Source organism: Nostoc sp. JL23 (assembly GCF_017115065.1).
In the GTDB taxonomy this organism is placed as follows: domain Bacteria; phylum Cyanobacteriota; class Cyanobacteriia; order Cyanobacteriales; family Nostocaceae; genus Nostoc; species Nostoc punctiforme_A.
The window spans coordinates 1-166,896 of sequence record NZ_JABXKN010000015.1 but is presented as its reverse complement, the minus strand read 5'-3'; the positions used below and the strand labels follow the sequence as shown (position 1 = coordinate 166,896).

At 42.6% G+C, this 166,896-nt stretch carries 186 protein-coding genes, 5 tRNA genes and 7 pseudogenes; 106 read left to right on the top strand and 92 right to left on the bottom strand.

Annotated elements, in window-relative coordinates; all coding sequences use genetic code 11:
- Positions 1–496: 496 nt before the first annotated feature.
- Both HWQ42_RS02420 and HWQ42_RS02415 read left to right on the top strand, forming a co-directional pair.
- Positions 497–1,372 carry an SDR family oxidoreductase gene (locus HWQ42_RS02420; protein ID WP_292808968.1) on the top strand — a complete coding sequence of 292 codons (876 nt, stop codon included), beginning with the start codon at positions 497–499 and terminating at the stop codon, positions 1,370–1,372.
- A 94-nt stretch (positions 1,373–1,466) separates the two neighbouring features.
- Entirely contained in the window at positions 1,467–2,963 is a 1,497-nt protein-coding gene (locus tag HWQ42_RS02415) for an HlyD family efflux transporter periplasmic adaptor subunit (protein WP_292808967.1), read from the top strand.
- Positions 2,964–3,237: 274 nt separating this feature from the next.
- On the opposite strand, the gene HWQ42_RS02410 is transcribed toward HWQ42_RS02415, so the two are convergent.
- The 4 genes from HWQ42_RS02410 to HWQ42_RS02395 form a co-directional block, all read right to left on the bottom strand.
- Positions 3,238–4,689 carry a S8 family peptidase gene (locus HWQ42_RS02410; protein WP_292808966.1) on the bottom strand — a complete coding sequence of 484 codons (1,452 nt, stop codon included), beginning with the start codon at positions 4,687–4,689 and terminating at the stop codon, positions 3,238–3,240.
- Between the two features lie 459 nt (positions 4,690–5,148).
- On the bottom strand, positions 5,149–7,851 hold the full coding sequence (locus HWQ42_RS02405) for a type I secretion system permease/ATPase (protein ID WP_292808965.1): 2,703 nt from the start codon (positions 7,849–7,851) through the stop codon (positions 5,149–5,151).
- The gene (locus HWQ42_RS02400; RefSeq protein ID WP_292808964.1) at positions 7,800–8,582 is read right to left on the bottom strand and encodes a peptidylprolyl isomerase; all 783 of its coding nucleotides are present in this window, start codon (positions 8,580–8,582) and stop codon (positions 7,800–7,802) included. Before HWQ42_RS02400 ends, HWQ42_RS02405 begins: the two co-directional genes overlap by 52 nt.
- A 345-nt stretch (positions 8,583–8,927) precedes the next feature.
- Positions 8,928–9,734 carry a TIGR00297 family protein gene (locus HWQ42_RS02395; protein ID WP_292808963.1) on the bottom strand — a complete coding sequence of 269 codons (807 nt, stop codon included), beginning with the start codon at positions 9,732–9,734 and terminating at the stop codon, positions 8,928–8,930.
- Positions 9,735–10,153: 419 nt separating this feature from the next.
- On the opposite strand from HWQ42_RS02395, the gene HWQ42_RS02390 reads away from it, so the two are divergent.
- Positions 10,154–10,585, top strand: a complete 432-nt coding sequence (locus tag HWQ42_RS02390; RefSeq protein WP_292808962.1) for a VOC family protein — start codon at positions 10,154–10,156, stop codon at positions 10,583–10,585.
- 49 nt (positions 10,586–10,634) lie between these two features.
- On the opposite strand, the gene HWQ42_RS02385 is transcribed toward HWQ42_RS02390, so the two are convergent.
- A complete protein-coding gene (locus tag HWQ42_RS02385; RefSeq protein WP_292808961.1) occupies positions 10,635–11,270 on the bottom strand; it encodes a triacylglycerol lipase in 636 nt (211 codons plus the stop codon).
- Positions 11,271–11,804: 534 nt separating this feature from the next.
- Between HWQ42_RS02385 and HWQ42_RS02380 the strand changes: the two genes are divergently transcribed.
- Positions 11,805–12,368 carry a hypothetical protein gene (locus HWQ42_RS02380; protein WP_292808960.1) on the top strand — a complete coding sequence of 188 codons (564 nt, stop codon included), beginning with the start codon at positions 11,805–11,807 and terminating at the stop codon, positions 12,366–12,368.
- A 34-nt stretch (positions 12,369–12,402) separates the two neighbouring features.
- On the opposite strand, the gene HWQ42_RS02375 is transcribed toward HWQ42_RS02380, so the two are convergent.
- The 6 genes from HWQ42_RS02375 to HWQ42_RS02355 all read right to left on the bottom strand — a co-directional run bounded on the left by HWQ42_RS02375 (position 12,403) and on the right by HWQ42_RS02355 (position 19,553).
- Entirely contained in the window at positions 12,403–14,505 is a 2,103-nt protein-coding gene (locus HWQ42_RS02375; RefSeq protein WP_334813417.1) for an after-VIT domain-containing protein, read from the bottom strand.
- Complete coding sequence (locus tag HWQ42_RS35410) at positions 14,462–14,746, bottom strand: VIT domain-containing protein (RefSeq protein WP_334813420.1); 285 nt, start codon at positions 14,744–14,746, stop codon at positions 14,462–14,464. Before HWQ42_RS35410 ends, HWQ42_RS02375 begins: the two co-directional genes overlap by 44 nt.
- A gap of 107 nt (positions 14,747–14,853) precedes the next feature.
- Complete coding sequence (locus tag HWQ42_RS02370; protein ID WP_292808959.1) at positions 14,854–15,918, bottom strand: tetratricopeptide repeat protein; 1,065 nt, start codon at positions 15,916–15,918, stop codon at positions 14,854–14,856.
- A 68-nt stretch (positions 15,919–15,986) separates the two neighbouring features.
- Positions 15,987–16,769 (bottom strand): 16S rRNA (uracil(1498)-N(3))-methyltransferase, encoded by a 783-nt coding sequence (locus HWQ42_RS02365; protein ID WP_292808973.1) that lies wholly within the window; start codon positions 16,767–16,769, stop codon positions 15,987–15,989.
- 88 nt (positions 16,770–16,857) lie between these two features.
- Positions 16,858–18,774, bottom strand: coding sequence for a sulfite reductase, ferredoxin dependent (gene sir, locus HWQ42_RS02360; RefSeq protein WP_292808958.1), 1,917 nt, complete (start codon positions 18,772–18,774; stop codon positions 16,858–16,860).
- Between the two features lie 239 nt (positions 18,775–19,013).
- Entirely contained in the window at positions 19,014–19,553 is a 540-nt protein-coding gene (locus HWQ42_RS02355; protein ID WP_292808957.1) for a hypothetical protein, read from the bottom strand.
- 383 nt (positions 19,554–19,936) lie between these two features.
- On the opposite strand from HWQ42_RS02355, the gene HWQ42_RS02350 reads away from it, so the two are divergent.
- Together HWQ42_RS02350 and HWQ42_RS02345 are read left to right on the top strand one after the other, a co-directional pair.
- A complete protein-coding gene (locus tag HWQ42_RS02350) occupies positions 19,937–20,878 on the top strand; it encodes an ADP-ribosylglycohydrolase family protein (protein WP_292808956.1) in 942 nt (313 codons plus the stop codon).
- A 90-nt stretch (positions 20,879–20,968) separates the two neighbouring features.
- Positions 20,969–21,911, top strand: a pseudogene (locus HWQ42_RS02345) (ADP-ribosylglycohydrolase family protein).
- Positions 21,912–22,089: 178 nt separating this feature from the next.
- Here the strand turns inward: HWQ42_RS02345 and cutA are convergent.
- The 4 genes from cutA to HWQ42_RS02325 all read right to left on the bottom strand — a co-directional run bounded on the left by cutA (position 22,090) and on the right by HWQ42_RS02325 (position 25,102).
- Entirely contained in the window at positions 22,090–22,422 is a 333-nt protein-coding gene (gene cutA / locus HWQ42_RS02340) for a divalent-cation tolerance protein CutA (protein ID WP_292732528.1), read from the bottom strand.
- A 5-nt stretch (positions 22,423–22,427) separates the two neighbouring features.
- Positions 22,428–23,429: a transposase gene (locus HWQ42_RS02335; protein WP_292808955.1), complete on the bottom strand. Its 1,002-nt coding sequence runs from the start codon at positions 23,427–23,429 to the stop codon at positions 22,428–22,430.
- Positions 23,430–23,450: 21 nt separating this feature from the next.
- Positions 23,451–24,302: a hypothetical protein gene (locus tag HWQ42_RS02330; protein ID WP_104908316.1), complete on the bottom strand. Its 852-nt coding sequence runs from the start codon at positions 24,300–24,302 to the stop codon at positions 23,451–23,453.
- A gap of 140 nt (positions 24,303–24,442) precedes the next feature.
- Positions 24,443–25,102 carry an Npun_F0813 family protein gene (locus tag HWQ42_RS02325; RefSeq protein WP_292732522.1) on the bottom strand — a complete coding sequence of 220 codons (660 nt, stop codon included), beginning with the start codon at positions 25,100–25,102 and terminating at the stop codon, positions 24,443–24,445.
- A gap of 357 nt (positions 25,103–25,459) precedes the next feature.
- Here HWQ42_RS02325 and HWQ42_RS02320 point away from each other — a divergent pair.
- A tRNA-Arg gene (locus HWQ42_RS02320) sits at positions 25,460–25,532 on the top strand.
- Positions 25,533–25,850: 318 nt separating this feature from the next.
- Here HWQ42_RS02320 and HWQ42_RS02315 read toward each other — a convergent pair.
- Positions 25,851–26,216 (bottom strand): annotated as a pseudogene (locus tag HWQ42_RS02315) (transposase).
- 542 nt (positions 26,217–26,758) lie between these two features.
- Here HWQ42_RS02315 and HWQ42_RS02310 point away from each other — a divergent pair.
- The gene (locus tag HWQ42_RS02310) at positions 26,759–27,457 is read left to right on the top strand and encodes a peptidoglycan-binding domain-containing protein (protein WP_292808954.1); all 699 of its coding nucleotides are present in this window, start codon (positions 26,759–26,761) and stop codon (positions 27,455–27,457) included.
- Positions 27,458–27,945: 488 nt separating this feature from the next.
- On the opposite strand, the gene HWQ42_RS02305 is transcribed toward HWQ42_RS02310, so the two are convergent.
- From HWQ42_RS02305 to HWQ42_RS02285, 5 genes and pseudogenes are all read right to left on the bottom strand, one after another.
- Complete coding sequence (locus tag HWQ42_RS02305) at positions 27,946–28,188, bottom strand: hypothetical protein (RefSeq protein WP_292732519.1); 243 nt, start codon at positions 28,186–28,188, stop codon at positions 27,946–27,948.
- A gap of 44 nt (positions 28,189–28,232) precedes the next feature.
- A complete protein-coding gene (locus tag HWQ42_RS02300) occupies positions 28,233–28,790 on the bottom strand; it encodes a hypothetical protein (RefSeq protein ID WP_292808953.1) in 558 nt (185 codons plus the stop codon).
- A gap of 589 nt (positions 28,791–29,379) precedes the next feature.
- Positions 29,380–29,700 (bottom strand): annotated as a pseudogene (locus HWQ42_RS02295) (IS4 family transposase); the annotation flags it as partial.
- 48 nt (positions 29,701–29,748) lie between these two features.
- A complete protein-coding gene (locus tag HWQ42_RS02290; RefSeq protein WP_292808952.1) occupies positions 29,749–31,116 on the bottom strand; it encodes a hypothetical protein in 1,368 nt (455 codons plus the stop codon).
- 290 nt (positions 31,117–31,406) lie between these two features.
- Positions 31,407–31,544 carry a hypothetical protein gene (locus HWQ42_RS02285; RefSeq protein WP_334813424.1) on the bottom strand — a complete coding sequence of 46 codons (138 nt, stop codon included), beginning with the start codon at positions 31,542–31,544 and terminating at the stop codon, positions 31,407–31,409.
- Positions 31,545–31,903: 359 nt separating this feature from the next.
- Here HWQ42_RS02285 and HWQ42_RS35405 point away from each other — a divergent pair.
- Positions 31,904–32,065: pseudogene (locus HWQ42_RS35405) on the top strand (helix-turn-helix domain-containing protein); the annotation flags it as partial.
- A gap of 562 nt (positions 32,066–32,627) precedes the next feature.
- Positions 32,628–35,213, top strand: coding sequence for a dynamin family protein (locus HWQ42_RS02280; protein ID WP_292808951.1), 2,586 nt, complete (start codon positions 32,628–32,630; stop codon positions 35,211–35,213).
- A gap of 937 nt (positions 35,214–36,150) precedes the next feature.
- On the opposite strand, the gene HWQ42_RS02275 is transcribed toward HWQ42_RS02280, so the two are convergent.
- The 3 genes from HWQ42_RS02275 to nadA all read right to left on the bottom strand — a co-directional run bounded on the left by HWQ42_RS02275 (position 36,151) and on the right by nadA (position 37,495).
- Positions 36,151–36,222 (bottom strand) — tRNA-Thr (locus HWQ42_RS02275).
- An 87-nt stretch (positions 36,223–36,309) separates the two neighbouring features.
- A tRNA-Tyr gene (locus HWQ42_RS02270) sits at positions 36,310–36,395 on the bottom strand.
- A gap of 125 nt (positions 36,396–36,520) precedes the next feature.
- On the bottom strand, positions 36,521–37,495 hold the full coding sequence (gene nadA, locus HWQ42_RS02265) for a quinolinate synthase NadA (protein WP_292808950.1): 975 nt from the start codon (positions 37,493–37,495) through the stop codon (positions 36,521–36,523).
- A 149-nt stretch (positions 37,496–37,644) separates the two neighbouring features.
- Here nadA and HWQ42_RS02260 point away from each other — a divergent pair, with 149 nt between their 5' ends.
- From HWQ42_RS02260 to HWQ42_RS02250, 3 genes are all read left to right on the top strand, one after another.
- Complete coding sequence (locus HWQ42_RS02260) at positions 37,645–38,565, top strand: TIGR04168 family protein (RefSeq protein ID WP_292808972.1); 921 nt, start codon at positions 37,645–37,647, stop codon at positions 38,563–38,565.
- Between the two features lie 131 nt (positions 38,566–38,696).
- Positions 38,697–38,781: transfer RNA gene (locus tag HWQ42_RS02255), tRNA-Ser, on the top strand.
- An 89-nt stretch (positions 38,782–38,870) separates the two neighbouring features.
- A complete protein-coding gene (locus tag HWQ42_RS02250) occupies positions 38,871–39,059 on the top strand; it encodes a hypothetical protein (RefSeq protein WP_292808948.1) in 189 nt (62 codons plus the stop codon).
- A 49-nt stretch (positions 39,060–39,108) separates the two neighbouring features.
- Here HWQ42_RS02250 and HWQ42_RS02245 read toward each other — a convergent pair whose 3' ends face one another.
- Both HWQ42_RS02245 and HWQ42_RS02240 read right to left on the bottom strand, forming a co-directional pair.
- On the bottom strand, positions 39,109–39,705 hold the full coding sequence (locus HWQ42_RS02245) for a hypothetical protein (RefSeq protein WP_292808971.1): 597 nt from the start codon (positions 39,703–39,705) through the stop codon (positions 39,109–39,111).
- A 12-nt stretch (positions 39,706–39,717) separates the two neighbouring features.
- The gene (locus tag HWQ42_RS02240) at positions 39,718–40,248 is read right to left on the bottom strand and encodes an AAA family ATPase (RefSeq protein WP_292808946.1); all 531 of its coding nucleotides are present in this window, start codon (positions 40,246–40,248) and stop codon (positions 39,718–39,720) included.
- Between the two features lie 307 nt (positions 40,249–40,555).
- Here HWQ42_RS02240 and HWQ42_RS02235 point away from each other — a divergent pair, with 307 nt between their 5' ends.
- The 3 genes from HWQ42_RS02235 (at position 40,556) to HWQ42_RS02225 (ending at position 41,905) form a co-directional block, all read left to right on the top strand.
- On the top strand, positions 40,556–40,822 hold the full coding sequence (locus tag HWQ42_RS02235) for an Arc family DNA-binding protein (RefSeq protein WP_174710242.1): 267 nt from the start codon (positions 40,556–40,558) through the stop codon (positions 40,820–40,822).
- Positions 40,819–41,277 (top strand): type II toxin-antitoxin system VapC family toxin, encoded by a 459-nt coding sequence (locus HWQ42_RS02230; protein ID WP_292808942.1) that lies wholly within the window; start codon positions 40,819–40,821, stop codon positions 41,275–41,277. The genes HWQ42_RS02235 and HWQ42_RS02230 overlap by 4 nt, the downstream gene beginning before the upstream one ends.
- Positions 41,278–41,458: 181 nt before the next feature.
- Complete coding sequence (locus HWQ42_RS02225) at positions 41,459–41,905, top strand: thioesterase family protein (protein WP_190892687.1); 447 nt, start codon at positions 41,459–41,461, stop codon at positions 41,903–41,905.
- Here the strand turns inward: HWQ42_RS02225 and HWQ42_RS02220 are convergent.
- The 3 genes from HWQ42_RS02220 to menA are packed head-to-tail and all read right to left on the bottom strand — an operon-like array spanning position 41,898 to position 45,218.
- Positions 41,898–43,283: a 2-succinylbenzoate--CoA ligase gene (locus HWQ42_RS02220; protein WP_292808938.1), complete on the bottom strand. Its 1,386-nt coding sequence runs from the start codon at positions 43,281–43,283 to the stop codon at positions 41,898–41,900. The genes HWQ42_RS02225 and HWQ42_RS02220 overlap by 8 nt on opposite strands.
- Positions 43,268–44,278 (bottom strand): o-succinylbenzoate synthase, encoded by a 1,011-nt coding sequence (locus HWQ42_RS02215; protein WP_292808936.1) that lies wholly within the window; start codon positions 44,276–44,278, stop codon positions 43,268–43,270. The genes HWQ42_RS02220 and HWQ42_RS02215 overlap by 16 nt, the downstream gene beginning before the upstream one ends.
- 43 nt (positions 44,279–44,321) lie before the next feature.
- Positions 44,322–45,218, bottom strand: coding sequence for a 2-carboxy-1,4-naphthoquinone phytyltransferase (gene menA / locus HWQ42_RS02210; protein WP_292808935.1), 897 nt, complete (start codon positions 45,216–45,218; stop codon positions 44,322–44,324).
- A 310-nt stretch (positions 45,219–45,528) separates the two neighbouring features.
- Here menA and HWQ42_RS02205 point away from each other — a divergent pair, with 310 nt between their 5' ends.
- From HWQ42_RS02205 to HWQ42_RS02190, 4 genes are read left to right on the top strand one after another with little or no spacing between them, the layout of a single operon-like run.
- The gene (locus tag HWQ42_RS02205; RefSeq protein ID WP_292808933.1) at positions 45,529–46,944 is read left to right on the top strand and encodes an isochorismate synthase MenF; all 1,416 of its coding nucleotides are present in this window, start codon (positions 45,529–45,531) and stop codon (positions 46,942–46,944) included.
- A 19-nt stretch (positions 46,945–46,963) separates the two neighbouring features.
- Positions 46,964–47,380, top strand: coding sequence for an element excision factor XisH family protein (locus tag HWQ42_RS02200; RefSeq protein ID WP_292808931.1), 417 nt, complete (start codon positions 46,964–46,966; stop codon positions 47,378–47,380).
- Entirely contained in the window at positions 47,368–47,703 is a 336-nt protein-coding gene (locus HWQ42_RS02195; protein ID WP_292808929.1) for a XisI protein, read from the top strand. The genes HWQ42_RS02200 and HWQ42_RS02195 overlap by 13 nt, the downstream gene beginning before the upstream one ends.
- A complete protein-coding gene (locus tag HWQ42_RS02190) occupies positions 47,700–47,828 on the top strand; it encodes a chorismate-binding protein (RefSeq protein WP_292808970.1) in 129 nt (42 codons plus the stop codon). The genes HWQ42_RS02195 and HWQ42_RS02190 overlap by 4 nt, the downstream gene beginning before the upstream one ends.
- Positions 47,829–47,871: 43 nt before the next feature.
- On the opposite strand, the gene HWQ42_RS02185 is transcribed toward HWQ42_RS02190, so the two are convergent.
- Both HWQ42_RS02185 and HWQ42_RS02180 read right to left on the bottom strand, forming a co-directional pair.
- Positions 47,872–48,822 (bottom strand): L-lactate dehydrogenase, encoded by a 951-nt coding sequence (locus HWQ42_RS02185; protein WP_292808928.1) that lies wholly within the window; start codon positions 48,820–48,822, stop codon positions 47,872–47,874.
- 147 nt (positions 48,823–48,969) lie between these two features.
- Positions 48,970–50,277 (bottom strand): glutamate-5-semialdehyde dehydrogenase, encoded by a 1,308-nt coding sequence (locus HWQ42_RS02180; protein ID WP_292808926.1) that lies wholly within the window; start codon positions 50,275–50,277, stop codon positions 48,970–48,972.
- 408 nt (positions 50,278–50,685) lie between these two features.
- Between HWQ42_RS02180 and HWQ42_RS02175 the strand changes: the two genes are divergently transcribed.
- Positions 50,686–52,674, top strand: a complete 1,989-nt coding sequence (locus tag HWQ42_RS02175; RefSeq protein ID WP_292808924.1) for a zinc metalloprotease HtpX — start codon at positions 50,686–50,688, stop codon at positions 52,672–52,674.
- 711 nt (positions 52,675–53,385) lie between these two features.
- Here HWQ42_RS02175 and HWQ42_RS02170 read toward each other — a convergent pair.
- A complete protein-coding gene (locus HWQ42_RS02170) occupies positions 53,386–55,674 on the bottom strand; it encodes an ATP-binding protein (protein WP_292808923.1) in 2,289 nt (762 codons plus the stop codon).
- 524 nt (positions 55,675–56,198) lie between these two features.
- Here HWQ42_RS02170 and HWQ42_RS02165 point away from each other — a divergent pair.
- Entirely contained in the window at positions 56,199–57,389 is a 1,191-nt protein-coding gene (locus HWQ42_RS02165; RefSeq protein WP_292808921.1) for a transporter substrate-binding domain-containing protein, read from the top strand.
- Between the two features lie 90 nt (positions 57,390–57,479).
- On the opposite strand, the gene mazG is transcribed toward HWQ42_RS02165, so the two are convergent.
- Both mazG and HWQ42_RS02155 read right to left on the bottom strand, forming a co-directional pair.
- Positions 57,480–58,304, bottom strand: coding sequence for a nucleoside triphosphate pyrophosphohydrolase (gene mazG, locus HWQ42_RS02160; protein ID WP_292808919.1), 825 nt, complete (start codon positions 58,302–58,304; stop codon positions 57,480–57,482).
- A 41-nt stretch (positions 58,305–58,345) separates the two neighbouring features.
- Positions 58,346–58,936: a metal-binding protein gene (locus tag HWQ42_RS02155; protein WP_292808917.1), complete on the bottom strand. Its 591-nt coding sequence runs from the start codon at positions 58,934–58,936 to the stop codon at positions 58,346–58,348.
- Between the two features lie 143 nt (positions 58,937–59,079).
- Between HWQ42_RS02155 and HWQ42_RS02150 the strand changes: the two genes are divergently transcribed.
- Together HWQ42_RS02150 and HWQ42_RS02145 are read left to right on the top strand one after the other, a co-directional pair.
- Positions 59,080–59,152: transfer RNA gene (locus HWQ42_RS02150), tRNA-Val, on the top strand.
- A 136-nt stretch (positions 59,153–59,288) separates the two neighbouring features.
- Positions 59,289–60,359 (top strand): integrase, encoded by a 1,071-nt coding sequence (locus HWQ42_RS02145; RefSeq protein ID WP_292808916.1) that lies wholly within the window; start codon positions 59,289–59,291, stop codon positions 60,357–60,359.
- A 36-nt stretch (positions 60,360–60,395) separates the two neighbouring features.
- Here the strand turns inward: HWQ42_RS02145 and HWQ42_RS02140 are convergent, their stop codons facing one another.
- The 4 genes from HWQ42_RS02140 to HWQ42_RS02125 form a co-directional block, all read right to left on the bottom strand.
- A complete protein-coding gene (locus tag HWQ42_RS02140; protein WP_292808914.1) occupies positions 60,396–61,115 on the bottom strand; it encodes a J domain-containing protein in 720 nt (239 codons plus the stop codon).
- A gap of 70 nt (positions 61,116–61,185) precedes the next feature.
- Positions 61,186–62,046, bottom strand: a complete 861-nt coding sequence (locus HWQ42_RS02135) for a hypothetical protein (RefSeq protein WP_292808912.1) — start codon at positions 62,044–62,046, stop codon at positions 61,186–61,188.
- A gap of 1 nt (position 62,047) precedes the next feature.
- The gene (locus HWQ42_RS02130; RefSeq protein WP_292808910.1) at positions 62,048–62,743 is read right to left on the bottom strand and encodes an ERF family protein; all 696 of its coding nucleotides are present in this window, start codon (positions 62,741–62,743) and stop codon (positions 62,048–62,050) included.
- Positions 62,744–63,024: 281 nt separating this feature from the next.
- Positions 63,025–64,044, bottom strand: a complete 1,020-nt coding sequence (locus HWQ42_RS02125) for a hypothetical protein (RefSeq protein ID WP_292808908.1) — start codon at positions 64,042–64,044, stop codon at positions 63,025–63,027.
- Between the two features lie 171 nt (positions 64,045–64,215).
- Here HWQ42_RS02125 and HWQ42_RS02120 point away from each other — a divergent pair, with 171 nt between their 5' ends.
- Positions 64,216–64,458, top strand: coding sequence for a hypothetical protein (locus HWQ42_RS02120; protein ID WP_292808906.1), 243 nt, complete (start codon positions 64,216–64,218; stop codon positions 64,456–64,458).
- An 18-nt stretch (positions 64,459–64,476) separates the two neighbouring features.
- On the opposite strand, the gene HWQ42_RS02115 is transcribed toward HWQ42_RS02120, so the two are convergent.
- Entirely contained in the window at positions 64,477–64,740 is a 264-nt protein-coding gene (locus HWQ42_RS02115) for a hypothetical protein (protein WP_292808975.1), read from the bottom strand.
- Between HWQ42_RS02115 and HWQ42_RS02110 the strand changes: the two genes are divergently transcribed.
- Together HWQ42_RS02110 and HWQ42_RS02105 are read left to right on the top strand one after the other, a co-directional pair.
- Positions 64,649–65,227 carry a helix-turn-helix domain-containing protein gene (locus HWQ42_RS02110; RefSeq protein WP_292808904.1) on the top strand — a complete coding sequence of 193 codons (579 nt, stop codon included), beginning with the start codon at positions 64,649–64,651 and terminating at the stop codon, positions 65,225–65,227. The genes HWQ42_RS02115 and HWQ42_RS02110 overlap by 92 nt on opposite strands.
- Before the next feature lie 153 nt (positions 65,228–65,380).
- Entirely contained in the window at positions 65,381–65,974 is a 594-nt protein-coding gene (locus HWQ42_RS02105; protein ID WP_292808903.1) for a hypothetical protein, read from the top strand.
- 175 nt (positions 65,975–66,149) lie between these two features.
- Here HWQ42_RS02105 and HWQ42_RS02100 read toward each other — a convergent pair whose 3' ends face one another.
- Together HWQ42_RS02100 and HWQ42_RS02095 are read right to left on the bottom strand one after the other, a co-directional pair.
- A complete protein-coding gene (locus HWQ42_RS02100; RefSeq protein WP_292808900.1) occupies positions 66,150–66,620 on the bottom strand; it encodes a hypothetical protein in 471 nt (156 codons plus the stop codon).
- Positions 66,617–66,874 carry a hypothetical protein gene (locus HWQ42_RS02095; RefSeq protein WP_292808898.1) on the bottom strand — a complete coding sequence of 86 codons (258 nt, stop codon included), beginning with the start codon at positions 66,872–66,874 and terminating at the stop codon, positions 66,617–66,619. Before HWQ42_RS02095 ends, HWQ42_RS02100 begins: the two co-directional genes overlap by 4 nt.
- 95 nt (positions 66,875–66,969) lie before the next feature.
- Here HWQ42_RS02095 and HWQ42_RS02090 point away from each other — a divergent pair, with 95 nt between their 5' ends.
- Together HWQ42_RS02090 and HWQ42_RS02085 are read left to right on the top strand one after the other, a co-directional pair.
- Entirely contained in the window at positions 66,970–67,200 is a 231-nt protein-coding gene (locus tag HWQ42_RS02090; protein ID WP_292808896.1) for a hypothetical protein, read from the top strand.
- A gap of 98 nt (positions 67,201–67,298) precedes the next feature.
- Positions 67,299–67,577, top strand: coding sequence for a hypothetical protein (locus HWQ42_RS02085; protein WP_292808894.1), 279 nt, complete (start codon positions 67,299–67,301; stop codon positions 67,575–67,577).
- Here the strand turns inward: HWQ42_RS02085 and HWQ42_RS02080 are convergent.
- Complete coding sequence (locus HWQ42_RS02080; protein WP_292808891.1) at positions 67,516–67,869, bottom strand: helix-turn-helix transcriptional regulator; 354 nt, start codon at positions 67,867–67,869, stop codon at positions 67,516–67,518. The genes HWQ42_RS02085 and HWQ42_RS02080 overlap by 62 nt on opposite strands.
- 102 nt (positions 67,870–67,971) lie before the next feature.
- On the opposite strand from HWQ42_RS02080, the gene HWQ42_RS02075 reads away from it, so the two are divergent.
- From HWQ42_RS02075 to HWQ42_RS02020, 12 genes are all read left to right on the top strand, one after another.
- Positions 67,972–68,196, top strand: a complete 225-nt coding sequence (locus HWQ42_RS02075; protein WP_292808889.1) for a ribbon-helix-helix domain-containing protein — start codon at positions 67,972–67,974, stop codon at positions 68,194–68,196.
- Between the two features lie 29 nt (positions 68,197–68,225).
- Positions 68,226–68,564: a hypothetical protein gene (locus HWQ42_RS02070; RefSeq protein WP_292808887.1), complete on the top strand. Its 339-nt coding sequence runs from the start codon at positions 68,226–68,228 to the stop codon at positions 68,562–68,564.
- 53 nt (positions 68,565–68,617) lie between these two features.
- Positions 68,618–69,961: a ParB N-terminal domain-containing protein gene (locus tag HWQ42_RS02065; protein WP_292808885.1), complete on the top strand. Its 1,344-nt coding sequence runs from the start codon at positions 68,618–68,620 to the stop codon at positions 69,959–69,961.
- Positions 69,962–70,151: 190 nt separating this feature from the next.
- Positions 70,152–70,454 carry a hypothetical protein gene (locus HWQ42_RS02060; protein ID WP_292808883.1) on the top strand — a complete coding sequence of 101 codons (303 nt, stop codon included), beginning with the start codon at positions 70,152–70,154 and terminating at the stop codon, positions 70,452–70,454.
- Positions 70,455–70,460: 6 nt separating this feature from the next.
- Positions 70,461–70,658, top strand: a complete 198-nt coding sequence (locus HWQ42_RS02055) for a hypothetical protein (protein WP_292808881.1) — start codon at positions 70,461–70,463, stop codon at positions 70,656–70,658.
- A gap of 84 nt (positions 70,659–70,742) precedes the next feature.
- Positions 70,743–71,321, top strand: coding sequence for a GIY-YIG nuclease family protein (locus HWQ42_RS02050; RefSeq protein ID WP_292808879.1), 579 nt, complete (start codon positions 70,743–70,745; stop codon positions 71,319–71,321).
- On the top strand, positions 71,318–72,778 hold the full coding sequence (locus HWQ42_RS02045) for a hypothetical protein (protein WP_292808877.1): 1,461 nt from the start codon (positions 71,318–71,320) through the stop codon (positions 72,776–72,778). Before HWQ42_RS02050 ends, HWQ42_RS02045 begins: the two co-directional genes overlap by 4 nt.
- Before the next feature lie 2 nt (positions 72,779–72,780).
- Positions 72,781–73,371: a hypothetical protein gene (locus tag HWQ42_RS02040; RefSeq protein WP_292808875.1), complete on the top strand. Its 591-nt coding sequence runs from the start codon at positions 72,781–72,783 to the stop codon at positions 73,369–73,371.
- A complete protein-coding gene (locus HWQ42_RS02035; RefSeq protein ID WP_292808874.1) occupies positions 73,368–73,607 on the top strand; it encodes a hypothetical protein in 240 nt (79 codons plus the stop codon). Before HWQ42_RS02040 ends, HWQ42_RS02035 begins: the two co-directional genes overlap by 4 nt.
- Positions 73,598–74,539, top strand: coding sequence for a hypothetical protein (locus tag HWQ42_RS02030; protein ID WP_292808872.1), 942 nt, complete (start codon positions 73,598–73,600; stop codon positions 74,537–74,539). The genes HWQ42_RS02035 and HWQ42_RS02030 overlap by 10 nt, the downstream gene beginning before the upstream one ends.
- 7 nt (positions 74,540–74,546) lie before the next feature.
- A complete protein-coding gene (locus HWQ42_RS02025) occupies positions 74,547–75,104 on the top strand; it encodes a DNA cytosine methyltransferase (RefSeq protein WP_292808870.1) in 558 nt (185 codons plus the stop codon).
- Positions 75,061–75,564: a hypothetical protein gene (locus HWQ42_RS02020; protein ID WP_292808868.1), complete on the top strand. Its 504-nt coding sequence runs from the start codon at positions 75,061–75,063 to the stop codon at positions 75,562–75,564. Before HWQ42_RS02025 ends, HWQ42_RS02020 begins: the two co-directional genes overlap by 44 nt.
- A gap of 44 nt (positions 75,565–75,608) precedes the next feature.
- On the opposite strand, the gene HWQ42_RS02015 is transcribed toward HWQ42_RS02020, so the two are convergent.
- The 6 genes from HWQ42_RS02015 to HWQ42_RS01990 all read right to left on the bottom strand — a co-directional run bounded on the left by HWQ42_RS02015 (position 75,609) and on the right by HWQ42_RS01990 (position 80,101).
- A complete protein-coding gene (locus tag HWQ42_RS02015; RefSeq protein ID WP_292808866.1) occupies positions 75,609–75,974 on the bottom strand; it encodes a hypothetical protein in 366 nt (121 codons plus the stop codon).
- Between the two features lies 1 nt (position 75,975).
- On the bottom strand, positions 75,976–76,704 hold the full coding sequence (locus HWQ42_RS02010) for a hypothetical protein (RefSeq protein WP_292808864.1): 729 nt from the start codon (positions 76,702–76,704) through the stop codon (positions 75,976–75,978).
- Positions 76,697–78,481 carry a hypothetical protein gene (locus HWQ42_RS02005; RefSeq protein WP_292808862.1) on the bottom strand — a complete coding sequence of 595 codons (1,785 nt, stop codon included), beginning with the start codon at positions 78,479–78,481 and terminating at the stop codon, positions 76,697–76,699. The genes HWQ42_RS02010 and HWQ42_RS02005 overlap by 8 nt, the downstream gene beginning before the upstream one ends.
- Positions 78,453–78,695 (bottom strand): hypothetical protein, encoded by a 243-nt coding sequence (locus HWQ42_RS02000; protein ID WP_292808860.1) that lies wholly within the window; start codon positions 78,693–78,695, stop codon positions 78,453–78,455. The genes HWQ42_RS02005 and HWQ42_RS02000 overlap by 29 nt, the downstream gene beginning before the upstream one ends.
- Positions 78,686–79,099 carry a hypothetical protein gene (locus tag HWQ42_RS01995; protein WP_292808858.1) on the bottom strand — a complete coding sequence of 138 codons (414 nt, stop codon included), beginning with the start codon at positions 79,097–79,099 and terminating at the stop codon, positions 78,686–78,688. Before HWQ42_RS01995 ends, HWQ42_RS02000 begins: the two co-directional genes overlap by 10 nt.
- Before the next feature lie 66 nt (positions 79,100–79,165).
- Positions 79,166–80,101, bottom strand: coding sequence for a major capsid protein (locus HWQ42_RS01990; protein ID WP_292808856.1), 936 nt, complete (start codon positions 80,099–80,101; stop codon positions 79,166–79,168).
- Between the two features lie 150 nt (positions 80,102–80,251).
- Between HWQ42_RS01990 and HWQ42_RS01985 the strand changes: the two genes are divergently transcribed.
- The gene (locus HWQ42_RS01985) at positions 80,252–80,869 is read left to right on the top strand and encodes a tyrosine-type recombinase/integrase (protein WP_367119032.1); all 618 of its coding nucleotides are present in this window, start codon (positions 80,252–80,254) and stop codon (positions 80,867–80,869) included.
- Complete coding sequence (locus HWQ42_RS01980; RefSeq protein ID WP_292808854.1) at positions 80,862–81,785, top strand: DUF6262 family protein; 924 nt, start codon at positions 80,862–80,864, stop codon at positions 81,783–81,785. The genes HWQ42_RS01985 and HWQ42_RS01980 overlap by 8 nt, the downstream gene beginning before the upstream one ends.
- Positions 81,786–82,119: 334 nt before the next feature.
- On the opposite strand, the gene HWQ42_RS01975 is transcribed toward HWQ42_RS01980, so the two are convergent.
- Positions 82,120–82,401 (bottom strand): hypothetical protein, encoded by a 282-nt coding sequence (locus HWQ42_RS01975; RefSeq protein WP_292808852.1) that lies wholly within the window; start codon positions 82,399–82,401, stop codon positions 82,120–82,122.
- Positions 82,402–82,650: 249 nt separating this feature from the next.
- Between HWQ42_RS01975 and HWQ42_RS01970 the strand changes: the two are divergent.
- Positions 82,651–82,794: pseudogene (locus HWQ42_RS01970) on the top strand (zinc ribbon domain-containing protein); the annotation flags it as partial.
- Between the two features lie 190 nt (positions 82,795–82,984).
- On the opposite strand, the gene HWQ42_RS01965 reads toward HWQ42_RS01970, so the two are convergent.
- Positions 82,985–83,719 carry a hypothetical protein gene (locus HWQ42_RS01965; RefSeq protein ID WP_292808851.1) on the bottom strand — a complete coding sequence of 245 codons (735 nt, stop codon included), beginning with the start codon at positions 83,717–83,719 and terminating at the stop codon, positions 82,985–82,987.
- Between the two features lie 183 nt (positions 83,720–83,902).
- Here HWQ42_RS01965 and HWQ42_RS01960 point away from each other — a divergent pair, with 183 nt between their 5' ends.
- Positions 83,903–84,505 (top strand): ferritin-like domain-containing protein, encoded by a 603-nt coding sequence (locus tag HWQ42_RS01960; protein WP_292808849.1) that lies wholly within the window; start codon positions 83,903–83,905, stop codon positions 84,503–84,505.
- 63 nt (positions 84,506–84,568) lie between these two features.
- Here the strand turns inward: HWQ42_RS01960 and HWQ42_RS01955 are convergent, their stop codons facing one another.
- From HWQ42_RS01955 to HWQ42_RS01935, 5 genes are all read right to left on the bottom strand, one after another.
- Entirely contained in the window at positions 84,569–85,156 is a 588-nt protein-coding gene (locus HWQ42_RS01955; RefSeq protein ID WP_292808847.1) for a hypothetical protein, read from the bottom strand.
- A 2-nt stretch (positions 85,157–85,158) separates the two neighbouring features.
- Positions 85,159–85,437 carry a hypothetical protein gene (locus HWQ42_RS01950; RefSeq protein WP_292808845.1) on the bottom strand — a complete coding sequence of 93 codons (279 nt, stop codon included), beginning with the start codon at positions 85,435–85,437 and terminating at the stop codon, positions 85,159–85,161.
- The gene (locus HWQ42_RS01945; RefSeq protein ID WP_292808843.1) at positions 85,434–86,435 is read right to left on the bottom strand and encodes a hypothetical protein; all 1,002 of its coding nucleotides are present in this window, start codon (positions 86,433–86,435) and stop codon (positions 85,434–85,436) included. The genes HWQ42_RS01950 and HWQ42_RS01945 overlap by 4 nt, the downstream gene beginning before the upstream one ends.
- Positions 86,419–87,105 (bottom strand): hypothetical protein, encoded by a 687-nt coding sequence (locus tag HWQ42_RS01940; RefSeq protein WP_292808841.1) that lies wholly within the window; start codon positions 87,103–87,105, stop codon positions 86,419–86,421. Before HWQ42_RS01940 ends, HWQ42_RS01945 begins: the two co-directional genes overlap by 17 nt.
- 130 nt (positions 87,106–87,235) lie before the next feature.
- Complete coding sequence (locus HWQ42_RS01935) at positions 87,236–89,677, bottom strand: hypothetical protein (protein ID WP_292808839.1); 2,442 nt, start codon at positions 89,675–89,677, stop codon at positions 87,236–87,238.
- Positions 89,678–89,753: 76 nt separating this feature from the next.
- Here HWQ42_RS01935 and HWQ42_RS01930 point away from each other — a divergent pair, with 76 nt between their 5' ends.
- On the top strand, positions 89,754–90,308 hold the full coding sequence (locus HWQ42_RS01930) for a hypothetical protein (protein WP_292808837.1): 555 nt from the start codon (positions 89,754–89,756) through the stop codon (positions 90,306–90,308).
- Between the two features lie 393 nt (positions 90,309–90,701).
- On the opposite strand, the gene HWQ42_RS01925 is transcribed toward HWQ42_RS01930, so the two are convergent.
- From HWQ42_RS01925 to HWQ42_RS01915, 3 genes are all read right to left on the bottom strand, one after another.
- Positions 90,702–91,199, bottom strand: coding sequence for a lysozyme (locus HWQ42_RS01925; RefSeq protein ID WP_367119031.1), 498 nt, complete (start codon positions 91,197–91,199; stop codon positions 90,702–90,704).
- A gap of 52 nt (positions 91,200–91,251) precedes the next feature.
- Entirely contained in the window at positions 91,252–91,515 is a 264-nt protein-coding gene (locus HWQ42_RS01920) for a hypothetical protein (RefSeq protein WP_292808835.1), read from the bottom strand.
- Between the two features lie 325 nt (positions 91,516–91,840).
- Positions 91,841–92,308, bottom strand: coding sequence for a hypothetical protein (locus tag HWQ42_RS01915; protein ID WP_292808833.1), 468 nt, complete (start codon positions 92,306–92,308; stop codon positions 91,841–91,843).
- On the opposite strand from HWQ42_RS01915, the gene HWQ42_RS01910 reads away from it, so the two are divergent.
- Positions 92,307–92,600, top strand: coding sequence for a hypothetical protein (locus HWQ42_RS01910; protein WP_292808831.1), 294 nt, complete (start codon positions 92,307–92,309; stop codon positions 92,598–92,600). The genes HWQ42_RS01915 and HWQ42_RS01910 overlap by 2 nt on opposite strands.
- A gap of 27 nt (positions 92,601–92,627) precedes the next feature.
- Positions 92,628–92,900 (top strand): hypothetical protein, encoded by a 273-nt coding sequence (locus tag HWQ42_RS01905; protein ID WP_292808829.1) that lies wholly within the window; start codon positions 92,628–92,630, stop codon positions 92,898–92,900.
- On the opposite strand, the gene HWQ42_RS01900 is transcribed toward HWQ42_RS01905, so the two are convergent.
- Positions 92,876–93,139, bottom strand: a complete 264-nt coding sequence (locus HWQ42_RS01900; protein ID WP_292808828.1) for a hypothetical protein — start codon at positions 93,137–93,139, stop codon at positions 92,876–92,878. The two genes, HWQ42_RS01905 and HWQ42_RS01900, sit on opposite strands and share 25 nt — an antisense overlap.
- A 468-nt stretch (positions 93,140–93,607) precedes the next feature.
- Here HWQ42_RS01900 and HWQ42_RS01895 point away from each other — a divergent pair, with 468 nt between their 5' ends.
- From HWQ42_RS01895 to HWQ42_RS01885, 3 genes are read left to right on the top strand one after another with little or no spacing between them, the layout of a single operon-like run.
- Positions 93,608–94,402 carry a TIGR04255 family protein gene (locus HWQ42_RS01895; protein WP_292808826.1) on the top strand — a complete coding sequence of 265 codons (795 nt, stop codon included), beginning with the start codon at positions 93,608–93,610 and terminating at the stop codon, positions 94,400–94,402.
- Positions 94,392–95,063 carry a hypothetical protein gene (locus HWQ42_RS01890; RefSeq protein ID WP_292808824.1) on the top strand — a complete coding sequence of 224 codons (672 nt, stop codon included), beginning with the start codon at positions 94,392–94,394 and terminating at the stop codon, positions 95,061–95,063. The genes HWQ42_RS01895 and HWQ42_RS01890 overlap by 11 nt, the downstream gene beginning before the upstream one ends.
- 14 nt (positions 95,064–95,077) lie before the next feature.
- Positions 95,078–95,776, top strand: a complete 699-nt coding sequence (locus tag HWQ42_RS01885; RefSeq protein ID WP_292808822.1) for a hypothetical protein — start codon at positions 95,078–95,080, stop codon at positions 95,774–95,776.
- A 149-nt stretch (positions 95,777–95,925) separates the two neighbouring features.
- Here HWQ42_RS01885 and HWQ42_RS01880 read toward each other — a convergent pair whose 3' ends face one another.
- Complete coding sequence (locus tag HWQ42_RS01880) at positions 95,926–104,646, bottom strand: tape measure protein (protein WP_292808820.1); 8,721 nt, start codon at positions 104,644–104,646, stop codon at positions 95,926–95,928.
- A 78-nt stretch (positions 104,647–104,724) separates the two neighbouring features.
- On the opposite strand from HWQ42_RS01880, the gene HWQ42_RS01875 reads away from it, so the two are divergent.
- On the top strand, positions 104,725–104,961 hold the full coding sequence (locus tag HWQ42_RS01875) for a hypothetical protein (RefSeq protein ID WP_292808819.1): 237 nt from the start codon (positions 104,725–104,727) through the stop codon (positions 104,959–104,961).
- A gap of 70 nt (positions 104,962–105,031) precedes the next feature.
- Complete coding sequence (locus HWQ42_RS01870) at positions 105,032–105,271, top strand: hypothetical protein (RefSeq protein WP_292808817.1); 240 nt, start codon at positions 105,032–105,034, stop codon at positions 105,269–105,271.
- A 24-nt stretch (positions 105,272–105,295) separates the two neighbouring features.
- Here the strand turns inward: HWQ42_RS01870 and HWQ42_RS01865 are convergent, their stop codons facing one another.
- Entirely contained in the window at positions 105,296–105,751 is a 456-nt protein-coding gene (locus tag HWQ42_RS01865; RefSeq protein WP_292808815.1) for a hypothetical protein, read from the bottom strand.
- Positions 105,752–105,780: 29 nt separating this feature from the next.
- The gene (locus HWQ42_RS01860) at positions 105,781–106,392 is read right to left on the bottom strand and encodes a hypothetical protein (protein WP_292808814.1); all 612 of its coding nucleotides are present in this window, start codon (positions 106,390–106,392) and stop codon (positions 105,781–105,783) included.
- Positions 106,393–106,515: 123 nt separating this feature from the next.
- Here HWQ42_RS01860 and HWQ42_RS01855 point away from each other — a divergent pair, with 123 nt between their 5' ends.
- Complete coding sequence (locus HWQ42_RS01855; RefSeq protein ID WP_292808812.1) at positions 106,516–107,094, top strand: hypothetical protein; 579 nt, start codon at positions 106,516–106,518, stop codon at positions 107,092–107,094.
- On the opposite strand, the gene HWQ42_RS01850 is transcribed toward HWQ42_RS01855, so the two are convergent.
- The 4 genes from HWQ42_RS01850 to HWQ42_RS01835 all read right to left on the bottom strand — a co-directional run bounded on the left by HWQ42_RS01850 (position 107,078) and on the right by HWQ42_RS01835 (position 110,668).
- Positions 107,078–107,845, bottom strand: coding sequence for a DUF3102 domain-containing protein (locus tag HWQ42_RS01850; protein WP_292808810.1), 768 nt, complete (start codon positions 107,843–107,845; stop codon positions 107,078–107,080). The two genes, HWQ42_RS01855 and HWQ42_RS01850, sit on opposite strands and share 17 nt — an antisense overlap.
- Positions 107,842–108,555 carry a sigma-70 family RNA polymerase sigma factor gene (locus HWQ42_RS01845; protein ID WP_292808808.1) on the bottom strand — a complete coding sequence of 238 codons (714 nt, stop codon included), beginning with the start codon at positions 108,553–108,555 and terminating at the stop codon, positions 107,842–107,844. The genes HWQ42_RS01850 and HWQ42_RS01845 overlap by 4 nt, the downstream gene beginning before the upstream one ends.
- Before the next feature lie 98 nt (positions 108,556–108,653).
- Positions 108,654–110,159, bottom strand: a complete 1,506-nt coding sequence (locus HWQ42_RS01840) for a terminase family protein (RefSeq protein ID WP_292808807.1) — start codon at positions 110,157–110,159, stop codon at positions 108,654–108,656.
- Positions 110,141–110,668 (bottom strand): helix-turn-helix domain-containing protein, encoded by a 528-nt coding sequence (locus HWQ42_RS01835; protein ID WP_292808805.1) that lies wholly within the window; start codon positions 110,666–110,668, stop codon positions 110,141–110,143. Before HWQ42_RS01835 ends, HWQ42_RS01840 begins: the two co-directional genes overlap by 19 nt.
- A 99-nt stretch (positions 110,669–110,767) precedes the next feature.
- Here HWQ42_RS01835 and HWQ42_RS01830 point away from each other — a divergent pair, with 99 nt between their 5' ends.
- The 3 genes and pseudogenes from HWQ42_RS01830 (at position 110,768) to HWQ42_RS01820 (ending at position 112,893) form a co-directional block, all read left to right on the top strand.
- The gene (locus HWQ42_RS01830) at positions 110,768–111,553 is read left to right on the top strand and encodes a hypothetical protein (protein ID WP_292808803.1); all 786 of its coding nucleotides are present in this window, start codon (positions 110,768–110,770) and stop codon (positions 111,551–111,553) included.
- Positions 111,554–112,418: 865 nt separating this feature from the next.
- Positions 112,419–112,511: pseudogene (locus HWQ42_RS01825) on the top strand (DUF6464 family protein); the annotation flags it as partial.
- A complete protein-coding gene (locus tag HWQ42_RS01820; protein WP_292808802.1) occupies positions 112,498–112,893 on the top strand; it encodes a DUF6464 family protein in 396 nt (131 codons plus the stop codon). The pseudogene HWQ42_RS01825 and the gene HWQ42_RS01820, both read left to right, overlap by 14 nt.
- Here the strand turns inward: HWQ42_RS01820 and HWQ42_RS01815 are convergent.
- From HWQ42_RS01815 to HWQ42_RS01800, 4 genes are all read right to left on the bottom strand, one after another.
- A complete protein-coding gene (locus HWQ42_RS01815; protein ID WP_292808800.1) occupies positions 112,841–113,179 on the bottom strand; it encodes a hypothetical protein in 339 nt (112 codons plus the stop codon). The genes HWQ42_RS01820 and HWQ42_RS01815 overlap by 53 nt on opposite strands.
- Positions 113,180–113,384: 205 nt before the next feature.
- Complete coding sequence (locus tag HWQ42_RS01810) at positions 113,385–113,630, bottom strand: hypothetical protein (protein WP_292808798.1); 246 nt, start codon at positions 113,628–113,630, stop codon at positions 113,385–113,387.
- Entirely contained in the window at positions 113,627–114,481 is an 855-nt protein-coding gene (locus tag HWQ42_RS01805; RefSeq protein ID WP_292808796.1) for a tyrosine-type recombinase/integrase, read from the bottom strand. The genes HWQ42_RS01810 and HWQ42_RS01805 overlap by 4 nt, the downstream gene beginning before the upstream one ends.
- Positions 114,482–114,557: 76 nt before the next feature.
- Positions 114,558–114,860, bottom strand: coding sequence for an HU family DNA-binding protein (locus HWQ42_RS01800; RefSeq protein ID WP_292808794.1), 303 nt, complete (start codon positions 114,858–114,860; stop codon positions 114,558–114,560).
- Between the two features lie 92 nt (positions 114,861–114,952).
- On the opposite strand from HWQ42_RS01800, the gene HWQ42_RS01795 reads away from it, so the two are divergent.
- From HWQ42_RS01795 to HWQ42_RS01785, 3 genes are all read left to right on the top strand, one after another.
- Positions 114,953–115,861 carry a hypothetical protein gene (locus HWQ42_RS01795; protein WP_292808792.1) on the top strand — a complete coding sequence of 303 codons (909 nt, stop codon included), beginning with the start codon at positions 114,953–114,955 and terminating at the stop codon, positions 115,859–115,861.
- A gap of 405 nt (positions 115,862–116,266) precedes the next feature.
- A complete protein-coding gene (locus HWQ42_RS01790; protein WP_292808790.1) occupies positions 116,267–117,664 on the top strand; it encodes a DUF4055 domain-containing protein in 1,398 nt (465 codons plus the stop codon).
- Positions 117,661–118,038 carry a hypothetical protein gene (locus HWQ42_RS01785; RefSeq protein WP_292808788.1) on the top strand — a complete coding sequence of 126 codons (378 nt, stop codon included), beginning with the start codon at positions 117,661–117,663 and terminating at the stop codon, positions 118,036–118,038. Before HWQ42_RS01790 ends, HWQ42_RS01785 begins: the two co-directional genes overlap by 4 nt.
- A gap of 80 nt (positions 118,039–118,118) precedes the next feature.
- Here HWQ42_RS01785 and HWQ42_RS01780 read toward each other — a convergent pair whose 3' ends face one another.
- Positions 118,119–118,259 (bottom strand): hypothetical protein, encoded by a 141-nt coding sequence (locus HWQ42_RS01780; protein WP_292808786.1) that lies wholly within the window; start codon positions 118,257–118,259, stop codon positions 118,119–118,121.
- A 156-nt stretch (positions 118,260–118,415) separates the two neighbouring features.
- Here HWQ42_RS01780 and HWQ42_RS01775 point away from each other — a divergent pair, with 156 nt between their 5' ends.
- The 15 genes from HWQ42_RS01775 (at position 118,416) to HWQ42_RS01705 (ending at position 123,535) form a co-directional block, all read left to right on the top strand.
- On the top strand, positions 118,416–119,036 hold the full coding sequence (locus tag HWQ42_RS01775; protein WP_292808784.1) for a hypothetical protein: 621 nt from the start codon (positions 118,416–118,418) through the stop codon (positions 119,034–119,036).
- Between the two features lie 17 nt (positions 119,037–119,053).
- Positions 119,054–119,272, top strand: coding sequence for a hypothetical protein (locus HWQ42_RS01770; protein WP_292808782.1), 219 nt, complete (start codon positions 119,054–119,056; stop codon positions 119,270–119,272).
- 20 nt (positions 119,273–119,292) lie between these two features.
- Entirely contained in the window at positions 119,293–119,457 is a 165-nt protein-coding gene (locus HWQ42_RS01765; RefSeq protein WP_292808780.1) for a hypothetical protein, read from the top strand.
- Between the two features lie 7 nt (positions 119,458–119,464).
- Complete coding sequence (locus HWQ42_RS01760) at positions 119,465–119,938, top strand: hypothetical protein (RefSeq protein ID WP_292808778.1); 474 nt, start codon at positions 119,465–119,467, stop codon at positions 119,936–119,938.
- Between the two features lie 11 nt (positions 119,939–119,949).
- Positions 119,950–120,231 (top strand): hypothetical protein, encoded by a 282-nt coding sequence (locus tag HWQ42_RS01755; protein WP_292808776.1) that lies wholly within the window; start codon positions 119,950–119,952, stop codon positions 120,229–120,231.
- Positions 120,228–120,494, top strand: coding sequence for a hypothetical protein (locus tag HWQ42_RS01750; RefSeq protein ID WP_292808774.1), 267 nt, complete (start codon positions 120,228–120,230; stop codon positions 120,492–120,494). The genes HWQ42_RS01755 and HWQ42_RS01750 overlap by 4 nt, the downstream gene beginning before the upstream one ends.
- A 35-nt stretch (positions 120,495–120,529) precedes the next feature.
- Entirely contained in the window at positions 120,530–120,796 is a 267-nt protein-coding gene (locus HWQ42_RS01745; RefSeq protein ID WP_292808772.1) for a hypothetical protein, read from the top strand.
- Positions 120,789–121,415: a 3'-5' exoribonuclease gene (locus tag HWQ42_RS01740; protein WP_292808770.1), complete on the top strand. Its 627-nt coding sequence runs from the start codon at positions 120,789–120,791 to the stop codon at positions 121,413–121,415. The genes HWQ42_RS01745 and HWQ42_RS01740 overlap by 8 nt, the downstream gene beginning before the upstream one ends.
- Positions 121,416–121,421: 6 nt before the next feature.
- On the top strand, positions 121,422–121,664 hold the full coding sequence (locus tag HWQ42_RS01735) for a hypothetical protein (protein WP_292808768.1): 243 nt from the start codon (positions 121,422–121,424) through the stop codon (positions 121,662–121,664).
- A gap of 8 nt (positions 121,665–121,672) precedes the next feature.
- The gene (locus HWQ42_RS01730; protein WP_292808766.1) at positions 121,673–121,906 is read left to right on the top strand and encodes a hypothetical protein; all 234 of its coding nucleotides are present in this window, start codon (positions 121,673–121,675) and stop codon (positions 121,904–121,906) included.
- On the top strand, positions 121,903–122,316 hold the full coding sequence (locus HWQ42_RS01725) for a hypothetical protein (RefSeq protein WP_292808764.1): 414 nt from the start codon (positions 121,903–121,905) through the stop codon (positions 122,314–122,316). The genes HWQ42_RS01730 and HWQ42_RS01725 overlap by 4 nt, the downstream gene beginning before the upstream one ends.
- A gap of 84 nt (positions 122,317–122,400) precedes the next feature.
- Positions 122,401–122,673: a UPF0175 family protein gene (locus HWQ42_RS01720; RefSeq protein ID WP_292808762.1), complete on the top strand. Its 273-nt coding sequence runs from the start codon at positions 122,401–122,403 to the stop codon at positions 122,671–122,673.
- Positions 122,666–123,055 carry a hypothetical protein gene (locus HWQ42_RS01715; RefSeq protein ID WP_292808761.1) on the top strand — a complete coding sequence of 130 codons (390 nt, stop codon included), beginning with the start codon at positions 122,666–122,668 and terminating at the stop codon, positions 123,053–123,055. Before HWQ42_RS01720 ends, HWQ42_RS01715 begins: the two co-directional genes overlap by 8 nt.
- Complete coding sequence (locus HWQ42_RS01710; RefSeq protein WP_292808760.1) at positions 123,052–123,216, top strand: hypothetical protein; 165 nt, start codon at positions 123,052–123,054, stop codon at positions 123,214–123,216. Before HWQ42_RS01715 ends, HWQ42_RS01710 begins: the two co-directional genes overlap by 4 nt.
- Positions 123,200–123,535: a hypothetical protein gene (locus HWQ42_RS01705; protein ID WP_292808758.1), complete on the top strand. Its 336-nt coding sequence runs from the start codon at positions 123,200–123,202 to the stop codon at positions 123,533–123,535. The genes HWQ42_RS01710 and HWQ42_RS01705 overlap by 17 nt, the downstream gene beginning before the upstream one ends.
- 1 nt (position 123,536) lies before the next feature.
- On the opposite strand, the gene HWQ42_RS01700 is transcribed toward HWQ42_RS01705, so the two are convergent.
- Positions 123,537–123,761 (bottom strand): hypothetical protein, encoded by a 225-nt coding sequence (locus HWQ42_RS01700; protein ID WP_292808756.1) that lies wholly within the window; start codon positions 123,759–123,761, stop codon positions 123,537–123,539.
- An 8-nt stretch (positions 123,762–123,769) separates the two neighbouring features.
- Here HWQ42_RS01700 and HWQ42_RS01695 point away from each other — a divergent pair, with 8 nt between their 5' ends.
- The 4 genes from HWQ42_RS01695 to HWQ42_RS01680 all read left to right on the top strand — a co-directional run bounded on the left by HWQ42_RS01695 (position 123,770) and on the right by HWQ42_RS01680 (position 126,000).
- Complete coding sequence (locus HWQ42_RS01695) at positions 123,770–124,192, top strand: hypothetical protein (RefSeq protein WP_292808754.1); 423 nt, start codon at positions 123,770–123,772, stop codon at positions 124,190–124,192.
- Between the two features lie 47 nt (positions 124,193–124,239).
- Entirely contained in the window at positions 124,240–124,938 is a 699-nt protein-coding gene (locus tag HWQ42_RS01690; protein WP_292808752.1) for a hypothetical protein, read from the top strand.
- A 173-nt stretch (positions 124,939–125,111) separates the two neighbouring features.
- On the top strand, positions 125,112–125,384 hold the full coding sequence (locus HWQ42_RS01685) for a hypothetical protein (RefSeq protein ID WP_292808750.1): 273 nt from the start codon (positions 125,112–125,114) through the stop codon (positions 125,382–125,384).
- 1 nt (position 125,385) lies between these two features.
- On the top strand, positions 125,386–126,000 hold the full coding sequence (locus tag HWQ42_RS01680; protein ID WP_292808748.1) for a hypothetical protein: 615 nt from the start codon (positions 125,386–125,388) through the stop codon (positions 125,998–126,000).
- A gap of 82 nt (positions 126,001–126,082) precedes the next feature.
- On the opposite strand, the gene HWQ42_RS01675 is transcribed toward HWQ42_RS01680, so the two are convergent.
- Positions 126,083–126,937, bottom strand: a complete 855-nt coding sequence (locus tag HWQ42_RS01675) for a pentapeptide repeat-containing protein (RefSeq protein ID WP_292808746.1) — start codon at positions 126,935–126,937, stop codon at positions 126,083–126,085.
- Between the two features lie 93 nt (positions 126,938–127,030).
- Here HWQ42_RS01675 and HWQ42_RS01670 point away from each other — a divergent pair, with 93 nt between their 5' ends.
- A complete protein-coding gene (locus HWQ42_RS01670; RefSeq protein ID WP_292808744.1) occupies positions 127,031–127,159 on the top strand; it encodes a hypothetical protein in 129 nt (42 codons plus the stop codon).
- On the opposite strand, the gene HWQ42_RS01665 is transcribed toward HWQ42_RS01670, so the two are convergent.
- The 3 genes from HWQ42_RS01665 to HWQ42_RS01655 all read right to left on the bottom strand — a co-directional run bounded on the left by HWQ42_RS01665 (position 127,156) and on the right by HWQ42_RS01655 (position 127,965).
- The gene (locus HWQ42_RS01665) at positions 127,156–127,371 is read right to left on the bottom strand and encodes a hypothetical protein (RefSeq protein ID WP_292808742.1); all 216 of its coding nucleotides are present in this window, start codon (positions 127,369–127,371) and stop codon (positions 127,156–127,158) included. The two genes, HWQ42_RS01670 and HWQ42_RS01665, sit on opposite strands and share 4 nt — an antisense overlap.
- 102 nt (positions 127,372–127,473) lie before the next feature.
- Positions 127,474–127,737 (bottom strand): hypothetical protein, encoded by a 264-nt coding sequence (locus HWQ42_RS01660; RefSeq protein WP_292808740.1) that lies wholly within the window; start codon positions 127,735–127,737, stop codon positions 127,474–127,476.
- A 51-nt stretch (positions 127,738–127,788) separates the two neighbouring features.
- Positions 127,789–127,965, bottom strand: coding sequence for a hypothetical protein (locus HWQ42_RS01655; protein ID WP_292808738.1), 177 nt, complete (start codon positions 127,963–127,965; stop codon positions 127,789–127,791).
- 164 nt (positions 127,966–128,129) lie between these two features.
- On the opposite strand from HWQ42_RS01655, the gene HWQ42_RS01650 reads away from it, so the two are divergent.
- Positions 128,130–128,618 (top strand): hypothetical protein, encoded by a 489-nt coding sequence (locus HWQ42_RS01650; RefSeq protein WP_292808736.1) that lies wholly within the window; start codon positions 128,130–128,132, stop codon positions 128,616–128,618.
- A 135-nt stretch (positions 128,619–128,753) separates the two neighbouring features.
- Here HWQ42_RS01650 and HWQ42_RS01645 read toward each other — a convergent pair whose 3' ends face one another.
- Positions 128,754–129,236: a hypothetical protein gene (locus tag HWQ42_RS01645; protein WP_292808734.1), complete on the bottom strand. Its 483-nt coding sequence runs from the start codon at positions 129,234–129,236 to the stop codon at positions 128,754–128,756.
- A gap of 298 nt (positions 129,237–129,534) precedes the next feature.
- Between HWQ42_RS01645 and HWQ42_RS01640 the strand changes: the two genes are divergently transcribed.
- Entirely contained in the window at positions 129,535–129,771 is a 237-nt protein-coding gene (locus tag HWQ42_RS01640) for a hypothetical protein (RefSeq protein WP_292808732.1), read from the top strand.
- Positions 129,772–129,853: 82 nt separating this feature from the next.
- On the opposite strand, the gene HWQ42_RS01635 is transcribed toward HWQ42_RS01640, so the two are convergent.
- The gene (locus HWQ42_RS01635; protein WP_292808730.1) at positions 129,854–130,435 is read right to left on the bottom strand and encodes a hypothetical protein; all 582 of its coding nucleotides are present in this window, start codon (positions 130,433–130,435) and stop codon (positions 129,854–129,856) included.
- Between the two features lie 4 nt (positions 130,436–130,439).
- A complete protein-coding gene (locus tag HWQ42_RS01630; RefSeq protein ID WP_292808728.1) occupies positions 130,440–130,811 on the bottom strand; it encodes a hypothetical protein in 372 nt (123 codons plus the stop codon).
- Here HWQ42_RS01630 and HWQ42_RS01625 point away from each other — a divergent pair.
- The 8 genes from HWQ42_RS01625 to HWQ42_RS01590 all read left to right on the top strand — a co-directional run bounded on the left by HWQ42_RS01625 (position 130,810) and on the right by HWQ42_RS01590 (position 135,557).
- On the top strand, positions 130,810–131,073 hold the full coding sequence (locus HWQ42_RS01625; RefSeq protein ID WP_292808726.1) for a hypothetical protein: 264 nt from the start codon (positions 130,810–130,812) through the stop codon (positions 131,071–131,073). The two genes, HWQ42_RS01630 and HWQ42_RS01625, sit on opposite strands and share 2 nt — an antisense overlap.
- 256 nt (positions 131,074–131,329) lie before the next feature.
- Positions 131,330–131,704 carry a hypothetical protein gene (locus tag HWQ42_RS01620; protein WP_292808724.1) on the top strand — a complete coding sequence of 125 codons (375 nt, stop codon included), beginning with the start codon at positions 131,330–131,332 and terminating at the stop codon, positions 131,702–131,704.
- Entirely contained in the window at positions 131,685–132,392 is a 708-nt protein-coding gene (locus HWQ42_RS01615; RefSeq protein ID WP_292808722.1) for a hypothetical protein, read from the top strand. Before HWQ42_RS01620 ends, HWQ42_RS01615 begins: the two co-directional genes overlap by 20 nt.
- A gap of 20 nt (positions 132,393–132,412) precedes the next feature.
- A complete protein-coding gene (locus tag HWQ42_RS01610) occupies positions 132,413–132,853 on the top strand; it encodes a hypothetical protein (RefSeq protein ID WP_292808720.1) in 441 nt (146 codons plus the stop codon).
- Between the two features lie 23 nt (positions 132,854–132,876).
- Complete coding sequence (locus HWQ42_RS01605) at positions 132,877–133,023, top strand: hypothetical protein (protein ID WP_292808718.1); 147 nt, start codon at positions 132,877–132,879, stop codon at positions 133,021–133,023.
- Positions 133,001–133,681, top strand: a complete 681-nt coding sequence (locus tag HWQ42_RS01600) for a hypothetical protein (protein ID WP_292808717.1) — start codon at positions 133,001–133,003, stop codon at positions 133,679–133,681. The genes HWQ42_RS01605 and HWQ42_RS01600 overlap by 23 nt, the downstream gene beginning before the upstream one ends.
- 23 nt (positions 133,682–133,704) lie before the next feature.
- The gene (locus HWQ42_RS01595; RefSeq protein WP_292808715.1) at positions 133,705–134,139 is read left to right on the top strand and encodes a GIY-YIG nuclease family protein; all 435 of its coding nucleotides are present in this window, start codon (positions 133,705–133,707) and stop codon (positions 134,137–134,139) included.
- Complete coding sequence (locus tag HWQ42_RS01590; RefSeq protein WP_292808713.1) at positions 134,139–135,557, top strand: hypothetical protein; 1,419 nt, start codon at positions 134,139–134,141, stop codon at positions 135,555–135,557. The genes HWQ42_RS01595 and HWQ42_RS01590 overlap by 1 nt, the downstream gene beginning before the upstream one ends.
- Positions 135,558–135,786: 229 nt before the next feature.
- On the opposite strand, the gene HWQ42_RS01585 is transcribed toward HWQ42_RS01590, so the two are convergent.
- From HWQ42_RS01585 to HWQ42_RS01560, 6 genes are all read right to left on the bottom strand, one after another.
- Positions 135,787–136,176, bottom strand: a complete 390-nt coding sequence (locus HWQ42_RS01585; RefSeq protein WP_292808711.1) for a PIN domain-containing protein — start codon at positions 136,174–136,176, stop codon at positions 135,787–135,789.
- Positions 136,177–136,178: 2 nt separating this feature from the next.
- Positions 136,179–136,394 (bottom strand): hypothetical protein, encoded by a 216-nt coding sequence (locus HWQ42_RS01580; protein WP_292808709.1) that lies wholly within the window; start codon positions 136,392–136,394, stop codon positions 136,179–136,181.
- Positions 136,395–136,513: 119 nt separating this feature from the next.
- Positions 136,514–137,257: an alpha/beta hydrolase gene (locus HWQ42_RS01575; RefSeq protein ID WP_292808707.1), complete on the bottom strand. Its 744-nt coding sequence runs from the start codon at positions 137,255–137,257 to the stop codon at positions 136,514–136,516.
- 383 nt (positions 137,258–137,640) lie between these two features.
- Entirely contained in the window at positions 137,641–138,255 is a 615-nt protein-coding gene (locus HWQ42_RS01570) for a hypothetical protein (protein ID WP_292808705.1), read from the bottom strand.
- A gap of 25 nt (positions 138,256–138,280) precedes the next feature.
- Complete coding sequence (locus tag HWQ42_RS01565) at positions 138,281–143,584, bottom strand: ribosome assembly protein 4 (protein ID WP_292808703.1); 5,304 nt, start codon at positions 143,582–143,584, stop codon at positions 138,281–138,283.
- A 75-nt stretch (positions 143,585–143,659) separates the two neighbouring features.
- Positions 143,660–145,012: a P-loop NTPase fold protein gene (locus HWQ42_RS01560; protein ID WP_292808701.1), complete on the bottom strand. Its 1,353-nt coding sequence runs from the start codon at positions 145,010–145,012 to the stop codon at positions 143,660–143,662.
- Positions 145,013–145,344: 332 nt separating this feature from the next.
- On the opposite strand from HWQ42_RS01560, the gene leuC reads away from it, so the two are divergent.
- Both leuC and leuD read left to right on the top strand, forming a co-directional pair.
- Positions 145,345–146,748, top strand: coding sequence for a 3-isopropylmalate dehydratase large subunit (leuC, locus tag HWQ42_RS01555; RefSeq protein WP_292808699.1), 1,404 nt, complete (start codon positions 145,345–145,347; stop codon positions 146,746–146,748).
- An 88-nt stretch (positions 146,749–146,836) separates the two neighbouring features.
- Entirely contained in the window at positions 146,837–147,445 is a 609-nt protein-coding gene (gene leuD / locus HWQ42_RS01550) for a 3-isopropylmalate dehydratase small subunit (RefSeq protein ID WP_292808697.1), read from the top strand.
- Between the two features lie 21 nt (positions 147,446–147,466).
- Here leuD and HWQ42_RS01545 read toward each other — a convergent pair whose 3' ends face one another.
- The gene (locus HWQ42_RS01545; protein WP_292808695.1) at positions 147,467–147,631 is read right to left on the bottom strand and encodes a hypothetical protein; all 165 of its coding nucleotides are present in this window, start codon (positions 147,629–147,631) and stop codon (positions 147,467–147,469) included.
- 447 nt (positions 147,632–148,078) lie between these two features.
- Between HWQ42_RS01545 and HWQ42_RS01540 the strand changes: the two genes are divergently transcribed.
- Positions 148,079–149,686 carry a sorbosone dehydrogenase family protein gene (locus tag HWQ42_RS01540; RefSeq protein ID WP_292808693.1) on the top strand — a complete coding sequence of 536 codons (1,608 nt, stop codon included), beginning with the start codon at positions 148,079–148,081 and terminating at the stop codon, positions 149,684–149,686.
- A gap of 284 nt (positions 149,687–149,970) precedes the next feature.
- Here the strand turns inward: HWQ42_RS01540 and HWQ42_RS01535 are convergent, their stop codons facing one another.
- On the bottom strand, positions 149,971–150,936 hold the full coding sequence (locus HWQ42_RS01535; protein ID WP_292808691.1) for an NAD(P)-dependent alcohol dehydrogenase: 966 nt from the start codon (positions 150,934–150,936) through the stop codon (positions 149,971–149,973).
- A gap of 113 nt (positions 150,937–151,049) precedes the next feature.
- Between HWQ42_RS01535 and HWQ42_RS01530 the strand changes: the two genes are divergently transcribed.
- Both HWQ42_RS01530 and HWQ42_RS01525 read left to right on the top strand, forming a co-directional pair.
- Complete coding sequence (locus tag HWQ42_RS01530; RefSeq protein WP_292808690.1) at positions 151,050–151,472, top strand: XisH family protein; 423 nt, start codon at positions 151,050–151,052, stop codon at positions 151,470–151,472.
- Entirely contained in the window at positions 151,454–151,795 is a 342-nt protein-coding gene (locus HWQ42_RS01525; RefSeq protein ID WP_292808688.1) for a XisI protein, read from the top strand. The genes HWQ42_RS01530 and HWQ42_RS01525 overlap by 19 nt, the downstream gene beginning before the upstream one ends.
- Before the next feature lie 126 nt (positions 151,796–151,921).
- Here the strand turns inward: HWQ42_RS01525 and HWQ42_RS01520 are convergent, their stop codons facing one another.
- The gene (locus HWQ42_RS01520; RefSeq protein WP_292808686.1) at positions 151,922–152,500 is read right to left on the bottom strand and encodes a Uma2 family endonuclease; all 579 of its coding nucleotides are present in this window, start codon (positions 152,498–152,500) and stop codon (positions 151,922–151,924) included.
- A gap of 1,135 nt (positions 152,501–153,635) precedes the next feature.
- Between HWQ42_RS01520 and nifB the strand changes: the two genes are divergently transcribed.
- From nifB to HWQ42_RS01475, 9 genes and pseudogenes are all read left to right on the top strand, one after another.
- The gene (gene nifB / locus HWQ42_RS01515) at positions 153,636–155,087 is read left to right on the top strand and encodes a nitrogenase cofactor biosynthesis protein NifB (protein ID WP_292808684.1); all 1,452 of its coding nucleotides are present in this window, start codon (positions 153,636–153,638) and stop codon (positions 155,085–155,087) included.
- A 117-nt stretch (positions 155,088–155,204) separates the two neighbouring features.
- On the top strand, positions 155,205–155,561 hold the full coding sequence (locus HWQ42_RS01510) for a 4Fe-4S binding protein (protein WP_292808682.1): 357 nt from the start codon (positions 155,205–155,207) through the stop codon (positions 155,559–155,561).
- 30 nt (positions 155,562–155,591) lie between these two features.
- Positions 155,592–156,800, top strand: coding sequence for a cysteine desulfurase NifS (nifS, locus tag HWQ42_RS01505; protein WP_292808680.1), 1,209 nt, complete (start codon positions 155,592–155,594; stop codon positions 156,798–156,800).
- Positions 156,801–156,914: 114 nt separating this feature from the next.
- On the top strand, positions 156,915–157,814 hold the full coding sequence (gene nifU / locus HWQ42_RS01500; RefSeq protein ID WP_292808678.1) for a Fe-S cluster assembly protein NifU: 900 nt from the start codon (positions 156,915–156,917) through the stop codon (positions 157,812–157,814).
- A 222-nt stretch (positions 157,815–158,036) separates the two neighbouring features.
- Positions 158,037–158,393: a group 1 truncated hemoglobin gene (locus HWQ42_RS01495; RefSeq protein WP_292808676.1), complete on the top strand. Its 357-nt coding sequence runs from the start codon at positions 158,037–158,039 to the stop codon at positions 158,391–158,393.
- A 397-nt stretch (positions 158,394–158,790) separates the two neighbouring features.
- Positions 158,791–159,684: a nitrogenase iron protein gene (nifH, locus tag HWQ42_RS01490; RefSeq protein WP_190730906.1), complete on the top strand. Its 894-nt coding sequence runs from the start codon at positions 158,791–158,793 to the stop codon at positions 159,682–159,684.
- A 151-nt stretch (positions 159,685–159,835) separates the two neighbouring features.
- A pseudogene (locus HWQ42_RS01485) lies at positions 159,836–160,750 on the top strand (nitrogenase component 1); the annotation flags it as partial.
- 98 nt (positions 160,751–160,848) lie between these two features.
- The gene (locus HWQ42_RS01480; RefSeq protein WP_292808674.1) at positions 160,849–162,258 is read left to right on the top strand and encodes a site-specific integrase; all 1,410 of its coding nucleotides are present in this window, start codon (positions 160,849–160,851) and stop codon (positions 162,256–162,258) included.
- 152 nt (positions 162,259–162,410) lie between these two features.
- Positions 162,411–162,641, top strand: coding sequence for a hypothetical protein (locus HWQ42_RS01475; RefSeq protein WP_292808672.1), 231 nt, complete (start codon positions 162,411–162,413; stop codon positions 162,639–162,641).
- A gap of 17 nt (positions 162,642–162,658) precedes the next feature.
- On the opposite strand, the gene HWQ42_RS01470 is transcribed toward HWQ42_RS01475, so the two are convergent.
- Complete coding sequence (locus HWQ42_RS01470) at positions 162,659–163,216, bottom strand: hypothetical protein (RefSeq protein WP_292808670.1); 558 nt, start codon at positions 163,214–163,216, stop codon at positions 162,659–162,661.
- Between the two features lie 89 nt (positions 163,217–163,305).
- Positions 163,306–163,572: a hypothetical protein gene (locus tag HWQ42_RS01465; protein WP_292808668.1), complete on the bottom strand. Its 267-nt coding sequence runs from the start codon at positions 163,570–163,572 to the stop codon at positions 163,306–163,308.
- A gap of 362 nt (positions 163,573–163,934) precedes the next feature.
- Between HWQ42_RS01465 and HWQ42_RS01460 the strand changes: the two genes are divergently transcribed.
- Both HWQ42_RS01460 and HWQ42_RS01455 read left to right on the top strand, forming a co-directional pair.
- Positions 163,935–164,225, top strand: a complete 291-nt coding sequence (locus HWQ42_RS01460) for a hypothetical protein (protein ID WP_292808666.1) — start codon at positions 163,935–163,937, stop codon at positions 164,223–164,225.
- A gap of 648 nt (positions 164,226–164,873) precedes the next feature.
- Positions 164,874–165,629 carry a KilA-N domain-containing protein gene (locus HWQ42_RS01455; protein ID WP_292808665.1) on the top strand — a complete coding sequence of 252 codons (756 nt, stop codon included), beginning with the start codon at positions 164,874–164,876 and terminating at the stop codon, positions 165,627–165,629.
- An 83-nt stretch (positions 165,630–165,712) separates the two neighbouring features.
- On the opposite strand, the gene HWQ42_RS01450 is transcribed toward HWQ42_RS01455, so the two are convergent.
- Positions 165,713–165,865: a hypothetical protein gene (locus tag HWQ42_RS01450; protein ID WP_292808663.1), complete on the bottom strand. Its 153-nt coding sequence runs from the start codon at positions 165,863–165,865 to the stop codon at positions 165,713–165,715.
- 419 nt (positions 165,866–166,284) lie between these two features.
- Positions 166,285–166,485 carry a hypothetical protein gene (locus HWQ42_RS01445; RefSeq protein WP_292808661.1) on the bottom strand — a complete coding sequence of 67 codons (201 nt, stop codon included), beginning with the start codon at positions 166,483–166,485 and terminating at the stop codon, positions 166,285–166,287.
- Positions 166,486–166,896 lie beyond the last annotated feature (411 nt).

Sequence of the window (166,896 nt, the reverse complement as noted above, 5' to 3'; positions counted from 1 at the left end):
TTTGACTTACTCAAACCCCAGTTTGCTTTCTCATTTTGGTGTTTTCCGCAAGTAATCAAGCATATTAAGAAAGCAATATGCTTGATTGCTGACTTATACCAGTAATTCTCACAGTTATGACAACTATTCCTTTAACATTACTTTTCTCTATCTTCATCTAATGCTTCTTGGATTGCACGACGGCAAAACTCTTATGATCTTTGTTTAATTGCTTCTTTATTCATTGTTTTGCCTCCTCTGCATCCCCGACATCCCCCTTTTTCGTGTTGCACCCTCCTATTACTCTATCCCCGACATCTACAAAAATATGGAGGATCATTTTCAGAGTATTAAAATAAATAAGGTGTGACTTCTTGGTGTGAGAATATCTTGAGCATGGTGACAAAGTATAAAAATATGCTCATATCTCTATTTAAGTATTGCTCAATGGGTTTTGATCATATATCGAGCATTTTGACAACTATAAACGCTGTAACTATTCAATTTAGGTATTTGTATGTTTCTGGTAACTGGAGCAACGGGAGGAATTGGTCGCAGAGTTGTGCGACTCCTACGACAACGAGAACAATCTGTGCGGGCATTTGTCCGCCTTACCTCGCGCTATAGCGAGTTAGAACACCGAGGTTCAGAAATCTTCATCGGTGACTTGCTAGAACAAAAAGATATCCAGAAAGCTAGTCAGGGTGTGCGGTATATTATCAGCGCCCACGGTTCTGATAGCGATGCCCTATCTTTAGATTACCGTACCAATATTGAACTCATCGACCAAGCAAAAGCCAATGGCGTAGAGCATTTTGTCTTCATTTCTGTACTGGGAGCCGATCGCGGTTATGAAGATGCTCCCGTTTTTAAAGCTAAACGAGCAGTAGAGCGATATTTGGCAGCTAGTGGCTTAAATTACACTATTTTACGCCCATCTGGATTAGCATCTAACTTGCTGCCACTGGTAGAAAGATTTCGGGAAACGGGATTATATCTGCTTGTTGGCGATCGCAAAAACCGTACCTCAATTGTCAGTACTGATGATTTGGCAAAGATAGTTGTGGATTCTGTGACAGTTGAAGGCGCTCGTAACCAGATTTTACCCGTCGGAGGACCAGAGATTTTATTACGAGAAGATATTCCCCGGATTTTTGGTCGGATTTTCGCCAAAGAACCAGTAATAATTAACTCACCTCTATTTGTCATTGATGGGTTACAGGGTGCATTGGGTTTATTTAATCCCAAAATCCAAAAAGCTTTGGGAACTTATCGCACATTGCTAGCAAATGAATTTTTCTGCACAAAAGATGAAATTGCCAATTTAGAGGCGATTTTTAACTTCCAATTGGAGACATTAGAAAGTTTTTTGCGGCGCTATTTAGCAGTTTGAATTAAACATCAGTCATTAGTCATTAGTCATTTGTCATTAGTGAATAACAAAGGACAAATGACTAATGACAAAGGACAAAGGATAAAGGACACAAATGAAATCTTCTCTAGCTGCAAATGCTGCTCAAGCACGTCAGACCAAAGAGCGATTCGCCCAACCGGAGGAACAACTTACTTATGAGTTGGGGAAGGCGGTACAGGAATTGCCGCCCCTGTACACTAGATTATTAGCGGGAACGATGAGCGCCATCGTATTTGGGACGATCGCCTGGGCGTACTTCTCGCAAATCGATGAAGTAGCAACAGCACCAGGGGAATTAATTGCCTCCGCACAGGTAAGACCGGTGACATCCTTGGGTGGAGGGTCAATTGTCGCCGTCAAAGTTCAAGAAGGCGATCGCGTTACTAAAGGTCAAGTTCTGATTCAAAAAGATCCAGACTTACAAATAACCGATGTTTCCCGCCTAGCCAAATCTACTAGATTGATTCAAGACGATTTACAGCGTTTGGATGCAGAACGTATTGGAGGCAAAACTACTGGGACGAAAGTGCAAGATGAACTTTTAAGCTCCCGCCTGCAAGACTTCCAAGCTCGTCAAGCAGCGGCGGAAGCAGAAGCAAATCGCCAAATAGCACTCATAGATCAAGCTAAAGTCCGCTTGAGCAGGTTGCAAGATAACTTAGTTAATGCTAAAAGTAGCTTTGGGAATGCTCAAACCAACCTTGTCAATGCAGATAGCATCCGAATTAAAATTGAAAGTAATTTAGCCCTGGCTCAAGAAAGGGAAAAAAGCCTACGTACTCTAATTACTCCTGGCGCTGTGCCTCGTGTCGATTATCTGGATGCCCAAGAAAGATTAACTCGTGCAAAGACAGAAATCACCAGAGCGCAAGATGAAGTCATCAACGCCCAGAATAGAATCACAGAAGCTCAAGATAAAGTCACATCATTAGAAAAAGATATTGCTGCTCAAGTCCAGGAAATTCGCCAAGCACAACAAGCTTACAACGCTGCACGCAGTCAGTCCCAGCGTGTAGCATCAGAACGCCAAAGCGAAATTTTGACGCAGTTTAATAAGCGTAAAGAAGAACTAACAACTGTTCAAGGTCAATTAGAGCAGGCGAGGAAGCAACAAGCTTTAGAAACGATTGAAGCTCCCGTAGCCGGTACAATTTATAAAGTCAAAGCCACCAAGGGGCCAGTTCAATCAGGTGAAGAATTGCTGTCAATTTTGCCGGAAGGGGAAGAAATGCTTCTAGAGGTAAAAGTTCTTAACCGCGATATTGGGTTTATTCGTCAGGGAATGAAGGCAAAAGTGAAAATGGCGACTTTTCCCTTCCAAGAATTTGGCATTGTGGATGGCGAAGTTATGCAAGTCAGTCCAAATGCAATTGCTGATAAAGAATTGGGTTTAGTTTTTCCGACGAGAATTAAGCTAAATAGACACGCAGTGAATGTTCGAGGTCAAGAAGTAGAATTTACACCAGGCATGGCTGCTACAGGTGAAATTGTCACTCGGAAAAAGTCAATTTTGACATTCATCACTGAGCCTGTAACACGGCGGTTCAATGAGGCATTTTCCGTTAGGTAGGAAAGTCTGTTAGATTAGCCACAAGTAAGGGTTTAGCATTGTTAAACCCCTACATTTATTCACGACAGATAGCAGGTTGGTTGATTTTCTTAACCGAGCAATATTGAACTAAACTGCTAATCGCTATAATTTTCAAGCCATAGCCAAGAATTTTCTATATTGATCTATTTGTTTTTGCATTTCCTCTAGTAGTTTGCCAAAATCAAGGTTATTCTCATCCTGATTTGCTATTCATATTGATGTTGCCTAGAATCTTCTCATAGTTTTTAAATTGCTACCATAATTCTGGATTTGTTAATATGTTATTACCTTCGGCTGATATCAGATATTTTGTGGTTTCTGTAATTGCTTGACCAATCACAGGGTTAAAATCAGAATCATTCCAACTAGCAATATTTTCTGGTGTTAGATATCTTGTGGTTTCTGTAATTGCCTGACCGATTAGAGAACCAAAATTGGAATTGTTAAAACTAGAGTTTGTAGTTTGTGTGTTATTTCCTGCGGTTTCCGCAATCACCCGACTCGCTAGAGAACTGACATTAGAAATTTTAAAACTAGAGCTTGTAGTTTGTGTACTATTTCCTGCGGTTTCTGTGACAATCTGACGTACTTGGGCATCAGTCAGGTTGGAGTTAGCACTAAGCATCAGGGCAACGATACCAGCAACGTGGGGAGCAGCCATAGATGTGCCGCTATAAGTTGCATACTGATTATTCGGAACTGATGAATAAACCTTGACTCCTGGAGCTGTGACGTAAGCGATTTGATTCGTTCCAGAGCGGTTAGAGAAGTCGGCCAAATTATTATTTTTATCTACTGCCCCAACAGCAATTCCCGACTTGGATGCATAGCGGGCGGGATAGTCTGGTGAAGAGTCACCATCATTACCTGCTGCCATGACTACAATTACTCCTTTACTGCTGGCATAGTTAATGGCTGACTCTAAAGTGCGATTAGAAGATGCGCCTCCTAAACTGAGGTTAATCACATTAGCTCCATTATCTACAGCGTAGCGAATACCTTTAGATATGGAACTATAGGAACCAGAGCCAGAGCTATCTAAAGCTTTGACAGGCATAATCTTGGCATCGTAGGCAATACCAGTGACACCGTAGTTATTATTTTCTCCTGCGATCGTGCCAGAAACATGAGTACCATGACCGTTGTCATCTAGGGTGTTGTTGTTTTGATCGGCGAAGTTCCAGCCGTAATTATCATCAATATAGCCATTTCCATCATCATCTATACCATTACCCGCAATTTCCTTGGTATTCGTCCAGATATTATTTGTTAAATCTTCGTGGTTATAGTCAACTCCAGTATCCACAACAGCGACAACAACGCCTTTACCTGTGTATCCATGTGCCCAAACTTCCGGTGCTTTAACCAGGTCTGCTCCCCAATTATTGCCACCAAGATCGGGAACATCAGCAAAGGTATTCTGACCAATAGCTCTAGCCACTGCTGCTGCTCCATTAATCAAGCCATAGCCATTTGTGGAGTTATAATTTTGAGTGCTAAAAGTCTTAGTAGTAGCGTTATTGCTATTTTCAGATTCATCGTTATTTAGCAACTTCACATCAGCATCGGCTGAGTTATAGCTACTACGTCTGCTGAAGTTGAGGCTGTAGTTATCTTTTGTATTAAAGCTATTTAATGAGGAGATTGAAGTGGCATTTAGCTGTTTCTTTGACAATATATTGTTATTAACATCATTAATGTGCATAAATTTTTTCTCAAAGATAGCAACCGTTTTTTGACAGCTTGAAGCCTTGAAACCTTTATAATAAGAAGATTTCAATGGATGAATCAAACTTCATTCTCAATAATTACTATGGAATCTAATAACAAAATGCTAATTTTATTACCAAAAAACATTATGATAATTACGGTTTTTATTAAGAGTAACTTTATCAAGTAAATATTAAATATTTAAGGTGTATTAATTGATGCTAATGCATAAATGATACTAGGACGTTATGACTCCTTTTATTACTCTTATAACTACTGCGATCGCTAGCTATAAAAATATTTATATTACTTAGACTGGAGCAAGGGTAATTATTGAAATCAGCCAAAGTAAAATGGCGAACGGAGTTATGCTCCATTCGCCAAAGGCTATCCTTAAGCCCCTTTGCAAACGTCGATTTTTATGTAGCCACAAGCTTTGAATTAGTTAAATCTATTAAATGTTTGCTTGCTGCCGTTGATATAGTGACCAATACAAACCCTTTTGTTGCAACAATTGTGAGTGAGTACCACGTTCGGCAATCACGCCTTGCTCCAAAACCAAAATCAAGTCGGCACGTTTGAGGGGAGCAAAGCGGTGAGCAATCAGGAACACGGTACGGTTGGTGGAAATTTTTTGCAGGTTTTGCAGCACTTGTTGTTCAGTTTCACTATCCAAGGCACTAGTAGCTTCATCCAAAACTAAAATCGGCGCTTGGGAAAGAAATAGCCTTGCCAGAGCAATGCGTTGTCTCTGTCCACCAGATAAAGCTGTACCGCGTTCACCAACATTGGTTTCGTAACCGTAGGGTAATTGACTAATGAAGTCGTGAGCCACGGCTAATCTTGCCGCCTCTACAACTTGCTCTGCGGTAATGTCGGGACTACCGAGAGTGATATTTTCCAAAATAGAACCGTTAAATAAAAAGTCTTCTTGGAGAACTACACTAACTTGTTGCCGTAGTGAGGCTAAATCGGCACTTTTTATATCAAAACCATCAATCAGGATGCGTCCTGATTCAATTTGATAGAGGCGTTGCAATAGCTTAGATAGGGTACTTTTCCCAGAACCGCTACGTCCGACAATGCCAACAAACTGCCCTGGTTCAGCACTGAAAGAGATTCCCCGCAGAATTGCTTCAAAGTTCGGGCGGTAGCGGAAAAATACTTGCTCGAAGGTGATTTGTCCTTTCAGGGGTGGCAAAACTAAGCCAGTTCCCAGTTCAGCTTCTGGGGAGACGTTAAGAATATCACCAATGCGATCTACAGAAAGTAGCACTTGTTGAAGGTTTTGCCACAACTGTACTAAGCGCAAAAGCGGGCCTGTGACTCTACCAGACAACATTTGAAATGCAACTAGCTGTCCAATTGTGAGCTTTTGTTCGATAACTAACTTGGCACCAAACCAGAGAATCAGCATGGTGGACAAATTGGTGAGAAAATCACCAATGTTGCTGCTGATATTGGAGGTGGTAGAGGCTTTAAAACCTGTGCGAATGAAGCGGGCAAATAACCCTTCCCAGCGATCGCGGGCTACTGGTTCGGCTGCGTGGGCTTTAACAGAGTGAATTCCGGTGATTGTCTCTACTAGAAACGATTGACTATCGGCACTCCGGTTAAAGGTTTCGTTAAGCCAGTTACGCAGAATTGGTGTTGCAACTATCGTTAATGTGGCAAATAGTGGCAGTACTGCTAAGGCTACAAAGGTGAGTGGGACGTTATAGTAAAACATCAATGCCAGGTAGACCACAGCAAAGATGCTATCTAGAATTACAGTTAATGCTGTACCTGTGAGAAACTGACGAATTTGTTCGAGTTCCTGGACTCTTGCTACTGTGTCTCCGACGCGGCGCGACTCAAAATAAGCCAAAGGCAGACGCATCAGATGGCGAAATAGCTGTGCTGATAAACTCAAATCCAGACGACGAGCTGTATGGGTAAAGATGAATAGGCGCAGAATACCCAGTATGGACTCAAATATGGCTACGCATAAAAGTGCCAGCGCCATCACATCCAGAGTTGGCAAACTCCCCTGCACCATCACTTTATCAATGACGACTTGGGTAATTAACGGTGTTGTTAACCCCAAAAGTTGCAAGGTAAAAGATGCTAACAATACTTCTGTGAGCAATCCTTTATACTTCCAAACTGCTGGGGTAAACCAACTGAGGTTAAATTTTTCTTGCTGGGATATGAGTTCTACTTGCCACAATTGTCCATCCCAAGACACCTCAACTACAGATTGCGGCAAGCTTTCACAAGTCCGTTCGGGATTTAGAGGGTTAGCGATAATTAAGCGATCGCCTTTAACTCCATAAGCCACCACCCAGGATGGACTCTGGGGTGAGTCAGAATTCCACAGCAATAAAGCTGGAAATGACAACTGTCGCAACTCACTCCAACTCACTTGTAACCGCCGCAACACTAACCCTAACTTTTCTGCTGCTTCCACAACCTGTTTTGGGCGTTGTCCTCTGAGTTGACGCTGCACCCATTCCAGTTGCACAGAATTTTCTAATTGTTGCGCCACCATTGTTAAACACGCAGCAGCGGTGTTCCAACTGGCAACAAACGGATAAATTGCAGCGATTAAATTGGCGGCTGGGAGTCCTTTTTGGGGTTGGAGGCTGTGGGGGCTGGAAGTCCCGTCTGAGGCTGAAGTTACTGAAGGAGTACTAGAAAAGGAAAATGTCTCCCTTTGTCCTTCCATCTCTACTGGTAACGCTTGCCAAAATTCCTGAATTTGTGGGTGAGAAAATTCTGCCCACAGCGCAGTTTCCCAACAAACTACTACCACTTCTTTACTAGCAGCTACAGCTTTAACATCCGCAGATAGCTTTTGGAAATCGCCAAACCAATCCCCTGCATCTAGGGCGGCTAAAGGTTTGCCAACGCCCTCTTCTCGCAAGCGGACTTTCCCAGCCACAATTAAAAATTGATAGCCACCGACATCGTTTGACCAGATTTTTTCTCCAAGACGATACTGGCGGGTTTGGCACTCATTTTCCAATCGGGATTGTTGTTCGGGAGTCAGCCAGGATAGCGGTGGCTGATTCCAAGGCAAAGAAGCTAGCACTTTTAATCGTAAAGATTCATTATCCAGAATTTTTAACTCACTTGTAACTTGACTGTCAGTTTTTGAATTTTCTCTGCTAGCCATTTTTCAAACAACTCATTTTGTAGTGCTTGCTGTAGTTGAGTATCTTCTAAAGACGCTGGTAGAAATTGTTCTACTCGAAACAAACCATAAGGCCCTTCTCCTTGGGGAGAGTCTTTGCCAACGATTTCTATTGGACCTATCAATTGTCCAGGACTGGCCACATCAATAGCTGCCCGTAATATATCCGGCATACTACCTCGGCTGACGATTCCCATCATGCCATTCACAATTCGGTCATCTGAAAGGGAATACTCTTTAGCTAGTTGCTCAAAACTACCTCCTTCTTCTATTTGGGTTTGGAGTTCGTCTGCCAATTCTCGATTATCAACAACAATCCGGGAAAGTACTACCCGATCCAAGAAAATCTTGCGCTCAATAAAATATTCTGAGAGTTTTGCTTCTGTCACTACGGCTTTCAGCTTTTCTAACTTGTAACCAAAAGCAACCGATGTGTGAAAAGTAGCGTAATCTGTGTTATTTGTCTTTAACCATTCTTGAAAACTTTGGGGGTCAGTGAGTTGATTTTTCAGCCTAAAGTCAATAATTGACTGTTCAGTTATTGCGGTGCCAATTTCAATATCGTCTCGTGTTCTGATTTCTTCCTCAATTACGTACTGTCGGAGAATATCCCCAATGAACTGTCCCAATTTTCCAGAGGCTTGCAGGTACTTTACTGCTTGCTCTATAGAAATTATTTGGTCATCAATTGTCAAAAATGATAAAGATTCCATGAACTAATTATGTGAAAATGGTTAAACACTTATAGGACTTTTAAATTAAATCATATAGAAATCATCTGGTCATTCATGGATAAATATGATAAAGATTCGATGAACTAATTACATCTAAATGGTCAAAAAATTATATAGCTAGTAAATAAAATAATTTGCCACGATCACTTTTACAGTCTAGTGGGGACAAAATCAGGATTGAAAATATTAGTGGTGGCGCAGTAGTAAGGCAAATAGTTATTTTTTACCAATGCTTTTCAAGAGTGCTGAGTGGGGAATCTGGAACTGGTAACGGACTAAATACCCCACTTAAACGAGTAATTGTAATTATTTATTCTCGTCAGTTTAGTTACTGAAAGTTATCCATGTCCAAGCAAGTAGCACAGATGCGATCGCACCGATTAATGTATTCAAAATATTTACTACTTCATTGGTCAACCAAGTATACTTAGATTGCAGTGTTGCGCCAATCACACTTTCTACGTTGGTGGCAATAAATGCTGCCAGCACACACCAAGCGACTCCTAATAGATCGATTAAACCAACTCCCCAACCCACAAGTGCGATCGCTACAGAAGCCACAATCCCGGCTAAAGTTCCCTCCAAGCTTACCGCTCCTTCTGTACCGCGAGGCACTGGTTGAAGTGTGGTAATCAAAAAGGTGCTTTTGCCATAAGCCTTACCGACTTCGCTGGCAGTGGTATCAGCTAGCTTGGTACTGAAACTCGCTACATAGGCTAGTAATAGTAGGGACTGGGGATTGGGGATTAGCGACTGGGGATTAGGTACGAGGAATCCCGAATTTATTATTCCTACTCCTAAAGCACACAATGCCCCAGTTAAAGCCGAACCCCAAACATTTTCTGGGCCTCTTGCCCCAGAACGCTTTTCGGCAATTCCCTCTGCCTCCTTCTGCGCCATACCGATGCGGGTAACGCCAGAACCAACCAAAAAATAGAACATTACTACTGCATATCCTTGCCAGCCTAGAGTTACCCAAATTAAGATGGCCAGGAACCAGGCGTGGAATAATCCAGCAGGGGTAAGTAGCTTTTTCGGAGCAATCCAAGCTACACCCAATAAAATTGTGTTTAATACTACTGCTACTAACCAGGGATTTACAGAATAAATTGAGGAAATTGAGGATGACATCAGCAATTAATCATGAGTAATTTTGTCTGAATATCAACAGAATAACGAATTTGTGATGCTTAGTGCTTTATTTTTGAAACCTCTCTAAGTAAAGTAATATGTTTGTATTATTAACTAAATTCCGTAGGCATTGCTCTGAAAGCTGAGTGGCAAACCATCAATGATGTCTTAGATAAAGACTGAAATATTGACTAAAGAACATGGATTAAACAAAATGCAAAACTTCTTTTGAGTTAGGTAGACTCTTTTCCGTCACCGCAGATTATAGTGGCTGAAGTATTACTAAATCCCCAATCTTAGTCATAAGGATAAAGAATATAAGTTAATGTCAGTAAAAACTGTGTTCAAGTTAACCACAATCAAAACTTAATAGCATAAATTGTAGATAGCATCAACTAGTAGTCTTTTTAATACAAGCTATGAGCCAAACTTTATTCCATCTAGCTTTCCCTGTAACTGACATTGCCCAAACAAAAGCATATTATGTAGATGGTTTGGGCTGCATTCCTGGTCGTGAAAACCACCATGCCCTGATACTCAATCTCTACGGTCATCAATTAGTGGCTCATGTCACAAAAGAACCTTTGACACCGCAACAAACTATCTATCCCAGACATTTTGGGCTAATTTTTACTCAAGAATGTGACTGGCAAGACTTACTACAAAGGGCACAACAACAACAGCTACTTTTTCGTGAAGAAACCAAAAATCGCTTTGTCGGTTCTCCTCTTGAGCATCGCACTTTCTTTTTAGAAGATCCCTTTTATAATCTCATGGAGTTCAAGTATTATCGTCACCCAGAGGCGATTTTTGAGAGTTACGAATATACGCAAATTGGTGATAGGAATTAAAAAATTAAAAATTAAAAATCAAGTAATGCAAGCCTAACAAGCATCCTGGTTACTGACTGGATTTTTTATTCAGCAAGGGTAGCTTAATAGGCTTTGCTAAAGCTGCTGTGACTACCGCTAAACTCCTGGGATCTGTCAGCATCCAAGGGTGTAGAGTAACTGGTACTATTACTTGGCTTCCTACGGGCATTTGTGAACTATTTGCTGGGACAATCATTAAATCATAAGGTGTCCAGATAGACGTAAAATCTAGCTGCCCCAACATTACAGCATCAGAATTTAAATCCTTGAGAAAAATACTATCGGGGCGCATTTGTAGGCAACCAGGACGCTGGGAACCATAAGCAACCACAGTTCCATAATGGGGCGAAGAGATGGTAATAAACCGCTGCACGCGGTTAATTCCTCCTAATCGCTGAACATAGTAACGGCTGACAATTCCTCCCATACTGAAGCCTACTAAATCTAGGCGTTGTTCTGGTGCAAAGGTTGCTGTAACATAATCGGCTACCTGTTTTGCCAATTCATCAAGACCCACTACACCATTATTAGGAACCAGATTCAGGCTATATACAGACCAACCCCGTTGTATGAAGTATGCCCTCATTTTATGGAAAACTGCCTCTGTATCGTCAATGCCGTGTATTAACAAAACGGGATTGCGTTGTTGAATTTCAATGTTCATTTACAAAATCTAACTGAATTAAGGGGTGTATTTCACTTTTGTAGGTGCATACTGCTCTACAAACTGAAGTTATTGCTTTTCAGATTCTTTCTTTATAAAAATATTGTGGCAAACAAAACTGAAATGCTTTGAAATATACTTTGTATGAAAATTTGTATAAAATTTAACTAATTTGTCTTGCCATCTGCGATTCGGCTATGACACTCTTCCCACTGGTTGAGAGTAAACTGCTTGTTTAACTTCAATTGGGTATTTACCAAACAAAGAAATGTTAATTCTTGTAAAGCTTGCTTTCAGAATCTTGCTCTTAGCTACAGTAAAATTTAATAATTAGTTCTCGGTGTGTGCAGGTTGCAAATGCTTGCAATAGAACATTTGCCCTGTGGTTTTACTACAATGTTAATTAAGCACAAACCTATAAGGGTTGTCACCAGGATGGGGTGACGCCAAGTAGATAATGTAACATTTTGTCGTAATTTTTAACAATTACGGTCGAGTTCAAAATATAAAAGGTAAAAGGCAGGAGTAATTGTAATGGATTTTATCAAAAAGTTAATTTCGGGTATTCAGGGTTTCCTTGGCGGTATTCTGGGCGTTATTACTGGATTGTTACCGGGGAAGAAGAAAAGCAACGGCTACTTCTTAGAATTGGACGAAGCCAAAGATGCTGCCAAAGATGCTGCTAAAGAGGTAGCATCGAGCGCGAAGAAAGTAGCAGATACAGTTACATCGACAGTTGCATCGAATGCTAAGAAAGTAGCAGAGACAATTACATCAGAAGCACCAACTTCATCCAAGCCAGATTCGTTAAATGGAACAAAAACCGCCGCTACTAAGACTAAGGCTAAAGAAAAATCAGCTAAAAATCCCAAACCAGCTGACGTTCAATTAGTCCAGACTGCTGAGGGTCTTAAAATTGAACCAGGCAAAAAAGCAAAAGCGGCGGCAGCGAAAGTACTCAAAGAAGAGCCAACTGAAACAACCTTTGCACCAAAATATCTTGCTCCTTCGACTACTAGCTCTAATGGTCGTCGTCGTCCAGGGGCGAATATGAGTGCTTATCTAGATATGGCACGTCAGATTAAAACACCTAAATAATTCATAGAGACCGTAAATTTACGGTCTCTATAGATTAAGCGTGAAGATGCAAGGTTAAGATAACTTTGCCAGTTGTAGATGGGGGAACTCTCCAAAGTAAGAGCGATCGCTTAATTTTCTCCACTACAACTGGATCTTTTAGGGTCGAGGTTTCCTCATCCAAAACTACTCTTTCTACCCGACCTTTCTTGACGGTGAACTCAAAGACGATTTCACCACTCAAGCCGGAAGGAAAGTTTAGTTGTTGAAGGTGTTGGGTTAGGTCAGCAATTTCTGTTTCATCCAAGCCAGTGATGCTGATAACCTCTAACTGATGGTTGATGGCTGCGTCTAATATTTCATCTTGTGCCATCTCCTCTAAATCAAAGCTCAAAGATGTCTCGATTTCTTTGGCTAGAGGAGATTGTGCCGATCGCCTTTTGTAGAGAAAATCGGGAGCTTCTGCTAAAGCTGGTGCTGATAACTTTGAAAATTTCATTTGAGGCGCAAAACCGCCAGCCGGAGCATTGCCAAACACTCCTTGGTAACTAACTGCTTCCGGCATTTCTACCGGGACTTGCATAGACAAGTATTCGCTTCCTGATTCAACTCGCACGTCATCGCTGACAGCCACAAAAGCGGTGTATTGAGAAAGCAGTTGATAAGTTAAGGCTGTTTTTGTAACTGCCTCTACACCAGCTTTGGTTTCAAAACTCACCATTTGATTCATCAAGTATTTGATCCGAGCGCGTCCCCACAACTGCGCTACAGCAATATTTCCTGTTTCCTCAAATTTGAGGTTAAATGTTTTTTCATAGTGCTTACCGCCCGCAGCAATGCCGGATATTTGCAGATTTCCACTAACTCTATCTTGTTTGCGACCAAATAAAACTAATGGTTGTTCGCAAAATAAATCAGGTGCTACCTTTGGGTAAATCACAGGCGATTCTGTGTCACCCTGCCAATAAATTTGAATATTTGTGAGTACAGGATTGTTAATTTGCCTGTAAAACTTTTCGGCAACTTCTTCCGTCGGTTCATCATGACGAATAATTCTGGATATTCCCCGGCCAATTTCGGCAATGCGATTCAGTAAAAAACGGTTAACTGAACTACCAGCACCGAAACTATAAAGGCGATTTGCTGGTTGGAGGTGCTGTTGTACTTCTGCTAAAATCTCATTTTCGTTGCCGATATAGCCATCAGTTAAGAGTACAACGCTGCGTAATCTTCCGACTGGTGTGGGGAAATTTATCGCTGTACGAATGCCACTGAGCATTTCTGTGCTGCCATCAGCTTGTAAATTGTTAATGTAAGCGATCGCTTGGGCACGATTTTCTGATGTATTCGGCAGAGGTGTTGCCGATAACTGTCTGACTCTATCGGAAAAATCGATAATTGTGAAAGTATCGTTGGGATTCAACCCATTGATAAATCGCCGCATCAATTCCTGACACTTTTGCAACGGATCGCCAGATTGTGAACCAGAAGTATCCACCAAAAATACGACATCTTTGGGGACAATCTCATCAGTGGAATATTCTAAAGCTGGAATCAGGTATATTGCAAAATGTCCGCCGCGATCGTCGGCTTGGGTTAAGACTGTAGATTGAGTTTCTTTACCAGAAACTTGATAGCGGAGAATTAAATCTTTGTTGGGAATTGTATCTTCTCCAGCTAATTGAATCCGCACAATTTGACCTGAGTGTTCAATTTTTAATTGATGGGAAGGAGAACGCACTTCGGAAATTGGCAAACCCGCATCAATTTCGACTGTGACATTAATATTGTGAAGTGAGCGCGTTCCTTCTAAGACTACAGGCGGTGTAATGCGAGAAGCATCAGGAACTTGGTCTGTATCACCGCTACCCTCTATCGGCGTTCCTGGAATATATCTTGGCCCCACTACCATCGGGAAAACAAATTCGTAGTTTCCCGCCTCAAATTTTAAACTTTCGGTGTAACGAATTGTGACATCAATTTGTTCTCCAGGTTTGATGTTAGCCAGAGATTGGGTGAAAATATTGTCTCGTTCCTGTTCTAGCAGTCCGGCGGTGCGTCCTTCTTGTTTTGCCTTTTCGTAGATGGCTACAGCTTCTTCACGTTTTTTAATATTACCTTTGATGATGCGTACACCGGAGGGGTTGCCGAAGGACATCGCCTATTTTGATTTCCATGTCATCCACCGCTGCCTCATCGGGTAACGGAAAGATATACACTGCTTCTAAAGGCTGTGTGAAGGGGTTTTCAAAGCTTTGGATAACCTCAACTCGTGATAAATTACCCGCAATTTTTGCTAGAACTTCTGTGTGCTTGAGCGGAAAAATTACTTGCTTTCCTTGAGGAGATTGGACGTACAAACCCCCTAACTTTAGATTTTTAGGACTTACTGTATTCATAGAACACTCCTATTTGATTTGTAAACTTACTTCTTAAGCTAGGTAATAAGTAACTTAATTACGAATTACGTTAGCGCAGCGGGGCGTAGCCCATTACGAATTACGAATTATTTAACAAATACCAGTCCACTATACAAATGAAAAGCTGAATCCCAATTAGTCTGTTCCCTACGAAACAGATCAACGTGAGACTTAATATGACTCAACATTTCTGTTTGATCTAATGTTGTATCTGCAAAAGATGTGAAATCTGACCAGGTTTTGACTAGAGGAAGTTGCTGGTCAATCCAACTTGATAAACTATTCCAATTAATTCTGATTGTATTTTGGCTAGCTTGAGGAATGATTTCTAAACCTTGCTGAAATTCATAGCCGTTATCATAAAGTCGGAGAATGGAACGTCTACCAGGTATGTGTAAATCACAAAACTGAGCATAGTCTTGTGTTTGAGTTTTCCATTCCAGTTTACGGCGGGCATCAACATCTACAACTTGTTCAAAAATAGGCAAAAGTCCCACTACTCTTGCTGTGACTTCTGACCAGTCAAAGGTGAGAGAACCAAGTTGATTGACTTCGTTTCGGCAAACAACAGTAGCTTGTGGGGTAGATGCTTGGAAATGTTTGACTTGATAAACTTGAATTTGCTGAATTTGCGCTATTGTTGCCCAAAAGCAAGGAATACCAGCCTGCTGTAGCTGTTTGCCATAAAATTTTAGTTCTCCTACTTGTCCAATGCGGTATAATCTCCAACCACGACTTGGCAGTACCAGCCTTGCAGTGTAGGGGTCTAGCTGCATAATCTGAGCAAATTTTCGAGATGCTTCTGTTTTCATCTCGGTACTGAGTGGCTCTAAGACTAGTAAGCCAAGTTCAATGTCACTTGCTTTGGCCGTTGCTTGAGAAATAGCTCTTTGTCTTTCTTCTAGCTCGACTTCTTGTAGCCTTCGCAAACCTTGGCGTGCGAACGTTACTATTTTGGCGTTCCTTGTATCTCGCAACAATTGCCGATAAATTTTTTCTGCATCTTGGCGCTTTTCAGATACTTCATGGAGCCGACCGAGATAATATTGTACCCAAGGATTTTCGGGTGATTCTTTTTGCAGCTGTTTGAGTAATTTAGCTGCTGTTTTATAGTCTTTATGCTCAAAGGCGATCGCAACTTGCTCAATCATCACTTACTTTAAATAGACGCTGGAGTGATGTCTCATGCAAAATTCCTTTTGCGTGAGCTATAAATCATTTATACTTCACAAGCTGCGGTAATCAGTGATAATGCTACTACTGGGGCTGTAACTGCTCTTAAGATGCGGCGACCAAGAGAAACAGGTTGAAATCCAAATGCGATCGCATTCTCGATTTCTTGTATTGTCCATCCTCCCTCTGGGCCAGTAGCAATGACAATAGTTTCTTGTCCTTTGTCATTTGTCATTTGTCCTTTGTGCTGTAAGCAATCTTTTAAATGGGGAAACTCACCACGTGCTTCACAGATATATTGCTGACTGTTGGCAAATGACATAGGGGCTTCTCTACGAGACGCTACGCGAACGCTATGACCAGTGACTAATAACAAACCCGTATTAAAAGTAACAGGCTCTAAAATTGTTGGTACAAACAAGCGCTCTGATTGCTCGGCGGCTTCCGCAGCGATGCGCCGCCAGCGTTCGAGCTTTTGAGGACTAGGATGAAGTAAAGTGCGATCGCTTAATACTGGTGCAATACAAGCTACTCCCAACTCTGTACAACACCGCACTACTTCATCAAATCCATTACCTTTGGGCAACGCCACCATCAGCGTAATCGATACAGGTAATTCTGTTTCTACTAAAAGCGGTTCTAAAATCTGTGCTTGTTCCCCTGCAAGCTGCGCTAACCACCATTTTCCCATACCATCCATTGCAATAAAGCGATCGCCTTCACGCAAGCGCAACACGCGCCCCAAATAATGCTGCTGTTCTTTTGTAAGTAAAATTTGTCCTTGTTGGAGTTGGGAGGGTGCGATCGCAATTCTTTGCAGTTGAGACATGGGATTTGGGAATTTCAAGAATATCAAATCAAAGATGGACACAGATAAGTCCATCTGTGTCCATTCATGGTTCAGTTATTTATTTGACTTACGAAAGATTTTGGAAGTAAGCCTCTAGCGCTTCACTCACCAACTGAGTCATCGGCTTACCTTGACTTTCTGCTACTTCCTTTAATTTGCTATAAACCTCTTCTTTCAAATTCACCCGATGGCGCGATTTGTTTGCACCATTAGCTGTTTGCCGTTCGTAGCTAGCAGCAAATTCGCGGATGGCATCAAAACCAACGCGATCGCAAAAATCACCAAAGCTTTCCTTTGATTTCCGAGATTTCTTAAAGTAAACAAAAATCGGCTCTAAGAAGCTTTCCAAGTCATTATGGTGCAGCTTTTCTATGTAAGGTTGTGCCAGTCGAGTCTGATTTGGCGAACCCCCTAACCATAGCTGGTAAGATTCTGGAGCGCTACCGACAAAAGCCAATTCTGCCAAGTAAGGACGAGCGCAGCCATTGGGGCATCCTGTCATCCTTACCACAAAATGTTCTTTTTGTAAACCTAGTTTATTCAACAGAGCGCGAATCCGCTCCAAAATACCCGGTATTGCGCGTTCTGATTCCGTGATTGCCAAGCCACAAGTGGGTAAAGCCGGACAAGCCATTGCATACCGCACTAAAGGTTCGATTTTACTAGGGTCGTCTCCGACACCGTGACGGCTGAGAATGTCTTGAATAGCTTCTTTGCTATCTGGTTCGATATCGTAAAAAATCAGGTTGTGGTTGGCTGTCAGACGGATGTGTAAGTTGAACTGTTCAACAATTTCCCGCAAAGCGGTTTTCAGTTGAAACGAACCTTCATCCTTGACTCGACCATTGTCAATAGAAATTCCTAAGAATAGCTTGCCATCACCTTGTTCATTCCAGCCGAGGAAGTCGTAATATTTAAACTCTGGCAGTGGTTTGAAGGCTTCGATTGATTTACCGAAATATTCTTCAACTTGAGTGCGGAATTTATCTAAACCCCAATCGTTGATTAGATATTTTAATCTGGCATGACGACGATCGGTGCGATCGCCATAATCTCTCTGGGTAGCAACAATCGCTTTCACTATGTCGTAGACATCATCTTTCGCCACATAACCAATGGGGTCAGCTAACCTAGCGAAAGTTTCTTCTTTACCATGTGTTCTACCTAAACCACCACCAGCAAAAATATTAAATCCTTCCAGTTGTTTCTTTTTATTGGTAATTACTACCAAAGTCAGGTCTTGGGAATACAAATCCACCGAATTATCCCCTGGCACTGTCACGCAAATTTTGAACTTGCGGGGCATATAGTGAGTGCCATAAATCGGTTCTTCGTTGTCATGGATGATTGTGCCATTCCCGTTGCGCTGTCGTGCTGCTTTTACCTCTGGGTTCTCTTCAGCACTAATTGCTTTTTCTCCATCTAACCAAATTTCATAATAAGCACCCGTCTGTGCTGACAACAAATCAGCAATATTTTGGGCATACTCCCAAGCATACTGATACTCTGGGCGATTTTTAAAAGGGGCTGGTGGTGCCATCACGTTGCGGTTGATGTCGCCGCAAGCTCCCAAAGTCGAACCCAGATTCTTGACAATGGTAGCGATCGCTGGTTTCAAATTCTTCTTTAAAATACCGTGCAGTTGGAAACCTTGACGGGTAGTTGCTCGTAACGTGTGGTTGCCATACTCATCAGCTATTTTATCTAAAGCCAGATATAGCTGTGGCGGTACTAAACCACCCGGATTTTTTGTCCGCAGCATAAACTGGTAATCTTTTTCCTGTCCCTTGGTGCGGTTATCGCGGTTATCCTGTTGGTAAGAACCATGAAATTTCAAAAGCTGCACCGCATTTTCAGTAAAATGGGTAGTGTCTTGAAGGATCTCAGTTGCTACAGGTTCACGCAAAAAATTACTATTTTCCTTGATTCCTTCTACTTTGGAAGGCTTACGGCTAGCGATTGGGGAAGGAGCAGATTTAACCATTAGACTTGTATAGTATTCTCAATAAAGCATTACGTAGACGCCGAAACAGCACCCTTCGGCTACTTGATCCCCGGTAATCCGGCCGGAATAATGAGGAATGTTTTAATTTTACCACGGCAAAAGCTGGCTTTGTCAGTGATGTAATACTTAGCAAAACCAGCTTTTGGGAGTAGTGAGTTTTTAGTGCTGAGTCCTGAGTACTAAGTAAAGTATAAACTGACTGAGGACTCAATAATCTTTTATTTGAAGCGATAACCAATACCACCATTGATGCTAACAGCAGAAGCATCACTATTTTGGTAAGCACCAAGTCCTACTTTGGCATTAGTGTAGACGAGGAAATTGTTAGCAACTTCCGATTCAACGCCAGCACCTACCACTACCGAATCTCTGTTACCTATAGGAGTTGGTGAGCCATCTTTCTCTACAAAAGAATAACCACCAGTTAAATAGGCGTTAGTTCTATTAGCGATAGGCACATCTACAGAAAGTTCTGGGATGATGGCACTTGTTTTATCACTCCAAAGAACATTACCGCGTGCAGAAAACGGCGTAGTTCCTAATTTCACACGCCCTGTGACATTACCACCAAAAGTGGCATCATCATTAATGCCTTGTCCGCCACTGGTAACGCCAGCTGCAACACCAGCACCAACATAACTAGCATCAGTACCCTTTTTGGTTTCAGCAGAAGCTTGACTAGCTGATAGAACAAAAGGAGCAACTATTAAGGAAGACAATGCAGAAATTGTCACGAAAGACTTGAGTAAGCGTTTCATAATTTTGACCAAATTTTGTATTTTTTACTTGTATATTCTAGGTCGAAAATAAAGTGATAATGTTCCAAATTATTCCCAATTTTTATTCAATATCTGTTGTTATTAATGCATGGAGCTTACAGGAAAATTACCCATTGAAGCTGTTATAATTACATTTCAATGTCTTTTCCTTCTGGCTCTTTGTTCCCCTGATAGACGCTTTTAAAACTGTCACAATAATTGGAACTAAAACTTAATCGGGATATGGTAAATAAAATACCCGATTAATAATTTTTGCCGAGCTTTTCACAACTCATGAAAAAGTAGGCTGTAGCATCTGTTGCAACAAGCTATAGAGGGAATCTATAAAGTTAATTTTGAGCAATTATTGTGGAGATTGAATAATGCTAACCGCTGCAAAAACGTTGTCTGGTTTGATGGGTTTATGTGTCGGTGATGCGTTGGGTGTGCCAGTAGAGTTTACTAGCCGCGCTGAACGAGTAAAATCTCCAGTGACAACGATGTTGGGTTATGGCACATGGAATCAACCCCCAGGAACTTGGTCAGATGATAGTTCCTTAAGCTTTTGCTTGGCAGAATGCCTTTGTAGAGGGTATTCGTTGGAGGCTATAGCTAATTCCTTCTGGCGTTGGTACAAGGAGGCTTACTGGACTCCTCGTGGTGATGTCTTTGATATTGGTCAAACTACCCACACAGCAATTATGCGCCTGAAACAGGGAGTTGTTCCCCATCAGGCGGGTGGTAAGGTTGAAAATAGTAATGGCAATGGTTCTTTGATGAGAATCTTGCCGATGGCTTATTGTCACAGAAACTTAACTTTAGGCGAATTGCTGGCGCGGGTGCATGATGTTTCGGCGATTACTCATGCTCATGCGCGATCGCAAATGGCCTGTGGAATTTATATTAGTATTGCAGTGGCGCTCTTAGAAGGGGCTGACCCGCAAACAGCTTATTTACAAGGATTGCAAGATATTCAAACAATTTATTCTGTGCGGGAATTTTTGTTAGAAAAGCCGCATTTTGGCAGAGTTTTCAGTGGTGAGATTGCCAAGATACCAGTAGAAGAGATTAATTCTGGTGGCTATGTGATTGATACCTTAGAATCATCCTTATGGTGTTTATTAAATAGCTCGTCTTATTCTGAAGCGGTACTGAAAGCTGTCAACTTAGGCGGAGATACCGATACTACTGCCGCCGTCACCGGTGGGTTAGCGGGAATTTACTACGGCGTGGAAAATATTCCTAAACAATGGATGAACCAAATTGCTCGTAGACAAGACATTATTTACTTGGCAGAGCGTTTTGCAAGGGCTGTTTACAGCTAGTTTGGAATTAGAAATTATCATCCCAAGCGTTTGATCGGTGGCTTTTCGCAAGTAAAATCAGTTGTAGAAAAGTTTCATGCTGGTTGAACAATGCTAACCGCTGCAAAAACGTTGTCTGGTTTGATGGGTTTATGTATTGGTGATGCGTTGGGTGTGCCAGTGGAGTTCACCAGTCGCGCTGAACGAGTAAAATCTCCAGTCACATCGATGCTGGGTTATGGAACTTGGGATGTTCCTGCTGGTACGTGGTCAGATGACAGCTCGCTGACCTTTTGTTTGGCAGAATGTCTTTGTGAGGGATTTTCACTGGATGCGATTGCTAATATCCTTCTGGCGCTGGTATCACGAAAGTTACTGGACTGCTCAAGGCGAAGTATTTGATATCGGTAACACCACATTTTTAGCAATTGTGAACTGGAAACAAGGAACTCCACCCCTGAAAGCAGGTGGTACTAGTGAAAATAGTAATGGCAATGGTTCGTTGATGAGAATCTTGCCGATGGCTTATTGTCACAAAAGTTTAACTCTGGATGAATTGATTGCACGGATACATCAAGTTTCTTCCATTACCCATGCTCATCTCCGTTCTCAAATGTCCTGTGGAATTTATATTAGTATTGCAGTGGCGCTCCTAGAAGGGGCTGACCCCCAAACAGCTTATCTACAAGGATTGCAAGATATCCAAACAATTTATTCTGTCCGAGAGTTTTTGTTAGAAAAGCCGCATTTTGGCAGAATTTTTAGTGGTGAGATTGCCAAGTTACCAGTTGAAGAGATTAATTCTGGTGGCTATGTGATTGATACCTTAGAGTCATCCCTGTGGTGTTTGTTAAATAGCTCGTCTTATTCTGAGGCAGTACTGAAAGCTGTCAACTTAGGCGGAGATACCGATACTACCGCCGCCGTCACTGGTGGGTTGGCGGGAATTTACTACGGCGTGGAAAATATTCCCAAACAATGGATGAACCAAATTGCTCGTAGACAAGACATTATTTACTTAGCGGAGCGTTTTGCAAGGGCTGTTTACAGTTAGTAGTCTGTCAATTCAACTTTGACGAGTAGATAAATTCTTCAATTTCTCTTCTTTTTTCCTTCGCGTTCTTTGCGTCCTTGGCGGTTCGTTCTCTTATCTCTCAAATTTAATGAGACAAACCACTAGTTTGTAATTTTAAATTATACAAAGAGTGAGGAGTTATGAAAATCCTAACTCTTCACTCTTTACTTTTAACTTGCTGAGAAACCCACTGCAAGTAGGCTTGAGAACTGGCAACAATTGGTAAAGCAATAATTTCTGGAACCTCATAAGAGTGCAGTTCCTTGATTTTGGCCTCCATTGCAGGAAATTGCGCCAAATCAGTTTTAATCACTAATTGCCATTCTTGCTCTTTATGCAGTTCTCCTTGCCAGGTGTAAATTGAGTGGATTGGTAACAGACTCACACAAGCAGCGAGTTTAGCTTCCACAAGGGCATTTGCAATTGCTTCTGCCTCCTGTATGTTGCCAGCTGTCACCAATACCACACCATAGCCAGCGGGTGTCTCCATGACCTCTAAACCGTCGCAGACAAGGAATACACCTGACCATCAATCAGTAGTCGTGTGATGCCCTTAGCTTGCAAATGAGTCCGAGCCTTATGGAGCATTTTACTATCAGGAACTTTAATCACGCGATCGCGCTTGGTAGAAAAGCGCTTGGCTACACGATGATTATCAAACACCGGCAGAGTTCTTTGCTGAGTTTCCAGGCTGGGAATTTGTCCCAAATCACCAAAGTCCTTCAAAGGTCGCGTAATTAATTCTGAGGAACGGTCAATTACCAAATAGCAAGTTTTGGGCAAATTGGCTATCGACAGTGGTAAAACTTCAACTGATGCTTCACCTGGTTTTCTTTTTGTAACTAAAGGTCTTTCCTCATCCAGGTCATCATCATCAAAGTCTTCCTCCTCAAAGTCATCATCTTCTAAATCATCATCTTCTAAATCATCCAAATCCTCTGATTCGTCGAGCAAATCTTCGCCCAACATGTGCGCGATGACAGCCGCTCCTGGATGTTCGTTCTTTAGCGGTGGGATGGGAATGCTGACTATTTCCGGCGGCTTTGGCTCTGGAGTTTCTAATTTCTCTGTGACTCGGAGTTTGGGTTTCTCCGTCGCCGAGGGGCGTCGCCGCACTCGTCTACTAGCAGCGATTGACTCAGCCGTTTCCTCTGAGTAAAGTTCCTGCTCTACACGAATTATCTTACGTGGTAGTGGCTCAACTTTCGGCACTTCCAAGGGTTGGCTTTCGATGGGTGGAGCTTCTATCTCTGGCTCCGGTTGAGTCAGCAGTGGTAACTGCTCGTAGCTTACCTGCGCCCTGCCTTCAGGAGTTCTCGCAGCCCGCTTTAAAGAGACTAAGTATTCATACTCATCTTCTGGCAAAGTGCTTTTGAGCAAGCGACTAATTGTCGAGTTACTCACACCATAGCGTTCTGCCAAAGTTGAGGTTGTTTCGGCAGTCTCTCGATATAACTTCAGAATTTCTTGCTTGTCAGAGTCTGTTAATTTTCTCACGGTAGATACCAAAAATCTTTACTAAGCTCGTTTCCGTCCGCTGGTACGCCGTGTTCGTCTTAGTGATGCGTCATATTCTAAGACAGCGCCCATGCCAAATAACACTCCACTAAACACCCAAAACACTTCTAATATTTCTCCACTTTGATAATTGGGGCCTTGGGCGTATTTAAACCACATATCTGCAATGTAGAGCGAAAAGGCCGCGGCTGCAATCATTCGCCAAGACTGGGAAACTCTTCCCCCCCAAAAGGCTAGTAGCAGAGTGGTAGCAATAATTAACAAAACCACATCGCTAACTACGTAAAACCAATTCAAAATAGCGACTAGCAGTTCTGAGGGTGTTTCCTGCTGCATAGAAATCCACCATGCCAACAAACTACCGAACACTGCAATTGCTAACACAATTAGCCACTGCCATTTTTCCAGATTGATTCGCCTGGAAGCCACAGCTAAAATCATGCCTGCGCCAAGTAATAGATAAGTCAGTACAAAAAATATATCGCCTACAGACACATCTGGTTCATCTTTTAAAACTATTTCGGTATATCCGAAAATTATCCCTCCAACGAAATAGGAAAGCATACCTAACCCAATTAAGAGCCAAACATTTCGCCCACTGACGATTTGTGGACTCAGCCAGTTCCTCAAGCATAAGATACTGGCACCCAAATAAGCTAAAGCTTCAAAAATATTTGTGCCAATCACATACCACTCGGCTCGGCTTTCTATGCCATCGGCTCCGGGAACTTTGGCACTAAACAACAAAAAGTATAGCAGTGCCAGTACGGCCCAGCCAATATTAGCTAAGACAATGTTCTGAGTAGTGAAAATTGATTTAGAAAGGAACGAATTCTCGTAAGAGTTATTCATAGAGCTTGACTATGTAGATGCACTCTGGCAGTATTTTGAGTTAAAGGACTGTATATCTAGCAGTATGTCTACCAGGTAATACACAATCTGACACCAAAAGCAAGTGCCAGTGGCTGGAATTTGGTGAAAACATTTCCATGCTACTGCCATAGTTTACCCAGTGGCGATTGATTTAGCCAAGCGATAAACAGCGATCGCTCGGCTTCTGGCATATCTTCTAGCTTATAAATCACTTGTTTGGTAAAATTAGCGTTGCCAAAATAAGCTTTTCCTAATCGATGCAGTTCTTGTAACAGGATAACTACATGATTTTCTTGCCAATCAGGTATTTTAGCTGTCGGCAAAGGATTAGTAGATACCAAGTATTTAACCGCTTCTAGGGAAGATGCTTGAGGAAATTGCTTCTGCTTTAATACTTCCGCAATATCTTTTTCAAATAATGCAGCTTGTTTAGCACCTAAAAACTCTTCAATGTCGATAGAAACACCCTGTAACAGCAAAATACTGGCTTGGACTAAAATCGCCGTTTTGCCATGACCACCTGTATCACTATCCAGCTGCTCTAAACGGATTTTACCCCAGACGCTAAAGCGTTCCGGTTCCTCCAGCAAAACACAGGCTTTACCCCGGTTATCCGTTAATTCTCTCCATAAGGCTCTAGCTTCTTCTTCTTGACTAGCTTTGAAGACACTAATCAAGCGAAAAGTCTGCCCTTGATAACTGAGGATCGGCACTTGCTGATCCTTTTTTGGGTGCTGAATGCTTGATATTTCAACATCCTGCCGTTTGAGAATAAACATGGCACTAGCAAATAACTCCTCACAGGGGCACTCTTAATATGGAATATATAATGGCATTTGGCAGCATCGCCAAGGCTGAAATTACCTAGCATACTGTGGAAATGAGCCTAGCGATCGCCAGATACTTCCCGAAGGTAGCCACCCAGAGGGCGTTAGCGTTAACAGGCAAATAACCCCTTGACAACACAATATATCTAAACCAATACTCCATCTGTTTCGTTTTTAGTGTAAATTGACTAGCTAGCGACTAGCATCTTAGCCTTGCTAGTGGTAAATCTGCAATTTTTGATTGCTTCTTGGTAGGTGAAGACGATATAATAGTGTAGGTGACTCCTTCGGGAGCCATTATTTTGTTTTGGGCGCGTAGCTCAGTGGATAGAGCAATTGCCTTCTAAGCAATCGGTCGCAGGTTCGAACCCTGCCGCGCTCGTTTTAACTCAATATGAACCCTCAAGTATCGTGAAGTGATATGATGATTAAGCTGTTGCGCGTATAGTTTGCACTTTTTATGGCTTGGAACCCTTGTTTTAACAGGAACACTCTGGAAAATTAAAGACACTACAGCTTACCTCGGTTGAGGGTTCGTTATTGCTGCATCATACTAAAAATAACGTGAGTTCGACGGCTCTAAAAAACGGCAGGAGGCAGTGCAGGCAAATCTTTTGGGTAAATGTCAATTGAGGGTTTTTTGGGCAGATAGGTGTAAGCAGCCAAACCAGCCATCAAGTTGACCAAAAAGTTAAATACACTACAATGCCCTTGGGTGTTCTATTTGACACATATTTTTCAGATGGTCATTGACGACTCGGCGGACTGCTCGTTTGCGTAAAAGAATTTTATCAATCAGTTTTACCAAGCGATTTTTCATGCTCTTCTTAGATTTGGTAAGTAACTGTAATCCCCGTTCATATAATTATTCAAATAATTTTTGACCAGATTATCCTCGGTCGCCAAATAGTTGAGCCAGTGCCTTGGGCGGCTCTGCCGACTTGAAGCAACTGGCGTTACCAATTAGATCCTTAGTCATATCTGGGACTGGCACTCTATCATCAACATTTGCCGGAGTCAGCTTGAATGCAAGCAATTCTCCACAGTCGTTAATAATCAGACTCATGTAGTTGTGGTTTTGGTAATTGCCATGAGTTTTTGGTCATCGGACTCTGTTGTATCGGTGTTCAAAAATCTGATTCATGGCTTCGCCAGTTTACGCATAGTTTCAGAGTAAAAAACGATGTCATAGAAATAATGGTACTCCTCGACAACTACTATCCTTTCAAATTTTTAGGAAAGCAAGTTGAATACATCCATTTGGGCGATACAGTAAATTGTTCATCCTCAATTTATAGTTCAACAGGTTAAAAATATTCTCCGCAATTGACAATTAAATTTTTCGAGAGTACCTTCAGGTACAAGCAACCTTGTATATTAATGTAAGCCGAAGATAGTTTATAGGACTTACGCATTGACAGAAAAGCCTAAATGACAGATATGCCTTTCAAGGCTTTTAGCTAGATTTTTCAATTATCTTTTTGCGATCGCAATTAACAAAGGATGCTTTGTAAAAGCCTGAAACAACCTATTTACGTTAATATACAAGATGATTCATTTGTACAGTGCGTAAATCCTAGTTTAGAAGATTAAATAAAGATTACTCCTATGAAAAACTTAGTTGCTGCTACTTTCGTTGAATATTTGGCTGAAGTTGGTTTACTAATGACAGGCGTATTAACAACAAAACCATTATATCCGGTCGATTTGTTGCAACAGCAACCATTTAAGATAGGAAATGGAGTAGACCATTCAATACAAAGTCAGTTATCTCCAAATAGTCAAGCTATACCACTTGAGTTCTTGCATACAGATCGAAGTGTCCAAACTGATCTATCAATGCTACTACGAAAAAAGGAAAATCTACTTCAGAAATTCAGACGAAAGAAACATTCTTTAGATTATTCTGGTTTAGTCCAGTCCAACAAGTATGCCCCATCCTTAAAAAAAGATCGTGCAAATAAGGAAACTTTACTTCAGAAATTCAGACGAAAAAACCATTCTTTAGATTATTCTGGCTTAGTCCAGTCCAACAAGTATGCCCAGTCTTTAAGCAAAGACTGTGCAAAAGCTTTAGGAGGATCAGAAAAATTTAATAGTAAATCTCTACCAACTCTCGAATTTAGTAGTTCTGGTATTGCCGTTATAGTATTGCAACGGTTGTTAGTCTCTAATGGCTATCCTATTGGAGTTGATGGAGATTTTGGGCCATTGACAGAAACTGCTGTTATGGCTTTTCAAAATCAGCAAAATTTAAGAGTGGATGGAATGGTTGGTCAACGAACCTGGCGTGCATTGACCTTATAGTAAAGAGAAGCTACTGGAGTCTTTGGAGTTCTGTATTGCATATTTGCTGTTATCACAAATTTGCTTCTGCGCTTTGGATACTAAGTAATTGGTTACATACAATTAAATATTAAGATACAGCATTTACGGCTGTTATGAGGTACAGTAGCAGCAACTAGCAAACCAGTTTCTTAAATGTTGAGGATTTATTAAGTCAAGTGCAACTGAGATTAGTTTATCAACCATTTATGTTGTAGTTGGAGCAAAACTGCGTAAAAAAGATTTAAGTTGTTACCACCATAATTCAATTGGATTAAAATCGGGGGAATATGAGGATAAACAGTTGCATTAACAGATTTGAAAGATTTGACGCTTTTTGAGTTGCGAGAAGGGACAACAGTTCCTCAACGCACACCCGATGGCTGCGCCCGCCGTTCGCGGAGCGTCTCGTAGAGAAGGCATCGCGCAATTCAGTAATATTACTGAGTTCAATCTTTTATAAGTAATTTTCATTCTTCTTTATCATGTAGTCCATTTTCCTGATTAACAGACTGCTTTCTTATTTGATTTTCATCTAAGAAATTTTTACCGGAATCAAGAATCCTAGTACGGATTTGGCGCAAACGTTCTTCCAAGGAAATTTTATTTGCAGAATTTTTTGAGTAAAGGAACTCGACAAAATCTAACACTTCTTCCTGTTTATCTGCTGGAAGAAAACGCCACTTTGCTAGCATTTCTTCTTCTAGATTCATAAGATAACTTGTATGATTTTTGACTCACTTCAACTTTTAAAAATCTAGATTTTTGGAGGAGTTTTTGTGGAACTTTCTACTTTAGCTTTATGGCATAGTAATAGGCGTCTACGGCAGTAGCCATTAGATTGAGATATGCTTGCAGCTTTTGTGAGATTTACTCTAGATATAATTAATCTTGAATCTTCTACAATAGGATGACAGTTCAGTGTAGCGTCGTTTTGATTTGTTGGGGTATAATACTCCTTTTTTACCTTTTTCTTTAGATGTATAGACTTGGCTTGAAGTTCAATTACAACTGGCGTTTTTGATGATGATTGTTGGGATAACAACCATTTCTCAGTTAAATACGTCACTGCACTTAAAATCATTCCTCCACTCATACCAATCATAGTGTTTCTCCCAACATATTGAACTCCAAAATATCCAATACTTACTGCGGCAACCATTGCACCAATGCTTGCAAGGCTATTTTTCAATGGGGATTTGTTCATGGGCTTTGGTACAATCTCTAACTGTGCAGGAAAAGCCAAAAAGCTCTTTTCCAATGCTTGTTGAGATACTTTCATCGGTTTGTGGCACAGTAAATCTTCTTGCTGCAATGATAAAGACCTATTTTCATTACTATTTCCAGTGAGCTTTAAACTATTTATTATAAAGGCAAATTAGTTTAGCTCACAAACTCTAATCATGGCAACCGTTTTTTTACGGTATTTATCAAGAGAGTACAGGAGACTAACAATACAATTACGGAGGTATCTTTAAGAGGTGATTTATAAAGTAAATCTTAAGAAGCAAGTCGATAGTCGGCTTTGGCTAAGTGTATAAGGGGTTCAGCCGAGATACGTGCAAAATGGGGCACGTTGTAAAGTTATATTAAGTAAATTCCTATATTCTTTACTCTGACTACTTTACAAGCCCCTCAAGCCAGAGCAAAAACCCCGACCTCATCTAACATTATTGGCACAGTCTCCATATCCATCTGTGATATTTTAAGATAAAGTGCTTTTTGTCAATAAGTTAAAATATTCAAAATTACCTTGATAAGAATGATACTTGTAATCATATTACTCTGATGCTACCGGCTTAGTGGTGCAGAAAACTTTTTTGAGTTTTAAGTAGAGAAAACAGTGACTTTAGAGAACTCAACTCTGGTCTGTAATTGCTCCCGTTTTTTAAGTAACGATGGTCGCGTAACCAACGGATGAACGCACCGTGTTCAAAGCCTCGATCTGCTAATAATCTCACTTGGCATCCTGGTGGCAACATTCGCAGTGTGGTTTCCAAGACTGGACGATAATCCTCATAGCCGACTGTGGCGCTGCCATGTTTCAAAACGCTCTGTCCTAAAGGAATTGACCTTCCTCCCCAAATTAAACACACCTCTATCAGGCAATATTTATCCCACAATACGCTGGTATCAAGAACTAGTGTCATTCCAATTCCCTCCCATGCCTTGAGAAACTGCTCTACCAGAGGGTAATAGAAAGTTTCGACATTAATTTTCGGGTTACTTCCTGTCACCTCTGTCTGTTTTTAAATCCTACCTATATCTACGTTTCAAGGCTTTTCTGCACCACTAAGTGCTACCGGATTGGGTATCACTGCCTCTAGTGTTCTTTCGATATTGGATTCATCTCTAACCTTAAAGTAGTAATAGAGATTTGTAACCGCTAGGTCAGAGACTTTTTGTAAGTTGTTTGAAGCTAATGTTTTGTACCCTGCAACACTAGCTTGTTGCTTAATATAAACTTCGTAGTCACAACGCAAATAAGGCTTGAACATAAACATCAACTGGTCACGCAGGGAGTAAAAATGAGCTTTTTCAGTTAAATATTCGTACGCTAGTTGTTCCGGAGGAACTGTTAACAATTCGGTAGCTAAGTTGACATCTAGGGTATGGGCAGGTTCTAAAGTGTTAAAATCGCTGCTAACTAAAAGTTTGATTTCAGCTTTTGAAAGTGAGCGCATCCAATCAACCCGTGCCTGCCATATTTCCAGAATAGCGAAGTCATGGTTGCGAATACGGCTAATTTCAGGAAAGAGAAAATCCAGATCGTCGTATGACTCGCAATGTCCAATTACAATACAGGAGTGTTCGCTGATTTTATCGCGGAGATGCCAAAGGCATTCGCTGACAGCAGACATCTCATTCTGCACTTGATATGTAATAACAATTGCTTGTTCAATTGCCCAAGCGCATTCAAATCTGCGGATCTGTCCCAATGCAGATATCTCTTCCAGTAGGTGAGGATTGGTGTAATCTGCTAATGCCTTCAACAGCATTTTTCGTACATCAACGATTTCATCATTTCTCGAAGTAAAATCTTTTAATTGTATTACCGACTGTAAGCGGTTAATAGCTTGGACAAACAGTGTATACGCTCGTACTAAAACTAGGCGATGCTGTTCAAAATTAACATCTTGGACTATTTGCTCTACAATTTGCCGGATTTCAGCTTCTTGATCTTTGACAGCTTGACTCAAATTAATAAAGCCATTTTTAACTTCAAGTCGCATTTGCTGGACTTCTCTTCTAAATTTGAGTACCTGGTGCAGGTTTACAGCTTTTAGCGCGACAGTTGCTACCGTTCCTACCCCAATTAAAGCTGTGGTTGCTTGTAGCACTCCCAGGTTTGTTTGAAGTGATTGCAAACCAGTTCGTATAAAATCATTCTGCTGATAGTTTTTTTGGAAATCTATATCTATATAGGTTTGCACCATGTTTGCTCCTTTCATTAGGAACTGAACGGGTGTAATAAGCGGTGATACAAGATTATTATTGACTAGCGCACTAACTGCATAACCAACAAACTGTCCTGTTGCACTATCGCATACTATGCCGATAGAGATTCCATTACTAAATACTTCTACATACTTACCAGATTTGATACCAGCTTCAACATTAGATGTAAATTTAAATAACATATTTTACTTTGTAACATTTAGTTTTTTCAGCCTAGCTGTTGCTTAAATTTTAACTTAAAGGGTTTGGCAGGACTGTGCCAAAACGGGAAAATTGTATGCTAAGAAATTAATGCAAACGCTAAAACCGTTATGAAGCTTAGATTCGAGACATTGCTGAAAATCATTTTTTATTTTCTGGCGCTGCTCCTTCAGTTGACAGTTCAAGAGAAATACTAATTCTCTGAAAAAGGAAAATTAATATTGCTATTAATAGTAGAACAGTATTACTTTTAGCCAAAACTGATATTTACTTACTGCCCATAATTTGGGATTTTCTCAAAGGCTCGTTGTGCTACTTTTTTCGCACGCCGAGAAGTCACTTTTGAATATCGCAAAGTCATTTGAATCGTCTCATGTCCCATCAACGCCCGTAGTTCGTCGATACCCATCAAACCGACCCTTTCCGTGCCAAAGGTATGTCTCAAGTCGTAGAAACGAATTCCTTCTAATTCGCTTACACCCTTAATGAACTAATCATATCGCTCAAATTTAAATTCAGCCCTTATTGTGGAGAATCCTATAAGCAGTCGGAAAAATTACATGTTTAACAGCAAAATATTTCAATACTTCATTGGCTCGATTTCGGGCATCTACTTTAATTAAATTAGACGGTCAAAAACTTGCCTACCCGCGAATTATTATCTAGCGAAGCTGTCACCAGGGGCAAGATAGTCTGGAAACTATTTCTATATCTACGCTATAGCATTTTTGACATCGAACTAGAATTTCTGCATGAAGGTTAAATGCACATGGCTGGTACGTTGAAAAAATAGCTACCCATTTTAACTGGACTCCGCAAACAGTGAGAGAAGTTTTGCATAAATGGGAAAAGCTTGGTATACAAGGGCTTTGGGGAAAACTTTCTTCCAGGGGGAAAACCGAAGTGCAAGGAGGAAGACAAGTTTCTTAAACACTTACCGTAATAATACTGATATTTATATATATTGAAATTGAAAAGTACCGTAATAGCACGGTTACAATGGCTAGAGTTTTTTATTAAAACTATTTCATTCAAACTATTGAGTATTCTAATCAGGGTGGCTACATTATGTCAACAAGAAAAAATATTGTCAAGAAGGTCAAAAAAGTCGCATTAATAACTGCTTATTGACACAGATGGTAGGCGTAGACTTATTGTTGATTGTTTCAACTCAAAAATATTTTCAATTAAGTCAATAAACTATAATTTAATGGTTAAATAATTATTTAGCTCATTATTGAAATAATAGCAAGATGCTTAAATATAAATAAAAAACAAAATTACTGTTATAAATTAGTTATTAGCTTTTGACTTATTTTTCAAATAAATCAGTCTATCAAATTCATAGTTTATTGATTAGAGAAATGGCATTTTAAAAATTTAATAATATTATTAATTCCAAGCTAAATCAATATTATAAATCAGTTTAAATACTCAATACATAAATAACTTTTGGTTAACTAAGTTCGGAAAAACTAATAATTCAATAATCATGATGAACACATTACTAATCGGGAATCAAGTAGTTGACTTATTGTCACGTATTACGGGGCAAAAACTCACTCAACGGGATGCCACGCGGCCAGTGATATTCTTAGCTAATTTGGTTACAGTATTGCTGGGAGTAATGTTTGTTGATGGCATAGTTACAGACGAAAAAAAACAAAGGCTGCTAGCAATATTATATCGCTTTAGTACACCAGGAAGTGATGTAAGGCGACTGACACATTTAATGATTAAGGGAATTAAAGAATATCAGCTTTATCTGAAAGTTAATGAACTACTAACTTTAATAAATCCACTTACACAATCAGAACGACTCTTATTGATTGGCTTTGGTTACGAAATGTCGGCAGCTAATAGCAAGGGTGACTCCCGTAAGCAACAGTATTTGCGACTTTTAGCCAAGTATTTAGATGTTAAACCGCAACATTCGCTAGTTTTAGCAGCTGCATTTAAACCTGAAAAGCATTTTGATAAAGCAGTTTTAAATGAGGTATATATGCTACTAGAACCGGAACGTTTTCAAGGAGAAGGTACTCTATTTGTTAAGGGATCTAGCGATAAACTGCGGATTATGCCTGTTAAAACTATAATGACTGAACCACATGTGCCTGTATCCTATGAAGGGTTAAAAAAGTTTCATGAGCTTAACAAGCAGTTAGATAATTATTGCCAGCAGATTTTCCAAATAGTTCAAGCCTGTTCTGAAGGTAATTTTGTACCTAAAGATTTAATTGACGAAGTTAGTATGGTTTTAAAAAATCTGCAATCACAGCGGTTTCGATTAGCGGTTGTAGGCGAGTTTAGCCAAGGGAAATCTACTTTAATCAATGCTTTACTTGGTGAAGAAATTCAACCTACACGAGAAATTCCCTGTAGTGGTACAGTAACAGTTTTAAAGTATGGGATGCAAAAACGGATAGTCTGTCGTTATAAAGATGGAAGCGAAGAAGAAATTGAATTTGACGAATACCAACAAAAAGCAAGTATTTCTGAAGATACAGCAATTGGTTGTGTAAGTGATAAACTGCTACAATCTGAGATTGAGGAAATCATTTTTGAACACCCGGATTTGGAACTATGTAGTAGCGGTGTAGAAATCATTGATTCACCCGGATTAAACGAACATCCCGAACTGACGGCTGTTACTCAAAAGTTACTCCAAGATATTGATGCTGCTATTTTTCTTACTAATGCCTCACGTTCACTAACGCAAGGCGAACGCAACTTGTTACATGAATTGAAAATCAAACTGAACCATGGTAAAGATGACAAACCTGCAAATAACTTATTTATTGTGGGAAACTTTATGGATTTAGTACGTACAGATAAAGGTCGCGAACAAGTAAAACAGAGAATTTACAACTTTGTTGAAGGTGATAACCCGATAATTACAGGTAAAAACCGTGTTCATTTTATTTCGGTACAAGCTGCGCTTGATGCAATTTTAAACGGATACGAGGATGAGTATCTAAAAAATTTTAATAGTTTTACCAAATCAATAGAAAAGTTTTTAATGATTGAACGTGGAGCATTAAAACTTGAGCGTTCAGTCGATGAAATTAATAAATTAATTCAAAAAGTTATCAGTAGACTGAAGAAAACTGACGATACCCTAAAAGATAATATGCAGACTTATCAAACGGAAAAACAGAAAATTTTAGAACAAATTGGAGAAGCTAGTGGACGTGATGTCAAAATATGTGTATTAGCGGTTAGAATTATAGAGCAAGCACTTGAAAAAGCAAATACTTCTTGGGATGAGTGGTATCAGGGTTTAAGTGAACGTATGATATTAAGAAGCGATCATTGGTATTCTAAACATGGATCATTTTGGAGCAAAGACAAATTAATTCGAGAATATATTCCATGCTTTATGGAAGACTTAATAGATGAAATTAATGAGTGGAATAAAAATCAGATGAATGATATAATATTGCGAGACAGTTTACAAATATTAAATGAAAGTATTCAATATGAATTAAGCACAATTCAAGCTGACTTTCAGCAATTATATATAAAATCAGACACTTCTTTTAATAATCGATTGGATTTTTTTAGTGGTAATATTAATAGTGAATTTATGGGATTTAGTAGTGTTAGTATTAGTAACGCTTTAGGAGTTGAAATAGGGCTATCTCCAGGAGGAATTAGTTTTATAGCAGCCTTTATAGCAGCCATTATAGCTAAAGTTACTATGATTATTAATACCTTTGAATTAGAGGAGGCGGATGATGATGAATTGTATAATCCAATCAAAATCAAAGTTTTAGAAATAGGTCTTGAAAAATTTGATCAATGCATTGATAAAGTTTATGAGAAATTATATGAAAATTTTGACACAGCTTTCGATAGTCAAGTTGAATCAGCAAATCGATTTATCGAGCAATCTATCTCACTTTACGAAAACCTTTTAGAACAGCAGGAAAAAGCGGAACAAGAAAGTATCAAAAAATATAATATATCTAAAGCGTTTATTTTGCAGCAGTGCCAACAACTTGAGCAAGTCCAAAATGGAATCAATACAGATATTGGGATCTGGTACTCAGAGATAATTAATAAAATAAATTATTAAGAGGCAATATGATTAACTCCGAAAGCCTTACCATTAAAACAGTTAAGAAACCGTTCGTTTATTTGACTTTTATAGTTGCATTTAATCCTGGCTCAAAGCGATGATTGCAGGTTGGTTGCAAATATAGCATTTGCGTCTGTTATGATGTACAATAAATTAAAATATAAATACCTGTAAATTAAATCATACTCTGTCGATCTTCGAGAAAAAATAGTTGCAGCACATCTTCAAAAAAACATTTCAATCAGGAAAGTAGCTAACATATTTTCCATCTCAAAAAGTTTAGTCCAAAAGCTTGTAAAACAACAAAAACTTGAAGGAAATTTAACGTGAGTTCGACGGCTCTAAAAAACGGCAGGAGGCAGTGCAGCAAATCTTTTGGGTAAATGTCAATTGAGGGTTTTTTGGGCAAATAGGTGTAAGCAGCCAAACCAGCCATCAAGTTGACCAAAAACTATACAGTAATAATTTTTGGGCTAGGTTTGTAGGGCAACGTATATCAAATATAACTATTTTAAAAAGAAGCTACAGCAGCGTACTATACGCAGATATTGCAAATGAAATTGGATTACTGTTTGAAGTAGAAAATGGGAGTAGATTTATCGCTTCTCACGGATTATATGACGATTCGGATGAATTTTCAGTCATTCAGGAATCACAGATTGATAATAAAATTCGTAATCAGATCCAAGGACTTAGAGGAGAGAGTGAAAAAAAGGGCGTTGCTGAATAGTAGGATAAATGTCTCTGTGGCTTATACTGAGCCTACAAAATCATAGCCAAATCATAGCCAAAAAAACAAGCTGGATATCCCAAATTCTGATCTGATAGTCAAAATAGTCACAAATACAAGTAAGAGAACTAGCTTTTCAACATCTGAATTCCTTCAAAAGCCTGAAGCCCTTGCTTTTACGTTGATTATTTCATCAATCTAAAAAGCCCGTGACGAGGATTGAACTCGTGACCTCACCCTTACCAAGGGTGTGCTCTACCACTGAGCCACACGGGCGAAATTTGGTTTCGATTTTTCAGCTAAAAGTTAAAATGCTGGGAGTTTTGATGCTTACCCAGTCATTATAACTTATAACTTCGTAAGTGGTGGGCCGGGCTGGATTTGAACCAGCGTAGGCGCAAGCCAACGGATTTACAGTCCGTCTCCATTAACCACTCGGACACCGACCCGATTTGTCTCACGATTTAAAATCTTAGCACCACCTTTTATAATTAGCAAGTGGCTAGAAAAAATAACTTTGTAGGTAGAGATCGCAACAAAACTGCGTCTCTACCTTATGGATAAAAAATACTGGTTACACGCTCATCTCCAGCATTCTTTGCATTGGTCGCAGTGCAGCCAGCCGAATATCCTCTGACATAGTAATTTCGGGAGTGCGATTTTTCATTGCCCAATAGAGCTTTTCTAGGGTGTTTAACCGCATAAACGGACATTCGTTACAAGCGCAGTTATTCATCGGCGGTGCAGGAATGAAGTGCTTGTCAGGAGCTAGTTTTTGCATTTGATGAATGATTCCCGGCTCCGTAGCAACGATAAATTCTTTGGTAGGGCTGCTTTGACAATACTTGAGTAAAGCGGCTGTAGAGCCAATAAAGCTGGCGTGGCGCAATACACTACTTTCACATTCTGGATGTGCGATCGCCTCTGCTTCGGGATGGGCAATTTTTAACTGGACAATTTTCTTTTCCGAAAAGGTTTCATGGACAACACAGCTACCTTGCCATAGCACCAAATCTCGTCCTGTCTGTTCCATCACATACCGCCCCAAATTCCGATCTGGGGCGAAAATAATCGGCTGTTCTTTCGGTATCTGCTGCACAATTTTCACAGCGTTGGAGCTAGTACAAATAATATCGCTCATCGCCTTGATATCAGCAGAGCAGTTGATGTAAGATACCACCAAATGATCTGGATACGCTGCTTTAAAAGCTGCGAATTCCTCTGGTGGACAACTGTCTGCTAAAGAACAACCAGCATTCAAATCTGGTAAAAGTACTAATTTATCGGGATTAAGTATCTTTGCTGTTTCTGCCATGAAGTGAACGCCAGCAAAGACAATCACATCCGCATTGGTTTTTTCGGCGGCTCTTGCTAGTTGTAATGAATCCCCAATAAAGTCTGCAATATCCTGAATATCTGGCTCTTGATAATAATGCGCCAGGATAACGGCGTTGAGTTCTTTTTTGAGACTCTGAATCGCGGCAAACAAATCTAGTGGTAGTTCACCCAGTTGGGTGTTTTCTCGTTGAGCTAGTGCAGTGGTAAACACAGTTTAGGGGTGCTTTATGTTGCAAATGTATGTCCTGTGGATTCAATTATAGTAGTTTTTACCAAAAATAGTGGACGGTTGATATTTTGGGGTTGTGTCCAAATCGGGCTGAGTTTCATATCCTGGAGATAGACGGCAAGGAAAGTGGCATGACCAGTCAGAAAACTCAATCGATAAACCTCAAAATTGCTGTAGTTGGAGATATTCACGACCAATGGGAAGTGGAAGATGGCGTTGCACTCAAGCATTTGGGTGTTGACTTAGTGCTGTTTGTCGGGGATTTTGGCAATGAATCGGTGGAAGTGGTCAGAGCGATCGCATCTCTCGATATTCCCAAAGCAGCCGTGATGGGCAACCACGATGCCTGGTACACCGCCACCGAATGGGGACGCAAAAAGGCTCCTTATGACCGCTCTAAGGAAGACTGGGTACAGGAACAACTCGATTTATTAGGTTCGTCCCATGTTGGTTACGGTAAGTTGGATTTTCCCGCTTGGAATTTAACTGTAGTGGGGGGTCGTCCCTTTACTTGGGGTGGCCCAGAGTGGAAATTCGCGGAAATCTGTAAAGAACGTTACGGTGTGACGAGTTTGGAAGAATCCGCCGATCGCATCTTCAAAGCTGTTAAAAGCGCCGCTTACGAGACAATTATATTTTTGGGTCACAATGGGCCTAGTGGGTTAGGCGATCGCCCCGAAGACCCCTGCGGCAAAGACTGGCACCCAATTGGCGGCGACTTTGGCGATCCAGATTTGGGCGAGGCGATTTCTCAAGCCTTGACTGCTGGTAAAACCATTCCTCTGGTGACATTTGGTCACATGCACCGAGATTTACGCCATACCAAGAAGGTGCAGCGCAAGCCCATCTTTAGAAGTCCAGAGGGGACAATTTACTTAAATGCGGCTAGTGTCCCCAGGATTGTGGAAAATGACAGCGAGAAGTTGCGTAACTTTTCCATTGTCACCCTAGAGGCGGGTGTGGTTTCGCAAGTTTCCCTAGTTTGGGTGGGGAATGACTTTCAGGTGGCTAAGGGGGAAATTTTGTATGAGCGATCGCGTATTGTGTCGTAGACATTCGCATCCAGTAGTGCAATCTGCGTAGATAATAGGGTATAGTATTATCTGTCAAGTTTAGTGCTAACCAACAAAAGCGCCTGAATAGCGTCTGAAACTAGGATCAGCACAAGTTTGACAGATTTACTGGAGAGGTGGCAGAGTGGTCGATTGCGTCCGACTTGAAATCGGATGAGGCTAAAACCTCCGGGAGTTCGAATCTCCCCCTCTCCGTTGAATGAATGTTGTTATCAAGTAGTACACCTGTTTTGCATCTGCAATATATCCAAATAGATGCACAAACAGTATTTGGTTAACTACTGATGAATAATCTAAATATTAAAGAAGAAGCCCGCAAATTGATTGACAAATTGCCAGAAAATTCCACATGGGATGATTTGATGTACCAAATTTATGTTCGGCAAACTGTTGAAGCTGGACTAGCCGATAGCAAAGCTAGTAATGTTATTTCTGTACAAGAAGTGCGTAAAAAATTTGGGCTACCAGAGTGAACGTTTACTGGACAGCAACAGCAGTAGAAAATCTGTCAGCAATTTCTGCTTAAAATTTATTAATTATATGTTGCGCTAAAGAGTCATATTCTTTATCCATTCTATCCATCAAATCTTGCTGATAGTCTGACCATCTACGTGAAGTTTTCTTTGGTTTTTTTGTCATAGCCAAGTATTTAAGCGGAAGATTTAAATGTTGAATATGACTAGCTCCATTATTTAGATCCTCAATTTTTGCTATTGGCTCTGAATTTACAAAATCAGGTACACATTGATAAGGAATTTTGTCCTTCAATTGTGGAATTAGTTGCTTTTCTACTTCTTCTTGGACATTTTTTAAATGTACCTCATCAATCACAGTCTCTTTACGTTCACGAAGTGAGGGAAATCTAATACTATCAAATCCGTTGTAAATCCAACCACCCCATTTTGGCTTACCCTTTGATGGAATAAAATTATCAAAACTATTTGACTCTTTATAACTACGTTCTCCTAACTCCCATTCATTAATAAATTTTGGCAACATAGCGCCAATTAAAGTAATACAATAAGCAGAAAACAAATCAGCAGTGCATGGAACTAAAAAATAGTCTGAACAGTATAATGCAGAACGAACAAGTGTATTGAATGCAGGGGGTAAATCAATTAATACATAATCTTACTCTTTGCCTTCTTCTTTAAGAGTGTTGACTAAAAGAGAAGGAATTAAGAATTTTCTCAACCCTATACCCAGTGTTAAATCCTTGCCTACATCAAGTGAATCAGCATGGCGATTAAGCCAAAAGTCACCCAAGACTACATCTATTACTTGATTTTTAATACTATTTTGCTTTTCAAAGAAGCTGTCTTTCATATATAATTCATAATCATTACTTTTTCCTTTTGTGAGACTGCTAAGTAAATTAGTATATTTTGGTGGATAAATGTAAATTTTTGGGATTTGATTTTGGACGTATGATTGTGCGTAAGCTCTAATTGTTCTAGCTAAAGGATACTCTGTTGATTGCTCCAGATATTGAGCTAACTCTTGATAACCAATTGTTATTAAAGACAGATTACACTGGGGGTCAAAATCTATCACTAGGACTCTTTTTCCTGCTGTTGCTAATGATGCACTCAAATTAAAAATAGTAGTTGTTTTACCAACTCCGCCTTTGTTATTAAAAATTGAAATAATTTTGGTATCCATAATTATCCTTTATTTGAAGATATAAATTTCAATTGCTCGAATTAGCTATTGTAATTTTGATTTACTGTCTAGTTAGATACTAAATATAGTTAATCTAAAAAATTATGTTTTTTATTATACTACAAAAATTAGTTTTTATTAGTAATATTTGCTTTTTAAAGGTAGTAGTTAATACTAGGATATCGAAAGTTTTGAAAAAATCCGGTTTTTAGCTTCGGCTGATTAGAGACTCATTGTGCGATCGCTCCCTTCACCCTCTGCTTGCATCGTGCTAGCATGATGATAAATTCTACTTTGAGGTAAAGCGATGGCTACCCTTTATGTGAGAAATTTACCCGATGATTTGTATGCAAAACTGCAAGAGTTAGCGGCATCTGAACACCGTTCCATTAACGCCCAAGTTATAACTCTGTTAGAACAAGCTTTAAAAACTGAAGCACAGCAAATAGAAGACCAGAAACGCCAGAATGTACTTAAAGTCCTAGAAGAAAGTCGCCAGCGTCGCCGTGTGAATCCAGCAGATTTCGGATTACCTGATAGTACTCAACTGATTCGAGAAGACCGCGATAGATGAGCAATCCTCTTAGATGCGTGGTAGATACCAGTGTGTGCATCAAGTATTTTATTGCTGACCCACTAACTGGCAAAGTTAATCAACTCTTCGGTCATCTCGCTAATCCACAGACAGAAATTTTTGTTCCAGACCTTTTTTACATTGAGTGTGCTAACACCTTCTGGAAGTATGTCCGTGCAAGGATGTACACTGCTGCTGAGGTTCAGACAGATTTAGCTACTCTGAAAGCTTTTCCGTTGCGTGTTGTTTCAACAGCTGATTTGATGGCGGATGCAGTTACTATAAGCTTGAGTTATGGAACTTCTGCCTACGATGCTTCTTATATAGCACTTTCACAGCAGGTTAATGCTACTTTGCTGACTCTCGACGGTAAGCTGGTAAAGGCTTTAGCAGGTTCGTCTTATAATGTTTACTCGTTTAATGACTTTGAGGTTCCGCCGTTGGAGTCAATGTAGAAGCGATCGCCTTTCATCAGCATATATTCAACCCCAAAGCATTGAATGAGGCTAAACAAATCGATATATAACTCCGAATTGGGGAAATCAAATTTTTATCACTAACTTATCTTAGTTGCAATAAAATTAGTTTGTAAAGCAGGGGATAAACCTGCTGTTTTTTAATATTCAATTGTCAAAAATGCCTTTTACTTATAACCGCACTGTTCGCTTTCAAGATACTGATGCTGCTGGAGTAGTTTATTTTGCTAATGTTTTGGGTATTTGCCATGAAGCTTATGAAGAATCTTTAGAAGCATCAAGTATTAATCTCAAAGATTTTTTTACTAATCCATCTGTAGCTTTTCCCATTGTTCATGCTAGTGTCGATTTTTTGCGTCCTATGTTTGGTGGGGACAAGTTGCTGATTAGCTTAATTCCCCAAAAAATAGGTGTTGAGAAGTTTGAAATTACTTACGAAATTACTGTGGGTGAGGTGATAGTTGCTAAGGCTATTACTCGTCATGTTTGTATTGATGTGAGTAGTAGAAGTAAGCAGGAATTACCTGATGAGATAGTTCAGTGGTTGGAGACGAACCGCAGAGACGCAGAGGACGCAGAGAGAAGAAGGTCGAGAGAGATTATGTGATGGAATTTTGCAGGAATTCTGTGGCGATTTGCTGTAACTGTTGACGGTTAATTTTACCTTGGGAGTTGCGAGGTAGGTATTGCTGGGGAATCCAATATTTTGGGATTTTAAATTTGCTGAGTTTGTTTTTGAGTAGGGTTTGGATTTTTAAGGCAGAGATATCTGATTGTTTGGGAATGTAAATTGCTATTAAGGCTTGTCCCCAGTGTTTATCTGGGATGCCGATGACACAGATATCACTAACCATTTGAGTAGCTTGTATTGCTGATTCAATCTCTGCTGGGTAAATATTTTCTCCACCTGTAATAATTTTGTCGCTGTTACGTCCGACAATATTTAAATTACCTTGTTCGTCTAAAAAGCCTAAATCATCTACTTGGAAATAAGTTTGATTTTCTCTATTTTTAGGATAGTAACCAATGGCTAAAGATTGAGCATGAATGGTGATATTTCCGATTTGATTTGAATTTAAAATCTCGCCTTGCTGATTGCGAATAGTTACTTTTGCATGGGGAAGAATTTGACCACTGCTAATTTTACCGCCGAGAAAATCATCTGGTTTGAGGGTAGCAATTTGAGAGGCGGTTTCTGTCATGCCATAGGTAGGTGCTAACCGGATGCAATTAAATCTGGATTTTTCTAGTAGTTCGTTCCATGCTGGCGCACCTCCCAAGAGTACAGTATTAAATTGGGATAGCCATTCAGTTAATTCTGGATTTTGTAGGAGGCGTTGTAACTGTGTTGGTACTAAAGATATAAAAAATTCTGATTGTTTAATATTTAATATTTGACCGGATTCTACGGCTTTAAATGGTTGAATAGCTAGTTTACCTGCGGTGGTAAAAGAGCGCATAAATTGCATTAAACCGCTAACGTGATATAGCGGTAACACGCAAAATGAATTGACTTGTTTGATTTGAAAGTATTCTGTAAATCCTTGTACCGATGAGATGAGAGTTTCCCAAGTATGGATGGCAAATTTAATTTCTCCCGATGAACCACCTGTAGGGATCATGATGCTATTGGGAATTGGGCATTGGCTATTATTATGTTCATTTCCCATTCCCCATTCCCCATTCCCCATTCCCAAAATAATATCTGGCTGTACTAAATCAAAGACTTGTTGCCATTCTTGTGTTCCCCAGTCGGGGTTACAAAGAAAAACTGGATAATTAGCTGCACAAGCGGCAATAAAACTTGCTAAAAATCGCACTGGTTCGCGTTCGGCTAAGATAATTTTTGGTGGTGTTCCACACGCTGATCGTTGTGTTAGTTCTAAATATAATTCTTGAGCTATTTGATTAAATTTGCGGCTGTTGTAACCGATAAGCCAATCATCATGAGTTAGGTTATTAAGACAGTCTAAAGGCTGTTGCATAAACTTTGAAACCACGTTTCTTCTTGTTCAAAAAAATGGTCTATGCCAAAACCAATTGCCCTATTATTTCGGGATAATTCGGCTGCTAGCTGGAGTGCCGCAAGTCTAGCGATCGCAGTTTCAAATACTGATGAAAATACAGTATCAATTTGATGCTGGTGGCAAAACGTTCTCAAACGAGATGGCGATCCGGCTATCCCAGGCTTGATCACAAAAATCCCTCGCCAACCTTGTTGATAACAGGCGGCGAGTTGCCCAAGTGTGGCGACAGATTCATCTAAAGCGATCGCAGTTTCATAACTCGTACTCAATTCCAACATCTGCTGAAATTGCTCAACGGGTAGCGGTTGTTCGATAAATTCAATTTCTAGGGTTACTTCTGGATTTGCTTTGAGATTGTCGCAAGTCCGCAGCCATAAGTTAGCTTCTTCATAGCTGAGTCCACCGTTGGCATCTAATCGCAGTTTGGTAAAGGCTGGTAGGGTGTGTATCAGCGACTCAAAAATTTTTAGTTCATGAGCGATCGCATTCACACCAATTTTCCACTTAAACGTGCGATATCCCTGCTGCCACAACGTTTCCCATTGATTTAAAGCCGCTTCACCAGCTGGTAATAAGGCACTGAAAGATTGGGCATTGGGCATGGGGCATGGGGCATTGGGCATTGAGAAGAATTCATTTCCCCACTTCCCACTCCCCCACTCCCAAGCTGACTCAAAGCCAAACTGACAAGCAGGTAACTCATCTGGGATAGAGAAAATTATCTCGTCTGTGATTTCTTCTGGGAGTTGGCGACAAAAATCTAAGGCTTGTTCTAGGGTTTCGGAACCAAACCAGCTAATGGGGGCGATTTCTCCCCAGCCGACTTTACCTGATTCATCGGTGAGACGGAGGATAATACCTTCACGAATATCCCAATTACCATGATTGGTGGTAAGCGATCGCAAAAATCTTCGCTGATATGGACGAAATTCAAATCTATAGTCATTAGTCATTAGTCAATTTATCTCTGCCCAATGCCCCATGCCCCATGCCCAACTAAAGCATAAATCCCAGTCCGAGCAGCAAGCAAGCCCAGAAATGCACGGCTACGGCGATGAATTTACAGTTACTAACTTTGTCGGGCTGGTTGTGATTTTCTTGGACGTGGCGGCATAATTTGACAGCAAAGGGTAAACTCACCCAACTCAGCAATGTCCAAGGTGGAGAAATCCCCAATAGTACAAATAGCAAGGTGAGAGGATAAATGCTACCAGTAAACCAAACTAGGAGTTGTGCCCCTTTTTGGGTTCCGAGACGGACGATAGGCGATCGCTTCCCTGCTGCTATGTCATCCTTAACTTGGTGAAAGTGTGAGCAAAACAAAATTAAGGTTGTGGCAATCCCGACAATCACTGAGGCTGCTAAACTCGTTATTGACCAAGTTTGGGTTTGGCTATAATATGCGGCTTCCACTGCTAAGGGGCCAAAGGCAAAAAAGCAAATAATCTCGCCTAAACCTTGATATCCTAAGCGAAAGGGAGGTCCTTGGTACGTATAGCCTAAACCGCAGCACAGGAGTATTATACCGATAACAGTTAGGTCATGTTGCCAAAAGGCGATCGCTAGTATGCCCAGCAATCCCAAACCTAAACACAAATTTCCTATCCAAAATATTAATGGCTTATTGCCTGTTAAGTTCACCAGAGAATGGTGCTTATTTTTATCGATACCTGTTTCAGAATCAAACACATCATTACTGATATTTTCCCAGGCAAGAATTAAGATTGCCGCAGCGACAAAAGTAGAAAATACTACACCATTGAAAATTTTATTTTCGGCAAATGCTACTGCTGTTCCTACCCAAATGGGCATAATGGCAACGCTATACATTGGCGGTTTAATCGCTGCCATCCATAACTTGGTGTTGGGATAAAAAATTTGCTTGGTGGTCATCAGTTGTGATTAATTAAATTACCGGAATATTACTCACACTTTAGATTTTATGATTTAAAGAGACGTTAGAGATGGGTGATATATAAATAACTGTCACTTTTACTATGGCTTCTTAACCTTGTGTTGTTAACACTCACCCTCACGTTGCAGTCTCAGGCTGAAACTGTCTTATCATAGTCTGAGAACACCATAAATAAGGCAAACCCTACGCTGGTGAAATAGCAACTTAATATGTTACCTGTAAAAATACGACCACGATTAATTACACTTTAGGAAGTTAACTTAAAAAAAATTTACTATCGTTAAATCCATGACAGTTTCACCATGTCGTAGCAAATTCTTTGTAAAGCACAAAGATTTATATCAATTTCTGGTAGCAGTGCAAGAAAAGTGCGTCAAAAATAATTGCAGACAAATTGTCAGTGTCTCCCAAGAAATTGATTTAGTTGACCCTTTACTTGTATTAGATGAACTTACACAAGCAAATGAAATAAATTTTTACTTTGAGGACAGAGGTAAAGGAGAAGCGATCGCGGCAATTGATGCTGTAGCAAAATTACAGATTGATGGCTCAGACCGTTTTAATCAAGCAGAATATTTTATCAAATCTTGTCTAAAGAATATAATTAATTTTGGTAACGGAAACCAACCTTTTTCTGGGCCTCACTTTTTTTGTTATTTTAGCTTTTTTGATAAAAACGCCCAAGTAGATTATCCATTTCCATCTGCTACCATTTTTCTTCCACGTTGGCAAGTAGCCGTAAAAAATCAGCGTTGCATATTAGTAACAAATATAATTATCAATCCAAATGTAAATATTGCAAGATTGTTGGAGAATGTGCAAAATAAAATTGAATTTATCCAATCTTTAGAAAATTATTCTGCTAATATTGATTGTTTTCCAGCAACCTTATATAAAAAGTCTGTCACAAATGCTCCTCAATTTAAACGTTCAGTAGTATCTGCTTTAGAAAAAATTCGGTCTAGTCATTTAAGCAAAATTGTATTAGCAGATATATTAGATGTAAAGTCAAGCACCCGGTTTAGCTTAGTTAAATCATTAAATAATCTTAGGCAAAATCATCCTAATTGTTATATTTTTTCTACCAGTAATGGCAAAGGACAAAATTTTATTGGTGCAAGTCCAGAAAGATTAATTAGTATTAATAATCAACAGTTAATCACTGATGCTTTAGCTGGTTCTGCACCACGAGGTAAAACCCCTGCGGAAGATGCAGCCAATGCCAATCGTTTATTAAATAGTGAAAAAGAAAAGCATGAACATTCGCTAGTACTTAATTTTATAACCCAACGTCTATCCCAGTTAGGTTTATCACCTCAAATATTAGCACCACGGCTGCGACAATTATCGAATATCCAGCATTTATGGACACCTATAAGTGCGATAGTTCCTACTAACATCCATCCATTAAAGATTGTCGGACAATTGCATCCTACGCCAGCCGTTGCAGGTGCATCACGAGATGTAGCTTGTGCCGAAATTCGTCGTTATGAAAGCTTTGAGAGAGGTTTGTATGCTGCACCTTTAGGTTGGATAGATTCTCAGGGTAACTGCGAGTTTATTGTGGGAATTCGTTCAGCATTAATTGATGGCGATCGCGCGAGATTGTATGCTGGTGCTGGTATAGTTGCGGGATCTGATCCTGACAAGGAGTTTGCAGAGGTGCAACTTAAACTTCAAGCTTTACTGAAAGCATTAGTTTAAAGTTAATTACTAATCTTGTATGCCAGCTAAAGATATTTACCACAATTCTGTTAGAAACGCCCTTGAAAAAGAGAGTTGGCATATTACCAACGATCCATTTATCTTAAGATGGGGTGCAAGAGATTTATATATTGATTTAGGTGCGCAAAAGCTAATAGCAGCAGAGAAAAGCGGGCATAAAATAGCAGTAGAAGTTAAAAGCTTTATCGGTGCTTCTCCAGTAACCGATTTAGAAAAGGCTCTGGGACAATATATTTTATACTACGATATTCTTAGTCGCTTAGAACCAGACCGCCGCTTGTATCTTGCTATTCGTCAACAAACATACTCAGAATTGTTCCAAGAACCAATTGGTAAGATATTGATAGAAAATCAGCGTCTTTGTTTACTCGTCTTCGATTCAGAACTAGAGGTGATTCTAGAATGGATACCTTAGATAATTATCGCAAAATAATTGAAAAAATATTAGCCGAATATGCCCGACTTCCCTATGCTCATGGAGAACTAGAAAGACAGCTAATTATTGATGAAAATGCAAACCATTACCTACTACTCACACTTGGCTGGGAAAACAAACAACGGGTACATGGGTGCCTTGTCCACGTTGATATTATCAACGATAAAATTTGGATTCAAAGAGATGGTACCGAAGATGGTATTGCTAACGAATTCGTCAATGTCGGCATTCCTAAAGATCGTATTGTTCTAGCCTTTCAACCTACCGAAATAAGAAAGTATACTGATTTTGCTGTTACATAAATTTTAAATCTAGCGATCGCGCGAGATTGTATGCTGGTGCTGGTATCGTGGCTGGCTCCGATCCTGACAAGGAGTTTGCAGAGGTGCAGCTGAAACTTCAAGCTTTACTGAAAGCGTTAGTTTAACATTCAAAAAAGGACGTTTTTAAACAGATTATTTGAGTTGATTTTAATTATCCAAAGAATTGTAGGCTTCATTGAGTTTGGTGGCTGACTCTTCTAATAAGCGTTGTTCATGAGGATTTCTTGGTAACACCAGTTGGCGCTCAATACCTTGGGAACTAATGATACATGGAAGTCCAAGAACAACTTCACTACCAACTCCATAGTTAGAATTTGCTCTCACCGATACTGGAAATATCTGCTTTTCATCCCGCAGGATGGTATCAACTAACTGACAAACTACTATTGATATGCCATAGCTAGTATTTCCCTTACGTTCAGAAATGTTATAACCTCGCTTACGGGTTAACTCTGCGTACTCTTGCTGAATTTGTTCCAGCGTTGCTCCTTGTGGTATGGGAAATTCAGCTAACAAAATTCCCCCAATAAATGCACTAGACCAAACGACAAATTCACTGTCTCCATGTTCTCCAATCACATAAACATGAACGTCTTGTTTACTAACGTTCAGTCGCTTACCAAGTTGATATCTCAGTCTAGCAGTATCAAGAACGGTTCCTGAACCGAAAATTAAGTTTTCTGCTCTAGTGGAATTGGCGATCGCAATCCGTGTTAGTACATCCACTGGATTGCTAACGATAAGTACGATTGAATTCGGTGCAACTCGATCCAATTCTTTTATTGTTGAACGCATAATTTCTGCATTATCGCTCAATATATCTAATCGGCTTTGTCCTTCTTTTTGCTGCACCCCAACAGTCACGACAATAATATCAGAATCCGCTAAATCTTCATAGTTATTTGATGGTATAATCTCCATGTCTTTAAGTAGGGGAATGGTGTCTTCAATATCCCATGCTTGCCCCTCAGCTTTTGATAAAGTTCGGTCAAAAAGGACGACTGTTACACATTTACCAAGTAGCACTAAATCATTTGCTACATTTGCACCCACATTACCTGCACCAATAATACCGACCTTGGATATTTTGCTACTCATGCGAAATCTACTTTTTTGTAACTGGCCTGACTATAGGACTCCGATTTGATTTTTGAAAACATATTGAGGTTGAAAAGCCAGTTTTATCTGGGTTTCATTTTAAATTTTGTTCAGAAATCAGACATGAGTCCTATATGTGAGAATACTTTACACTAAATCCTGATGAGTAAAAGCTTTAGCATTGGCCCCAGTGTAAGTAGCTACAATATGTCCATCGCCAGTCATTTGATATTTGTATGTGACTAATCCTTCTAAACCAACGGGGCCGCGGGGAGGCATTTGTTGTGTACTAATTCCTACTTCTGCACCAAAACCATAGCGGAAACCATCAGCAAATCTGGTAGAACAATTGTGGAATATATTAGCTGAATTTACTAGTCCAAAGAAAGTTTCAACAGATGCTGAATCTTCAGAGATAATCGCGTCAGTATGGCGAGAACCATATTCATTAATATGAGCGATCGCATCTTCTATAGAGTCTACAATCTTTATGGACAAAATAAAATCGCTATATTCTGTTTCCCAGTCTATCTCTGTTGCAGCTACAATGTTAGGTAAAATTTTCAAGGTGCGTTTATCGCCTCTTAATTCCACATGGCGTTCTTGCAAAGCCTCAGCAACTTTTGGTAAAAATTCTGTAGCAATTGATTGGTGAACTAGCAAAGTTTCAATCGCATTACAAACAGCAGGATATTGCGCTTTAGCATCGACAGTAATCGGAACTGCTTTAGAAATATCGGCGGCTTTATCTATATAAAGATGACAAATACCGTCAGCGTGACCTAGTACCGGAATGCGCGTATTTTCCTGCACAAATCTGACAAAGGAATTAGAACCTCTAGGGATAATTAAATCTACATATTTATCTAACTTCAAAAGTTCTAGAGTTTCTTCTCTAGTTGTGAGCAACTGTACCGCATCTGGATTAACAGCAGTTTGAGATAATCCCTGTTTAATTGCCTTAACTATCGCTTCACAAGAACGGACAGCTTCCTTTCCACATTTGAGGATTACACCATTTCCCGATTTGATTGCTAAAGAAGCAATTTGAATCGCCGCCTCTGGACGTGCTTCAAAAATAATTCCCAAAACACCCAAAGGACAAGTAATTCGTTTGAGAATTAAGCCAGTGTCAAGTTCGCGGTGAATTTGGATTTTACCAATAGGATCGTCTAGCTTACCTACATCTCGTACACCAACGATCGCATCTCTTAATTTATGTTCATCCAACTGCAAGCGCTTATAAAGCGGCTGGGAAATTCCGTCGGTAGTAGCAGCTTTACAATCAGCAATATTTGCTTGTAAAATTTCATCTCTAGCTGATTCTAAAGCTTGTGCGATCGCTTCAATCGCCTGATTTTTTGCCTCAGTGGAGAGAATCGCTAGCTTACTTGCAGCTTGGCGGGTTTGTCCAGCGATCGCAATTAGGGGAGAAGCTATATCAAAAATAGTCATAGTAGAAATCTTTACCTTTTCCTCATCTTATCAATCTCAGGTTATGTTCATCATTCGTCTTCCTCCAATCGGGTGAACCATTTGGGTAATCAATAATTACTCTAATCGGGTGAAGCAACACTGGGTTAAAAACATTTATTCTCTAAATATCAAACCCGGACAAAGAGGTAGTAAGTTTACCACAGCAAAAATATTATAAGTATTATTACCGTTTTCATTTGAAAATCTTAAACATGATTTATGCGTTCCCCAGGCTAGAGAGACATAGTAATATATGTTTCTCTAGTCTTTTACTTAAGTAGATATTTTATACTCTCATTATTTAAATTTTTACGAAATTGCAGTGACGATCGCTGGATCTATTGAGTATTGATAGATCAAATACCACTCCTTCAGTAGGGAGATCCTATGTCATTGCAATCTGCATTAAATGCCTTAAACCAAAAACGTTATCAAGAAGCGGTTGAATTACTCGAACAATTCTGCCGCGATTCTGTTGAACACAATTCTTCAGATTATCTTTCAGCACAGATGTGGCTGATGAAAGCTTATCAAGCCACAGGCGAAACCGAAAAAGCCAAGGTCTTGTGTCAAAAGTTAATCATGAGTGAAAATCCACAGACTCGCAGTTGGGCAGAACAAGCTAGTCAATCCTTCCGTCAAACGCCACCTAAAGCTAGCCAAAAAGCTGGTCGTGCCGTTACCACTGGGATGAAATTAGCAATGGGGGGAGTGGGTGGTAGTTTGGCGTTAGCTTCTGGTGTCACCATGACCTTGCTGTTTGGCATGGTGTTGGCTTTAGGTTTGAGCTTAGTATTTATTTTGGGTAACGATAATCCACTCCAAGGATTAGCGATCGCTATTGGTATTACCCTAGTTTTTAATATCGCCGCCTTTTTCATATCTCCATTCATCATGGACTTAACCCAAGGCTGGCTTTACCAAACTCGCTGGGTAGAGTTGGCAGAAGTTGAAACCCTCAGTCCAGAGACAGCTAAAGTTATTCGCCAAGTCTGTGAGCAGAAAAAGCTGAAAACGCCCCGTTTGGGAATCATTAACGACCAAAATCCCACGGCTTTTACTTATGGTTCATTACCGAACAGCGCCCGTTTAGTCGTCAGTCAGGGACTTTTCACATACCTTGATGACGATGAAATTGCTACCGTTTACGCTCACGAACTAGGGCACATCGTCCACTGGGACTTTGCAGTGATGACAGTAGCTTCTACCTTAGTGCAAATTTGTTACTTGATTTACAGCACAGCCAGAAGATTTGGGCGTGGTGGTGGCGATAGCAAAATCAAAGATGCGATGCAAACTGCTGCCCTAGTTGCTTACGTATTTTATGTTGTCGGTACTTATCTAGTGCTGTACCTCTCGCGCACACGGGAATATTTTGCCGACCACTTTGCAGCCGAAAGTACGGGTAATCCCAATGGATTATCCCGCGCTTTAGTGAAGATTGCCTACGGAATTTTAGAAGAAGGTTCGCGCACACAAGAACCCAGCCGTTTAATTGAAGGAACTCGCGCCTTGGGTATCTATGACCATAAAGCCGCCGCTTCCACAGGAACCGCTTACCGCATTGCATCCGATACTCAAAAAGTTGGTCGCGTCTTTCTGTGGGATATGTTTAACCCTTGGGGCTGGTGGATGGAGTTAAATTCCACTCATCCCTTGACAGGTAAGCGAGTTCGTGCATTAAGTAACTACGCCGAACAATTGGGTTTACCGACTGAGTTTGATATGGGGCGAGTTATTGGAGAAGGAAAAACTCTGAATAAAAGTAGGCTTTACGGCAACTTCTTTTTAGATGTTGTACTCTACGGCGCTGAAACAATTGGTTTCTTCGCTGGCTTGGTAACAGGTGTGATTTTGTTGTCAAGTTCGCAAAACACAGGTTTAGTATTGGGTGCGCCACTTATTGGCATAGGGATTGGAATTCTCATCAAAGCCTTGGTGATGTTCCCCGACTACAAGCAAGCACCAGAAACCGATATTCTCACCCTGATGTCAGACCCTTATGCCAGTCCATTGCGCGGACAACCAGCAAAACTTGAAGGTCAACTTATTGGTCGTGGCGACGCTGGTTATAAATTTGGTTCCGATTTAAAAATTCAAGATCGTAGCGGAATGCTTTATTTACATTACGCCTCACGCTTTGGCCCTATCGGCAATTTTTTGTTTGGGATGAAGCGAGTTCAAAGCTTGATTGGCGAACAAGTTGGGGCTGTGGGTTGGTTCCGTCGAGGTGTTGCGCCTTGGATGGATTTAATTCAACTCCAGAGTGAAAATGGCACCATTGTCAACAGTTACCATCGCTTCTGGTCATTCATCCTTGGCGGTGGATCGATTATCCTGGGAGTGGTCTTGATTATGTTTTTGAGCCGCAGCTAGCAAAGTTTCTAGGCTGCTGTGAAAGCATTTCTCAGCCCATCCAAGCTTTAATTTGTCAGGAGGTAGTTAGTAACTGCCTCTTTTTTTAATGCAAATTAAAAATCATAACAATTCCCGAAAACCCTGAGATATATAGCGGTTCTCGTTTAGATGCAATACAGTTTCACCTCTCTCCAAACCTCTCTCCTAAAAGGAGAGAGGCTTTGAATCTTACTCCCCTTCCCTTATAGGGAAGGGGCTGGGGGTTAGGTTTGTATTGCACTCAACTGATAACCGCTATATACATTTACCGTAGGTGCATGGCATTGCCCATACGTATCAACTTAAGTTAAAACGCTTATCCCACAAGCATTTTATCCCTCCCCTTACCAAGGCTACGGTGTACACATAAATCGAATTACCCCCCTTAATCCCCCCGATGCATTGGTGGGAAACCAGAAATCTAGTTCCCTCCCCTTTGCAAGGGGAGGGTTAGGGTGGGGTAATCGCATTTGCTATTTCGGGGTACGCAATTGCTATTTCGGGGTACGCATTTGCTATTTCGGGGTACGCAATTGCTATTTCGGGGTACGCAATTGCTATTTCGGGGTTCGCATTTGTTATTTCGGGGTACGCATTTGTTATTTCGGGGTTCGCATTTGCTATTTCGGGGTACGCAATTGCTATTTCGGGGTTCGCATTTGCTACCAAAAGCTTAATTGTGCATTAAACTTATTTACTACGTTTGGTAAGGTTCGCTACCACTGTCACCAACTCTTCTGGCTCAATTGGCTTGGATACATGAACTTGGAATCCAGCTTGCAGAGCTAGGCTACGTTCTTCTTCTCTAGCAAATGCCGTTAGTGCTACAGCTAGAATCTTCTCCCCTTGCTCTGCTTCCTGCGCCCGCACTTTCCGAATCAGGGAATAACCATCCTCATCAGGCATTCCGATATCACTGACTAGAACATCTGGTTTTGATTCTTCTAGTGCTTCCAGAGCTTCACATACTGAGCTAGCTGCCGCCACTTGCCCTCCAGACTCTTCAAGAATGAAGACGATTAACTCCCGCGTATCGGCATTGTCATCTACAACAAGTATTTGCAAGCCGTTGAGTATTGAGAGGTTATCGACTTTTTTTTTACTCTCTTTAATTAACTGCTCTGGTTGCGGCTCTAATAAAGGTAACGACACTGTAAATTTTGCTCCCCTTCCTTCCCCTTCGCTAAATGCGGAGACTGTGCCTGAGTGCATTTCTACTAAATGGTGTACAATTGCTAGCCCCAGCCCTAAACCATTGTCTACTCTAGTACTTGTGCTATCAGCTTGACGGAAGCGCTCAAAAATATAAGGTAGAAAGTCAACGCTAATTCCCTTACCTGTGTCCGAGACAGTTATCTGGACATTTGAGTTTACCTGTTCCAGATGCACTTCAACTCGCCCTCCGTTAGGTGTGAACTTGACGGCATTAGAGAGCAAATTCCAGACAACTTGTTGCAGACGTTCGGCATCACCCATAACTTGACCAACTGAAGAGTCAAGATTAAATTCAACTTGAATATCTTTAATTTCAGATGTGGGATGTACAACTTCAATTGCCGCTTGAATTATCGGCACAAGGTCAACTTTACGGATATTTAGGCGAATTAGTCCTTGTACAATGCGTGAGACATCCAGGATATCTTCAATCAGTTTTCTTTGAAGTTTGGCATTCCGCTCGATTGTCTCTAATGCCTTAGAGGTAGTTGCTTGGTCCCATTTGCGAGTACGTATTACTTGAACCCAACCCAGCATAGAATTGAGAGGTGTCCGAAGTTCGTGGGAAACGATCGCTAAAAATTCTTCCTTGATGCGGTTAGCTTCTTGGGCTTGCCGATAAAGACGGGCATTGTCAATGGCGAATGCTGCTCGTTGAGCAAGTTCTTCAGCCATTTCTAGGTCTACAGTAGTGTAATGGCGTCCTGGTTGTGCAGAGGCAAATAGAATTGTCCCCAGCTTGCGTTCGCGTACTAACAATGGTACTACCATCTGAGACTTAACTTGGAGTTGGCGCAGCAGACTAAAGTGTTCCTCGTTTGAGGACTTTCTCTGTAATGAAGACTCAAGAATGTTTGTCACCAGTTCCGGCTTACCAGTCCGTAAAACCTGCGGTGGGCCATAATCAGCATCAACAGGAATTGGATAGGATTGTTGGAGTTCTCGTATCAGTTCTTCCTTCCCTGGTTCAGATGCAGCGATAACTGAGTTAGTGAAGACTGGCAAATTATTTTCGACGATATCCACAATACACCAATCAGCAAGGGTAGGCACTGCTAATTGCGCGAGGCTAGTTAGGGTAGTGCGATAATCTAAGGAAGATACCAAAACACGACTTGCTTCAGCCAAAAAATTAGAGCGCTTTTCTGCGGCTTGGGCTGCGATTCGGGCGGCTTGCTCATTGGCAAATAACTGCTCGCGCTGCAACTCTAAAAGCTTACGCTGGGTAATGTCACGCATTAGCCAGCGCAGAGCAACTGGCTTACCTTTTTCGTCACGGACGGTAACTACTGTCAATGCAACATAAAAACAGATTTTTTCTCGTGGTTGTAAACACACTTCCCATTCCCCGCCTCGGTCGAGCTGCTGCAACTGAGTTAGGTAATTAAAAAAATCTTGATGATCTGACTGGGCGATGAAAGTAAGAAGCGGTTTGCCAATCAAAAATCGCTGTACAACATTGAGGTGTAAGGTAGCAGCACGGTTAGCTTCCAGGATAGTGCCGAATGTATCAGTTACCAAGTAACCATCAGGCGCAAAATGAAATAATTCATGGTAGCGCTGACGCTCCTTCTCTATTACGATTCGTGTTGCTTGTAATTCCTCGGAGGCGATTTTTAGTTCTTCTAAAGTAATTTGAAGTTCCTCAAAAGCCTCTGCTGTTAGCTCATGCTGTGAATACGGCTCACTTGTAGTCCTTTGCACTAATCCCGTGACCCGTGAGCGCAATGTCTCTACTTGTTGACTAAAATCGTCTACATTCATATTGCTCACTTTGCTAAGACTAAGAAGCGCACGCCAGAATTAAACATCATCAGGCTAAATATAAACTCAAATGTATGCTCAAAGCTGATCTCAAAACTATTGCTCAAAAGATAGAGGTTTGTCTTGACGAGGCAAGTTCTACAAAGTGAATTAGACACAATACAGTTCTTAACCTCTAACTACCATCATAAAATAAAGAATTCGTCAAGAAATCTACCTAGAGTGTTGTACAGCAAGAAACATAATAGGTAGATTTCAGCAAATATCTTATAGCTTAAGGGGGGACTGGTGCCAGAGGAAAGGCATCTAATTTGTTTTGACATAAATGTAACTAACTTACTATGTAGCGAGAAAAAGGTAAGTATTATGAGGTTGATATCAATGCAATATAAGTCTTAGATTTTTTGTCTAAAAGTCTCAACATTAGTATATAGAAACTAACAAAATAGATTCAGATGAACGTGATATTTGGTATGGGGTGGGCATGATAAATAGATTATGCACACAACCCTGAGAGAATTCTGATGATAAATGCGATCGCTAGGAGATTTCGCCAACTTATGGCTGGGAAAAACACCCCAATTGGCAGATATGACCATAAAAACAAAACCAAGCATTCCTTAGCACTGTATACCTGCATAGGATTAATAGGTGGAATTCTGGCATTGTTGTTAATGTCGTCCCCAGGAGTGGCCCAAAAACCACAACTCCAACAACCGTTATTAGTAGCTACACGAGTTATACCGCCTTTTGTGCTATCAAACAAAAGTGAGTTATCAGGGTTCAGTATCGACCTCTGGCGCAACATCACTAACCAAATAGGTGTAGAGTCTAAATTTATTGAATATTCCAGTGTGCCGCAACTGCTTTCGGCTATTAAAGAAAGCAAAGCCAACTTGGGGATTTCAGCCATCTCAATTACAGCCGAACGCGAGCAGAATTTTGATTTCTCCTTACCGATTTTTTCTGGGGGACTGCAAATTATGGTGAGAAACCCAGAGAGCAACAGCAGTGCCTTCCCAAATATTTTGCAATTGTTTTTCTCTACTAGCCTCTTGCAGGTAATAGGCGTTGCCCTAGTACTAATTGTGGTAGCAGCCCACATTATTTGGTTATCTGAGCGTCATCACCAAGATGGGATGATTCCTAAATCATACTTTCCTGGCATTTTCAAAGCCTGTTGGTGGGCAGCTGCCACATTAGCAACCCAAGCTGACGAAATGCCCAAAGGAGTAATGGGACGGTTAGTAGGTATTGTTTGGATGTTCATCGGAGTACTTTTTGCCGCCTACTTTACAGCCAGCGCGACTACCTCATTGACAGTGCAACAACTTCAGGGCGATATCAGGAGTATAGACGATTTACCCGGCAAGGTAGTAGCCACAACTGCGGGTAGTACAGCCGCCACATACCTGCGAGAACATAAGATTTCAGTTTTAGAAGTTACCAAGATTGAGCAAGCTTACAATGCTCTGCAAACAAAAAAAGCTGATGCCGTAGTGTTTGATGCGCCTGTACTCCTCTTCTATGCTGCCAATGAAGGCAAAGGGAAAGTACAGATTGTTGGCAGTATCTTGCGTGAAGAAAGCTATGGTATCATTCTGCCCAACAACAGTCCCTACCGCAAACCAATTAATCAGGCTCTGCTGAGTCTCAAAGAAAATGGCACTTATCAATCGCTATATGATAAGTGGTTTGATGCTGAAAAATCTTGAAGAAGGGAGCAGGGGAAGCAGAGGAGGCAGGGGAGGCAGAGGAAGAAAGAATAACTAATGCCCTATTCCCTATTCCCTATTCCCTATTCCCTATTCCCTATTCCCTTCTTTCGCCAGTTGAGCTTTTGCCTGTTGCCACAAGTTTTCTAATTCATTCAAATTGTAATCAGAAAGGGGACGGTCAACAACCGCCTCCATTTTTTCTAATCGCTGGACAAAGCGCTGATTTGTGCCTTGTAAAGCGGTGCTGGGGTCAAGATTATGCCAACGCGCTAGCTGAATAACTGCAAATAGTAAATCGCCTAATTCTGCTTCTTGTCGTTCGGGTGTTTCCTCAGCTAAAGCTTGCTGGAACTCTCCCAACTCCTCATGAAACTTATCCCAGACACCCTGAATATTTTCCCATTCAAACCCGATCGCCGCAGCCTTTTGAGAAATCTTCATCGCCGCCGTCAGTGGGGGAAGAGTACGTCCATAACGAGCGAGTTTAGCACTAAATTTTTGCGCGTCTGGAGATGCTTCGCCCTTTTCCGCAGCTTTAATTTGTTCCCAATTTTGCCGCACTTCATCCACACTGGCAACCGACACATCACCAAACACATGAGGATGACGGCGAATCAACTTTTGGGAAATCCCCTGAGTGATTTCCTTGAGAGAAAATTGCCCCGATTCACTAGCGATTTGGGCTTGTAATACCACCTGTAATAATAAATCGCCTAACTCCTCTGCGATCGCACCCTGATCCCCACTCTTAATCGCATCCACCACCTCATAAGCTTCCTCAATCACATAAGGCGTCAAAGTTTCGGCAGTTTGAGCCAAATCCCAAGGACAACCACCATTAGGCTCACGCAACTTCGCCACCACCTCAATCAACTCCTGCAACGCCGCCAAAGTCTCTTCTTGCTTTTCCATACCTCTGCGCTTCCCTTAGCTACCTAAAGCGTTTAAAAAAATTATTTCTTTACTCTCGGACGACGACTACCACCCCTGATCACTTTCCGCCTCTTAATTTTGCCACTAGGAAGCAACCCCCGAACCCCCTGCTTTCGCACGCGCTTATAAGCCGAACCGCCCCAATCGCTAAGAGAATGACTCATCGCACCGAGTTCCAGCCCCAAAAACAGGGCGATATATTCAGTATCGTATTGCACGAGCGATCGCCCCACAATTCCCCACAATTCCTGCCAACTAAAACTCAGATTCCAAAACCTTTGAGCGATCGCCAAAACAAAAATTGCCAAAATAGCAAGCAAACACCCCAGATAAAGTATCCGCAAAATCGTGCCAATAATCGGCCCGTGGGATAAAAAAGAACGATGCCGCAGACTTTTTTGATAAGGTAGCCAAATCCAGCGCAAGAAACCCCAGCGTTGGAATTGCACAGAGTAAATATCCAAATCGGGGCCAAACATCAGCCCGCCAAATATAAACCCACCTGCAACCAACAAAGTCGCACTGCTACTGCGAGTTTGCCAAAAAGTAACGCCCGCCACCAATGGCAGAGCATACATAGTAATGCGATCGTGCGTTCGACCAGAGGGCATCCTAAATCCTGTTAGCGATAGCGGGGCGTTGAGCCAGTGCTGAATAACTGAATACTGAGTCAGTATAAGAGAAAAAAAGATTTTCTTGAAACTAGTAGCGCAATGCGAAATGTTTTGCTATATTAGTTAAGGATTAGTCAAACGGGCGGTTAGCTCAGTTGGTAGAGCGCCTGCCTTACAAGCAGGATGTCATCAGTTCGAGTCTGGTACTGCCCATTTTTGGAAAAGCCGCCACCTGGCGGCTTTTTAATTGGAACCATAACTTTGCCGTCACGATTTACGGTAATATTAATATCCTAAATCACCTGAAATTACCCGCAAGCACAGAGTAATTTTAGCTCAGATTTAGCACATGAAACTGACAATTGAGGTTATCAATGATCGCTTAAAGGCAGCCAAAATTGGAGTAAAGGTGGAAGCTAGGGGCGATCGCTTGTCATTGCGGGCCACGCTACCACCTAAACCGGGGAGCAATAAAACCAAGCCCTATCAGCAGTATCTTGCCTTGGGAATTTACGCCAATCCCGCAGGACTGCAACGAGCGCTTGCTGAAGCCCAAATCGTCGGCGGACTATTAGCGCGGGGTGAATTTGATTGGAACCGATATCTTATAGATGAGCAGGAATTGGGGATTGGCGATTGGGCAGAGTGGATAGAAAAGCTACGCAACGATTACTTTGCCCAAAAAGGTGACACGCCAAACACGCAATTCACTTGGAAGAACGACTATGAAGCAGCCTTCAAAAATCTGAAGGGAGAAGTTACCAGTGCCTCACTTATAGCAGCTGCTACTTCCACTACTGCTAACAGCCGCTCTCGCAAACGGACTTGTGAAAAATTACAGCTTTTAGCTGAACTTGCTGAAATAAAAATTGACCTTAAACCCTATATTGGTAATTACGGCAACGCCCAGACTAAGCCACGAAATATCCCTACTGACGATCAGATAATTCAGGTGCGATCGCTGTTTGATAATTCCCCGAACTGGCAGTGGGTGTATGGAGTCATCGCAGCTTATGGGCTGAGAAGCCATGAGGTTTTCTATTGCGAAATATCCCAGAATCTTGCCTGCCACGTACTAGAAGGAAAGACTGGGGAGCGGATTTGTTACCCCCTGCATCCAGAATGGGCAACCGAGTGGCATCTGTGGCTAATGAAAAAACCTCGGTGCAGTGGAAAAACTTACCGAGACTATGGGAAGCGAGTAACTTCTACCTTTTGGCGACGCGATGTGCCTTTTGATGCGTATGATTTGAGACACGCTTATTGTATTAGGGGGAGCGTGAGGTACAAATTACCAGTAGTAACAATGGCATCATGGGCGGGGCACAGCCCTGTAGTCCACTACCAAACATATAATCGCTGGATTTCAGAAGTAGAACACGCGAAAGCGTTTGAGGATTTGCGGAGTCGCCTGCAATGATTGGCGAAGCACCGTAGTTCTTGAAAAATTTTTCATCTACCGGACATACTCCAGTTTCGCTTGCTCAAATGCGATATTAACCGCCTTCATACGCTCTGAATCTGGGAGAGTACCACTGTCTGGATGATAAATTTTAGCGCAAGCATAATAGGCGGCTCGGACTGTAGCAAAATCTACATCACAAGCAACACCTAAAACTTCTCGCCAGGTAAGGGTAGTGCTTTGTTTTGGTGCTTGAGGTTGTTGCGACGATTGGGTTTTCTTTTGAGAGCGCGACTTGGATTTATCTGACTTTGATGAGCCAGTTGAACGCTTTCTCTTAGGCTCTGAGCGCACGTCTGGACGCTGCAAGACGTAATCTTCAATTTTGTGCTTGAAGACAATTGGCGCAATGGAAGACACCCGACAATTACGAATTACTCGCAAAGCTGAGATGTATTCGCCTATAGCCCGAAGATTGTCTTTGGCTCTATCCCAAGCATCGCAACAGATTACATAGCTCTGCCCTTTGATGCGGAAATAAACGCCGATACCTGGGTCAGATGGCTCCTTGAAACTGGCGTAGGGAAGCCCATCTTTACGAAGCGGAATGTCAGACGAAATAACGACATTATCAGCCCCAAATAACCGCAACTCATCCAACAAATCGTCCCGCGCCTTAGCAAAGCCAGCCCGATAGGTAGCTGAGGCGCGTTTGCTGCTGGGTGTGCGTTGGCTTGTCGGCGGCCACGCTAGAGGGTAAGCGGTAATTAGCATCTCTGTGCAACAAATTGAGGGATCTAAAGTCCCTCGCTATTATGAAATAATTCGTACTTTTCTAAACAACCTACCAGGGGAAATCTTCTTCAACGGGTCTACGGAATCCTGATGCATTCCTATGTCCTCCGCCATTAAATTGTGTAGCGATCGCACTGACATCAAAATTGCCACCATCTTTATCAGATCGCAAATCCCAATGCTCAACCCCATCCTCAATGCGATAGGAGGCAGAAAACGCAGCTTCAGGATACTCCTTATAAAGCCACGCACACACATCACTTCGTAGGCGTTCCTCTCCACTCGCCAGAGCAACTACTGGGATAGAATAGCCAGCCAATTCCATCCAAATGTGGCGAAGTGCGATCGCCTCCACTTTCTTCCTTTTCTCATCCAATCGCGGCTGCCCAATTGGAACCATATAATCAAGAAACTCTTCCTGACCAAGATGCTCTAGCTGATCAAACAATTCAAACGAGCGCCACAGAACAGCAAAAGCCTCGCGCACTGCCTCTGAGTGGGGCAATTTCCACTCCCATAAATCCTGATCCTGAACATATCCCAAAAAGACAGGCATGGGTTTGTTGGGGAAGAAATACTCCCAAGTTAGTACCGCGCCACATTTGGTCATATCAAAGCGCAGAATGCCGCCAGCAAACCCTTCGAGCATGGATTTAGCGGTTTTGTGGTGGTCGATGACTACAATCTCACATCCCATATCTGCCCATTGCTGCAAAATTTCCTTATTGAAGCTGAAATCGACAATGATGAGGCGATCGCCTTTCTCAACAATTGGCAATTCTTCACTCTGATACTGCCAGCCGATTAATTCAGCTTCGGGGTAAACTTTATTCACACACCAAGATGCTGCAATACCATCAGGGCAAGGAAAATCAGGCTTGATATTGTGGTAGATAATTTTGGTATTCATATTAAAAATTTCCTGCAAAATCTTTCATTGACTGAATAACACTGTCGTATTTATTGGTAGGAATATCGCTGGTTTTTTCTAAATTGAAACCAGCTAAAACCGATCGGACATCACCATCGGATAGCTTCAATTCGTTACGAGCGATCGCCCACAATCTTTTGGCTTGAGGTTCGGTAATTGTCTGGGCAGGATTCACGCCAGACATATCGTGCAAGATAGAGCCTTCTTTATCCTTTCTAGGCTTCTGGGCTAATCCAGCTTCGGTCTTTATTTCTTTAGCAATCTTGCGCTTAGTTTCCTCCCAATCCTGGCTATCTGGCTCCACTATCGTTACGTCCAGCAAGCACAAAGTACTGTATCTGCGTCCATAACTGATTTTCGCCGCCAAATCTTTAGGGTCGTTAAAGTCAGATGGTAGCAAAAACAGCGATTCTAGCTGTTCGCCGCTTTCGTGGCGGAGTGAGGAAATAAGACAGTATTTACCTTCCACGAAGCCCATTTGATGAGCGATCGCCATTCCATGCTGCGAGAGAATTGGAGTAATGGCAGGCAGAATTTCTTCTAGTTCTGCATAAGTAAAGTTGATTTCCCTGCCTGTTTTGGCGAGGATTTTGACTGTGCGATTAGCCAAGATAACCGGAATTTCTGCTTTAGCTTTGGCAAGGGCTGCATTTAGTTGGGGTGTAGGTTCACTCATGATTCAAGCAACAAAAGAGGGTATTTCCCCCAATAAACTACTTATAGATAGATTGGTATTAGTTTGACACTCCCGCCGCCCAGAGCCTCGATAATCGCAACCAAAGTCTGCATAGCAAGACATTAAAATGTTCGTCAAAATTGTCATTGTCGCTAACATGTGTAATGTATAATACAACACGAAATTATCTTGTAGTAAGGGTGGACAAAGTATGTAGGCGAATAGCCCTCGCATTGCGTGGCTTGCATGGAGCGGTGGCATCGCCTACGCACCTCAAGCAATTACCAATTCGCCATTTCCTTATCCATCTGCTCTTCCTGTTGTAGAGCCTTATTTCTAGCCTCCCCAGAAAGAATCGCTTCCTTAAAATCCTTACCAAATCGGGATTCAAGCCAAACTCTCGCTTGTGCTACTTGTCCTCCCCCGATCCATCCAAACTCGTTGGTAAAACTTTCAATTAGTTTTTCTGTATCAGTCTGCGGCTCCCGCAATAACGGGATACCAGACTGCAACGCTGCCCTTACCGCATCAAGGTGCTTATCCCTAAATCCCTCTTGTTCGTGGCGATGGAGCCAGTGAGGGCAGGTGCAAGAATTGGAGTCGGGATAAACTTCGTACCGTTGTCCAGATTTGCGGCTATGAACTGCAAACACGTTCGGGAGTCTGGTTGTAAAAATTTCAAATTCGGGCTTAACTCCAGGCAATTGATGTCTGGCGACTGCTAGCAAACTTTCAACGATCGCAGTGTCATAGTCAGTCAGCACAGCATCCTCGGTCATACTGGTTTTGTATCCATCCTTGACAGCTGCAACACAGACTAAAACGCCATTCACCATCGCCTCCCATCTGCCATCAGCCACTTTCTCAAACGCAACGGCTTCATCCTCAATAACAAAAGCTTCAACTGCTTGGCGCAAATCAACAACCGCCTCCTGTGGCGTGGCGAAAGTGTTCAGACTCATAGAGTGAGTCCAGAAAGTATTCCACCCCATTCTGACTTCGCCCATCACCACATTCTTCTCATCATGCACATCCCAGACGACTGCATAATCCCCGTTGACTTGAGCGCAACGCAGAAGGAAACCACCAATAAAATGAGTGTCGTTTACTTGGGGTAGGTTGGCGGGTTGTTCAACTTCTAATTCAGCTTGGGCAACTAGCTGGGGCTGTGCTGCAAGAATGTCGTTGATGCAGTCTTTGATGCTGCGGCGATGGGGGAGGGAAAGGCGATCGCACACCTCATGCAATTCACTTCTTGAAAAATTTTTCAGGAGGTCGCGGGTGTAAATTGGATGTGTCATGATGGTTTTAAGTCCTTGTTTGTTACAGGATTCCAAAGGCGATCGCGCGCCCTGGTAAGTAAGCGATCGCCTTTTTGGTTGGCTGTTAATCCAATGTTATACCTTGTTATACCATGTGTCAACATGGTGGTACAGAGAGTAGAATTGTGGTACAACGCAATGGATTGAACTATGGAACAAGAGCTAATTAAGCTAGATGACCGATTAGCAATAAGAATCGACAAAAAAACAAAGGAAGAATTCAGCAATCGCTTAAGGTCTGAAGGGAAGAATCCCTCTGAGATGGTACTTTCGTGGATTAAAGATTTTCTACAAGAGGACAAACCGAAGCTTCCCGACCTTGCAGAAATAGCAACTGATGTCAAGCTGCTTAAAGACAAAATTGCAGAACTGGAGGGGAAGTTATCAGCCTGAGAGAGGAAAATGAGTCTCTCAGGCGATGGCGTGACTTAGTAATAAAATCAGTCCCAAAGGAAAACCCGTCAGATATCTGACGGGTTTAGTTTTATAAAGTGGTTCATTGAATATTGTACAAACATGGTGTAACGGTGTTACTCTATGAAAAGCGATCGCAATTAAACGCGATCGCTTTTGCTTCAAAACTATGGGTGCAACTGTGCTTGAATCAATCAATCCTTTGCTACTGCCATCACTTTCTTTGGAATGCCACAAAGCACTGCCTAAGTGTGCTGGCATCTATTTCGCCATCGATAGCAACGAGAATGTCCAATATATCGGACGATCAATTAACATCCGCAGCAGATGGATGACACATCATAAGCGATTGGATCTATCTAGGATAGGTAATATCAGAATTGCTTGGTTGGAGATGTCAGACCCAAGGTTATTGCCGCAGGTAGAAGTAGCTCTTATTGATTGGTTTAATCCACCGCTTAATAGAGAGTTGTATGGGTTTAGGCTCACTGATTACAACAATCGAAAAGCTGTACAAAACTCAAGAGTTAAAATACGTTGCCGCTTGCAAGATTTACTAGACGCTCAAGAATTAACCAGATCAGCTTTGGCTCAAGAAACTGGTTTAACTAGTCCGGCGATCAGAGGTCTATGCGAGAACACGGCTAAAAGGTACGACGCTGACACCCTAGCCGTGCTTTGTGGCTTTTTTGGATGCGAGATGGGGGAACTGTTTGAGGTTTTACCTAAAGATGCAGAAGAGGTCTAAGGTCAAAAAATTTGGAGTGTGGTAACGCACTATGACTGCTCCGAACTAATCAGCGCATCAAGTGCAAGCTAACTCTGATTAGTTTGACTATTTTGTTTTGCGATCGCGCTTTGAAGCAACAGACAAGACTGGCTGTTTTATTTTGCAACTACCATGAGCGAAACTGATTTACAAAATCTGTCCGATTGCCGATATTATTTTCAGCGCTTTCTTGAGGGGAAGAAAGACCGCGGTGTTATTATTCATCAAAAAAGTTGTCTAAAGTGTATTTCTTGGCTTTACGACAACGACAAGAGCCGATTTCAAGACCTTTTAAGCAGAGCTATGAATGCTGAAAACCCAAACATCTACAACATCGTAAGGTTTGCGGCTGCGAAAGGTTACGGTGCAGAATATCCAAGCACAACAGAGCCAGAGAATTCACTCTTGTCTGACATAATCGCATCAACTTCTCCTTACAAACTCCCTTACGATATTGGGAAAATGCCTGACATACCTGGGGTGTACGTCATAGTAATCAATAATAAAAACTCGAAAAAAGTTGCTTACGTTGGCTCTACACTGACTTTACGCTATCGAATCATAAATCATCATGTAAAAGACCTGCAAATCCTTATGAGTGCAGGTGTTGAACTATACGTCTACTGTTTATTGTTTCCTACAGAAGGCACAGAAGAGACAATGCGTGCTACCGAAACGCATCTCATCACAGCTTTAGAGCCTACATTAAACCGAACATCTTGTTAACCACCCTCACGCGGATTCTTGCGCTTCCGCGTTTGGGGAGTCATCCCCACAAAAGCGATCGCCTTTCTCACACAAAGCGATCGCCCTCACCAGCAGGGCATTGGTGACTCTGCCTTGGGTTTTGAACCTTGAAAGCTGAATAATTTTTCAGGAGCGCTAGCGATTAACCTCTAATTTATTCCAAAAGTGTTCTTTTTAGTCTTGCCAGTTCTTCATCCACATCTTTCTCATCCATGTGAGAAAGTTCGTATTCTAGCTGGGTTTGGCGTTCTAACTGGTTAGCCTTCATTGTCGCCTCGCTTTCCTCAAACACCTTTTCCCAAACCTCCCAATTATATGAAGGTTGTTGGACTTTTGAGATTAGCGATTTTGCATCGGGTGAAGTCGGAGATTTTATCGGGCTGCACAAAACTCGAACAATCTGATTCTGAAAATCATAGACGATATCAAACACCTTGAACTTACGCCAAGAATCAGGTTTATGCGGCTCATCTATTATTGGTAAAACGAGAGTTTCGCCAATTCGAGGCAGCCACTTGCAGCTTGAAAATTCAGCGACCATTTTGGTAGAACCGTCGGCACTCCAAACAATGCGTAATTTGAATTCTTGAGGGTTGGGTGTCAAAAAAGGTGCGTTGTTTTTCATCGGTCATCCCCAAGCTTTGAACAGTCATCACCTGGTGATTTGTTGGAAGCATTGGCACGATGACTTTCGCAAGCATCGATTTCAGCTCGTCTAGCAGCATCATCAAACGACCGAACCAAAGGTGTATTGATCGCACTGTTGAGCAAAGTAAAAATTATGAATATAGCCACAACGATTACGAAACCGGACACGAGGGGATTGACTTGATTTTTGGAGGTCTTTTCATCAAGATCAGGCTTTTCCTGGTTTGTCATAAAATTTCATGTTTTTGGAACTAGGACTATACCTAGCAATCCCAAAACCAACTCACATTTAACCACAAGCATGAAAAATTTTTCATTTCTGACTTATGAAAGAAAAACCCGACTTACGCATTATCAATCAGGAAGCTGGAAGAAACGCCGCACAACTTGCCGAACAGATGTCAGATGAAGAATTGCGACAAGCTATTCTGAAAGCTCTGCAATCCCAAGGATATCCAGGCGATGACTTGCCACCTGGAATAGACACAACAAGAGTTGGGCTGCTGGATTTAATTGCAGGCATGGTGGCGATTGGGCAAAGTGCCCCAGTAGATTAACTACCCAAAAAATCACACCCATTCCCACGAACACCACAAAACCAAGCAAAAAAGATCATCCAATCCTTACTTTTTGGCAAATAATACAAACTATTACAATGAGTGAGTTATTGTCGCTTATTCCCAAAATGCAGAGTTTCCGACTGATTTTTGCCCAAATGCGGATAAAAGCCCTCTCAGAATTTACATCTAGCCTAATATCTGATTTAGAGCAAGAAGGCTTTACCTTCCGCGATTTACTCCTGGCTCTGGCGGATTGGTCAGAAAACCAGTCTAACAACTGGCAAAGTGCTGCTTACTACCTAGAGCAGGCCGCTAGTCCTCCGCCATCTCAATCCCAGCGTGAACAGCCATCTGAGCAACCAAAAACTGAATAAGCCTAAATTGCTCGACTTTTTCCAATTTGGAAGCGATCGCCATTACATCTTCTGCCGTATGAGTTTCTGGTAATGCTCCTGATTTAACTCCGGTAATTTCGGCAATTAACTGGAGTAAGTTTCTGCCGCTTGCATCTGCGATCGCTTTCAAGTTATCCAAACTCGGCTCACTGTCTCCAAGTTCCCAATTTCGCAAAGTACCAGGATTTACACCCAAATCCCTGGCAAATTTTCCCTGGCTTCTATCCCCTCTAGCTTCACGAATTATAGCCGCCAGTTTTTTCCTATCCATTTTCTGTGCAAATTCTACTGTAAAGATTTTGCACTTTGTTGCCACACAATACCACGTAGTTTATACTTACTATCAGGCTGATGAAGTTCAGTTAATAAAGTAATGAGCAAAATAAGTCCAACAAGTTTACGGCTACCGAATGAAATCGACCAAAAACTACGGCTTGAATCAGAGAGGACGGGCATCCCCTTGACCGGACTCATCCTTTTTGCCGTACAAGAATGGCTCAAATACGAGAAATTGACATACTCACTCAGGATGCCTAGCGGACAATTTATTGAGATAACAGCAACACGAGAAGCGACTGATAACAAAAAGACAGCTTAATTGGCTGCTGCATCTACCCAGGGATAACTATGGAGCAACCAGGGATCTACAAAATAGAAAAACTCATCCCCGAATCCCAACTCAGGGATGCAATTAAAGAAATCCTGGCAGAAATGCTAGGGGTCAACGCCACTGCCCAACCGAATCGACAGTGGTATGACACCGACCCTGCATATTGTCACCTGGGTCTAGACTCAGCCGAACAATTGCGGGAGATGGTGCGGAATGGATTATTGAGAATTGGGATTGAAGTGCGTGATGTGCGAAGTCCCTCTTCTCAAATCCCCCGCTACCAGTTTCACATTGAAAAGTGTGAAGCCAGGTTGTTACAAAGCCCCGAAAAACGTCGGGGCAAAAAAATCGCGTAGCAATGACATGCTGACGCGATCAAAAAATATAAAAATTAACTTCGGTCTAAATTATGACACAAACAATCGAAAATTTAAAGGGCTGGAATCCCTACGAAATAACAATTCCCAATAATTTAAGTGCTGACGAAAATCTCGTCTCAAAAGTAATATCAAGCTTTCAGACTGATGGTGTTATTCCCAACATCGTTGTCAATGAATCAGGGGAATTAGTTGAGGGCGTTGAAAGCTTAGAAGCAGCCAAAAGGCTTGAGCAAAAAATGGTAATGGTGGTAATTGCATCATCGGCAAAACCACAAATAAATATTAAATGGATACCAATAGAATTACTCGATCCACACCCCATAAATGCTCAGATATACGGGGAGAGCGAAGATGTAACCGCCCTCGCCGAGTCGATCACACTTAACGGGCTGCAAGAAATATTCACACTGAAGCCTGTTGACAACAGATACACAACTATTCATGGGCATCGGCGGCGGCTGGCTTGCTTGAAAGCTGGAATTAAAGTAGTTCCGGCAAAGTTGGAAAATTTTCCAACTATGGAAGACGAGATTGCCGCATTACTTGCTGGCAACGAATATCGGGAGAAAACTATAGAGCAAAAATCTAGAGAATATTTGGTGTGGCTGGAGATAGAAAAAGAACGAGCCAAATCTCGTTGTGGTCGCCCTGGTGAGGGGCAGGGTGCAACCCGCGATATCATCGCCAAACGGGTGGGATTAGGCAGTGGGGTAAACGCTGAACATGCGATCGCTTGCGTGAAGACGCTAGACGAAACCAAGGGAGCGCCCGACGGAAGTGTGCGGCATCAACAACATGAACAATTAAAGCAATTACTCTCCCGCACCAGGGGTGTAGATGCAGCTTACAAGCTCATCAAGCCAGAACCACCGCCCAATAAAACTGTTCAGCGTTGGACACCCAAAGAATTTGAGCGAGTGAAAATTATCAATGGCCCTCATAAAGGTGCGATCGCGGTTGTGCGAATAATAACGGGCCCATTTTCTAGTATTTGTTACATCGAGGGCGACCCAGAAGATAAGAGGCATCAGATAGCCTTCAATCAGATGGAAGCGTTACCGACACCGCCCACATCTGTGACTCAAGAGTTGAACCAGAAGCAGCAAAGTTTGGGGTTTGGTTCAAAGCGATCGCAATTACTCCCAGAAGTTTCCCGAAACGTTGGGCCACCAGTAGAGCAGCAGTCCTCTTCAATCACTAACCTTAACGCCACCGGCGATGTGTTGGTGACTGAGGTAGCGATCGCACTTCTCAAGCTCACTTCCAAGCAACTACATGAGGTGATGTGCAAAGTGCAGCCCGAACTGAGCGGCGCTCAATTGGAGGCTATCTGGAAAGCCCTAGAAAAATCTTTAGCACATAAGGCGGCATAGCTATGTTTGATGCTACTCCCACCGTCGAGTTGTCGGCAGAGGATTACATGAGAATCATTGCAGGCAAGCCAATTATGGTTACTGCAAACAGCTTGCAGTCGAATAGGAGATACAAGCTCATCAACACAACTACAAAGACTCACATGTTTCGCTACTTAAATTCAATTCTTGGAGATTGGAGCTACTGGGCATGAGCTATTGGAGAGAAAGAGCGGTATCGGCGATTGAAACGGCGATCGCTACTATCAATGTTGATTTTCAAAATTTATCTGCAAGCGATAAACAGCAACTAAAGTGTGCGATGCCTGCGGCGGGCTGCGCCTACGATGCAGCTTATCCGTTTGGTGTGCGAAAAAACCATCCCTACCAAGTATGGCTAGATGAGCGACAGAAGGCTTTGGAGATGCTTGGAATAGTTAATAAAAAAATTCGCTCTAAAGACGAATTACCCCTATTCGACTTAGCAGTTCCAGGACAACAATCTCTCTTTTAGATATGCATGGATCTAACTCAAAAAATTGTTGCTGAACTAGCGAAAAAAGATTGCAGTGCTGGGGAAATCAAGGACGTAACTGGCGCTAGCTACCCTGAGATTTTCGCAATTCTAAAACATCTTTCGGATGTTGGTACTGTGCATCACTATTTTATTTACAGCACACCTTTACCAGTGCTGACATATCAGTTGAAAAAGTCTTAATGGACAAATTTAATGGTCGTCTTCCCAAAAAAAAGATGGCTTCCCGCAGATGAACTTAATCTACAAAGGAAACCACAACGCAATATGATTTTAACAGAAGATGTGATTATGCGCTATCGCGCTAATCAGGGTTACGTTTATTTAATCCATGCGATCGGGACAGACCGATATAAAATAGGTCGCAGTGTTAATCCAGTTACACGACTGGAAACACTTAAGAAGCAATCACCATACCCACTACAGATTGTTGAATGCTTCTGGACACCTGATGCGATCGCTGATGAAAGAAGCCTACATCTTTTTTTCAAGCAATTTCGCGCACACGGCGAGTGGTTTGGATTCCATGAAGAAATCAATATAACTGGGTGCAAGGGATACGCTGCGGATTTTGGTGTTTATTTTTCTGAGCTAGCCCAGTCTTTATTTGAAGACATTCCAGACAATGTAATTGTAAAAGATGTCTATCGATTGTTCTCGCTTGCAACCAGCATAGAAGACATCTCTAACTGCTACATATATGTTATTGAGCTACTGCGATCCATAAGCTCAATGCCTGTTACTTTTCCTAACTATCACTTTTGTGTAGTCGCTAGTCTAGCAAACGGGCTTGACTCTTTTACAAACTACCTCAATAAGTTATCGAGCGTTGGGGAAAAGCAATGAATACAGCTTTGCTTGACAAGCTTTTAGCAAGTCCAATAGCCTTCCATCGCATTTTTGCAACTATATCTGGAGGAGTTGCAGAAGGACTGTTCCTTAGCCAAGCTTATTACTGGTCGCTTAGAACAACTATAGATGGTGAATGGTTTTACAAAACTCAGCAAGAGTGGTGTGAAGAAACTGCGCTTAATAGGCGAGAGCAAGAGACAGCTAGAAAGAGGCTAATTAAGCTAGGTATTTTAGAAGAAAAAAGAGAGGGAATGCCTAGTCAGCTTTACTATAGGGTTAACAGGTCTGTATTATACGACTTGATTTATTCTGAGACTGGAAACCCTTGTGGTTGCAAGATTGTACAAAGTGACAATCTTGATAAAACAAGATTGGATAAATGTACAAACAAGATTGTACAAAGTGACATTCAATCTATATATACAGAGATTACTTCAGAGATTACACTCCCCCCTACCCCCCAGGGGGAAAGAGGGTGTGAAAAAAAATTTGGATTTGAAATAGAAGAGAAGAAACAGATGCCATCTGGACAGATACATCCAATCGCAAGAATGGAGTCAAGACTCACGTTGGGGCAAACTGTCAGACAGCAAAGGCATGAATACTTGGAAGCTTCCGCGCACCCATCGCTAGTTTTTTCAGCAGAAAGTACGCCTTGGCTAGAGCCTAACAGCACAACAGAAACGCCGATTTTTCATAGGCCATTCATTGCTTGGGGCGCTGAATGCATTATGAAATTTTCATCAACAACCCTTGAAAGGGCCAAAGGTAATTTTGAAACCAAACTAATTAACGATCCTCGGAAAATAGCAATTGAGTGGAGGGCTTACGCTGACACTCTTGTTCATACAGCCGTAGTGGTTGCCGCTAGAGTTAACAACGGCATAAGCGTTGGTCAAGATGAGCTAAATAACCTTGCTAAACATCAACGCGCATTCACCGGAATAACCCCAGAATCAACCGAAAGCATAGACCCAAAAATCATCGATGTTGCGAGGTCTATACAGCAAACCCCATTGATTGAATCAGTTGCAACCGTGACCGATGACATTTGGGATAAAGTTAAATCCCAGCCTGACGAATATGAAACCGCATCTACAACATCCCCAGAAGGCGCGGAAAATCCTCAGATGTACAAGCACTCTGTTGACCAAGATGCACGGACTTACTTTGAAAAGATAGACCAAGAGAAGAAACAATCACAAACACCATCCAGTGCAATTAAATTGCATGATGGTTCAGCGCTTATTGCCCAGCAAATCAGAAATTTTGCAAAATGCAAATCTATGCCAAGAGCTAGCGATCAAGATAAGAAAGACCAGACCAGGCTATCGCATTGGAATAATCTGCTGGCAACTGGATTACCTTCAGTAATGGCAGACGCAGAAAGACAAGCGCTTAAGGCTGGATACATCATCGTTGATGGGCAAGTTGTAGAGCCGGAGTTTTAACTATGAAAGCCATCACAGTCAAAGCCCCTTTAGCCTGGGCTATATTCAATGCCAACTACACAGACATGAGCTATTACGAGCCTATTGACTGCCCTACCCAGCTAGCAATTCATGCAGTCAAATCCGCATATAGTTTCGATGTTGAAAAATTTTTCAAGGATACAGGAATCGTCACTCCTCCCGCCAATCGGTTGCCTTTGGGGCAAGTCGTTGGAGTGGTTACAGTTGAATCGTGCGCTGACAAGCTATCTCGTTGGGACTGGATAATCACCAATCCCAAGTCCATCAAACGTTTTGATTACAAAGGACAAACTGGGATTTATGAAATTCCAGACGAACGCATTAATTATGATTGCTCCAAAAACCCCATCATTGAGGAGTGTGGCTACAAATCAAAAGGCAATCCCAGAGGGCAGTGGTGGGTTACGGTGTGGCCGCATCCCTATACCAAAAATCATTATTCTTATTCTGCGGCGATCGCAGGTGGGGTAATGGGTTCTTCTGGCATTCCTGGGCATAGCCTTTTGCATGGGTGCTACGCAGATCCAGAAGAGGCGCTTCAGGCTGGAATAGAGGAGCTTTATCAACCATGAGCGATTTATACGAAGGAATGCTCGAAGTTCATATTGATTGGATGGTAGAACTGCGTCGCAGAATGCAAATGAAGTACCAAGGCGTTGACGAGTTTGCGACAGCAAATAATTTAAACCATCTTGAAGTTTTTTGGTTTTTTAAAGGCTGTCCAGTTCCGTCGGAGACTTTCAAAAGTATTTGTGAAAACCTGGATTGTGACTGGGAAAAAGTTCAGGAGGCGATCGCGTGGATCTGAAGGTAGGTGATCGCATCTCCATCTTAAAAACCAGAACTCAAAACCTCAGCCAGTGGATAGGTAAAACTGCCATCATTACAGCCATCAACAGCGAAACTATTAGCGTAGCGGCAGGTGACGGTAGGGAGAAAAAGCATCTTACTCTCAAAAAAGGGTGGTATGAGGTCGCACCTCTGGAATTAGCTGAAAATGAGTGTCCACAGCAATTGCAGGCAAATAAGACTGTTTCAGAAAAGTACTATAAAGGCTACCGAATAGAGTTTTTTGTTTTAGAAGATGGGGAGACAATTAAGTTCAAAATCTTCAATGAACAGTGGCAGGTTTATGATTATTGGCACGAATACGAGTCTCTGGATGCAGCAGAATTGGGAGCTATTGAGTGGCTTGATAAGGAATATCCAAGAGAAAGGATTTTATCACCTGACAAGGATACGTTTGAGCGGATGAGTCAGGCTGTAGGGCTTCCAAGTAATACTCACACACAGCAATTCAAGGTAGGCGATCGCGTTCGTGACACTTTCAACCTTAGAAAACCTAGAACTGGCACGATCGCAGACACTCCAGAAATTTGGGCGATCGTTCATTGGGATGGCGTCAAGCATTCTCCCAACGGTCAGCAGTGGAGTTATGAGTACTTAGAAATCATCCATGAAAAACTTTTCATGGATGAAAGTGGCGATGGCGAATCCTGGAACCCTGCCGATTTTGGAGAAGTGCCGCACCAGATTGAAGCGTCGGGGCAGGCGACTATTTTTTATGATGACAGCAACGAACCGCCCGATCCAGATGATTTCGACACTGTAGAAGAATTTGAAAAGGCTTGGAAGCAATGGGAACTACGCGATGTTCCCAGTCATCTCAAATTCGCCTACAAGCAATTGCGCCAAAAAGGAATAAGTCATCAAGATGCGATCGCTGTAATTGCTAATTAATTTCAGTATGCGAAATTGTCTCACCAGTGCCCACGCTTTTAGTGGCGGAGGAGGAGACACAGAAGGAGCTATTGCAGCAGGCTATTGCCCCATCTGGGCAATCGAAAGCGACTCCCATGCTTGCGCCGTTTATAGAAAGAGATTCCCTCATGTCCGACTCATTGAATCTGATATCACAGACCTCTCAGATGAATTCATTGCTGGGTTGCCAGTCCCAGACGCATATATTTTTGGATCGCCTTGTCCAGACTTTTCCTTGGCTGGAAAAAGAGCAGGACTTGCTGGAGATCGCGGCCAATTGTTTTTTGAAGGACTCAGACAAATTCGACTTCTCAAGCCCAGAGTGTGTGTTTGGGAAAATGTCCGTGGTATCCTTAGCGCAGACAAAGCAACTGCCTTCCCGCAAGTCATCGAAGCGTTTACAAGTCTGGGGTATCGCTGCACCTGGCAACTTAGGAATGGCAGCCGCCACGTCCCCCAAAACCGAGAACGGGTTTTCATCGTGGGCTATCACTGCCCAGGTGAGAGCGACACAACCGAAACCAGGGAAGAAATCTTTAGCTGAGATTATAGGCGTTGATAGCGCCATTGTTTATCGCGCTGCTGGGGGCGATCGCATCTACACGGAAGTTTCCCCCACATTGCGAAGTCTCTCAAATACTGGCAACCATCAATCTGGAAGTGGAGCTTATAAAGTCCGTGAACACGATGATGGTGAAAATTACCAAGATCGTCCTATTAATGCCACCGAAGCCGAGCAATTGATGGGGTGGGAGATTGGCTCGACGGCGATCGGCATTAATAAAGAAGGGGATGAAATTACTATTAGTCAGACTCAACGAATTAAGATCCTTGGGAATGGCATTATTCCTGGGGAAATAACCGATATCCTGACCGCAATTAAACCGATGCTAGAGCGGAAATTAGAAAGTGTTGTGCCAGATAATATGCGATTCGCTTATCGGCAATTGCGGCAAAAGGGAATGGGTCACTCTGAGGCGATGTCTACAATCCCCCAAGGATAGTATCAAGTTTTCTATGCATTGCTTAATACTCTGGGAATAAATAATTAAACTATCAAATCAAACTTATCCTTTACCGGATCGATTACGGCAGAAGGCATATATTTATTAAATCCGCAATCATCTTTGATAGGAGTGCCCACAGGTAATTTATCTTTTGGGCAATAACCAATATAAGAAGTAAGCGCAGCAAGAATATCCGACGCAAAAAGAGAAGTTACTGGCAAAATAAAATTATCAGTTACAGTCTCTTCTTCCTGTCTTGTTACTACTGCCCAAAGTGGGAAGTCAGTTGCAAAAACTCCACCTTCTGAGTCAACAAATAAAGCGTAATAATTTATATTCGCTGCTGCTATTTCAATTTTAAATAGTCCGCCATTGGTCAATCCAATTCCCAAATATTCAATAATCATTTTATTTGCCTAAGTAGAGTTTTTTGAATTCTTGAATTTTGCTGTAGGGATATATACCACAGCGTTTAATATTTCCCATAAACATACTATCAGTAGCGAGTGTTCTACACCCAAATACTAATGTAGAGGGATAATGCTGCGTGATTGTATCGAGAGCGTTAAAAGGCATAGATCCTACTTGAGCCTCTAATTTATTCGTGATTATTGTAGAACAACCGTGTCTGGTGTATATCTCTGTTTTTACTCCGACAATAAAATCTTTTTCTTTTTGATTAGTAACAGCAAAAATATATATTTCATCGTTAATATAAGGAATTATATTATTACCAACAGGTAGGATATTCCCTAAGCCCACTCTACCATTATTAGTACAAATAATCGCGAAAAGAGGTGCTAAATAGTAAAAGGCAGTATTACTGTTTTTTGAATGCCAAATAGTTTGAATTTTTCCATTAGAAGTTCCGGTTAAAGAAACATTTTCTTTTGGCGTTCTTACAACTGCAATTACAGCTAAATTTGGAGTAGCATAAAATTGCGACAACTTTAATAAATTGTCTACAGCAATTCCTGTTCCTGCGGAATTGTATTGACTATAGAATCCTTGTTCGTTTACAAATAGCTGTCCACCAGTAAATATATAAGGTTGATAATTTCCGCATCTGTCGTTTAATGTACGTACTTGTCCGGGTTTGTAATCATCGGCACATATATCTAAAAAAAGGCTATTCATAAATACCTCTGATTAAGATATTCCCCGTAATCGTAGAAGAAACAACCAGAGTAATTGAGTGTACACCAACTCCGCCAACCAAAGGAATAATAGTGCCCCCATTGCTTGAAGAAAAGGCAATATTACTATCAGTAATTCCGGTATTGTAAATATATGCGGTTGTTTTTTCAATCGGCGTAGGAAGCTGCCCAGGAATATTTGCAGTAATCGTTACTGTAGTCCCCGCGCTTCCAAAAACTACTGGGGGATAGCCTATTTTTTCACTTCCTTGGAATGCATTAGCCGCTAATCCATTAGCGATTATATAAAGCTGCGTATTACTTGGATATCCTGAAGGGAGAGAAGTTGCAGCTATTGTAAAGGGCTGATTTGTTGATAGAAAATGATTAATAAAAGTCACGCTTCCTGGAGTACCTGCTGTGACTACCACACTTCTACCGCTAATAGTTACTACTGTTCCAGTACCAGTAAATGCAATTAGCATCCCTGTTGGGGTACTTGATAAATTATAGGCATTTGTTGTGGGATTTCTTACATAAAGATTCATCCCCAAAAAGCCTAATGTTGGGGCAGTTAATCCGCCTAGAACAACTGCTTGCCCTTCAACAAAAGGATGCGCTGTATCTGCAATACTAGCTGCTGTCCCCGGCGTAGTTACGCTAATAGCAGTACCACTATAAGTCCCAGGCATTGCAATAGGATTTACACCATCGTAGCTGAGTGTACCTCCTGATAAATAAGTAAGTGGAATATAAGGATATCTAAAAGCATAATATAAGCCTTGCCCTGGTGCTGTAATTTGCACAGGATTCACACCATCTGCTGATATTTTTAATTTCTGATTTCCTGCACTACCGGATACAGAAAGTACAGTATAAGATACAGTTGGGCTGATAGCAGTACCAAAAATTGAAGGCAGTACAGAACCGGGTGCTGCCCTAAATCTAATTGTATCTCCAGCCGCGAAACTAAATGCAGTCACGCTCCCATCGGCAACTATTTCATTAGTATTTAAGCTCACTAATGCAGCGCTAAACCTGCTTGATATTCCAGCAGGTGGGATAACAGTAGCGCCAATATTAGTAGAATTTATTCGACAATTCTCATTACTCGCAAAACTAACTCCGCTAATAGAAACAACATTATTTGAAGGATTATAACTATCAATTGTCCCTGCCAGTCCTCTGGGTAAATTCCCAGTAGTAGCAAAAGATACTTGTTCGCCTCCACGATAGCCAGGATTAGCGGCAAAGCAAGTTCCACTAACCCCATTGGGTAAAAAAGTCGTGATTGGGGAATAAACAACTGTTCGAGTTCCAAATGTAGAATTTCCTGGAATGTTAACTTCAAATTCGTAAGGATCTACTCCAGCCAAAGCATTTCCTGAAATTGTAGAAATCCCGTTTTGACCGGGATAAAGAGGGATTGCAGACAAAGAATAAATGTCAGTTCCATCATTAATCCATACGTAAATACTTCCTGCTACGGCTGTACTAATTTGCGGGAGTATTTGAATTTTAGATATTTTATTTGGTGGGGAAGCAAGGGCTGTAAAAGTTGCAGGTTGGGAATTAAAATTATCGGGAGTAGCAGACGCGTAGTTAGCTAATGTCTGCCAGATGCCATAATTTTTTACTACGCCATCGCGTATTTCCTCTTCTACGCCAATTTGAGCTGTTTGGTTGTCAGAAGACGCCCCGCCACTATTTCCACCAATAGAAAGAAGATTACCTTCAGCATCAACAAGATTAAATTTCTGATATGGTGTCTGAGTCATTTTCTATTGCTGCTGGTTTCTTACGTTTTGATGTGGCAAAAGGTGGTGTTTCAACTTGCGGATGCACAACTGTGGATGGGACATCAAGTTGCACTTGGGGCATTGGCTCTGTTGCCCATCCCGCCGATATCCATCCCTGTGCGTCAATAGCAGGGATGGATTTGGTTATTCCGTTGGGCCCGTACAAGATTACGGGATCTTGATTTAGCAGCATGGAATTAGGAAAGCCCCATAAGTCAGATTTCCAGGAGAGCCAGTTTTCACCGCCTTCACGCGGATGTATGCCGCGTCCGCGACAATATCATCAACCCATTCACCAGATAGGGGCACATCAAAGCGGTTGGCAACACCAGTGCTTGTGAAGGTTCCCACAGTTTTGTAAGTGCCGCCGGACGTAGCGCCGGCTTCAACAGTGATATCCCATTGAGCAGTAGTGGCAACAAAGCCCGTGTGAGCAGCTACATCAACTACAGCTTTGTAGTCCATGAGCTTGGTTACAGCATAAAAGAGAGCGGTTTCAGTAGTTGATGCAGAGATGGCAGCAGCAGCATAGTCGCGCAGTTCTGTGGCTTTGTCGAATTGAATAGCGCGGCGATTGGCAATTGTACTTCTTGGCATGATTTTAGATTTTGGATTTTGGACTGAACTCAAAAGCAATCATTCATGAAAAATTTTTCATGAGGTCTAGTTAGTTGCGGCTGCGTCGGTGATTCCTGCCAATCGTGCAGCTGCTCGCCCGTGGTAACAAGCGATCGCAGTTCTCCATTCAACGCGGGTGCGATATACAGGCTTTGTCTCCAGTTCCCCCAAATCCCGTACAGAAACACCGAACTTGCCGTGACACTTGCCTTGAATGCCAACCAACTTCATGGGCGCAAAACTAACCACATAAATGCTGGTGCAAGCAGTGGAGGATACGCCGTCTGGGGAAGTCTCGGTAAAGTCTAAAATTTGGTTGCCCAAGTTATCGTAATCGGCGATGAGGATGGGCAGGTCGTTGTAGTAGGCAATTTGCTTACCAAATTCATCCTGTTCATAGCGAATATCACCACCAATTCCAGCACGAGCCGCAGCTGACAAACGTCGGCGCTGGGCTTTGCTCATAATTAAGCCAGTAGCCTCGTCCACGAGATCGATTGTCTCATCAAGTTTTAGCAGCGAAAGCCCAGTACCGGCAGATGCATTAGCCACCAATTGAGAACCGGCCAACCGCACTTGCAAGCCATCGAATACGCGAGGGTTCACACGGCTATCGCCTTTGATGAAATTCCTTGTCCACATCAACGACAAAGCTTTCACTTTCTGCAATTCGTGAACGGAGCGAACCTTGTCACCTTGAGCATCAATAATGCTGGTATCTACGTCCAAGTCGCCCCCAGCAAGCTTGAAAGCTTCAGATTGAGGATTGACCACACCCACGGATTCGCTATAACCTTCATTTACGCCACGAAATCCCACACCAGGAAGTTGGTCTTCGCGGTTGTAGTGGATACCCGATCCTTCGTGATCCTCAAACGGAATTTCGCGCAGGATGTCGGATTGCGCGGCGTATTCTTCAATAATTGTTGCAGTTTCAATAGAGGGGGCAAGTTTAGCCGCCTCTAGCAGAGTCATTGCCATGATGCGTGATGTCTTGGGGTAATGGTTGATTAGCGACCCTTGGTGGCATCACGCCTCAAGGCTAATTCTTTTAAAGTTTGGGTAGTGTCACACTACTTGTCTTGATTATTTAATTCCCAATGCTCTTGACCGAATGGCTTTGGGGTTGCTCTGCGAATAAAGCAAAGGTCACTTTGTAATGCTCTTAATGACTTAAGTGTTGAGTGTAATATTTGTGCTACTTCGGGTCAAAACTGGCATTTTACTGGGCATCAATTCCGTCATACTGTTGGAACATCAATGATTAATAGTGGAGTACCTCAACACATAGTCCAACGATATTTAGGTCATGAATCACCAGAAATGACAATGGTGTACGCCCATATTCACGATAAAACACTTAGAAAAGAAATAGAAAAATATCATGAATCAAAAGTAGTTAATTTCCAGGGTGAAACTGCTGAACTAGACGAAACTGTACTCTCTAGTAATGATGATTTACAGTGGTTCAAAAAAAATGTACAAGCCAGAGCATTGGAACATGGATATTGTGCTAGACCTAGAGTATTAGGTGATTGTGATATTCCTGGTTTTGATGGTTGCTATAACTGCCCACATTGGAGAACAAATAAAAACTTTTTACCTATTTTAAAAGACACATTAGAACGTACTAACAATGTTTTAAAGAAAGCTCAAGGTTGTGGTTGGCAGCTACAAGTTCATAAAAATACGCCTATCAAAGAGAACTTAGAGAAAGTCATTAAAACCTTGGAGGCAGACAATGACTAATAGAAAGATAGAAGCTTTACAAGAGGCAGCAGCACACAAAGCTAAGGAATCAGCAGAACGTGTAGAGAAAGCACTTGAGAGGATGATAAAACAGGGTCAGGTAATTAGTTTTAAATCTGTTGCTCAAACTGCTAATGTATCTACCGCTTACTTGTATAAGCAGGAAGATTTGAGGAGTAGAATTGAAACTCTGCGTGACCAGCAGAAGCAAAGACCTAAATCTAAACAGGCTCCACTGGCATCGGACAATTCTAAATCCGTAATTATTTCCACATTGAGAGAAGAGAACAAGAAATTACGAGCAGAAATAGATGGGCTACGCCGAATTAATGAAGGGTTAGCTGGTAGGGTTTATCATCTACAAGGTGCTGATGATTTAGCAGAAAGGTTTAAGGCGGAAAATGCAGAGCTAAAAAAACAACTAGATGAATGTCGCAGTCAAACCTCTTCTGCGCCACCACAAGATGACCCCAAAGTAACATCAATAGATAAGAAACGATCTAAAAAAACTGGGGGCAGCGATAGCGTTAAATCTGAACTAGATGCACTAAAAATAAAAAGAAGTACAACCCTATCAAAGTTGATAGAACAGGTTCCAGAGGAGACAGTACTAAAAGCGATTAATACGCTCAAAGAAGCTTTATCCACTACCAAGGTACGCAATCCAGCAGGGTTTTTAGCAGAAGCTATCAGAAATACTTGGATACCCAATGAAGGGTATGAGGAAAAAGCAGGAGTGGATATTTTTAATGAATGGTTCCGACTTGCTCAATCTAAAAGACTAGTTTTAGCTTCAACCAAAATTGAAGGAGTGCTGCACGTTTGTACACCTGAAGGAGAATGGATTCCTTTTGAAGAAATGGTTGCTCAATATCCACTAGAAAATTTGAAACTCAAAAAAAGTGATCAACTATAGTGCTACAAAAACACGTTTAAATTTTAAGTACATATTATTTATCTCTGCTTGGATTCGTTAATTCACGTTATTTTTTAAAATAATTTTTTAGTACATTCATGAGTTGCTTGAAATCGTACCCACAGACTGAGAGGTAAGAATAAAATTATCCAACATTTAAAAATTATAATTTTCATATAAGAATTATATTCTTTTTGGCTCATGCCTTGAACTTTGTCAAAATCTAAAAAGTGACCTAAACATAAAGCTAATGGAATTAAAACAACACCAAAAATAAGGGTTTCAGTAATAAATTGACCCATATATGTTTATAAAAAAATAAATACTTGATAATTTATATACGCTCAGGACATGAACCAAACTTATCTAAAAGCTCAGATATAAGCTGATGATTTGAACAACGCCAAATGACGCTAACATTACTAGATAGATTAAAGCCTGGCTCGCCATAACCTGATAATGCCATAGCATCGGGAACTATAGTCTCTTTATAGATACAAGTTAGAACTTGATTGCCAGGTGGCGAAATGGGATTACGTCCACTATCGTGTTGCAATGTTCCATCAACCCATCCATCGGGAGTTAAATGCCATTCTTTCGATTCTTTACTTGACATATTTTTTCTTTGTGTTTTACCGTGTTGATTTTATTACATTTTGGATGCACATAATAGTAGTAAAAATACGTATCTAAATGACAAATTCCAATCTTGTTAGAACGAAGAGTTGCACATCCGGTTTTAATTGAGAGGGGTGGGAGATAATACTCCTCTTCCGTCTAACTCTAGGCCAAGAAGTATGGCAAATGTATGACGTTGTAGAAAATGTAAACAACGTTAAATGCATCCCAGGTAAACGTTGTAGACGTTATAAACGACATAACCACAATCAACTGCTCTCAATGTGGTGAAAAAATTAAAAAATCGTTGAGCGTTCGGACTCACCGTTGCACCTGCGGTTACATAGCCGGACGGGATGAGAACGCCGCACAAAATATTTTGCTTAAAGGGTGTGAACTTTTTAAGCAGACGTACCGCTCTTGGGAGTGGAAACGAGACGCAAGTCCTAAGCCTGTCTCTGCCTCTGAAATGGAGGGTCAGCAGGAAGCTGGTTGCCCAGCACCATCGCCTGAATATGGCGATCGATCGCCCAAATCCGCGCGATCGCAAGCTAGTTCCCGCGCCTTGGCTCAAGGTTAGTTCAAAGTCCTAGCTCTCTAGCCTTTGCTAGTCGTTCGGGGCGAGGAAGTTTCATAATCTGCTCTCGCAGCATCGCAACGTTTTGGGTTCCATGCGATCGCGTCATCCCTGAACCCGCACCGTTACCAATTGGGTCGAACAGTGAAGCTGTGGGCCCAGCAGAACGAAGCTTGAGCATCAAATCATCAACAGTAAAACTCACGCCCTTGGTATCTTTGAGCGGTGTTTTGTCTCTTGGATCGATGACTGTAAGCTTGCCAGATTCATCCAATACGATGTAGTTGTTGGCGCGATCGCGTATCAGATCAAAATAGGTGTAGCCATCATCATCTCTGCCACTTTTGCCCCCGGTTGCATAAAAACTTTTCTCCAAAGCATTGACAATCTGGGTTTGCTTCAGATTCTCTTGCAACTGCTGAACCTGCTGGGCAAGTGTTGTTTTTTCCTTGCCCCAAATATCTTTAAGTTCCGAAAAATTGCGCTGTTCTTCAAGCTTGCGTTCTTCGTAAGAAGCGGCCAGCTTTTCTAATTCCTGATATTTATTAGGGTCAATTCCCTTGATTTTTTCTAAGTTACCGGAAAGTTCCGCAACCTTGGTTTCTAATTCTTTAGCTTTCTGGGCTGCCGTATCTCGTTCTGTGCGAGTTGCCTTGACAGTATTGAGGATTTTGGTAATTTCCTCATCAGAATATTGTTTTGGTTCGGGAGGAGTTGTCGGATCTAATTCTGGCGGCATAACGCATCACGCGATAATTGTCGCTTTCAGGTTTCCCGCAATGTCTTCAAGTAATAAGTAATTAGTTACGGGTTATGAGATCATGAAAAATTTTTCATCTTCTTTTACTCATTACTTCTTACTCATTACTTATTACTTGATGAGTCTGGGAAATCTCAGCAAGACTAATAGCCAAGCTGCACCATGCTCAAACTCTTCATCCGCCTCGCCCTTCACCTCAACTTCCGCGCCACACTCCGCACCGCCGCAAAACTAGAGTATGGGGCGGGGATATTCTGCTTCAAATTAGCCCTCCGCGCCCAAGAGGAAGGGCATTTGAATCTAGCCGAATTCCTCAAACAGCAATTTGCCGAAGAAGATAGCCATGCCCGAATGCTTGGTGGATTGGTGGATGGATGTGATCGCTTACACCGCAATACTCAAACTGGCGTATGGGAAAAAGGCGATTACCAAGCTTTAGACGGTATCAGCCAACGCTATTGGACAGCTAAGTTGTTCTTCTGGTTCAGAAAACCGGAGGAGCTTGACTGGGCAGACACTTTGGCTTTTATGTGTGTGGTTGAAAATCAAGTTGCCAAATTCTATGAGGTTCTAGGGCGATCGCGTGATGTGGCTGTGGCCCAGATCGCCTCTAAAATTTTGAGCGACGAAACCCAACACAAAGACTATTTGAAAAATTGTCTATCTTGCTTCCATTGCGATCCACAAGGTGCGATCGCCTATTGGCAAGATAGAAAATTGCTGGCGGCGATCGGTGGGGTAATTGATTTGTTCGTTAGTCATTAGTCATTAGTCATTAATCATTGGTTTTGGACAACTGACAATTGACAATTGACAATTGACCTATGACTAAAATGTTAATAAGGTAACAGTGTTGCCACCAAAAGTACAGCAAACACCATCGTGACTGCTGCTTAGATTTCTGGCTTGTACGCTAATCCAAGGACGGTAATCGTCTGTAGAAATAAATACGCTTCCGCCAGCTTTTGGTAATTCGGCAACGAACTGGCGTCCTGTCATTGCGGTATTAGGTTCTTGCGTCCATAAGCTAATTTGAATTGCATCTGGCACCGTATAAATGATGCTAGCTATAGCCGGATCTACAACGATTTGAATAAAGCCAGATTGAGGCGAATCAAAATGAAATGCTTTGCCCTGGCTGGCGCCACAACTAGATGTGCAGATGATTGAGCCAGTGAAATTGATATTGCCGCCGCCTCCACCACCTGAGCCGCCAATTTTTATCCATCTACCAGTACTTGGATTATCGTCGGGAAGTAATACTAAATCATCATCACCGGTGGCAGTACTGCTGGCATCAAACATATACCAGCCAACAGATTTCACTAACCTTGCATAGCTGTCGGCACGCTGGCTTGAGGTGAGGGCTTTTAGGGCGGCAATAGAAGCGATCGCATATCCAGTTTGAATGGCCATTTTTATCTCGGCATAGCATCAATGATTGGTATTCCTCCAATTGGAGCCACCAAGCTCACTTGATTGCCAATTGCGAATACTCCATTAGAAATGGGTCTTGCACTAAATATCTGTCCTGCGGTATTTTTGACGTTGTAATTGGTAGTTACTGAATCGTAATTTAGGACTTTTACGCTGTTTTCAAGGATGCGATCGCGCTGTTTCTGGGCTTGAACAAGACTAGATTGATAAGCGGCACGATTGATTTGAGACAGGGATTCAAGTAACGTAATTTCATTCATAATTTTTTACTTGCGGGTGCATAAATGGTACTAAAAGCAAGAACATAGACAAAATCTAAATCCATGTCTTCCTCAATTACAAGCTTTCTGAGTATGGTTTTCTTGATTTTTGTATTAGTTATGTTGCAAGTATCGTTTTCGTTACTAATGCCAGAATGGATTTCTATATCAAGTGCAATATCCTGAGTCTTGATTGATGTATCTGGGGTAATACCATTAACTAATGTGCCAAACTTCGATGTTATTATTTTATTTTTATAGACATTTGTAGAACGAGGGTAGTCATATGCGAAAAAATTTATGCAGGCATTGTCAGAAAAATTAATCTCTGGAATGGAATAAGAAGTAGTCCGCAAATTTTGCCAATCATCACTTAGGCTTGGAATAGATTGAGGTGGAGTAAAAACTTCTTCTGTTACTACCTTGCCTGAAATGAAATAACGATGCACTACTGGCTCTGAAGAAACATAAAGAGGCGAGTATTTTCGGGTTACTAGATGTGCAATGATTCGAGATTTAGCAGCAGTCAAATATATTCCAGACAACATAGGTCGCCTATCCACTGCAAAATTCCTGATATCCCCAATATTCATCTCGGCAATTTTGGTCGCGGTTTTTTCAACCTGGACGTAAAAATGGCTTATATCGGTAGCAGGATCTCGAAAGACAAACAAAATCGCAGTTTTTAGTAAATCTTCTGTGGAGTGACTGGCTCCTGGCTTTTGCCTCACGCGGGGCATTGAATCATAGCCAGAAATTACCCCACCACGTCTTACTCTAATATTTTCTCCTAATCCCACTGCACCGTTAGTCTGGGCACTGCCATAAGAAATATTTCCATTGCCATCCTTAAGCTTTGCTAGTCCTAATTCTGCATCAAATCCAATGTATGCAGTAGGTAAAATTTGCGCCTCTGCTGTATCAGCAATTCTCTGTTGATATAAGTGGCGATTAACAAGCGATCGCCCTTTTAAAATATCGTCAGCTTCCTGTGACATAGCCCGAATTTAGCACTACAAGAGGAATTTGATAGCTGTAACCTTGTCCATCTGGCACGGTAATCGGGCTTGATTCCACGGCGTAGGCGACAATAATGCCGTTGGCGCTCCTGGCGCGGAATGTTCCCGATCCGGTATCCGTGATGTTTACACCAATCTGGAAATCATTAGTGGTGACATTCGACACGGTGTAGACAGTGCCAGCGGTAATCCCGCCGGGAAGTGTGGCTAGAGCGTCAGCCGTGAAAACCAATTTGTCACCATTTGCAAAACCATGAGCGGTGATGGCAATGCGATCGCTTGTAGCATTTACATTGGCGTTGGTGAAAGATTTTGATGAAACTGCCAGCGAATCCGCAATCAAAAACGCAGTCTGAAACTGGAGAGAACCGCCCGATGCACTAAAACTAGCGCTAATGGTAGGTAGTTCGTGGCGCTGATCTGTGGTGTCGTAGCTGCCATCATCTGAGAAAGTAGCTGCTGCCCTTGCGTAATTATTGGTTGGGAGTAGTTCATTAGAGATAAAGTCGGCCAGCGAATTCGTCCGCCCTAGTGAAGCGGTATTAGCTAGCGCTAATCGAAATTTGGAGGTATCAGCAGGAGTGCTACCACGGAATAAAATTTTGGCGCTCAGAGATACCCAGGCATTGGTGAAAATTAGCGTTGGCATGATTAGCTATTGGGTATTAGGCATAAGTCAATTGTCATTTGTCGTTTGTCATTGGGCATTGGGCATTGGGGATGGGGCAGGGGAAAAATAATAACTCCTAACTCCTAACTCCTAACTCCTAACTCAGCACCTACAAAAGCCTGTCCCAATCCGCATCAACCCAAGTCACTGATTCCCAAGTAGGAGACGATTGCAAGGCATTCCAGGCACTTTCACCCACATCGTCCCAGCTAAAATCCTCCCAGTTCAAGTCTTGTGAAGAGAAGAAGTCCCCAATGCAATCGCCCCCAAGTCCCATTCCTCCAGGCAACGAGAAGCCGCCTATACAACCTCCCCCTATACCTAATCCTCCTTGAAGCACTGCTGTAGTAGTAATTAATAGGTAGGGGTAGGAAATGCATTCTCCCCCCAATGCCATCCCCCCAGGCATCACTTCAATCTCGGAATACGGCAAAGTCACTACACCCGGAATTACCACGCTACCGTCGGCGGGAAGGATTACACCATTAATTATGGTGTTGCCGTCTGGCGTAATTGTCACATTACCCACCACAGCGTTACCCTCCGGTGTAATCACAGCGCCTGGTACAGTTACACCATTAATTGAAAGCGTAGTTGAAGTAATTGCGATATTGCCTGTAACTGGAATTGCCGATTGAGATTGCCCAACCCATATCCCATCACACGACCACAAAGCTTTTTGAGCGGTGACAACCCAGCTGCAACCATCGGCTAAATAATTCTGTGCTGTACCATCAGCCTCAAGCACATTTACTCCAAATAGCGGCTGATAACCACCCAGCAAGCTATTTGGAATTGCCCCCGCCATTTCTTGCCCTTGCCATCTGCCCCTGAGTAAGTTGCCTTCACGTTTGGCGATCGCTTCAAGCTGCCGATTCGCGCTCGTTTCACTGCTTATGAAAAATTTTTCATGAGGTACTGTAATCCCTGCCAAAAATTCCACATTATAGGTGCGCTCGCGCTGTTTGAAGTTGCCGCTACAAGGATCTTGAAACAAAACGGTGTAGGTAACAGGATTTTCCTCGATGCGCTTTGTGGTTGGTCGGCGCTCGGCGGCGGGTGGAGTTTCTTGCCCAGAATTGGAGCGGCGTTTCTCGCTTGAATCCCAGGTTAGTCCTAATTTTTGTTTAGCTCTAATATTTACATCATCAGAATATTCAATTGCGGTTCCTCCCTCAGCTTTTACAGTGGGCAAGAGTCGGTAAGTCTCATACTGCCATGTATATTTATCAATTTCCTTCCATTGTTCGGATTTGTACTCCGAAGTGACAAAGTACTCTGGGATATTGTCCCAGTCCTCCCAATTCTCATCACTCCCATTTAATACAATTACCGCAAGCTCTTTAGTTTTAGTGACTTTGTTTAAAAGTACTTCTTTGGGACTATATGTATAGGTTTCGGTAACTTGCTTCGTATTCACCAGCCCGACAAAATTACCCACAATAAAATCGGGTCTAAGTTCTTGAATTTCTGCTAGATACTGGGATTTATCTGTATTGAAATTAGTAATTTTTTGCTTTAACTTCCCGCCTTCACTAACATCTTCAAACGAGGATTCTTCAATTCGTGATTCGCCCAAAAATAATCTAAATAATTCTCTTGGCAGACTTGGAGGGGTAGCAAATTTCTCCCAAAAAACCCTTGGTATGATTAATCCCCACGGTTTCTCGGTATTTGAAATTATGCTGAATTCCCCCTCATCTTCATCCCACAACTGATTCTCAGTAACTTTGTTGATTACTATTAATCCAGTGGATTCGGGATCAAGAATCGCAGGGGAGCCGTATTGTTCGGTAGTCACCTTGCTATCAAGCTTAATCTCCCGCGTTACCATCTGCGTTCCAACGGCTTTGATTTTCTCGCAAGGTGATTCGGCTCCCCCTAATCGGCGATACCAAAGTTCGTTCTTGCCGACTATCAAAGAAACCAGTGATTGAGTTGACCCGACATTAACATTGGTTATTCTGAAGCGCTCTTGATTATCAATCCACCCTACTTTGTTGCTGGCGTATAGTAATTTCCCAACAGATTGCAGATAGGAGCCTGAGAGATTTAAGGGGTAATTGTAGAGGGAATCTGGAAAAATGCTAACGGAGTTACCAATTCCTGCTTCAAAAAGGAGTTTATTGATTACAGAGTTTACTGATTGAGAACCCAACGATTTATTGTCTGCCTTCTCTGGGTCGGTGGGCTCTTTAAAGTTCAGGAGTGTAATCAAATCAGCCACCTCAAGGGTTAGCTGCTGCTTTTCTGTATCGTATTTTGGGGCAAGAACTCGCAGCGTCCCCCGTGGGTGTCGCTTGAGGCTGCCATTGGTATCAGCGATATCTAAAGTGACGGACTTGCCACGACAAAAGGCAGTTGGATTTTTGCGATCGTCTAGGGATTGAGTAAAGCCCAGCGCTTTACCCAGTAAGATTTGCCCAGTAAAAGCAATCAAGCCAGATTGGTCTAGATGGCTATCACTGCCTTGAAAGGAAATGAGGCACGGTGTGAAGTCTGTGCCTCCTATGAGTAATCTTACATTTCTGGCTGATTGGTTGGCGGACATGGGCTAGGGCGATGCCTCCGGCGAACTGCGCTTACGCACTCAGTTATGATCGCCTTATGATTCCTACATCAGCAAAATGGATGAGATACAAATTTCAATCTCTGAATCGGATGTCGTTAATATTGACCTAGATTCAAATCAGGTTGAAACCCTAGAGCAAAGAATCTACAAATCTTACAAGTATATGTCGCCACTCGCCCGAAAAATTTTTCACTTACTTGACAATACAGGGCAATCAGTTAGATGTTTATCAGAAAAAGCTGAATGTGAATATACAACCACCAGTAAATATCTCAAGAAGTTTTATGAATTACAGATAGTCGGGCGTTCAGCAGCGCCAGCTTCTGCTGCAAATACAAAACGCACAGGGAGGAGAGAATTTTTCTACTTCATTGATTATGAGGTTACTGAAATCTCATCAAAAATAATTAAAGGGCAAAACCGGATTTCACCTCAGTTTAAGGGACAGTATCAATCGCTGGGTTTGCTTGCAAGTAAACTGAAAGAGTTTGTTGTCTTACTAGAAAGACTCGAAAACTTAGAACAAGAAGTGCGTGAACTTCTTGGATCTGATGAAGTAGCAGAACTTTTGATAGCCAGACTCAAAGGTGGGCGTTCAACTTTGCCCTAAAGTCTTTCTTGGGTTAGTCCTTGTCAGATCCCTTCATCTATTAATTTGACATTTCTAGCTGACTGATTAACTGACTGGGCGATCGCTACGGCGAGAAACTACGCAAGACATAATAGTGTTTATGATTCCAATGAGGCTGAATATGGCAGGGCTTTATCTAGTGGATGGAAAGGTGTGCGAGCTAACTGACGTAAGATTCAATTTTCTAGGAATGAAAGCATCTGGAGTTACTCTAACTTTCTATGAATGCGCCCGATCTAGAGAGGTGGCTTCTCCTACAATTGAAACCTTTGCGAAGCATTGGAGCTTTCCCAATCCTATAAATGTTGCAACGCTAGGTATGGTACCAGATTCAACCAAATTACAAGCGCTTGGTAAACTAGGCATCAAGGCTTATGTACGTTGAGCAATAGGCGTAAGCCATAATTTTGCCTCTGCAATCCGCCGACGACGTAAACCCGCTTCCACGTTGCTACCAGGATTGCAGTACAAGCTAAAAACTCGTGTTACTTCTTTGACATCGCCCCAAAGATCAGAATTTTTCAGCAGTCTACTGATGCTACTAAAGCCAGAAGTATTGTAAAAATTGCTACCTAAATTGTAACCGAAGCTTAAGATTGCCCCTTTCTGGTTTATCGTCAGGTCATCCCAGGAAGGGATTTTTTGCAGGGGAGGGAGATAATTTTTCTCTAGCTGGGTGATGAGCATTTCATCAGCTTGAGCTTGGGTGATGGTTTCCCCTAATTTCCAGTTGCTCCCTGATAGCTTTTTGGTGGCTCCCCAGCCGATTGTGATGGGTTTGTCCCCTGTCAGCGGATCGGGGTAGGCTTTGAGGAAACAGCCCTCGAATTCTTTGATTAGATTTACGCCAGGTGTTGGTAGGTTTGTCATGGAAGGCGATCGCATACATCACGCTCATAATTCCTCCCGTCACCGCAGGTAATTACTTGATGATTCTGCTGTAAGGCAAGACCATAGAACAGCTAGAGTTAATAGTTGGTAGCAAATGTTTACGAGCGTACTTATCAAGCGGCTTGCTCCAATTGCCATAAGCCTCCCCATCCTCTACCGTCCACTGAACCGAAACCATAACTTGGGCTGCAATCTCGTCAGACTTGAAAAATGGTAGCCAGTATTGACGATGGTAAATAATGTATCCTCCATTAAGTCCAGCCCAACTTCTGGCAAATACCCATCGGTAAAACATAATAATTTAAGCTTTATCTAACTCCCAGTTCCTTTGATGATTATGGTATCTCCTAAACAATGTGAGCGAACCCTCATTGTCGTTCACTATACTGATACAAAAATTGGCGATTGCGCCCCATTTGACCACTTGGGCGTGATTACTAAGAATTATCAGTGCAACAGCCCTAAGTCTGAGCGGCTTACGCTGACTCAAATCATAGAAATATTGCTAGACGACCCAAAAAAGCACTATGCAGTGTTTGGAGATATACCAGGCTCCTCGAAAATAGAGCATGGAGAGGTTGCTAGCTTGACATTATTCGTCAGTGACTACGAATCAGTTGTCAAGTCGCCTTGTCCAACTCCCTCAGTACAAAACTTGCCACATAAGGATATAACTGATTCTTCTGCCACTGTGATTTCGGCTCAAATATTCGAGCGTAAAACCGCGCTGGATACGCCACGCCACCTGTGAAGTTCGTTTGTGCTCCCCCAGATGCGATCGCCCTCGTCCTCGCTCCCTGCTCAACAAAGTCCTGAATGCTGTCATCAACTGTGATGCGGTAGTTGCCTTGAGTACGTCTTAGGCGATCGCATTCCCCAAATATCGCCCCAATCGCATACCACTGCTGAGTTGTCACCATTGCCGAGATTGTCCAAATATGCTTTGGTTCATACACCGGGCCAGAGTCTAAGGATGCGCCGACGATGCTGTAGTCGGTTTCTCCAGTGGTGGCTGGGATGCGATCATATGACACAAATCGCTTCAGGATGACAGAGATGCTGCTGATAGAGAGGGTTAGTTGCCGCATGAAAAATTTTTCAGGGATGGAGTTAAAATCAGATTTCCTATCTTTCTGGGTTATGACTGGAACTGAACTTTTTCAATGGCTTGAGGATAACTTCACGCACCACCATACTGTGCAGTATGAAAAAGCAGATATTAAGGATAGTTTTAACGGTGAAGAGAAAGCAGCGCTGATAGCACTTTTTGAAGCATATAAGGCTACAGGGACAATTGATGGCGTGTTGCTAGCAGTGATTTGGCTAGGCGAGAAAGATGAAGCGATTTTTTATCTTGATAAGATTCTGAGAAATTTTTAACAGTGCTAAATTCAGGAGTTAGGAGCTATGAATTTAAAAATTGATCCAACGCGCTGGGCAAACAAAGAAGAATGGGAGGGGACAGGGGTATATGTCAGAGCTACGTTTGCTGACGGCAGTTGCGGAGTCGTCGAAATATCCCACCTTGAAAAAGCTTCCTTGCTTGATTGGCTCAAAAGTACAGGTGGGGATAACCGAATTGCTGAAAACTGCGTAGGCATTCTACTGGGGCACGGAAGTCTTCATGAATCCCAAGAAGTGCAGCTTCCACCAGTTTACAACCCTGAAGAGACAAGCTGACCTCGTGACATATCGCTCATTAATTTCGCCGCATCATCAACAGGATTTGGAGTTTGCACAGTGAGCGATCGCGGTGTATTGGCAAGTTGTAAGATGCGATCGCCGCCGTCGCAATATCCTTGTTTTGGATGAGCTGTAACAAGGCGCAGTGGTTGAAAAATTCTTTCCTCAAGTGCCGCGATCGCTTTGTTTGGAATACTCGACTTGATTGGATAACTAGTTATCCAATTGTAAAACAAGCGATCACTTGTTTTTAGTGCAACTGAACTTACGGAACAAATCGATATAGAGGGGTAGAGGCGATAGGATGGTAAGCAGTAACACAAAAGAAGACATCTGCTGGTAAGACAGATAGCAGACAAGCGCAAGACAAGTCGTGATACTTGAAGTTTATAAAATTCTTTAAAAAATGCTCTTAAGGCTTAAACGCTTAAAAGCTTTTGCCAGACTGGCTTGCGCCTTAGATAATCTACTGATAATTTTATAAAAAAAATATAAAATACTCACTTCAAGTGCGGAAGACAGCAGACCATTGCTGTCTTACAATAAGAGAGACACGATAAGACAATCGATTTAGTTTGTCAAGGTAAAGAAAATTCTTTACTGAGTCTTGTCATTTACTCTAAAAAGTACTTTTTAGCATATTTTTATAACTGCCTAAGCAGTTCTTTGCGTCCTCTTGCCAGCTAGCCAAGTTCAACAACTGCATGAAGTTTCCTGAATCACCCCGTGTCAGATATACCTGCAACCCTCTTGTGGAAGTAATCTGCCAGCTTCGATTTCCCAAGATATTAAAAATCGAAAAAGAAGCTCCTGTAGATTTTCAGGAAGCGGTGAGATTAGAATATCCAGTTTTCAATACTTCTCAATCAATCGATTTGTCGCTTTTGTCAAGTCCACAGCCTAACTCACCATCAGTTGTATTAGGGCAAAGTTTTGCGTATGAGTTCGCTGATAAAACAGGAGAATGGAAACTTACTCTAGGAAGTGATTTTATAGCTCTTTCTACGCCGAAATATGAAAGCTGGGAGGATTTCAGAAAACGATTATTGAGCGCTGTTGAGGTACTGACTAAATGCTACAATCCTTCACACTTTACGAGGATTGGCTTGAGATACGAAAACCTTATTATACGCTCTGAGCTTGGCTTGGAAAATCGCCCGTGGCGGGAGTTGTTCAACCCCCCAGTTTTAGGAGTATTTGTAACTGAGAATTTGTCAGAGAAAGACTTTACCGAAACATTTTTGTATTTTAAGTGTCGTCTGGATTATGCAGATGCAATGGTGAATGTTCGGTGCGGACTTGGAATAAAAAATACACCTAATGCAACTAATGAACCCGGTTATTTCATAGATGCTGATTTTAATGCTGAGAAGACAACGGAGATAAAAGATGCCACAACCTACCTTGATCGATTCAACCGAGAAGCTGGAAACCTCTTCCAATGGTGCATCACTCCCACCTTACATCAGTCTTTACAACCAAAATCCATTGAAAGATAGATATGGTCAAACCTCGGCGAAGATATCAATACCTTTAGCTTATGAGAGTGGCGAACCAACAAGTATTTTGCCATCACGCGTGTTGCTGAACGCATTAAAAAAATACTATTTTCAATACGCTAAAGATAAATTTTTAATTGACTACTATACTCTTTTGAATTTATTTGAGCAAAAAGCTATATCAGTTCAAAACTGGGATAAAACATTATTATCTCCTACATCAGCCGTTCCTCCAATGAGGGTGATAGAACTAAATGATTTTCCCGACGAAATCAAAGGCTATCTTGACGAGTTGCTTGCAAATAAAAAAGACAAAGATACCCTATATGAAATTGCAGAAAAAATAGTTGAGTGGCTGAGTGATAGCTCAGAAGAATATCAAGCCAAACTAGCTATAGAACTTGATAAAATGCCTTCAACCGCTAGCCGCATTCTCATAGTGTCGTTACGGAATGCAGAATTCCAAATCAATAATAAAAATTTACTTGATGCCATTAGTCGTTTTTTGAAATCAGAAGATAAACTTTTAGCCCAGTCCTCTGCGGCCTGCCTTTTAGCTTGTGGTGGTTCTTTAGGTGAGAACATAGTGCAAACGGCACTCTCATCTCAAGATTTACCACACTCTCGGTTGATTCAAGGCATAATGGGACTATTAAGTTAATATCCCCTCATTTCATGAAATTGAACGCCATCCCTTGGTGCTTCAGAAAGTTGTACCAAGGATATAAGCGACCTAAATACCTAGTACGCCTTTGTAGGAGCTTAGGAGATTTTGAACCGATTGTAAGTGAGGCAAAAAACTCTGCCGATAGTAACTGGAGTCAGGATTTAATCCAACAAGTTATCGAGCAAGCACTAGGAGGTGAAGCTTCAGGTATCTCTACTTATGAAGCCGATACAATCGATGCTTTTGATAGCGGACATGCTCTTGCAGTAGTAGCAGAAGGTATAAATCAAGGCAAGCTTCGTGTTAGCAAAGGTAGCAAACGAGACTCAAAGACTACTAGAGGCTCTTTAATCATTCCAGTAAGCTCTCTCCCAAAAACAACCCACTATGAATTTACTCCTGAAAATAATTTAAATTTTTACCCAGCCAACCATCGGCATTTCGATCTAGATATCAAGGATTCGGAAGAACTGGCAATTACAATCCTAAATGGTATTCGCGATCTAAGTATCAAACCTACTTTTATTGCAAATGATAAAAAATACAATGTAAATTATCGGCTTATGTGGGCCATCGCTTACTCGCACTGCCTTAAAGTTTTTGGAACATTGAATCACTCTAAACCGCCTACTAATTGGGCAGATGGTCAAGACCTGACAGCATCTGAGCAAATTGAAACTCTTCAATACGTGGCACAAGTAGGATAAATCGACAGTTGTATAAAATTTTGTCACTCAGATATCTATAGAAGATATCGTTAAGCTTTAAATAACGGGATTACAGTAGCAGTAGTGAAGGCTTGTATTCAACAACAGACAGACCAAGAACAACTATATCTTCAGTCCTAAAAAATTTTTCACATTCCCCCCGCCAAAACTTGACCGCGTGACATCCTATTCATCAAGTCTGCTGCATCATCTACAGGGTTGGGAGTTTGTACAGTAAGACTTCGCGGTGTGCTGGCGACAAGAGCCATAGAATCAATCAGCTTGTCTAGCCTTTGCTCAATCCCCTGATTCGCCATCTTCAGCGCCTCCACGAATTGATTGCCACTACTAGACTCACGCGGTTGAATGCTGGCTGAAGATACAGAGGCAGTTGTTTTGTCCATTGGGGGCATATCAGCAATGGTAGATGTGGGGAATTTCGCCGATTGACTCGGCAGTTTCATTCCCTCACGCTGGCGCTGGTAGCCCTCAAATAAGTTTTCTCCCGGCTTGAGGTTAAGGCTGGGTATCGGATTGGACTCAAAACTTTTAGGAAGCGCCAACGTGGGATTAACCCTTCCTGCCTTATCTTCAGCCGTTGATAGGCTCATCGGTCTACGTGCTTTTTCTCCGGCTTCTACCAAATCCAGTGCAGTACTGCGTTCGCGTCTTTTTTCCCCAGCTTGAAAGTTTTGATTTTCCGTACTTTGAGTGACTTTCTGCTCTTGAGTCGAATTTGCGGCAATTTCCCCTTGATCATTAAGGTTGGCTTGGGCACTCTCGACACGCCGATCGCCCAAAACAACCTCTTTATTAGCAAGCTCGACCCCAATTTTGGCGGTTTCAATTGCCAGAGGGTCTTTTTTAGCGATCGCAATCTTCAACGCCGCATCAGCTTCTAATTTAGATTTTTGGGCTGCAAGCTGATACCCTTGGGCTTCATACAAAGCAATTTGGGCAGCAATTTTCTGGCGTCTAAGGTCATTTTCTAAGGTCTTGCGCTGAAACTCTTGCTCACGAGCCATACTTGCTTGTTTTTCAAGAGCGTTCGCTGCCTCAGCAGCCGCTTTCCTTTCTTCAATTTGCAGCTCGTAATTTTCGGGAGTACCTCTTTCGTATCCCATCTTATCAAGTTGCTCTTTGATGGCTCTTTTGGTTCGCCCCTTAGTTTTTGGGTCTTTGAGTTTTTCAACCAATCTCGAAGCATCGTTAGTATCGGCGTTTTGATTTTCAGCAGAACTAGTTGTAGCATCCGACAAAGCCTTAGATAGACTGTTGCGTGACTGAAGTAGCTTGTTAGTGCGTTCTAGGCTTTGGTTATAAAGTTCGAGTTTCGCCTTAGATTCATCAAGTTGACTCTGCTGCTTTTTAAAGCGATTCTCTTCAGTTTGGAGAATGCGCTGAATATTGTGCTCTACGCTCTCCCTGTACTTCTCCTCACCCTCAATTTTGAGCTTGGTAAGTTGTGAATCTAAAGCAGCTATTTCGTCTTTCGCATCCTTCTCATTTTTGACGCGAGACTTGATAAATTTAATCTTATCAACCACCTCCTGTTGGTCAACTTTATTTTTATCAATTGCCGCTTGGTCTTGGGCTTGTGGGGTCAATCCTGCCTTCAGGAGCTTTTTGTCAATTGCAGTGCTAGCAATGGTTTTATTAGTAGAAATATTGCGCTCAACAATGGCACGATATTTCTCCTCAGCCGCAATTTTTAGATCAATTAGTTGCTGGTGGCTTCGGGCTAATTCAAGATTGAGAGCCATCTGCTGCTCGGCAAACTCCCTAGCACCCCGGCGTCCTTCTTTGTATTCTTGTTGATTTTGAGCAATCTTGGTTTTGACAAGGGCGGTGTTATCAACAGCCGCTTTTTGGTCAATGGAGTTTTGGTCTAAGTCAGCGCTGTCTTTGGTACTCGCAGTTATTCCTGAAGTCAGCAGCCTAGTTTTAATCCCAGTACTGCTAGCAGTTTGAGAAAGAGCGATCGCCGACTCGGCTTTTTTGTTAATAAACTCAATATCTTTGAGACGACGTGCTATGACTGCTTGCTGTACAGCAAGTCTGTTCTCGGCTTCTTGCTTCTCTAGTTCGGTTTGTTGGGTCGTGAGTTCACGCTGTTTTTCAGCGAATCTTTCAGCAGATATTGCGCCTTGATCGTGATAGGTATAAAGCGATCGCAATTGAAGAGAAAGGTTTTTTTCTTGCGATTTAGTGCTAGCTAATTGAATCCGGGAAATTTTTTCATTAGCGACTTCTTCAGTTATTGTCCTAGCAGTTTGAGCATTTTTAACGGCTGTAATCTTCTGGTTTTCTGCCTTTTGGGTAGCTGCACGCGAATTAGCTGCTGACTCATCAATGCTGAACAACGAATTATCTTGAACAACTTGGCTACGCCTTGTTTTTGTGTCAACAGTAGTCTGTTGGGCTTCAGTTAACTTAGTCTTCGCCTCACGACCGGCTTTTAGTTTTTCTAATATCCCCTTGTCACTTTCATCTGTAGTGTTCTTTAATACATCGTCAATTTTGGCGACGTTGGCATCTGGGGATACTCCTAGCCGTTTTAGCGTGGTTTGAAAATCCGGTTTCGAGGTTTCTGCTTCATAACCTTTGACAAACTCAAGAGACTTGGCTTCGTCAACTTGAGCCGATTTATATTCGTCATCGGCATTCTTAAAGGCAAGCGCTCTTGTAGCTAGTTTGTTGCTGGAGAAGCCAGCGATCGCTTCTCGTGAATTGGTTAGTTTGCGCTTTGAAAGGTTTTCTTTGTTTTTCTCCTGCCCCTCAGCCAGAGCTAAGTTTAACTCACGTAGCGATTGAGTGAATGCCCTGATTGGGTCAATCCGTAATGAGCCTAGTGCTTCCTCTAAGTTGGCTTTAAGTTGCTCTTGTGGTTTAAGTTGTCTTTGCAGTTCAACACGCTGCTTGTCTGCTGCTGCTTGACCACCCATGTTAGCAATCTTGTCAGGATTATTAAGTTGCTCTATCTGCGTTTTAATTGAATTGATTTTCTGTGTTGTGTCGTTGAGCAGAAAAGTTAAAGGTTTGCCTGCTTCGGCGCGTTGGTCGTTGAGTCCGTTAATTTTTAAATTACTTGCTCCAAGCTGCTGTTTAAATTGAGCCGGAACAGCTTGACCTTTGTCTACAAAATCCCTTTTTATTTTGGCTTGCAGTATAGCCCTTTCTTCCTCTGCTACTTTTAGCTGGGCATCAATAGGGCGTAACTTTCCAGCCTCTCCCGTACCTGTTTTGAATTGAGCAAGTAGTAATCGTGCATCACCTAAGTTCTCTGCATATGATAGACCTTGCTCTTGAATATTATTAACGGCGCTGTCTCTTTCGTATTCTCCCCAAGTTTTAATTTTTTTGCCAAAACCCCCCATACTTCCAGGTACGAGTAAATTGCCCAATCTGAAATTATTGTTGCCAGCATTCAAGGCTCCAATCAAATACTTATCTACGAACTGACCTACGCCGTTAGTTGCTACAGGGTCGAGTCCTTGGGTTTTCCCGCGTTCAAGCTCGGCATTTTCTTTTTCAGCAAAAGTGCGAATTTTTGAACCTGTGGCAGAATTGATTGGCGCGATCGCATATTTATCAAGGAATCTTTCTACACCACCAGATGCTTCAGGCTTAGGCTTTTGGAAAAACTTCTTGGTTTCTTCGGCGGATCTTTTAGCCGCATCAGCCGCTTTTTGAAACGATTGCACCAACTCGGTATTAATTGCCTGATTTAAAAGATTAACAACTTCCAAGACTGCAAAGATGCCAGCAGCCCATTTAACTGAAGCTGAATTATTGAGAGTCTGTCCGAAGGCTTTCATTCCACCAGTCAATCCGACTTGTGCAAAATTGACTTTAATCATCTCAGATAAAACAGCGCCAAGGGCAGACAACATCTTGCCTGACAAAACCAGAGATACCGATAAAAGAATAAAGCCGAGTTCTTTAGCGACAGATGCGATTCCTTTGAGTACGACGGCAAAAACATTTAACCCCGCCGTAGCAGCTGGTGCAATACCTTCACCAACTCCTTGCTGTAAACTCAAGAACGCATTCTCTACCCCAAATATTGCACTCTGAGCATTACCCGCAGCATCTTTGGCTGCATCCCCAAACTCACTCTGCAACTGTTTTGCAAAACGCGGTAAAAAATCCTGAGACAACACAGATCCTGTGTCGAGTAACTTAGTAAATTCTGCCTCAGTTACACCCATCGCCCTAGCAGCAATTCCCATCGCACCCGGCAATCGTTCGCCTAGTTGGCTGTTACCACTCCAACAGGTTTTGCCCGATCTGCGGACGTAAAGCGTAGTAAGCGGAACCTCTACGCAAAATACCTCATCGTCAAATTCAACCCATTCTAGACTTGATGGATCTACCAGTACTTCTGCACCACTATCAAAGTCAGTCAAATAGAAATATGGTTGATTTCCTAAGTCTTTAGCTTTGACTATTTTGAACTTAGACTCATTGGCTGCTCTTACAACCATTCGGTGATCGGGAGTTATGAGTAAATCTATTTCTTCTGAATTCACGCGAAGCATCAAGCCAATGTAGCGATACCTGATTGTCCGAGTAGGTGATTGAAATTCAATTTCTCCAGTTTCTAAATTTTGAGAAGCAAACAAATCGCGATCGCTTACCTCATCCCAACGAACCCATCCTCTAGATGTCAGTACTTCAGTATTAGAATCGTAACACCGTAATTCTTCGGACGACACCTTCCCCTTCGAGATCATCTGGCTCAACGCCAGAATCGAGCCTTGGGTATTGTCAGCACTCAAACCAAGCACAGTACTGGCTTGGGAAATCCCCGTGAATAACTCACGAGTGCCTTTACCTTCCATTGCCGAACCCCGGGCCGCCGATGCTAGTTGTACAAACCCCTCTGCTGAAGCCTTCAGTGGAACCCTCAAATCTTCAACCGTTTTCCTGACAAACGCCAGATTCTGAGCGCCCCCCGCACTACCCCCTGATGCGAAATTGAGTGCGGTTTTGAGGCGATCGAGTTCCACGAATGCTTTAAAGGCATCTGTCGCAAGATTGGTAAAAAATCCTTGCAGAAAACTGGAAACTTGAAATGCAAGTACTCCCTTAAGAAGAGTGAAAATATTTGGCAACATCTGCCTAAACTTATCAGCGCCTCCCAAAATCACATCAAAAGGATTTCTTGGCGGAGGTGGCTCACCCAGAAGCTTTAAATTCTCCCTGATTAGAGCATTCTGCTTTTCCAGTTCCTTAATATTTTGCTGTTTGGATGCGTCTGACGCCCCAGCGATCGCACCACGCAAATTTTTGGCGACTGGTTCAAGTTCTCTACCATTTTTGATATTGGGTTGGATATCTGCAAGGCGTTGTTTGTCAGCATCAATCCTACCTGTCAAGTCTTCTGCTTTCCCACTTAATCGCTGTAAATCTCCAGATGTCAGCTTTGGATCTTTTCCTGATTGAGCGCGTTTAATTTGGTTAAGTACTGCGTTCAATCGGCGTTCGTTCTGCTGAATTTGCTTTTGAATGAGTTGCGCTTCTTTCTCCTGAGCTTTACCAAGTGCAATTTGAGCATCAATATCAGTCAATAGAACTTGCGCTTGTTGCCCCAAATATTCAGCCTGCTTAGTAAGTGCGCTAACCCTAGCAAGCCTAAATTCTTTACCAAGACCCTTAAAGAACGATCGCTCTGGAAGCTTGGGCAAATCGCTCTCAACTCTTGGGGCTTCAGTCTCAATGGTGGGTGCATCGATATTGCCCCCATAACCGCGCTGAATTTTTTTAATCGTGCGGCGAGTGCGGCGAGAAGAATATGCCTCATCGTAAGCCACGCCTGTTTCAATACCTGCAACTTGCTGATTGGTTTCCTGCTCTAGTTGTTCAAGCGCCTTATTTGCGCGTTTAGCCGCCCGATTTGAGTTTTTGAATATACCTTTGAGTACGTTCTTGGCACGACGTTCAGCAGCGCGGGTTTGCCGCTCAAAATCCCGCAATGCCTCATCAGAAACCTCAAATAGCTCCACCCCTTGAGATTGTCCAACACCTTGAGCTTGTGGTAGACCCAGAGAACTTGATCCAGTCTGTTTTGCTCTGAGCGCTGGTGAGTATGTTCTGTATTGGCGCTCGATTGTACCTTTGAATTGCCCAAGCTTCTGCCGCGCCTCACCTGATAAATCTGTGCGCTTGAGTTGTTCGCCAACAAGAGCAATTTGCTCATCAATGTTCGTCAACGTACTTCCAGCTAATTCTGAATTGGTGACTTTGCGCTTTGCTGCTGGGCCTTTAAAAGATTGTTTGAGGTTTGCGGTAATCGTGGCTTGAGTGGCTTGTACTTGCTTGAGTAATTCAGTCTCGGTTGGCACGCCGCCTGATTTAATGCCAGATTTCAATCCCTGCTGAATACTTTTGAATACCTGCTCGAAGTAGCGTTCGGCAAACACATAAGCATCCTCCTCAAGCGATCGCACTACTTCGACATCGCTGCTTGTTGCGCCCAATGCTCCTTTTTTGAAAAATTCTGCTGAAGCGGCAATTTTACTACCTAATTTTTGCTTCTCTGTTTGATTGGCCTTGGCTAATTCAAACCCTGGATTGGCGGATTGTGCAAGCTGTCTTTCACCGAATCCTCCCTGCATTGCATGGCGCAACTCATGGACTAGGGTTTTTATGGTATCTGGCGCTATAATCCCTTTGGTTAAAGCATCGTGGGTTGAAGCGGGGAGAGTAACTGCGTTATTGAAACTAGTATATTTGCCAGAAAATTTTGCGTCGGCGGGCCCCCTGATAAGTTGAGGGATTTTATTGGCAGGGATGTTGATCCCAGCTAACTGCTGAAATTGAGCAAGTACATCTTGAAAAATTTTTGGTGCAGGAGTAGCGACCACAGCAGGAGTCTGTTTAACCAAGTCCTCAACTTGATTCGTTTGCCAAGAGTTGACATTTCTGGGTTTTGCCCTCACCCTAGTCGTCCGTGCTTGTACTTCTTGGGGTGCGTCTAAAAGCCTTTGAGCTAAAGCTGCACGCTCCTGCTCTAGCGAGTCTTTTAGTCGTTTGCGCTCCTGAACAAATTCACCAGATGATTCCTGTTTAATTTTTAGGTTCTCAGAAATATTGCTTTTATAGGCTGATATTTCTTGCTGTACTGCATTTACTCTTAATCCAGACTTTTTACTCTCTAATAGTGAGTTTTTTGCACCAGCATTATCTCCTGTCTGTAGTGCTGCGATCGCTTCCGCTTTTAACCTTGCTTCCTCCTGTTTATAGGCTTTAAGCCTGACTCGCGCTTCCTTGATATTTTCTTGCTGGATTTTTATATTGCCATCTAACCTAGCAACAATGCCATTTGCCTTCACAGCGGATTCAATGAGTGCAAATTCGACGTTATCAACGCCACTAGTATTGGCTCCTGCCATCTTGAGCTTGCCAACAGCGCCATTCGTCTCGCCCAATAATCCAGCTATCTGCTGCTGTAAAAATTGCTCTGCTTTTTTAGCCTCACCAAGTGCGCTAGATGCCTGAGCGATTTGCAAATCAATTTTGTCAACAGCAAGCTTTATTTCCTCTGTTTCTGTCCCCGTCGCCACAAGTAGTTCTCTATCCGCTTGCAGAGTGCTTAACTGTGATGATTTTGACTTGACTTCCTGTTGATATTGGGGCAGGATTTCTTGCTTAATTTTCTGGGCTTGCTGCTGTCTTTGGGGCGCGTTGGCGATCGCTGTTTGTAATTGAAGCCCAAGTTCTCGCTGAGATAATTTTTGCTGCTGTTGCTGCCTCTGTTTATTTTTTTGCACCCCTGCCTGAGATGCAATCAATTGCTCGGATTCACCTACAATGCTGGTAATTTGTCCGGCTAAATCCTGCTTTAATTTTTGCAGTGGTGCGCTATTAAGGATGGCTCCTGCAATTTTTCCGCCAACTGTATTTCCTAATTTGGGGATGGCTGAGGTGATTAGCTTCTCGCCCAACAAATCAAAACTGCCGATGATTGGGCCAAGCTGAGACTCGATCCCTCTACCCAATCCTGCCCCAAGTTGCTTAGAAAGCTGCAAGCCCACGCCTTCAAAAACACCTGTGGCAATTCCTTTAAGAGGGGCAAGCAGTGTGTCACCAATGCCACTGAATATCTTAGAAAAAGTGCTAGGAGGTTTAGGGCGAGACTTTTTAAAGCCTTCTTCAATTGCACTTGTGATTTTCTCTCCAATTCCCGCCGACGTAATATTTTTTAAAGGATTGAAGTCGCCGGAATTAACATCTACATCAACCCTGATTTTGGACTTTTTAAAATAGCCCTCAATCTTATTAACAACGCCCTTGAGCTTAGACTCATCAACTGAATCTAAACCCTGCATCAATCCGGCGATCGCATATTTACCAATCTCCCTAAAAACTTTAGACGGCGACTGAATCCCCAATTGCTTATTGACCGACTTAACCATCGAGTCAATTGCCGATTTTCCCGCACCCTCAACCCCAGAAAACCCCTGAGTAAAACCGTCAGCCGCATATTTACCAATCGTCTCAAACTGTTGTCTTACCTTAGATTCATCAACTTTAATATCAACGGTGACAGGCGTTATCTTTGACAACCGTCGCAGCTTTTCTTGGAAGTCTTTGACGTTGGGCGCTAGGTCAACTTTGATAGGGTCGATACTGCTATTGAGCTTTTTGATTTGTTGGTCAAAAGTCTTGGTATCTATTTCAAGGGGGATAAAAACGGGTGAAACTAGCTTGGATAACCCCTTGATTTGTCGTTCAAAATCTTTGGTATCTAATTTGATGCGATATGCAATTTGACCTGCATCAGTCGCTTGCAACTTCTTCAAGTCGCTGTCGAATTGGGAACGGTCAAGGTTTAATTTAATTGAAGCGGAGCCTAAACTTCCCATGATTGCGATCGCAGCATTACATCAACCAATGGGTTCCCTGTTTAAGATAATAAAAGTATTTAAATGTCAGTAATTACCATGAAAACATTAGAGCAAGAATGGCTTGAATACGCCTCAAAAGTTTTGCCCAAAGGCTGTTCTCCTATCCAGAGGCAGGAAACGCGGCGGGCTTATTACGCTGGTATATGGACACTTTTACAAATGGTGAAAGAACTCGGAGATGAAGAGGTAAGCGAGGAGCAGGGAGCGCAAGAACTAGATAAACTTGAAAATGAGTGTGCAAGCTTTATATCTCAAGTCGGCAAAAAATACTGATATCCATGCCTCATGAAAAATTTTTCATGAGGTGACTTCAAATTCCTCATCCAGATCCAGACTTCATTTGATGCCTAGAAAACTTAAAAAACGTATTGTCCCAAATCCCCGACAGCCATTGACCAAGAAAGCTAAAAGGGCGATCTTGAAGTATGTTGAGATAAAAACAGCAAGATTTCCCAACATTTATGCTGTGATAGAGCAAACCTTAATAGCTGAGAAGATGCGGCGAGAGAATCTTTATGGGTGGCTAGAATCCAAGGGCTACAAATGGAAGGGACTGTTTTGGGAGAATAACACAGACTCGTGATTACTACTGATGAAAAATTTTTCATTAGCTAATAACTGCAAACTCCCCATCAAGCACCCACGCTTCGCCCAATGCCGGGACTTTAACCACCCCGCCATCTGTGACGATCGCCCCACTCACACCATCAACAAAGCCCAATTGGAACCGCACCAACCCATTATCAACAACCGGCTGTAGCAGCACCACGCCCTCACCAATCCACACAAGGGGCGTACAAGGATCGCTATTACGGGATTTGGACAGCTTGTCAACAGGTGCGATCGCCACACACCATCCAGGCAATTTACCCGCGTCAGCCAATGCAAAGAAGGCATTAGCAGCAGTTGAGGAAATCCTTTCCCCATCATCATCAGCAGGAGTGAAGTAAAAGAAATCACTCGGTTTCGCCGCTTCAGATTTCGGATCGCGGTTGGAATTGACAAAGCACGATGTGAGAGTGGCAATACCTAACTCAGCTAGGTGTAACTCTTCACGGTGCAACTTAGCGCCATAGTGCAGCGCTTGTAAAATTACCCAGGTTGGCTGGCTTCCAAATCTTCCTTCACTAAATCTTTCTTCTTGCGGCCAGTAGCGGCGGACTCTCCAGTAGATTTCTCCCCAGTCGGGATCTCTGGGTTCGGTATCGAGTTTCCCAGTTCTTCTTCCGTGATTGGGGCCACATCTGTGGGCCAGCCAGCTTCTTCATTTTTGGCGAATTCAACAATCAGAGTCAGCAATTGCGGATGAAGTTGATTTGGATCGCCAGTATTCTCAAGCTTCCAATCCGGTACTAACCGTTGAATTACAGTAGTAGCCAGCACTAAATTACGTGCAGAAGAATTTTCGTCCATTAAGTCTTGAAAGGTTACAAATTGCTCCAAGTACTCTTCTAAAGACTTACTATCTCCTTGAGTCAGTGCATTGAAAATTTCAATCACTTTTTTGCCTGATTTAACAGCGATCTCGCTTGCCAATTTCACGGCGGCAATGCGAATATCTGCTAGGTTAGCTGCTTTAATAAAAATACGTTCATTGGGGCTGATGTCGCCATATTTTGGCAATTCCAATTCACCGATTTGGGAATTTCCTACAGTAACTTTTTCAAATTCTTGAGGAGAAGTCTTGAAAGGAAGTTTAAGCATATCAGTTATCAGTTATTAGTTATCAGTTGTCAGTTATCAGTTAACGAGTTCCCGCAGAGGGAATTGTCCAGTCATCCACTGGACATATTAGAATTGTCCAGTAGACAACTGGACAAGTTAACAATGACCCGACAAACCATCAAAATATCTAGCCTACAGCAGCGTTACAAACTGAACTCTAGGCAAGCCGTTAACAACCGAATCAATGGATTAAACATAGAACCAATAAAACGAGGGGAAATATCTGCCGAACAATTAGACCTACTGGACAGACTGGACAAGCATATTCGGAGTGGGGGTGCGATCGCTGATTTCCCAATTCAGCCAGAAGTTCAAGTAGAAGCACTGGACAAACTGGACAAACTGGAACAGGACATTGAATTTAACAACAGTGATGCGATGCCTGCGGCGGGCTACGCCAACGCCATCAACATCATGGCAGAACTAATGGAAAAAATGATGTCTTACGCCTACGCAAGGGATTCATCGCCATTGACTAATTACGAGGAACTAGAAAAAGCAGCAGAATTTGAATGGATATTGCCCACTTCTAAAATTAAAGAACTGATAGGAGTTTCCCCAAAAGCGGCAAAGGATGGTGATACTTTCATTCGCGGGAGCTTCGCCTTTATAAAGCTAGGAAAAGTTGGGAATGAAACTGGCTGGCAGGTATTGAAACAAGTGCCTATAGCGCAGCGTTAGCGAGTCCGCGAGCGTCACCTTGGTTTAACACAGCTATTTCCTGCCCGCCAATCAACTTAGCAGCAACGAAGAGAGCATCAGTTGGTAAGTGGTCTTTGCCAATGCTCAAACTAGCTGCTAGCACAGCTTTGAGCTGCATTTCCGACAAGTATTCAATCACCAAAGCGATCGCTTGCTTCAACTGCTCAGAAATATCTTCCTTCTCTTCATCAATAATTTCAGCATTGATTGGTTCAAGCGACTGAGATTCAGGAACTAGTTCTTTTTTTACGAAGGCAAAGTCACCGTTAGAAGTCTTGCACAGAAGGATATCACCGTGATTTAACTCCTGCTTTACCTCGACTGTTTCCCCGTAGCAGGGGTGGTTTTTTAGTGCTACCTTATACTTTGGCGTTGGTTCTGGCGGCGGTGCTTCCGGTTTGGGTTCGGCGGTAGCCAGGGATAAAGCACTTCTAAGAGAAAGTAGTGGCGACTCAGCTTCGACACGCGTGTCTAAAGTGGCGGTGATTTTCTCCCAGTTTTTCGCAATTACCATTAAGCGATTAGCATGGCGATGGGTGAAATGACAGTTAGCAGTAACCCACCCGCCAAACTCTCCATAAGGCAAAAAGCTCTTGACTTTAAGTAATATTTCTCCTGCTTTTTTATCACTTGCGATCGCAGATGTTAAAGCCTCAATACCAGCTTGATAAAATTCCTTAGACTGGCTAAAAGCCTCATTAATATTAATAGCTAATTCTGTTAAGTTCATAATGTTTCTTTTAAAATAGATAGGCGAATTTTAGTTAACCCCAGATTAATATAAGCCCTGATTTTCTCTTGGCTTTTATTTTGCTTTTTAGCAATATCAGCAATACTCGTGGAATGCAAAAACTTTTCCACAATAGCCACTCTCTGATTAGGTTGGAGATTAACTAAATGCTTTAATATTATTTCTTCATCACGTTCTGCCTCATCTGGCTGGACTGGTTCGTGAAGTAGTTCATCCAAGCTAATCGTTATATTGCTGTCAATAGCATCAATTTCTCGCCATTTTTCTTCACTTATTCCAAGTCCCAGTGCGATTTGCAAAGTATCAGATTCTCTACCAAGAGAGGCAAGTGATCGCTGTATTCTACGTACTTTCGCCTTAGTTTCAAGAGCAGTTCTAGGAAGTTTTACACTTTGCCACTGGTCACGGAGAAAATGCTGAATTTCCCCTTGGATATAAGGAATAGCGAAGGAGCTAAAGGCGTTTCCTGTACCTGAATCGAAGCGATCGGCGGCTTTCAAAAGCCCGATATAACCCAATTGATATAAATCCTCATAAGGCTCCCGACACACTTGAGCCATGCGATGTACCACTCGATGCACCAATTTTTCATTTTTCTCGGCGAGTATATTCCGCTTATTAACTGGCGATCGCATTTTTTCGTAACCAAATATATCATCAGGGTATTTGGTGGCAAGTAATACAGTCATTAGAGGGAGTACGGAAACTTGATATTTACTTCATAAAGTGAGGCAGTCGCTCAGAGGGTCTCCCCAAGTGGAGCGACTGTTTTCCGAAGAGTATAAAATTAACCCCAGGTAGCGATATCTTCCGCCCAAATAGCAAATTCCACATTGCCAAAAGCATAGACAACCGCATCGGCACAATCTGGGCTACGTCCAATTCGCTTTTGGATATCGTCTTTAGCTTCAATTTGAATTTTGGAGGATGAAGTAATTTTCCACTTAGGTGCTGTTAGATCGGCTAAAAGTTCGGGGTCATCAGGCAGGGCGATATCATCACCATTGGTAGGGTCTAGGATTTCGCGTAAATGCCAGTACCACTCGGCTCGTTTATTAATAAAACCAAACTTGCCGCTTTTATCCCTACTACTTGACCCCCCAGCGCCGTTAGCAGCGTGAGCGTTTATCCCCCTTTCTACGCAAACATCATAAGGGGATGAGCCAACACCACAAATATCTATATGGATGTAGGCATCAAGAGCTAGCTCCACCTGTACCAAGGATGCGATCGCCCCGCCATTAGGCGTTGTCTTGCCTGCATGTTTTTGCAGTTTGTCGATAAAATTGCCGTATCTGGGAGCAATTACGGTTTTGGCAGAACCACCCCGCGCCACATCTACACCCAGGCAAGTCATAGGGATTTTGGGACGCACTGACCACCGCTTCATTGCCGCAACTACCCACTCAGTTGGGATAACTTGCCAGGGGTCATCCTCGACGCCGGCGGCAAAGTCACCTTTAAGCATCTGACTCCGCAGTGGTTCGGGCAATGACTGAAGTACTGACTTGTAGCCAGTCTTCATATATATGGGGTTATCTTCAATTTTGGCGGGGATGAAAGTACGCGATCGCGGCGTAATAGTTTCAGTTTTACCTTCAGCATCCGTGTACTCAAACGATTCACCGGACTCAACCTCGACATCCTTTCCATCTAAAGTGGCAAACCAACGCAATTCTCCCGGCACTGCGGGATTAGGATGTTTGGGGTCAAGCCAGGGGGCCCAATATTCGATCACCCATCGCCCCTCAGCTGTTGTCGGCGGATTTCCGGTACAGACTACCCGGCATTTTTGATTGGGGTCATCAGTCCGCAACCATCCAGTCAGAAATTTGAATTGAGATTTACTGAAGTGAGTGATTTCGTCAATTGCCTTGAGGTCATGGGGGCGGCCTTGGAATTTCTCGACATCATCCTCATGCTGACAAGCCCCGAACTCAAGGCTTCTCCCCCCCGGTAGTCCACTCCACATTTTTTCAGTTGAGTTATACCGAGCGCCTGTACCCCTGAGAATTTTTCTACAATCCTTCAGCAAGCCTTTCAATTGGGGATATTCACGACGAAAGATAATCGAATTTTGGTGAGAGGTCAGCGCCAAACCCAAAATCAAAAAACTTTTCCCCCCACCGGCTGCCCCGCCATAGAAAGTTTCATCAGCTGTTGATTCATACGCAATTGTTTGTGGCCCAGGTAAAGGCCGCCATAGACGATTGCTCAATTCTTTTTCAAGAGATGCGATTTGAGCTAAAGCCTCATCCCACTTCTGCCTTGCGCTTAAGCCCTTCTTTGCCACGCATTTTTCAACTCAGATAAAAATTCTTCAGGGCCAATATCAAGTTCAATGGCGCGTTCAACCAAATCAGCCACCGTCTCAGGCTTCAACTTGCGCTTCAGTTCAATTAGTTTCACAAGCGCCGTCGCCATGCTTCCTTTGCCTAGTTCTGCGCCTGGAAGTGAATCGTGAATATTAGCGATCGCACTTTCAACCACCCTGACATCATCCAGATCCTCACTCGTGTCGCGTCGTCTAGCAACAGCTTCCCGTAGCTTCGTCCCTCCAAGCTTCTCACGAGGTTTTGGCTGAAGCTGAATAACGTTACGGTTTGCTTTACCATTTGGTAAAGCAAAATTATCATTGCTTTTATTATTTTCACGGTGCGAATCCCAGTTACCATCTTTTGCCCAGCGATCGATGGTGCGACGAGTAACACCAAGGGCAGCAGCTATTTCTTCAGGTGCTTCACCTGTAATATACTTTGCCTCAGCAAGCTTGATTTTATCGCTATCTTTCTTCCTGGACATTATTGGACAATATAGAAATTATGATTTTATAGACAAATCCAGGATTCCCTACTGAGTAGTGTTTGTGACTTAATGTCTGATTTGTCTAACGATTTTTTTATGAGCAATTTTCCACCAGAACGCATCGAGGATGCCCTAAAATTTTGCTGTTGCTCACCATACCAAAACCGCCAGATTTGCATTTACGCGGGAGGAGGGAGTAGCACTCAGCATAATATGTACTGGGCTTATGCGATTTATGATGAGGTTGGCGATCGCTTGAGCTTCAACAATCTATCAAATTGCTTGGATGTAGACGATGGGCTGAGGTTTTGTGAAGCGCTAATCGATCAATGGGACGCACCTATAACCTACGAGGATGTCAGGCTGTGGCGTGATATCTGTGAATATTTGAACCAACGGAAGTCTCCCACTGGCTCACACTATATAGAGCTACGAATCCCAGGATGTGATTATCTTGTGGACTACGATCGCACCCACAGACAAAAACTTTGGGACAAATTTAAAATCCAGTTAATCAAGTATGAAAAATTTTCCAAGAAGCACGACGGCTGGAGTCTCAAGGGTAACTGGGAAGATAAAATCGATTTCCTAGAGCAGGTTTATATCCTGGGGCGCGATCCAGATACTCTACCTCGCCCTTGGCTGGATAAATGGGAGAGGAAGCAGCAAGCCAAGAAATATCGGGAATTAGCGGATGATTTAAAGGCTTTAGAGAAAAAATTAAATCTCCTTCGTGACTGCCAGCAATGGGCGCTTGAGGGTATAGTTAATTACTTCGCAGAAGATCAGCATCTGGTCAAAAATATATTAAAAGATATCGGATGCTGTTGTAGAGATGCAAAAATTTCACTGTCAAAACTATTAAGAAATGAACCAGATTGAGAGCATTTTTGAATTTCTGCCAAACTGTCGGCTGCACTTGTGGACTGACGCTACAGATGAAATTGACGCGCACGATATCAAGCAGTTTATCAAAACTGTGGTTGAACAATTTGATTTACGATTTGTGGTTAGCACGTATTTTTATCAAGAATGCCAGCACTGGACAATTAGGTTTAAATGGCGTGGTTCGTCAATGGTGCATGGAGTTGAGCATTTAATACGCGTCGAAGACCTTGAACGCTATAGAAGGGGTGAGCTTCCTTATTTTGTAGTTACTGAAATTTGCGATCGCATTAGAAGACTCATGGCTCCTGATGACAGTCAAAACTGGGTTATCGTCAGGTGGAGAGAGGAGCATTTTGCCAAAATTCATCAGGCAGGAAAAAGGTCAGTTAATTTGATTCTGCATGAGGTAATGCAGGAAGGGGACTTAACCAGTAACCACACAACAGTAACAATTAGGGCGCGGATTCAATCTGATGCCATCAGAAGAGGCGACAGTGTAGAAATTGGTGGAATGTTGCTGCAAGGTGAATTGCTGGGATGGGTCGAAGATAATCAACAAGGCTGGTTTCTGTTTTCTCCTAATACGCATCAAGTAAATATGTCTGGTAGTTCACCAGATGAAATTCGTATTACTTTCACCACCCACCCAGGAACTACTCGCCCAAACAGTATGAGATTGGCTGCTGCTCAAACGCTTGGAATATCTATGGAAGATATGGTGCAAATGTCGGAATTCGGTCGCGAATATTTTTACTGCTTCTTAGAGTCACCACCATACTCGGAACGAATCACTCCGTCTACAGAAAGACGTTGGCAAGGGTGCGACGCAGATAGTGAATACGAGGGGCTTGGATTGCGGACTTGCAAATATAATGCTAGGTCTAGAATGATACGCTGTGCCGTGAACCCAGACGGCCCGTGCCAAGGGTGTAAGGATTATGAAAAAATTTGATTGTTTTACGGTGTTAAGTGCGATCGCTATTACTGAAAATACCATCTTAATGATTGCCCAAGGTGGCTGGTTTACCTTTGCAGGGCTAATATTTGGTGGGATTTTCGCTCTTGTGGCGTATTGGGACTGGAAGCGGTATCAAATAATAAAGAGCGACAGCCAAACCCGCAATGACATACAGGCAATGTCCGAAGCATTTCGGCTGATAGGCAGGACTGGAATTACAATTGATGAGTTTTCTGCCGCCTTGAATAGTGCCTGCCAGGAACCCCATTCCATAGGCGATGTGGGTTGCAAGTGGAATGCGCGATCGCCTCATCTCCGGTGTGCTATAAATCCAGATGGGCCGTGTCACAAATGCAAGGATCATGAAGAAGCTTAAGTTCATTAACTACCTCTTTGTGTCCAATCAGCGCTTCATCCCAAGTTAGATACCGATGTATATCAGCAATGCCGCAACCAACAAATACTATTGTCAGAAAAGTTTTTGGTGGTTTATTGGGAAGTGCTTCTGAGTCTATTCCTGTAAAAACTGTAGAAACTCGGATTTGACCACCAAGTAGAAAATCTTCAGCGACTTCGCAGTTTTCATCGACCTTGCACCACGCTGACCACTCCGCAAAATCAACAGCGATGCAATTGTGCCCTTCATCTAGAATGAAGTACATACTCAGAACCTACCAACGATAATTCAATGGACTATGAAGAAGTCTAATGAGCGGATACCCCTACTAACCACCGATCCGAACATTATGAAAGACTCAAGCCTAATTGCCATTCTGTCAGCCCTATTTACCTTGCAAGCAGTGATAATGATCACGTTTTACAGTGGAATCTTTTTGCCTGATTTTGGATATGACTGGCATTCTGGATTTAATAACGGTATTTTAAGCCCGTCTCAGCACAAACCTTGAACAACCGCACCGCCTCAACTTCTGCAATCTTTATCCCGCAGTCTGCCACTACGTCCAAACTTTGATTAACACTACCTTTATAGGCAGCCCAATCATCGCAATTGCCAATTCGGGCTACATAGAGGCGATCACCGCTATAAGCGTAGAGTCGGGTTCTAGGCTGGAGATCGGCAACAGTTGCACGGGATACGTTAATGTAGTTCATAGTCTGAGATAATTACTACTGGAATCCTCTGGATTGCTCTCCAGGTAAACATTGGTGACACTAATATTACTGTGTCCTAAAGAGTCCCGCAACAAGTCAATGCGTGCGCCGCCAGCGTAAGCGTGCTGGGCGTGCGCGTGCCTCAGCCAATGACACGAAACCTCAGACTTGACCCCAGATGCCGCCGCAGCTTGCTTAATTATCCGGTGTGCTGTTGTTCGTTCTATGGCGTTGCCTCTAACCGAGGCAAATACGGGCGAACTTTCATACGTCTTACCCCGCAACTCTTCCATCTCTGCCCAGATTGTTGCTGGCACTAATACCGTCCGGGTTTTGTCGCCTTTTCCCAAGATAGTTACTTGAACTTCCCCAGTGTCGCGCTCATAGAAGTCACTCCACACCAGACGGCATATCTCGCTTACCCGCATCCCAGTGGCATAAAGTAGTCTCAAAAAGCAGTAATCGCGCAACTTCACATTTTGACGCTTGGCGGTCAAACTGGAAACTTCTTTCTTTTTGAGAACCCGTCCAGCCAGCGAGTTACTAGCTTTGGGTATTTTTAGGGCCGCCGCCACGTTGAAGCGAACATAGTTTAACTTGGCGGCAAAGCTGTAGAGCGACTTTACGACATTCAGTTTGCGGCGCTTGGTGCTGGATTTAATACCTTTCTCATCCAAGTAATTGGAGTAGCCTTGCAAATCTTCTAAATTACACTCTGCCAGTCCTTTGGCTGCAAACCCAAAGAATACTTGTACATCGCGGCGGTACTCTTTTTGGGTAGAAATGGGCCGGCCGTGCAACCACATCTCAATGAGTTTTTGGTCAGTCGAGACGCGGGAAATGGAACTCATGAAGACCTTGAAATATCACGGTTTTAGAGTTCCAAACACTTTATGCAACAAAATTCATGTTTTGTTGCATAAAGTATTAGGCTGCAACGTCCGCAGGTTCAAAACCATCAGCCACCTTTTCCTTAAAAGCTTTTCCAGCCGAAAACCCAGGAACACGGGTTGCCGAAATCTGCATCTTCTCATTCGTTTTTGGGTTACGCCCTTCACGAGCAGCCCGATCGCGCCTCTCAAAGCTCCCAAATCCCACTAGCGTCACCTTATCACCATCAGCTACAGCCTCAATAATCGCTTCCAACGCAGCAGTCAAGACCGCATCAGCTTGTTTTTTGGTAACACCAGTTTTTTCTGCGATCGCATCCACCAATTCACCTTTATTCATTTTCTATACCTCAAAGCACCGAAGACACTGGAACTCTAACACCGTTGCCTCTTGATTGATAGGGGGAAAAGGAATAAAAATACTTGCCTTTTATGAATATTAACAATGGTGAATTACTTTCGTTGCTGTTTGATGAACCAAAATTGTCTTCAGCGTTAAACCAAGTGATACCCTATATTTCAGTATTTCAAGGACAGACTATCTTAAATTTAAGATGTGCGAGTATTTCATCACTTTTTACTCTGCTGCAATATCGCCAAGAACTTTTTCTTAAATTAAAGTCACTTTTAGGCTATGAAATATGTTTAGAATGTGAAGAAACTGGAGCGAGTAGTATGGTTGCAACCGCAGAAAGAATAACCGTTGCCGACAGCGCCACAGAAACGAGATTCTTGAGCATAGAAACTCTCGGACGCGCCACAGGCACATCGCCAACTGAGGTGAAAAAACTACTTGGCAAAGCCAGGGAAGTAATTCATCCAATGGAGGACGGCTCGGAGATGATAACAGAAACTGCATTCGATAGCGTGGTTTTACAATGGGCTAAATCCTTCAAAGATGGTAACGGCACAAGCGAAAGCGAAAGCGTGATTACCCCTACACCGTCTAAGTCAGCAAGTCGAACTTCTCGCAAGCAAAGCACCAAAGTTATGATTTCCGAGTTGACTATTGAGGATATCGTAAAAATCAAAAATGGCGAAAAGGCAAATTCAGCCAACTTAACGAAAAAGGGAATTCAGCAGACATTGAATAACTTTTTTCAAAATGTAAATATGGATGATATGGGTGAGATTGATACAATCAGCGCCTTTATTGAAGGTGAGACTGAATTTGGACTTGCACTACGCAAGAAGATTTTGTCTGCCTACAAAAAATTTACTAAAGATCCAGACCTCAAAGAGATAGAAAATAAACTCATCGAAGGGGCTAAGGTCTATCTAGAGGACAGGGCTACTACAGACAGTACGAGGGGTGTGAGGACATCGGCAACCCAAGATTGACACCCTCCCGCCGCTAATCAGGAGTACCTGATATAGCGTTCAGGTAATATTATATAGATGCGATCGCCTAAACCTTACAAAATGCGTTGCGTGCGGACAGGGCGAATCGCGGCAAAGCAGCGTATGTGACGAGCGCATGGAAGCCACAAAACAGGAAACTGAGGCGTGGACTTGGAGACGAAGAAAATAAGCTCTTGTGGGTTTGACTCCCACCTTTGCCATCAAGGAACAGTCGGGGCAGATGAATTAAGTTAGACCCATCCACGGTAAACAAATGCAAGATACACTTTACCGGGACTTGTGTGGGTGACGCTGGAAATGCGACTAACTCAGGTGGTTCGACTCCACCCTGTTCCCTTTGAGGGAATAAAGGCTTACGTACACTCCCCCAAAGTGATGTAGCTCTTGCCCCCCAACAATCCCAACGATTTACCATCAACCCTCTCCCTAGCAGCTGCCGCCTACTCTAGCAATCTGCTACTGCTGCTTGATTGCTGGAATAACTTGGAGGGGCGAGAAAGGGCTTATCTTCCCAAGGAAACCAAGGAACCGTCCCAGGCATGGGCAGACCGAATCAAGCGCACCACGTTTGATAATCGTTTTGAGCCTGCAATCAAAGACTACGCAGGACTTTTGAGCGTTTTCAGCCTCAATGAGGATACTGCCCAAAGCATTCTGGGCAATCAAAATAACATTGACCAGATGGGCAATGACCTCTGGACATTTTTCCATGAGGTTGACCAGTATTGCCTTCGAGATGGCTGGTGTGGGGTGATGGTTGAATTCCCGCCAGTTGATCCTAATATCAATTCTCAGGCTGATTTATTGGAGAGCGATCGCCGCCCATACCTCGTATTAATCGACCGCCGCGACATTCTCAACTGGCGAACAACCAAAATAAACGGCTTGCCCCAATTAACGCGAGTGACCATTCGTGAAACTCGATTAGAACCGGAAGGGGAGTACGGGGAAAAAGTTGCTGTTTACTATCGGGTGTTGATTCCAGGTGAATATTTCGTTTTTCAAATTATTGAAACCAAGGGAGAAGAACAATTACTGCTTGTAGAGCAAGGTACTACAAGCCTTACAGAAATTCCCCTCGTTTACTACTCCGATACTGAAAGCGGTTTGTTTAGTGCCAAAGCACCGTTCCTGAACCTGGCAAAGCTCAACATTGAACATTTCCAAAAGCGCAGCCAATTAAATGAGGTGCTTCGGAAATGCAACTTGCCAGTGCCGGTGAGAAAGGGGTTAATAAGCCAGGCAGAAGATTTAAAAAAAGTCCCCCCTTTAGTAATTGGCCCCAACTCGGTGCTAGACATTCCCAAGGATGGGGACTTTTATTTTGCTGAACCATCTGGCGTGGCGATCGCAGCCTCCCGCGAAGACCTTAAAGACCTAGAAGCCGCGATGGATCGCATGACGCTGGACTTTTTGACCAGTGGAGAGCATCAAAAGACCGCCACAGAAGTAGTTTTGGACTCCACTAAAACCAGCGCCAACCTCAAAGGCGTGGCCCGCCGGAAAGAATCAGCGATACAGCAGATTTTTAAACTTTGGGTGGCTTACACCGGGGAGATTGAGGGAGGTGGTATTACCCAGGACGAAGACCTGCTATCAATGCCACTCACGCCGGAGCAGACAGGCAAGTTGGAAGACCTTCAGTCACAAGGGCTAATCAGCCACCGCACCCTATTGCTACTACTGCAAGCGGGTAAGGTGCTACCCCGACAATTTGACATCGATGCTGAGGTGGCAATGACACAACAAGTTCAAGTCAAAGACGAGGTATTGAGCGAATGAATTTAGAAAATCCCCAACAATCTTGTCAAGAATGGCAGCAGATATTAGGACTGATGGATTGGGATGTGTCCGTCAAAATAGTTTCTGCTGATTATTTGGATGAAGCGGAAGGACAGATCACTTGGGACTTGGGCAAGAAAATTGCCGACATCAAACTGGTTAAGCCCGAAGGCTACCCATTCGACGCAATGCGTCCTTACGATATGGAACAAACACTAGTTCATGAGTTACTGCATCTGCATTTTGCTCCTTTTAATGCTGATACCGGACTAAAAGCAATATCTCAAGAACAAGCAATAAACGCGATCGCCCGCGCACTAGTCAATTTAAAAAATGCGAACCTTCAAACCCAAGGGACAACCCCTAACTCCTGAGCAACTTCTCGAATTCGCCACCATCCGCCAATCTGACGTGGATGAGATGGTAAGGCGATCGCGACCCCATGAAAAATTTTTCATAAATGCCAAGCGTGAAGGCAGAAGGCAGAGGGCAGAAGGATAAATAACTCGTGACGAGTTAACAAATCTTGGTAGCCTTGCCGCTCGTCTACCTGATAGCCCCTCTGAGTACACACCGGATTAACCGGATTCTCCATTGCTACTCCCCGTCCATTGAAGCCTATTTTATGCCTATAACAAATGTTTGACAAAAATTCTGACGCTCGAAGACTCGCTACCGCTTCTCTACGAGACGCTACGCGAACGCTATCCCTTCTGCCTTCTGCCTCCTGCCTTCTGCCTTCTGCCTTCCTATGTACCAATTCGACCCAAGTAGCCACAGATACCGCGATTTAGAGACAGGGCGCTATGTCCGTCAAGTTGATGTGGCGCGGTTTGTGGATGAGGAAATCTCTCGCTCTGAAGTACGTTTGAAGGGGCACGCAAGGCTTTTAGCGCAAGGGAAAATTGATATACCCGAATTCCAAACCCGGATGGCATTGAGTTTAAAGGAATCCCACCTGCGGGTTGCTGCCATTGGTGCAGGTGGAACCAGACAATTTACGCCCTCTCATTATGGCAAGATTGGGGCACAACTCAAGAAGCAGTACAAATTCCTTCATGGCTTTGGGCAAGATTTAGCAGAGGGGAAACTGACCCCAGAACAGGCGATTAGACGGGCCGGGAGTTATGCCAAAAGTGCCAAAACCTCATTCTTTGAATCGGAGTTTACTAGTCGAGGTAAGTACGATTTTTACGCCAAACGCTTGCTGGATGCCCAAAGTAGGCATTGTGAATCGTGTATTACCTACCAGAGGTTAAGCTGGACACCTATTAAAAATGTAGTTGCACCTGGGGTTGATTGTGAGTGTGGGGGGCGGTGTCGATGTCGATTGGTATACCAGAAACGGACTTATGCGGGAATGAGGCTTTGAGCAACCACTGGAGGATTATGTTCGATTTAATGTTGAGCGCAGTTTTTGTGATCCTAGTAGTAATTAAAATCATCCTTTATTGTTTTGCTATTTGGGGATTAGTGCATTATCAATGGTTAGACGCGATCGCATTCGCCCTCATTGGTGAATTACTAGGATGGGTCGGAAAAGTCATAGCAGAATCATCAAAGACTGACCACGAGGAAGTTGCAGAACCGACTGATATTTCAAAATAATTTATTAGCTTTAGGAAAATATGGAATTTGGCAATTTAATTACCGGAACTGGTTACGAAGTTTACAGCAGTGAAGATGACTCTCTTATTTATGCTGGAAAGTTAGTAAGTGTCACACAGGAAGGGACAAGGTTTGAGAACTATTTTCTTCCTTCGTCCGACTACGAAAAAATTTACATAGTCTAATCATTTCATGCCATTCACTTTAGAACAACGATATCAAATATTAACCGCCCTCAATGAGGCACTGCTACGCACCGATCAGATGCGATCGCAATACGCCGATGCACCCAACGACTTCTACCGCTTTGATGCTACCCTCACCCCAACTGAATATCAGAAAAATCGCCCAGTCCCACTGGTTTTTCAAAAAGATGATATCTGGGCTAGGTGTGACAAAATCGAGCTTGAGTCTGAATACTTGGTAACTCAGGTTTTGCAAATATTAACTGATTTTCAGACTATTGAAAGGGCGATCGTAAGTGAGAGAAGTTCTGTTAATGCCGCATTAAAACGCGCCGATGTTCTTGAATGGGAGACGGGTTCAAGAACTTCAGGTATGCTGACTGGAAGAGATGATTTAATTGAAAAACTGCGCTATCAATTAGGTTTGCCGCCGTCGCCAGATTCAATGGGTGGAGGTGGGGGGATGTTATTGAGGAGTTGAATCTTGATATTATGGTAAAACTTGCACCACAACCAAATGCAAAAAAAGCTTTGATACTAGGCATTATTGAAGTGTTTAAAGCGTTTAGGCTTAATCCAACTCAAGCTCACGCAGTCATAGATGAAGTCAAGCAACTCTTGAATTCTCCAAGCATAGAAGATACAGATAAAACACGAAATATTGGACAAGAAGTTATTTTAAGGATATCGGTAAAACCGAATGAATTGATAGAGGTTGAATCAGAAGTTACAACTAAAATTTTTCCAGTAGTTCCAAAGTCGGTTAAATTATGACAATTGCACTTTCTGTATGCCTTGAAACTGCTGTCATGATTCGGATCAGGGAAATCAAGCAGTCTGGATATATGTCAGATTATTTATTAGAATCAGTCAAAGAGACTGCTGATTTAATTGCCTACTCTGGCGATACGCTATTATTTGATAATAAAAAATCTGGGGCAATTTTTAATAAAGTGGCAATGGCGATCGCTGTTATGTCTTTTCAACCCAATGGCATAGAAATTTTCGGATTCAAATTTGAATCTAGGTTTGAATGATGATGCTACATCTTTGCACAGCGAAATACAATAGTTTGGTGTGGTTTAAAACCTATCTTAATCCAGGGAACGGAACACCAAGGGAAGGTGGTACGCCGCTAGAATCCATCCAAGATTGGATTAATAACTGTGATATATGGATAGATTCGTATAGAAACAACGAGATTTCTTTATCAAAACTTGCAGAATTTTTAGGAATCTCGATTGAGGAATCAAAGCAAATTCTTGTTGCAGAAAATATAGAAGTTAAACTAGGAATTTTAAACAAAGCTGAATTAGAGGAAGAGATCAAAAATGCTTGAGACTAAAAAAATTAAATACTTTGTAGATTCAGAATTCATTGACGATGGTCGCACCATAGATTTAATTAGTATCGGAATTATCTGTGAAGATGGACGTGAATATTACGCCATTAGCACGGAATTCGACTCGAAGAAAGCTTCTCAATGGGTCAAAGACAATGTGCTTTCCAAGCTACCTCCAAGACACGTAAACCCAGTTTATGACTCTCCTAGAATCAGAGAAGAATCAAGAGCATGGAAGTCGCGATCGCAAATCAGACAGGATATTTTGGAATTCATAACAGAATCTCCTGAGCTATGGGGATATTATTCGGCTTATGATTTTGTTGCATTTTCTCAGCTAATGTCTTCCTCTAAATCAATAAATACTCGCAATCCTTTCCTGAATCTTTTTGGATTCTTGCAACCTAAAAAATACAATCCAATGGTGGAGAATTATCCCAGTGGCTACCCTTACTATTGCAACGACATCAAACAGTGGTGCAAGCAGTCAGGCAATCCCAGTCTACCAGAGCAAAACAAGGGAGAGCATCATGCGCTAATTGATGCAAAATGGGTCAAAACTGCTTGGGAATTTCTTAGAACTTTTGAAGAAGATTGTGTAGTTGAGAGAGGTTGAATAATTATGCCTACTAGTTGGAACACAACACAGTCAGAATTAGCTCAACCATTAAGCATCGTAGTTCTTGATAGTCTTTATAATCGAGTATTTGCTAAATTCGAGCAAGAACATTGGCTGTTGGATATATCGCCCATTAATAAGCCAATCGGATGCGATCTTGATTGTTTTCCCTTGTGGAGATACCCAACGGTTGAAGAATTGCGCGATTTTGAATTTTTGAAGCTTCAAAACCAACCAACAAGATAGTCCACCCCATGTACTCAGAAGAACTCGAACTAGCAAAAATCGGATATCGTGCTTACGGTGAAACGACAGATTTCAAGAATTATCAGGGACTTCCTATGCCTAAATGGGAAGATTTGCCTGAAAAAATACAGATAGCTTGGATGGCAGCAGCAGTAGCTATAGCCAAGAAAACGGTTAAAGAGATGTCGGAGTCCCTAGCGAGAACAATAGTTGATGATGTTGTCGAGATTTTAGATAAGTGACCTCCCCTTTCGCTGGCTTTGAAAACACCACTCTCATTTTTCAGGTTGCCGACGGTACTTACACCACCAATGCAGTCGGCAATCGTTCCGCTAACTACCAACCCTTGACTATCATTGCAGTTCTTAAGCCCACAACGGACTACAGCACTGTCAACCGTTACGCCAATGAAATTCAGCAATTCGCTGGCGCTGATGGACGTGCGGTGCTGCTAGAAGGTTACTTAGTTGAGCCGCAAGTTTACCCACTGGGGATTGAATTTTTGATGGAAGCGAACATTGAAATAAACGTGGCAATTGATAAGCCAGAAACAGGGAGATTTAAGCTATTACCAATAGTGCAATCTCCTTATGTTGTGGCAATGGCGATTGATGCAATTACGCCAATTCGGGGAGTGTTTCGGAGGAACTGATGCGACTCGCCAAAATCAAAATCACCCCTGCAAAATTCAACCCCTTCATCAAAGATTTTCGGCATTACTATCACGCCCACATCTTTGAAACTTCTGAGTTACAAAACCTACATTCACCCAGGACAAGGAACGCCAGGGGAGGGGTACACACCAACCCATGCGATAAAAGACTGGTCTGCAAGAACCACTACTACTATTGAACTTTACGAAAAACGGCAAATATCTCTCTGTCGATTCGCAGAAATACTTGGCATTTCATTAGAGGAAGCAAAACAGTTTTTGAACGCGGAAAACATACCTCTTGATTTGGGTGTAGATACAGATGAGGAGTTACAGCAAGATATAGAAAATGCCTAACATTAACTTTGACTCAAACAAGTTAAATTCCATTATCAATAAAGCTTTTGATGTGGCCGTAGATGCACTTGCTGATTCATTTCAAAACGTGATCGCCTCCGACATCTGGAAATGGCCGCGTGAAACACTCCGCCAAAATGGTGACTTAGTGTCGTCTCCACGGGATATTTATGATACTGGTGAACTCTACGACTCTCTGGTAATTGCACGAAGCGCCAACGCCGCAGAGTACACTTGGGAATCTGACCATGCTGCGATCGCTCACGATGGCGCAACTACCAAAAACGGCACTGAATTACCTGCTAGACCTTGGACAAAAGTTGGGCTTGAAGAGTGCGACGCAGCAGGCATTATGCAGAAGCAGTTGAATAAACTTCTATGAGATACGAAACTGGAAGCAAGCAAGAATTACACCAAGCTTACGTGGCATGGCTCAGAGATAAGATAAAATCCCTTGAAAATCAAAAAGCAGAAATTGAAAAAGAACTCTATGAGCTACGAACTAAACTCCTAGAGAATGAAAATTATGTGCCAGAAAATTAACTTGCAAGACTTTCTAGACGCAGGATACAGGCAGTATAAAGAAGTAGGTTTTCGCCATGCCGACTTCTTACTACAAAAGCGAATTTATGACGTAATTGGTACAAAATACTTCTTAAATATCTACGCCTATAACTTAAAAGGCGAAGAGTTGTTTGAGGCTGAGGCGAGATTTAGCAAAAATCTCAAACTCTTTACAATTGGCGTTTCTGAGTTCCAATCAGTAGAGGAAATCGAAAAGATATTTGAGGATTTATGGGAGCGGATGTGCTTTGACTATCAAGAGAAGAGCGCACCTCCTGAAAAATTTTTCATCAACTGATTTAGTAGGCTTCAATATGCGCGTCCGAGGCTACATAGCTCATCGGAAGCACCCCAAGTCTTAAGTCCTCCGAAACAGCTTGAACGGTAATATCTCCACATTTGTTACCCCAAATTCTTCTTGCTTCTTTTAAAGCCGCTTCCTCAGAAAGTGCAATAAAATCACTGAACCAATAAGGGAACTTTGGGTGATGAAATTGAATTGTGTACTTTCGCTTTAATTTCATAACAGCAGATGATTGATATCCTTATTTTACGCAATGATGTATTACTAATATTAGAAAGTTTACTAGGAACTTACACCTTCCCAGACCGCTCCACAAGCCCTGCGATCGCCTGTCTCCCAGACCCAGAAAAGGGCTGGAATTACCCAGAGAACGGCACAAAGACTTCAGGGCTTGAAGTAGTAATTAAACGGCCATACCCTGATGTGGAAGCGAATATTGGGGGCGATCGCACTTTTACGAATACTTGGGAAATTCACCTCAAACAGTGGGATACAAACGCAAGTTTGGTTGACGTGATTAATAAGCTATCAGCAGAATTACCTGCCCAATATTTCATTGAGAGGGTAAGTCCGATGCCAGCGTCAGATAAGTTGCTAACAGTCGAACAATGCAAGCTCTTTATCACTGACTGGGCGTTGACATCTCCCTAATGTTGACCGGGGGAACTCTGACCACGGTTTAATCTCCGGAGATCAGAATGAGCAAGACTTTCCAGGTCGGCGCAGGCAACAAGGTAAAGCTGTATGTGGCACTTTTACCACTGGGCGATCGCACCGAACCAGAAGATGTGAGCATTACATCTGCCAGCGGCATCACCAGCGCAGCAACTAGTGTGACTGTGACTGCATTAACAGGGGCGATCGCTGGTGGCACCCCTTTGCTATTTGACAATGAAACAGACACACTACTTGTTTATCTAACCAAAGATGCCAAAGTAGGCGATACCACCCTTACAATTGAACCCGCTACATCTGCATTAACAGGTAGCTCCACTGCTGAATACGTGGCAAAATTACGGCTACTTGGTGGTACTCAATTAAATGCGAATATTAATAGCGATCGGACTGACGTACTCGTTTTTGAAGACCTTTTGGGTTATAAAGACGGCGCTGTAACTGGGCAATCTTGGGAACTGCCTTGGACTGCAAATTTGCTCTCAAGCGATGAAGCTTTCCGCCGAGTATTTTTTGCGGCTTCTCAAGCTGTATCCGGCAGAGAAGTTTATGTTTGGCAGGAAGATGCACCACCGGCGGGTTTTGCAGTGGGCGATGGCTTGAAGGGTGCGACCGTGGTAATGAATCTGCAAAAGAACCTGACATCGACAGCTATATTGACGCTTACTTGCGCCTTTCAAGGCCAAGGCTCACCAACAATTACCCGATATTCTTTGACTTAAATCAAATATTCAAAAACCTCAAATCTTTGCTATATCTAGATTTGAGGTTTTATTTTGTAGCATAATTATTAGTGCGATCGTAGCAGGTCCGATCGCACTATAAAGGCTACCTCTGCCGATACGCCTAAATATGCAGGGGAATTTTGAATGAGTACACCACTTGCCAAAAAACAATGGCTACCACCCCACCCAAAAATGATTCTCGCCTTGGCAAGGGATACTCGTATTTATTCGCCCTGCTTCTTATTGCCGTACTTGCTAGCCAGTTGGTAAATCTTCAATTAAAAACCAATCGAGCTGGGGAATTTGAATGGGCAGTTAGCACCCGCGAAATCAGTGTCCAAATCTTCTATCCGTGCGTTTTGTTAATCGCCGGAATTTTGGGTTTACCCACAGATGCGATCGCACTGGCTTTTGGACAATTTTTGACCAAGGGGCGCGACTGATGTGGCAACTACTTGGCTCACAAGACTACAGCGATGGATCAAGCAACTATTCAGGGGAAAGAAAAAGCGTCATAGTTCCCCAAAAATCCTCAAGCAGTGGTACGGAAAAGACTGCGCTATACTGCGAATTGAACGCGACACCCCAGGAGAAAGGGCAACCTATCGCATCGTTTCCACCCACGGACAATGCGACTACCTCATCACATTGGACTATCTCCGAGAATTCCATACAGAATTGGTTGGGACTTTCCAAGGAACCCCTATCCGCATACCAACGATGGAGTATCAACGCAATTCTGTACTCACGCATCGCTTTGCGGTCTGGCGTGTCTGGCGTAATGGCGCTAGTGATCCTTTGGGCGTTTGGGATGTTGACCTTGAAGGGAGTACCCAAAATTTTAGTCTTAGACAACTCGCACCCCGTCGAGCGATCGCTGATGTTGCCAAAATCCCCCTTTTAATAATTCACAGCAACAAAACCCTACTCCTTAACTGGCAATCTCAGATGGAGTGCGTGAATTGGCTCTTCTTTTTGGAAAAGCGGATTAGGGAGGAGTTGTCAAATCCAACTCACAATTTAAAGGCGATCAATGTTTTGCAGGAGGGTTCTGAATAATTTTTCATGAGGGGCGATCGCTGCAAAACCCCTTCTGAAGAACTTTTCAAAAGGGGTTTTATTGGTTCTATTTAGCTTTTAACTAATCGCCTATAGTCTTTCTGATTAAAATCGCTACCAGCAAGCCAGTCATCAAATAACCAGTGATAACCTCAATGGCTGCAAAAAATTTACCGGCAACAGACAATGCCTGAATTTCACTACCAAATGAAGTGAATGCCATGATCGAGAAGTAAAGACTATTCCAAAAGCCAGGTTTACTTAGAGAACCAGCAGAGAGCCAATATATCAGGCTAAACGAGATAACCATTGCCAAACAGCAAAAAAGGAACCTGCTGAACGAGCGCCCGTAGTCGCATGTTATATACAGAATTTTTGCCAGTATAGGGTGCTTACTTTTCAGGCTTTCGATTCTTTGCTGATTGGTTGCATACTCTTGCAATAGGGCAGATAAATTAAAGTCTATACTTCTGAGGCTAACCCCAGTAAAGCTAGTTTTGTTGTTAAACTCTACATGATCAATCAACACATCCTTCATCTTGGCATAGTCAAAGCAAGCGCCTTTAATGTTGGTTTCAGACAGATAGGAATCTGTTAGATCCGCATTTTTAAAATTGGTGTTTTCTAAATTTGCGCCATAGAAATCAACCTTGCTCAAATTCGCTTTGGTTAAATTCTCTTTGACTAGGGGTATTCCTCGAATATCTGTGTGTTCATAGTACTTGCCAACCATTCGATCTAACACGTCTCGCTTGAAACCATTTGTCTTCCAACGCGTCAGAATATTTTGTCCTGCTGGAGTAAACCATCTATTCCTGAGTTGTTCTTTACTCAGATTTACCATAGTTAGCAACTCTTGAGAGCCTGCGTCTAAGTTAACTCCTGGATTTATAAAAAATTCTGGAGTAATTTCTTGAGTTTGATTATGAGGTTGCATGGATAAACTAGACTAGTGCGATCACCTTACGTTCCAACCGTGCTAGGTTATCAAAACCCGTTACCAATTTTCATCGTTCTGAGAGCAATCTTAATGCGTAGGCGAAGCCCGCCGCAGGCATCGCTGTCCTTCAGTAAAGCGATCGCTTTCACCTCTCATCCTCAACTTTTCGTTCAACAACAGGACATAACCCGGCTTCTGTTCTCTTGCGATCGCGGCTAGTCTTTGTTTAATTCGTCAACAAGTTTGTCCGCTAGTTTGACGGCTTCCCCTGGCAACCATTCAATATTTCTGGGGTTGCCTTGGCTCACTAGTCCTGCAAGTATTTGTGAGGCAAAAAATTCGCGCTTAGTTAGCCCGCGAGATGTAATTGACGCTCCTTGAGGTAGTTCAGCATGAATTGGATAAGCCAACTCATTAGGATCTGTAGTCATATTTTTTTTGCAAAAGCAATACGTTAATCTTAGCCGAAGCGATCGCTTGGTATTGGCAGAGACGATCCGATGGAAACTGGATCTTGAAAAATTTTTCAGGGATTAGGCAGAAAAATTATGGGCTCCTAGAATTTTGCTAAGACCTCCTCTAAGGTTTTCTGCTTCTTTGCCAGCAAACTCCTGATTCGCTAACCAACAGCTTTTTTCTCCTCCTATTGTTGCTTGGAACCAGATTCTGACTCCGCTTTCTTTTTCAGGTCTCTTGGGATCTAGAATCAAAATTTGAGCTTCAAATTCAACGTAGGCGATCGCGTCAGTGTTGATTAGAATTCTATGCCCGTCTTTGTTGTTCGTTTCAATAAACATTGGCTTTAAAGTAACTGTCCGCACACAGTCTACTCGCTCTCACGCATTGCGTCACTTCCAGCAATCATCGCCGTAAAGAACCTTCCGACTGCCATCGGGGTAAAGGCGCACACACCACCCTTGTGTTCTAACTTGATATTCGCGGTAAGCTGTTACGATGGCAAATATGACAACTGTGCCCAACCCTGTAGCTATCAGAATTCGCTTCCAGCGAAAATTTTTCTTCATTGTTCTCTGTTAGAGTTGCCGCAATCGCCACTGTTTTTAACACTTACGGATCTGGTCAGCAAAGCGCATACCAAATCTTCATCTAATTTTCAGTGTCTTCTCTGTGAGAGTATTATGCGCCGAAGCCATAGAAAAGAGGAAGTGAAAATAATTACTCATTAAGTATGAATCTTGTTTGCATCAGTGGCATCTTTTCTGCTTTGGCGATCTCGCTTTTTGGTTTAACTGGTGTTGCTACAGCGCAAACTCCAAGCCAGCTTACTGGTGAACAAACTGCATTACCGCAGTGCTATATGCAAACCGCAGACGGCAAGACAATTGATTTAGGAAGTTTTTGTGGCGCTGTTGCACCGCCAAATTCATATCAGCAAAATAATTATGCTGGTAGTTACAGTGGTCATTCCAGTAGCTCTTATAGCGGAAATTGCCAATACTCTTGGCAAGTTGATTCATCAGGCAAGATATGCGGTGATCGCTCTACCAAAAGCCATCCTGGGGACAGCTACGGTGGTTATAACAGCAACTACATCCCCAGCTACACTCCTAGCTATAGTGGTTCCACTAGTGGAGTTTGCAACGTGCCTAGCGACATTGCTCGTGACGGCAGCCGCTGCGGTGGTCGAGCAGCTAGCGAAAGACGAGGGGGAAGGTGAACTAATGCTGTGAAAGGCGATCGCTCCTATAAAGCTTAGGCTGACCCCATGAAAAATTTTTCATGGGGTATGGGTATGAAAGGCGATCTCGCTCATTCTCTACCCTCAACTTTTGGGTTCATGAATGGATATTGTTTATTTAAATACAGTTTTACATACAGGGCACTGATGAGCCATTAACCCTAGAACTTGTGTTACTCTTATTAACTTTTTATTGTTGTCATAACAACCTGTGCAAAACCCTCCATCTCCATCTCCATCTTCTTTATAATAAAGTTTGTCTTTTAAAATTACTTTGCTAGCTGGGTTCTTTAACTTTTCTATTTCTTCTTCTAAAGTTTTTATTTTTTGTTTGTTACCAATACTTTCTTGAATTTGTTCTGCCAGTCTCATTTGAGTTTCTGCCAACTCTATACTAAGTTGACCAATAATTCTCATGAATTCGCCACGTTTTTGCGTGTCTTTTATTTCTTCAGCATATTGATTTAGTAATTTAATTCCATCTAAAGCTGATTTTCCTGCTGTTATTAGTTTTAATGCGTCCATAAATATATGCGGTTTTTGGAATCTGCTATCACTTTTAAAATGCTCAAGCGATCGCCCAACTTGAGTTTGCAATTCATCTCGCCGAACAATCAAACGAAGCCGCGTACTACGAAATTGACTCTACCGATGATGTATTTGGCAAGCTCTACCGCGTTTGGGGTGGTGAACAGGGCATTAACTTACTTGGCACTTTCTACCAGGCTCTAGATGGCTTTTGGGTATCGCAGCCATGCAACACAACAGTGCATGAACGCTGGGCGACTGACACCCAAGCAGTAAACGCAATTCTTGCAGCGTAAAATTCAATCCCCATCATCAACGAGCGCCCCTATGGCGCTCTTTCTTCATAAACACCAAAAACCCAACAATCATGTTTGATTCTGAACAACAGGCACACATTCGCACCGCCCTGCGCGATTCCAGAAGAGAAGGACTGATTAAATTCTTCGATGAATTCATCACCCTATTAGAGCAAGAGGGCTTTTCCTCCCAAGACTTACTGGAGGCGATCGCAGCCTGGATGTTCCGCCAAAGACCAAATCCTGAAGAGGTCATCAAGCACTTGGAAGATGCCGCAATGGAATTGTCACGCATCCCTAAAAATTAACAACTGGTATCTAACAACAAAACCTCCTGAATAATTTTTCAGGAGGTTTTGCTTTTGATTAGTTAGTGTGTGAGCTTGCTTCTCATGGCAACTTAGCACGATCAACAAACTCACCAGCAGCTAGCGAAAGCTCAAGCCTTTTCTTCCTAGCTTGATATTTGAGCCAACCCAAAATTTTTAATTCAACGTAATCGGCATTAACGTTATGCTGTTTGCATAATTTTTCTATGTAAGCGTTGTAAATCGCATTTATCCCAGGGTTGCTTACGAATAAATTCAACGCGTAGGTCAGCAAGTCTGATTCAGTAAAATTAATTTCTTGAGCTTTGGAGCAAGCTAGCTCGTAAATATTGGCTGGTATAAAACAAGGGAATTCAGTGGTATACCATCCTGGGTCTGCTGGCTTAGGAACAATCTGCCTACTGTAAATGGATTCATCAGTCAGGAATTGGGTTAGGGCAAATGTTGCTATCTGGGATTTAGAAAAGGATAATGCTGTACCCCTTAGCACTGCTTTGTTGTAAGCTTCTCTGGTGACAAAAATATTGCAAAGTTCTACCACATCGTCTCGAACCCTAACTACTTCTTGTCCGTTAATTTTTCCAAAATCTTCATGAGTTTCTAGAAAATGCTGTAGCTGTTCAATAGTCTTGGGTACAGGCATATCATTACCCCTCGTCGTTTTTTCGTTGGCGACGCAACTTTCGGAATATTTCTACCTTGTTACGGCTTTCCACTTCCGCATAAGCGCCGGTCTTGAGACAGTCAGCCGCCATAGAAGACATGGATTGATCAGTTTCCTTAGCCAATTCTTCTATCAAAAGCTTGAGGTCTTCTGAAATTGTTATCTCTATTTTTGGCATCTTTAGTCCTTGACTAAGCTTATCGTACCGCAGATTGACCCCCCAATTGTCCCCCAATTTATCTGGGGCGTGATAGGATAGTCCACAAAAGTTAAAGCGATCGCCCCGGCAAAGACGCGATCGCTTCCCACCCGAAGGCAGTTCCACCAAATAGCACTTGGAGGCAATTAACATCATGGACTTAAAGACGAGCGATCGCAACTGCACAAGCAATTGCTTAACACCCATTGACTACATTCGTGCCTACCAAGTACGAAATAACCTCTCACCTAGCGACACAGCTGGCGACTTGCTAATTAGCATCAGCCATTACTACAAGTTTTTCACAGATTCAATCCACAAGCGATCGCCTTCTCCTCACTGTTGCCGGATTGCACAGCTTTTGGAATTTATTAAACAGAACGGACTAGTACCACCGCCCCCTGTGTTCGAGGATTAACGAAATTTTCTCATAGAGATAGACCCGCCACGAGCGGGTTTTTTAATATCTAATTACTGAAACACAACTGAAACGCGTTTCAGTAACAACTGAATCAACACGTTCCATCCTTAACTTGCAAATATCACCTCAAATCACCTCATCAACCCCAAAAACATCATCAAAACCCACGAAATATAGAGGTTTTGAAGCATTGAATCTAAACAGTGAAACGCGATTGTTCCAGACCTTACATAAAGCGTGAAACAAATGAACAGTGAACAAGATTGAGATTTGGGATTTTTTTGATAATCGGTCGGGAGTCCGATCGCAATTCGACCCATATTTTTTAAGTCGCCATGAATGGGCCCAATGCATGGGAATTGGCCGCACAACGATTTGGAGATGGGAGGAAAAAATTATCCGCTTGGTAATCGCTATCCTCCAGGAATATCAGACCGGACACGATTACTTAGACAACTATCAGCGCTTCATTCTCGCCGCCATCTACGCCTTGAAAAACGGGTATGTAGAGTCAGGCAGAAAAATGAGCAATGACGATGTAAAAGCTTATTTACGCTCAAAGCGTAGTGAATTAACTAGAGAGCAATTTGAGAATTGGAGAATAGGAAATGGCGTTCACACGATCTGAATTATTTCAAAACTTTGAAGGTGAATACACCACTGAGCAAGTAATTCAGGCATTAACCCAACTTGCAGAAATTGATAAGCAAATAGACCCAAGTGCAGAATTATTCGATGAATCGATTGTTGAGCAATTGGAAGATATTTTTGGGATTATTCAAGATGCAGTTGACAAACAAAAGCTACTAGCTACAAGCGGATCTAGTCTCACGCCAGTTGAAGACTTGGCTGTTGAATTGGCAGGCGATCGCCTTGATATCCCCAAGGAAACTTTCAAGGGCTTTGTGGAGATTTTGGCAGGTAGAGCGATCGCTCAAGCCACCGTAATCCACCAATTCACCAATCAGCTATTCAAGGATGTTCAGGGCGAACTGCAAGCCCAGTCTCTTCAAGAAACAACCCAAGAGACAGCCGAACAAGTCGCCTTCATGATGCAGCTGATTCAAAACCCTGAAACTAGACAACGAATTGCTCAAGATTACGGATTAAAACAAAATCACCAAGTAGCTACTGAGCTTAAAACAGTTACCACAACTACCACTGATTTTGACCCTGATGCATTTCTGGCTGAGGTGTCAGACGAAAAAAAGTCGATTACACCTGGTTTGAAGATGACCATTCCAGACACGAAATCACTCGTCAAAACCCTGTTATCCCAGTCTTGCTCGACAAACTTGAACGTTCAAGCTTCATGAAGTATCTGCACAGAAACCCCATGACGGCGGTATTCTTCTTTGGGCTGTGCGTGTGCTTTGCACTGTCGTCGGGCAACTTGAAAAATCAGTGGGGAGCGATCGCCTCCCTCCAGCAACAATCCCAAGAAAATACTTCTAGGGAATGGAATCTCACTCTATCTCAGCAGCAGATAGACGCAAGCGCCAAGATTGCCGAGGCGCGATACGCCAAAGGGTGCAGGTTAGTAGTTTCTAAAAAATCCCCCGATAAATTTACCACCTTGACAGAAGGTAAACCAATTTTTGACCGCGTTCGCAACGCTCCCTTGCCCCTGGGGACGGTCGTTTGCGATGCCTACGGTAACACCGCTCGGATTGTCAAGGGTGAGGTAGTGGGGGAGATTGCTTTTACTGGAAATCAGACTGCGATCGACAAAGTAGTGAAACGTTCAAAAGCCAAGTACTCTTCACCCAATCTGTAAGCACTGAGCGGAGCCGAAGTGTAATGGAACAATTCATCAAAGAAGCAATTGGGCTAGGCTCTCCACAGCTTCAAATTGAGCCAGAATCTAAACCAGATCCAAAACCAACAGTTACTATTTACGATTTTGGACGCTTGCTAAACGACAATGAGCCAAACAAGAAGAAATGATAGAGGCACAGATACCCGCACCTTCATCAGAGTTCTGTACTGGGCAGCAGTAATCTGCGGGATTTGGTTCGCCTATTTGAACATCCAACCCTATGCCACTGCTGTGAAGATGATTATTAGTGGTGCAGCTGCTGACACTGCCCTACTTCAATTGATTTACTCCATACCCTTAATTGGCCCCATCGCCGCCACTGTTGGTACAGCGCTGCACTGGTTGGTGGGCTTGGTGATTTGGGTAGTGGTGCAAACCGTTGAAGTTTTTCCGATTATCTTGAAACGCGATCGCGCCTTCATGAGAACACTAATAACCAATGCCCAATCTGCTGATAAATTCGAGATTCGAGAAAACGACGACCCGGCACTAGCGGCACTAAAACGTTGGTACAACGCCTTCCCCACCTTGACCATGACCACAGCGCGGAATTTGGCGCTATTTGTTTACGCGATCGACTTCTGCTTTTGTGCTTTGGTTTATCCCCCCTGTCAAGGTGGATTTGGGCAATTGATGTTCATCTTAGCTTCGGGTCAGTGGGGTCAAATCGACTGGAAGAATGTCACTTTGCTTATCGTGACATTATTTGCAATTGAAGCAATTATTCACCTTATTTTCTGGCTGGGAGAAATCGCCTACTTCATGAGAGCATCGCATTCGAGATGAGCAAGAAAGCGGAAAACGCGGACTTGGGGTCTCCCCAAGTGGAGCGATTTTTCAAGACAGACACAGTTTATTTAATCCATGCCAAGGGAACAATTCGCTACAAAATCGGCTACACCAACAGACCTTTTGAGCAGCGACTTGCAGAATTAAGCAGTGGTCAAAGTCCTTACCCACTGATAGCTATAAAAACAATTTTGGTAGAAGATGCCCACACGATTGAGCTGGGACTACACCACAAATTTTCTTCATTTCGCTATTACGGCGAATGGTTTGAATTCACTAATCACCAACTCAAGGAAGTGTGCAAAGCAATGGATAAAGCGACTAGACATCAAGGCAGGGGACTCTCTTTTTTGCTGATGATAGCGGGATTGATAACTCTGTTATGCCCGCTATTCCTGAAACAGTGTCAGCAACCGCAATTCAAAGCTACTCCAGCAATTCAACGCACAAAGTAATGTCCGCGTTCAACCCCAACTCGCGCCAATTAACACCCCAAGAGTGGCAAGCGATCGCAAGCGATTCAATTGAGGACAATGGCTCTCAATACTTGATTATTGGTGGCATAGTGTTGGGACTTTTTGCTGCTTCTGCTACTGGCTTCCCTCCCACGGGGTTACTCGTCGCCGGCTGGGGATTCTACAGCGCATGGCAAAGAACAAAACAAGCCAACCGCAATGAGGTGGCAATCAATAATTACAAATGCGTAGCCCATATCCTTGAGGGGGATAACTTTCGTGATTTCCGTAGCCAAGTAGGGGATGCTGAGGTAGTGAAACAAATCCAATGGGCTACAGAGCGCGGGTATAAGTTGAGCAATGATGCACTTGATTTTCTTGAAATACGAGAAGACGAAGCGAGTTCCCGCCCCATTTCTCTTCCTGCCCCTCCCGCCTCTATCCCATCTCCAACAACAACCCAAACCCAAACACTTACAGCGACCAGTTACTACACCCCTCCTAGCCGCCAAGAATTTGATGTGATGGGGGAGATGGTAGGTAAAAGAATTAAGAATCAGCTAATAGTAGGCATCCAGGGCGCAGGTAAAGGCATTGTAATTAGCAATGCACTAGAAGCGGTAAAGCAATACCATCCCGGTCGCAAGATATTTGTAATCGATCCTAAAGGCAAAGCGGAGGAATCAGGCTACTGGGAGGGACGCGCTGATTATTTGGAAAGAGCAAAAATTATAGAGATGGAACCACATGAGGTTGTCAAGTGGATTAAGGAATGCTTTGACAAATATATGAAAGTTCCAGGAGAATGCTTGCTTTTTCTTGATGAAGGTACGGCAGTCGCATCTTCTTTTAAATCCGTTAGAGGCGCGATGCCCTGGCTGAAATCCAAAGTTGCTCACTTTGTAAGTCTGGGGGACGGAGATGGCAAAAATTTCTGGATGGCAGTTCAAAACGGTGACACTTCAGATTTGGGCATAAGCGGGGGAATGCGTAGCCAACTAAACCCTTATGTGATTATCAACCCTGAACAAATGAGCGCCTATGAATCGGTTATAAATCTGGAATTATTGCCAAAGGATAAAAAACCTAGTGGAGACGCAATCAAGGACATAGCCAAAGAATCCCCTGTGGGACGCGCTCTCTATCACGGAGCAGTCAATGAATGGATACCAATGCAAAGAATGGAAAATTATTCAGGCTTTGACCGCGATTCCCGCACCTTTATCAATCCTGCGAAGAACCACCAGACTGAGTTACTAATCCAGAAGTTGCAGCAAAGTAATAAAAATTCCCTTGATAGCTTTATTGTTGAGGATTTGGGCATCGCTGGGGAGAAAAAGGAGCAGGTGAAGCAGGGGATCAAAGAAGCGATCGCCCTTCATAACCGCAACGACTTGCTGCAAAAGTTCCAACGTTGAAAAATTTTTCATGCTTGAAATTAGCGCAAAATTAGCTCAGTATTTTTTATTGCACTTCAAAACTCTTGCTTAACAAAGCTTCCAGCTATTACCACTACTGCCTTACAAGCAGGATGTCATCAGTTCGAGTCTGGTACTGCCCATTCAGTAAATAAAGGCTAGAGACAGCTTAGATGCGGTTTCTAGCCTTTTTTAAATGGATTCACAATCTCTAATTTATCAGCGACTACTAACCCATCTTGCATATCTTCAGAATAGAGAATACTTGCTCTTGCGGATAGCGCACAAGAATAATTAGACTATCCCAAAAAGAAAAATTATATCGACTGCGGATATCTGATGCAGATTCAAAAATAGTCAGATTGGACTCTACCACAGTACAGCGGCGATAAAGCGACTGAATCACAACTTTAATTTGCTCTTCGTTAAAGACTGCTTTTTTGAGCAAATTGGCAGCAACCTCATTCACAACCTGTGTACTAATGATGATTCCTTCAGCTTCTGTAATTGCAATAGCAATATTACGCTTTCTTGTTCTTTCTGCAACCTCCATTTTGTTATCGTCAAATAAACGATAAAGCCAAACATTCGTATCAATAAAAAATGCACCAGAACTCATAATTATTGGTTATAAATTTCCTCACGTCTGAATACACCATCGACTTGAATAGGATTTTCTGTTAATTCATCAATTATGTCTCTTTTTTTAGATGATTTTTTCGTCATCAAAACGATTACTTTAATATCATCTCCTTCACCAAGTTCTTGTTTGTACTCATCAGGAATATGAATTAAACCATTTTGAATCTTTGCTTGAAACTCAATCGCATTTAGCATCTTTAACCTCTCTTATATCTATGGGGCTTCATTTATTATGAGCGATACCTACGGCGGGCTGCGCCAACGCACCAGTAAGATAGTCCACTTGGGCAAAAGATTTTTGATTGCTCAAACAATTAATCACTAGTTAATATTGAGGCAAGAAGGTCAGGATGAGACAGGTGTGGGCAATGTCCAGAAGGTAGTTCAATAGCATCGACTCCTAAACGCTTGCGTGCGGCGTAGCGTGACCATGTAGGAGACAATATTCGGTCATTGGTACAAACAATATATTTACGTTCAACATTTGGCAAAGCTTTTAGAGGATTGGTTTCAAAAATATATGCCATAGATTGTTGCGAACGACTTTTCGAGATTGCCCACTGTGCTACATCTGGTTGACAATCATGAAAGAAAAATTCCCTTAATACTGCTTCGTCTGAATAATCTTTGCCTACGGAAGCTGGTTCATACATATCAGGCTCATCGTAGAACTGTTGGAGTTTACTTGGGTCTTTTGGCTGGTAATTGAATGATTTGAGCGTATCAGAATCAAGACGATGAGAAAACTGGTCGAGTGTACTGACTCCAGGATATGGAAGTAGCGCCGCCACAAACACTAGTTGACGCACTTTTACCGCTTCTGCAACCAAGGGAATGATAGTACCAGCCATTGAGTGACCGACTAGCACAATATCATCATCAGTTTTTGGCAGCGCTTGAATTACTACATCTGCAAATTGGGACAAAGTAGCAGATGCATTTTCAATTGGTAAATCCATTGCTACAGCTTTATGACTTTGTGCTTCTAAGTAGGGAATTAGCAAATCCCAACACCAAGTAGCTTGGAAAGCACCGTGAACTAGACAATATAGACTCATATCAATTGAATAGTGGTAATGGTGGACGAGTTTTTTAAGTTCTCTTATTTTTTAGCAAACTTTAAACCTTGACCAGGTAATATCATGTCCGCCTAATTAGTTATAATTCCCGCATCTGTGCAAAAACCAGGAAACCCTCTTTCCCCCTGCCCCCTGCTCCCCTGCCGTCTTAATGATAAGTCTTGAACCGGACACGATATAAGTTAAGTAGGTGGATCTAAATAAATATAAGATAGTTCGTCATTGCAAAGGAAGTGTTCGCGGAGCGTCTCTAAGAGTTGCAATCGCAAAGACTGAGATTGCCACGCTTCACTTCGTTCCGCTCGCAATGACATTTTATATTTAATTACGTCTACTTACTTGTATCAGCACCTGCAATATATTCAAACAGCAGTTAAAACAGGCTGAAAAGGTTGCAATAAAATACCCAAAATTTTATCAACTTCTTTAATGTAATACTCAGTCGAATCTATATAAACAGTCGTCCCTTCTAAAAATAAAAACTTCCAGTTAGTTCCACTAGTAACCGAGCCATAAATTCGCCCAACTTCATTGCCTTGATTTTGATTGAACAGCTGCGCTGCAATCATTGCCGCTACACATTGACCCAGACCGCCGATAATATCTTCTTTTTTCGCTTCAAAAATAAACATTACCGGAGCAGAAATAAATAATTGCTCCTGGGAATTGCTGATTATGTAATCGCAAAAGCCTTGCAAGCCTTGAGTCGCATCAACATTAAATTCATTTCCAGAAAATAGGGAAATTTTATTCTTTAATAATCGTCTGACTTCTGCGAGGATTGGTGCAATTAAAAACTCTGACCTTGCTTTTTCGGTTGAAATTGCAGTTGCTAAAGGGATGTAATCTATTAAAATCGTTCTGAGAGTTTCTGATGGTGTAACAGGTTTTGTATCAACAAATAAATTCCGAGTTTCGTCGAGTGTTAAATCAAAACTCTTTTTCACCTTGGCGAGACTAAAATCGCTGTATGCCATCCTTCCACCTTGTGATTATCTATCATTAGGGTAATGTCCCCTTGTCACCCTTGCCTTGATTTGCTAACTCTTTCGCTCTCGTCTGGGAATCAAACTTTAATTTATTATCCCACTGTTGTGCTTTGTGAAACTTTTCAACAGCGCCATCAATATCATCATTTCGCGCTAACTTCTCACCTTGGATAACTAACGTTGTCGCTCCTTGCGCTAACCGAGATGGAATTTGGCATGATTGTAACTCTTCTAACACTTCAGGATGGGCAATGAGATAATTATTCAGCAAACTGCAACCACTAAGTAATAAATTATCGAAATCCAAATCCCATAAAATCACTGTCTTGTCACGACTGCCAGAAACCAGTGTCTTGCCATCGCGGCTGAATCCAACGCTATAGACCGAACTGCTATGACCAGTCAGGGTTTTGATCGCTTTACCTGTGTTGACATCCCAGAGTTTGATCGTCTTGTCAAAACTGCCAGAAGCCAGTGTCTTGCCATCAGGGCTGAATCCAACGCTATAGACAGAACTGCTATGCCCAGTCAGGGTTTTAATCGCTTTACCTGTGCTGACATCCCAGAGTTTGATCGTGTTGTCTGAACTGCCAGAAGCCAGTGTCTTGCCATCGGGGCTGAATCCGACGCCCCAGACTGAACTGCTATGCCCAGTCAGGGTTTTAATCGCTTTACCTGTGCTGACATCCCAGAGTTTGATCGTGTTGTCTGAACTGCCAGAAGCCAGTGTCTTGCCATCGGGGCTGAATCCGACGCCCCAGACTGAACTGCTATGCCCAGTCAGGGTTTTAATCGCTTTACCTGTGCTGACATCCCAGAGTTTGATCGTCTTGTCACCACTGCCAGAAGCCAGTGTCTTGTCATCGGGGCTGAATCCGACGCTATAGATTCTACTGCTATGCCCAGCCAGGGTTTTGATAGCTTTGCCCGTGCTAATATCCCAGAGTTTGATCGTCTTGTCATCACTGCCAGAAGCCAGTGTTTTACCATCGGGGCTGAATCCGACGCCAATGACCGTACTGCTATGCCCAGTCAGGGTTTTGATGGCTTTGCCTGTGCTGACATCCCAGAGTTTGATCGTCTTGTCATCACTGCCAGAAGCCAGTGTCTTGCCATCGGGGCTGAATCCGACGCCAATGACCGTACTGCTATGCCCAGCCAAGGTTTTGATGGCTTTGCCTGTGCTGACATCCCAGAGTTTGATCGTGTTATCATCACTGCCAGAAGCCAGTGTCTTACCATCGGGGCTGAATCCGACGCTATAGACCAAACTGCTATGCTCAGTCAGGGTTTTGATGGCTTTGCCTGTGCTGACATCCCAGAGTTTGATCGTGTTATCATCACTGCCAGAAGCCAGTGTCTTACCATCAGGGCTGAATCCGACGCTATAGACCAAACTGCGATGTCCAGTCAGGGTTTTGATGGATTTGCCTGTGCTGACATCCCAGAGTTTGATCGTCTTGTCATCACTGCCCGAAGCCAGTGTCTTGCCATCGGGGCTAAATCCAACGCCCCAGACCGAACGGCTATGCCCAGTCAGGGTTTTGATGGCTTTGCCTGTGCTGACATCCCAGAGTTTGATCGTCTTGTCACCACTGCCAGAAGCTAGTGTCTTACCATCGAGGCTGAATCCAACGCCCCAGACCGAACGGCTATGCCCAGTCAGGGTTTTGATGGCTTTGCCTGTGCTGACATCCCAAAGTTTGATCGTCTTGTCACCACTGCTAGAAGCCAGTGTCTTGCCATCGGGGCTGAATCCGATGCTATAGACCTTACTGCTATGCCCAGTCAAGGTTTTGATGGCTTTGCCTGTGCTAATATCCCAGAGTTTGATCGTGTTGTCATCACTGCCAGAAGCCAGTGTCTTGCCATCGGGGCTGAATCCGACGCTATTGACCCTACTGCTATGCCCTTCTAAGGTATTTACCTCTATGGCGCGGTTTTCTTTCTTCTCCTGTGGCTTTAAGTAAACAGCTTGCTGTAAAGTTGCCACAGTTAGCATTAAGATATCGCTTCTATGCTGTGCCCAAAGTGTATGCTTGAGTTTGCTACCTGCCCTTACGGCTGCTATTAAAGCATCTGGATGTTGTTTAGAGACAGCAAAGGCTTCAGAAGAATTATTGATGGCGTTAATTTGATTAACATTTGCCTCTACTGCCCACTGGAATGTTGCCGCTGCTAAAACAGCAAATCCTAAACCTGCGGCGACAGAACCAAAAAGGGCGCGTTTGAGAACGTTATTTAGTTTCGCCTCACTCAGTTTTCTTTGTTCTCGTTCCTTTTCCAGTTGCGCTATTACCTGCTTTAACTTTGGTTCCTGTTGCTGGCGGATAAAGGCGGCGATGTAGTCATGTACCAGTTGATAACGGTCAGCCGGGTTTTCTGGTAGCAAAACCACTAAGCCGGATTGGACAAAAATTTCTAGAATCAAATCTAATTTACTGATTTCAGAAGCTTGTTTTGCCCTAGCTTCTGACCCTCCCTGAAGTTCTGAGCGACGAAAGCCGCGGCTCAGACTTATTTCTGCCTGCTGCGATCGCCTTAAAAAGGATGTAAAAAGAATAAAGCCCCCTTTTTTAAGAGGAATTGGGGGAATCTCCGAGAAGTACGGGAGCAAATCGCGTTCCAACTCAGCGCGAGTCTTTAGAGGGCGAGTTCCTTTTTCATCGGTCAGCAAATACAGTAATATGTCTGCTGCTTGCTGATTTTCTTCACCGCAATCATTAACAACTTCATGCAAATAACGCTTAACCAATTCGTCCTTAGTACCGCGTTGCCGATATTCTGCCAGAGTTGTAATATTCTCTGTTTGCAGTTGCGCCCCCACAACCTGCAACTCAATGGGACGAACTTCACCCAATTCTCCGGCTAAATCTTGTACCAGTTGTTCAACTAAAGCAGTTTCTAAATGAAAACTAGTATTTTCAGTTAAACGCTGAATAATTGACTTCGCGTCAGTAGGTGAGAAGTTCCCCAACTTGTAAAGCACATTATTACTGAGAATGTCATTGCCAATAATCTTGAGACTGGACAAATCATTGCACTCCAGCAAGTAATGGATGTAATCTACTCGCAGCGATAAGATAACTTTCACCGATAGAACATTGAGACACTCTCCCAGAAACTCAAAGAATTGCTTCCTTTGTGCAGGTTCGGTGTAAACAAAGAAAAATTCCTCAAATTGATCAAAAATTAACACCGTGCGGAGGTTACGCTGTTCGTTTTCTTTAAGTCTGGATATTAAATATTGCGGAGTTCCGAGTTCCGAGGTCGAAGTTCCGAGTTCAGAGGTTGAAGTGCCGAGTTCAGAGGTCGAAGTGCCGAGTTCAGAGGTTGAAGCTCCGAGTTCAGAGGTCGAAGTGCCGAGTTCAGAGGTTGAAGTGCCGAGTTCAGAGGTCGAAGTGCCGAGTTCAGAGGTCGAACGTTGAGGTTCTGAGGCTGAAGTTCCGAGTTCAAAGGTCGAACGTTGAGGTTCTGAGGTCGAAGTTCCGAGTTCAGAGGTCGAACGTTGAGGTTCAGAGGTCGAAGTTCCAAGTTCAAAGGCGGAACGTTGACGTTCTAACCCTCCCCACTCCCCATTCCCTCCCAAAAGCCTCTCCAACTCTTCCACCCAGTTGGTGTAAACGCGCATTACCACCGGCAAATAATCTTGAGTGCCGATTGCTTTATTCTTTAAAGCTGGCATTAGTCCCGCATTCACCAGGGAACTTTTGCCTACACCCGATTGCCCATGAATTACTATCAACTTATAATCAGGGCGACCCATGCGTTCAATTAAACCTTCTACATCCAAAAGACGACCAGATGCAGCAATTTCTGGGGCAATGTTGCCTTGGGGAGAGTTTGAGCGCAATGTCTCTACAAATGCCTGTTTTGTAGCTTCTAACCTACCCGCACCAATAAAAGCCCGCAAGCCAAATTGCTGTTCAATGGAACGCCGCTGCTGTTTAATTTTGTATGCTTTGAGATATTCTTTCTGCTCAAAGTAAAGCTGCTGTAAAAACCTGAGAATATCCAAGAAAAGCCTGATATCTTCTAGGGGATTACCCACATCCCTAGCAGTTTCTAAGCTGAGAGTTGCCTCTTTAATTTGACCTAAATAGTATTGAGAACGACCTAAAATAAATCGATATAAGCTCAAGTCTTTTGATGTCAAAACCTTTTCGGGAATATCAGATAAAATTCCTGATAGATTAGCTGATTCCAGATTTGGAATTGCAACAAAAACTTTTAATGCTTGCTTAACTAACTGATTTGCTTTAACCCAGTTTTTTTGAGCCAAAGCCACCTCAGCTAAAAAACCGTAATCCTTGGCTAATTCCCTTGGCTGTTTGTTATTTTGATGGATTACTAAAGCTTGTTCCGAAAGACTATGCAATATTTCCCACTTTTTCAAGTCTCGCAATATATCACCAAACTTAACTACTGCATTAGCAATTAAGTCTGGACTTTGAAACTGGTTAATAAAATTTATATACTCTTGAAGATAATGCCAAGTTGTCTGCCAATCTTGAGAATTGATATCTTGATGTTTCAAAGCTTTGAGATAACAGCAAAAGCTAATCTCACCGAGGATTTTTGCCTGTCTTTCTAAATTATGACTTTGTTGCCAGAGATGATAAGCTTTGTGATAATGCTCTAACGCCGAATATTTTTGATTATTTATCTGTTTAAGAAAACCTAATAAAGATTCTAAGTTAGCTTGAATTTCTAAATTATAAATATCGGGCTTTTTAATTAAATCTCTTTGCGCTGCTTCTAACTCATTTTCTAGCTTAAGATATACATCTACGCTAAGTTTTAAGTTATTACTAAACCATTGATTAGCGGTTTGGATGATAAAATCTACTAATTCCTGTGTTGATATGGCAAAATCTCTCGTAGTTGCCCAACTTTCCAAATCTGGTGCAAGCTGTATTAGTTGCTTGTAGATTTCATCGTCAATCCACAACACTAAGGGAAAAGCAAAATTCTTGCGAAACTCTTCCCGCACCTGATTAGCAGAAGTTAACATCACAGATAAATTCTGCACTGATTCCAAACCCACAACCATCACACAGGCTGGTATTTCTGCGCCGAATTCTTCTTGAATCGCAGTATAAAGAGTCCTGTTTGATTGCTGTACCGTCAAGACACGAATTTCAACTTGACAAATTTCTTGCAGTCTGAAGATTAAGCGATCGCGCAAGCTAGCATAATTACACCGTGCCAAAATCAGCTTAAACTGTCCCACAGAGGACTCAATTGCCCAAGCTAATTGTTTCAGAGTGCGCTCGCTGTTTACATGGTCATCTTCTGATGGTTGCTGTTGACTCATAAACTTATGTGTTTAGTTCGTAGTAAGCACTTCAGTGCTTTCAAAGATATGGAATAATAAGCACTAAAGTGCTTACTACAAACTTAATTCCCTCGCTTCTGCCAAAACGGGATTAACATCAAACCAAGACTCGCCACCATCGCGATATTCAAACACAAACCGACTGCGAATCAGTTTTTGATATCCGTGGTCATCACTCACCTTTTTTCTTTCCTTGACATGACGTAACAATTGCCACTCATCCTCAGAAATCGGCAACATGATTTCATTCCGCCGAGAACGAATCACTTGCTCTAACGTTTCACGGGTTAAGGGAAGACTCATCTCTTCCATAATCCAGGTATTCAGCAGCCTCAGCACGTCCCGCACATGACCACCGCTCATTTGACATAAACGCTCTAGGCTAGCAGCACTATCAAAAATCTCGGTAATTTTATTTAAACGCTCCTCTGGTGTCATGTCAGGAAAAGCTCTAGCAAGTACCATTTGCTGCATGAGTGACATTCCCTGTGTATGAACACTGCCATCAGCCCATTGTATAGGAACCATTGGTAACACCTTGGGGTCTTCTGGGAAACGCTGAGTCAGCATTCCGTAATCATTGGAAAACTTCAAAGACAAGGGCATGGTGTAGATAAGATGACAATTCAGCTTCGTCAAAAACTCACCCTGGTCGACAAATAAATATTCTTGCTGCGGACGACCCCAAGGTTTGGCACGATTATCTATGCGGTCAAGATTATCGACAATTACCACTAAACCATTTTTACCTTGCTGTTTGAGTTTAGCGATCGCAGGTTCCAATAATTCTTGATTAATTGCTTCTAGCAGCTTAGTTTTCTGCGGTGCTAAATACTGATTGAGTTTTTCTCGCAGCGTTGGGTCATTTTTCATCTTCGCGGTGATTTCCCCAATGCCCACAGACAGAGAAAGTTTTTCTTTATCTGCGGATAAACCAACATCACCAAGCACCGGAAGCTTAACTTTTCCCGCCGTCACCTCGGAGTTTAAGACCTTCCAAGCACCTTGCAGCAACTCATTAAATTTGTTGGGTGACTCCAGAGTAATTTTATCCAGACTTTGACTCACCCGACGAGCGATCGCTAGCAACACATCAGCAATATCAACATCGGTCATTTCCAAATCATCACTGGACTCAAAATAGACTACATGGAAACCTAACTTTTCCAGTTCTGCCTGTAACCGTAATAGTTCTGTTGATTTTCCACAACCAATATGCCCAGTAAATAAAGTGCAAGTGGGTTCATTCGGCTTAAAAAAAGTAATTTTCTGCTTCAGCTTGCCAAGAATATCACCACCCCGGACTGAGGAAAAATCTATATAATATTTGCCATCAGAGCTATTGTTGACAAACAGAGTTCTGCTGGGATCGCTAGCCTGATAAAATTCCCGTAAATCTATGGACATAACCTGGTAGTGCAATAATCTGGTATTGTCTTAACATATCCTCGTTGAAAAGGATAAAATTATTTACATCTTTGTATCTCAATATTTCGGACAATTTCCGCTTTTACCTCTCTTCCTCTGTGTCCTCTGCGTCTCTGCGGTTCGTTAAAAAAGAATAAAACCACAGAGGCGCAGAGAAGCCAGTGCGTTGCGGGGGTTCCCCCCGTTGTAGCAACTGGCGCGGCACAGAGAAATAAGAGTACAAAGCTGCAACTAATATTTAAGTGATCTGCAAAAACTTAGACTTTTTTTGATACTATTTAAGACCGGACTCTTTAAATATTGATTGACGTATGAGCAAAGGTACCCTGTTTGATAAAGTTTGGGACTTACACACCGTTGGTACACTTCCCTCAGGGCTGACGCAACTATTTATCGGGCTTCATCTAATTCATGAAGTCACCAGTCCCCAGGCCTTTGCTATGTTACGCGAGAGAGGTCTAAAAGTCCTGTTTCCAGAACGTACCGTCGCCACAGTCGATCATATTGTGCCCACAGAAAATCAGGCGCGTCCCTTTGCCGATAGCTTGGCAGAAGAAATGATTCAGGCGCTCGAAAATAACTGTCAAGAAAATAACATAACTTTTTACAACATCGGTTCTGGTAGCCAGGGTATAGTTCACGTCATCGCTCCCGAACTCGGACTGACTCAGCCAGGAATGACGATCGCTTGTGGAGATAGTCACACATCCAGTCATGGGGCATTTGGTGCGATCGCATTTGGTATTGGAACTAGTCAAGTTCGGGATGTTCTCGCTTCCCAAACTCTTGCCCTCTCCAAACTGAAAGTCCGCAAAATAGAAGTTAACGGCACTCTCAACCCAGGAGTTTACGCCAAAGATGTCATCCTGCATATCATCCGCACCCTTGGCGTGAAAGGTGGTGTGGGTTATGGTTACGAATTTGCAGGGACGACATTTGAGCAAATGAATATGGAAGAGAGGATGACTGTCTGCAATATGGCGATCGAAGGCGGTGCTAGATGCGGCTACGTCAATCCCGATCGTGTTACCTACGATTACCTTAAAGGCAGAGATTTTGCACCCAAAGATGCAGATTGGGATAAAGCATTAGCTTGGTGGGATTCCATCAAGAGCGATGCTGATGCCCAATACGATGATGTAGTGGTATTTGACGCTGCGGAAATTTCCCCTACCGTTACTTGGGGGATTACTCCCGGTCAAGGTATCGGTGTTAACCAGTCAGTACCTCAACCGGAAGAACTGCTAGAAGAAGACCGATTCATTGCCGAAGAAGCTTATCGCTACATGGATTTATATCCTGGTCAACCGATCAAGGGCACTAAAATAGATGTCTGCTTTATTGGGAGTTGCACCAACGGCAGAATTACTGATTTGCGAGAAGCGGCGAAAATCGCCAAAGGTCGCCACGTTGCCGAGGGAATCAAAGCCTTCGTTGTCCCCGGTTCCGAACGGGTGAAGGAAGAGGCGGAAGCTGAAGGACTGGATAAAATCTTTCAAGAAGCTGGATTTGAATGGCGGGAACCAGGATGTTCCATGTGTCTGGCCATGAACCCCGACAAGCTGCAAGGAAGACAAATCAGCGCCTCTTCCTCCAACCGCAACTTTAAAGGCAGACAAGGTTCCTCTTCCGGTCGGACATTATTAATGAGTCCGGCGATGGTTGCCACAGCTGCGATTAAAGGCGAAGTCTCTGATGTGCGCGAGTTACTGTAATTTTTTTGTAATTTGTCATTGGTCATTTGTCATTGGTCATTTGTAGAAATTAACAGGCTGTCATTCAAATGATAGGTAAATAAAGTTTATGGTGAGTGAAGTTAAAACAGTTTCAGGGCGCGGTATACCTTTAGTGGGTAATGATATAGATACCGATCGCATCATTCCCGCGCGATATTTGAAAGCCGTTACCTTTGATGGCTTAGGCGAAGGTGCATTTATTGATGACCGGACAGCACTTAAAGGTGAACATGCCTTTGACCAACCCCAGTACAAAGGCGCGAATATTTTAATAGTCAACCGTAACTTTGGCTGTGGTTCATCACGGGAACACGCACCCCAAGCGATCGCCAAATGGGGAATCCAAGCTTTAATCGGTGAAAGCTTCGCGGAAATCTTTTTCGGTAACTGTGTGGCAATGGGCATACCTTGTCTGACAGCCGATGCTGTTAGTGTTAAACAACTGCAAGATTTAGTTGCTGCCAATCCTCAAGCCGCCGTAACAGTAAATCTGGAAACCTTGCAAGTGCAAATTGGTGATTACACCGCCCCAGTTGCGATCGGTGAAGGGACAAGAAGCACATTTATTTCTGGAACTTGGGACGCTTGCGGTCAGTTAGTAGCTAACGCTGACCAAGTTCGGGCAACAGCTACAAAATTACCCTACGTCGGTTGGGGGAATTTAGCCGCGAGTTAGTATTTTCTCATTCCCTGCCTGTCAGCCAGGGAATGATGTCAACTGCGGTAAATTACTTGTGATTCCTGCGTGGTCTCTAAATACTGTTCGGTCAAGGCAAGAGACGCGATGAATCGCCGTCTTCACAATAATCAGTCTTTCGTCTTGGCGGTGATTTATCGCATCTTTGCGATCTAGAATTTTCATCAAAAAAGCTTAACCAAATCGTATTGCGTGGCCTCTCCCCTAGTAGGCTTACGGTGTATACACAAGTCATCTAGATTACCCAAAAGTCCTTCTAAACCCAATACGGTTCGCTTAAAGGGAAAAGGGAAAAAGGAAAAAGGTGAATTCAAACCTTTACCCCTTACCCTTTTGACCGAGAAGGAACGCTGTTAAGACTCTCTGCATAATGGTTTCGAGGCTAAGTAGCTTGAGGATTATTTTAGTTGGAAGAGCGATCGCTCTGCCTTTTTCTAACTCTCGGTTGATGAATTTTTTGATGAGTTAGAAAAAATAGCAGTAGATAAAGATATTTTAAGTGTTTAAGAAAAAGAATACCCTTGAGTTAGCTTTATTCAAGCTCTCGGTCAAATCGGCTAGCCGAGAGTTATGTGTAACATAAATCACTACTAAGCTATAGGGAAGTTAAAAATGGTTGCATCTACTCTAAAACCAACACAGATATTTGGACGCATACTATCCGCATCGCTAATGAGTTTGATGTCCTTAGAGGTTATTACCACCGCAGCGATCGGCCAACCCCCCCCTGCGTCTATTGAAACTAAACTGAAAGTGCCTAGTACAATGACCTCTTGGCCCTTTAATGCTAACCGTTACTTGAAAGTCCCGCCCAATTTCTCCGTCTCTGTTTATGCTCGCATTAGCAAAGCTCGCTTTATGGCAGTTGCTCCCAATGGGGATCTTCTAGTATCACAGCCCAGTTCGGGTAAAGTGTTAATTGTCCGCTCAAATGGCAGCAAAGACCCAATTATTTCTGACTTCGTGACGGGTCTACGCAAACCACACGACATTGTGTTTCATAAGATTGATAACACCACATACATTTATATCTCTGAGAGTCATCAAATTAACCGCTTCATCTACAACTCTGGAGATTTAATCGCAAAAAATCGTCAAATCATTGTAGTTGGCTTACCAGACAGCAGCACACAGGAACTCAAAGGCGCTTATGGTCACGAACTGAAGAATATCGCACTTGATGCCAACCACAAACTGTACGTGTCCATCGCCTCTACATGCAATGCCTGTAAGGAAGATACTGTCAGCACTCCAAAGCGTGGTGCAATTTACCAGTACAACGCTAATGGAACCAATCAGCGACTTTTTGCCCAAGGCTTACGTAATGCCGAAGGGTTAGCATTCTTACCTGGCACAAATGATCTTTGGGTAGTCGTTAATAATCGAGATAACATTGCCTATCCCTTCAACGATAGCAGTGGCAATTACGGTAAAATTATCCCCTCCTACGTAGACAACCACCCGCCAGAGGAGTTTACCAAAGTCCGAGATGGCGGTAACTACGGTTGGCCATTCTGCAACCCCAATCCTGACACGTCAAACGGCCTGAACAATATGCCATTTGACCGCGACTATCAGTTCAATGCTAATGGAAGTGTTAATTGCAATGCAATGGACAGGATTAGCAAAGGTATCCAAGCCCATTCAGCTCCCTTGGGACTAACATTTTTACAAAATACCAATTTTCCCAGCCTATACTCAAATGGAGTAGTGACAGGGCTGCATGGTTCATGGAATCGGCAGAAGAAAACCGGCTACAAAATAGCTTACTTTCCCTGGAACAGTACGACAAAGACCCCAGAGCCGGAGATAGATTTAGTCACAGGTTGGGTAGTTCCAGCAACCCAAGAAACCTGGGGGCGACCTGTGGATATGGTAGTAGACCAGCAAGGTAATTTGTTAATTTCGGATGACTTCAGCGGCACTATCTATAAGCTTTCCTACACGCCGTCACAACAGGTTAAGGTCTACAGAGACCCTAACTTTGGCGGAATTTCCCAGTCTTTTCCTACGACTCCAGGAGTATACAAATCCAACCAAGGTGACTTAAATATTGTTGGTAATGACACTATTAGTTCATTCAGTGTACCACCGGGTACACGGATACGTGTGTGCCAACATATAAATGGTGATGGTTTATGCCGTGAATATACTGCTGGTGATTATAAATCCCTTGGAAATGACCTTGATAATATCATCTCGTTTATAGAGGTCAAGTAGCACCACTCAGCGAATTTTAGATGTTAAATTTTGGATTGAATACTTTAAAAGTGTTCTACTGAACGCTGATGCCGTACCCCTCCGGGGAAGCAAGCTACGCGTAGCGTTCCGCAGGAAAGTCCAAAATTTAAAAAGGTCTGATATCAAGTCCGGTTAATCACTTATGATTATCGCATCTGTGCAAAAATCGGAAACGCTTCTTTCCTCCTGCTCTCTGCCTCTTGCCCCGGCGGTCTAAATGATAAGTCTTTAGCCAGACACAATATGAGACGATATCGGGAAAGTCAACTAGAAACTGTGATGTCTACGACGGGCTGCGCCAACACAATTTTCCCCACAACACGCCCAGTTTCGCTATAACCATGAGCCGCCGCTAGTTCTTGTAAGGGATATGTGCGATCGATCACCACACGAATTTTACCCGCTTCAATCAATTCTTTCAGATAAATCAAATCTTGAGTGTTGGGTTTTTGCAAAATAAATTTCGCTTTTTGACCCGGAAGAAACGCTGTTAAGACGCTCTCTAAGAAGACTTCGGGGCTGGGTAGTGTGGTGATATAAATTCCATTGGGTTTGAGGACTCTTTTAGTTTGAGAGAGCGATCGCTTACCCACTGCATCAAAGATAATGTCATACTGCGCTATATCTTCGGTAAAATCTTGCTGCGTATAATCAATCACGCGGTCTGCTCCTAGAGATTTCACCAAATCCAAATTTTTAGTACTGCTAACTCCCGTCACCACTGCCCCTAAAGCCTTAGCAATTTGCACTGCAAAACTGCCTACACCTCCCGCAGCCCCATTAATCAACACAGTTTGTCCTGTTTGAATATTTCCCTGATCGCGTAGCGCTTGCAGAGCCGTGAGCGCTGCTAACGGCACAGCCGCAGCTTCTTCATAAGATAAGTTCGTTGGTTTGAGCGCCACCAAGTTTTCTGGAACAGCTGCAAATTCGGCATAACCTCCTCCAGGGAAGCTAGTACTGCCATAGATAGCATCTCCTGGTTTAAAGCGCGTGACACCAGAGCCAATCTCTACGACATCTCCCGCCACATCCAACCCCAGAATCTTCGGAAATTTGCTGCCGGCAATCAAACTCAACATCCCTTGGCGAATTTTCCAATCAATGGGATTAACGCTACTAGCACGAACTTTCACAAGTAACTGCGTTGGCTCGATTTTCGGTTGCTCTACGTCTTCATACTGCAACACCTCAGTCGCGCCATATCGACGGATAACGACTGCTTTCATGACATTCCTCCTCTACCCTATTTTGCTGAATGAACTCAGACAGCCTGTTTTTCCTGATAAATCTAGTGTAGCGATTTCCTAAAATAGAAATATCAGTCTAAAACTACACCTGTATGCCAGCTAGAGACCTTTATCACAACAATGTTAAAAATGCTTTGATTAAAGATAAATGGATAATTACTCATGACCCACTGACTCTTAAGTTTGGTAAAAAAGATTTGTATGTTGATTTAGGTGCTAGACAACTGTTAGCGGCGGAAAAAGCAGAATCAAAAATTGCAGTTGAGATTAAAAGTTTTACTGGGAGATCGGATGTTGATGATTTAGAAAAAGCATTGGGCCAGTATATTTTATATCAGGATATCTTGATTGAATTGGAGCCAGAACGAGTACTATATCTTGCAGTCCCTAACAGTGTTTTTGATGATTTATTTGAAGAACCCATCGGCAAACTGTTACTGAGAAATCATCGTTTAAAGCTAATTACCTTTGATCCAAAACAGGAGGTCATTAAACAATGGATTACACCAAGTTAGACGACTATCGCCAAGTTATTGAAACTATCCTCAGTGAATATGCTTCACTACCCTATTCTTATGCCAATATTCAATCGGAAGTGGTGTTCGATCGAAGCCGCGATCGCTATTTGTGGATGGATCTAGGTTGGGATGGCGATCGCCGCATTCATGGCTGTCTGGTTCATATTGACTTGATTGATGGCAAAATCTGGATTCAAAGGGATGGCACGGAAGAAGGCATTGCCGCCGATTTAGAACGGGCTGGAATTCCTAAAGAACACATTGTTCTAGGGTTTCGTTCACCGGAGTTAAGACCCTACACTGGTTATGCAGTTGCTTAAGGTGCATAGGCGCAGCCCGCACTTCTCTACGAGACGCTCCGCGTAGCTTGCTTCCACAAAGTGGTACGACAAGCTCAGTGACCATCGTAGACATCGCTCTTTAAAAGTTAACACGGAACATTTTCTTTATTCTTCAGTGGTAAATACAACACCTTCATACAGCAATTCAATCGGGCACTCAAATTCAATGCTCGATAAAGTGACGATATCTCCAGCTGTGTAGGGATAGTAAAGCCACATCCTACCCTCACCCCGACAGTAACGCTCAACGGAGATTTGTTCCGAGTCAATCAAGATATATTCTTGCAAACTGGGGATTCTCAGGTAATAAGTAAATTTTTCACCCCGATCTTTAGCGCTTGTACTTGGGGAAAGAACTTCGGCAATCAGCTTCGGATGTTGAATAAAGTTGCGGGCATTCAGGTCTTCAGGGTCGCAACTGACAATAACATCAGGATAATAGTAGCGACTCTGGGCAGTGAGTTGCATTTTTACATCTGACACATTCACTCGACAACCCCTGGAACGCAAATGAGGGTACAAAGGTCTGTAGAGATTTAGTGCAATGTCGTTATGGGGAATTGTACCGCCTGTGATCGCAAACACTTCGCCATTTGCATATTCGTAGCGAAGGTCTTGCTGAGGTTCCCATTCGAGATATTCCTCAACGGTCATTTTTGGTGGCTGTTGGGAAATGGCGATCATAACTTAAGATTTTTTCACGTTTGGTTTGATTGTAGCTAAATAGTATCAGCAACAAAGAGCGGTATCTGGAAAACCTCTCTCCTATAAGAAGAAATATTTTAAATTTTGCCCCTTCCGGTGTTGGGAATGGGGTTTTTTGCTAAGGTTTGTAGTGAGCAATTCAGAAAATTCATTGCGATCGCTCAATCATGTTAGATTATAGTTTGTTGTTTCTCTCAAACACAAAATCTGAGAGTCTCCTACCCATCTCCTCATTCTGGGAATAAAAAAAAGGGGGTTAAAAGTTAAGTTTTTTGAAAATTATGTGCAGCAACACGTCTATTCCCACTAACTCATAGGGCTTGCCAGATAAGGCTTAAAGACATAATTGAACATCATTCTCAAAGAAAAATTAAAAGAATATGAAGTGCATTTTTACCCTCAAAAAAATGATATGTTAGATACAGAATTGAATTTCGCACGTTTCTGGAGTAGAACGATGTAGACTACTCCAGTTTTTCACCCTCAAACCCTTGTCATTTATTGCTTTTGACGGAACTTGAGGGCAATCTGAGTACACATTTAAAGAACCCAAACCTAGTTTCAATTTAGTTAAAGTTATTGCTAGGATTGGGTTTTGGCTGAGTACAAAGAAATCCTGAACCCCTATCTATAAACACTAGAACCCCAACCAAAAAATACTAGAACCCCTACCCGAAAAAAACTTTTTTAATTCTTGTAATGCTTGAAGAATTAGAGTTTTTAGTATTTGAGTACAAAAGTAATAAATCCAATAAATTCTATCCTAGAGAGACGCAACATCTGGCTGGGAGACGGCTGCTATAAATCTTATATCGCCAATCACCTAACGCTCTGAAACAAAACAAAGCGAAGGGTGAGTGGAGGGATGACATAGCACCATGCCTCAAGTGAAGAGAAGTCGCGGCTGTAAGCACAAATTCTACCCAAGAACCGAACGTTGACACACACCAGCCGAACATCAGATATCTATCGCCTGTCTGACTTGAAAACAAGTCGCCCTCACCCAAGGGTTTGCAGGCAGTGTGGAAGACGCGACTTCAATTCTGGGCATGAAAGAGTAGCAACGGCATCTCCCACAGTGGCAGCCAAGTCCACCGACCTTTTGCGAAACTAAATGACATCACCGTCTACACGACTCCTCAACTCCAACGCTACGGAATCGCCAACCCAAGCAAAATCAGGTGGTTGCGGCTGCGACAGCCCGAGTAGCGCCACCGTGGAAAGGGACGAAAAGCTCGAAGAACGTATTGCGAAACATCCCTGCTACAGCGAAGACGCTCATCACCACTACGCCCGGATGCACGTTGCAGTTGCACCAGCTTGCAACATTCAATGCAACTATTGCAACCGCAAATATGATTGCGCTAACGAAAGCCGTCCTGGAGTAGTTAGCGAATTGCTAACACCAGAAGAAGCAGCACACAAAGCTTTGGTCATTGGTGGTAAGATTCCCCAAATGACAGTTGTGGGAATTGCCGGCCCTGGCGACCCATTGGCGAACCCAGATAAGACTTTCCGCACATTTGAGTTGATTGCAGAGCAAGCACCAGACATCAAGCTGTGCTTATCAACCAATGGTTTAATGCTGCCAGACTACATTGATCGCATTAAACAATTAAATATAGATCACGTGACGATCACCATTAACATGGTAGATCCAGAGATCGGTGCTAAGATTTATCCTTGGGTTCACTACAGACGCAAGCGTTATAGAGGTCTTGAAGGTGCGAAAATCCTCCACGAAAGACAGATGGAAGGATTGCAAGCCCTGAAAGATGCTGACATCTTGTGCAAAGTTAACTCTGTAATGATTCCCGGAATTAATGACCATCACTTAGTTGAAGTGAATCGAGTCATCCGTGAGAAAGGTGCATTCTTGCACAACATCATGCCATTGATTTCTGCACCAGAACATGGCACACACTTCGGTTTAACCGGTCAACGCGGCCCCACACCCAAAGAACTCAAAGAAGTTCAAGACAACTGCTCTGGTAACATGAAAATGATGCGTCACTGTCGCCAGTGTCGTGCCGATGCAGTCGGATTGTTAGGAGAAGACCGCAGCCAAGAATTTTCTAAAGAGAAATTCTTGGAAATGGCTCCCGAATATGACATGGAACAGCGCGCTACTGTTCACGAAGGAATTGAGAAGTTTAAAGAAGAACTTAAAGTAGCCAAAGATAAAGCGCTAGCCGGCAAGAAATTTGCTAACAGTCCTAAAATCTTAGTTGCAGTAGCAACCAAAGGCGGTGGATTGGTTAACCAACACTTCGGTCATGCGAAAGAATTCCAAATTTACGAAGTGGGTGGAGACGAAGTTCGCTTTGTCAGTCATCGCAAAATTGACCAATACTGCCAAGGTGGATACGGCGAAGAAGCTTCTTTTGAGCATATTATGAAAGCGATCGCAGATTGCAAAGCAGTTTTAGTCTCCAAGATTGGTAACTGTCCTCAAGAAAAATTGCAAGAAGCTGGAATCAAGACTATTGAAGCTTACGACGTAATTGAAAAGGTTGCTTTGGAGTTCTACGAGCAATACGTTAAGGAATTAGGGAATAACGAATAGGGCATGGGGCAAGGGGCATAGGGCATGGGACAAGAATTATCCCTAATGCCCTACCCTAAACCCAATCCTCAATGCCCACTTGCCCACTGCCCCATTCCCAAAAAAGGAGAATAAATCATGGCTTACAAAATTCTTACTAGCCAGTGTATTTCCTGCAATCTCTGTCTAACGGTATGTCCCACAAATGCAGTTAAAGTGGTTGATGGACAGCACTGGATTGACCCTGAACTTTGTACAAACTGTGTTGGTAGCATTCATACCGTGCCTCAGTGTAAAGCTGGTTGTCCCACCTGCGACGGTTGCATTAAGCAGCCTAGCGATTACTGGGAAGGCTGGTTTGCTAATTACAACCGTGTAGTCGCTAAATTAACAAATAAACAAGATTACTGGGAACGTTGGTTTAACTGCTATTCCCAGAAATACTCGGAACAGTTGCAAAAGCGCCAACCCCAAACAATGGCAACAGAAGCTTAAATAATTCGTAATTCTTAATTGAAGACAACAATGCAAAATAACTGCATCTATCTCGATAATAATGCCACCACTAAGGTAGACCCAGAAGTTATAGAAGTAATGCTACCTTACCTGACGGATTATTACGGCAATCCCTCCAGTATGCATACCTTTGGTGGGCAAGTTGGTAAAGCAGTGAGAACAGCAAGAGAACAACTTGCAGCTATCCTGGGAGCCGATGAGTCAGAAATTGTCTACACAAGTTGCGGTACTGAGGGAGATAACGCGGCGATTCGAGCCGCACTGTTAGCGCAACCAGAAAAGCGACATATCGTCACCACCCAAGTTGAACATCCAGCAGTACTCAATGTCTGCAAACAATTAGAAACCCAAGGTTATAGTGTTACCTATCTATCAGTAAATCATCAAGGGCAGCTGGATCTAGATGAACTAGAAGCTTCCTTGACGGGTAACACCGCCTTGGTGACAATTATGTATGCTAATAACGAAACCGGCACGATTTTCCCGATTGAGCAAATTGGGTTACGCGTCAAAGAATATGGCGCTATCTTCCATGTAGATGCGGTGCAAGCAGTGGGAAAAATCCCCTTGAATATGAAGACTAGCACCGTCGATATGTTAACCCTGTCTGGTCACAAGCTACACGGGCCCAAAGGAATTGGTGCTTTATATATCCGGCGCGGAGTTCGGTTCCGTCCTTTCATTATTGGGGGACACCAAGAACGCGGACGTAGAGCTGGAACAGAGAATGTTCCAGCAATTATCGCCTTGGGCAAAGCTGCGGAACTAGAACTGTTACACTTAGAAGAAGCGATCGCCAGAGAAAGAAAGCTGCGCGATCGCCTCGAACAAACTTTACTCGCTACAATTCCCGATTGTGTAGTCAACGGTGACGTTACGCAGAGATTGCCCAACACCACAAATATCGGCTTCAAGTATATTGAAGGTGAAGCAATTCTACTGTTATTGAACAAATACGGTATCTGTGCATCATCCGGTTCTGCTTGCACCTCCGGTTCTCTGGAACCTTCCCACGTCCTGCGGGCAATGGGCTTACCCTATACAACTTTGCACGGTTCTATTCGCTTCAGTCTTTGTCGCTACACCACCGAAGCCGAAATCGATCAAGTAATAGAGGTAATGCCCAGTATTGTAGAACGTTTACGCGCCCTCTCACCCTTCAAAAATGATGATGCAGGTTGGTTGCAAGGACAAGAACAAGCACTAGCGCATCGTTAATTAGGGAATAGGGAATAGAGAATAAGAATTTACTATTCTCTACTTCCTACTCCCCACTCAGCACGGGCTAAACGCCCCGCTACCGCTAACAGCACTCATTACTCAACACTAAATATGTGGGACTACACTGATAAAGTATTAGAACTGTTTTACGATCCCAAGAATCAGGGAGAAATTGAAGAAACGGGCGAAGCTGGAGTTAAGGTTGCAACGGGTGAAATCGGCAGCATTGCTTGCGGCGATGCTCTAAGATTGCACCTGAAAGTGGAAGTAGAATCTGATAAGATTCTAGATGCTCGCTTTCAAACCTTTGGTTGTACTAGTGCGATCGCATCTTCTAGTGCATTAACCGAAATGGTTAAAGGTTTAACCTTAGATGAAGCCCTGAAAGTGTCCAATAAAGACATTGCAGATTACCTGGGTGGTTTACCAGAAGCAAAGATGCACTGCTCTGTCATGGGACAAGAAGCCCTAGAAGCCGCTATCTACAATTATCGTGGCATACCTCTAGCTACCCACGATGATGACGATGAAGGTGCATTAATTTGCAGTTGCTTTGGCATCAGCGAGTCTAAGATTCGTCGCGTGATTCTAGAAAATCATCTCACGGATGCCGAGCAAGTAACAAATTATGTAAAAGCTGGTGGCGGATGCGGTTCCTGTCTGGCGAACATTGATGATATTATTAGATCAGTTCAACAGGAATACGCCTCACCTGCTCTCAACAATTACGGCGTAAAAGTTGCCACAGAAATTGTTACATCTAAGGAACGAGCGCTAACCAACGTCCAAAAGATTGCTCTAATTCAAAAGGTTCTTGATGAAGAAGTCAGACCCGTACTCATTGCAGACGGGGGAGATGTAGAACTCTATGATGTCGAAGGTGATCGCGTTAAAGTTGTACTGCAAGGTGCTTGCGGTTCCTGTTCTAGTAGTACAGCAACTCTGAAAATTGCGATCGAAGCCAGATTACAAGATCGTGTCAGCAAGAGCCTTGTAGTCGAAGCAGTTTAGGAATTGCTGTAGGACTTAACGTATTCTACAAATACGCTCTAATATGCATTCAGCCAGGAACAGAAAGTAGGATTTGAACCATATAATTGTCTCCACATCAATGTTTCAATCCTACCGACAACCGATAGCTAAATTAGCTATGACGGCTAACAGCATATAGGCAAAAACATTAAGCGCCTACTTGCAAATTTCATCATCCAACTCGCTTCAAAGGAACAGGATATGAGCACATTGTACGACAACATTGGTGGACAACCAGCTATTGAACAAGTAGTAGATGAACTCCACAAACGCATTGCCGCAGACAGCCTCCTCAGCCCCATTTTTGCTGGTACAGACATGGCGAAGCAACGCAATCATTTAGTTGCTTTCTTAGGTCAAATATTTGAGGGGCCAAAGCAATACGGCGGTCGTCCAATGGACAAAACCCACGCTGGAATGAACCTACAGCAACCACACTTCGATGCGATCGCCAAGCATCTCGGCGAAGCAATGGCTGTGCGTGGAGTGTCAGCAGATGACACCAAAGCTGCACTAGATCGCGTCACAAATATGAAGGGCGCTATTTTGAACAAGTAATAGGACTTATGCATTGATTGTTGACAAATAACAACATCAAGTCCTATTGAATCTTGCAAGCTGAAACACATTATGACGTATTTGTAAATTGCGTAATTTTCTTTGTTCTTTATCAAAACAAATGACAAAGGACAAAGAGAAAGAGAGAAGTCTGAGCGCCGGCTTCCGGCGATCAGAACTTCAAAGACAAAAAACCAAAAGAAAAAAATTTTAACGAGGAAGATCGATGTACTTACTGTCAATAATTTTGGCTGTGGAGCGATCGCCCCCAGCAGGCATTTATGCCAACGCTACCAACGATGCTCTACACGCGCTCACTACTGTCGCTCAACTGGCGTGAACGCAACTGACAAACGCACAGACCCACCAACCAACCAATTGCAGGGAAACAGGAACCATGACAGACGAAAACATTAGACAGATAGCTTTCTACGGTAAGGGCGGTATCGGTAAATCTACCACTTCCCAAAACACCTTGGCAGCTATGGCAGAAATGGGTCAACGCATCCTCATCGTCGGTTGCGACCCTAAAGCTGACTCCACCCGTTTGATGCTGCACAGCAAAGCTCAAACAACCGTTCTTCACCTCGCCGCAGAACGTGGTGCAGTAGAAGATATCGAACTCGAAGAAGTAATGTTAACCGGTTTCCGTGACGTTCGTTGCGTAGAATCTGGTGGGCCAGAACCCGGTGTAGGTTGCGCCGGTCGTGGTATCATCACCGCCATCAACTTCTTAGAAGAAAATGGTGCTTACCAAAACCTAGACTTCGTATCTTACGACGTATTAGGTGACGTTGTCTGCGGTGGTTTCGCAATGCCTATCCGTGAAGGCAAGGCACAAGAAATCTACATCGTAACATCAGGTGAAATGATGGCGATGTACGCTGCTAACAACATCGCTCGTGGTGTTCTTAAGTATGCACACACAGGTGGCGTGCGTTTGGGTGGTTTGATTTGTAACAGCCGTAACACTGACCGGGAAATCGAACTAATCGAAACCTTGGCAAAACGGTTGAACACCCAAATGATTCACTTCGTACCCCGTGACAACATCGTTCAACACGCAGAATTGCGCCGGATGACAGTTAACGAGTACGCACCAGAAAGCAACCAAGCTAACGAATACCGGACATTGGCTCAAAAAATTATCGACAACAAGAATCTAGCTATTCCTACACCCATCGAAATGGAAGAACTAGAAGAATTGTTGATTGAATTCGGTATCCTCGAAAGCGACGAAAATACCGCAATGCTGGTTGGTAAGAGTGCTGCTGAAGCTCCTGTAGTATAATTCGCTGCTAATAAATAACGCTTTAGCACAAGGAAAAAGGAAGAGTTTCATATCTTCCCTTTTATCCTCTCCCTTGCATCTCCCCCCTAAACTTAGAGGGGACTCCTAGTCCCCCTATGCCCCCGATCCTTACGAGTCACAGAGGCTATATATGACACCTCCAGAAAATCAAAACATCATCGAAGAAAGAAAAGAACTAATTAAAGAAGTTCTAGAAGCTTACCCCGACAAAGCTAAGAAAAAACGGGAAAAGCACTTAGGCGTATACGAAGAAGGTAAGTCCGATTGCGGCGTTAAGTCTAACATCAAATCCCTTCCTGGGGTAATGACCGCTCGTGGTTGTGCTTACGCCGGTTCTAAAGGTGTGGTTTGGGGCCCTATTAAGGACATGATCCACATCAGCCACGGGCCTGTAGGTTGCGGTTACTGGTCTTGGTCTGGTCGTCGTAACTACTACATCGGCACCACAGGTATTGATACCTTTGGTACCATGCACTTCACCTCCGACTTCCAAGAACGAGATATCGTTTTTGGTGGAGACAAGAAACTTACCAAGCTCATCCAAGAACTTGATGTACTTTTCCCACTCAACCGTGGTGTTTCCATTCAATCAGAATGCCCCATCGGTCTAATTGGGGATGACATCGAAGCAGTAGCTCGGAAGACATCGAAAGAAATTGGCAAGCCAGTTGTACCTGTGCGTTGCGAAGGCTTCCGGGGTGTTTCCCAATCTTTGGGACACCACATTGCTAACGACATGGTTCGTGACTGGGTTTTCACCAGAGCAGACCAAGCGAAAAAAGACGGTACACTTCAGTTTGAAGGTACTCCTTATGATGTAGCCATCATTGGTGACTACAACATCGGTGGAGATGCTTGGGCTAGCCGCATCCTGTTAGAAGAAATCGGCTTGCGCGTAGTCGCTCAGTGGTCAGGTGATGGCACCATCAACGAAATGTTGATGACCCCCAATGTGAAGATGAACCTCATCCACTGTTATCGGTCGATGAACTACATCAGCCGTCACATGGAAGAAGCTTATGGTATACCCTGTACGAAGTATGATTTAATCTTATGTGATACCAAGATTTAGTCCACGTCTAACTTTGCTCAATTTAAACATTGTTCTAAATGGACTAAATTTTAAGACACATTTAAGACACAATGAAAAGCAAGGCGCAGGACGACGTTTTTGAGGATTTCATTCCGCCAGCATCTACCGATGGCAGCTATCTAGGAACGCAGAAACACATGAAGGCTACTCGGCAGCATCTGGAACGCAAGTTCGAGAAAGGTTTGACAGACACTAGGGCCCGTCTAAAAGCCGCTAAGGTCAAAGTGGGTTTGGTCGTGGCACGGGACACAATTCAATTGCAAGCATCTTTACCAATCAAACCCGGCGATCGCGACACTAAAGGAACTGGTTTTAAGCAGTACAAGATTTCTCTAAACATCCCTACAAGCTTGGACGGGTTGAGAACAGCTGAGGAAGAGGCAAACGAGCTAGGCAAGCTGCTTGCCCGTAAACAGTTTGAATGGACTGACAAATATCTGGGTAAAATCGCTAAGGTCGCCAACAGATCCCAAACCCTTGGTGATGTTTTAGAAGAGTTTGAAACTGAGTATTTCAAAACACGCAAATTAACAGAAAAAAGTAAACACACCTTTTTCTATTACAAGGAGTATTTACGGCGATTGATTGGGCTAGATACTTTATTGACTCAACCGGAGATTGATAAAAGATTTGCAGAGTTAACGGGAGACTCTGCCAAATACAGCGCCGTTAAATCGTTGAAGGTTTTAAAATCAACTCTTAATTTAACTGGTTTCACTCTCGAACATTTTAAAGCTACACAACCAAAAAGTCAGGCTAGGGACATTCCCAGTGATGAGGATATCATCAAATATCAGGAATCTTTTCATCATTATTCTTTGACTAGGAGCTTGACAATCAAGAAGAATTGCTTAGACAGTTGGAAGATGTGGGAATGGGTGTATGGAATGCTTGCTACTTATGGATTACGCCCAAGAGAACTGTTTGTAAATCCTGAAATTGATTGGTGGTTGAATCCTGAAAATAAAGATAATACATGGAAGGTTCACCCAGATACTAAGACTGGTTATAGAGAAGCTTTACCGCTACATCCTGAATGGGTTTACTTGTTTGATTTAAAAAACGTAGAGTATTTAGAACTTTTGAAAGCTCAAACTGATGACAGAACTAGTTTTACAGATATCAACAATATTCGGGTTAATTGTTCATCGTGGTTTAGGCGCGTAAATATTCCATTTACACCCTATGACTTACGCCATGCTTGGGCGATTCGAGCGCACATGATGGGCATTCCAATTAAAGCTGCTGCTGACAATTTGGGGCATTCTGTAGAGATTCACACTGAAATTTATCAGAAGTGGTTCAGCTTGGAGAACCGGAGGAAGGTAATTAAGCAGGCAGTGGATAAAAAAGATGACATGGATACGTTGATACAGGAAAATGCACGGCTAAGGGCTGAAGTGGAATATCTCAGGCAAGCTCTGGCACGACATCAAATCAGTGAGGTTTTGTCTACTTAACTCACTGCAAAGTGTGGTTTATTAGCAGAGGTGCATCTCTATCTGTTTAGCTTTTGAAACTGTTAAAATAGTGCCGTTACATTTTTGAGCAATATATTAGACAAAAAAGGCTATTTTTTGGGAGTTTTTGTTAAAAAATAGCCCGTCAAAAAATGCCTACAGTTGCTAAAAACGGCATCCAGAGCGAGTTTTACCCGCCTACAGTTGCGTCTACACCTGTAGAGAGTGTAGACGCACTCAACCCGCAATGCAACCGCACTTGTCACCATCGATCGTGGCATTGGAACCGCCTTTATCACCGTCGATCGTGGCACACAAAGCGCACTTGTCACCGTCTGTTGTTGGGGTATAGGCTAACTGTAGACGGGTTGAAACCGAGTTGAAACCGTACATAAGTTGACTATAAACCGTGCTTTAGTTCCTTGATAAAAGCGTCAATCGCCTTTCCTGCCGTTGATTGCTTGCCCACTTTAAGCTTATTCAAAGTGCGATCGCGGGCTGCTTCATAGTCCGGCTGCGCGAAATTACCTGTTGTCTGTAACCGTTGCCTATCCGTCAAAGTGTCGTTCTCTCGCTTAACGTCAGCCAATTCCTTCACTAGTTTTTCAAGTATCTGCTCTAACTCCTTCTCTTCCTTGCGGGAAATCTTGAGACTAGTTTCTAGGCTCATAACTTGGGACTGTAACTGGTCGATGGTTTCACTGTTCGCTACAGTTGACTCAATGTTGCTTGGCTGCCCGGATGCACCTGTCCTTTCTGGAGCTTCCCTGAGCAGCCAGTTTGTCTTTTCCAGTTTCAGAATGTATTCTTCTTTTATTTTAAGGTTCTCCAGCAAAGCGGCGTTGGTTTGGTTAGCGTCAGCCAATGCTTGCTGTAGTTCTTCCACCATCCCATCTACGAACTCCTCCATGTTTTGTTTCTCTTGGCGGCAGGACTGAAGTCTACTTTCTAGGCTCATAACTTCGCCCTGCAACTGGCTGACCGCTTCGCTATTGGCTACAGTTGAATCTTCATTGCTTTCTTGCCCGGTAGCGCTATTCTCATCTACTACCGGGCTTTCGATTTTCCCCGCAGTTCCTCCAGTTGCGATCGCACTTCGGCTAGACTCTCTTCTATACGCTTGTCTATCAAGGCTTCAATATTGTCTAGACTTGCATGAGCGCTCTTAGAAGGTATTTGATTGGCATCTAGACAATTGTCAACGAACTGAAGAAGAACAGCCGAAGCTGTAGAGCCATTACTTGTTGTCAAAGCTTTGAATGATTCCCACTTATCCGGGTCAATCCGAAAAGTGGCTAGTATCTTATCTGCCATTTTATCTAGACTCTTATCTATACTAACTAGAGTCTATCTTGTATCTATATTATTGTCTATCAATACCTTGACGTTGCTCTAGATATGCATCTATACTGTATCTATCAGGAATCATTCAGGGTTATAGCGATAAGTCGTAGCGTCGCACGCTCTCCTAATTTTCCTACCCACAGCAGATGGATAAATGATCATCTCGGCTAAAGAAGTGCGATCGCAATTCGTTGCGAAATCTGCTTCAATGATTTCAGATACGACAAATGAAGTCAGCGCTTGAATGCGCCCCGGCAAGAGAGTCTTTCACCTCTCCCCCACCGGCACGACTTCCCCCTTACAAGTTCTCACGCCACTAAGGAGGCAATAGTATGTTAGCGTCAGACGCGCCCACTTTGGGCATTTTTCGTCAAGCGTCAAAGTTTTGGCGTTTGCGAGTGAGTAAAGAATTCGACAAGCCCGAATATTACATTGGTCAAACCGTGCTGCACAAGACAAAGGTCAAGCAGGGTGAAATCTTGTACCCAGTAACAGTGCTTGGTCTTTCGTGGACTGGCTTGGACTGGCAGTACAACGTCTCATTGCCAGAAGACCACCCTTGGTTTGAGGTAGACGATAACGAACGGGAATGGGTTGATGACCTGGATCTAGAGCCGATGTAATTAAAATGCCTTGGCAGAGGCGATCGTCATCGAGGCGATCGCCTTTACTATGATCACCTGTGATCACCTATGGATCACCTTGGCGGATCACCTCTCAAACGCTTACTGGCTCTGCATTTCGGTTAAGGTGATCCGTGAGAATGATTCTATTCACGTTTTTTTTTCTGATTCCAATTTTATTTTTTTCGCGTTTTTCGTGTACTTAGTATGATCACCTTACCAACTTTGTTGGAATTTATCGCTGAAATGCTTTCTGTACAAAAGCTGGTATGTGGTTGGTAAGGTGATCCGTCCAAGGTGATCATAAGGTGATCCGTCCAAGGTGATCATAAGGTGATCCATAGTTTTGATACACACCTTTTGTTTGAGCGCTTGATAGCTCCTGGCAAGCATTTGAGTTGTTTTCAAAGGTGATCCACTGAGGGGAGTTTGACACCCTGGAGTCCAGGGTGTCAAATCCTGAAGTTGACACACTAAAATTAGTCAGTCAAATTTTCATAGCTTTTAATGGCTGCTTATTTCCGCCGTGCGGTACTAGTGTCCGTAGACTAAAAAAACAACCCCTGTCTGATCTGGAGTTGTTTAACATTTTCAAAACAATGAGAAATTTATATGTCAAATTCAAACATAGAGCAGTTTGGTAATTTAGTGCAAGATGCACAAGGAGATGACGGCTATATCAATGCTACTAAGTGGTTTAAGCATTTTGGATCTCGACTTGATAACTGGAAGCAGTTGCCAGAAACAAAAGCTAGATTAAAGCATTTGAAAACTACACAGTCAAATGCTGAACCCTGGATTGTTGAGCGCGTAGGTAAAACTTGGGTAACTTGGGTTCACCCAATCATGGCAGTTCACCTAGCCAGCTACCTCGATCCAGCTTTCGCTAACTATGTAGTCAAGACTTTTATCAGGTATACCAAGGCTGACCCAACCCTCGCCGCTGATATTGCCTCACGCCAAAACACAGTAGAAGGGCTGGATATTATCAACGAGGCAGTCCAGAAGCAATACAGCTTCATTTATAAGCGCGATTGGATCTGTTTCACAAATCCAATCGCGCTTGATCACTTCAGAAGACAACCTGAGTATGGAGAGAAGCTTTCCCTGTCAAATTTAGTGTCTCTTTTAAACAAAAAGTTTGGATTACCTTGCGAAAAAGTTGTTTTCGGTATTCCACTCTGTCAAGATACCTTAGACTTGTTGGAAGACTTTTTGAAAGAGAAATACCCCGACATTTATCAAAGCGCGTATACGTTTTTTGAAATGCCTACAAGACTGCCCTCAGGTATATCAGTAAAGCTGCACTCATCTATATCACTAGAGGATGAAATTGCTTTATTTAGCTATTTCATCCGAGAAATTAATGATTGGGTAAGAGAGAAAGGTGGCAGTCATATGTAGCTCTTCGAGGTAGTGCGCGTGGATTGTAAAAGCGGCCCCTAGTCAACGACCGGGGGTCGTTTTTGTACGCGATCGCTCACCGCTCATTGCAATGCTTCCCGACTTCTGACTTCCAACTTCCACCAGCTAGCTAATGAAGTTGTAAGTTGAAGTCGGAAGTTACCGCAACGTGCAGCAGTAAGACCCGCCTCTGCCGATTGCGTACAAAAACGTCGGGCGATAGCCAAGAACTTCATACAAACCTTAAGGTTTAGCCGTTGTTGTGTGGCAATAGCCCGTAAAACATACGTCGCTACGGAGCCTTAACCCCCCGCGTCGTAGAACATCCGCAAAAAATGCACTCCACAGTAGAAAAGTTTTAGTTAAGTGAAACTCAATCATGGGTTAAGGCTCGATAGGGAGAGTTAGCGATCAGTCACTAAAAACAATGCACTTGCTGGGGAATAACGAAGAAAATCGCTTGAAACCTATTAGGTTTCACCACAGAGAATAACGATAAAAACAGCGACAATTTCAAACCACGCTAATATTTCTTCGGCAAGTATACTTGTGACTGGTTTAATTCTTCCTAAAATTGCAGAAAAGCAATGGAGTTACTCTCTTCGACATTAACCCCAAAGAGAGCAAGTCTACTGATCACCATCCAGCCGCGCACTCATGCTGCTAAAAGTCGAGAGTGCAACAGCGAGTTACTGCGTTGCATCCGAACGCAGACTGTACAGCAGTTTTCAGAAGCATTAAACTTTTGCAACGGTAGAGCGTGAGTAGCCCAAATTTTACGACCGCACAAAGTTAACCAAGTTTGCGATCGCAATTCCTCGCTATCCATCAAATGCACTACTCCGTTTTGACTCATCGGCCTTCCCAGTACTTCCATACCAAATACACTCACGTTTTAGCCAAGTGTATAAACTTTGACAGGTATCCTGCAAGTTGTTGCAAAAATTTGCTGGACAACACTATGTTATCCGGCTGCGAATTTTGACTTATGCACTACTGTTGCATCTCTAGTCGAGGGTTAAGGTTCGATTCCTAATTCTGTTGGGTATACAGCTAAAACTTCACACCCCTTAAGCCACAATTTGCAAATCAAATTACCATTTCACTAGAGTTTTGGATGTTTAAATCGCAAGCTTTAAGACAAAAACAAGCCACAGGAAACGCAGACTTGCAGAACCATTGCTATATAAACGTTGTAGACTTTAAGCTACCGTATACCCTGTACGAAGTATGATTTAATCTTATGTGATACCAAGATTTAGTCCAC

Bases quoted from the DNA above. Each gene is read 5' to 3' on its own strand.
- sir (WP_292808958.1), bottom strand. From the start codon at position 18,774: ATGGTTAAATCTGCTCCTTCCCCAATCGCTAGCCGTAAGCCTTCCAAA.
- HWQ42_RS01940 (WP_292808841.1), bottom strand. From the start codon at position 87,105: ATGCCAACGCTAATTTTCACCAATGCCTGGGTATCTCTGAGCGCCAAA.
- HWQ42_RS02155 (WP_292808917.1), bottom strand. From the start codon at position 58,936: ATGCCCTCTGGTCGAACGCACGATCGCATTACTATGTATGCTCTGCCA.
- HWQ42_RS01885 (WP_292808822.1), top strand. From the start codon at position 95,078: ATGAAATTGAACGCCATCCCTTGGTGCTTCAGAAAGTTGTACCAAGGA.
- HWQ42_RS01835 (WP_292808805.1), bottom strand. From the start codon at position 110,668: ATGTCCAGGAAGAAAGATAGCGATAAAATCAAGCTTGCTGAGGCAAAG.
- HWQ42_RS01535 (WP_292808691.1), bottom strand. From the start codon at position 150,936: ATGAAAGCAGTCGTTATCCGTCGATATGGCGCGACTGAGGTGTTGCAG.
- HWQ42_RS01540 (WP_292808693.1), top strand. From the start codon at position 148,079: ATGGTTGCATCTACTCTAAAACCAACACAGATATTTGGACGCATACTA.
- HWQ42_RS01700 (WP_292808756.1), bottom strand. From the start codon at position 123,761: ATGAAATTAAAGCGAAAGTACACAATTCAATTTCATCACCCAAAGTTC.
- HWQ42_RS02290 (WP_292808952.1), bottom strand. From the start codon at position 31,116: ATGTTATTTAAATTTACATCTAATGTTGAAGCTGGTATCAAATCTGGT.
- HWQ42_RS01850 (WP_292808810.1), bottom strand. From the start codon at position 107,845: ATGAACTTAACAGAATTAGCTATTAATATTAATGAGGCTTTTAGCCAG.
- HWQ42_RS02065 (WP_292808885.1), top strand. From the start codon at position 68,618: ATGACACAAACAATCGAAAATTTAAAGGGCTGGAATCCCTACGAAATA.
- HWQ42_RS02180 (WP_292808926.1), bottom strand. From the start codon at position 50,277: ATGACTATTTTTGATATAGCTTCTCCCCTAATTGCGATCGCTGGACAA.
- HWQ42_RS01600 (WP_292808717.1), top strand. From the start codon at position 133,001: ATGAGCCAAACAAGAAGAAATGATAGAGGCACAGATACCCGCACCTTC.
- HWQ42_RS01870 (WP_292808817.1), top strand. From the start codon at position 105,032: ATGCCTAGAAAACTTAAAAAACGTATTGTCCCAAATCCCCGACAGCCA.
- HWQ42_RS01990 (WP_292808856.1), bottom strand. From the start codon at position 80,101: ATGGCAATGACTCTGCTAGAGGCGGCTAAACTTGCCCCCTCTATTGAA.
- HWQ42_RS01675 (WP_292808746.1), bottom strand. From the start codon at position 126,937: ATGCAACCTCATAATCAAACTCAAGAAATTACTCCAGAATTTTTTATA.
- HWQ42_RS01450 (WP_292808663.1), bottom strand. From the start codon at position 165,865: ATGAAGTTCTTGGCTATCGCCCGACGTTTTTGTACGCAATCGGCAGAG.
- HWQ42_RS01830 (WP_292808803.1), top strand. From the start codon at position 110,768: ATGAGCAATTTTCCACCAGAACGCATCGAGGATGCCCTAAAATTTTGC.
- HWQ42_RS01880 (WP_292808820.1), bottom strand. From the start codon at position 104,646: ATGGGAAGTTTAGGCTCCGCTTCAATTAAATTAAACCTTGACCGTTCC.
- HWQ42_RS02380 (WP_292808960.1), top strand. From the start codon at position 11,805: ATGGATTTTATCAAAAAGTTAATTTCGGGTATTCAGGGTTTCCTTGGC.
- HWQ42_RS01545 (WP_292808695.1), bottom strand. From the start codon at position 147,631: ATGAAAATTCTAGATCGCAAAGATGCGATAAATCACCGCCAAGACGAA.
- HWQ42_RS02240 (WP_292808946.1), bottom strand. From the start codon at position 40,248: ATGGATACCAAAATTATTTCAATTTTTAATAACAAAGGCGGAGTTGGT.
- HWQ42_RS02235 (WP_174710242.1), top strand. From the start codon at position 40,556: ATGGCTACCCTTTATGTGAGAAATTTACCCGATGATTTGTATGCAAAA.
- HWQ42_RS02220 (WP_292808938.1), bottom strand. From the start codon at position 43,283: ATGCAACAGCCTTTAGACTGTCTTAATAACCTAACTCATGATGATTGG.
- HWQ42_RS01935 (WP_292808839.1), bottom strand. From the start codon at position 89,677: ATGTCCGCCAACCAATCAGCCAGAAATGTAAGATTACTCATAGGAGGC.
- leuC (WP_292808699.1), top strand. From the start codon at position 145,345: ATGAGCAAAGGTACCCTGTTTGATAAAGTTTGGGACTTACACACCGTT.
- HWQ42_RS02400 (WP_292808964.1), bottom strand. From the start codon at position 8,582: ATGGAATCTTTATCATTTTTGACAATTGATGACCAAATAATTTCTATA.
- HWQ42_RS02325 (WP_292732522.1), bottom strand. From the start codon at position 25,102: ATGTTTATTCTCAAACGGCAGGATGTTGAAATATCAAGCATTCAGCAC.
- HWQ42_RS01895 (WP_292808826.1), top strand. From the start codon at position 93,608: ATGAAGTTTCCTGAATCACCCCGTGTCAGATATACCTGCAACCCTCTT.
- HWQ42_RS02115 (WP_292808975.1), bottom strand. From the start codon at position 64,740: ATGCCAGCACACTTAGGCAGTGCTTTGTGGCATTCCAAAGAAAGTGAT.
- HWQ42_RS02125 (WP_292808908.1), bottom strand. From the start codon at position 64,044: ATGACACATCCAATTTACACCCGCGACCTCCTGAAAAATTTTTCAAGA.
- HWQ42_RS01945 (WP_292808843.1), bottom strand. From the start codon at position 86,435: ATGTCACAGGAAGCTGACGATATTTTAAAAGGGCGATCGCTTGTTAAT.
- nifB (WP_292808684.1), top strand. From the start codon at position 153,636: ATGACATCACCGTCTACACGACTCCTCAACTCCAACGCTACGGAATCG.
- HWQ42_RS01820 (WP_292808802.1), top strand. From the start codon at position 112,498: ATGAAAAAATTTGATTGTTTTACGGTGTTAAGTGCGATCGCTATTACT.
- HWQ42_RS01480 (WP_292808674.1), top strand. From the start codon at position 160,849: ATGAAAAGCAAGGCGCAGGACGACGTTTTTGAGGATTTCATTCCGCCA.
- HWQ42_RS02385 (WP_292808961.1), bottom strand. From the start codon at position 11,270: ATGAACATTGAAATTCAACAACGCAATCCCGTTTTGTTAATACACGGC.
- HWQ42_RS02200 (WP_292808931.1), top strand. From the start codon at position 46,964: ATGCCAGCTAAAGATATTTACCACAATTCTGTTAGAAACGCCCTTGAA.
- HWQ42_RS01470 (WP_292808670.1), bottom strand. From the start codon at position 163,216: ATGAGCCTAGAAAGTAGACTTCAGTCCTGCCGCCAAGAGAAACAAAAC.
- HWQ42_RS01670 (WP_292808744.1), top strand. From the start codon at position 127,031: ATGCGTAGGCGAAGCCCGCCGCAGGCATCGCTGTCCTTCAGTAAAGCG.
- HWQ42_RS01685 (WP_292808750.1), top strand. From the start codon at position 125,112: ATGGCTACCACCCCACCCAAAAATGATTCTCGCCTTGGCAAGGGATAC.
- HWQ42_RS02145 (WP_292808916.1), top strand. From the start codon at position 59,289: ATGAAACTGACAATTGAGGTTATCAATGATCGCTTAAAGGCAGCCAAA.
- HWQ42_RS01625 (WP_292808726.1), top strand. From the start codon at position 130,810: ATGGACTTAAAGACGAGCGATCGCAACTGCACAAGCAATTGCTTAACA.
- HWQ42_RS02310 (WP_292808954.1), top strand. From the start codon at position 26,759: ATGAAAAACTTAGTTGCTGCTACTTTCGTTGAATATTTGGCTGAAGTT.
- HWQ42_RS01930 (WP_292808837.1), top strand. From the start codon at position 89,754: ATGGATGAGATACAAATTTCAATCTCTGAATCGGATGTCGTTAATATT.
- cutA (WP_292732528.1), bottom strand. From the start codon at position 22,422: ATGGAGACACCCGCTGGCTATGGTGTGGTATTGGTGACAGCTGGCAAC.
- HWQ42_RS01965 (WP_292808851.1), bottom strand. From the start codon at position 83,719: ATGCCGCCAGAATTAGATCCGACAACTCCTCCCGAACCAAAACAATAT.
- HWQ42_RS02395 (WP_292808963.1), bottom strand. From the start codon at position 9,734: ATGTCATCCTCAATTTCCTCAATTTATTCTGTAAATCCCTGGTTAGTA.
- HWQ42_RS01910 (WP_292808831.1), top strand. From the start codon at position 92,307: ATGAAAAATTTTTCAGGGATGGAGTTAAAATCAGATTTCCTATCTTTC.
- HWQ42_RS01845 (WP_292808808.1), bottom strand. From the start codon at position 108,555: ATGACTGTATTACTTGCCACCAAATACCCTGATGATATATTTGGTTAC.
- HWQ42_RS01805 (WP_292808796.1), bottom strand. From the start codon at position 114,481: ATGAGTTCCATTTCCCGCGTCTCGACTGACCAAAAACTCATTGAGATG.
- HWQ42_RS02260 (WP_292808972.1), top strand. From the start codon at position 37,645: ATGACCAGTCAGAAAACTCAATCGATAAACCTCAAAATTGCTGTAGTT.
- HWQ42_RS01770 (WP_292808782.1), top strand. From the start codon at position 119,054: ATGTTCGATTTAATGTTGAGCGCAGTTTTTGTGATCCTAGTAGTAATT.
- HWQ42_RS01780 (WP_292808786.1), bottom strand. From the start codon at position 118,259: ATGGAGAATCCGGTTAATCCGGTGTGTACTCAGAGGGGCTATCAGGTA.
- HWQ42_RS02370 (WP_292808959.1), bottom strand. From the start codon at position 15,918: ATGATTGAGCAAGTTGCGATCGCCTTTGAGCATAAAGACTATAAAACA.
- HWQ42_RS02045 (WP_292808877.1), top strand. From the start codon at position 71,318: ATGAATACAGCTTTGCTTGACAAGCTTTTAGCAAGTCCAATAGCCTTC.
- HWQ42_RS01510 (WP_292808682.1), top strand. From the start codon at position 155,205: ATGGCTTACAAAATTCTTACTAGCCAGTGTATTTCCTGCAATCTCTGT.
- HWQ42_RS01565 (WP_292808703.1), bottom strand. From the start codon at position 143,584: ATGAGTCAACAGCAACCATCAGAAGATGACCATGTAAACAGCGAGCGC.
- HWQ42_RS02195 (WP_292808929.1), top strand. From the start codon at position 47,368: ATGGATACCTTAGATAATTATCGCAAAATAATTGAAAAAATATTAGCC.
- HWQ42_RS02365 (WP_292808973.1), bottom strand. From the start codon at position 16,769: ATGTCTCAACTGCAAAGAATTGCGATCGCACCCTCCCAACTCCAACAA.
- HWQ42_RS02000 (WP_292808860.1), bottom strand. From the start codon at position 78,695: ATGCTGCTAAATCAAGATCCCGTAATCTTGTACGGGCCCAACGGAATA.
- HWQ42_RS02060 (WP_292808883.1), top strand. From the start codon at position 70,152: ATGAGCTATTGGAGAGAAAGAGCGGTATCGGCGATTGAAACGGCGATC.
- nifH (WP_190730906.1), top strand. From the start codon at position 158,791: ATGACAGACGAAAACATTAGACAGATAGCTTTCTACGGTAAGGGCGGT.
- HWQ42_RS01925 (WP_367119031.1), bottom strand. From the start codon at position 91,199: ATGACAAACCTACCAACACCTGGCGTAAATCTAATCAAAGAATTCGAG.
- HWQ42_RS02090 (WP_292808896.1), top strand. From the start codon at position 66,970: ATGAAAGAAAAACCCGACTTACGCATTATCAATCAGGAAGCTGGAAGA.
- HWQ42_RS01705 (WP_292808758.1), top strand. From the start codon at position 123,200: ATGTGCCAGAAAATTAACTTGCAAGACTTTCTAGACGCAGGATACAGG.
- HWQ42_RS01980 (WP_292808854.1), top strand. From the start codon at position 80,862: ATGACTAATAGAAAGATAGAAGCTTTACAAGAGGCAGCAGCACACAAA.
- HWQ42_RS02015 (WP_292808866.1), bottom strand. From the start codon at position 75,974: ATGATTATTGAATATTTGGGAATTGGATTGACCAATGGCGGACTATTT.
- HWQ42_RS01690 (WP_292808752.1), top strand. From the start codon at position 124,240: ATGAGCAAGACTTTCCAGGTCGGCGCAGGCAACAAGGTAAAGCTGTAT.
- HWQ42_RS01525 (WP_292808688.1), top strand. From the start codon at position 151,454: ATGGATTACACCAAGTTAGACGACTATCGCCAAGTTATTGAAACTATC.
- HWQ42_RS02375 (WP_334813417.1), bottom strand. From the start codon at position 14,505: ATGTCCTTCGGCAACCCCTCCGGTGTACGCATCATCAAAGGTAATATT.
- HWQ42_RS02285 (WP_334813424.1), bottom strand. From the start codon at position 31,544: ATGGGTATCGACGAACTACGGGCGTTGATGGGACATGAGACGATTCAA.
- HWQ42_RS02050 (WP_292808879.1), top strand. From the start codon at position 70,743: ATGATTTTAACAGAAGATGTGATTATGCGCTATCGCGCTAATCAGGGT.
- HWQ42_RS02280 (WP_292808951.1), top strand. From the start codon at position 32,628: ATGATGAACACATTACTAATCGGGAATCAAGTAGTTGACTTATTGTCA.
- mazG (WP_292808919.1), bottom strand. From the start codon at position 58,304: ATGGAAAAGCAAGAAGAGACTTTGGCGGCGTTGCAGGAGTTGATTGAG.
- HWQ42_RS01735 (WP_292808768.1), top strand. From the start codon at position 121,422: ATGCCTACTAGTTGGAACACAACACAGTCAGAATTAGCTCAACCATTA.
- HWQ42_RS02205 (WP_292808933.1), top strand. From the start codon at position 45,529: ATGACAGTTTCACCATGTCGTAGCAAATTCTTTGTAAAGCACAAAGAT.
- leuD (WP_292808697.1), top strand. From the start codon at position 146,837: ATGGTGAGTGAAGTTAAAACAGTTTCAGGGCGCGGTATACCTTTAGTG.
- HWQ42_RS01715 (WP_292808761.1), top strand. From the start codon at position 122,666: ATGCCTAACATTAACTTTGACTCAAACAAGTTAAATTCCATTATCAAT.
- HWQ42_RS02350 (WP_292808956.1), top strand. From the start codon at position 19,937: ATGCTAACCGCTGCAAAAACGTTGTCTGGTTTGATGGGTTTATGTGTC.
- HWQ42_RS01445 (WP_292808661.1), bottom strand. From the start codon at position 166,485: ATGAGTCAAAACGGAGTAGTGCATTTGATGGATAGCGAGGAATTGCGA.
- HWQ42_RS01530 (WP_292808690.1), top strand. From the start codon at position 151,050: ATGCCAGCTAGAGACCTTTATCACAACAATGTTAAAAATGCTTTGATT.
- HWQ42_RS01495 (WP_292808676.1), top strand. From the start codon at position 158,037: ATGAGCACATTGTACGACAACATTGGTGGACAACCAGCTATTGAACAA.
- HWQ42_RS02230 (WP_292808942.1), top strand. From the start codon at position 40,819: ATGAGCAATCCTCTTAGATGCGTGGTAGATACCAGTGTGTGCATCAAG.
- HWQ42_RS01775 (WP_292808784.1), top strand. From the start codon at position 118,416: ATGTACCAATTCGACCCAAGTAGCCACAGATACCGCGATTTAGAGACA.
- HWQ42_RS01590 (WP_292808713.1), top strand. From the start codon at position 134,139: ATGTCCGCGTTCAACCCCAACTCGCGCCAATTAACACCCCAAGAGTGG.
- HWQ42_RS01795 (WP_292808792.1), top strand. From the start codon at position 114,953: ATGAATATTAACAATGGTGAATTACTTTCGTTGCTGTTTGATGAACCA.
- HWQ42_RS01875 (WP_292808819.1), top strand. From the start codon at position 104,725: ATGAAAACATTAGAGCAAGAATGGCTTGAATACGCCTCAAAAGTTTTG.
- HWQ42_RS02025 (WP_292808870.1), top strand. From the start codon at position 74,547: ATGCGAAATTGTCTCACCAGTGCCCACGCTTTTAGTGGCGGAGGAGGA.
- HWQ42_RS02390 (WP_292808962.1), top strand. From the start codon at position 10,154: ATGAGCCAAACTTTATTCCATCTAGCTTTCCCTGTAACTGACATTGCC.
- HWQ42_RS02105 (WP_292808903.1), top strand. From the start codon at position 65,381: ATGAGCGAAACTGATTTACAAAATCTGTCCGATTGCCGATATTATTTT.
- HWQ42_RS01460 (WP_292808666.1), top strand. From the start codon at position 163,935: ATGTTAGCGTCAGACGCGCCCACTTTGGGCATTTTTCGTCAAGCGTCA.
- HWQ42_RS01475 (WP_292808672.1), top strand. From the start codon at position 162,411: ATGCCTACAGTTGCTAAAAACGGCATCCAGAGCGAGTTTTACCCGCCT.
- HWQ42_RS02100 (WP_292808900.1), bottom strand. From the start codon at position 66,620: ATGAAAAACAACGCACCTTTTTTGACACCCAACCCTCAAGAATTCAAA.
- HWQ42_RS02070 (WP_292808887.1), top strand. From the start codon at position 68,226: ATGGAGCAACCAGGGATCTACAAAATAGAAAAACTCATCCCCGAATCC.
- HWQ42_RS01960 (WP_292808849.1), top strand. From the start codon at position 83,903: ATGCTCAAACTCTTCATCCGCCTCGCCCTTCACCTCAACTTCCGCGCC.
- HWQ42_RS01955 (WP_292808847.1), bottom strand. From the start codon at position 85,156: ATGGCCATTCAAACTGGATATGCGATCGCTTCTATTGCCGCCCTAAAA.
- HWQ42_RS01905 (WP_292808829.1), top strand. From the start codon at position 92,628: ATGAATTTAAAAATTGATCCAACGCGCTGGGCAAACAAAGAAGAATGG.
- HWQ42_RS02405 (WP_292808965.1), bottom strand. From the start codon at position 7,851: ATGGCTAGCAGAGAAAATTCAAAAACTGACAGTCAAGTTACAAGTGAG.
- menA (WP_292808935.1), bottom strand. From the start codon at position 45,218: ATGACCACCAAGCAAATTTTTTATCCCAACACCAAGTTATGGATGGCA.
- HWQ42_RS02035 (WP_292808874.1), top strand. From the start codon at position 73,368: ATGAGCGATTTATACGAAGGAATGCTCGAAGTTCATATTGATTGGATG.
- HWQ42_RS35410 (WP_334813420.1), bottom strand. From the start codon at position 14,746: ATGAATACAGTAAGTCCTAAAAATCTAAAGTTAGGGGGTTTGTACGTC.
- HWQ42_RS02005 (WP_292808862.1), bottom strand. From the start codon at position 78,481: ATGACTCAGACACCATATCAGAAATTTAATCTTGTTGATGCTGAAGGT.
- HWQ42_RS02225 (WP_190892687.1), top strand. From the start codon at position 41,459: ATGCCTTTTACTTATAACCGCACTGTTCGCTTTCAAGATACTGATGCT.
- HWQ42_RS02080 (WP_292808891.1), bottom strand. From the start codon at position 67,869: ATGGATAGGAAAAAACTGGCGGCTATAATTCGTGAAGCTAGAGGGGAT.
- HWQ42_RS01630 (WP_292808728.1), bottom strand. From the start codon at position 130,811: ATGATGTTAATTGCCTCCAAGTGCTATTTGGTGGAACTGCCTTCGGGT.
- nifU (WP_292808678.1), top strand. From the start codon at position 156,915: ATGTGGGACTACACTGATAAAGTATTAGAACTGTTTTACGATCCCAAG.
- HWQ42_RS01655 (WP_292808738.1), bottom strand. From the start codon at position 127,965: ATGAAGAAAAATTTTCGCTGGAAGCGAATTCTGATAGCTACAGGGTTG.
- HWQ42_RS01650 (WP_292808736.1), top strand. From the start codon at position 128,130: ATGAATCTTGTTTGCATCAGTGGCATCTTTTCTGCTTTGGCGATCTCG.
- HWQ42_RS01815 (WP_292808800.1), bottom strand. From the start codon at position 113,179: ATGTACTTCATTCTAGATGAAGGGCACAATTGCATCGCTGTTGATTTT.
- HWQ42_RS01560 (WP_292808701.1), bottom strand. From the start codon at position 145,012: ATGTCCATAGATTTACGGGAATTTTATCAGGCTAGCGATCCCAGCAGA.
- HWQ42_RS01610 (WP_292808720.1), top strand. From the start codon at position 132,413: ATGACGGCGGTATTCTTCTTTGGGCTGTGCGTGTGCTTTGCACTGTCG.
- HWQ42_RS01740 (WP_292808770.1), top strand. From the start codon at position 120,789: ATGCTTGAGACTAAAAAAATTAAATACTTTGTAGATTCAGAATTCATT.
- HWQ42_RS01615 (WP_292808722.1), top strand. From the start codon at position 131,685: ATGGCGTTCACACGATCTGAATTATTTCAAAACTTTGAAGGTGAATAC.
- HWQ42_RS02185 (WP_292808928.1), bottom strand. From the start codon at position 48,822: ATGAGTAGCAAAATATCCAAGGTCGGTATTATTGGTGCAGGTAATGTG.
- HWQ42_RS02130 (WP_292808910.1), bottom strand. From the start codon at position 62,743: ATGAGTGAACCTACACCCCAACTAAATGCAGCCCTTGCCAAAGCTAAA.
- HWQ42_RS02250 (WP_292808948.1), top strand. From the start codon at position 38,871: ATGAATAATCTAAATATTAAAGAAGAAGCCCGCAAATTGATTGACAAA.
- HWQ42_RS01915 (WP_292808833.1), bottom strand. From the start codon at position 92,308: ATGCGGCAACTAACCCTCTCTATCAGCAGCATCTCTGTCATCCTGAAG.
- HWQ42_RS02170 (WP_292808923.1), bottom strand. From the start codon at position 55,674: ATGAATGTAGACGATTTTAGTCAACAAGTAGAGACATTGCGCTCACGG.
- HWQ42_RS01465 (WP_292808668.1), bottom strand. From the start codon at position 163,572: ATGGCAGATAAGATACTAGCCACTTTTCGGATTGACCCGGATAAGTGG.
- HWQ42_RS01760 (WP_292808778.1), top strand. From the start codon at position 119,465: ATGCCATTCACTTTAGAACAACGATATCAAATATTAACCGCCCTCAAT.
- HWQ42_RS02410 (WP_292808966.1), bottom strand. From the start codon at position 4,689: ATGCACATTAATGATGTTAATAACAATATATTGTCAAAGAAACAGCTA.
- HWQ42_RS01635 (WP_292808730.1), bottom strand. From the start codon at position 130,435: ATGCCTGTACCCAAGACTATTGAACAGCTACAGCATTTTCTAGAAACT.
- HWQ42_RS02420 (WP_292808968.1), top strand. From the start codon at position 497: ATGTTTCTGGTAACTGGAGCAACGGGAGGAATTGGTCGCAGAGTTGTG.
- HWQ42_RS02165 (WP_292808921.1), top strand. From the start codon at position 56,199: ATGATAAATGCGATCGCTAGGAGATTTCGCCAACTTATGGCTGGGAAA.
- HWQ42_RS02095 (WP_292808898.1), bottom strand. From the start codon at position 66,874: ATGACAAACCAGGAAAAGCCTGATCTTGATGAAAAGACCTCCAAAAAT.
- HWQ42_RS01785 (WP_292808788.1), top strand. From the start codon at position 117,661: ATGAATTTAGAAAATCCCCAACAATCTTGTCAAGAATGGCAGCAGATA.
- HWQ42_RS01580 (WP_292808709.1), bottom strand. From the start codon at position 136,394: ATGCTAAATGCGATTGAGTTTCAAGCAAAGATTCAAAATGGTTTAATT.
- HWQ42_RS01665 (WP_292808742.1), bottom strand. From the start codon at position 127,371: ATGACTACAGATCCTAATGAGTTGGCTTATCCAATTCATGCTGAACTA.
- HWQ42_RS01585 (WP_292808711.1), bottom strand. From the start codon at position 136,176: ATGAGTTCTGGTGCATTTTTTATTGATACGAATGTTTGGCTTTATCGT.
- HWQ42_RS02355 (WP_292808957.1), bottom strand. From the start codon at position 19,553: ATGAAACGCTTACTCAAGTCTTTCGTGACAATTTCTGCATTGTCTTCC.
- HWQ42_RS01520 (WP_292808686.1), bottom strand. From the start codon at position 152,500: ATGATCGCCATTTCCCAACAGCCACCAAAAATGACCGTTGAGGAATAT.
- HWQ42_RS01995 (WP_292808858.1), bottom strand. From the start codon at position 79,099: ATGCCAAGAAGTACAATTGCCAATCGCCGCGCTATTCAATTCGACAAA.
- HWQ42_RS02085 (WP_292808894.1), top strand. From the start codon at position 67,299: ATGAGTGAGTTATTGTCGCTTATTCCCAAAATGCAGAGTTTCCGACTG.
- HWQ42_RS02110 (WP_292808904.1), top strand. From the start codon at position 64,649: ATGGGTGCAACTGTGCTTGAATCAATCAATCCTTTGCTACTGCCATCA.
- HWQ42_RS02330 (WP_104908316.1), bottom strand. From the start codon at position 24,302: ATGAATAACTCTTACGAGAATTCGTTCCTTTCTAAATCAATTTTCACT.
- HWQ42_RS01730 (WP_292808766.1), top strand. From the start codon at position 121,673: ATGTACTCAGAAGAACTCGAACTAGCAAAAATCGGATATCGTGCTTAC.
- HWQ42_RS01640 (WP_292808732.1), top strand. From the start codon at position 129,535: ATGTTTGATTCTGAACAACAGGCACACATTCGCACCGCCCTGCGCGAT.
- HWQ42_RS02075 (WP_292808889.1), top strand. From the start codon at position 67,972: ATGAGCAAAATAAGTCCAACAAGTTTACGGCTACCGAATGAAATCGAC.
- HWQ42_RS01695 (WP_292808754.1), top strand. From the start codon at position 123,770: ATGATTGATATCCTTATTTTACGCAATGATGTATTACTAATATTAGAA.
- HWQ42_RS02140 (WP_292808914.1), bottom strand. From the start codon at position 61,115: ATGCTAATTACCGCTTACCCTCTAGCGTGGCCGCCGACAAGCCAACGC.
- HWQ42_RS02040 (WP_292808875.1), top strand. From the start codon at position 72,781: ATGAAAGCCATCACAGTCAAAGCCCCTTTAGCCTGGGCTATATTCAAT.
- HWQ42_RS01800 (WP_292808794.1), bottom strand. From the start codon at position 114,860: ATGAATAAAGGTGAATTGGTGGATGCGATCGCAGAAAAAACTGGTGTT.
- HWQ42_RS01920 (WP_292808835.1), bottom strand. From the start codon at position 91,515: ATGTTTTACCGATGGGTATTTGCCAGAAGTTGGGCTGGACTTAATGGA.
- HWQ42_RS01710 (WP_292808760.1), top strand. From the start codon at position 123,052: ATGAGATACGAAACTGGAAGCAAGCAAGAATTACACCAAGCTTACGTG.
- HWQ42_RS02215 (WP_292808936.1), bottom strand. From the start codon at position 44,278: ATGACTAATGACTATAGATTTGAATTTCGTCCATATCAGCGAAGATTT.
- HWQ42_RS01950 (WP_292808845.1), bottom strand. From the start codon at position 85,437: ATGAATGAAATTACGTTACTTGAATCCCTGTCTCAAATCAATCGTGCC.
- HWQ42_RS01810 (WP_292808798.1), bottom strand. From the start codon at position 113,630: ATGAACTACATTAACGTATCCCGTGCAACTGTTGCCGATCTCCAGCCT.
- HWQ42_RS02135 (WP_292808912.1), bottom strand. From the start codon at position 62,046: ATGAATACCAAAATTATCTACCACAATATCAAGCCTGATTTTCCTTGC.
- HWQ42_RS01575 (WP_292808707.1), bottom strand. From the start codon at position 137,257: ATGAGTCTATATTGTCTAGTTCACGGTGCTTTCCAAGCTACTTGGTGT.
- HWQ42_RS02055 (WP_292808881.1), top strand. From the start codon at position 70,461: ATGGATCTAACTCAAAAAATTGTTGCTGAACTAGCGAAAAAAGATTGC.
- HWQ42_RS02120 (WP_292808906.1), top strand. From the start codon at position 64,216: ATGGAACAAGAGCTAATTAAGCTAGATGACCGATTAGCAATAAGAATC.
- HWQ42_RS01860 (WP_292808814.1), bottom strand. From the start codon at position 106,392: ATGCTTAAACTTCCTTTCAAGACTTCTCCTCAAGAATTTGAAAAAGTT.
- HWQ42_RS01765 (WP_292808780.1), top strand. From the start codon at position 119,293: ATGGAATTTGGCAATTTAATTACCGGAACTGGTTACGAAGTTTACAGC.
- HWQ42_RS01975 (WP_292808852.1), bottom strand. From the start codon at position 82,401: ATGTCAAGTAAAGAATCGAAAGAATGGCATTTAACTCCCGATGGATGG.
- HWQ42_RS02010 (WP_292808864.1), bottom strand. From the start codon at position 76,704: ATGAATAGCCTTTTTTTAGATATATGTGCCGATGATTACAAACCCGGA.
- HWQ42_RS02415 (WP_292808967.1), top strand. From the start codon at position 1,467: ATGAAATCTTCTCTAGCTGCAAATGCTGCTCAAGCACGTCAGACCAAA.
- HWQ42_RS01660 (WP_292808740.1), bottom strand. From the start codon at position 127,737: ATGTTTATTGAAACGAACAACAAAGACGGGCATAGAATTCTAATCAAC.
- HWQ42_RS01750 (WP_292808774.1), top strand. From the start codon at position 120,228: ATGACAATTGCACTTTCTGTATGCCTTGAAACTGCTGTCATGATTCGG.
- HWQ42_RS01605 (WP_292808718.1), top strand. From the start codon at position 132,877: ATGGAACAATTCATCAAAGAAGCAATTGGGCTAGGCTCTCCACAGCTT.
- HWQ42_RS01855 (WP_292808812.1), top strand. From the start codon at position 106,516: ATGACCCGACAAACCATCAAAATATCTAGCCTACAGCAGCGTTACAAA.
- nifS (WP_292808680.1), top strand. From the start codon at position 155,592: ATGCAAAATAACTGCATCTATCTCGATAATAATGCCACCACTAAGGTA.
- HWQ42_RS01755 (WP_292808776.1), top strand. From the start codon at position 119,950: ATGGTAAAACTTGCACCACAACCAAATGCAAAAAAAGCTTTGATACTA.
- HWQ42_RS02305 (WP_292732519.1), bottom strand. From the start codon at position 28,188: ATGAATCTAGAAGAAGAAATGCTAGCAAAGTGGCGTTTTCTTCCAGCA.
- HWQ42_RS02175 (WP_292808924.1), top strand. From the start codon at position 50,686: ATGTCATTGCAATCTGCATTAAATGCCTTAAACCAAAAACGTTATCAA.
- HWQ42_RS01570 (WP_292808705.1), bottom strand. From the start codon at position 138,255: ATGGCATACAGCGATTTTAGTCTCGCCAAGGTGAAAAAGAGTTTTGAT.